Source organism: Microbacterium sp. GQ128, from assembly GCF_059758615.1.
Map to the genome: position 1 here is coordinate 220,230 of NZ_JCAXDY010000004.1, position 220,792 is coordinate 441,021.

Genomic DNA, 220,792 nt, shown 5'->3' on the forward strand with positions numbered 1-220,792 from the left:
GTCGTCGTTCAGCAGAAGCGGTGGCACCGCACTTCCGGCCTCGAGGCGGTAGCCGCCGGCGACGCCCGGGGTCGACTCCACGCGGTACCCCAGTTCGCGCAGCCGGTCCACGTCGCGTCGCACGGTGCGCTCGGTGACGCCCAGCCGGGTGGCGAGTTCGGTGCCCGGCCAGTGCCGGTGGGTCTGCAGCAGGTTGAGCAGAGCGAGTGCACGCGAGGTGGTATCGGTCATGAGTCTCAGATTGCCAGATGATGCGGACAGGATCTGTCCGCATGGCTTTCTACGCTCACTCCCATGAACGAATCCCTCATCGAGACCGAAGGCCTGACCAAGGTCTTCACCGTCAAGAAGACGCCGGTGCACGCCGTGACCGACGTCTCCTTCACCGCCGTGCGCGGCGAACTCGTCGCCTTCCTCGGACCGAACGGTGCCGGAAAGTCGACGACCCTGCGGATGCTGACCACTCTGATCCCGCCCACCTCGGGGAGCGCGCGAGTGGTCGGGCACGACATCCGCACCGACGCGGCCGGGGTGCGCGCCCGCATCGGCTACGTCGGCCAGCTCACGAGCGGCAGCTTCTCGCAGCGCGTGCGCGACGAGCTGCTGAGCCAGGGCGCCTTCTACGGGATGTCCCGGCGCGACAGCACGAAGCGGGCCGACGAGCTGATCGAGTCGCTCGACCTCTCCTCCTTCGCAACTCGCAGCGTGCAGCAGCTCAGCGGCGGACAGAAGCGCCGGCTCGACATCGCCCTCGGGCTCATGCACGCGCCGCCGCTGATCTTCCTCGACGAGCCCTCCACCGGACTCGACCCGCAGAGCAGGGCGAACCTGTGGGAGCACATCCTCGATCTGCGCACGCAGCACGGTACCACGGTCTTCCTCACCACGCACTACCTGGAAGAGGCCGACCGTTACGCCGAACGCGTGATGGTCATGGACAAGGGGCGCATCATCGCCGACGACGACGCCGCCTCCCTCAAGGCGACACTGGCCGGCGACGTACTGACCTTCGGATTCGCGGATGCCGCCGAGGCGGCGAGCGCCCGTGCCGTGGTGGCCCGTCTCAGCAGCGCTGAAGTCACCGTCGACGGCGAAGCCATCTCGCTCGCGGTGCCGGACGGCGACCGACTGCTGCCGGTGATCGTGCGCGAGCTCGACGCCGCCGGCATCCTCGTCCGCCGCGCGACCGGAGTGCCACCCACGCTGGACGACGTGTTCCTCGCCCTCACCGGCCGCACACTGCGCGACGCCGGCGAAGGAGCGGATGCCGTGGGCGAGGCATCCGAATCCGCCGAAACCCCCACCCCCTCAGCGAACAGCACGACAGGAGTCCTCTCATGACCACCACCGACACCCTCGTGCGCCCCAACCTCGCGCGCGACACCCGGAACGTGCTGACGCGTGAGCTCAAGCCCGTGCTCCGCGATCCGTTCACGCTGATCTTCAGCCTGCTGCAGCCGCTCGTCTTCCTCGGACTGTTCGCTCCTCTGCTGATCGGCGACTCGGGGCAGCCGGCCGGCGAGACCCTGGCCTGGTTCGTGCCGGGCGTGCTCGTGATGATCGTGCTGTTCGGCACCGGGGCCACCGGCTCGAACCTGCAGTACGAGATGATGACCGGCTCGCACGAGCGCACCCTGGTCGCCCCGCTCGCCCGCTCCTCGCTGCTGGTCGGGCGCGCCCTCAAGGAGATCGCACCGATCGTGGTGCAGGCGCTCGTGATCGTGTTGATCGCCTGGCCGTTCGGTTTCGCCGCCGACATCCCCGGCCTGTTGATCGGGCTCGCACTGCTGGCCGTGTTCGGTGTGGGCCTGGGCTCACTGTCGTACTCGCTGGCTCTGGCGACGAAAGACCGGGAGTGGCTGTTCTGGGGAGTGCAGCAGTCGCTGATCTTCCCGCTGCTGATCCTCTCCGGCATGCTGCTGCCGCTCGACGATGCACCGGAGTGGATGCGTGCCGTGGCATCGGTCAACCCGGTGAACTGGGTCGTGCAGGCCGAGCGAGCGCTGTTCGCCGGTGACCTGGGAGATGTGACCGTGCTCTGGGGCTGGGTGTCGGCACTGGCGGTCGCGGTGGTCGGGCTGATCGTCGGAGTGCGCGCCATCCGCCGCAGCAACTGACCCGATCCGACGGTGCGCCGCGGCGTGGGGATGCCGAAGCCCAGACGCAGCGGCGCACCGCCGGCGTGTTCCGGCTCGCCGCGCCGCGCACGGTGCGATGCGTCTGGGTTTCGGCAGGCCGGCGTCCGGCGGCCGGCCCCGAGCGTCAGTCGTTCGTCACGACGAACTTGCCCCGGCTCCCACCCGCGGCGAGGTCGGCGAGCCCCTCGGGCAGGCGGTCGAACGGGTACGTCTTCGCGACGACGGGGCGGATCGCGCCGCTGTCGACGAGAGCCGTGATCTGGCGCAGCTGCTCGCCGTCGGCACGCATGAAGAGGAACTCGTACCGCACGCCGAGCTTCTTCGCCTGCGCCCGAACCTTGCGGCTGAGCCCCGCGACGGCCAGCCGCACGAAAGCGTTCAGTCCCTTCGCGCGGGCGAATGCCGGGTCGGGCGGTCCCGAGATGCCGACGACGAGTCCGCCCGGCTTCAGCACCCGCAGCGACTTCTCGAGGTTCTCGCCGCCGAGGCTGTCCAGCACGAAGTCGTAGCCGGACAGCTCCTCGGCGAAGTCCTGCCGGCGGTAGTCGATCACGATGTCGGCGCCGAGCTCGCGGACGAAGTCGGCGTTCGCCGCACTGGCCGTCGTGGCGACCGTGGCTCCGAGGTGGGCGGCGAGTTGGATGGCGATCGACCCGACGCCACCGGCACCCGCATGGATGAGCACCTTCTGCCCCGCCCGGACGTTGCCGCGCTCGACCAGGGCCTGCCAGGCCGTGAGGGCGACCAGCGGGAGCGATCCGGCCTCGGCCATCGAGAGCCCGGCCGGCATCGGAGCGAGATCCTTCTCGGCGACGGCGATGCGCTCGGCGAACGTCCCGATGCGCGAGCCGTCCGCGGTGGCGTACACACGATCGCCGGGACGGAATCCCTCGACGAGTCGACCGAGACGGATCACCGTGCCCGCCAGATCGTTGCCGAGCACGAGCGGGAGCTCGTAGGGCAGGATCTGCGCGAACTCCCCCTGCCGGATCTTCTCGTCGAGCTGATTGAGACCCGCAGCCTCGACGCGGACCAGGACGTCCCGATCGCCCACCTCGGGTTCGGCGACTTCCCGCTCCTCGAGCGGCTGCTTGTACTTCGTGATGACGAATGCACGCATGGTGTTCGGCTCCTCCGACCTTTTCGCGGGTCTCAGACGCTCGCCCGCAGCTGCGGGTAGAGGGCGTCCAGCGGGGCGCTGAGGCCCGCCTTGACCTGCACCGAGATCTCATCCGCGAGCACTTCGTACTCGTCGCGCTCCGTCGCATCCAGCACGGCGCGGACGAGGTCGGCCGGATCGGTCTTCGGGTCCGTGACGTGCTCGGCCATAGCCGTGTCGACGTAGCCGACGTGCACACCCACGACGTGCACTCCCGCCGGAGCGAGCTCGAGGCGGAGCGAGTTCGTCGCCGACCACAGCGCCGCCTTCGTTGCACTGTAGATGCCGGCCACCGCGAACCAGGAGAGGGCGGAATGGATGTCGATGATCGCGGCCCCCGGGCGCCCGGCGAGAAGCGGCGCATAGGCGCGCGCGAGGAAGAGTGGGCCCAGGAAGTTCGTCTCGACGTTCCGGCGGATGTCGTCGTCCGAGTGCGTGAGGATCCCGGCGGTCGGCACCGACGCACCGGCGTTGTTGATGAGCACGGTCACGTCGGGCGCGGCCTCGACGGCGGCGCGGATCGACTCCGCATCCGTCACGTCGAGCGCGAGGGGGACGACGCGTTCGTCGTCCCAGGTGCGCGGTGTGCGAGCGCTCGCGTAGACCTTGGCGGCGCCGCGGGCGAGTGCCTGGTGGACGAACTGCGTGCCGATGCCTCCGTTCGCTCCGGTGACGAGGACGACTGCTCCGTGGAGTGAAGGCATGGACTGCTCTCTTCTTTGCGATGATGAGGGATAGTTGAGCGTGCGCATAAGCGACTCTCGTCATAACTGAGTGCAATCAGTTTCTATTCCCGAAGGATGAACATGTCGACCTCCGCCTCGAACGCCCTCGGTCGTCGCGAGCGCAACAAGCAGCAGAAGCTCGAACGGATCACGGCCGCCGCGTCAGAGCTGTTCGCCGAGCACGGCATCGACGACGTCACCACGCTGCAGATCGCCGAGCGGGCCGACGTCGGCACGGGCACCCTTTTCCTCTACGCGAAGACCAAGGGCGAGCTGCTGCTCCTCGTGCAGAACGCGCACTACTCCGTCGCCCTCGAGAAGGGGATCGCTGCGGCCGAGGCGACCCCTGATATGCGAGACGCGATCGTCGCGCTGCTGCGGCCGATCGTCGCCTGCAATCGCGTCCAGGTCGAGAACGGACGCACCTACCTGCGCGAGATGGTGTTCGCCGAACCCACCGACGGGCACCACGCCGAGGCGCTCCGCATCGTGGACGGGACCGAACAGGCGGCGGCGGCGATCCTCCGCCGCGACCCGAAGACGAGTGAGGAGCGTGCCGCCGCCCTCGCCCGCATCGTGTCCGCCATCACGTTCCTCACCCTGACGGCGAGCACGAACGTCGACCTCAGCGTCGACGAACTCGTCGGCGAGATCGACCGCCAGATCGGCGCTCTCCTCGGAGAGTGAGTCCGACGGTTCAGCGCCGGATCGAGTCGTCGAACGGGTTCGGCTCGAGCGTGTAGTCGGTCGACGCGTCGGACCAGGTGCCGCCGCCTGCCGGAGCCCGGCGCGTGCGGGTCGCTGCCATCGCGCGGGTGGCGGGAACGCCGATCGCGAGCGCCACCCTCCCCTGCGCCGTGCGATCCTCGGCCCCGAGCACGCTCGCCCGATGCCAGGCCTCGTGCAGGGCGCCTCCTCGGGCCGCCGGGACACGCCGCGCCGGCAACGCCCCCGAGCGCCGCAGGGCGACGAGCTGCTCGACCCGCTCCCACCACGTCGACTCCACCTCGGGATGGAAATAGTTGTCGCGGAGCCAGTCCGGATGCGGATGCCGGAACCGCCCGGCGACGACCTCGCTCCGACCGCCCAGCAGTCCGCTCCCCACGAACACCGTGTTCAACAGACTCTTGCTCACCCCGAACGAGTCGAGGGCGATCACGGGCACCCCGAGGGCAGTGGCCTCGATCGCGGCGGTCGAGCTCACCGTGACCAGACCGGCCGCGGTCTGCAGAGCGGTGGACATCGAGTCGTACGAGAACACCAGGTTCCGGGGCAGGCTCGACGGCAGCAACCCCATGTAGGGCTCGCGTTCGAGGTGCGTCTCCGACTCGCCCGGCCGCGACCGCAGCTTCACCACCACGCGTCGAGCGGGCTCGGCCTCCGCCGCCCGAACCAGCATGGCCGCGATCTCGGCACGCTCATCCTTCCCGACGGGCACGAGCGCCTGCGCGGCGAACACGATGTCGGTCGCGGGAGGTCGCTCCGCCACCGTCTGGGACGGGCGTTCGGCGACCGCGATGCCACCGCGACCGCCCGCAGCAGCGTCGATCCGCATCCGCTCCGGGCGCAGCATCCGCTGCCGACGCCGGGCGAACGGCAGGGTCGCGAGAGCAACCGGCGTCTGCACGCCGATGCGCCGCCCGAGCTCTTCGAACGCCCGTACCTCGCGATGCGAGTGCACCACCAGCAGGTCGGTGTGACGGCGATAGTCGAGCGCCCCGCGCTGCGCGGGAATCGCCATCCCCGGCAGGCCCGAGACGGTGACCGGTCGATGCTCCAGCGCGTCGATCACCCGTCCCATCAGGCGGACGAACGGCCCGCGCCCCGCGAGCAGCACCACGTCCGGCCGCTGCCCGGCCAGCCAGTCCGCCGCCTCCGCGAAGCCGATGCGGGTGACGTCGTCGGGGCCGAGTGTCGTGCCGGCGAGCGCGGTGCGCTGCTGCTCGGCGCTGGCCGTGAGCGGGGTGCGCACGACCAGCAGGTGCGGCTGCAGACCCGGCACCGATCCGAGAAGGGATGCCGCCCACTTCACGAAGGAGTCGGCGTCCGCGATGGCGACGACGCGGATGCCGGGGGCGTCGGTCATGCGGAGACGCGACGCAGCTTCGCCATCGGCGCGCGCTCGCTGTCGAACACACGCTTGACGCCGTCGCCGGTCGCCCGCTCGATCACCCGGATGTCGCGCACGAGGTGCTCGAGGCCGGTCGGCTCGAGGGAGGCGGCGTGGTCGGAGCCCCACATCGTGCGGTCGAGCGTGATGTGACGCTCGACCGCGACCGCACCGATCGCCACGGCGGCGAGCGAGATCTGGAGGCCGCGCTCGTGCCCCGAGTAGCCGACGGGCACACCGGGGTAGCGGTCGCGCAGGGTGGCGATCACGCGCAGGTTCGCCTCTTCGGGCTCGAGCGGGTATGTCGAGGTCGCATGCATGAGGACCACGCGGTCCGTGCCGAGCGTGTCGAGCGCCCGGTCGATCTGCTCGATGGTCGACATGCCGGTAGAGAGGATGACGGGCTTGCCGGTCTCGCGCAGCGCGACCAGCAGCTCCGTGTCGGTGAGGCTCGCCGAGGCGACCTTGTGCGCCACGACATTGAGGTCCTCGAGGAAGGCGACGCTCGGCACGTCCCACGGCGACGCGAACCAGTCCAGGCCGAGCATGGTGGCGTGGTCGCCGATCTCGACGTACTCCTCGCGGCCGAACTCGACGCGACGACGGTAGTCGAGGTAGCTCATGACGCCCCACGGCGTCTCGCGCGGAACATCGCGCATGTGCTCGGGAGTGGAGATCTCGGGCGTGCGCTTCTGGAACTTCACGGCGTCGGCACCGGCGCGGGCCGCGACATCGATGAGCTTCTTCGCGATGTCGACATCGCCGTTGTGGTTGAGTCCGATCTCGGCGATGACGTAGGCAGGACGCCCGCCGCCGATCACTCGTGAGCCGATGCTGACAGTCATGATTCCTCCGGTCGTCGAGCGCTGGTGCAGCCCCTCCCTCCTGATTACGGGGCGAGAGTGAACACCGGGCGACGGCCGGGTTACCGGCATCGGTCAGCTCGACAACACCCGTTCGATCAGCTCCCGCACCGCGCCCTCGCCACCCCGGCGACGCAGCACGACCCTGGCCTCTTCGATGACGAGCGGATGCGCGTTCGCGACCGCGACCGGCCACCCCACGATCCGCAGCGCCGGGAGGTCGTTCACGTCGTTGCCGAGGTAGGCGATGTCGGCGAGGGGCACGTCGTTCTCCCGGGCCCACTTCCGCAGCGCCGTCTCCTTGTCATCGATGCCGTGCAGGACCGGCACGCGGAGTTTGTCGGCACGAGCGCGGACGACCGGGTTCACCTCGGTCGACAGGATCAGCAGGGGTATCCCGGCGCGGCGCAGCAGGGCCACGCCCATCCCGTCCTCGCGACTGACCCGCACCCGTTCCCCGCCGTCGGCATCGATGATCGCGGTGTCGTCGGTGTGCACGCCGTCGAAGTCGGTCACGACCGCCCGCACCGGGATGCGTTCTGGAACCTCGTGCAGGGTGGCGAGAGCGCGGGCGACCCGGAGCTGATCCGCATCGTCGATCTCGATCGCCGTCCACTCCGGTACCGCCGCGATGCGGATCCTGCCGAAGAACCGATGCCGGCTCTCACGGAAGCCGTCGGCGCGGAACACGTAGAAGGCGCCGGTCTCGAGGTGGTGCGGTTCGCGGTCCTGGCGCCGCGGGCGGTGAGCCGCCTCGTGGTTGATCGCGACCGCGCTCCCGTCGGCATCCTCCCGCCACAGGAACCCGTAGGTCTCATGGGCCGCGAACACGCTGTCGGCCCGGTCGGCGCGGATCTCCTCGACGGCCGCGGCGAGCGCGTCGCTCGGGATGAACGGAGAGGTCGCCTGCAGGAACGCCACGACCTCCACGCGTTCACCCTGTGCCTCGAGGTCGTCGAGGGCATGCAGGATCGCGCTCTCCGAGGTCGCGGTGTCACCGGCGAGCTCGGCGGGTCGGCGGATGACGCGGGCGCCTGCGGCGGTCGCGACCGCCGCGATCTCGTCGTCGTCGGTGGAGACCACGACCAGGTCGATGCCGGATGCCGCAGCCGCTGCCCGGACGGCGCGCTCGACCAGCGGCACCCCACCCACCCGCTGGAGGTTCTTGCGCGGAACCTGCTTCGATCCGCCGCGCGCCGGGATGATCGCCACCGTGAGGGGCTGCTGCTCGTCCATGTCGTTCATCCTCGCGTCATCGCGTCATCGTCGTCGTCGTCATCGCCCGCGCAGCGCCTTCCAGGCACGGCCGACGCGTCGCCGGGCGCCGAGGGCGTGGAGCCGCCACTCCTCGACCCTGCCCACTCCCCCGGCGGGGCGCAACGCCCGACGCGCGGCGCTCTCCCTCGGCGCCCCCGGCAGCCGCAGCTCCGCCAGCCGTCGCGGCGCGAAGTACCGATCCCGCTCGACCGGGTCGAGGCCCCGCAGCAGTTCTTCGGCACGACCGCGCAGGTGGGCGGCGTTCTCGGGCTGCATCGCATAGCCCACCGCGTCGACCAACAGCTGCAGCCGGTCGGGGTCGCCGTAGGGCGAATCGTCGCGGGTGAGGGCGTCGACCAGGGTCATGGGGATGCGGTTGCTGTTCTCGAACGGTGTCAGCGCCGCCAGCATCCGGTCGTTGCCCGCCGACCCGATCTCCCGGCCGAAGAGCGTGTGCACGGTCGGCAAGGCGGTCGAGAATCCGGCGACGACGGCCAGTGCGTCGAGCCGTTCGGCCAACAGCTCCGCCGCGAGCGGGCCGCGATACTCCACGAAGTCGATCCCGTGGACGTGCGCCCGATCGCGGACCGCCGCGGTCACCAACGGCGGCACCGCGGGGTGCGGCTTGAAGACGATGCGCTGCGGAGCCCACCGCGCGGCGCGGTCGATCAGCTGCTTCTGCAGGTCGATCTCCGCGGCGGGTGTCATGAGTCCGAGCGCCGACAGGTACTGGCCGAGCACCAGCACGCTCGGCACGTCGTCATCGGCGCCTGGGTCACCGGCATCCGTCTCTCGCAGCACCGCCGCGAACGCCGGCGGAGGAACCGGGACGACCTCGGCCCGAGGGGAACCCACGAGGGGTCGCACGCCCGGCACCACGTCTGCGTGGACGACTCGTTCGATGCGCGCCGCGACCGCATACGGCAGTCGCACGCGCATCGGCGAGTACGTCATGAGCCCATCCCCCACGATCGTGATCCGCGCGTGCGGGAACAGCGCCATCAGCGTGCGGGCCGGCGCGACCTGGGGACTCTGCACGAAGAGCTCCAGGTCTCGCGGATCGAGTTGCCACGCCCGCTCGAACAGCCGCTCCAGCATCGGGAGGTCGGCCTCGGCAGGTTCCCACCCGCTCGGATGCAGCGGACCGAGCATCTCCTCCAGCGGCTCGACGCGGTCGAACCGCTGGCGCAGCGGTCCGAGCACGGGGTCGTCCGCGATGCCGACAGCCGTCTCCGGCACCCGGCTCGAGGTGAACGGCACGAGGATGCGCTCCGCCCCACCGTCGCGGCCGAGGAGTCCGGCGTCGATCGCCGCGGCGGCCGTGGCGAGCCCGTAGGCGCTGTGCAGCGCGAAGAGCTGAGTCATACCGACCGCCCCGCCTGCCGGAGAACCCGCGCCAGCACCCGTCGGCGCGGCCCGTCGAAGCGGGTCAGGGTCTCGTCGAGTTCGGCATCCGGCAGGCGACGGAGCATGTCCCGGATGCCACCGCGCATCTCGGCACGCAGCCGCGGGTGCATGCGGCGAGCGCGCACCAGGTGGTGGGAGCTGAGCGCGAGCGCGGTCCACACGACCTTCGGCAGGAAGCGCTCCGCCTCGGGGTCCTCCTCGACCACGGCGATGACCTCGTCCATCGCCCGGGCGAAGTCGAGCTGCCGCCGATCCCTCGCCTGCGTGAGGGAGGTCGCGACGCCGCGCCGGTACAGCAGCGCGGGCGCGTCCACGACCGCGAACGACCGTGCGCGAAGGTGTAGCCGCCAGATCCAGGGCCGGTCCTCCGCCGTGAACAGCCCCTCCGGGAACTGCGCCAGTCCGTCGTCGAGGACCCGTCGGTGGAAGACACCCGCCCATGCGTAGGGGTAGTCGACCATCGTGGATTCGTTCTCGGGCAGGATCGCCTCGCGCGGCACGACCACACGTTCGCGCCACGGGTGCGGGGCGCGAATGAGCGATCGGTGCGTACCGGTGACCGTGACGTGGTCGGTGCGGAGGAAGTCGCAGTCCAGCTCGCGCAACCGCGACACGAGCACCTCGAGCCGCCGCGGCTGCATCCAGTCGTCACCGTCGAGGAAGCAGAAGGCATCACCCTCGACGCGTTCCAGGCCCTGGTTGCGGGCGGTCGCGAGGCCCCGGGCGATGGGGTTCCGGATGACCTCGACGTGCGGGAGCCGCTCCGCATACGCGCGCATGAGCGCTCCCGTGTCGTCGCGCGAGCCGTCGTCGATCGCGACGAGCTTGAGTGCCGACGCATCCTCGAACTGACGGGTGAGTGTCTCGAGCGTCGTCCCGATGTACTCGCCGGCGTCTTTCGCGGGCAGGATGACGGTGACGAGGGGTGTGCGCACGGAACTCCAGGGACTGGCGGTGTTCCGGAATCGTGCCAGGTCGCCGTTGCCGGACGGCGACGCGAAGGTGAACGATCGGTGTCCGCACACGACCCAGCCTCGTGGTGGCAGTGAGGTGTGGCCCCGTACCCGAACGGAGCCACACCTCCCAGTGCTGCGCACTGCCGAACGCGGAGCGTTCGGGGAGCAGGGCCGCCGATGGCGACCCCACCCGCCACGAGCCCTGCTGACCCCCATCAGCCGGACTCGGGACGTGTGACATCGTCGCGTTCCCTCCCCCAGAGGTGCCCGCGACGACACGTAACATGATACATGTCGCATTTCGTGAAGCTGTACATAGGCCGAGATACAGGACACGAGTCGCGACGGTGTTCGCGAGGACACGTCCCATCGGGGACGATGGGAGCATGCTCTGGCCGTTCGGATCGATATGGCGTCCGGTGCGACGGAAGCAGCGCGAGACGGTGGATCTGCGTTGGTTGACTGCCCGCACCTGGACTCGACGCTGGTACCCGCAGGGCATCGACCTCGGAGAGTGGCGGGGGCGACGCACCCTGGCGGTGAGCTGGTTCCGGCAGCAGCTCGACGGCGTGCACCTCGCCTCCCGCGTGACCTTCATCGACCTCGAGCGCTCGCGCCATCTGGACGTGCTGCTCGCCATTCCCGGCGACGACGGCGAGCTGGAACCGGCGCCGATCCACGCCGGTGGACTCGCCTGGTTCGACGACCGTCTCTTCGTCGCGGCGACCGGTCGGGGCATCTGGGAGTTCGACCTCGCCGACGTGCGGCAGGTCCACGGCGCCAGCGCTCAGCGCATCGCCGGCAGGCGACCTCGGCGCGGTCGCACCACGGCACTCGTCGCCGTCCGCACGCGCGTGCATCCCGTCGCGCTGCGCTGCTCGTACTTGGGCCGGGTGTTCGACGAGCACGGCGCTCCGCTCCGGCGTGTGCTCATCGGCGAGCACCGCACCGACGACAGCGGGCGGATAGGCGAGTTCTCCATCCCCGAGGACGCCGACGGCCGATTCGCTGAGGAGCACATGTTCACGCCCGGCATCCCCCGCATGCAGGGCGCCGTGCGCTGGGGAGACCGCCACTTCGTGTCGCAGTCCGACGGCCTGCGACCCGGGGCGCTGTGGAGCGGGCCGCGGACGGCGCTGAAACAGGACGACGTGCCCCTCCCGGTCGGCTGCGAAGACCTGGCGCTCGACATCGACGCGGGGCTGCTCTGGTCGCTCGGGGAGCACCCGTGGCATCGGGTCGTGCGCGGCATCCCGTTCGCTCGGCTGGGGATCGAGGTCCCGGGCGCCGAGCGGCCCGCGCGGCGAACGTAGACTGGAGGGGTGAAGAAGCCCGCGCCTTTCCTCGTCTACACCGTGCTGCGGCTGCTGGCGTTCCTCGTCCCGCTCGCCATCCTCTGGTTCTTCTTCCCGATCTTCCGCGAGTACTGGTGGCTCGCCGCGATCTTCGCCGCGCTCATCGGCATGAGCATCTCGATGCTGTTCCTGCGCACGCCGCTCGCCGACGCCTCGGCACGACTCGCGGAGCGCCGCGAGAGCCGGTCATCCGGCGGCCAGGCCGATGCCGACGCCGAGGACCAGGCGATCGACGCGAACGACCCCACCGGCCCCACCGACCCGAAGGCCTGACCGCCCTCCCTGTCCCGCGCTCCCGCCACGTCCGGCGCTCCCGCCACGTCCGGCGCCCCCGCCACGTCCGGCGCGACACAACTTCGGATATCGACGACGGCGCGCCGCGGCATCCGCACCCCGTTCGGCGTGTCGTGTCACATCTCCGAAGTTGTGCGAGAAGCGGAAGCGGCTGCGACGGGGAGCGGGCCGGACGGCGAACCGGGACGGCTCCGCCGGACGGCAAACCGGGGCAGGTCAGCCGACGAACGCCCAGAACAGGGCGCCGGCGTACAGGAGTGATGTCAGCGACGTCAGCGCGAGCGCGGTCACCAGCTCCCTCGGCCGCCGGTAGGCCCAGACGATCACGATGGCCGGGAGCCCGGCCAGCAGCGCGAGGAGCGAGATCCAGGCGATCGGGTAGAGCAGTGCGATGGCCACGGCGATCCCGAACGGTGCCAGGACGAAGAGAGTGAACAGCACCTGCGTTGCGCGGCGTCCGATCAAGACCGTGAGGGTGCGCTTTCCGACCTCGCGGTCCTGGTCGATGTCACGCAGGTTGTTGGCGAGCAGCACGGCACACGCGAACAGGCCGGCTGCGATGGCCCCGAGCCAGGCCTGCAGCGGCAGCTCGAAGACCTGCACCCAGGTCGTGCCGAGCGTGGCGACGAGGCCGAAGAACACGAACACGAAGACCTCGCCGAGGCCGTAATACCCGTAGGGGCGCTTGCCTCCCGTGTAGAACCAGGCCGCGACGATGCACGCGGCACCGACCGCCAGCATCCACCACTGCCCGGTGCGCACGACGATCGCGAGGCCGACGAGGGCGGCGAGCGCGAAGAAGATCAGTCCGATGACCAGGACGGTGCGCGGCTTCACGCGCCCGGATGCCGTGAGTCGCGCGGGTCCGACCCGGTGGGCGTCGGTGCCGCGGACGCCGTCGCTGTAGTCGTTCGTGAAGTTCACGCCGATCTGCAGCAGCACCGCGACGGCGAGGCACGCGAGCGCGATCACCCAGTGGAATTCGGGACCCGTGCTGCGCGCCGCACCGGTCCCGATGATCACCGGGGCGATCGCGAGCGGGAGGGTGCGCAGCCGTGCGGCTCCGATCCAATCGGATGCGGTGACCGGCCCCGCCTCGACGACCGGACGCCGCGCCGGGTTGCCGCTGGTGCGGGCCGGGGCGTGCTTCGCGGTCCGACTCTTCTTCTTGCGCTGGGAGGATGCTGCCACGCAGGGAATCCTACTGGCCGGGCCGATGCCGGACCTCAGCGGGGCGACGGATCAGGGGTTCGGATTGCTGTCCTTGCCGTCGAGCCACAGCGTGTCGGAGGCGTCGGAGTGCGCACCGCCTGTGCCGACGTGCTTGGCGCTGATCTGCGGCCCCTTGGTGATCACGTGCACGAGGGCCATTGCGTGACCCTGTCCCAGCCCGTAATCCTCTTTGAGCCACGCGACGATGGGGGTGGCCCTGGTCGTGGCGTCGAACCCCTTCTCTGTCGCGAGCTCGATGAACTGTCGCGGGGTCAGCCCCGTCTTGGTCTCGATGTTGTCGAGGTATGCCTGGAAGGACATGGTGCTCCTGGTGCTCAGTCCTCGTCGAGGAACGTCTGGATGATGGTGGCGGAAGCGTGGATGCCGATGATCTTGAGGACCCCGTCCCCTACGTTCGTGAAGCAGTGCGGAACGTATGCGGGCCCGGTCGCGGTGTCGCCCGCACCGGCGACGAAAGTCTCCTCGCCCACGGTGATGCGGGCAAGCCCCTCGATCACGACCCAGGTCTCGGCATACGGATGCCAGTGGAACCCGGGGCCTTCGCCGGGCTGATTCTCGACGAAGAAGTAGGACACCTCCGCGCCGTGCTCGGCGCCGACGAACCTGCGGCTGCGGCCTGTGCCGATGCGGATGTCGGTGCCGGCGACGACCGGGATGGAAGGGGTTGTGCTGTTCATGACCTCAGTCTCGACAGTCGTCGGCGCCGGCCCTAGAGTTTCGATGTGGATCGAAACAACGCGCCGGCCGAAGGCATCGAGCACCCCGACCACCGCGTCGAGTTCCACCTGAGCCCCGGCGACGTCGAAGCGGTGCGATTCGGGATCTCCCCCGGTCACGAGCTGGCCCACGCGGTCCGAGTGCTGCTGCGCCCCGCCGCGCACCCGCTGCAGTGGGGGTGGCTGCGAGCCGTGCGCGACCGCCTGCCCCGAGACGAGTTCGCCCTGCTGACGACCGTGGTCGGCGATGACGGGTATCTGCCCGACTTCCTGACGACCGCACCGCGGTGGGACCTGACGCCGGAGGCCGAGCTCGACGAGCTGCGCGGCGCACCCCTCGGTCCGATGCGCGTCGACTTCGGGAAGATGGTGCTGCGCTCGACCGGGGCCCGCCGAAAGGCGCTGGGCGAGATGCAGGGGCGGCCGGCACGGGCGCGCTCGATGATCGCCGACGCCTGGGCCGCGGTATGGGACGCCGCGCTGGCTCCCGTCTGGCCACAGCTCGAACGCCTGTTGCGCGCCGACATCGCGGTCCGCTCCCGCACGATCGCGAGCGCCGGTATCGCCTCCATGGCCGGAGACCTGCACCCTCAGGTGACCTGGGGAGAAGGCGCCGTCCGGGTCTCGCTGCGCCGCCACAGTGAACAGGTCGACTGCCGGGGAAGCGGCCTGGTGCTGGTGCCGTCGGTCATGTCGTCGTGGGGATGCATGGTGCTCACCGAGCCACCGGCGCAGCCGACGCTGTTCTACCCGGCCCGGGGCGTCACTGCCGGCTGGGCCCGGGACGCCGCCGAGACCACAGAGGCGCTCGGCGCGCTGCTGGGTCCGGCACGAGCGGGCATCCTGCTCCGAGCGGGCACCGCCCGCACGACGTCGCAGGTCGCACAGGAAGCCGGCATCGCGATATCGACCGCGTCGCATCACCTCGCCGTGCTGCGAGACGCGGGGCTGATCGGCAGCGAGCGCGACGGCGCTCGGATGCTGCACCTGCGCACTCCACTCGGTGAGGCGATGGTGGGCGCGGTACTCTGACGCGCTCCCGGCTACTCGGCCGAGCCCACCGGGATGATCGGCCGGTGCTCGTAGTAGGTCTGCAGCACGACGGTGGTGCGAGTGCTGACGTTGGCGGCGAGACGGACATCGCGGACCAGCTCCTCCAGCGCACGCGGCGACGGGACCCGCACGAACAGCATGTAGCTCGCATCGCCGGCGATGGAGTGGCAGGCCTCGATCGCGTCGAGGTGCTCGAGCAGTTCGGGGGCGTTGTCGGGCTGCGCCGGGTCGAGCGGGGTGATCTCGATGAACGCCGAGAGTGGGGTACCCACCTGCTCGGGGTCGAGGATCGCCTGATATCCGGAGATGACTCCCCTCGTCTCCAGCCGGCGCAGACGCGACTGCACGGCCGAGACCGACAGGCCCACGGCTTCCGACAGTTGGGAGAGCGTGGCGCGCCCGTCACGGGAGATCGCGGTCAGGATCGCGCGGTCGACAGAATCATCCATGGCTGTAAGATTATCGTCAGGATTCCGTATATGCCGGAATCTTTCCGTTGAAAACTCCGATCGGAGGTCCCGATGTCCCTTCTTTCCGCCAACAGTTCCGCTGTCCAGGCCATCGTCGGCGAACCCGAGGTCGTCGAGGACGCGTCGATCGCCGAGCAGTCCGCCGCCTGGACGCAGCTCAAGGACGCCGCGATCACCATCCGCGAGATGCAGATCAAGGACGGCTCGATCCCGGATGCCGCGCACCACGCCGCGGCCCGCGAGCTCGTCGGGGCGATCACCGCCGCGATCCGTGCACTCGCCCCCGCCTTCCCGCACGACGCCGAGTATCTCAACGCCTCCGTGGTCGACTTCGACCGCTGGGCGTCCGAGGACTTCGGCGTGCCGGACTTCCTCGACTCGCTGATGGCCTTCCAGCCGCAGCAGACCCGCGTCGACGGCATCCGTCACCTCGTCGTCTTCCCGATGTACACGCAGAACGGCTCGAGCGACCGCCTGGTCGAGGCGCTGATCGTCGAGACCATCTGGCCGGAGTTCATCGCCGCGCTCGAAGCGGGCGACTACGGCAACAAGCTGTTCGTCTCGCTGCGCCTCGTCGACTTCACACCCGGATACGACACCAACTCGGCCGTGCTGTTCCCCGAGACGGTCGCGATGCGCGAGATCCCGACCTTCACCTGGGGCGCGATCTTCCAGGACCGCGAGGCCGCCCGCTACCGTCGCGTCACCCGCGCCGCGGCGGAGATCACCAACCTCGATCTGCCGGAGCGGGCCGCCGCGATGCTCGACGACCAGCAGGTGGCCGAGAAGACGTTCGTGATGTGGGACATCATCCACGACCGCACCCACATGCGCGGCGACCTGCCCTTCGACCCGTTCATGATCAAGCAGCGGATGCCGTTCTTCCTCTACTCGCTGGAGGAGATGCGCTGCGACATGACGGCGTTCCGCGAGTCGGTGAAGATCGAGCGTGCGCTCGCCGCCCGGATCGCCGCCGGCGAAGAGCTCACCGAGACCGAGCAGGAGATGCACGACTACGCGCACCTCGTGCAGTACGCGGTGATCTTCGACCGGATCTTCCGCTTCTCGATCACCGGCACCCGCATCCGCAACTACGACGCGGTCGGCGGACAGCTGCTGTTCGCGTGGCTGCACCAGCGCGGCGTGCTGCACTGGACCGACACCGCTCTCACCTTCGACTGGGACGCCGTGCCGGACGCCGTCGTGGCGCTCGGCGACGCGATCGACGACCTGTACTGGCACTCGATCGACCGTCCCAAGATCGCGCACTGGCTCGCCGCGTACGAGCTCGTCCGCGGCACGCTCACCCCGCACCCGGCCTCGCAGTGGGCTCGCGGTCTCTCGGACGAGATCCTCGCCGGGGCGCCGAAGGGCTATACGGATGCCGTGATGGACGATGAGTTCCCGCTGTCGATGTTCTTCGAGACCCTCCACAAGAAGATGAAGCCCGTCATCGAATCGACCGTCGGCATCCGCGGTACGGACGACGGATGACCACGCGCGCACTGCGCGCGTTCCGAGTGTGACGCTGGGGCGCACCGCGCTGCGGCCGGAACCTGTTCTGTGGATCTCTCCGCGGGTTCCGGCCGCAGAAGCCCCTCCGAACCGGAAGAGTGAGCGACATGGATGAACTCATCGAATCGAGACCGTCCGGCCGAACCGTGGTGCTCGCGGGAGCGACGAGTGCGGCGGGGCGGGCGGTGGCACGGGCTCTGCACGGCGCGGGGGCTCGCGTGATCGCGACCGGCCGTTCTGTCGAAGGGCTGCAGGCGTTGGCGGATGTCGGCGCGGAGGTGTTCCTCGCGGACGCGACCTCGCTCGACGAGATGACGGTGCTGGCGGCGCAGGTCGGCCACGTCGATGCGGTGGTCCCGCTCGTCGGCGGCTGGCGCGGAGGCGGAGGGCTCGCCGGGCAGTCGGACGAGGACTTCGCCGCACTGCTGCCCGCGCTCGAGGCCGTTCGCGCGACGAGCCGCGCGTTCGACGCGGCCCTTCGCGCATCGGGAGCGGGCCGGTTCGCGATCGTGTCGTCGACGGCTGTCGCGCGGCCCCTCGCCGGCGGGGCGAACTACGCCGCAGTGAAGGCGGCGAGCGAGGCGTGGACCCGGGCCGTCGCCCAGGGGTATGCCAAGTCCGCGCGCGATGCCGGGGAGCCGCTGCGCGCGGCATCCGTCGTGTTCCGGGCCAAGGCGCTCGATCCCGAGGTCCTGGCCGCGCGGGTCCTCACCCTGTGGGATACGGACGCCGCCGACCTCAACGACCGGGTGTTCGACCTCGACTGACACTACCTCCGGGACGATCTGCGGACGGGACGATCCGCCGACGGAGTGACGATCTGCGGAGCTTCTCCTGGTGAAACCTCGGGGAATCGTCCGGGGCTCGGGGAATCGTCCGACCCTCAGCGAGACTCGGGCGGCATGCCGGGTACCACGGGCGGAGCCTCGGTGCGCCGGGCACGGTCCGACTCGGTCGATGACGACTCCGCCACGACTTCCGCACCGGCATCGCCGCGGTCTCCGTCGTCCGCGTCGCCGTGGTCGATCTCCTGCTCCGGCGCCTCCGCGTAGAGCTCGGTGAGCTTGCGGTACGACCGGGTGAAGAACGCCAGCGTCGCGGCGACCACCATGATCAGCCCCGCGAACAGGCAGATCAGCGCGATGCCGCGAGCCTCGCCCTCGCCGAGCAGCCAGCCCCACCTCTGCTGGCCCTCGCGGGTGTCCATGTACGGGATGATCAGGAACTCGGCGATCGGGGCGATCAGGAACGCGGTGATCGGGGCGGCCGCGGCCTCCATCGCCGCAGCCACACCGAACACGCGGCCCTGGCGTTCGTATGGCACGACCTTCTGGATGATGGTCTGCTCCGCGGCCTCGACCGGGGGCACGAGTGCCATGTACGCCCACATGCCGATCACGTACAGCGGCCACCACTCGCGCAGCATGAACACCGAGCCGAGCAGCCCCATCGCGATCACGACGAGCAGCATGGTGCGCATGGGCTTGGGGCCGAGCCCGAACTTCGCCACCAGGCCACCGCCGACGAGGAACCCGGTCGAGGCGAAGGCCAGCGCGAAGCCCCAGGTCTGCGCGTCGAACAGCGTGAGCCCGTACGGGTCCATGAGCGCCATGTAGACGCCGCCGATGAGGTTGTTGAAGGTCGAGAAGATGATCAGCGCGAACAGCCCGGGAGCGAGTCGGATGGCCCGCACGCTGCCGCGGAAGTCGAGAGCGCTGGAGGCGTTCGGGTCGGGCTCGGGCGTGCCTTCCGGGATGCGGATGAACAGCAGGTGCGCGAACGTGAGCGCCATGGCCGCGATCGCGATCGCGAGGGTCCATCCCATGCCGAGGAACCCGATCGACAGCCCCGAGAACACGCTCGTGACGAGGAACGCGATGCCCTGCACCGTGCCGACGAGTCCGTTGGCGTTCGCGCGCTTGTCTTCGGGAATGAGCAGGGTCACCGTCGTGGACAGCGCGATGTTGCGCAGTTGCTCGATCACGCCGCCGAAGAGGATGACGCCCGAGAACAGCCAGAACCACGGGCCGCCCAGGTCGAGCAGTGCGGCTTCAGGTTGCCAGAGATAGAGGAGCCCCGCCACCAGGAAGGCCGCGGCGGAGATGACACTCGAGATCACCATGACCGTGTGCTTGCGGTTGCGATCGACGATCGTGCCGAACGCCATCGCGAAGAACGCGACGAACAGCATGTACGCCCCGCCGATGATGCCCGTGGCCAGGACCGACTGCGTCTCGATGTAGACCCAGAACGTGAGCGCGAACCAGAGGAAGCTCGTCGTCACGTTCGCGATGAGCGTGTTGACGAGGACGTTGGCGAAGGCCGTCTTCGCTGCGGTGCGCTCCATGGGTACGAGGGTAGGGCGGGCATCCGACATCCGGAAGACCCTCCCCGCCCGGTGCACCCGGATCGGACGATTAGGCTGGATCGGTGAGCATCCAGCATGACCCCGCGATCCGGGGCTTCGCCAGTGACAACTACTCCGGCATCCACCCCGAGGTCCTCGAGGCCATCGCCGCGGCGAACGGTGGGCACCAGAGCGCCTACGGCGAGGACGCGTACACCGCGCGCCTGCAGGAGGTCTTCCAGGCGCACTTCGGCGAGGGTGTCGAGGCGTTCCCGGTGTTCAACGGCACGGGCGCGAACGTCACCGGCCTGCAGTCCATGCTTCCGCGCTGGGGCGCGGTGATCGCGGCATCCACCGCCCACATCGACGTCGACGAGGCGGCGGCACCCGAGAAGATCGGCGGCTTCAAGCTGCTCACGGTCCCCACCGACGACGGCAAGCTCACCCCCGAGCTCATCGATCTCGAGGCCTGGGGCTGGGGCGACGAGCACCGCGCGCAGCCGCTGGTGGTCTCGATCACGCAGTCGACCGAGCTCGGCACGCTCTACACCGCCGACGAGATCCGCACGATCGCCGACCACGTGCACGAGCGTGGCATGAAGCTGCACCTCGACGGGGCCCGCCTCTCGAACGCCGCCGCCGCCCTCGACCTGCCGCTGCGGGCGTTCACCCGCGACGCCGGCGTCGATGTGCTCACCTTCGGCGGCACCAAGAACGGAGCGATGCTCGGCGAGGCGATCGTGGTGCTGAACCCCGACGCCGCCGACGGCCTGAAGTACTCGCGCAAGTTCAACATGCAGCTGTCGTCGAAGATGCGGTTCGTGTCGGCGCAGCTGATCGCGCTGCTCGAGGGCGACCTGTGGCTGCGCAACGCGAAGCACGCGAATGCGATGGCGGCGCGCCTGCGTTCCGAGATCGAGGCCGGCATCGCCGACGGATCCATCCAGGGCGTCGACTTCACGCAGCCGACCCAGTCCAACGGTGTCTTCGCGATCCTGCCCGACGGTGTCGCCGACCAGCTCCGCGATTCGTTCCGGTTCTACGACTGGGACGCGGCTCGCAAGGAAGTGCGCTGGATGTGCGGCTTCGACACCGAAGAGGCCGACGTCGACGCGTTCGTCGCGGAGTTGTCCCGCCTCACCACGCGCTGACCCACCGGGCGCCCCTCGGGCGTCGCCTCGAACCCCACGGCCGTCGGTCTCGACGGTGGGGCCGAGGCGGGAGGCCGCCGGTCCGGCGTCAGCGCTTCGACTTGCGGTAGCCCGCCTTGACGGCTGCGCTCTCGCTGGAGAAGCACGCCTCGGGCTTGGTCTTGTTGTAGTACTGGCCGCGCGGCACGTGGTAGATCATCGAGCTCGCGTTGCCCTTGATCGGCGCCCAGGAGGGGCAGTTCCAGGCCGAGATCGGCTTGGTGCGCGCCGGGTAGCTCACGACCCCGGTCTTGCCGGACGTGCGGGCGGCGGCGATGTAGCCGCTCTTCGTGCCCGTGACCCGCACCGTGATGGTCCCCTTCACCAGGGCGGCCGTGACGACCAGCGTCGAGCCCGTCGCCCGGCTGATGGCCTTGCCGTTGCGGTACCACTGGTAGCTCAGCTTCGTGCCGCTCGTCCAGGTGCCGGGGACCGCCGTGAGCTTCGAGCCGACGATCGTCGAGCCGCTGATCCGCGGAACCGGAGCCGTCAGGATGCCCTTCACCGCGGCCGTCGCCTTCGAGCGCTTGGCGGCCGTCGCGTAGCCCGCCTTGGTCCCGGTGACCACGACCGTGACGGGCTTCACCGCGGCAGCTGCGGGGAGTTTGAACGACGCGGCGGTGGCCTTGGCGACCGCGACGCCGTTGATGTACCACTGGTACGTCAACCGGGTGCCGGCCGTCCAGGTCCCGGTCTTCACCTTGAGGGTCTGTCCGACCGTCGCGGTGCCGGTGATCGCGGGCACGGGCGCGACCAGCGGACGCACCACGACGGCCGTCGCGGCGGAGGTGGCGGACGTCGGGAAGTACGACGTCTTGGTGCCGGTGACGCGCACCGTGATCCTCTTGCCGGCGACGGCGGCGGGGAGCACGAGCGATGACGCGGTGGCCTTCGCGATCGCCGCCCCGTTCGCGTACCACTGGTAGGTGAAAGCGGTTCCGGCGGTCCATGCGCCCGGCGCGGCCTTGAGCGTCTGCCCGACCGTGGTGGTGCCGCTGATCGTCGGGACCGCCGTGTCCATCAGACGCAGGGCCTCGAGCTTCGCATCGACACCGGTGCGCGACTCGGTCGCCGCGAGCGGGAAGGACTTCGCCTTCGCGAAGCCGGGAGCATTGTCCCACCACTCCGAGGCGGCGCCGGCGGCGGCCGAGACGAAGGCGACACGGTAGTTCCCCGCCGGCAGACCGCCGACCGCGAAGGTTCCGGCGTCAGTCACGTAGTTCGCTGCGACTGCGGCGGCGCCGGTGCCGTCAGCCGGGTAGACCGCGACCGCGACCCGCTGGCCACTGAGGGCGACGGGAGCTGTCACCGATCCCGCGACGAGGGCCGACGGATCGAGCGTGACGTCGTACGACGCCCCGTCCACACCCAGCGTGAGGGCGTCGGAGCTGCCCGCGGCGAGCGGACCCGCGCGGTCGAGGACCGCACGACCCTCGGAGAGCACGCCGAGGACCACGTCGCCGAGGGGCGCGTCCATCGCATAGCTTCCGTCGGCGGCGACGGCGGCTGACGCGAGCGGCGAGAGCGGATCGGCCCCCGGAGCGTACGCCACGACGAAGGTGCGACCCCGCGTCAGGTCGATGCCGCCCGGGAACGTGATCCTCCCCGCTACGACGGCCGTGCCCTCCCCCGGCGCCGGCGACGCGACGGCGGCCGCCGCGGCGAGGGCGAGCGGGAGCCGGTCGGCGATGCCGGCGTGCGCAGGATCGACGACGACGGCGGTCGGCACCGGCGACGCCACGGCGGGCGCGGCGACGACGACGAACATCGACGCCAGCAGCGCGACAGCGACAGCGCCGGCGGCAGCGCGGATCGAACGGATCGAGGCGGCGAACACCATGGGGCATCCTTTTCAGGCAGGACGCGGTCGGTGACCGCGAGGAGTCGTGGCGCTCTGAGCAGATCACCTCCGTCATGAATACACGGGAAGGTGCTGCGAGGACAAGCTCTGCGGAGGAACTCCCGAGACGGCACCGGCGCGACGTCAGGATTCGACGACGCGGGTGAACTCCTCGCGGGTGGTGCGCAGGTGCGCGCGCATCGCGGCATCCGCAGCCTCGGCGTCGCCACGTCGCACGGCGTCGAGGATCTGCTCGTGCGCGTGCCAGCTCGACTCCTTCACGAAGTCGAAGCTCATCAGGTCGACGGGCTCGAACATGCGCACCCTCGCCTCCTCGACGGCGTCGCGGACGAAGGAGTTGCCGGATGCCTCGGCGAGCGCGATGTGGAAGTCGGTGTCGGCGATGCGTGACTCGGCCTTCGTGACGGCGGCGGCGAGGTCGCGCTGCGCCAGCGCCATCGCCTCCAGGTCGGCGGCGCTGCGGCGGGCCGCGGCCAGCGCCGCCCCTCCGGACTCGACGATCGAACGGAACTCGGTGAGCTCGCCGATCTCGGCCGAACGCGTGCGCACCTCCTCGCGGATGAGCCGCGGGTCGAGCGCGGCGTCCTGCACGAACGCCCCGCCGGACGCGCCGCGCGAGATCACGATCTGCCCGCTCCCCTCGAGGATGCGCAGCGCCTGCCGCAGGGTCTCGCGCGAGACGCCGAGCTGCTCGGCGAGCCGCCGCTCCGGCGGAAGCCGATCACCGGGGCGGATGCGGCCGAGCGCCATCTCGCGCCGCAGGAACCCGGCGACGGCCTGGTAACCCGACACGGGCTGCAGCACGGCACGGGAGAAGTCGTGCGGCGCGTCGTCACGCTCGCTCATCCGTGCTCCTCCGATCAGAGGGGCAGACCCGGGCGGTCGGAGCCCACGATCTGCTTCCCCACGAAGAAGTCAAGCACATCGTCGTCTCCGTGCCCGCCCAGCCCGCTCGCGCCGAAGAAGCTCTGCGCCGACTCGGGCGACATGTCGAGCACGCTCGTGCCGTTGACCTTGACCTCGCCGGCGACGAGCCGTGTGCCGAGTGCGGCTGCGGCCTCCTCGTCGGCGCCGAACACGTAGCCGGCGAGTCCGACCTGCCCGGTGTTCGCGAGGGCCACGGCCTCGTCCTCGTCGGCGTAACCGCCCACGAGCAGCAGGGGTCCGAAGACCTCGTCGGCGAGGCCCGGCCCGTCGAGGACCGCCACCGTCGGCTCGAAGAACCACCCCTGTGCGGGCACCTGCGTGACGCGCAGCAGCTCGGCACCGGCCTGCGCCAGACGCTCCCGCTGTTCGACGAGCTCGTCCCGCCGCGCGGCGAACGCGACCGGTCCCACCTCGGTCCCCTCGTCCAGGCTCGATCCGATGGCCCGGCGGTCGAACTCGGCGATCAGGAGGCCGGCGAGCTCCTCCCGCCGCGCACGGTCGACGAGCACCCGGCGGGGTGCCTCGCACCACTGTCCCGACAGCTTGAGCACGCCGTCGGCCAGGGCCTTCGCGGCCGCGGGGAGATCGGCATCCGTCCGGACGATGGCCGCGTTGTTCGAGCCCAACTCCAGCTGCAGCCGCGCGAAGCGCGGAGCGGCGGTCGCGGCGATCGCGCGCCCGGTCGGAGTGGAGCCGGTCATCGAGATCGCGGCGATGCGCTCGTCGGCGACGAGGGTGCGCCCGACACCGCCGCTGCCCTGCACGAGTCCGACCACTCCGTCGGGGATGCCGACCGCGTGCACGCCCTCGAGCAGCAGCTGGGCGCTCCACGGCGAGAACGAGGAGGGCTTGAGCACGACGGTCGCGCCCGCGGCCAGCGCGAACGCCGTCTTCTTGACCGCCATGGCGGACGGGGCGTTCCACGGCAGGATCAGCGCGGTCGGACCCCACGGCACACGGTGCAGTCGCACCGGCCCGTGCTCGGCGGCGAGCACGCGGGAATCGCCGACCGCGACCGCGCGTCGTGCCGCATCCCTCAGCGTCGCTCCGTTCGCCCCGCCGAAGAGCCGGGTGACCGAGATCGGCACCCCGCTGTTGAGCGCGTCGAGACGGGCGACCTCCTCGGCGCGTTCGTCGAGCCAGTCGGCGAGGGCGGCCAGCTTCTCGGCCCGGCGCTCCGGGGCGAGACCGCGCCAGCGCGCGTCATCGTGCGCCTCCTGCGCGGCGGTCACCGCGCGGCCGACCTGATCGAGCGAGCTCGATGCCGAGGCCACCAGGGCCTCCCCCGTGTTCGGGTCGTGCAGCCAGGTGCCGTCGCTCTCGGGGCTGTCCTCGGCGACGCCGCCGATCCAGGTGCGCAGGGCGGGGTACGTCATGTCAGATCCGATCGAAGTAGCGGTGCAGGTCCCAGTCGGTGACACGCGCCATGAACGTCGTCCACTCGTGATCGAGCAGCACCTGCTGGTGCGAGATCAGCTCGGGCGCGAGCAGCTCCTGCACGAGCGCGCTCTCGCCGAACAGGATGCTCGCCTGCCGGGGATCCGCGGGCATCGCACCGTCGGCGGGGAGGTCGTAGGCGCTTCCGACCACGGCGTCGCCGAGCACGATCTCCTTCTCCATGCCGTCACGCGCCGAGGCCAGCACCCCGGTGAGGGTGAAGTACGGATTGGTGTCGGCGCCGGGCAGGCGGAACTCGAAGCGCAGCGCCTGCGGCGAATGCCCCACCACGCGCACCGTCGTGGTGCGGTTGTCGAATCCCCAGGTCTGTCCACTCCCCGCCACGTCGGACGAGTTGCTGCGACGGTAGGAGTTGACGGTCGGCGCGTACCAGGCCATCAGCGCGGGAGCGTGTTCGAGCGCGCCGGCGATCGCCGACCGCATCCGTCCGCTGAGGCGATCCGCAGCCGATTCGTCCCAGAACACCGCGGTGCCCTCGTCGTCGACGAAAGACACGTGCACGTGGCAGGACGACCCGGGCTGGTCGTTGAGCGGTCGGGCCATGAACGTCGCCGACATGCCGGCGCGCGCGGCCGTGTCGCGCACCGCCAGCTTGTAGAGCGCGTGCCGGTCGGCCATCTCCAGCGGGTCGCCGTACTCGAACGTCATCTCCCACTGCCCGAGACCCCATTCGCTCTGCGCGGCCTCGACGAGGATGCCGCTGGCACGGAGGTCGGCACGCAGCTTCTGGAAGAACGGCTCGTAGAGGTTGCCCTCGTGGATCATGAAGTCCGACGGCGTGAGGGTGGTCGGGTCGAGGTCGCGGAACCCCGAGCGGCGCAGCTCCCTGGGGTCGTTGCGGAACAGGTAGAACTCCAGTTCCGTCCCCGCGAGCGGGGTGAGCCCGAGCTCCCGGATGCGGGCGAGCTCCTGCTTCAGGATCACGCGGGGCGAGAGCGGCATGGGCTCGTGCGTGTGCACGTCGACCGGGTCGGCGAGGCAGATCGCCACGCCCTCGAGCCAGGCCGCCGGGCGGAGCGTCTCGAGGTCGGGGATCAGCGTGACGTCGGGGACGCCGTTGTGCATGCCGCACAGCGCGAACTTGTTGGCATCGATCAGCTCCAGCCCCTGGTCGATGTCCCACGCCCAGGCACAGGTGCAGATGTCGACGCCGTTCGCCACGACGCGGCCGAAGCCCTCGACGGGGATGCGGCGGCCCACGAGTCGGCCCTGCAGGTCGGGCGTCGCCACGATCACGGTGCGGATGCCGGCTGCCTCCAGCTCGTCCGGAGCCAGGCGCACGTCGTCGATCATCGCGTCAGCCACCCTCCGTCGACGGGGAGCTGGATGCCGTCGATCCACGACGCCTCGTCGCTGAGCAGCCAGGAGACCGCGGAGGCGATGTCGGCGGGCACGCCCACGCGCGGCACCAGCAGGCGCTGCTTCATGAACTCCAGCGCCTCCGGGCTCGTGACGCTCTCGTAGTCGAAGAAGTCCGTCGCGATGGGGCCGGGTGCCACGCAGTTGACGCGGATGTTCTTCGCCGCGAGCTCGACCGCGAGCGCCTTGGTGAGCATCGGGACGCCGCCCTTGCTCGCGTTGTAGTGCGGCTGCGCGGTGCCGGTGCTCGTCACGACCACCAGGGCCTCGACGGTCGACAGGTTCACGATCGCGCCGCCGCCGGACTCGGCGATGAGCGGGGCGACCTCCTGCGCGACGAGGAACTGTCCCTTGAGGTTGATGTCGAACACGAAGTCCCACGCCTCCTCGGTGAGGGTCTCGAACGAGTGCTCCGTGACGACCCCGGCGTTGTTCACCAGGAGGTGCAGCGACCCCCACGCCTCACGGGCGACGTCGACCGCCGCGCGGATCTGCTCCCGGGAGCGCACGTCCACCACGGCCGCGAGGGCGATGCCACCCGCCTCCTCGATGAGGCGGACGGTCTCGTCCGCGCCATCGGCGGAGACGTCGGTCACGAGGATGCGTGCTCCTTCGCTCGCGAGCCGAAGCGCCGTCTCCCGTCCGATGCCGGAGCCTGCGCCCGTGATGAGGGCGTTCTTGTCTGCGTGTCGCATTTCTTCTCCTTGTTCGGTGACGCCTAGGCGACGTTCTGTGTGGCGGGCGCGGTGTCGCGCGTCGCGCGGGCGGCGGCCTGGTCGACCAGCCAGCCGAAGACCGGGTCGGCCTCGAAGGTCTCGGGATGCCACTGCACGCCGACGACCGGGAGTCCCTCCAGCTCGATGGCCTCGACGACGCCGTCCGGCGCCCAGCCGGTGACGACGATGCCTCGGCCGGGAACATCGACCGCTTGATGATGGAACGAGTTGACGCGGGTCGTCTCGCCGTAGAGGACCTGCGCGACACTGCCCGGCGCCGTGCGCACCTCGTGCACGCGGTGCGCGCGAGGGTATGCGTAGGAGCCGTGCGACTCCCCCTCTCCCGGTGCCAGGTGCGAGTGGAGCGTGCCGCCGCGGACGACGTTGAGGAGCTGTGCGCCACGGCACACTCCGAGCAGCGGGATGCCGCCGGTGATGGCGGCCTCGATCAGCCCGGCCTCGAACGCGTCGCGCTGCGGGTCGATCAGCGGGGTGAACGGTCCCGGTGTCTGCCCGTAGAGGCGGGGGTCGACGTCGTCGCCTCCCACGATCACGATGCCGTCGAGGCGCTCGGCCAGCTCCGCCGGCACGGCATCCATCGGCAGGTGCACCGGCAGCCCGCCGGCGCGGAGCACGGAGGTCGAGTACTCGCTGAGGTAGGCCTCGAGCGGAGCGTCGGCGAAGCCGTGCGGTGCGCCGATCGCCGCTCCGCGCAGGCGTCGTCCGGAGATGCCGATCAGGGGTCGGGGCAGGGCGGGGGTGCTGATGATGTCCATCCTTCAGGTGCGGGAGCGGGTGTCGAGGTCAGGCGTTCTCGTCGAATCGGCGCACGATCTGGGCATACGCCTCCGGGGCCTTCGCCCGCATGATCGCGGCCTGCACGAGGCCGATCACGGGGGCGATGACCACGACCCCGACGAGGGTGATGCTGATCGGGCCCCAAGCGGGGTTCCCCTCGGCGTCGACGTCGCTCACGAGCAGCGGGAAGTTCGCGGCGATGAGCACGGCGGACACGGCGAGACCGAGGAAGCCGAGGATCGGGGCGATGACGGTGTGCCAGGGGCTGCGCAGCACCCGGGTGCGGGCGAAGTAGACCACGACCGAGAGGCACGTGACCGCCATCAGGATCACGATCGCCAGCGTGCCGATGCCGGCGAACCAGGAGAAGATGTTCTCCGGCGCGAAGCCGATCAGCGCCAGCACGATGATCGCGATGCCCGAGGTCGCCACCTGCACGATCGAGGCGACGTGCGGCGAACCGTGCTGCGCGTGCACCGTGCCGACGCGGTCGGGCAGCACCCGGGCGTTGGCCATGGCGTGGTGGTAGCGGGTCAGCACGTTGTGCAGCGACAGCACGGCGGCGAACATGCTCCCGAGGAACAGCACCGCGACGGCGATCGAGCCGACCGGGCCGAGGTACTGCTCGGTGACGCGGGTGATCAGCGTGGTGGGGTCGGCGGCCGCCTCCTCGATGATGGCGCCTTCGCCGACGCCGACCACGATCGCCCAGGCGGCGAAGGCGTAGAAGACGCCGATCACGATCGCGGACGCGTAGGTGGCGCGCGGGATCGTGCGCTCGGGCGTGCGCACCTCGTCGCGGTAGACGACGGTCGACTCGAACCCGATGAAGCTCGCGATCGCGAACATCAGGCCGAGCGCGGGAGCACCGGAGAGGACGTTCTGCAGCAGGAACGACCCGAAGGTCACGCCCTCCGCGCCGCCGGTCACGAGGATGACGATCCCGAGCAGCACGACGATGCCGATCTCGGCGAGCAGCACGACCACGAGCACGCGGGAGCTGAGCTCGATCTGCCGATAGCCGAGTGCACCGACCAGGGCCACGGAGGCGAGGGTGAGCAGCCACCACGGGATCTCGGGGCCGCCGAGGAGGACGATGCTCGAGCTGATCGTCGCGCCCAGGTAGGAGAACACCGCGATCTGCACGGTCGTGTAGCAGACGAGGGCGAGGTAGGCGGTGGCGAGACCGGGCGTGCGGCCGAGCCCGTGGGTCGCGAACACGAAGAACGATCCCGCTTTGGGCAGGAAGCGGCTCATCGCCGTGAGGCCCACCGAGAACAGCAGCAGGATCACGGTGGCCACGAGGAACATCACCGGGAAGCCGATGCCGTTTCCCACGAGGAAGCCGATGGGCACGAGCCCGCCGACGACCGTGAGCGGAGCGGCGGCCGCGATCACCATGAAGGTGACGGAGACCGCCCCGAGGTTCCCGCGGAGATTGCGCTCCTGGGGTGCTGCCGTGCTGTGCGACGTCGTTGTCGAAGCATCCATGTCGAAGCATCCTTTTGCCGATTGGACTAATGGTCTACTTTCTAGCCCATTACCCTCGGCGGCGCAATAGTCGTCGGCAGAACCTGCATGCCGACCCGGCCTCTTGCGTGCGAACCGGCCCCCTAGGACGGTGCACAAGGGGGTGGTTCGCACACAAGGGGACGGCTCGACGCCGGGACGGGCGGACGAGAGCGGCGGAGACGACGGGACGCGACTAGCGGAGAAGGCCGAGGTAGGCGAGGGCCTGGCGGATGAGGGTGCCGCGACCGCTCTCCATCTCGGCGGCGACCGCGTCGGATCCCGCGGCCTCCGGCGAGAACCAGGTGACCTCGAGGGCGTCCTGACGCGGTTCGCACGTGCCGGTCACCGGCACGACGAAGGCCAGCGACACGGCGTGCTGCCGGTCGTCGTGGAACGCGCTCACGCCCGGGATCGGGAAGTACTCCGCCACGGTGAACGGGAGCGGCTGCGGTGGCAGCAGCGGGAAGGCCATCGGCCCGAGGTCGTTCTCGACGTGACGGAAGAGGGCGTCGCGGATGGTCTCGCCGAAGCGGACGCGACCCGACACGATCGTGCGGGTCATCTCCCCCATCGGCGTGGAGCGCAGGAGGATGCCGATCTCGATCACCTGACCGGAGCCGTCGGTGCGCACCGGGATCGCCTCGACGTAGAGCATCGGCAGTCGGCGCCGCGCCTCTTCGAGTTCGAACTCGCTCAGCCAGCCGGGGTTGCCGTCGGAGACCGGCGGGTTCGAGTCCGCGAACGCGCCGAGACCATCGTCTTCGGGCTCCGGATCGGGATCAGGTGTGCGGACCGCCATGTGTCCTTTCTACCAGCCGCCTCCCCCGACCGACACCGCGTGCACGTCGGTCGCCCCTGGCAGGATGACGGTGTGAGCGAGAACCTGACGATCGACGACACGGCGACCCGCTGGTCGGCCGCCGACCGCGGACGGATGCCGCTGCTGGTGCTGCTGCACGGCTACGGAGCCGACGAGCACGACCTGTTCGGGCTCGTCCCCTACCTCCCCGAGGGCATCGCCATCGCCTCCGTCGCCGCGCCCCTCGCACCGCCGTGGCCGATGCCGGGGCGGTCCTGGTATGCGATCGAAGGGCTCGACGGACGCAGCCCCGAGGCGGTCACGGTCGCCGCCGAGGCGCTGCTGCGGTGGCTCGATGACGCGGCGGGTGACGCCCCTTCCGTCGCGCTGCTCGGCTTCTCGCAGGGAGCGGCGGTGTCGTTGCAGGCACTTCGCCTGGCACCCGAGCGCTTCGGCGCGGTCGTGGCACTCAGCGGCTACGTGGCAGCGGGCGAGCTGCCGAACGACGAGGAACTGGCCGAACTGCGCCCGCCCGTGTTCTGGGGGCGCGGCACGCACGACGACGTCATCCCGCCCGAGCTGGTCGACCACACCGCCCAGTGGCTTCCCGGCCACTCCGACCTGTCGGGCCGGGTCTACACCGGACTCACGCACAGCATCTCCGAAGAGGAGCTGACCGACGTGCACCGGTTCCTCACGAAATGGCTCGACGGGATCGCGAAGAGCTGATCAGCGAATCCGACACGCCCGGGAGTTGCGCAATCCTGATAACCCCGGATATCGTCGTGGAGTCCTGTCCGCCGTGTCTGGAAGTCCTTTGATCTGATCCGTCGCCTCCGCGCTCTTCTTTCCGCGCGCTGACCCGACGATCGCCGACTCCACGGCTGACCTCCCTCCTCCCGCGACGCTTCCGCGTCCGGTCGAGGACCGGCAGAGGTCCGGTGTCAGTGCACCCTCGCACTCGACAGGAGAAACTCATGTCAACTCCCACCCTTCACGCGTCGGTCATCCTCGACCGGCTCACCTTCACCTGGCCTGACGGTTCGGTCGCGCTCGACGGCGTCTCCGGCGCCTTCGGCTCCGGACGCACCGGACTCGTCGGTCGCAACGGGGCCGGCAAGTCGACGCTGCTGCGGCTGATGGCCGGCGAGCTCGAACCGACGTCGGGCGTCGTCACGGCATCCGGCGAGGTCGCCTACCTCCCCCAGCAGCTGACCCTCGATGTCGACCGCCGCGTCGCCGAACTTCTCGGCGTCTCCGTGGCGCTCGACGCCGTGCGGGCGATCAGCGCCGGCGACGTCGACCCCGCCCACTTCGATGCGGTCGGCGACGACTGGGACATCGAAGCCCGCGCAGAGGCGTCGCTGGCGGAGGCGGGGCTCGCCCCGGACTTCCTCGACCGCAGGGTCGGCGAGCTGTCCGGAGGCGAGGCCGTGCTCGTCGCGATCGCCGGCATCCGTCTGCGTCGCGCGCCGATCACGCTCCTCGACGAGCCGACCAACAACCTCGACCGCGACGCCAGGGCGAAGCTCGCGGCGATGGTGCGCGCCTGGAAGGGCACGCTCATCGTCGTCAGCCACGACCTGTCGCTGCTCGAGCTGATGGACGACACCGCCGAGCTCTATGCCCAGACGCTGAGCGTGTTCGGCGGACCGTACTCGGAGTGGCGCGCGTGGCTGGACGCGGAGCAGGATGCCGCGAAGCAGGCCGAGGTCGCGGCCGCGCAGGTGCTCCGTAAGGAGAAGCGTCAGCGGATCGAGGCCGAGGTGAAGCTCGCCCACCGCGCCCGCACGGCGAAGAAGGCCGAGATCGAGAAGCGGGTCCCGAAGATCATCGCGCACGGTCGCAAGATGGCCGCTGAGGTGTCGGCGGGCAAGTTGCGCACCGAGGTCGGGGCGAAGGAGGAGGCCGCACACGCCGCGCGCGAGGAGGCCGGGCGCCGCGTGCGCTCGGACTCCTCGATGAAGATCGAGCTGCCCGATCCGCAGGTGTCGCGCAGCCGCCGCATCGCGACGGTCGGCGACGAGGAGCGGGCGTGGGTGATCCAGGGCCCGGAACGCGTGGCGCTGATCGGCCGGAACGGCGCCGGCAAGACCACGCTGCTCGAGTGGTTGGTCGCGGGTGGTGTTCATGACTCAGGAAAAACGGCATCCAGCGCACCGGATCGGGCGGTTGAGGCCGAGTCCGACACGGAAGTCCTGAGTTATGAACGGCCCACCCTGCACATCGAGGCCCACACCGACCTGATCGGCTACCTGCCGCAGCGGGTCGACGGCCTCGACGAGGAGCGATCGGTGTTCGAGAACATCGCCGCCGCAGCACCCCCGGTTCCGGAGAAGGAGCTGCGCAACCGGCTCGCCCGGTTCCTGATCCGCGGGGCGACGGCAGAGCGTCCGGTGTCCGCGCTCTCCGGCGGCGAGCGCTTCCGCGTCGCACTGGCGAAACTGCTCCTCGCCGATCCCGCCCCGCACCTCGTGGTGCTCGACGAGCCGACGAACAACCTCGACGTCGACACGGTCGACCAGTTGGTCGAGGCGTTGCGCGCCTATCGGGGAGCCGTGCTCGTGGTCAGCCACGACGACGCGTTCCTGCGCCGACTCGACCTCGATCTGACGCTCGAGATCGACCGCGAGGGGTCGCTGCAGCAGGTGTCGCTGTGACACCGACGGTCACGGGGACGGCGGCTCATCGTGCTCGGCGCCATCCGTGGACCCCGACCGCCTCGAGTCGTCGTCGTGCTCGCGCACAGGCCCGTGCGAACCCTCCGCGCGGGCCTGTGCGGCGGCGGCCGCTTCCTCCGCATCCGCCGCGGTGATCGCCTGCGTGATCGCCTGCACGTACACGGCGCTGCCCGCCGGCTCGGGGTGGATGCCGTCGCCCGCCAGCCGTTCCGGATGGGGCGCGATCGCGGCGTCCCAATCGGCGACCACGACGTTCGGATGCGCCTCGGCGAAAGCGGCGAGCGCCGAATTCGCACCCGGGATCCAGTCGCGGTCTGCGTGCGCGTTGACGAGCACGAGCGTCCGATCGGCGCCGATCACACCGAGCACCCGGTCGAGCTGATCCGCGCCGACCTCGCCGTTGGTCGCGAGGCCGAGCACGACGATCGGTCGCAGACGCCCGTCGACCGCATCGGCGGTGAGGATGTCGGATGCCACCCACATGCTGCGCGACACCTCCGCATCGATCTCGATGCCGGGGAGGACGGACTGGAGCTCCGGCGCCGCGGCGAGCATGACCGAGTCACCGACGGCGGTGACTCGGCACCGGTGACCGGCTGCGGGGACGGAGGGGTCTGCCGTCACCCTCGGTTCCGGAGTGGGGGCTCCGGTGTCGGTCGGCGCCGGCGTCGAGTGCCCTCTGCCCCGGGTCTTCGGTGAGTCGTCGCCGAGAGCGGAGCGTCCGCGGGCGACGAGCCGCTCCGCTTCCGAGACGTCATCGTGCGCGACGGCGACCGCGATGGTACCGAGCGCGAGCACGGCGACGACGGCGCCCGCGACGATCGGACGCACCGCTGGTCGACGCGCGGAACGCGAGCGGGAGGCCGAGGACGGGCGCCGACGGAACGGTTCCTCCACGAAGATGAACGATGCTGCGGCGGCGGCGATGGAGAGCCCGGCGGTGCAGACGGCGAGCAGGATCGGCGCCGATCGGAGTGGAGTCGCACCCAGGATCAGCAGCAGCGGCCAGTGCCACAGATAGATCGCGTACGACCGCTCACCGAGCCAGCGCAGCGGAGCGATGTCGAGCATCCTTCCGAGAGCGGGGACGGTGGCAGCGGACCAGACGAGGCCGGCGGCGGCGACACTCGCGACCAGGAGTCCGCCGTGCGCGGGGAACCAGCCCGCCGCCGACATGCCCATCGAGGTCACGCCGAGCACCACCAGTGACAGGCAGCCGACGACCACGCGGGCGACGGCAGGGCGACGCGATGCCGCCCGCAGGTCAGCGGAGCCCAGACCGACGGCGAGCGCCACTCCGATCAGCAGGCCGAACGCATGGGTGTCGGTGCCGAAGTACGCGCGTGTCGGCGAGCCGAACGGCGTTCCGCTCAGCAACGCCATGGCCAGGGACGAGATGCCGGCGAGTGCGAGCACTCCCGCCAAAATGGCCCGTCGCCGGAACCGGAGCGCGAACAGCAGCAGCACGGGGCAGAGCAGATAGAACTGCTCCTCGACGGCCAGCGACCAGAGGTTCGTGAACAGCTCGGGCGCCGGGGCGTGGAAGTAGTCGCCATCCGCCGCGATCGCGAGCCAGTTCGAGCTGAAGGTCATGGCGCCGATAAGCTGACGCCGGATGCCGTCGAGCAGTTCGGGATCCACCAGGAAGGCCAGCGGCACACACACGGCGAGCACGGCTGCGAGCGCCGGCAAGATGCGTCCTGCCCGTCGACCCCAGAACGCTCGCAGATCGATCCGGCCCGAGGAATCGTGCTCGACGAGCAGCAGTCTGGTGACGATGAACCCGCTCACCACGAAGAACACGTCGACGCCGATGAACCCTCCGGGAACGGCAGCCGGAACCAGGTGGTATCCGAGAACGGCGATGACGGCCAGCGCGCGGAGTCCGGTGAGCCCACCGACGCGCGCCCGCGCGGGCCGCTTGACGGAGGTGGTTGGCGCGGATGCGGGCGGCATAGCCATCACGGTAACATTTCACACGTCACCCGCTATGTGCTGAGCCTGTGTGCTCAGCTGTTCATCGCATCGTCGTCATACCAGCCCGGCTTCGTAGGCGAGGATCACCGCCTGCACCCGGTCGCGGAGGTCGAGCTTCTGCAGGATGCGTCCGACATGGGTCTTCACGGTCGACTCGGAGACGAAGAGAGTCTGGCCGATCTCGGTGTTGTTGTAGCCCTTCGCGATCGCGAGGAGCACCTCCCGCTCCCGCTCTGTGAGCACGTCCAACCTCGGATCGACCGTCTCGGTCTGCCGCGGCAGGCGGGTGGCGAACAGGTCGAGCATCGACCGGGTGACTCGCGGGGAGACGAGGGCGTCACCGGCGGCGATCGCACGGATGGCTTCGGTCAGCTGCGCGGGCGGCGTGTTCTTCAACAGGAACCCGCTCGCACCGGCCCGCAGGCTCCCGAACGCGTACTCGTCGAGGTCGAACGTCGTGAGCACCAGTACTCGGCTCGCCGGCGTCCCTCGAACGATGCGCCTGGTCGCCTCGATGCCGTCCATCTCCGGCATCCGGATGTCCATCAGGATCACATCGGGCCGCAGATCTTCCGCCACGTGCACGGCTTCGGCGCCGGACGCGGCCTCGCCGATGACGCGCATGTCGTCCTCGGCGTCGAGCACCATCCGCATCCCGCGACGGATCAATTCATGGTCGTCGACGATGAGCACGCGAATCTGCTGTTCGCTCATGAGCCCTCCTCCTGTTCGGGGATCTCCACCCGCACCCGCCAGCCGCCGCCGGGCACGGGGCCCGCTTCCACCGTTCCCCCTGCGAGGCGGGCGCGTTCACGGATGCCGACGAGGCCGCGCCCCGATCCGACCGAGGCCGCCGGTGGCCCCTGCCGCCCGTCGTCGGTGATCTCGATGACGAGGAGGTCGGCCCGGAAGTCCAGGCTCACGAGAACCTCGCGCGGTTCCTTCGCGTACCGGAGGGCGTTCGTGAGGGCTTCCTGCACGATGCGGTGGATCGTGTTCTGCACGGCGGGCGACGACGGTGCTGTTCCCTCCGTGCGCACCGTCACCGGCAGCCCCGCGGTGCGGAAGGTCTCGACCAGCGCAGCCAGCTCGCTCAACCCGGGGTTCGGCCGCAGCGGGCTCTGCTCCTCGCCGTCGCCGCCATCGCCGCTGTCGTCGCCGAGAGCACCGAGCAGCTGCCGCATCTCGACGAGGGACTGCCGACCGACCTCGCCGATCTCCTGGATGGCGCTGCGCGACCGCTGCGGATCCTTCTCGGCGAGCGCGCTCGCGCCGTCGGCGAGCGACACCATCACCGAGACGCTGTGTGCCACGACGTCGTGGATCTCGCGGGTGATCCTGGCGCGCTCCGCCAGTGTCGCGATGCGTGCCTGCTGGTCGCGTTCGCGCGCGAGCTGGTTGGCGCGGTCGAGGATCGCCCCGATGTACCGGCGTCGATCACCCACGGTCACCCCGACGAGCGCGGCGATCAGCATCACGACGAGGAACAGCAGACTCCCGGGGACGGAGGTGAAGGCGTCCTCTGGCGCGCCTCGGCGCAACCAGTCCAGAGCGGGGAAGACGAGGACACCGGCCAGCACCGTCACCCCGAACGCGATCCATCCGCTGCGGTTCGACCGGTAGACGAAGAGGGCGTAGAGCGCGAGGCCGAGTCCGAACGGCTCCGCCGGGGTGTCCGACACGAAGGCGACGACCGCGACGACGGCGAACACCGCGAACGTGAGCCAGGGCCGCTGGCGACGCAGGAGGAGTCCGGCGGCAGCGACCACACCGAGCACGAGCGGAACGATGATCGAGACGTCCGGCGACCAGACTCCCGATGCCAGCGGGGTGACCAGCGCCAGGAACGTGCTGAGGAGCAGATAGAAGAAGGCGAGCAGCCCGTCGAACAGCCAGGGGTGCCGGCTCCAGAACCGCCGCACCACCCCGGGAGGCCGCGGCAGATTCATCGCGCGGACCTCGCCCTCGGCGGGTGCTGACTCTCGCATGGGACGACTCTACGCACCGCACCCGTCGCGTTCCGTCAGCCGGCGACGGCGACGAGTGTTCCCGTGGCGGGGCATCGCACGACGGTCCGGTCGACGGCGCTCCCCCGCGATACCGGCTCCCACGTCTGCCTGCGCACCGCGCGCGGCCGCTGCGAGACCGCCGTCTCGACGCCGAGGATCGCGAGCCATCCCATCCCGATCGTCGTCGCGACGAGTTCGAGGATACTGCCGATGTCGGTGCGGAACTGCAGGAGCGAGAGCATGCCGCCCGCCGCGGCGATCAGCGCGGTCGAGATACCGGCGCCCAGCGACAGGATCCGCAGCATCGCGCGGTCCTTCACGAACGACACCTGCAGCATCGCGAACGCGGCGAGCGCGAACGCGAGCACGGCGACCGTCGTGTGCACGAGGTCCTGCCAGGTGAACGTGGGACCGACCGGCAGTGGGCATCCGGTGGTGCACGGCACCTGCGAGGCGACCAGGAACAGCGACGACGCGATCGCCACGGAGAACGACGGCGACCAGATGCTCAGCCACGGCACCGTCGAGCGCAGACCGCGCGCGGCCCAGGCGACCGAGAAGCCCCCGGCGACGAGCAGGAGCAGCGCGAGCTCGAACCACCCGGCCGTCGGTTCACCGGCAGCCCCGAGTCCGCTCACGTAGAGCACCCGATCGATGCTCAGCCGAGCGATCCAGATGATCGTCAGGGCGACCGCGACGAGGACGCTTCCGGCGATCGCGACGAGAGCGCGGAGGGCGGTTCGGGCAGGAGCGGAAGCGGTCTGTTCGGTGGGCATAAGGAGACGGTATGAGCGGAGGCATCCGCGTCGCGTCGGACCGAAGTGCCCACTGCGGAGGGGCGTGGTACCGGGGTACGACGTCACTCGCAAGCTCGTCGCGCGACCCTTTCCGCCCCGATGTCCCCGGCCTCGACGAAGATGGAGGGATGAGCGACGTGCTCGAACGCTTCACCCCGGCCACGCAGGACTGGTTCCGGGGTGCGTTCCCCGCGCCCACTCCCGCGCAGGCGGGCGCGTGGGACGCAATTTCCGCGGGCAAGCACGCACTCGTAGTGGCTCCGACCGGCTCGGGCAAGACGCTCTCGGCCTTCCTCTGGGCGATCGACAGCGTGTTCCGCGAGCGAATGAGCGAGACCGCCCCGCCCGCGAAGGGCGAGCCGCGCACGCGCATCCTCTACATCTCGCCGCTGAAGGCCCTCGGCGTCGACGTCGAGCGCAACCTGCGCTCCCCGCTCATCGGCATCGGGCAGTCGGCCCGGCGGCTGGGCGTGCCCTCACCCGCGGTGACGGTCGGCGTGCGCTCGGGGGACACGACCTCGAGCGACCGTCGCAAGCTGGTCTCCGACCCACCCGACATCCTCATCACGACCCCCGAGTCGCTGTACCTCATGCTCACGAGCCGCGCGGGGGAGACGCTGCGCGGGGTGCACACGGTGATCATCGACGAGGTGCACGCGGTCGCCGCCACCAAACGCGGAGCGCACCTCGCCGTGAGCCTGGAGCGCCTCGACGCACTGCGCCGACTCAACGGCATCGACACCCCGGCTCAGCGCATCGGACTCTCGGCCACGGTCCGCCCCATCGACGAGGTGGCGCGTTTCCTCGGCGGCTCGGCACCGGTCGAGATTGTCGCACCTCCCGCATCGAAGACCTTCGAGCTCGGGGTGGTCGTGCCGATGGACGACATGACCAACCCACCACCGCCGCCCGGAGTGCCGGGGGAAGCGGCGGACGCCGAGTACAGCGAGGTCACCGGTTCGGTCTGGCCGCACGTCGAAGAGGCGATCGTCGATCGCATCCTGCAGAACAACTCCACGATCGTGTTCGCCAACTCCCGCCGACTGGCCGAGCGCCTCACCGGGCGCCTGAACGAGATCTACTCCGAGCGGATCGGGGTCGAACTTCCGGCCGCGACCGTGCCCGCCGCGATGATGGCGCAGGCCGGGGCCACCGCGGGCGCCGATCCCGTGCTCGCCAAGGCGCACCACGGCTCGGTGTCGAAGGAGCAGCGCGCCCAGGTCGAGGAGGAGCTCAAGTCGGGCGTGCTGCGCTGCGTCGTCGCGACGAGCAGCCTCGAGCTCGGCATCGACATGGGCGCGGTCGACCTCGTGATCCAGGTCGAGGCCCCTCCTTCGGCCGCCTCTGGGCTGCAGCGCGTCGGCCGCGCCGGGCACCAGGTGGGCGAGATCAGCCGCGCCGCGCTCTTCCCGAAGCACCGCGGCGACGTGCTGCACACCGCGATCGTGACCGAGCGGATGCTGGCGGGCAAGATCGAGGCGATCCAGGTGCCGCGCAACCCGCTCGACATCCTCGCGCAGCAGACCGTGGCGGCGAGCGCGCTCGGAGCCATCGGCGTCGAGGAATGGTTCGAGACGGTCCGCCGCTCCGCACCCTTCCAGGCGCTGCCCCGCTCGGCCTACGAAGCGACACTCGACCTGCTGGCCGGACGCTTCCCGTCCGACGAGTTCGCCGAGCTGCGGCCGCGGCTCGTGTGGGATCGCGATGCCGGCACCCTCACCGGAAGGCCCGGCGCGCAGCGCATCGCCGTGACCAGCGGCGGCACGATCCCCGATCGCGGCCTGTTCGGGGTGTTCGTGGCCGGCGAGACGACCGGCGCCCGCGTCGGCGAGCTCGACGAGGAGATGGTCTACGAGTCGCGGGTGGGCGACGTGTTCACGCTCGGGACGACGAGCTGGCGCATCGCCGAGATCACCCACGACCGCGTGAACGTCATCCCCGCCTACGGGCAGCCCGGAAAGGTGCCGTTCTGGCACGGCGACGGCATCGGTCGACCGTTCGAGCTCGGCGAAGCCCTGGGCGCGTTCTCCCGTGAGGTGTCGGCGGCCACTCCCGAGAAGGCGGCGCAGCGACTGATCGAGGCTGGCCTCGACGAACAGGCGCGGGCGAACCTCATGGCCCACCTGACCGAGCAGCGCGAGGCGACGGGCACCCTTCCGACCGACCGCACGCTCACGGTCGAGCGCGGTCGCGACGAGGTGGGCGACTGGCGGGTCATCCTGCATTCTCCCTACGGCATGAAGGTGCACGCACCGTGGGCCCTTGCGATCAACGCCCGGGTGCGCGAACGCCTCGGCGTCGAAGGCTCGGCGGTCGCGAGCGACGACGGCATCATCGTGCGCATCCCCGATGCCGAGGCCGAGCCGCCCGGAGCCGAGCTCTTCGTGTTCGAGCCCGACGAGCTGGAGCACCTGGTCACCGAGGAGGTGGGCGGCTCGGCGCTGTTCGCCTCGCGGTTCCGGGAGTGCGCGGCGCGGGCGCTGCTCATGCCGCGGATGAACCCGAACAAGCGCACGCCGTTGTGGCAGCAGCGGCAGCGGTCGGCGCAGCTGCTCGAGGTGGCCCGGCGGCATCCGACCTTCCCGGTGATCCTCGAGACGCTGCGCGAGGTGCTGCAGGACGTCTACGACCTGCCCTCCCTGCGCAAGCTCGCGACCTCCATCGCCGACCGCCGCATCCGGCTGGTCGAGACCGAGCCCGGCCAGCCGTCGCCCTACGCCCGCGACCTGCTGTTCGGCTACGTCGGCGCCTTCATGTACGAGGGCGACTCGCCCCTCGCCGAGCGCCGGGCCGCGGCCCTCTCGGTCGACCCCGCCCTTCTCGGCGAACTTCTGGGGACCGTCGAGCTCCGCGAGCTGCTCGACCCGGATGTGATCGCCCAGTTCGAGCGGGAGGCGCAGCGGCTCGACCCCGACCGCCGTGCACGCGGACTCGAGGGTGTCGCCGACCTGCTGCGGATGCTCGGACCACTCGACGCGGAAGAGGTGGCGGCACGCCTCGACCCGGCGAGCGTGCTCGAGACGGAAGCGGAGACCGTCGACACTGCGACCGCCACCGCGCTGCTGAACGATCTGATCACCGCCCGACGCGCGATCCCGGTGACGATCGGCGGTGTGAGCCGGGTGGCCGCGATCGAAGACGCAGGACGACTGCGCGATGCGCTCGGCGTCGCTCTCCCGACGGGCATCCCGGTGGCGTTCCTCGAACCGCTGGCCGACCCGCTGGGAGACCTCGTCGCCCGCCACGCCCGCACGCACGGCCCCTTCACGACGGATGCCGTCGCCACCCGGTTCGGACTCGGCTCCGCGGTCGCCCGCCACACCCTGCAGCGGCTGGAGAACGCCCGCCGTCTCACGAGCGGCTACTTCCTGCCGGAGGCTGCCGGCAGCGGCGACGCGATCGAATGGTGCGACAGCGAGGTGCTGCGTCGCCTGCGGATGCGCTCGCTCGCGGCCATCCGCGGTTCGGTCGAGCCGGTCTCCCCCGAGGCCTATGCACGGTTCCTCCCCGACTGGCAGCACGTGGGCCGGCCACTGGAGGGCGTCGACGGCGTCCTGAGCGTCATCGAGCAGTTCGCAGGGGTGCCGATCCCCGCGAGTGCGTGGGAATCGCTGGTCCTGCCCTCGCGGGTGCGCGACTACTCCCCCGCGATGCTCGACGAGCTCACGGCGGCGGGCGAGGTCATCTGGTCCGGTCACGGCACTCTCCCGGGTCGCGACGGCTGGGTGTCGCTGCATCCGGTCGACCTCGCGCCCTTCACCCTCCCGGAGCGGGATGCCGAGATCGCATCCGACTCGTTGGAGTCGCGCATCCTCATCGCGCTCGACGTCGGCGGCGCCTACTTCGCGGCACAGCTCAAAGACATGGCGGCGGCCGAGAACGAGCAGTCCGTGCTCGAGGCACTGTGGTCGCTGACGTGGTCGGGCTACGTGACGAACGATACGTTCGGCCCGATCCGCTCGCTCCTCGCGGGCGGCTCGCAGGCTCACAAGGTGAAGCGCCGAGCACCCCGCGCCCGCACCTATCGCGGCGTATCCTTCACGGGTTCCGCGGCGCCGCGGCCGGCGTCGATCGGCGGACGCTGGTCCCTGCTGCCGGCGCTCGAGACGGATGCCGCCCGCCGCGCCACCGTCACCGCAGGCCTCCTGCTCGACCGCTACGGGGTCGTCACCCGCGGCGCCGTGCAGGCCGAGGGCGTTCCCGGCGGCTTCGCCCAGGCGTACCGCGTACTCGCCGGTTTCGAGGAGGCGGGCCATTGCCGTCGCGGCTACGTGATCGAGAAGCTCGGGGCCGCGCAGTTCGCCGCCTCCGGCACGGTCGACCGCCTCCGCACCTACGCCGGGCTCGCCGATCCGCCGCCCCGCAAGGCCGTGACCCTCGCGGCCACCGATCCTGCGAACCCCTACGGCGCGGCCCTCGGCTGGCCCAAGCTCGACGGGGTGTCGCACCGCCCCGGCCGCAAGGCGGGCGGCCTGGTGGTGCTCGTCGACGGCACTCTCGTGCTCTCCCTCGAACGCGGTGGCCGCACGGTGCTGTCGTTCAGCGACGACGGCGAGGTGCTGCGCGCCGCAGCAGCCGACCTGGCCGCCACCGCACGCGCCCGACGACTGGACACCCTGACCGTCGAGAAGATCAACGGCGAGGGCGTCTACGGCACCGAGCTGGCGCTCGCCCTCCAGGAGGCGGGCTTCGTGGCCACTCCGCGCGGTTACACGCTCCGCAAGGTGGTCTGAGCCATCCAGAGTGGTACCATAAGTGGTACCAGAAGGGATGCACATGGCCATCACCACGAGCGAAGCGCGCCGCGATCTGTTCGGTCTGATCGAGCGCGTCAACCTCGATCATTCCGAGATCGAGATCGTGTCCCGACGCGGAGCAGCCGTCCTCATGTCGAAGGCCGAGTACGACTCGCTGATCGAGACCAGCCATCTCCTGCGCTCCCCCGCGAACGCGAACCGCCTGCTCACAGCTCTCGCCTCCGCGCAGGCCGGCGAGGTCACGGAACACGAGCTCGACGAGGCATGACCTCGCGAGTGCTCGTCTGGACGCCGCAGGGATGGGAGGACTACGTCCATTGGCAGACCGAGGATCGCCGCACGCTGAAACGCATCAACCTCCTTCTGAGCGATCTCCTGCGCGATGACCCCTTCGAGGGGATCGGCAAGCCGGAACCGCTCAAGCACGCTCTTGCCGGAGCCTGGTCTCGGCGCATCGATGAGACGAACCGACTGGTCTACACCGCCAACGACCATCAGGTCATCATCCTGCAAGCCCGCTACCACTACTGACACACCTACGCTGGAAGCCATGATCCGAGAGTTCGCCGCCGGCATCCGCACCCTGCTGCGCGGATTCGGGCTGTGGCGCACCCGACCGGGTCTCATGCTGCTCGGTCTGATCCCGGCGATCATCGCGGTCATCGTGCTCGCCGCCGCCCTGGTCCCCCTCGTGATCGGCATGCCGTCGATCTCCACTTGGCTGACGCCGTTCGCCGACGGATGGATCGAGCCGTGGCGAGGGTTGCTGCGCACCGCTGTGGGACTGGTCGTCGTCGCTGCCGCCCTGGCTCTCGCCAGCGTGGTGTTCAGCGCGCTGACGCTGACCATCGGCGACCCCTTCTATCAGCGCATCTGGCATGCCGTCGAGGTCGACCTCGGCTCGCCCCCGCCCGCCGACGGCGGCAGCTTCTGGACCACTCTCGGCGAAGGGCTCCGGCTCGTCCTGCTCGGCATCCTGATCGCGATCGGCGTGCTCCTGATCGGCCTCATCCCGGCGGTCGGCGGCTTCCTCGGTCCGGTTTCGGGTGTCGTCCTGACCGGGCGGCTGCTGGCACGCGAGCTCACCGGCCGCGCCTTCGACGCGCGCGACCTCAGCCCGGCCGATCGTTCCGCGCTGTTCTCGGGCAGCCGCGCGCGGGTGCTCGGTTTCGGCGTCGCGACGCAGCTCTGCTTCCTGATCCCCGGCGGGGCGGTCGCGATCATGCCGGCCGCAGTGGCCGGCAGCACGATGCTCGCGCGCGATCTGCTCGCCCGCACCGCCGTCACCGCAGCATCGTCGCCGGGAGCACCGGTGACTCCTCCCCCGCCCCCACCACATGCCCAGCCGTCGCCGCTTCCGCCGCCCCCGCAGCTCGGCGCGGGATCCGGAGCCTCCTGATGCCCGAGGGCGACACCGTCTTCCGCACCGCGAGGCGCCTCGACGAGGCCATCGCCGGTGCCGAGGTCACCCGTTTCGACCTTCGCGTGCCCCGCTTCGCGACGCTCGACCTGACCGGTCAGCCCGTGCACGGAGTCGTCCCGCGCGGCAAGCACCTGCTCATGCGGATCGGCGACAGCACCCTGCATTCGCATCTGCGCATGGATGGCGCGTGGTTCACCTACCGCCGAGGCGAGAAGTGGCGGCATCCGGCCTTCAAGGTCCGTGCGATAGTCGGCACCTCGGAGCGTGAGGCCGTCGGCGTCGACATCGCCGAGATCGAGGTCGTCCCCACTCGCGACGAGGACCAGCTCGTCGGCTACCTCGGCCCCGATCCGCTCGCGGACGACTGGGATGCGGCCGAGGCCCTCCGACGACTCGGAGCCGACACCCGCAGCATCCACGTCGCCCTCCTCGATCAGCGCAACGTCGCGGGATTCGGCAACGAGTACGCCGCAGAGCTCCTGTTCCTGCGCGGCATCCTGCCGACGCGGCCGACGCCCGAGGTCGACCTGGCCGCCCTCCTCGACCTCGGGGTGCGCACCATCCGCACCAACCGCGACCGCCGCCACCGCACCTTCACGGGCATCGACCGTCCGGGCCAGGGCACCTGGGTCTACGGCCGCGCCGGGCGCCCGTGCCGCCGCTGCGGAACCCTCATCCGGCGCGGCGAGCAGGGCGCCGATCCGACCCGTGAGCGCATCACGTTCTGGTGTCCGGTCTGCCAGCGCTGACCTCGCAGCGCCGCTGACACCTCGATCGCATCGGTCACTCGCTGCGGAGCCCGTGCACCGGCCGGGCGTTCGCCGGCGGGGTCCCGACCTCCTGAACGGTGTGACCGCTGCAGGCGCGGGTCGTCATGCGGGCCTGCTCGATGCGGGACACGACGAACCAGCGCATGGCGTCGCGCAGAAGGCACCAGCCGACCAGGTACCACTGGCCGTTCGTGGAGGCGAACATCACGGGCTCGACCTCACGAGCGGTCGTGGCACCGGCGAGGGAGGTGTAACGGATCCTGATCGTCCGCTGCTCTGCCATCGCCTCCTCGATCACCGACCGGACAGCGCGGGAGGACGGGGGCGATCCATCGACCCACACCCGACGCCCCAGCTCGGCTGCCCTCTCCCGCGTGCGGGGATCGAGAACGTCCAGGATCTTCTGCACCCCCGCCGATGCCAGGTCGGAGTACGGAGCATCGGGCGCCGCCGACACAGCCGCCAGAAGCGCCACAGCCTGTGCCGGCGACAGGGTGACGGGCGGCAGGGATGCACTCGACGCCAACCCGTAGCCGCCGCCGGGCCCCGGGCGCGACCACACCGCCGCGCCGCTGCTCGCCAGCGCGGCGAGGTCTCGCTTCACCGTCCGCACCGATACCTCGAACTCAGTCGCGAGGCGCTCGGCCGTGTATCCGCGCGTGCCGTTGCGGCGCAGCATCTCCGTGAGCGCATGGAGCCGTTCGGTTCGCTTCACCGCCGGCACCTCGTGGAATTCATGACAGAAATAGTGCCATACAGCTGTCCGGAGCGGCTGCGAGCATCGAGATATGACGACAGAAACACGGAATCCGACCATCCTCCTCATCGCGGGCCACTGGCTCGGCGCCTGGGCCTGGGACGAGGTGCGGGAGGGCCTGACAGCGAACGGTCAGGACGCGGTCGCTCTCACGCTCCCCGGCCTCGACCCTCACGATCCCGAGCGATCCTCCCGGACCCTCGACGATCAGGCCGCGGCGATCCAAGAGGCCATGACACGCGCGGGCGCCTCGGCGGAGCGGCCCGTGGTGCTCGTGGGCCACAGCGGGGCCAACGCTCCGCTCAGCATCGTCCTCGACCGGCATCCGGAGCTCATCCGCCGGATCGTCTGGGTCGACTCCGGCCCCGTCGCACCCGGGAGCGTCTTCGCGCCCGAGCTCCCCGACACGGTGGAAGAGCTGCCGTTGCCGCCGTTCGATGTCCTCGGAGAGCAGGCCAGCCTCGAAGGTCTGAGCGCCGAGATGCTCGAGCGCTTCCGTGCCCGCGCCGTCCCCGAGCCCGGGCCGGTGCTCCGGCAGCCCGTCGAACTCACGAACGACGCGCGCCGCCGGGTCCCCACCACCCTGGTCTGCTGCTCCCTCCCGAGCGCGCAGATGTTGGAGCTCGCCCGCGCCGGGCATCCGATGTTCGCCGAGGTCGACGCCCTCGATGATCTTGTGGTCATAGACCTCCCGACCGGGCATTGGCCGATGTGGAGCCGGCCTGCGGATCTCGCGAAGACGATCGGTTCCGTGGCCTCGCGCGCCGACTGATGCGCGCAACTGCGCCACGCTGGAGCACTATCGGGGTCGACTGACCGCCATGATCATGGCACGAGCTGACTACTCCGAGGGGATCGGCTCCTCCTGCTGCGCCCGATAACGAGCGTCCTCTTTTCGCACCTGACGCGCTATGAGCCAGCGGGTGGTGAAGCCGAGAATGATGACGGCTGCGATGGCAGCAGGCCAGGCGATGGGCGCCGGTACGTAGTGCACGCACAGCATGAAGGCGACAGGCATGGTCAAAAGGCCGACGATGAAGACGACCGGTGGGGAGTTGGTGCTCATCCGCGGCGGAACCCGGCCGCCCCGAGCAGAGCCCTCAGGCGACTGCTGGTCAGCATTGGATGATTCCACCGACTGTCCCTCCGAGGAATGCTCCGAGCGAGGAGTGTTCACGGGGAACTCCCTTTCTCATTGATGGACTCCGGCCATATAACATGCTACCTGTTACCGTACGTCTCTCTCTGGAGGCCGGAGGGAACCTCCCCCGCGACCCCTACATCCATCCGCGGGAATGAATCCGCCCCTGCCGTGGTTGTTGATATATCCGGAGAACTCCGGAGCACGGGAGGAATCGTGGGTAAGAACTACGTCGACATCGAGAACGACCAGGGCGCGACGCTGCGGTACCGCAAGCACGCGAATGGTCGAGGTCTCGTCGCGCATGGCGCGAAGGTGCATCCGAAGGCGCACATCGAGGCGGGTGCCTATATCGAACCGGGCGCGCGCATCGGCGCCGGGGCGACCATCGCCCGCGGCGCCTGGATCGACGAAGACGCCGTGGTCGGCGAGGGCGCGTTCGTCGACGCGCACGCGCACATCGGCCAGGGCGCTGCGGTCGGCGATCACGCCTACGTGGGTGTTCGCACCGACGTCGGCGCCGGAGCGCGCATCGTCCGCGGCGCCAGGATCGGCGACGACGAGACGGTCGCCGCAGGCCTCACCATCGCGACGGACCAGAAAGGCCTCTGGCTCGCGGCCTGACCGCGCCGCACTCGACCTGAGCGGGTCGCGTGGCCCGACTACAGCAGTCGCCGCTCCGACGCCCAGGCGGTGAGTTCGTGCCGCGACGAGAGCTGCAGCTTACGCAGCACGGATGAGACGTGGGTCTCCACGGTCTTGATCGAGATGAACAGCTCGGACGCGACCTCTTTGTAGGCGTAGCCGCGGGCGATCAGTCGCATGACCTCCTGCTCGCGCGCCGAGAGCCGGTCGAGCTCATCCGTCGCGGTCGCGGTCTCGCCCGCAACCGCCCCGAACGCGTCGAGCACGAAGCCGGCGAGCCGCGGAGAGAACACCGCATCGCCGTCGGCCACAGCATGCACGGCCTTGCTGACCTCGATGCCGGACGATCCCTTGGTGATGTATCCCCTCGCCCCGGCACGGATCACGCGCACGACATCGGCCGCGGCATCCGACACGCTCAGCGCGAGGAATCGTGCCGCGGTCGGCACCGAGCCGCGGATCACGGCCTCTCCCCCGGTCGCATCGTCACCGGGGCCGCCGGGCAGATGCACGTCGAGCAGCACCACATCGGGCTGCGTCTCGCCGATCACGGCGATGGCGGACGGCACATCCGCCGCCTCGCCCACGACGTCGACGCTCGCATCGAGGTCGGCGCGCAGACCGGAGCGGAAGATCGAGTGGTCGTCGACGATCACGACGCGGATGCTGTCAGCCACGGTTCTCCTCCCTGGTGGGCGCGGGTCGCGCGGGCGGCCGGTCCTGGTGCGCGCTCGACGCGATGCTGAGATGCACCTCGGTGCCGTTCTCGTCGCTGCGGACGCCACCCGAGCCGCCGGCGCGGCGCATCCGGCCGATGATCGACTCCCGCACCCCGAGGCGGTCGCTCGGCACCTCGTCGAGCGAGAACCCGGCACCGCGGTCGCGGATGAAGACGTCGACACCGGTCGCGCTGCCCTCGATGTACACCGAGATCTGGCCGCCCGCGTGCCGGGCCGCGTTCAGGATCGCCTCTCGGGCCGCGGCCGCCAGCTCACCACTCGCGCGCTCGGCAGACAGGCCGGCCGAGACCACGTCGATGCGCACGGGGTAGTCGAGTTCGAGCGCCCCCGCATAGTCGCGCAGATCCGTCGGCAGGTCGCTGTCGGCCGGGGCGTCGCCGTCGTACAGCCACGCCCGCAGCTCGCGCTCCTGCGCCCTGGCGAGACGCGCGGCCTCGCTGGAGGCCCCGGCCCTGTTCTGGATCAGGGCGAGCGTCTGCAGCACGGAGTCGTGCAGGTGCGCGGCCATCTGGCTGCGCTGCTCCTCGCGGATGCGGCGGACCCGCTCACCGGAGAGCTCGCGCCATCGGGGTATCAGCGCCGACGAGGCCACGGCGGCGAGCCCGGCGAGCGGGAGAAGCACCAGTGCCACGCCCGACCGGGCGACGGGCCAGGACAGCAGCACCGTGAACAGCAGCGCCAGCAGCAGGATCGAGACGACCCGCACGGTCATCGTGTGCCGCGGCCCGCGAGCCGTGTCGGTGCGATCGATGAGGGTGGCCCACAGCCCGGCACCGGTCGCGAACGCTGCCGCGCCACCCACCACGACGGCGGCCAGGTCCGGGGGGATCGACCCGCTCAGCCAGTCGCTGCCCCCACGCCAGACCAGCACGACGAGCATCCCCACGGCCGCGGGGGCGAGCAGCAGCCAGGCCACCGGCATCCGCCTCGTCGGTGCACTCTCGCCCTCGGCCCACGGCGTGAAGACCCAGCACCAGGCATAGAGCAGGATGCCGGCGCCCCCGCACAGGGCGAGCGCGATGAACAGCGCCCGCACCAGCCCCACGCGCACGCCGAGGTGACGGGCGAGACCGGCAGTCACGCCGGCCACCAGACAGTCCCGGTCGCGGGTCAGCGGCGGGCGCGGCGGAGCCGCCACGCGCGGAGGTCGCGCAGAAGCGTGCGCCGAAGAGGACATGACGCCATCCAATCATCCGCGTGCCCTGCCCGGGTCCTCCCCGGCGCAGAATCAGGGGTCGCTCAGGGGTTCCCCCCATGGCAGGGAACCGACCGCTGCCGCCAGGATCGAAGCATGACGATTCCGACTGCGCCACCGCCCCCCGCCGACCACGCCGCTCCGGCCACCGGCACACCGGGCCCCGGCATCCCTCGCGGAGCCGAACGCTTCCTCCTCTGGGTCGCCGGGCTCGGCGTCGCCCGGTCCGAGGGCTGGCTCGGCGGCGTCTCGGCGGGCATCGCCGCACGCCTGCGGATCGACCCGCTGATCGTCCGCGGCGTCCTCGTGGTCGCGGCCCTCTTCGGCCTGCCGGTCATCTTCCTCTACGCCGCGGCCTGGGCGCTGCTGCCGGATGTCGACGGCCGGGTGCACGTCCGCGATCTGCTCCGTCGCGACTACCAGCCGGTGCAGTGGGGCATCCTCGCGATGGCTGTGATCGGCCTGTTCCCGACCGCTCCGCTCGCCGGACGCCTCTTCGGGCTCGGCTACGACGGCTGGTCGGCCCTGTCTCTCATGAGCTGGATCATCGGCCTCGTGCTCGTCGCCGTCCTGCTCATCCTGATCGTGCGTGCTGCGAGCCGCACCCCGGGTGCTTCCGCGCCGGATCTGCCGATGGCTTCCGCAGATCAGGCGGCCCCGGCCGCGTCCGTCACCCTCGGCGGTTCGGGTACCGCCGAGGGGACGGACGCCACACTCCCGTACGGCGCCTACGCCGCGGCTGATGCCGACACCGCGAACACCGTGGTCGCATCCGATGGCTCGGCATCCGAGCTCCCGCCCCTCGACCCCGCAGCGACGGCGGCGATACCGCCCGCACCTCCCGCACTGCTTCCCCCTGGTTCGCAGGACCCGGCCGCCCTCGAGGCGTGGCGCGCCCAGAACGCCGCCTGGAAGGAACAGGACCAGGCATGGCGACGTCAGCAGCAGGATGCCGAGCGCGCCGCCCGTGACCAGCTGCGCCGTGAGCGCCAGGCCGAGGCCGCCGTGTTCGCCTCCGAGGCCGCCGAGCGTCGCCGCATCCGCCGCGCATCGAACCCGCGCGCCGGCTTCGCATTCGCCGCGACCATCCTCGGTCTCGCGATCATCACCGGGGCCGCCGTCGGTCTCGTCGCGGGTGGCGAACTGGTCGGTGTCGCCCTCGGACTGCTCGCCGCCGCCCTCATCCTGGCGCTCGGCATGATCGTCGCCGGAGCCTTCCGCCGACGCAGCGGCTTCCTGGCCTTCGCGACCGTCATCACCCTGGTGGGTGGGCTCATCGTCGGCGGGTTCTCCACCCTGCAGGGCTTCACCCTCGGCTGGGCGTCGGTCACGAACTACCGCGCGGAGCACATCCGGCAGCCGTTCGGCGAGCTCAACGTGTCGCTGAACCAGCACGACGACGCGCCCCGGCCGATCGTGATCGAGAAGGGCTCCGGCACGACCTTCATCCAGGTGGATCCGGGCGTCCAACTGCAGCTGCGTGCGACCGTCGACACGGCGGACATCACCTGGACCCGCGTCGACGCCGAGTACTACAACGTCATCGATTCCGGCACCTGGTCGGCCACGCAGCGCGGCGGGGAGTCGGTCGTCGTCGAGAACATCTCTGCGGAGAACGCGTCGACCACCACCATCCAACCCGTCACCATCGATCAGAACAGCGGCGAGATCTCCATCACCGTCGTCGAGCCGAAGAAGGAAGACCAGTGATGAGCACTCCCCCGATCACCGAGACGACCATCCGTCCCCGCACCCGCTGGGCGGCCATCATCTGGGGACTCCTGTTCGCATCCATCGCCGCCGTCGCGCTCAGCCAGCTCGCCGACGCCACCCGTCGTGAAGCGATCGCGGACACGCTGATGACCATGACGCCCACGACGATCACCGCGATCGTCCTGCTCACCGCCGGGGTGCTGCTGCTCGTCGGCGGGGCCGCGGGTCTCATCCGTCGTGCACAGCGGAAGCTGGCGGCGGCGTCCGAGGACCGACGAGAGGTGCCGGGCGCGCTCGCCGAGTAGCCTTGTCCCCATGGCGAATCAGGGAAGACGGCCCGCGAAGGGCGCAGGCCGCGGCACACCCGTACGCCGGAACAAGGCCGCTCCCGCCGAGCGGTTCCCCCCGCAGAAGCCCAAGAAGAAGACGGCCAAGGTCGTCTTCGATGCCCCGCAGACCGAGCCAGAGGCACCGCGCACCTTCCGTCTGGGCGCGGTGCCCGGTGCGACTCCGGGCAAGTGGATCGACGCGTGGAAGCAGCGGATGCCGCGCGTGCCACTCGAACTCGTGCCGATCGAGGCCGCCACGCAGCGCACCGCCCTCGACGAGGTCGACGCCGCGCTGGTGCGACTGCCCCTGACGGACGAGTCGCTGCACATCATCCCCCTGTACGACGAGCTCCCGGTCGTCGTCGCCGCGGCCGACTCGCATCTGATGGCCGCGGAGGAGCTCACGGCCGCCGACCTGGAAGGCGAGGTCGTGATCGGCCTCACCGACGACGTGCTCGGTGCTCTCGACCTGCCCGGGACGACACCGGCGAGGTTCGCCGCGCTGCCGACCGACCAGGCGATCGTGACCGCGGCATCCGGCGTCGGCATCGTGATCGTGCCGATGTCGCTCGCCCGCATGCATCACCGCAAGGATGCCGATCACCGCGTCCTCGCCGACGGACCGACCTCGACCGTCGCTCTCGTCTGGCCGCGCGAGCGCACCACGCCCGACGTCGAGACGTTCGTCGGCATCGTCCGCGGTCGCACCGCGAACTCCTCCCGGTGACCGGCGACGTTCGTCGCGCTCGTTAGAATCTCCTGATGGCCTCGCTCCTCTACGTCTGCGTGCGCCCCGAGCTCGGGGCGGCGGATGCCGAGCACGCATCGTTCCGGCGGGCACTCGGCGTCGACGTCGTCGACCGGCTCGACCTGCTGCAGACGCCGCTCGACATCGCACGGGTGCGCGGCTACGACGGGGTCGTGGTCGGCGGGTCTCCGTACAACGTCTCCGACGCCGTGAAATCCACGGAGCAGCTGCGTGTCGAGGCCGACCTGCGCACCCTCGCCGATGCGGCGATCGCCGCGGAGGTCGCCGTGTTCTTCACCTGCTTCAGCATCGGCGTCGTGACCCGCATGCTCGGCGGCGAGGTCGTCACCGACACCCCGGAGCCCGCGAGCGCCACCGTGATCGACGTGACCGAGGCCGGCGCCGCCGACCCCGTGTTCGGCCCCAGCGGCTCCGCGCTGACGGTCTTCACGGCGCACAAGGAGAGTGCAGAGAGCACCCCGACCGGTGCGGTGCTGCTCGCGACCAACGACGTCTGCCCTGTGCAGGCCTACCGGGTGGGCACGCACCTCTACGCGGCGCAGTTCCACCCCGAGCCCACTCCCCGCGACTTCGCCGACCGGATGACGTTCTACCGCACCACCGGCTACTTCGACCCCGACGAGTTCGACGCGGTGCAGCAGCAGGTGCTCGCGGCATCGGTCACCGAGGGCGCTGCACTCCTGCGGCGATTCGCCGAGACGTTCGCCTGAATCGGGCCGGGCTGAGTCAGGCCGGATCGAATCAGCTCGCCGACGTCAGCTCGCCACTCCGTCACGCAGCAGAGCGACGCGCTCGCGCAGGTATGCCTCCAGGGGCATGAACCCGCCCGCCGTGCTCCAACGCACCGACGGGACCCCGTCGACCAGAGACAGCGGACCCGACGAGCCCCCGGCATCCACCGCATCGACGTCGATCACGCTCCACCCCACGTGCACGACCTCGCCCTCGCCGAAGCCACCGCGCAGAGCCTCGGCCCGGCGCTCGGCACGCTCTCGCGCCGACTCGGCCGTGTAGCCACGGCGGCCGGGGTCGGCCGCCCGCAGCACCTCGGCGGTCGCCAGCGCGTGGGTCTCGGTCAGCAGCAGCACGCCCAGATGCCAGGCTTCGCCCACCCGCACGATGCGGCGGCCCCGCCACCGGGAGTCGCGCTGCTCGCCGAGACCCTCCTTCGGAGACCCGGCGAGATCGGCCACGGCGGCCGTCAGCAGAGCGGATGCCGAGGTCACAGCTCCCCCTGCAGCGACTCGCCCGCGCGTGCCGGACCGACGACCTCTTCGCGATCCCCACGGAGGGTCATGCCGATCAGCGGATACAGCAGTACCGACAGCATGCCTGCTCCGACGAGGGCCGCGGCCGTGCCGGTGTCGAGCATGTCCTGATCCACGCCGATGGCGGTGACCGCGACGATGATCGGCAGGCCGGTGGCGGCGAGCAGGCCGAGCGCCGCACGGTCGCGCACGCTCATCCCCGCTGGCGCCGAGAGCTGCGCGGCCGCACCGCGGATCACGAGCAGCGCGATCAGGAAGATCGGCACCAGCGCCAGCGCCGTGGGCGAGGTGAGCAGCGCCTGCAGGTCGAACGTGACGCCGGTGTACAGGAAGAAGATCGGCACGAGGAAGCCGAACGCGATGGCCTCGATCTTGCTCTCGACCTGCTCGGCGGATTCCTTGGGCGCCCGCGCCATGATGATGCGCCAGACCGCGCCGGCTACGAACGCGCCCAGCAGCATGTCGAGGTCGAGCATCACGCTGAGTCCGACCAGCGCCGCGATGAGCAGGATCACGAAGCGCACCCCGAACTGGTCGGAGGTGTGCAGGGTGGCCAGGACGATGCGGTGCAGACGACCGTGCGGCACGCGATGCGCCAGCAGCACTGCGAGGCCGGCCAGCACGACGAAGGTCAGCAGGACCGCCGTGGCGATGGGCGTGGTCCGCGTGCTCAGGAAGATCGAGATCGCGATCAGGGGCAGGAACTCGCCGACGGCCCCGATCGTGCTGATCGCCCGACCGAAGGGTGTGTCGAGCTCGCGCGCATCGCGCAGGATGGGCATCAGCGTGCCGAGCGCCGTGGAGCTGAGCGCGATCCCGATCACGACCATCCCCTCGCCCGGCGCGAAGAAGAAGCCGAGCCCGATGCCCAGCAGCACGCTGAGCAGCCAGCCCGCTGAAGCCCGGGCGAGCGGCTTCCCGGCCACCATCTTGAAGTCGATCTCGGTGCCGGCCACGAAGAACAGCAGCGCCAGACCGAAGTCGCTGAGCTTCTCCAGCAGCGGCCCCGGCTCGACCCAGCCGAGCACGGCGGGTCCGACGAGGATGCCGAGCACGAGCTCGAACACCACGATGGGCACCCGCACCACCGGGCGCACGCCGCGGGCGAGCAGGGGCGCGGCGACGGCCAACAGGGGGATCAGCACCAGGCCGAGGTCACTCGCTTCCACGAGACTCAGAGTAGCGAGTCGCCTCCCGCGATTCGCCCCCGCTGTGCATCCACGGCAGAATCGATGCACACCCTCGAGGAGCCCCCATGTCTCAGCCCGATACCGCCCGCCTGCTCATCGCCTGCGACGACCAGCCCGGCATCGTCGCCGCTGTCGCCGGGGTGCTCGCCCAGCACGGCGCGAACATCATCTCGCTCGACCAGCACTCCACCGATTCCGAGGGCGGACGCTTCTTCCAGCGCACCGTGATCCACCTCGACGGGCTCTCCGCCGCACGCCCGGCCCTCGAAGCCGACATCGCCGCCGTGGCCGAGCGCTTCGGGATGGAGTGGTCGCTGCACGACGTGGCCCGGCGCAAGCGCGTCGCGATCTTCGTCTCCAAGTACGACCACTGCCTGATGGAGCTGCTGTGGCGCACGCAGCGCGGCCAGCTCGACATCGACATCACGATGGTCGTCTCCAACCACCCCGATCTGGCGGAGTCCGTCCGCTCCTTCGGGGTGCCGTTCGTGCACATCCCCTCCGGCGACAAAGCCGCGATGGAGCAGCGTCAGCTGGAACTGCTGCACGGAAACGTCGACCTGGTGGTGCTCGCCCGCTACATGCAGATCCTGACCGACGACTTCATCACGCGCCTCGAGGTGCCGGTGATCAACATCCACCACTCGTTCCTGCCCGCGTTCATCGGCGCGAACCCGTACGCGCGCGCCAAGGACCGCGGCGTCAAGCTCATCGGCGCGACCGCGCACTACGCGACGGCCGACCTCGACGAGGGCCCGATCATCGAGCAGGATGTCACGCGCGTGACCCACTCCGAGTCGGCGGCTCAGCTGCAGAGCCGCGGTGCCGACGTCGAGCGCCTGGTGCTCGCCCGCGCCGTGCAGTGGCACGCCGAGGACCGCGTGATCGTGCACGGCAAGTCCACGGTCATCCTCTAGCCCCCGGTCCTCCGCCCCGGTCCGCACCATCCGCCCCGGTCCGCACCCCGCGCTCCGGTCCGCACCCGCCGCCCCGGTCCGCACCCGCCGCCCCGGTCCGCATCCTCCGCCCCGGTCCGCATCCTCCGCCCCGGTCGCAGTTCCTGCCGCCCCGAGGCCGTCAGCGCGGCAGGAAGTGCGACCGGAACACAGCAGCGCGGCAGGAAGTGCGACCGGAACACAGCAGCGCGGCAGGAACTGCGACCGGAACACAGCAGCGCGGCAGGAACTGCGACCGGAACACAGCAGAGCGAGCGTCAGGGAGCTTCCGGAACCCCTGCGAGCAGCTCGGCGAACACCTCGGCGGCGGAGTCGTACTGCACGAGCGGTGCGGCCTGACCCATCCACAGCGACTGCAGCTCACCCAGGTTCTGCTGTCCGGCCGCGGTGCGGAAGCGGCCCGTGAGCCAGTTCTGCATCGGGAACGGCGCGATCGTGCCGCTCGCCTCGATCGCCCGCACGGCGCGGTTACGTGTGCCGCGCGCCAGTCGCCCGCTCATCGCCCGCGTGAGCACGGTCTCGTCGGCGGCGGTCGAGCGGATGGCGTCGCGATGCGCCTGGTTCGTGGCCGACTCCGACGTCGCGAGGAACGCCGTCCCGACCTGCACGCCCGAAGCCCCCAGCGCGAACGCCGCGGCCACCCCACGCCGATCGGCGATCCCACCCGCCGCGATCACGGGCACTCCGACCGCGTCCACGACCTGCGGCACCAGGGCGAACGTCCCCACCAGCGACTCCTCGGCCGGGCGCAGGAACGACACCCGGTGGCCGGCCGCTTCTGCTCCGGTCGCGACGACGGCATCCACGCCCGCCTCGTCCAGGGCGACGGCCTCGGCCACGGTGGTCGCTGTACCGACGACACGGATGCCGCGGCGACGCGCCTCTTCGACGATCGCCGCTGTCGGCACGCCGAACACCACGCTCAGCACTGCGGGCGCGATCTCCCAGATCGCCTCGAGCTGTTCCTCGAGCGGCGGGTTGTACCGCTCCGGCCGGGCCGGCACGTCGACACCGACCGCCTCGTAGAACGGCTGCAGCGCCTGCGCGAAGATCGCGTGCTGCGGATTCGGTTCGACCTCGTCGCCCGTGGGGAGCCAGACGTTGACCGCGAACGGCCGGTCGGTCGCCGCACGCAGCTCGGCCCCGGTCGCGCGGATGCGGTCGCCGTCGTAGCCGTACAGGCCGAACGAGCCGAGTCCGCCGGCGTTGCTCACCGCGGCGGTGAGCGAGGTCGAGGAGAGCCCGCCGAACGGGCCGAGGATGATCGGATGCTCGATCCCGAGCAGGGCGCGAAGGTCACTCATGCTTCGACGTTACGCCCGCAGCGCAGGCGGACGGTCGACCGTGACGGCCGGTCTCGCAGGCCCCGGTGCTACCCTCGGCTGCAGAAGGGAGTGCGCATGAGCGAGTGGTTCGGGCAGATGCTGAGCTTCGTCGCGACCGCACTCGGACTCGTCTCGATGCCGGATGCCGCGGCCCTCGGCCTCGCCATCGCGCTGCTCGCCGTGACGGCGCTCACGCTCGCGATCGTGCTGAGCGTGCGCCCCGGAGCCACCTCAGACGCCCCGCATCCGCTGCGGGCCATCGACGTCGGAACCCTTCTCACGCAGAGCGATCCTGATGCTGCAGGGCATCCGCGCCCACGGGCGCCGGGAGTCGCGACCGCCGCGTAGTCCGTCCGTACGACGGGACAGCGCGGCCTTCGCCGACCCTTCCCGACGCCACGAACGGACACTTCCATGGACCCCTTTGCCTTCCCCCCTCTCGCCGCCCTGCTCGACGCCGCCTACGGCGCACTGACCGGGCTCGCCGACCTCCTCACCCCGATCGCCGGGGCCTCCGCCGCCGCCCTCGCCGTCGTGCTCGTCACGCTGCTGGTGCGGGCACTGCTCATCCCGGTCGGCATCTCGCAGGCCAAGGCCGAGCAGACCAGGGCGCGCCTCGCCCCGAAGCTGCGCGAGCTGCAGCGCCGCCACAAGAAGAACCCCGAACGCCTGCAGAAGGAGATGATGGCGCTGAACAAGGCCGAGAACACCTCTCCGTTCGCAGGCATGCTCCCGGTGCTCGCGCAGGCCCCGGTCGTCGGCATCCTCTACACGCTGTTCCTCCGGCCGGAGATCGCCGGGCACCCGAACGAGCTGCTCGCGCACGACCTGTTCGGCGCTCCGCTGGGCACGAGCCTGGTCTCGGCGCTGTTCGGCGGCACGGCGACGCCTGCGACGTTCCTCGTCTTCGGGGTGCTGCTCGCGGTGATGATCGCGGTCGCCGAGGTCACTCGCCGGGTGTTCCGCCCGACGCCCGTCGAGGGCGACGAGTCGCCGCTCAACTCCCCGACGATGCTGCGTGTGATGTCGTCCCTGCACTACCTGACGGCGGTGTTCGCGGCGTTCGTACCGCTCGCGGCTGCGCTGTATCTGACCGTCACCGTGGTGTGGACGCTCGTGCAGCGCGTCATCCTGCGTCGACGGTTCCCGCTGCCGACGCCCGCGGTCAGTCGGGCAGCGGTATCGGGGCGGTGAAGGGGCCGGAAGGGCCGCCGTCACGGCGGTCCTTCCGCACGCCGAGCGTGGTCCCCACACTGGCGGCGATCACGAGGGCGACCGCCAGCATCCGCAACGGAGTCGCGTCCTGACCGAGGATCAGCCAGCCGGCCAACGTCGCGAACGCGGGCTCCAGACTCAGGAGCACGCCGAACACGCGCTGCGGCAGACGACGCAGCGCGGCCAGTTCGAAGCTGTACGGGATCACCGACGACAGCACCGCGGTGATGGCGGCGAGCAGCAGCAGCTGCGGATCCATCGCGACGGTCGACGCTGCCGGGATGCCGACCGGGATGAGCAGCACGGCCGCCACGACGAGCCCCATCGCGAGGCCGCTGTTGCCCGGGATGAGGGCGCCGACGCGGGCGCTCATGCGGATGTACATCACCCAGAACCCGGCGGCGATGAGGATGAACACGAGCCCGAGCGGGTCGAGCGGCTCGGCCCCGATCAGGCCGTCGATGCCCAGCGCGACCATGCCGAGGAGGGCGACGCCGACCCAGGCGGCATCCGCGAGGCGACGGGTCAGCACCGCGGCGAGCACGAGCGGACCGAGGAACTCGATCGCGACCGCCGGGCCGAGCGGGATGCGGTCGATCGCGGCGTAGAAGAAGCCGTTCATCGCGGCGAGCGAGACGCCGAAGAGCACGGCGGCGAGCCACTGCGGGCGGGTCCACTTGCCGGGCCGCGGCCGCACGATGACGACGAGGAGGATCGCGGCGATCGCGACGCGCAGCGAGGTCACACCCCACGGCCCGAGCACCGGGAAAAGCTGTGCAGCCACGGCCGCCCCGAAGGGCAGCGAGAGGCACGAGCCGATGACGAGTGCGACGCCCACGAGGGGGCCGGACGCCGCGGGCTTCTGCACCAGACAAGCTTAGGCGGGCGGCCCGCGGCCCGCGTCGCCGCGTCGCCGCGTCGCCGAGACCCCCGGTACGCGCCGAGACCCCGGGCTGCATGCGCCGCTACCCGGGGGTTTCGACGCGAAAGCGGGGTCTCGGCGGCAGAACCGGGCTCAGAGCGGCTTGCCGCCCGTCACCGCGATCACCGAGCCCGACGTGTACGAAGACTCGGCCGAGGCGAGGTACACGTATGCCCCCGCGAGCTCCGCCGGCTGGCCCGCGCGTCCGAGCGGCGTGTCCTGGCCGAAGGTCGCCAACCGCTCGGCATCCCAGCCGGTCGCGGGGATCAGCGGCGTCCAGATCGGACCGGGCGCCACGGCGTTCACCCGGATGCCCTTGGGGCCGGCCTCCTCGGCGAGTGCCTTCACGAAAGCGACCTGAGCGGCCTTGGTCATCGCGTAGTCGATGAGGCCCGGCGACGGATTGTAGGCCTGGACGGATGCCGTCACGATGATGCTCGCGCCGGGCTCCAGGTCGGGGTATGCGGCGCGGGCCGAGAACAGCAGGCCGACGAGGTTCGTGTCGAACACGCGCCGCATCCGGTCGGTCTCCAGGCTCCCGAAGCCGTCGATGTCGTGCTGGTAGGCGGCATTGAGCACGAGGGTGTCGAGTCCGCCGAGTTCGCTCCGCGTCCGGGCGACGATATCGGTCGCGAAGGCCTCGTCGCGCAGGTCGCCGGCGAAGCTCACACCCGTGCGTCCGGCTTCCCGGACCAGGGCGAGAGTGTCCTCCGCGTCGTCCTGCTCCTCCGGCATGTGTGCGATCGCGACATCGGCGCCCTCTCGCGCGAAGGCGATCGCGACGGCTCGCCCGATGCCAGAGTCGCCACCGGTGATGAGTGCGCGGCGCCCTGCCAGGCGGCCGTGGCCGACGTAGCTCTCCTCGCCGTGGTCGGGGTCAGGACGTGTCAGCTCCGTGAGCCCTGGCTGATCCTGCTGCTGCGCGGGGAAGCCTTCTTCGCGATGCGCGTGCCGCGGGTCGGAATTGCTGTCGGTCATGGCCGATCCTCCTCGTCTCGGGGTGTCCGACCGACTCTTCCCGATCGACGGCCGCCGGTGCAGGGGGTTGACAGCCCGGCAGGGAGGCGGCGACGTGAGGGGTTCCATCCCCCGCCGCTCTCGAGGCGGAGCACGACGGCAGCGGCGCGGTCGCCGCAGCGGGTCAGAGCTGAGGCGTGACCGGGATCTCTTCCGTGCCGGGCTCCGTACCGGCCTCGGCGGGCTCGGGTACGAGGTACAGGCCGCTCGGCGCGTTCGCGGTGAAGGCCAGGGCCTCGATCCACGCCCGATTGATGGACGGCTGGCGGCTACCGAAGTACTTGAACACCAGGGAGCTGCCCGGCTGGATCCACACGGTCGTGCGTCCGCCACCGACGCTCGCATCTTCACGCCAGCTGAACGGGAACGGCTCCCCGCGCCGCAGCTTGGCCGTGATGACCAACTGCAGGTGGGTGAGAGCGCGGTCCTCGATCTCGGTCTTCACTCCGCCTTCGTAGACGAACTTGCCCATTCTGTGCTCCTTGGTCGCAGCCTGGCCGAGACGACGGCTCACCCCATTCTCGCTCACGCGGCGACAGTATTCCGCCTCTGTTCCGCACGAAGGCGGATGCGTGTCCGCCATCGCGAAGTCAACCCCCTCGGCAGAACGCGCACCCCCGCCTAATCTCGGATACCCGAGCTCGAGGAGGCCACTGCCATGAACGCACGACACATCGACGACCGCCCCGACGAGGGCTACACCCCCGGAACCACACACGCCGAGTGGGGCGCGGGCAACCCGCGGCTGCGCATCACCCGCGACGACGAGCGCACCGAATTCGCGCTCGAAGCAGATGAGGTGCGGATCGGGTCCGCCGAGGGCAACGAGCTGCGCCTGGCCGACACCGACCCGGTGCACGCCACGATCACGCACGATGACCGCGACGAGTACGTGCTGACCCTGCACGGCGCAGGTGAGATGAACGCCAGTGCCGGCGCAGACGCCACGCACCCCGGCGACGACACCGAGACGCTCCGCACCGGAGCGCACTTCACGGCGGGGCCGTGGACACTGGTGTTCGCCCGCGACGAGTTCGCCGACCACGGGCGCCCGTACGGCGGCCGCAAGGGTGGCGAGTACTCGGATCAGCCGCTGCAGCCACCGCGTCCGGACTACGACGGCGACGGATCCACGCAGGACGGGTCTGCTCAGCCCGACGCGGCGGAGAACGCGTAGGGAAGTCGCGGGCTGAAGGGCATCTCCCAGTGACCGAACACATCGATCGACTGAGCGACCTCGCGCGCGAACGCGGCCTCCGTGTGGCCGTGGCCGAATCTCTCACCTCCGGCCAGCTGGCGAGCACGGTGGGAGCGGGTTCCGAGGCGTCCGAGTGGTTCGCCGGCGGCGTCGTGGCGTATCTGACCGATGTGAAGGAGCGCGTGCTCGGGCTCGTCCCCGGCACGGATCCGTGTTCCGCGGCGTGCGCCGAGCAGCTCGCGACGGGGGCTCGCGACCTGCTCGACGCCGACCTCTGCGTGTCGACGACCGGAGTCGGCGGGCCCGATCCCGAGGGAGGTCATGCCCCGGGCACGGTCTACCTCGGATGGGCGACTGCCGATGCCGTCGGACACCGTCGGCTGGCGCTCACCGGCGACCCCGAAGAGGTGCTGGCGGCGACGGTCGAGGCTGCCGTCCGGCTGCTCGCCTTCCATGCGGAAGGTCTGCGACAGGCGGGTCCTCGCCGGAGCGGGCAACAGCCCGCGTAGGTCGTCGGTGTGGCTGGCTGGCGCCGGCGGTCAGCGCCCCGGCAGCAGGCCGATCCGCAGGGGTGCGCCGGGCGCCGCCGCCTCCGCGAGCGCGGCATCGATCTCGTGGAGCCCGCGCACCGCGCCGACCGCGTCGCCGAACGGATAGGCGCGTCCGCGTCCCGCCAGGAACCCGACGGCTTCGGCGAGCTCGGCTCCCGTGTAGTTGTGGATGCCGGTGACGGTGACCAGGCGCCGCACGATGCTCTCGGCGTCGAACGGCACGGGGTCGGCGGGAAACACGCTGCCGACGAGCACCACCGTGCCGCCGACGGCCACCCCGTCGACGGCCGCGCTCACAGCATGCCCCGAGGCCTCGATCACGACGTCGGGCTCCCGGTCCAGACTCGTCGCCCCGAATCGGGCGGCGAGCGCGCGGCGTTCCGGGTTCGGGTCGAGGACCTCGACCGTCGCTCCCTGCTCCGCGGCGATCGCGGCGGCGGTGAGCCCGACGAGCCCGGCCCCGTGGATCCGCACGGCGGCACCCTCGAGGTCATGGTCGCGCGCAGCCCTGGCCACAGCCGCCCAGGCCGTCGCGGTCGCACACCCTGCGGGGGCGAGGACGGATGCCGGCAGCGCCTCGGGCACGCGCACGATGGCGGTTCCCTCACGCAGCTGCACGTGACTCGCGAACGCACCGGTCAGGTCGCCGTGGGCGCCGACCCGGTCGTGCCCGTACTTTCCCAGGTTGCGGCACTTCTGCGGCATCCCCCGCAGGCATCGGTCGCAGCTCGCGCACGAGATCGTCACCGACCACACCACGCGATCGCCGATGCGCAGCGGTGTGCCGTCGACGGTGTTCGCACCGGTGTCGCCGGTCGCGATCACCCTGCCGACGCTCTCGTGACCGAGCACGAGAGGGGTCGGGGCGGATCGTCGTCCCTGCACCGTGTGCACGTCGGAGCCGCAGATCGTCGACATCTCGACCGCCACGAGCACGTCGCCGTCGGCGAGCGCGACCCCCGGCACCGCGATCGTCTCGTGCGGGTGGCCCTCGCCGATCCAGACCATCGCCGTCGCCGCCGGGCGCAGCGCGACGTCACGGCGGTGACCGGGTGGACGGACCAGCAGCGTTCCCATGTCGATCCCGCTCAGGAGGTGGCGACGAGGGGAAGCAGCTCGCGCTGCGCGAGCACGCCGCGGAGGGCCGTCACATCGCTCAGCACGGCATCCGCCCCCGCGGCGCTCAGCGCCGGGCGATCATGGGCACCGCTGAGCACACCGGCGACGAAGCCGGCACCGGCCCGACGCCCGGACTCGACGTCGCTGACGGTGTCTCCGGCGACGGCGACCGCCTGCACCGAGGAGGTCTGGGTGCGGAGCAGCGCCGTGAGCACGAGGTCGGGCGCAGGGCGGCCACGACCCGCGTCGACGGGAGACAGGGCGACGTCGACGAGGTCGCGCCAGCCGAGTCCGTCGATCAGCGCATCGCGGGTCACCGGCGCGAACCCGGTCGTCAGCACGACCTTCAGTCGGGCATCCTTCAGATCCTGGATGGCGTCCGCTGCGCCGGGGATCTCGGAGACACCCTGCTCGACGACGATCTCGGCGTACGCCGCCTCGAACGCGGCGGTGGCGCGTTCCGCCGCAGCCCGGTCGCCGGAGGCGAGGTGGGTGAACACGTCGATCTTCGACTGCCCCATCGTCACGCGCACGTAGTCGAGGGCTTCGGCCCACGGCATCCGGTCGGCGACGCCCGTGCGCTCGGCGGCGCGCTGGAACGCCTGCTCCACGACGCCGTCGTCGAGCACGGTGGTCCCCGCCATGTCGAGGACGATGAGTTCGAGAGAGGTGGTCATGATGTTCCTTCCATTGCTGCCGTCCACCCGAAAGCGGCGGAGAGGTTCTCCTCGGCGAGTCCGAGGCCCGTCGTCATCCCGATGCCGGTGGTCGCGGCGATCACCAGCACGCCGTCGTCGCCGCGGTCGATCAGGAACTCCTGCGGCCCCTTCGCGTAGACGCCCTGCCACCGCTCGATCACGCGCGGAGCCGGTGCGTCGAACAGCGCCGCAGCCTCGTCGAGGAACGCCGTGAAGGCCGCCTCGGGCTGAAACGGCGCCGGGGCGACCGCGGTCGCATGCGAGTCGCCGATGATGAGCGTTCCGTCCGGCAGCTGCGTGTACATCTGGTTGAGGTCGAGTGCGGCCAGGTCGGGGCGCTCGGTGTGCAGGCGCTCCCGCAGTGCGGTCGCCTCCGGACCGTCCGCGAACCGGCCGTAGCGCACGAGCGACCAGCCGGTGAGCAGCGGTGCGGCCAGCGGATGCCGGAACGACACCGCCGCCCGCATCATGTCGAGGGCGCAGCGCTCGATCCCGTGCCGCTCGGCGACCTCGGGGAGCAGTTGGTCGATGTCGTGGTTCACCGCGACGACGACGCTCCCGCCGCGGATCGGGCCGCGGGTGGTCTCGACCCGCCCCGCTCCCACCGCGGTGACCGCGGTCCGGAACCGGAACTCCACCCCGAGGCTCGCGAGATGACGCACGATCGCCGTGGCCGCGGTGCGCGGATCGGTCTGCAGGTCGACCTCGATGTGCGCGCCGCCGACGAGGCCCTCGGCCCGCAGCGGGGCGAGGCGCAGCAGCTCGTCGGCCTCGAGCATGCGGATGCCGCCGTCGCGGGATGCGGCATCGAGCACCGCGAGCTCGTCGCCGTGGCGGGCGGCCACGAGCGTGCCGGACTCGCGTAGCCAGAAGCCGGCGTCCTGGGCGAGGCGCAGCCAAAGCTCGCGGGAGACGTCGGCGTAGCGTCGCGCCTCCCCACCCTGTGCGCCGATGCAGAGGTGCCCGAAGTTGCGGATCGTCGCGCCGACCGGGGCGTCGGTGCGGTCGACCACGATCACGCGCAGCCCGCGACGTACCGCCGCATAGGCCGCGCCGAGACCGACGATGCCGGAGCCGACGACGACGACATCTGCCGTGTTCTGCGTGCCGTTCATCGGAACACCTTCCGCATCCACATGGCGAGCCCTTCGACCACGAGCACGGTGGCGAGGATCATCAGCACGATCGCGGTCACGGTCTCGTAGCGCGACCCCTGGCTCGCGTTGAGCAGGTAGTATCCGACGCCGCCGCCACCGACGATGCCGAGGATCGTCGCCGCACGGATGTTCGTGTCGAGCATGTAGAAGCTGTGTCCGATGAGCGCCTGCATCCCCTGCGGCACGGTCGCCGACGCGTAGGTCTGCAGACGCGTCGCGCCGACCGCGCGCAGCGCACGCTCGGGGCCGCGATCGACCTCTTCGAACGAGTCGGCGATGAGCTTGCCGAGCAGCCCGATGCCGCCGATCGCGAGGGCGATGACGCCCGCCTGCGCGCCGAGGCCGGTGATGACCACGAGCACGATCGCCAGGATCAGCTCGGGGATGCCGCGGATGCCGACGAGCAGCAGTCGAGCCGTTCCCCGTGCCCCTGAGCTCGGAGCGACGTTGCGCGCAGCGAGCGAGCCGAGCAGCAGCGACGGGAGCAGCGTGAGCACGGTGGCGGCGAGCGCGATCGCGACCGTGTCGCGCATGGCTTCGAACATCGCGCTCGCGTCGTAGCTGCCGAACGAGGGCGGCCAGAACCGGGCGGCGACCTCGGGAAGCTTGGCCCAGAAGGTGAAGAAGTCCATCCAGTTGATCTGGCTGACCACGACGCTGCCGATCACGACGAGCACGGCGACGACACCGGCGATCGTGTGGCGCACGCGCTGCGCGGTCCAGGGGCGCCGCACGGCCGTCTGCGGGCTGACGGCCCAGGCTGGTCGCGCGTCGGGTGCCGATGCGGCCCGCGCGCCGAGTCGCGGATGCAGCATCCGGTCCATCCAGGAGCGGGTGTGCCTCTGTTCCCCGAGCATCGCCCCGCGGACCAGGCTGGAGACGATCTCCATCATGATGCAGAGGATGAAGATGACGAGGGCGATGCCGAGGCCCTTGCCGTAGTTGAGCGACTTGAACGCGTACGACATCTCGAGGCCGAGTCCGGCGACGCCGACGTAGCCGAGCACGACGCTGCCGCGCAGGTTGATGTCGTTGCGGTGCAGCACCGTCGCGACCCAGCTGGGCAGCACTTGCGGCAGGATGCCGGCACTGAACTCCTGCATCTTCGAGCCGCCGGCGGCGCGGATGGCGAGACGGGGGCCTTCGTCGATCTGCTCGATCGCGTCGGCGAACATCTTCGAGATCATGCCGATCGAGTGGATGCCGATGGCGAGGATGCCGGGGAGCGTTCCGAGCGAGAACATCAGCACGAACGCCATCGCGAGGACCACGTCGGGCAGCGCACGGGTGAGCACGCCGATGAACCGGGCTGCCGCGCGCCAGCCGTTCCCCGGTGTCGTGTTGGACGCGGCGAGGTAGGCGATCGGCACGGACAGCACGGCGGCCAGCAGGGTTCCGACCAGCACGAGGCCGACGGTGAGGGCGATCAGCCAGGCCAGGTCGGCGGGCTCGGGGAACGACAGACCGCCGACGCGGGCCATGAAGTTCTCTGCGTTGCCCCAGCTCTGCACCATCGCCGGGATCGAGATGTCGACGTCGCGGACGGCGAGGATGCCGAGCACCACGAGGGCTACGAGGGTGAGGGATGCCGCGATGCGCTCCGCCGAGATCGGCCGCTTCGGTGCGCGCTCGGCGACGGTGTGGGCGCCGCCCCGGGGGGACGCTCCCCCGCTCTGGGTCGCCGAGCTCGTCGACGCGTCCAGCGCCGTCATGATGCCGCCACCTGCGCCGCCGCCACGACCAGCTCTTCCTGCACGGCGCGGATCTCGGCGGTGGTGGTCGCGACGCGACCGTAGATCTCCATGACCTCGGCCTTGGTGAGGTCGGTCGTGGGGGTGTCGAGCACGACCTCGCCGTGGCGGAGCCCGACGATGCGGTCGGCCCAGCTGATGGCGAGGTCGACCTGGTGCAGGCTGCACACCACGGTGAGTCCCTCGTCGGCGGCGATCTCGCGGATGAGAGCCATGACCTGCTCGCTGGACTCCGGGTCGAGCGAGGCGACCGGCTCGTCGGCGAGCAGGATGTCTGGCTTCTGCATGAGGGCACGGGCGATGGCGACGCGCTGCTGCTGTCCGCCGGAGAGGGTGTCGCTACGCTGGTAGGCACGGTCGAGCAGTCCCACGCGGTCGAGGTGCTCGAGCGCGGTGAGCTTGGCGGCCCGCGAGTAGCCCCAGAGTCCGAGGCGCGGCCCCCGCACGCTCGAGAGCGATCCGGTGAGCACGTTCTCGAGCACGGTGAGCGAGGGCACGAGCTCGAACTGCTGGAAGATGAAGCCGACGCGGCTGCGAAGGCCCCGGAGTCCACGGCCCTTCAGTGAGGGAACCTGCGAGCCGAGCACCTCCACCGAGCCTGCGGTGGGGACCTCGAGCCCGTCGAGGTGGCGCAGCAAGGTCGACTTCCCCGATCCGGAGAGGCCGAGGAGAACGATGATCTCGCCGCGGGAGACCTCGAGCGAGGCGCCCTTCAGTGCAGTGGTCGTGCCGAAGGTCTTCGTCACGCCGTCGAGACGGATGAGGGCGTCGGATGCCGAGGCGGTCATGTCGTAGCTCCTGTGATGTGGTGTGTCGAGCGGCGGGCCCTCCGGCTCGCCGCGCGGGGCGGACGAGGCGGAGGGCACCGGGTGAGGCGAAGGGGTCAGACCGGGCTCAGCCCTGGCACTGCTCCGCTTCGGTCTCCTTGCAGATGTCGCGGATCAGGTCGTAGTAGGCGTCGTCGACCGGCTTGGTGGCGTAGAAGACGCTGCGGAAGGAGTCGCTGTCAGCGCTGTCGATGCCCGCGGCGATGATGTCGTCGATGGTGACCTCGGAGAGCCCGTCGATGAGCTGCTTCGACACATCATCGGGAAGCGTCGAGGAGTACACGAGCGGGGCGCCGGGCACCATCGTCTCGTCGATGACCTTGACCTTGTCCGACTTCTCGGCCTCGGAGTCCTCGGCGAAACCGACCTCGCACTCGACGCCTTCGCCGACCTTGGTGACGCTGACGTCGTGCTTGCCCGCGAAGACCGGGGTGATGTCGGTCTTAGGGTCGACGCCGGCCTCGAGCAGGTTGTACGACGGGAACAGGTAACCCGAGGTCGAGGACGGGTCGACGAAGCAGACCTTCTTGCCCTTGAAGTCCTCGAGGCTGGAGATGTCGCTGTCCGCGGGGACGATCGCCTGCGAGTAGTAGCCGGGCTCCTGGCCCTCTTCCGTCACGATCGAGGAGATCGGGGTGAGCTTGGCGCCGTTGTTCGTGGCGGTGACGTAGGTGAACCCGGAGAACGAGGCCACGTCGACCTTGCCGGCGACAGCGGCCTCGATGAGCGCCGCGTAGTCGGTGGACTCGTGGTACTCGACGGTCTTGCCGGTGAGGTCGGCGATGTAGTCCATGAGCGGCTGGTAGTTCGTCTCGGTGTCGACCGAGTCGGGGACGACACCGAACACGAGGGTGTTCTCGTCGACGGCGAAACCGCTCGTGGTCGACGAGTCGTCGGCGCCGGGGGTGCCGGTGGCCTCGGCGGAACCGGCACAGGCGGCGAGGCCGAGGGCGAGGAGCGCGACGCCGGCGAGGGCGGGAAGAGCGCGAAGCTTCATGAGGACCTTTCAGGGTGTGAGGGGTGATCCACGGAAGACTCTCGCAGGTGGAACGCCGAGATATGTACCTAACTCGGATTTGTTCAGAGCTCGTTAACCGAGCATTCGTCTGGATGAACACTCCAGAAACGGGGTCGCTTTCTCCTGGCCTGACCAAGTAATGTACCTATGTGGCTGAAGCTGTGTACACCCAGATCGCCGACGACCTCCGCGCGCAGATCACTGCCGGAGGGCTTCGTCCCGGCGACGACGTCCCGACCGAGGCGGAGCTCGCCGAGAGATGGCACACCTCTCGTGGCCCGATCCGCAACGCTCTGGCGGCGCTGCGTGGCGAGGGCCTGATCGAGACCAGCCGGGGGCGACCGGCCAGGGTCGTCGCCCGCAAGGCGAATCAGTCGGTGGACGTGTCGGTGCCGTTCACGCGCTGGGCACGCGAGCTGGGGGTCTCCCCCGGGGCCGAGACCCAGGAGCTGAGCCTGCGCCGCGCCGGTGACATGGCGGCGGCGCTGGATGTCGACCCGAGCGACACGATCGTCAGTGTCGTGCGGCTGCGCCTCCTCGACGGAAGACCCACGATGCTCGAGCGCCTCAACTACACCGAGGTCGCGGGCCGGCCGCTGTTCGACGTGGATCTCGACCAGGTGTCGATCACCGAGCACCTCGCGTCGGTCGGGCACCCGATCGTCACGCTGCAGCACGTGATCGATGCGGTCGCCGCCGACGATCAGGATGCCGCCCTGCTGCGCGTTCCGCGCGGCACACCCATCCTCCGCCTGACCCGCACGTCCCGCGACGCGGAGGGGCGGATCTTCGAAGCTTCGGAGGACCGCTACCTGAGTGAGGTCGTGCGCTTCACGGTCGCCGCGTCCGGCATCTCGACCGACGGGCACTACATGCGCGCAGTCGGCGGATAGCGCAGACGAGGACGCCTGCTCGGAGGCCGCAGAATCGGCCGTTAACGCAGAAGGCGATCGCGAGCGCGCAAGTATTTCAGAAGCCAGAAAGACCGCGCCCGCGATCGCAGCGCTGGGGACGCTTTATCTGGGGAGCCTTCAGAATACGGCCGCCTGCAACACGTTCCACAGGGTCGAACGTCGAGACTTTCTTAGACTTTCGTCTAGAATCCCGCGGATCGTGGAAAGGGCGCTCCCACACTCTAGAGCATCAGACCACGGGAAGGCGGGCCGACACGACCCAGGATCCTTCCACTTCCCCGGCGCTGAATTCGCCGCTCGCGCCCATGACGCGCTCCGCCATGCGGCCGAGGCCCGTGCGGCTCGAGGAGAGCTCGCGCCGCGGCGTGGTCGGCAGAGGGCTGCGCAGCGTGAGGAGCGCCACCTCATCGTCCACGGCGAGGGTGATCTGCACCTCGCCGGGTCCGGCGTATTTGAGGATGTTCGTGGCCGACTCCCGCGTGATGCGTGCCAGCACGATCTCGACCGCTCGCGGAATTCGCTCGTCCTGCGGATCACCCGCTCGGACGACGGAGTGCCCGGCGGCTTCGAATTCCTCCGCCGCCTCGTCGATCGCGGCGGCGAGGTCGCCGGTCTGCACGCTCGACGACTGCGGTCCGTCGTCGGCGAGTTCGATCACGAAGCGGAGATCGGTCATCGCCTTGCGGGCGGCGACACGGATCGCCTCCTGAGAGTCGGAACTCGTCTGAGGGTCTTCGAGCATCTGCACGTGCAGCGCGACCACCGTGAGGTGGTGCGCGATGCTGTCGTGCAGCTCGCCGGCGATCCAGCGTCGCTCGGCGAGGACGGCCTGCCGTTCCTGCTCGGCGCGCGCCTCGAGTTCCCGTTCGAGGCGGCTGCCACGGGCGAACGCGAGCCGAAGGGCGAACCCGACGGCTCCGGCCACCGTGGCGAAGACGAGATAGAGACCGACGTTGACGTTGACACCGGGTTCCGCGGCGAAAGGAACGAGCGCCGCGGCGACCAGGAATCCGCCGGTGTACGAGAGGATCAGCGAGGTCCAGCCGAGCCTCATGACGAGGGCCGCCGAAACGGCGGCGGCTGTGAGGACCTGGAGTTCTGATCCGGGGATGAAGGAGAGCGCGAACACGACGGCGAGAGCGCACGTCGCGAAGAGCGGCTTCCAGAGATAGAGCGCGAACACTGCTGTGGACGCGACGCTCACCAAGAGAGCGACCGGGTTGACCCCCGGTGTGGTGAAGAAGCCGATGACGTCTGCGGCGATGGTGATCGAGACGATCACCAGAACGACGATCCGTTCTATCGCACTGAGCTTCTCGCCGCGGGTGAGGCGGAGCGTGTCCGCGGATTCCCGGGTCGAGTGGTCAAAGGCCATGCTTCACTATCTCCTATTTGCCAACTAGATTAGTTGTGGAGACCAAAGAACTTGCCAACCTGCTGCCAGAAAGTCATAACGTTCACCTCCATTTTGTAGTCGTTCGTCGATGTCTGTATTCATCTTCTCGGCGAATCACGGAGCGCACATCTGTCTCTCGTCTAGAGGTTTTTGGCCAAAGGTCTACATCACCATCGCCCGTCGCCCGCGCCGTTAGGCTTCCCCCATGCAGGAAATCCGTGTCGTGATCGTCGATGACGATCCCCTGGTCCGCTCGGCGCTGTCGCACTTCGTCTCCCGCGACCCCGAGATCACCGTGATTGCCCAGGCGGAAGACGGCGTGGAAGCGATCGCCACGGTCGAACGCGAGCAGCCGGACGTCGTGATGATGGACGTCCAGATGCCGGAGATGGACGGCATCGAGGCCACCGGTGTGATCGCGGAACGCTGGCCGCACATCCGCGTCCTCGCCGTCACGACCCTCGACGGCAGCGACACGGTGCTCCCCATGCTGAGCGCCGGCGCCTCCGGTTACCTCCTCAAGGACTCCAGCGCCGAAGAGATCGTCATCGGCGTTCGCGAGGTGCACAGCGGCGCGAGCTCGCTCTCCCCGCGGATCGCCTCGATGCTCATCAAGCACGTGCGCGACTCCACGCCCGTCGCCGCCGACGCCGATGCCCTCGAACCTCTCACCGAACGCGAGACCGAGGTGCTGAACTGCCTCGCGAAGGGCATGTCGAACGCCGAGATCGCGAAGGCTCTGATCGTCTCGGAGGGCACGGTGAAGGCGCACCTCGGACGCATGATGTCGAAGTGGCACCTGCGCGACCGCGTGCAGATCCTCGTCACGGCCGCGCACGCCGGGCTCGTCAGCTTCCGCTGATCACAGGGCCAGCAGGACGATCCCCGCGACCACGACGAGCGAGGCCGCGATCCGCCAGCCCGGACGCGACTCCCGGAGCACGAACACGCCGAACAGGCTCACCAGCACGACGCTCACCTCGCGCAGCGGCGCCACCAGCGCCACCGGAGCGATCTGGATCGCGGTCAGCACCAGGATGTACGACAGCGGCGACAGGATGCCGAAGACGAGGATCCGCCGCCACTGCGTGCGGCCGAGCGCCCAGACGGCGTCCCAGCGCCGACGCACCGCGATCGAGTAGAACGGCACCTGCAGCAGGCTCGTACCGACCATGAACGCGACCGGTGAGAGGTTCCAGGTGCGCACCGCGTGCGCGTCCCAGATCGTGTAGACCGCGATCGCGACACCCGTGAGCAAGCCGAACAGGATGCCGGGGTCGATGCGCCGGGAGCGGCTGCCGGTCCCCCGATCGACCAGGCCGATCGCCACGACGCCGACGATCACGGCCGCCACCCCGATCAGCGCCACCACGGAGGGCCGCTCCCCGAGCAGCAACACCGCCACGATCACCGACAGGAACGGGCCGGTGCCGCGGGCGGTCGCATAGACGGTGGAGAGGTTCCCCTCGCGGTAGCCGCGCTGCAGCACCGTCATGTAGGCGACGTGCAGCACCGCCGAGACCGAGACACCGAGAGCGAAGGAGCCGAGGTCGTCGGCGCCCAGACCGCCGGTGAACGGCACGACGCCGATCCACACGAGCGTGCTGCTCACGGCTCCCCACCAGAGGAACGGCGACCCCGCTCGGCTGACGCCGTGGGCGATGACGTTCCACGCAGCGTGGGCGATGGCCGCCCCGAAGACGAGGACGAACGCGAGAGGGGACACGACGAGACCCTTCCGTCCGGCGCGCGGCGCGACGAACAGGGTCCTCCGGGCTTTTGTCCTGTCAGATGACGGCCCTCCTGCGGAGGAGGACCGTGGCGCCGCTCGGACCAGACGGGTGTCAACCCCGGAACCCTAGGCGCTATCGGGACGAGGCTAACGCGCGATTGTGAACGCCCGGCAAACGAAGAGCTCCCCCGGCCGAGAGCGGAACGGCGCACGGCCCCCGACTACGCTCGAAGGACCGCCCGTCTCCAGGAAGGCCCGCCATGCCCGTCACCCCGGTCGCCCTCGCCCACGCCGAGGACCTCGCCGACTTCATCGCCGCCTCACCCTCGAGCTACCACGCGGCGGCGGAGGTCGCTCGACGACTGGAAGCCGCCGGATTCACACGGCTGCGCGAAGAGGATGCCTGGCCGACCGAGGCGGGCGGCCGGTACGTCATCGTGCGCGACGGCGCCGCGATCGCCTGGTCCGTGCCGGCGGATGCCACCGCGACGACCCCCGTGCAGATCTTCGGCGCGCACACCGACTCCCCCGGCTTCAAGCTCAAGCCGCAGCCGACGACGGGTTCGCGGGGCTGGCTGCAGGCCGCCGTCGAGGTGTACGGCGGACCGCTGCTGAACTCGTGGCTCGACCGCGAGCTGCGCCTCGCCGGGCGACTGGCGCTGGCCGACGGTCGTGTCGTGCTGGCGGACACCGGTCCCCTGCTGCGCCTGCCGCAGCTGGCGATCCACCTCGACCGCGGCGTGAACAACGGACTCGCCCTCGACAAGCAGACCGAGACGCAGCCGGTGTGGGGACTGGGTGACCCGACGGAAGCCGACATCCTGGCCGAGCTCGCCTCGTCCGCCGACGTTTCGGCGTCCGACATCCGCGGCTACGACGTGGTCGTCGCCGACTCCGCACGCGGGGCGGTGTTCGGCAAGGACGATGCGTTCTTCGCCTCCGGGCGCCTCGACGATCTCGCCTCGGTGCACGCCGGCCTGGTGGCCCTCGAAGCGCACGACCCGGCAGCGGGAGGGCCGATCGCCGTGCTCGCCGCCTTCGACCACGAGGAGCTCGGCTCGGAATCGCGCTCCGGTGCAGCAGGCCCCTTCCTCGAAGACGTGCTCGAGCGCGTGTACGCGGGGCTCGGCGCCGATGGATCCGCGCGCCGCCGGGCCTACGCCTCGTCGTGGTGCCTGTCGAGCGACGTCGGACACTCGGTGCACCCGAACTACGCCGCCAAGCACGACCCCGTGGTGCAGCCGGTGCTCGGCTCCGGATCGATCCTGAAGCTCAACGCCAACCAGCGGTACGCGACCGATGCCGTCGGCACCGCATCCTGGCGGTCCTGGTGCGAGCGCGCGGGCGTTGCGACGCAGGATTTCGTGTCGAACAACAGCGTCCCGTGCGGATCGACGATCGGCCCGATCACCGCGACGCGGCTCGGCATCCGCACCGTCGACGTCGGCATCCCGATCCTCTCGATGCACTCCGCGCGCGAGCTCGCCGGGGTCTCCGACCTGCATGACCTGACCCGCACCGCGCAGGCGTTCTTCGCCGGCTGACTCCGGGGGGCGATCCGCGAGGAATCCGCGCCGCGAAGTCCGCCCGGTGCCGTCCCGGCAGTGCCAGGATGTCAGCATGACGGACATCAAGCCGGCCCTGATCGAGCGTGCGGGCATCGAGATCATCCCCGAGTCCGAGCGGACCGCGAAGCCGCGCGACCTCTTCTGGCCCTGGTTCGCGGCGAACGTCTCGGTGTTCGGCATGTCGTACGGCTCGTTCGTGCTGGGCTTCGGCATCTCGTTCTGGCAGGCGACGATCGTCTCGGTGATCGGCATCGTCGTGTCCTTCCTGCTGTGCGGGCTCATCGCCATCGCCGGCAAGCGCGGGTCGGCGCCGACCATGGTCCTCTCGCGAGCGGCCTTCGGCGTGCACGGTCAGAAGGTGCCGGGCATCGTCTCGTGGCTGACGTCGATCGGGTGGGAGACGTTCCTCGCGATCATGGCCGTGCTCGCCACCGCCACCGTGATCACGCAGCTCGGCGGCGACGGCGACAGCATCGCGCTCAAGATCATCGCGACCGTGATCGTCGCAGCCCTGATCGTCACCGCATCCGTGCTCGGCTATCACACGATCATGAAGCTGCAGTCGGTGCTCACCTGGGTCACCGGCGTGGTCACCGTGCTCTACATCATCCTCGCGGCGCCGAGCATCGACCTCGCCGCGGTGCTGGCCCGCCCCGACGGCGGCATCGGCCAGGTGATCGGTGCGCTCGTCATGGTGATGACCGGGTTCGGACTCGGCTGGATCAACATCGCCGCCGACTGGTCGCGCTACCAGAAGCGCACGGCATCCGACGGGGCGATCGTCGCCTGGAACACGATCGGCGGATCGGTGGCACCGGTGATCCTCGTGGTGTTCGGTCTGCTGCTCGGCGGCTCGGACGACGACCTCATGGCGGCCATCGGCGCCGACCCGATCGGTGCGCTCGCCTCGATCCTGCCGCTGTGGGTGCTCGTGCCGTTCCTGCTCACGGCTGTGCTCGCCCTCGTCTCGGGCGCGGTGCTGGGCATCTACTCCTCGGGCCTCACGCTGCTCAGCCTCGGCATCCGCATCCCGCGCCCGTCCGCCGCGGCGATCGACGGGGTGATCCTCACGATCGGAACGATCTACGTGGTGTTCTTCGCGACGGACTTCCTCGGCCCGTTCCAGAGCTTCCTCATCACGCTCGGCGTGCCGCTGGCCTCGTGGGCCGGCATCCTGATCGCTGACATCCTCCGCCGGAAGAAGGACTACGACGAAGAGGCGCTGTTCGACAGCCGTGGCCGCTACGGGGCCTGGGACTGGACCTCGATCGGCACCATGGTCGTCACGAGCGTGATCGGCTGGGGCCTGGTCCTCAACGGCTTCGCCGAAGATGCGCCGTGGAACAACTGGCAGGGCTACCTGCTGTTCCTCGTCGGCGGCCCCGACGGCGCCTGGGCGTACGCCAATCTCGGAGTGTTCTTCGCGCTGGTGCTGTCGTTCCTCGTGACGTACTTCGCGCGGGCCGGGAAGATCCGCCGACAGGAGGGCGTGTGACCGCTCGGGCGCTCGATGACGCCTGGCTCGTGGTGATCGACCCGCAGGCGATCTTCGCTGCCCCCGACTCCGCCTGGGGCTCGCCGTTCTTCGCCGGGGCGATGCCGCGCATCCGCGCGCTGGCCGATGCGTTCGGCGACAGGGCGCTGGTGACCCGGTGGATGCCGACCGCCGACCGGTCGACCTCGTGGGGCGACTACTTCGCCACCTGGCCGTTCGCCGATCAGCCGCCCGGCGATCCGCTGTTCGACCTCGTCCCTGACGCGGTGGGGTTGTCGCCGCATCCGACCATCGACCTGCCGACGTTCGGCAAGTGGGGTCGTGAGATGGAAGCGGTCGTCGGACGCGGAGCTCACGTCGTGCTGGCCGGCGTCTCGACCGACTGCTGCGTCCTCTCGACGGCCTTGGCCGCGGCCGATGCCGGCGCGCACGTCACGATCGCGGCGGATGCGTGCGCCGGTTCGACCGCCGAGAACCACGCGGCCGCCCTGCAGGTCATGGGGCTCTATCCGCCGCAGATCACGATCAGCGACACGGCCGCCATCCTCGCCTGACGAAACGCCGAGCGGATGACGATCCGCCGACGAATTGACTTCGATCGTTCGGCGAATCGTCCGGGGCTCGGCGAACCGTCCGGCGCTCGGTCCGTCAGTGGCTCGGGTGATCGTCCGGGGCCCGGTCCGTCAGCCCGCGGCCCGCACGGCGGCCGCGATGTCGGACGGGGAGCCCTGCCAGGGAGCCCCGTGACCCGGAAGCACCCACGACGCCGACACGGCGGCCAGGCGGTCGAGTGAGGCGCGTGCCTCATCGGGCTCGTCCGTGAATGGCGCGGGCTGCGCACCGGTGCGCCCGGTCAGCACGTGCCGGGTGGTCAGAGCGTCACCGACGAAGACCGCGTCAACGGCGGGCACGTGCACCGCGATGCTGCCTGGCGAGTGCCCCGGCATGCCGATCACGACGGGAGCACCCGGCAGGTCGAGCACATCGCCGTCTGCCACCTCGGTCACCACGGATACGTGGTGCGTGCGCAGCGCGCTCTTGCGGATGCCGTAGGCGAAGAAGCCCAGCGTCGGGCCGAGCTTGGCCGGCCCCATCGGCGTCTTCGGCTTCTCGCCCGTGCGCACGCGGTGGCTGTCGGCCGCGTGGATGAACACCGGGACAGCCCCTTCCCGCCGCAGTCGCTCGGCGAAACCGATGTGGTCGCTGTCACCGTGGGTGAGGACGAGGCCGCGGATGTCGGAGAGGGGACGACCGATCTCGTCGAGCTCGCGCTGGAGATCGTGCCAGTGCCCGGGGAGACCTGCATCGATGAGGGTGATGCCCTCGGGCAGGTCGACGAGGTACGCGGCGACGATGTCGTTGCCGATGCGGCGGAGGTGGGGTGCGAGCTTCATGGCGGATCCTCTCGGGATGATTGCGATGGCTACGATACGTAGCTATCATGGCTATTGTCAATAGCCATGAAGGAGGATGCGATGCCGACACCCGAACGCACATCCACGGCGGAGATCGTCGAGGCCGGGCGGGAGATCCTCGAGACCGCCGGCCCTGCGGGGCTGACGATGCAGGCAGTCGCGACGCGGGTGGGCGTGCGCGCGCCGTCGCTGTACAAGCGGATCCGCGACCGAGACGCCCTGCTCGCCGCGGTGGCGACCGCATCCATCGAGGCGCTCACGGCTCGACTCGATCCCTCAGGCGACGACCTCACCGCCCTCGCGCGGGCGTATCGCGCGTTCGCACACGCGCATCCGGAGGGTTTCCGGATCATGTTCACCGTCGCCGCGCCGCAGGATGCGCTCGAGCGCTCGGCCGCGCCGGTCATCCGCGCCGCGTCCGCACTGGTCGGCGAAGACGATGCACTCGATGCCGCCCGCCTCTTCACCGCGTGGGCGACGGGTTTCCTTCAGATGGAGCTCTCGGGGGCCTTCCGCCTCGGGGGCGACGTCGACCGCGCCTTCGACTACGGGCTGCAGCGGCTCCTCGCCGGACTCACCAGCTGATCCCCCTCGGGCGTTCGAATCGCGTGAATGCGCGATTCGAACGGCGGCGGGGGCACCGGAGTGCTGGCACACTGATCGGTGGAGGGGTCCATGAGCATCGACGCACACACCGAAGAACCCGCACGCCCGACGAAGGTGCGCAAGCCGTGGCACCGGACGAAGGTGACGCTCGGCATCGTCGTGGCCGCGGTCGCCGTGGTCGCGATCGTCGGGACGATCACGCCCTGGCCTTCCGCGATGGTCATCCGTTCCGTGTTCACGAAGGGCGGGAACGAGACCGCAGCCGAGATGGACAAGCACGTCCCCGACACGAAGCTCTCCGTGCAGGAGGATGTCGCGTACGGTGACGACGGCGCCGACACCACGATGGACGTCTTCCGCCCGGCATCCGCCGACGGCCCCCTGCCGACCGTCGTCTGGATCCACGGCGGCGCCTGGATCTCGGGCTCGAAGGAGAATGTCGACCCGTACATGCGCATCCTCGCCGCCGAGGGCTACACGACCATCGCGGTCAATTACACGATCGGTCCGGAGGGCGTGTACCCGCTCGCCGTGCACCAGCTCGACGCCGCCCTCGCCTACATCGACGAGCACGCCGAAGAGCTGGGCGTCGATGCGAAGCAGATCGTCCTCGCGGGCGACTCCGCGGGAGGACAGCTGGCCAGCCAGATGGCGACCCTCATCACCAGCCCGGAGTACGCCGAGATCATGGGCATCACCCCGTCTCTCGGGGCCGACCAGCTGGCCGCGACCATCCTCAACTGCGGCGTGTACGACCTCGCGGCGCTGGCGCAGCTCGACGGGCTCGCCGGCTGGGGGTTGAAGTCGGCCATGTGGGCGTACTCGGGCACGAAAACCTGGGCCGAGGACTCGACCGGTGCCACGATGTCGACGATCGACTGGGTCACCGAGGACTTCCCCACGACCTACATCTCCGGCGGCAACGGCGACGGACTCACCTGGCTGCAGTCGATCCCGATGGCCCAGCGCCTGGACGAGCTCGGCGTCGACGTGACGACCCAGTTCTGGCCCGCACCGCACGAGCCGCAGCTCCCGCACGAGTATCAGTTCCACCTCGACCTGCCGGATGCACGGACCGCCCTGCAGAAGACGATCGACTTCCTGGACGCGAACACCACGCGCTGACGCGACCTTTCCTGATCCGCTCCGGCCGGACGGATGTCGGGAGAACGGACGGATGTCGGGAGAATCGCCGCGGATCCTTCCTGCATCCGTGATTCCTCCCGACGGATGGGCCGTCGCTCGGCGCACACCGACCCAGACATTTCACTTCTGTGACGCTCGCCGCAGAAGTGATATGTTCGGCGCATGCACACCGAGAACGAACGCGCCCTCGAGTCCGGGATCGTCACCGACCTGTCCGGACGGATGACCTACGGGTCATACCTGGCGCTGGACCAGCTGCTCACTGCGCAGCATCCGGTGAGCGAACCGCAGCACCACGACGAGATGCTGTTCATCATCCAGCATCAGACCACCGAGCTGTGGCTCAAGCAGCTCCTCCACGAACTCTCCTCCGCACGCGAGCTGCTGGCCCGCGACGACCTGCGCGAGGCACTCAAGCGCATCGCCCGGGTCAAGCGCATCCAGGACGTGATGACGCAGCAGTGGTCGGTGCTCGCCACCCTCACCCCCACCGAATACGCGCAGTTCCGCGGCGCACTCGGCAACTCGTCCGGCTTCCAGTCCGTGCAGTACCGCGCGGTGGAGTTCGCCCTCGGCAACAAGAACGAGAAGATGCTGAAGGTCTTCGCCGACCACCCCGCCAACCTCGCGCTGCTCACCGCCGAGTGGGAGAAGCCCACGCTGTACGACGAGTTCCTGCGCTTCGCCGCGCGTCGTGGGCTGCCGGTGCCGGCTGCGATCCTCGACCGCGATGTGCGCGAGCCCTACCGCGAGACGCCCGAACTCGTGCCCGCGATCCGCGAGATCTACCAGGACCCGAGCCGGTACTGGGATCTGTACGAGGCGTGCGAAGACCTGGTCGACCTCGAGGACAACTTCCAGTTCTGGCGCTTCCGACACCTCAAGACCGTCGCGCGCACGATCGGCATGAAGGTCGGCACCGGCGGCTCCAGCGGCGTCGGCTTCCTGCAGCGCGCCCTGGACCTCACGTTCTTCCCCGAGCTCTACACGGTGCGCACGGAGATCGGCAGCTGATGAAGGCCGTCACGTTCTTCGACGGGATCGGCTGGCGCGAGGGCGTCGTCGAGCTCGTCGAGGGGCGCGTGCGATTGCGGGATGAGGTTCCGGCCACCAGGCTCCCCCGCGTCGGCGGCGTCGTCGTCGGCGGATTCACCGACCACCACGTGCACCTGCAGCTCGTGGATCACGCCCAGCTGTCGGGTTCCCGCCTCGGGCGCGTGGTCGACCTCGGCGGAAATCCCGAGGTGGTCCGGCGGCTCGCCGTTCACGGCTCCGAGCACCCGGTCCGCATCGAGTTCGCCGGGGCCTTCCTGACTGCGCCGCTCGGTTACCCGTCCGACCGCGCCTGGGCACCGGACGGCTCGGTGCGCGAGATCTCCGATGCGGATGCTGCGGCCGCAGCCGTGACCGAGATGGCCGAGGCCGGAGCCTCGTGCATCAAGGTCACCAGCAACAGCGTCGCTGGGCCCGTCTTCACGGACGAGCTCCTGCGCACCATCGTCGAGCTGGCCGCCGACCACGGGCTCCTCGTCGTCGCGCACGCCGAGGGCGCGGGCGAAGCCGAGCGGGTCGTCCGTCTCGGCGCCGCCCGCCTCGCACACGCGCCCTTCACCGAACGCCTCGACGATGACGAGATCGCCCGGCAGGCGGCGAGCGCCTCCTGGATCTCGACCCTCGCGATCCACGACGGCCCCGAGCGCGAGGTCGCGATCGACAACGTCCGCCGTTTCCACGCGGCGGGCGGCACCGTGCTCTACGGCACCGACCTGGGCAACGGCCCGCTGCCGGTCGACCTGAACCCGCGCGAGATCGCCGCCCTCCGCGAGGCCGGGCTCGACGATGCCGCTGTCCTGCGGGCGCTCTCCCCGGTCGACCCGCTCGACCCCGACTCGAATCTCCTGCTGCTCCCCGGCAGCTCCCCCACGGCCGCCGACCCGCTCGCCGCCCACCCCCTCACCCCCGCCGACCTGAAGGTGTGACCATGACCGACCCCCGCGACACCGACCTGCTCGACACCGCCCGTGCCCTCGACGCCGCCGACCCGCTGCGCGCCCACCTCGACGCATTCGCCGAGGCACCGGGCGTCACGGCCTACCTCGACGGCAACTCGCTCGGCCGTCCGCTGCGCGACATCCCGGAGAAGCTCGCCGCGTTCGTGCGGGAGGACTGGGGCACCCGGCTGATCCGTTCCTGGGACGAGCAGTGGATGGCGCTGCCGATGGAGCTCGGAGACCGCATCGGCCGGGTGGCGCTCGGTGCCGCCGCCGGCCAGACCGTGGTGGCCGACTCGACGAGCGTGTTGATCTACAAGCTCATGCGCGCCGCCGCGGCCGCTGCCCCAGCCCGCACCGAGCTCGTGATCGAGGCCGGCAACTTCCCCACCGACAGGTTCCTCGCCGAGGGTGTCGCCGCCGAGACCGGCATGACCCTGCGCTGGCTGGAACCGGATCCGGTGCACGGCGTGACCGTCGCCGACGTCGAGGCCGTCGTCTCCGAGCGCACGGCCCTGGTCTCGCTGAGCCACGTCGATTACCGCTCCGGCGCCCTGGCGGACATGCCCGGCATCACGGCGGCTGTGCACGAAGCCGGAGCGCTCATGATGTGGGACCTCTGCCACTCGGCCGGCGTCGTGCCGATGCAGCTCGACGAGTGGGGCGTCGACATGGCGGTGGGCTGCACCTACAAGTACCTCAACGGCGGGCCGGGCTCCCCCGCGTTCGCCTACCTGCGCCACGGACTGCAGGGCGTGCTGCGTCAGCCGATCCAGGGCTGGTGGAGCGCGGCCGACATCTTCGCGATGGGTCCTGCGTACGTGCCGTCGGGCGACATCCGTCAGCTGCTGAGCGGCACCCCGCCGGTGACCTCGATGCTCGCGATGCAGGGGATGCTCGACCTCATCGAGCAGTCCACGATCGCCGGAGTCCGGGCGAAATCGCAGTCGCTGACCGACCTCGCGGTGCGTGCGTACGACCAGGTGCTCGCGCCCCTCGGTGTGCGGCTGCTGAGCCCGCGCGACGCCGATCTCCGGGGCGGCCATGTGACGATCGGCCACCCGGACTTCCGCGAAGTCACACGGCGACTGTGGGCCGACGGCATCATCCCCGACTTCCGCTTCCCGGACGGCATCCGGCTCGGGCTCTCCCCGCTGAGCACCTCGCACGTCGAGACGATCACCGGCGTGCTGGCCGTGCGTGACGCCCTGGAGTCCGGTGACTTCTGATTTCGCCGCCGCGCCCGTGCTCGACGACATCGATGCGCGCCCGGGCAGCACCGCCTCGTTGCTGCGGACGCTCATCGGAGTGTTCCTGCGCCCGCTCGGCGGCTGGATCTCGACGGCGGACCTGGTGTCGCTGGCCGGCGACCTCGGGATCGCGGCAGGCCCCGCCCGCACCGGCATCACGCGTCTGAAGCAGAAGGGGCTCCTGCTCGCGGAGCGCGATGACGGTATCGGCTACCGGCTCAACCCCGCGGCGATCGGGATGCTCGAGCGCGGTGACCGTCGCATCTTCGAGATGCGCGAGATGACGGATGCCGATCCCTGGTGCCTGGTCTCGTTCTCTATCCCCGAGAGCGCACGGAGCATCCGTCATCAGCTGCGTCGCCGCCTGCAGTGGATCGGCGCGGGCGTCGTGTCACCGGCGCTGTGGATCTGCCCCGGGCATCTCCAGGACGAGGTGGAGCAGATCCTCGAGGAGCTCGACGCGCGCCGCTGGGCGACCCTGTTCCAGGCATCCGCCCCCGCGACGGCCGGCACGCTCGTCGAGGCCTCCGCGCAGTGGTGGGACCTCGAGGCCCTGCGTACCGAGCACCTCACCTTTCAGGCCTCGCTCCGCACCCTGCCCGCCGAGCCGTTCGCCGCATACGTGCACCTCATCGACCGCTGGCGGGTGCTGCCGTACACCGATCCGGGGCTTCCCCCGTCGATGCTGCCGGCCGACTGGCCGGGACGCCGCAGCTTCGACGAGTTCGCCCGCCGGTCGGCGCAGCTGTCAGCACCCGCCTGGGCGCACGTGCGCGCCCGGATGGCCTAGCTCGGTCATCCACCCCCGCCGTTCCGGTCGCAGTTTCTGTCGCCCACGCGCCTCGCGAGCGGCAGAAACTGCGACCGCAGCAACCGAAGTCGGGATCAGCCGGCGACCTCGGCGACGAAGCCCGCGACGTGCTCCTGCAGACGCAGGATGCGCAGGTCGCGCGCGAACTCGCGATCGAAGCCCTGATAGGCGAGCGGCGGGAGGATGCGCACGTTGCGGTTGCAGCCGAACTCGGCGCACGTCAGAACGCCGACCGAGTCTCCCTTGCGCCCGGCAGCGCCGGCCTTGCGCGCCACGAACAGCTGCACGTCGTTGCGGAGCGTGACGTCTTCGCACCAGGAGCACTGCGCCCGGGCGATCACGCGCTGCTCGGCTCGCTGCAGGAAGACACCGACCGGGGCGTCGTCGATCCAGGTGATGACGTAGGCGCGGCGCGGCATCTTCGGGTCCACCCAGCCGAGGAAGTCGAGGCGATCGAAGTCGATCTCGGCGAAGCCGGGCGGGAGGGTCAGGTCGGAGACCTCCTTGCGGGAGGCGTTGAGGAAGGAGGCGCGGATGCCGCGCTCGTCGATGGGACGCATGAGAGAAGTGCTTTCGGATGGTCGCCGCGGCGGGCGAGTCGATCGGGTGAGGGTCCCGGACGGATGCCGGGGTATGACGCAGCACCGGGGACGGGGGTTCCGCCTCCGGCTGGTCCTCAGCCTCTGCCTGCGGCGCGGAAGGCGCCTGCAGCTCCGCTCTGCGCCCGAAGGGCGCTCATCGACGACAGCACCCCGAGAGCCTACACCCGTTTGTTTCACTGCGTGTCGGACGGCCTGGCTCCGACACCGAAGCCGTCTTAGTCTTTCCGGAACGTCGATCCCGAAGGAGACCACCGTGTCCACGCCGCTGAACCGCCTTTCGCCCCTCCCGGTGCGTGAGCGTGCGGCGTGCATGTGCACCCACGGCGACCGGTGCTCCTCGTTCGCACCCGGCCACGCGCTGCATCTGATCCAGGCGCGCATCGCTTCGGCGACGCCCGCGGGGTGGGTGGACGCCCTGATCGTGGCGACGGATGCCGTGAGCGGCGACCTCGTCGTGCGCACTCTGGACGGTGAGGTCCACGCACTGTGGAGCGCCTCGGGTGCCGCGCTCGAAGCGGCCCCGGGAACGCCGGTCGCACTGCACGTCCGCTACGGCGTGCTCGCCGTCGGGCGCACGCAGTTCAACGTCGCCACCGTCTGACCCGACCCGTCACCGTCTGACCCGACCCGTCACCGCCGGGCCGTGAAGAGCGACCGCCGCTCAGGCGCTCGCCATCATCATGTCCTTCATGGCCATGCAGGCATCCATGCACGCCTGGCATGCCTGAGCGCACATGCGGCACACGTCGCTGTCGTCGGCGTGCCGCATGCACTGGTCCATGCAGACCTGGCACATCGCGATGCACGCGTTGAGCATGGCCATCATCGCGGCCGGCGTCATGCCCTGCATCCGCATCATCGAGCGCATCATGGTGTTGCACATGTCCGCGCAGTTCATGCACGCCGGCGAACAGTCCATCATCTGCGTCGAGCACACCGTGCAGGCCTGCTCGCATGCGGCGCACGCATCCATGCACGCCTGCATGACGGACATGTCCATCATCCCCATGTCGGGCATCGACTCCATGTTCTTCGACATGGCGCCCATCATCATCGAGTCCATCGCTCACCGCTTCCTTCGAGGTCCGCGGGCAGGACCACCCGCCTGGCGCCAGGCTAGCCCCTCGCCGGGCCCGCGTCGATGGGGCGGAACGCTGACATGACCCGCGCTGATTGTCAATCCCGTGGCCCGTTCCGCGCCCGCGTGGAAGTGTCGGGATCAATCGAACCCGCCCCATGAGAGGAGCAAGCATGAGTGCTGCAGATGACATCAAGAACGCCGCCGAGAAGGCCGCCGGAAAGGTCAAGGAAGGCGTCGGCAAGCTCACCGACAACGAGCGACTCGAGACCGAGGGTCAGGCGGACCAGGTGAAGGCGTCGACCAAGCAGGCCGGCGAGAACGTCAAGGACGCGGCTCAGAAGACCGGCGACAGCGTGCGCGACGCGTTCGACAAGAAGTAGGACGAGAGTCCCCGGAAACTGAAAAGAGGTGGGGCCCGCCATCGGGCGGGCCCCACCTCTTCGGGATCAGACCTCGGTCAGACCTTGCGGCTGCCGCTGATCGCTCGGATCAACCAGGCGATCACAGCGATCGCGAGGAGGACGAGTCCGACCCACAGGAGGAACTGGAGCGACTGCACCAGTCCTCCGGTGATCGCGAGGATCACTGCGACGACGATGACGATGATCAGGAGGATGTTCATCGGTCTTTCCCTTCTTTCGGGGCGCGAACGCCCGACTGCGGTGACCCCACGCTAGCCTCCACGAGCCATCTCCCAGAGGGGGTTGACTTCCACCCTCCGAGTGCGCGAAAGGAAAGAGCACATGCCAGGACGACGGAACAATTCGCTGAAGGACCCCGAGCTGTACGAAGAGCTCAGGGACGACGGGGCTTCGAAGGAGAAGGCCGCACGGATCTCGAATGCCGCCGCCAAGGAAGGGCGCAGCGCCGTCGGGCGCCGGGGCGGAGAGCACGGAGACTACGACGACTGGACCGTCCCGGAGCTGCGCAAGCGGGCGAAGGAGCTGGGCCTGACCGGCTACAGCGGCAAGCGGAAGTCCGAGCTGATCTCCGCCCTCAGGAATCACTGAGGCCGGGGATGACCCGCTTCGGCGTCGAGGAGGAGTTCCTCTTCCTCGATGAGCACTCGCTGGCGCCCGTGGCTCTGGCCGCCGGCACGCGCGAGCGCATCACCCGGCTCCGCACGGGCGGCGAGGTCACGACGGAGTATCTGACTTCGCAGATCGAATGCCTCACCGAGCCCGTGTCGACCGGAGCGGATGCCGAGGCGCAGCTGCGTCACCTGCGGGAGCTGGTCGGGTGGCACGCCCAGGAGCAGCACGCGATCGCGGCCTCGTCCGGGACGCCCTTCGCGACGACGCGCTCTTCGACGATCTCCCCCTCCCCGCACTACGACGTGGTCGCCGAGCAGCTCGGCCATCTGAGCCGCGATCATGAGGTCAACGGGCTCCACGTGCACGTCGAGGTCCTGGATGAGGAGGAGCGCGTGCGCGCGCTCGACCGGGTGCGCGGCTGGCTGCCGGTGCTGCTCGCCCTCACCGGGAACAGCCCGTTCGTGGAGGGCCGTGACACGGGTTTCGCCAGCTGGCGCAGCATCCAGATCCGTCGGCTGCCCGCATCGTGGAGCCCGCCGCACTTCCGCGATCTCACCGACTACCGCGCGGGGGTGCAGCGGCTCATCGACCTCCATGCCATCGCCGATGCCGCGTCGCTCGCCTGGGCGGTGCGGATCTCGGACCGCTACCCCACGGTCGAGGTGCGGGTCTTCGATGCGCAGCTGACTCCGGAGGAATCGGTGCTCGCCGCGCTGCTCAGTCGCGCGATCGTGCGGGCGGACGACCAGCCGCCGGCCGCGATCGGCGCGGATGTGATCGACGCCTCGCTGTGGACCGCCGCGCGACGCGGTATGGATGCCCGCGTGATCGACCCGACCACCGGTGAGGTCGACGACGCCTGGGCCGTCGCCGAGCGGATGCAGGCCGTGATCGCCCCGGCGCTTCGCGAACTAGGCGATGAGGAGTGGGTGCGTGATGGGCTCGCGCGACTGCGCACCGGCGGTTCCGGCGCCACTCGGCAGCGCCACAGCGTCGCGCAGGACGGGACGGCCGGGCTCGCACGTCTCCTCCGCGCCGGAGCACCCGCACCCATTCCTGCACCGCCTGCACCGCCTGCACCGCGACTCGACGCCCAGGAAGAACGACAGGAGCCCGCACCGACACCGGCATCCTGACCGCCGTCGCCCCACTGTCCCTCGCCGGGAGTAATGTCGGCCTGTGGCCTCCTTCGCCCCTCTCCAGCGGCTCGTCATCTCGATCGCCGTGCTCGCATCGTTCGTGACGTTCCTCGACGGCACCGTCGTGAACGTCGCCCTGCCCGCGATCAGCCGTGAACTCGGCGGCGGCATCACCACTCAGCAGTGGGTGGTCGACGCATACCTGATCACGCTGAGCGCGCTCATCCTGCTCGCCGGCTCGGTCTCCGACGCCTATGGGCGCGTGCTCGTGATGCGCATCGGCCTGATCGCGTTCGGCGTGGCATCGATCGCCGTGGCCGCAGCCTTCGACCCGCTGATGCTGATCATCGCCCGTGCCGCGCAGGGTGCGGCCGGCGCGCTACTGGTGCCGAGTTCGCTCGCACTCATCACCGCGACCATGCGCGCCGACGTGCAGTCCAGGGCGATCGGCGTGTGGACCGCGTTCACCACCGCGGCGCAACTGGTGGGCCCGCTGCTCGGCGGCCTGTTCGTCGACTACCTCTCCTGGCGCTTCGTCTTCCTCATCAACGTGATCCCCATCGGCATCACCCTGCTGCTCCTCGCCCGTCTGAAGCTGCCGGAGCACCCGCGCGGCATCAAAGTCGACTGGTGGAGCGGCGCCCTGTGCGCGGTCGGCCTCGGCGCCGTGGTGTTCGCCCTGATCGAGCAGCCCAACATGGGGTGGCAGTCGCCGGCCATCTGGATCCCCGCGGTCGTCGGCGCTGCCCTGTTCGCCCTGTTCCTGTGGCGCCAGCAGCACTCGACCTCGCCGCTCATGCCGCTGTGGCTGTTCCGGGTGCGCGACTTCGGCTGGGGCAACCTCGCCACCCTCTTCGTGTACGCCGCCCTGTCGCTCAACGGGTTCGTGGTCGGCGTGTACCTGCAGCAGGGCGCGGGTCTCAGCGCCACGGCCGCCGGGCTCGCGAGCCTGCCGATGACCATCCTGATGATCCTCCTCTCCTCGCGCGCCGGGCAGTGGGCCGGCCGGTGGGGGCCGCGGATCTTCATGACGGTCGGCCCGCTGATCATGGCGGCCGGGGCGCTCATGCTGCTGCTCGTCGCGGCCGACTTCGACTACTGGTGGCAGGTGCTGCCGGCGATGATCGTGATGGGCCTCGGCCTCTCGCTCACCGTGGCGCCGCTGACCGCCGCGATCCTCGGGGCGATCGACGAGAACCACTCCGGCATCGCCTCGGCGGTGAACAACGCCGTCTCCCGCGTCGCCGGTCTCCTCGTCGTCGCGATGCTCTCGACCATCGTCGGCGGCACGCTCGACCTCGACGGGTTCCACAGCGCGGCCTGGGTCACCGCCGCGCTGCTCGTCGTGGGCGGAGTGGTGTCGTGGATCGGCATCCGCCGCAACCCGGCCGAACCGGCACCGGCAGACGTCGCCACCTCCGGCGCCCCGCAGTGAGCGTGACCGCGCGCACGCGCCGGGCCGGGACACTGCTCGCCGTCGCGATCCTGGCATCGGGGCTCGGCGGATGCGCGGTACCCTCCGACGCATCCGGGGCCGGCGAATCGCCCGCACCCGCCGCGTCCTACGACCTTCCGCCGGCCGGCGCGACCCCCGACTATCAGCTCGGCGGCGCCTACGAACCGGCGCCCCAGGTCGGGATCGTCGGCAGGGATCGGAGCGCGGAACCGGCCGAGGGCGTGTATTCGATCTGCTACGTCAATGGCTTCCAGACGCAGCCCACCGAACTCGACTCCTGGCCCCGCGACCTCCTGCTCCAGCGCGAGGGCGAGGTGGTCTTCGACCCGGACTGGCCCGACGAGGCACTGCTCGACACCTCCACACCCGAACGCCGCGAACGGATCGCCGCCGCCGTGATCCCCTGGATCGAGGGGTGCGCGGACGACGGCTTCGATGCGGTCGAGTTCGACAACCTCGACTCGTACTCGCGGTCGGACGGGGCCCTCTCGCTCGACGACAACCTGGCTCTGGCCGCCGCATTCGTCGACGCCGCCCATGCGGCCGGACTCGCGGCCGGACAGAAGAACGCCGCCGAAGATGCGGCTGTGCTGCACGACCAGGCCGGCTTCGACTTCGCCGTGACCGAGGAGTGCGCGGTCTACGTCGAGTGCGGCGCCTACGCGGCCGTCTACGGCGAGCACGTCATCGACATCGAGTACGCCGACGAGCTTCCCCGCCCGTTCGCCGAGATGTGTGCGGACGACGACTCCCCGGCGTCGATGGTGCTCCGCGACCGCGACCTGGTCACCCCGTCCGACGACGACCACGTCTTCGAGACCTGCCGCTGACTGGCGTCGGGCGACGGGGCCGCGCCACCCCGCGGCGCGTATGCCTCGCATGCACGTCCGCGTCAAGTCCCTGGAGCTGCCGGGTCGCACGCGGCAGGATGCGAAGCATCGCACCGATGGGAGCCCCGTTCATGACTGCATCCGCCCCGGCAACCGCCCCGGCCACAACCCTCCCCTTCACCGACCGCGGGGCGCTGAGCCGCGCCGTCATGTCGCGCCTGACGGGCGACGACGCTGCCGTCGACCACACGGCCCTCGCGAGCGCCGCCGTCGCCGCGAGCGCCGACATCGTGCGCGATGACGACATCCAGCTCGCGCTCTTCGTCCTCTACGCCTCGGCCTACGGGTCTCTCCCGCAGCTCGACGCCGACCTGGAGTGGGATCCCGCCCTCCTCGCCACCCGGCGCGTGCTCGAGGAGGCGTTCGAGAGCACGCTGCGCGCGAGGGTGCCGATGCCGGAGTCCCCCGAGCCGACCGTCGATGCCGTCGGGCGTGCTCTGTTCGCACTGGCCGCCGCCGACACGGGTCCGAGCGTCGCGCGGCACATGGCGAAGAAGGCCACCAGGGAGCAGGCGGAGGAGACGCTGATCCTGCGCTCGGTCTACACGCTGCGTGAGGCGGATCCGCACTCGTGGGCCATCCCCCGGTTGGAGGGACGTGCCAAGGCCGCGCTCGTCGAGATCCAGTCGGACGAGTACGGCGGAGGTCGTCCGCAGCGCGTGCATGCAGAGCTCTTCGCGCGCGCGATGCGGGCCGCCGGACTCGACGCGACCTACGGCGCGTACGTCGACGATATCCCGGCGATCACCCTCGCGTCTCACAACATGATGTCGCTGTTCGGGCTCAATCGCCGTCTCGTCGGCGCGATCGTCGGCCACCTGGCCGCCTACGAGATGACCTCGTCGATCCCCTGCCGCCTGTATGCGGACGGCCTGCACCGGCTGGGCTTCGATCCGGATGTGGCGGCCTACTTCGAAGAGCACGTCGAGGCGGATGCGGTGCACGAGCAGATCGCCGCACGCGACCTCGCCGGGAGTCTCGCCGAGTATCGTCCCGAGATGCTGCCGGACATCCTGTTCGGCGCGGTGGCCTGCCTGACCGTGGACGGCTGGAGCGGCGAGCACATCCTGGAGTCCTGGTCGGCCGGCACCTCTTCCCTCCGACCGCGGGTGGCGTCATGAGCGCCCGCAGCGAGCCCGCGTCGATCACGCCGTATCCGGACGGACCGCTGCTCGTGCGCGGTGCCGTCGAGCTGCACACGGCCGACGGGGAGACGATCGAGCCGCATCGCCGCACCATGGCCCTGTGCCGTTGCGGGCTGTCGGCGGTGAAGCCGTTCTGCGACGGCACCCACAAGGCGGCAGGCTTCCGGACCGACGACTGACGCGGCCTCAGCGGGTGAGGAGCGGATCGACACCGACCGCGACGAAGAGCACCGCGAGATAGACGATCGATGCCCGGAAGACCAGCATCGGCCGCAGCTCCGCACCCTGCCGGTCGCGGGCCCGCATACGGTGCGCGGAGAAGAGGAACCCCGCACCGGCGATCGACGCCGCAGCCCAATACAGCCCGGCCACCTCGGCGACGAACGGGAGCATGAGCGAGCACGCGACGGTCGCCCACGCGAACCCGGTCACCCGGACGGCGACGTAGCCGGGATCGCGCGTGGCCCCGAGCATCGGAACTCCGGCCCGCCGGTAGTCGTCGCGATATCTGATCGACAGCGGCCAGTAGTGCGCGGGGGTCCAGAAGAACACCACGAGGAACAGCACGACAGCAGGCCACTCGACGCTCCCCCGTACCGCGCTCCAGCCGACGAGCACGGGCATGCACCCGGCGATGCCACCCCAGACCACGTTCTGCTCCGTCCGACGCTTCAGCAGGAGCGTGTAGAAGACCACGTAGAGGATCAGGCCGGCCGCGGACAGCGCGGTGGGCAGCGGTCCGACTGCGGCGAGCATCCAGACCACGGACGCCGCAGCCAGCGCCCAGGCGAAAGCCAGCCCTCCCCGCGGAGAGATGACCCCGGTGACCAGCGGGCGCTGCGCCGTGCGTTCCATCTGCGCGTCGCTCTCGCGTTCCAGGTACATGTTGAAAGCGCCGGCCGAACCTGCGCTCAGCGCACCTCCGACCAGCACGGCGCCGATCAGCCCGAGGTCGGGCAGCCCATCTGCGGCGAAGACCATGACCGGGATCGTGGTGACGAGCAGCAGCTCCAGGATCCGCGGCTTGCTGAGTTCGATGTATGCCCACAGGATCCGCCGCACGCGCGCTCAGCCCTCGGGCCAGTAGTAGCTGTCGGGCAGCGCGCGGGCGCCGAAGATCGCCTGCCCGACGCGCACGCAGGTCGCCCCCTCCTCGACGGCGATCTCGTAGTCGCCGGACATGCCCATCGACAGCTCGCCGGCGCCGATGAGGTCGGGGGCGTCTTCTCTGGCCTGGTCTCGCAGCGTGCGAAGGAGCGAGAAGCACTCCCGCACCCGCTGGTCGTCGGGCGTCAGGATGGCGAGCGTCATCAACCCGCGCACGCGAAGGCTCTGGTACGAGGGCAGCGCCTCGAGGAAAGGCGGCAACTCCTCCGGCGGCATCCCGAACTTGGAGTCCTCGGCTGAGGTGTTCACCTGCACGAAGACGTCGAGACTGCGTCCGGCCGCCTGCAGACGACGATCGAGCGCTTCGGCGACCCGCAGCCGGTCGAGGGCCTGGAACTCCGTGGCGAAAGCGGCGACATCTCTGGCCTTGTTGGTCTGCAGATGCCCGATGATCGACCAGGACACGTCGAGGTCGGTCGTCTCGCCGTGCTTGCGCACCGCCTCCTGCACCTTGTTCTCTCCGAGCAGTCGCATGCCCGACTCGATGGCGACCCTGACGCGCTCGGTGGGGACGGTCTTGCTCACGGGAAGCAGCGTGATCTCCTCCGGCAGACGCCCGACGCGGCGAGCCGCCTCGTCGATGCGCATCCGGACCCCCGCGATGTTGTGGTGGAAGTCGTCGACGGTGAACGCCGTGGGGTATCGAGCATCGGCCCCGTTCGACCGTTCTGTTTTTGACATAGGCCAAAGACTAACATAGTCTTAGGCCATTATTTTTCGGGGCTCGACCATCCCGCACGCCCCCAGACGAAGGAGCCACCATGTCCCCGCTCGACGTGCTTCCCGGCCGCTCATCCGCTCCCGCCCTGCGCACCGAGGTGCCGGGGCCGCGGAGCCGAGCGATCCACGAGCGTCGCCAGAGATTCGTGGCCCGCGGCGTGGGCAGCGTGCTCCCGATCTACATCGACCACGCAGACGGCCCGTGGGTGACCGACGTCGACGGCAACCGCTTCCTCGACCTGGGCAGCGGCATCGGCGTGACCACGATCGGCCACGGCAACCGCGCCGCGATCACCGCTGCGGCGGCGCAGCTCGAGCAGGTCACGCACACCCTGTTCACCGTGACCCCCTACGAGGGATACGTGCGGCTCGCGGAGCGCCTCGCCGAGAAGACGCCGGGCGACCATGAGAAGCGCTCCTTCTTCGCAAACTCCGGGGCGGAAGCCGTGGAGAACGCGGTCAAGATCGCGCGGAGAAGCACCGGTCGACGCGCCGTCGCGGCGCTCGATCACGCCTTCCACGGGCGCACGAACCTCGCGCTCGCCATGAACCACAAGGCGGCGTACGGCACCGGGTTCGGCCCCTTCGCCCCCGACATCCACCGCGTGCCGAACTCGTACCCGTACCGCGACGGCCTCACGGGCGCACAGGCGGCGCAGCGCACGATCAGCCACCTCGAGCAGCGCATCGGCGTCACCGACCTCGCCGCGCTGATCGCGGAACCCATCCAGGGCGAGGGCGGTTTCGTCGTCCCTGCCGACGGCTACCTGCCCGCACTGCAGGAGTGGTGCACCCGCAACGGCGTCGTGTTCATCGCGGACGAGATCCAGACCGGCCTCGGCCGCACGGGGACCTGGTTCGCGAGCGAGCGCTTCGGGGTCGTACCCGACCTGGTGCTCACCGCCAAGGGCATCGCGGCCGGCCTCCCGCTCGCCGGCGTCACGGGACGCGCCGAGATCATGGATGTCGCCGACCCCGGCACCCTCGGCGGCACGTTCGGCGGCAACCCGGTGTCCATCGCCGCAGCCCTGGCTGTCTTCGATGAGCTCGAGAGCGGAGAGTTCTTCGCCGAGGCCCTGCGCATCGGCGACCGGCTCGAACAGCAGCTGAACGACCTCGCCACGCGTCATTCGGTGATCGGCGATGTGCGCGGGATGGGCGCGATGTACGCGTTCGAGCTGACCGAGCCCGACACGTCCCGCCCGGCAGCCGGCGCGGCCTCCGCCATCGCGGCGGTCGCGGCGCAGGAGGGCGTCCTTCTCCTGACCGCGGGCAGCGATGCGAACGTGATCCGCTTCCTGCCGACCCTCACCACCACCGATGAGCAGCTCGACATCGCGCTGGACGTGATCGATCGCGCCTTGACGGCACTCGCCTGAGCCGTGTTCGACCGACCGTCCGCACAGGTCGCTTCGGATCACCATCACCCCGATAGGAGTTCCATGCCCACGAAGATCGCCATCAACGGACTCGGGCGGATCGGGCGCAACCAGCTCCGCCTCCTGATGGCCCGCAGATCCGAGCTGGAGCTGGTCGCGCTGAACGACCCGCGCGGCACTCGCGCCATCGCCGACCTCCTCGAGAGCGACCGGGGACTCGGACGGTCGACGAGCGGGGCGCGGCATGACGACAAGCATCTGTTCGTAAACGGCCACGCGATCCGCGCGTACTCCGAACACGACCGCCGATCCCTGCCGTGGGGCGAAATCGGCGTCGACATCGTGATCGAGGCGACCGGTCAGGCCGTCCGCGCCGACGCCGCGAGGGAACATCTCGCGGCCGGAGCTCGGAAGGTGATCATGACGTCGCCCGCCGCCGGCGATGACGGGACGCTCGTGCTCGGCGTGAACGACGAGTCCTACGATCCCGACCGGCACCACGTCATCTCCAGCGGTTCATGCACCACCCTCTGCCTGGCGCCGGTGGTGCAGGTGTTCGATGAGGCTTTCGAGATCGACACCGCGCTGATGACGACGATCCACTCCGGCTCCGTGGACGACCGACTCCAGGACGTCCCGCACGCCGACCTGCTCCCTGCGGGCACCCGAGACGCGAGGATCACCGCGAGCAGCATCGGGGCCGCCGAGGCCGTGACCCGGGTCCTCCCGCACCTCGATGGTCGACTCGAGGGGACCGCGCTGCGTGCACCCGCCCTCAACGGATCGATCACACATCTCACCGTCACGGCGACCCGCACCGTGACCGCCGACGAGGTGAGGGGGGCCTATCAGAAGGTCTCGGAGGGGAGGCTCAAGGGAATCCTGCGTTGCGCCGACGACGAGATCGCCGTCTCCGACTCGGTCATCGACCCGCACTCGTCGATACTGGACACCACGCTGATCCGCGTGATCGGCCCCCAGGTGAAGATCTCCGCCTGGTACGACGACGAGTGGGGATACTCGCACCGTCTCACCGAGCTCGTCGCGCACGTCGGAAGGACTTTGACACCATGACGGACCCCGCATCGCCGCCACGCCTCGCCCTCGCATTCCGGCACGTGCACTTCGAAGATCTGGGCATGCTCGAACCGCTGCTGATCGAGCGCGGCTATCACGTGGAGTACGTCGACCTCGGCACGCAGGCGATCGACATCGAGCGCGTCGACGATGCCGACCTGCTCATCGTGCTGGGTGGCCCGATCGGGGTGTACGACACCGCGACCTATCCGTTCCTGCACGCGTCGAAGGAGGCGATCGCCCACCGGCTGCGCCAGGGCCGGGCGCTGCTGGGCATCTGCCTGGGTGCACAGCTGATCGCCGAGGAGATGGGCGCCGAGGTGCGTCCCACGGGTGCGGTGGAGATCGGCTATGCCCCACTCGAGCTCACCACGGAAGGGCTCGACTCCCCCCTCCGCCCCCTCGACGGACTTCCCGTCCTGCACTGGCACGGCGATGCCTTCACCATTCCCGACGGCGCCCGCCATCTGGCTCGCACTCCGGACTTCCCGAACCAGGCGTTCTGCACCGACGCCGTGCTCGCACTGCAGTTCCACCTCGAGGCCGACCATCGCACGATCGGGAACTGGCTCATCGGACACTCGCACGAACTGCATCACCACGGCATCGACCCGCGCACGATACGCGAGCAGGCCAGGATCCACGGTCCGCGGCTCGAGGCCGCTGCTCGCACCGCGATCGGCGCCTGGCTGGACGACGTCGAAGGCCGGGCACGCTCCACCGACGCGGGCTAGGCCGGCACGACGAAGGGCCGGGACCTCACGGACCCGGCCCTTTCTCTGCGGCGGTTCAGCTCGCGCGGCGCAGTGCCACGCTCGGGAAGTCCACCGGGACGTCGAGGGCGATGTTCACGTAGTTCGTGAACAGGTTCAGCGCCACCTGACCGATGGTCTCGACGATCTGCTCGTCGTTCCACCCCTGCGCGCGGACCGCGTCGACATCGGCCGAAGACACCTGACCGCGGGCGTCGACGAGCTTCAGCGCGAACGCGAGCAGCGCCGCGGTGCGCGGATCGGCGGACTCGCCGAGCTGTGCTGCGGCGAGCGTCTCGCGCGTCAGGCCGGCCTTCTTGCCGAGCGCGGTGTGCGCGGCGAGGCAGTAGTCGCACGAATTGCGGTCGGCGACCGCCACGGCGATCTGCTCGCCGAGCGCCGCACCGAGGGTGCCGCCCCCGTACGCACCGAATGCGCTCCACATGCTCGTCAGGGCAGCCGGGGAGTTGGCGACGGCGCGGAACATCGCCGGCACGGTGCCGAAGGCACCATGGATCTGGTCGAGCTGCTCCTTGACGGGACCGGTGGCCGCTTCGCGTTCGATGAGTGAGACGTTGGGCATGTGATGCTCCTTCGTTAGCCGAGTGAGGCCGATCGGCCCCACCTCGAGTCTTCCGGGAACCGTCGGACGATGCGCACCAGAACGTCTTGCATTCATGACGAATCGTCCAGATACTGGAGGTATGCCCTCCGTCGACCGCCTCACTGCGCTGCTCGAGCGGTTCCGCGTGCGCACGCGCCTGTTCCACTCCGGCCCCCTGTGCGGCACGACGGTCTTCCCCGCGAGCAGCGGCCATGGCTACCTGCACGTGCTGCGTCGCGGCGAGATGGAGGTGACGCACCGCCGCCCCGACGGCAGCACCGAGCGCGAGCTCATCACACGACCCAGCCTGCTGTTCTTCCCCCGCCCGCTCGATCACACGTTCCTCAACGCGCCGACCGACGAATCGGACTTCGCCTGCGCGACTCTGGACTTCGACGGCGGTGCCACTCATCCGCTCGTGCGCACGCTCCCCTCGACGATCGTCCTGCCCCTCGACGAGGTCGCCGCCCTCTCGCCGGCGCTCGATCTGCTGTTCTCCGAGGTCGATAACGTCCGCTGCGGACGCCCGCTCGTCGCCGACCGCATGTTCGAGGTGGTCCTGATCCAGCTGCTGCGGTGGATGCTCGACAACAGCGGTCGACTCGATCTCCCGCCCGGCCTGCTTCCCGGTCTTGCGGACGAGCGCCTCGCCCCGGCACTGGTCGCCATGCACGAGGCACCCGGCGACCCCTGGAACCTGGAGTCGCTGGCCCGCCGGTCGAACATGTCGCGCAGCGCATTCGCCGCACGCTTCAAGGACGTGCTCGGGCGATCGCCGGGAGACCACCTCACCGACTGGCGGCTGACCGTCGCACAGGAGCAGCTCCGCGCCGGGATGTCGGTCAGCACCGTCGCCGCCGAGCTCGGCTACGCCAGCGCCTCGGCGTTCTCGCGGGTCTTCGCCCAGCGCATCGGCCATTCGCCGCGCGCGTGGCTCGCGCTGGCCGCCTGACCCGGCCGCAGAAGTCCGGCGCTCACCCGCCGGCCGACATCACGGCCTCGAGACCGGTGACGACCCGGTCGAGGTCGTCGGGCGTGAGCGACGGGTGCACCGGGATCGAGAGCACCTCCTGCGCGGCCCGCTCGGTCTCGGGCAAATCGGCGTCGGGAGCGTATCGCTGCAGCGAGGGCAGCCGGTGGTTGGGGATCGGGTAGTAGACGCCCGCGCCGACCCCGTGCTCGTCGCGCAGCGCATCTCGCACGCGGTCGCGCTCACCGTCGGCGATGCGCACCGTGTATTGGTGATACACGTGCTCGGCGCCGTCGGCGACCCGAGGGATCGTGAGCCCGTCGATGCCGGCGAGCGCCGCATCCAGCACCGCCGAGTTCTGCTGCCGCTGCCGGGTCCACTCCCCCACTTTCCGCAACTGCACGCGCCCCACGGCCGCATGCACCTCGCTCATGCGGTTGTTGTACCCGACGATCTCGTTCGCGTACTGCGTCTCCATCCCCTGGTTGCGCAGCAGCCGCATGGTGCGGGCGATGTCCTCGTCCGCGCACGCGACGATGCCGCCTTCGATGGCCGTCATGTTCTTGGTCGGATACAGGCTGAACATCCCGAATGCGCCGATGGTGCCGGCCGGACGACCGCGCCAGGCCGCGCCGTGCGCCTGCGCCGCATCCTCGTAGATCGCCAGGCCGTGCTCGGCCGCCACAGCTTCGATCTCGTCGACGAGGAACGGATGCCCGTACAGGTGCACCGGCATGATGCCCTTCGTCCGCGGGGTGATCGCCGCGCGCACCCGCGCCGGATCGAGGGTGAAGTGCGCCGGCTCGATGTCGACGAACACCGGGGTCGCTCCCGCGAGGACGACGGAGTTCGCCACCGCGGCGAAGGTGAACGAGGGCACGATCACCTCGTCTCCCGGGCCCACCCCGGAAGCGATCAGGCCCAGCAGCTGCCCGCTCGTGCCCGAGTTGACCGCGACGGCAGTGCGCCCCTGCAGGAACTGCTCGGCGAACTCCGCCTCGAACGCGGCGACCTCCGGGCCCTGCGCGAGCATCCCGCTGCGCAGAACTCGCTCGACGGCCGCCACCTCCTCGTCGCCGATGAGCGGTTTGGCTGCGGGGATGAAAGCGTCGTCCATGAGGGATGCCCTTCGTCGGCGTCGGCTCTCTCGAGCCCGGTCTGAGGTGGAGGCAGGAATCGAACCTGCGTGCACGGTCTTGCGGACCGCGACCTGGCCACTCGGTCACTCCACCGGGTCGGAGGCGCTCAGCTCCCCGGCGGCGAATATCCGCTCAGGAAGGAGCCGAAGCGCCGGAGCGCATCGGTGAGCACGTCGGTCTCGGGGAGGAAGGCGATCCGGAGGTGATCGGGGGTGCGCAGGTTGAACGCCCTTCCGTGCACGAGGAGGATGCGCTCCGCATCGAGGAGGTCGAGGACCAGTCGCTCGTCGTCGTCGATGCGGTGCAGCTCCGGGTCGAGGCGCGGGAAGAGATACAGCCCGCCACCCGCGGCCTGGGCGCGGACACCCGGAATCGCGTTGAACGCATCGAGCGCCGCATCCCGTTGCCGCGTGAGCCGGCCATCGGGAGCGACCAGCGCGTCGAGCGACTCATCCTGCGTCAGTGCCGCCGTGATCGCATGCTGCGCGGGCACCGACGCGCACATCCGCATGGATGCCAGCAGTCGGACGCCCGAGAGGAACGGGTCGTCGGCGTCGAACCCCGTGGTCGTCATCCAGGCGGCACGGTAGCCGGCGACACGATGGGTCTTGGACAGCCCGGCGAACGTGACGCAGGGCACGTCCGACGCGACCTGCGCAGTGGAGTGATGCACGAAGCCCGGATAGACGACACGGTCGTAGATCTCGTCGGAGAGCAGCAGCAGTCCGTGACGCCGGGCGAGCTCGGCGATCTGCTCGAGCACTTCGCGCCCGTACACCGCTCCGGTCGGGTTGTTCGGGTTGATGATGACGATCGCCGCTGTGCGCGGGCCGATCAGCGACTCCATGGCCGCGACATCCGGAATCCAGCCCTCGGACTCGACGCAGGGATAGTGCACCGCCCGCCCTCCGGACAGCACGGTCGATGCGGTCCACAGCGGATAGTCCGGGCTCGGGATCAGCACCTCGTCGCCCGGTTCGAGCAGCGCCTGCAGCGTCAGCCCGACGAGCTCGGAGACGCCGTTGCCGACCGTGATGTCGTCGATCGAGAGAGCGGGGAAGCCGCGGCGGTGGGCGTAGTGCGCGGCGATGGCCTCGCGCGTCTCGGGCAGACCAGCCGATTCCGAGTACCCGTGCGCGTGCGGGAGCGCGGAGCGCAGTGCCTCGACGATCGCCGCCGGAGCCTCGAACCCGAAAGGGGCCGGGTTGCCGACGTCGAGCCGGAGGATGGACTCGCCACTCCGCTCGAGCTCGGCTGCTCGCGCGGCCACGGGTCCGCGCAGCTCGTACAGCACGCCTTCGAGACGAGAGGAGCGTCCGATGCGGTGCGTCGCGCCCGCCGTACTGCCCGCGGTCATGCCGCGGCCCGCACGCCGGCGATGACGGTGGCGAGGTCGTCGACGAGACGCTGTGCATCGGCGTCGTCGAGGTCGTGCACGGTCAGACGCAGGCGCGAGCCGCCGGGCGAGCTCTCCGGATCGAGCGCGAACTCCGCACCGGAGCGGACCAGCCAGCCCCGCACTGCCAGAAGACGGGCGGCCTCGGCCGTATCGCCCTGGACGTCGACCCAGACGTTGAGTCCGTCATCGCTCTGCGCGCGCACTCCTCGTGCGGCCAGCAGCGCGACGAACGCGAGGTTGCGTGCCGCATAGTGTGCGCCGGCCTCGGCGATCAGTCGCTGCGTGCTGGCATCGCGCAGCATCCCTGCGGCGAGCCGCTGCATCACGTGGCTCACCCACATCGTGCCGGGGCTGAGCCGCAGGGCCAGCCGGTTCGCGGTGACCGGATCGGATGCCGTGACGGCGAGGCGCATGTCGGGTCCGAGGAACTTCGACACCGAGCGCACCAGCGCCCACCGCTCGTGCGTGGGCGCGATGATGCTCGAATACGGCGTCGTGGAGAGCAGCGAGAAGTGGTCGTCTTCGATGATCAGGACGTGCGGGTGGTCGGCGAGCACCTCACGAAGAGCCATCGCCCGCGCCGCCGTGATGCCGACACCGGTCGGATTGTGCGCACGAGGCGTGCACACGATCGCGCGCGCGCCGCTCTCCAGGGCGGTGCGCAGCCCCTCGACGGTCATGCCCTCGCGGTCGACGGGGATCGCGACGGGCGCGTACCCGGCGAGGCGCGCCGTGTGGATGCTGGAGAGGAAGCACGGGTCTTCGAGGCCGACGCGGTCGCCCTGCACCAGGCTCTGGGCGAGCAGGCGCTCGACGGCGTCCACGGCCCCGGCGGTGATCGACAGACGGAACGGGCGAGGGTGGTCGGCGGCGATCCACTCCGTGGCCCATTCGGCCAGGGCGGGGTCGATCACGGATTCCCCGTAGAGCACGTGCGCGGGCTCGACACCGGCGAAGGCGGCAGCGAGGTCAGGAAGGTGCGCAGCATCGGGATTGCCGCTTCCGATGTCGCGGAGCACCGTCCCCGCGGTGAAGCCCTCGTCGCGATTCTGCGCGGGACCGAGCACCGTCGTGCCTGTGCGCCCACCCGTGATCGCGACGCGCGCCGTGACCAGCGAACGGTAGGCGGCGAGCACCGTGTTGCGGTTGACGCCGAGCCGCGTCGCGAGCGCTCGCACCGAGGGAAGATGATCGCCCGGGGCGATCTCGCCGCGCTCCACGAGATCGCGCACGCTCTCGGAGATCTCGGCGGCGGTGGAACCGGTGATGCGGTCGGAGACGACGTCGCGATCGGGTGCCTGAGCCATGGCTCGACGCTATTCGAGATTTTGACCTATGTCAAAATCTCCAAGGCGACGGGGGTTGTCGCGCCCGCGTCAGTGGCGCTCGTCGACCTCCTTCCCGAGCCGCTGTGAGATCCACACCGGGATGAAGGACGCGACGATGACGACCGTCGCGACGACGTTGACGACGTTGGCCTCGTTGGGCCGCGCCATCTGGTTCATGATCCACAGCGGCAGGGTGTCGACGCCGGGAGGAGCGGTGAAGATCGTGACGTACACCTCGTCGAAGCTGAGGGCGAAGGCGAGGATGGCGCCGGCGATGAGCGCACTGCGGAACTGCGGGAGGGTCACCAGCACGAACGTCTGCCACGGGCTCGCCCCGAGATCCTTCGACGCCTCCTCGATGCCGGGGTTCATCCGTCGGAGCCGGGCGAGCACGTTGTTGAACACCATGACGATGCAGAAGGTGCCGTGCGCGATGATCATGCCGTAGAAGCCGACCTGGATGCCGATGGGCTCGAGCAGCTGGTTGTAGGTGTTGTTGAGCGCGACACCGGTGACGATGCCCGGCAGGGCGATCGGCAGCACGACCAGGAGGTTCACGGCGCGCTGGCCGAAGAACGAATACCGCTGGAGCGCGAAGGCCACGAGCGTTCCGAGAATCACGGCGATCACCGTCGCACCGGAGGCGACGAGCACCGAGTTCAGCAGAGCTGCGCGCACGGGTTCGCTCGTGAACGCCTTGCCCCACCATTCGAGCGAGAAACCGCTCACCGGCCAGCTCACGATGCGGGCGGAGTTGAACGAGTTGAGCACGACGAGCGCGAGCGGGATGTACATGAACGCGAGCACGATCGCGACGATGACGCCGAGCACGATCTTGGAGGTGCGGGACAGTCTCAGCATGCGTGACTCACATCCTTTCCAGGGCACCGGTGCGCTGCACGCTCACCAGGTAGACGACGACGAACGCGATGGGGACCAGCGAGTACGCGGCCGCCAGCGGCGGGTTCAGGTTGATGTTCGACGCGATCACGCTGCCGATCATCTGCGTGTCACCGCCGACGAAGCGGGCGACGAGGTAGTCGCCGAGACTCAACGAGAACGTGAAGACCGATCCGGCGATCAGGGCCGGTTTGATGAGCGGGAGCACGACCGAGACGATCGTGCGCCACGACCCCGCGCCGAGATCGGCGGAGGCGTCGAAGAGATTCGGCGGCACCTGGCGGATCGCGGTGTAGACGGGCACCGCCATGTACGGCAGCCACAGATACGTGAGGGTCAGCACGACGGTCAGGATGCTGAAGCCGGGGCCGGAGAGTCCGAGGGGTGCGAGCAGCCAGTTCGCGAAGCCCTGCTCGGTGAACGTGATCCGCATCGCGAGCACCTTGACCAGGTATCCGGCCCACAGCGGCAGGGTGATCGAGACCGCGAGCAGCGCCCGCAGCCAGGGCGAGGCGACCTTCGCCATGAAGATGCCGAGGGGCACGGAGACGAGCACGGCGAGCACCGTCACGGCGAGCGCGATCCCGAGGGTGCGCAGCGACGTCGACAGGTAGGCGGGGTTGACGAAGAGCTGCTCGAAGTTGCGCAGCGTGAACCCGGGCTTCACCTTCGAGGTGAAGGGGTCGGTGATCCAGAAGGCGGTCACGAGGAGCATGACCAGCGAGAAGATGTAGATCCCGATGAGCCAGGTCATCGGAAGAGCGAGGAGCCCGGCGATGCGGAGGCGGCGCTTCATGTCGATCCCGTTCGTGGTGGCGGAAGATCTGCGGAGGTGAGGGGCGGGCGGGGAGACCCGCCCCTCGATGGGGGTCAGCCCTTGACCGAGAGCCAGGCGTCCGTCCACTGCTGGAAGTTCGTGCAGGTGACGTCGGTGCGGCCGTCGATGCACTGCTCGATCGGAGTCGTCCAGAACCACACGTCCTTGAAGTACTCCTCATCCGTGGCGTTGAAGTAGTCGCAGTGCGCCTTCGCCTCGTCGCTGGTGTCGCAGAAGGCGGCGTTCGCGGGCGCCATGCCGAAGTTCATCGCGATCGCGCCGTTCACCTCCGGCGAGGACGAGTAGTCCATCCACGCGTAGGCGCAGTTCGGGTTCTTCGACTCGGTCGCCATCATCCAGGCGTCCGACCACCCGGTCGAGCCCTCTTCCGGGAGCACGCTCTTGAACTTGTCATCCTCGGTCAGCTTGCGCAGCACCTCCCACGACGTGCCGAGCACCGTGGTGCCGCCCGCGAACGAGGTGATCTGCGCGGCAGGGTCGGACCAGTACTCGGAGACGATGTCGTTCTGCTGCTTGAGCAGGTCGATCGCCGCATCCAGCTGCTCCTGGTCGAGCGCGTACGGGTTCGTGATGCCGAGGTCGGGCTCGTGCGCCATCAGGTACACCGCGGCGTCGGCGATGTAGATCGGGGCGTCGTAGGCGATGACCTTGCCCGCGTAAGGGCTGTCCTTCTCCCACGCGATGTCCCAGCTGGTGGGCTCTTCGGTCACGACCTCGCTGTTGTACTGGAGGATGTTCGCGCCGCGGCCGATCGGGATGCCGTAGGACTTGCCGTTGATGGTGTCGTAGATCTGACCCTTCATGCCCTCGACGATGTCGTCGCCGAAGTTCGGGATGAGCTCGAGGTTGAGCGGCTGCACGTCGCCACCCGCGATCAGGCGCAGGCTCGCGTCGCCCGAGGCGGAGACCAGGTCGTAGTCGCCGGTGCGCATGAGCTGGACCATCTCGTCGCTGGTGCCGGCGACGCGGCGGTTCACGACGCAGCCGGTCTCGGTGGTGAAGGCGTCGCTCCAAGCGGGCTCGACGAAGCCACTCCAGGCGACGATGTTGACCTCGCCCTCGTAGTCGCCGAGCTCCTCCTGCATGGCGATGTCGGGAACGTCGATCTGGAGTCCGCCGCCTCCTTCGGCCGGCGCCTCCTCTCCGCCTGTGGAACAGCCGGACAGGGCCAGGGCGGCGACCGCGGTCATCGCCGCGGTGGCCAGGATCTTCTTACGCATGGATCGCTCCTTCGTGATCGGTGCTGCAGGTGTGTGCATGGGTGTTCGTGTGTTGCGGTGTTTCGGGTTCGGTGTTTCAGGGAAGCCGAGCCGCGTGGTCGGGAGACCAGACGGCACGGACGTGGTGCCCTCGGCCGAGATCGTCGTCGGCGGAGTGGCGCGCGTTCGGGCGCTCGGCGATGAGGTCGAGCCCCGCGTCGGTCGCAACGAGGTAGCGGGTGGCGGGGCCGGTGTAGACGACCTCGCTGATCGTGCCCGTGAGAGACACCTCGCCCGCGGCGAGCGCGGCATCCGGTCCGGTCAGCCTCATGCGTTCGGGCCGCACGCTCATGGTGCGCCGGTCGCCGGTCAGGCTCTCGGCCAGCTCTCCGCCGATGAGGTTCGACAGCCCGAGGAAGCGTGCGACGAACTCGGTCTGCGGGCGCTCGTACACTTCACGGGCGGTGCCGACCTGCTCGATCCCGCCGCCGTTGAACACCGCGACGCGGTCGCTGAGAGTGAGGGCCTCCTCCTGGTCGTGCGTGACGAAGATGAAGGTGATGCCGACCTCGCGCTGGATCTGCTTGAGCTCGATCTGCATCTGCTCGCGGAGTTGCTTGTCGAGCGCGCCGAGCGGCTCGTCGAGCAGCAGCACCTGGGGGCGCAGGATGAGGGCGCGGGCCAGCGCGATCCGCTGCCGCTGCCCGCCGGAGAGCTGGTGCGGCAGGCGGTCGGCGACGTGGTCGAGGCGCACCTGCTCCAGCGAGGTCTGCACCCGCGCGGCCCTGGCGCTCTTGCCCTCGCCGCGGACGCGCAGTCCGTAGCCGACGTTGTCGGCGATGGTCAGGTGCGGGAAGAGCGCGTAGTCCTGGAAGACGGTGTTGACCGGACGGGCGTGCGGAGGGGTCTTGGTCACGTCGACGCCGGAGAGGCGGATGCTGCCGGACGTGGTGTCTTCGAAGCCGGCGATCATGCGCAGCACCGTCGTCTTGCCCGAGCCGGAGGGGCCGAGCATCGACAGGAACTCCCCCGAGGCGACCTCGAGGTCGAGGTCGCGGACGGCGGTGAACTCGCCGAACGACTTGGTGACGCCGCTCAGGGTCACCGTCCCGTCGGGGCGGGCGGCCTCTGAGGCTGCGGGTGCTGCGGGTGCCGTGGCGATCATCTCGCGCTCCTCGGTCATCGTCGAACTCGGAAGATTCCCAAAACATATAAACCCAGAGGTAATATGTCAACAGCGAGTTTCTTGGGTATGGTGAGCGCGGAAGGGAGAATCGCAGAATGGCATCGAGCACGACGACGCATCCGACGCACGCCCCTGCCGCGCCCTCTCCCGACGCGGAGCACGAACAACCGCACCGACTGCAGGGGGCTCTGTTCCAGCCCATCGGCGACGAGGGCAGGGCCGAGCTCGTCGAGCGCCGACTGGTCGACGCGATCACCCGGGGCCACCTCCGTGCCGGCGAGCGCCTCCCCTCCGAGGCCGACCTCAGCAAGAGCCTCGGGGTCGCTCCGGTGACCGTGCGCGAGGCCCTGCTCGCCATGCGTGGCCGCGGCCTCGTCGTGACCCGACGGGGGCGCAACGGCGGCAGCTTCGTCGCTGCGCACGCCGATCCCCTGACCTTCGCGCGGGAAGCGGTGCGGCGCACCTCGCGCCTCGCCCTGCGCGACCTCGGCGCGCACTACGCCGCCATCACCGGTGCGTGCGTCCGCCTGGCCGCGAGGCGCGCGGATCCCAGCGAGACGCAGCGGGTGCGCCGCCGGATGGACCGGATCGACGAGCTCGACACCGAGGCGCAGCGCCGGCTGCTCGACGACGTGCAGATCGAGATCGTCGCCCTCAGCCAGTCCGCGCGACTGACGCGCGAGCAGATGAAGCTGCAGGCGGAGCTCTCGCCCTACCTGCGCCTCGTCGCGCACGAGACCGAGAACCTTCGACGACAGGCGGCGCACCTCGCCGCCGTCATCGACGCCGTGGAGGCCGGAGACCCCGACGCCGCCGGGGCGAGGACCGAGCTCATGGCCGCCGAGACCATCGACGCGCTGATCCGGCTCCAGGCCGCGAACGGCTAGTTCCGAATACCCGCATCGACGTGCACAGGAGGACGCGATGAACACAGCAACCGACACCGCCACCCAGGCCGCGGCCGCGATCGTGGAGGACTACTTCGCCGCGCCCGTGCGGGCCCTGGTCGACTGGGTGGGCCCCTTCGCCACCCAGGTCGCCGGGGCCAGGGCCACCGGACCGCTCACCCGCTCGAAGATCGATGCCCTGGTGCGCCCGCACGCCCTGAAGACACTCGACCTGCGCGGCGTTCCCGTCTACGGCGCCGGGTTCATCGCGGCGATCGATCTGCTCGCCGACGCCCACAGCCACCTGGCGTGGTGGCAGGGCGACGACCGACGCCAGCTCGTGCTCGCCTCGCAGTCGCTCAACAAGGAGAACATCGATTACAGCGCGCTCGAGTGGTACCGCGTGCCGATGACCACCGGCGAGCCACATGTGGCCGGCCCGTACGTCGACTACCTCTGCAGCGACGAGTACACGATCACGATCGCCGTGCCCGCCGATGTGGACGGACAGCGGATCGGCGTCGCCGGACTCGACCTGCTCGTCTCGGCGGTCGAGCGGGACCTGACCCACCGGTTCGCCACGCTGGGCAGCGAGGTCACGCTGACGAACGGCGTCGGGCGCGTGGTGGTGTCGACCGACCCGCGATGGGCGACCGGCGACTCGGTGCGCGGCAGCGGTCTCGCCGATCTGCCGCGGGTCGCGTGCCCCACCGTCGCGCTCGATGTGATCGTCGGCTGAGCTGACGAACCTGACCCGTGCGCGCGTCGGTGGCACCGGGCACACTGGGGGCATGACCGACGGCTACGATCCGGAATTCCTCGCAGCGCCCGTCCCCCTCCCGCACCCGGCACAGGCGGTGCGCCCGCTCCCCTATCCGCGTTTCACGGTGCTCCTCGATCCCGCGCGGCGGCTCGCCACAATGACCGCGGTGAACATCGACGGCGCGTCCCTGCAGGATCTCCCGCGCACGGGCGAGTGGCGGCTCGACGAACGCGTACCGGCCGCAGAGCAGACCGGACCCGAGGTATACGCGCGCAACGACCTCGACCGCGGGCACCTCGTGCGCCGCCGTGATCCCGGATGGGGGTCGGCCGACGCGGCCCGAGCCGCCACCGAAGCGACGTTCTTCTACCCGAACGCCGCACCGCAGGCTGCGGGTTTCAACCAGTCGAAGGAGCTCTGGCTCGGCCTCGAAGACCATGTACTGGCCTACGCCGAGACCACCGATCAGCGGGTGTCGGTCTTCACCGCGCCGATCCTCGCCGACGCCGATCCGCCCTATCGGGGCATCCGGATCCCGCTGCGGTTCTGGAAGATCGCCGCCTGGCAGGGTTCCGAGGGGCTCGCCGCCACCGGCTTCGTGCTCGATCAGTCCGAGCTCGTCGACACGCGGGAGGGGGCGCTCGCCGTGCCGCCTCTCGGGGCCTTCCGCACCTTCCAAGTGCCGGTCGCCGACATCGCGGCCCTGACCGGCATCGACTTGGGACCGCTGCCGGAAGCGGATGTGCGAGAGCGAAGGGGCGCCCGCGAGATGGGATGGCGGAGTCTGGACTCTGCGGACGACATCCTGTTGTGACGCGGCCCGACGAGGCACACTGGACCGATGGAGTTCAGCGGAGTGATCCCGATGGATGCGCCGGACCCGAGCATCGAGTCGGAGGCCCGGGTACGCGGCCTTCCCTTCCCCGTCTTCGAGCTCAGGCCGCAACCGGCGCTCACCCGCATACCGATCGCCGGCTTCACGGAGATCGGCGCCGCGACCGGGCGCGAAGAGATCTCCGCGGCGTTCAGCTACACGCTGTGGCGGTATCCCGACGACCACGCCGACCCGCGCAATGAAGTCGAGCTGGACGAGGCGACGAGGCGTTCCCTCGAAGACGAACCTCCGTGGGGACGACCCACCTGGCTGATCGAGCAGGTGAAGGTGTTCCGCTACCCGATGCTGTGGGAGGCGGTGCGCACCACCTGGAATGCCTCGCCTGCCCGCGAGGGGACCAGCCTCGCCGAGCAGCTCGCCGCCCACACCAACCACATCCTGCGCAACCAGTTCCGCGAAGAGCTCGGGCTCTCCTGGGATCCGCGCGCCGACGACGACGCGTGGGCTGCCACGACCACCGCGGCATTCGAGACCTCGGTCGAGGTCGACGGACGTGATCACCCCGCGTTGCAGATCGACACCGACCCGTTCGTCTACGGCGTCGGATTCCGGATCGACGAGCATGTCGTGTGCACGGCCGTGGTTCCGCGCGACGCTCTGCCCCTCGTCGACCTCTCCTTCACGCTGTTCTCGACGCGGGAAGAGGAGCCTCATCCCTAAGCGTCGAGAGCTTTACGACGTTGTATCATCAAGGACGGTGTTGACGTCTGGGAGGTCGAATGGCAGCCACCCTCCACGACGTGGCGAATCTCGCCGGCGTCTCGATAAAGACGGTCTCGAACGTCGTCAACGACTATCCGCACGTCAAGGAGTCGACGAGAACCCGCGTTCGCGAGGCGATCGAGGAGCTCAACTACCAGCCGAACCTGTCGGCACGCTCGCTGCGTTCCGGGCGGAGCGGGGTGATCGGGCTGGTGCTTCCCGAGTTGAGCCTCAGCTACTTCGGGGAACTCGCTGACGCGGTCATCGCCGAGGCGGAGAAGCACGGTCTCGTGGTCTTGATCGAGAAGACCGGCGCCGACCGCGACCGCGAGATCGCCGTTCTGACGAGCCCGCGCATGCAACTCACCGACGGACTCATCTTCAGCCCGCTCGGCATGGGCCCGGCGGATGCTCATCACTTCGAGGTCGACTTCCCGGTGGTGCTGCTCGGTGAGCGCATCTTCGGCGGACCGGTCGATCACGTCACCATGCGCAACGTCGAGGCTGCGCAGGCCGCGACGGAACTCCTCCTGAAGGCCGGGCGACGACGCATCGCCCTCGTCGGCGCGCACGTCGATGAGGATGTCGGGTCCGCCGCCCTGCGCACGCAGGGCTACGAGCAGGCACTCGCCGCAGCCGGCATCGAGGTCGATCCGTCGCTGGTGCGGTACACGACCCTCTGGCATCGATCGAACGGCGCCGCCGCGATCCGAGACCTTCTGAACGACGGCGTCGAGTTCGATGCCGTCTTCGGGCTCAACGACGCCCTCGCGCTGGGTGCGATGCGCGCCCTCCAGGAGGCCGGTCTCCGCATCCCCGACGACGTCTCGGTGGTGGGCTTCGACGACATCGACGAGGCCCAGTACACGCTCCCGAGCCTGTCGACCATCGATCCCGGCCGGGAGCAGATCGCCGCTCTCGCCGTGGAGCTCCTCCTCGCCCGCATCCGCGACGGCGGCGGTCGACCAGCGGAGCCTCGAGAAGTGCTGGTCGACTTCGAGGTGGTCGTCCGCGAATCCGCCGTCCCTGCGGACTGAACCGCGTCGGGCAGAGACGCGGAGCGGCCGATGTCTCCGACCGCTCCGCGCCCCTCATTACTCCGGCGTCACTGGATGCCCTCCTTGATGAGGCGCCACTCCTGGCATGCCGCCCCTGTCGGACCCCACTGCTGCGCGACCGCCCCGTCGGCCGTCGAGCACGAGCCGATCTCGAGAAGCTTCGCACTGTTCGCGTTGGCGATGGTCCAGTAGCCCGCGCTGTTGGGCGACAGGTTCCAGCGTTGGGTCGCGGTGCCGCTCGCCGACCGCTGGACTGCGTCGGTGCCGTCTGCCGTGGAGGCGCCCGGGATCTCGAGGAGCTTCCGACTGTTCTTGTTCACCAGCTCGAACGTTCCCCCGGTCGCGGGCTGGACCTTCCACACCTGAGTGGCGTTCGCCGTCGGCCCCCACTGCCCGGCGGCGGCGCCGTCGGTCGTGAGCGCGGACAGGATCTCGAGCACCTTGCCGCTGTTGCGGTTCTGCACCTGGAAGGTCGCCGGCAGGGTCGTGCCGCTCTTGTGGAGCTGGATCTGATCGAGTTCCGCGAAGGTTCCCGAGTAGGCGAACCGCACCGTGTTCGAACCAGCGTTGAGGGTCACGGTCTTCTGCGCCCAGAGGTAGCGCCCCCAGTCAGCGGTGGCGGGATAGCTGATGTTCGTCGCTGTCCCTCCGTTCACCGAGACCGCGTGACCGCTCGTGGACCCCATGCCGTTGGCGTACCTCACGTTCAGCTCGTAGGTACCCGCCTGCGGAGCATCGACGGTGAAGGTCACCGTGCTGTCCGCGAAGTTGATGTTGCCGACCTTGCTCCCGTTCGAGGCGTCGCCGTGCGTCACGAGGGCGGTATTCGTCCGTGCAGCGTTCTCCGCCTCGTACGAGGTAGCCGTGAGCGGGATCGTCCCGACCCGGATGTCGTTGTAGAGGTAGGTCTGACTGGGGTTCGACGGGTTCGGCCGGTAGTTGTCGACGTTCACCGCCTGGTACAGCGTGCGTCCGTCGGGGCTGTAGTCGATCCCCTGCGCGAAGCCTGTGATCGAGCTCGGACCGTTGAACGTCACCGCGAAGGGCAGTCGCTCCCACGGGCCGGCGCCGAGGTTGTAGTTGACGAAGAAGTTCTGGCCGCCGTCGAGGTTGCCGGCGGCGTCGAGCCCCCATTTCGAGGCGACGACGATCATTCCCTTCGGTCCCCCGGTGGGCACCCACTTCACCGTCGGGGAGGATCCGATCCCACGGCCGTCGGCGAGTTCGACCGGCGTGCCCAGACTCGTCGTCGAACCCCAGTTGAGGCCATCGGGCGACTTCTTGAAGAACACCGGCGAGGCGTTCGAGAACGCGTATCCCTGAGCGTTGACCACTTCGTAGGTCGCGATGTACGAGCCGTCGGGCAACTTGTCCACCGTGATCATGCCGGGACGATGCGTGGAGTCGGTGGGCGCCGACACGTTCGAGAGGGCGCCCCATGTCAGACCGCCGTCGAGCGAGCGCCGGTAGGAGACGGCCTGAAGGACGCCGTTCGCCTTCTGCCGCTCATCCGAGAAGTAGGCGACGACCCCTCCCCCTCCGTCGATCGCCAGAGTCGGCTCCCAGACGGTCGTGGTCGTGGAAGTCGGCGAGGGGTCGTAGATCGCCGGTCCGCCCGTGTCGATCGTGCTCACGTAGCTCCAGGATGACCCTCGGTCGGTGCTCTTGTAGACGACGAGCTTGGTCACCGACGACGCGGCGTTGCGGTCGGCCGGCCTGATCTGACCGGTGAGCAGGATGGTGCCCGCCGCGAGGTTCCCGGTCGTCTGCGGCACCTCGAAGAGGAAAGGCTGCGCCAGGCGGTCGAGCTGTGTCGTGCTCTCCTGACCGGCGGTCCCGGGGAACTGCAGTCCCGGGTTGACCGCCGAGATCTTCTGCCAGCTCGCGCCGTCGTTCGTGCTCCGGAAGATCGGCCATTCCTGGTGGCACGCCAGGGCGGGGTTCGCGAGGCACGCCTGTGTATCCGTCGCGGGGTTGGAGCTGGGGTTCACGTCCTTGATCAGGCGTCCGTCGTCGAACGTGTTCAGCAACGTCCCGTTGGAGGTGCCGTTGTGCTTGAGGGCGATGATCTTCGCGTAGGCCGTGCCCGTCGCGTCTCCGCCCTCGTCGTTGAACGACGAACCGTTCGGTGGCGCGTACACCAGGGATCCGTTGCCCGTCGTCACCGCCTGCGCACTCGTGGCGACGAACCCCGTCGCCACGAGTGCCAGCGTCGCAGCGAGGGCGGACAGTCCTGCCAGCCTCCCGCGAGATCTCTGTACCGATAACCGCTTCATTGCGTCCTCCAGGTCTGAGGTCCTGACGCGGGGATCCCCATCAGGATTTACATCGTTGTAAATGGAGAATCGCACAACGTTGTAAATCCGTCAAGAGTCGCGACGATCAGGCCCGCGAATGCCGCAGGAAGGCGTCGGCCACCGGCGTGCGATGCCGCTGGAGCACGCCGTCCTCGTCTTCCTCGAGCGCCCACAGGCCCATGCGGAGGCGGTAGTCCATGGGCTTCCCGTCGCCCGGGCGATACGACCACTCGACCATGTCCGTGATACACCACCACGTGTACCCGATGACGTCGACGCCGGCCGCGCGGAGTTCCTCGATCGCTGCGATCGACGCATCCATCCAGGCGATCCGCTCATCGACGGTGCCGGTGTAGCTCGTCTCCGTCAGGAAGACGGGCCGGCCGTACCGCGCGGCGAACGACTCGATGACGTCGGCCAGCCCTGGGGTGCCGGCATCCAGGCGCGGCCGAAGATCGCGGGGGCCACCCGAATGCACGACGCCCGCTTCGAACACCTCCGTGGAGTGCTGCGGGTAGTAGTTGACCCCGACGACGTCCGGCATCGCCGTGTTCTCGAGAGCCCAGGCGAAGTCCTCGTCGGTGAACCCGTTCTCCCGCAGGTACGGGGCGAGCGGGTGGTCGTCGCCGACGCGGCCCATCACGAGGTCCTGCACGATGTACGCGCGCTGCCGCAGGTGCTCATGGGTCTCGCTGTGCGCGGCGGTGTCCCCGGCGAACCGGAACGATGCCTCTACGTGCACGAAGTCGGCATCCGGATCGACGGCGGCGATGGCCCGCTGCGTCGTGACGATCCCGCGCGAGATCCCGCGCAGGACCTCGACGAACCCGCGGTCACCGGAACGGTACGGCGGCCACTGCGCGAACTCGCCGCAGTACATGATGTTGAGCAGCGGCTCGTTGAGCGGGGTGTAGTGGCGGATCCGACCCCGATACCGCTCGGCGACGGCGGCCGCGTACTCGGCGACGCGCTCCGGATACTCCGGGTTGACGAACTGATCCTCCAGCCAGAGCGGCGTCCCGTAGTGGACGAGGTCGGCGATGAGTTCGATCCCCAGCTCGTCGAAGCGATCGATCACCGCATCGAGCCACTCCCAGTCCCACACGCCGGGCTCCGGATTGACGCGGTACCAGGGGATCCCCCACCGCACCATCTCGCTGCCGACTTCGGCGCAGTAGCCGAGATCCTCCGACCAGAAGCGGTAGTGCTGCATGAGTTCGTACTCATCCAGCGCGCGCTCCCCCGGTCGCGTCTGCGGGATGAAGGTGTCTTCCACTCCCATGGCGAATCGCAGGCGTCCGTCCTCGAACCAGTTCACGTCGTCATTCTCCTTCTCGGATCGCGGGGATCCGTTCGATGTCTCTGCCGCGCGTCGGGCTCGGGCGCCGGACACACGGCGGCCCGCACCGATCGCGAGCGTCGGTGCGGGCAGTCGTGCAGCAGGGTCAGCCGGCCAGGGCCGCCTCCATCTCCTCCTGCGCGGTGCGGAGCAGATCCGCAGGATCGCCCCCGGCGAGCGCCTTCTGCGTAGCAGTGTCGAGTGCGGTGAGCACATCCGTCGACGGGATGACGCCGGGCAGGAGTGCGGCACCGTATTGCGACTGCTCCGTGAGGGCTGAGACGACGGGGTTCTCCGCGACATCCTCCGCCGATACCTCCGACGTGAGCGGGGGCCAGCCGGAAGCGAGCGACCACGTGACCATGTTCTCCTTCTGGTAGAACCAGGTGAAGAACTTCTCGGCCGCGGCCTTCTCCTCCGCCGACGCCTGCGCGGTGATGCTCATGTCGACGGCGAGGGCCGAGGCGACGATGCCGTCAGGGCCCGCCGGGAGCGGTGCGATGCCGTAGTCGATGCCCGACTCCTCGGAGACGGTGGCGAGCCACGGGCCGCCGAGGGTCATCGCGACCTTCCCCGCGCTGAAGAGTCCGTCGGCGTCCGCCCCGGTGAGGCCGGTCGGCGAGAACTTTCCGGCGGCGACCGCATCGGACCAGTACGTGAGCGTCTCCACGTTCTCGGGCGAATCGACCACGACGTCGCCGTCGGCGGTCACCACATCGCCACCACCGCTCTTGAACAGAGACGGCCAGACGCCGTTGCCCACGGTCGCGTTGTCCTGGAGTGCGAGTCCGTACTGCTCCGGCTCACCGTCTCCGTTCGCGTCGACGGTAAGGGCGGTAGCGGCCGCGACCCACTCGTCCCACGTCGTCGGCACGGAGACACCGGCGGCCTCGAACATCGCGACGTTGTAGAACATCGTCAGCGGAGTGAAGCTCAGCGGAGCCCCGAAGCGCTCGCCGTCGACGATGCCGGTATCGACGGCGCCGGGGTTGAGGACATCCGCGGCGCTGTCGCTCTCGTACCAGTCGTCGAGCGGCTGGAGAGCGCCCTTCGACGCGAAGACCGGGATGTTCTCCGGCGGGATCGCCATGAGCTGCGGCCCCTTCTTCGCGGTCAGTGCCGGGAGCGCCGAGTCGAGGAGCGTCGCCCAGGGCTTGACCGCCGGGGTGATCTTCACCTCGTCCTGAGACTCGTTGAACTCGGCGACGAGATCGTTCAGCACCTCGCCATCCGCCTCGGTGTAGCCGTGCCAGAAATCGAGCTCGATGACCCCGCCCTCTTCGGATGGGGTGCCGGCCGACGAGCAGCCGGCCAGGGCGAGCAGAAGGACGCTCGCGAACGCTGCGGGTAGTGCTTTCTTCATCAGGGGAACCTCCACTGTTCGACCACTCTGTCGGCGCGGAGGACGGGTGTCCTCATCATCGCTTTACAACGTTGTAAGTAAACGTTATAGAGGTTATGGTTCTCGATGTTCCGAGAAATGTCAAGCCGCTCGGGCCGCCATCCGCACAGCGCTCGCCCGCGGCGGCCCGAGAACCGGAATCGCGAGTTGACGAGCCGCCCCGAGGTCCTTACTGTGTGGGTTACAACGTTGTAGAGAGAGTGACGATGACTGCCACGACTTCCCCACCCGCCCGACGCCGGCGCCCTCCGGCGCAGCTCGGCGGACGCGGCCCGATCGGCGGCGCCGCGAAGCGCCGCCTCACGATCCTCGCCTTCCTCGTGCCCGCGCTGACGATCCTCGCCCTGTTCGTCTTCTGGCCGATGGTGTCCGCACTCCGACTCTCCTTCACCGATGCGAGCGGGTTCGGCCTCGAGGAGTACGTGGGGTTCGCCAACTACATCGAGGTCTTCACCGACCCCGAGATGCTCCAGTCGATGAGCAACACGGTGCTCTACACCGTGCTCTTCACTCCCCTGGCCGTCGTGCTCGCACTCCTGCTCGCCCTCGCACTCAACAGCCCGAACCTGCCGCTGCGAGGCATGTTCCGCACGTGGCTGTTCCTGCCGTTCATCGTCTCCCTCGCCGTCGCCGCGTTCGCCTGGCAGTACTTGCTCGACCCGCAGGTCGGTCTGCTGAACTACTGGCTGCAGGCCTTCGGCATCCGCATCGGCAACGTGCTCCAGGATCCGGTGCTCGCGATGCCGACCGTGGTCCTGGTCGCGGTGTGGAAGAACTTCGCCTTCTACATGATCGTCTTCCTCGCCGGGCTCCAGGAGATCCCGAAGAGCCTGTACGAGGCGGCGAACATGGACGGCGCCGGCCCCCTCGCGCGCTTCCGCAACGTCACCCTCCCGCTGCTGGGCAACACCACGGGATTCGTGCTCATCATCGCGACGATCGCCGCACTCCAGGCTTTCGACCAGATCTACGTCCTCACCGGCGGCGGGCCGTACCGCAGCACGCAGACGATCGTCATGCAGATCTACCAGTCCGGATTCCGTGATCTCGAGCTCGGCTTCGCCTCTGCGGTGTCGTACGTGCTGCTCATCGCGACGCTCCTGCTGAGCCTCGTCCAGTTCGCCCTCTCGGGCCGTCGAGCGAAGGACGCCGCATGATCGACATCGCCCTCTCCCGGCGCCGACCCACGCGACTCCGGGTCGGACGCGGACTCTACTTCCTGGCGATGCTGTTCGTCACGCTCCTGATCCTGCTGCCGATCCTCATCATCGTCTTCACCGCCTTCAAGCCGGTGGCCGAGGTCAACGCCTTCCCGCCCTCGCTCGTGCCGGGGGCATGGACCCTCGACAACTTCGAGCGGATCTTCACGGACCTGCCCTTCGCCCGCCTGATCGTCAACAGCTTCATCTTCGCGGGCGGCGTCACCATCTGTGCACTCGTCTTCGATTCTCTGGCCGCCTACGTGCTCGCCCGCATCGACTTCCGCGGGAGCCGCGTGCTCCTCGTCGTGATCGTGGCAAGCCTGATGATCCCGTTCCAGGCGACGCTCATCCCGATCTACCAGCTGGTGTCGGACTTCGGCTGGGTGAACACCTTCTGGGGCCTCATCATCCCCCGCGCGGCCGATGCCTTCGGGATCTTCTTCCTCCGCCAGTTCTTCCTGTCCCTGCCGCGCGACCTCGACAACGCCGCCCGCATCGACGGGGCTTCGGAGTTCCGGATCTTCCGCAGCGTCGTGCTCCCCAATGCGGTCCCCGCGCTTCTCACGCTGGGCATCTACACGTTCGTCAACAACTGGAACGATCTGCTGTGGCCGCTCGTCTTCACCACGGAGCAGGAGATGGGCACCATCACCTCCGGGCTCACGCTGCTCACGGGGCCCAGCGGCATCATCCCCTACGGCGTGATGATGGCCGGCTCCCTGATCGCTGTGGTGCCGCTCGCGATCATGTTCCTCTTCGTCCAACGACGCTTCATCGAGAGCGTCGCGAGCACCGGGCTCAAGTAGACCGACCATCCGCACGCCGGCCGCGACCCGCTCGCCAGGACCGTGAAGATCCGACCGAAAGGCAGAAATGACCGCCGCACGATTGACCTTCGACACCCAGCATCCGGTCGGGGCTGTGAACCGCCGAGTCTTCGGCTCCTTCGTGGAGCACCTCGGTCGATCCGTCTACGACGGCATCTACGAACCCGGACACCCGACCGCCGATGCGGAGGGTTTTCGCTCCGACGTGAAGGCGCTGGTGGCCGAACTCGGTGTGAGCGCGATCCGCTACCCCGGTGGCAACTTCGTCTCCGGATTCCGGTGGGAGGACAGCGTGGGCCCGCGGTCGCAGCGCCCCGCCCGGCTAGACCTCGCCTGGCATTCGGCGGAATCGAACGAAGTGGGCCTGCACGAGTTCGCGTCGTGGCTGGAGTCCGTCGGCAGTGAGCTCATGCTCGCGGTCAACCTGGGCACGCGCGGAACTCTGGAGGCACTCGACCTCTTGGAATACACCAACCTGAGCTCGGGATCGGCGCGGGCGGACGAACGGGCGGCGAACGGCCGGGCCGAGCCGTTCGACGTGCGGATGTGGTGCCTCGGGAACGAGATGGACGGGCCATGGCAGCTCGGTCACCGTTCGGCGGACGACTACGGCAAGCTCGCGGCACAGACGGCACGCGCCATGCGGATGTTCGATCCCTCGCTCGAGCTGGTCGTCTGCGGCTCCTCGAGCCGATCGATGCCGACCTTCGGGGACTGGGAGCGCGTCGTCCTCTCGCACACGTACGACGACATCGACTACATCTCCTGCCATGCCTACTACGAGGAGAAGGACGGCGACCTCGGGAGTTTCCTCGCATCGTCGGTCGACATGGACGAGTTCATCTCTTCGGTGATCGCGACTGTCGATCACGTCAAGGCAGCGAAGCGCAGCGACCACGTCGTGAACCTCTCGTTCGACGAGTGGAACGTCTGGTACAACACCCGGTTCGAGACCGTGGACAAGATCACCGGTGCGCAGAACTGGCCGACGGCGCCGCGACTCCTCGAAGACGCGTACTCGGTGGCGGACGCCGTGGTGGTGGGCAGCCTCCTCATCTCACTGCTGCGCCGGGCGGACAGGGTGACCAGCGCCTCACTCGCTCAACTGGTCAACGTGATCGCTCCGATCATGACGGAGCCGGGCGGCATCGCCTGGAAGCAGACGACGTTCTTCCCCTTCGCCGTCACCTCGGAGCTCGCATCCGGGCATTCCGTCCCGACCCATGTCGAGTGCGACCGCTATGAGACCGACACGTACGGGAATGTTCCGGTCATCGACGCCGTGACGACTTTCGACTCCGCCACGGCCAGCGTCAGCGTGTTCATGGTGAACCGATCGCAGACCGACCCGGTGACGCTCTCCTTCGACGTCTCGGAGTTCGGCGCTGTGCTGAAGGCGCAGGCCCGCACGCTCAGCGACGACGACGTCTACGCGGTGAACACCCTCGAGGATCCCGAGCGCGTGACCCTTCGACCGAACGAGACGCTGGTCATCTCCGACGGCGCCGCGGTCATCGAGCTGCCGCCCGTCTCGTGGACGGCCATCAGTCTCCGGGTCGCACCGGCGGCGCCTGCGGAGCCGCGCACGTCGGAGGGCGAGGCCCCGTGAGCCCTCAGACCCCGGCGCGCACGCCCTCCAGCGACGGGTAGTCGGTGTACCCCTCGGCCGTGCGCCCGTAGAACAGCTGCGGGCGCGGGTCGTTGAGCTCAACCCCCTCACGCCAGCGCTCGACCAGGTCGGGGTTGGCGATCACGGGGCGTCCTGCCGCAACGGCATCCGCCCACCCGTCGGCGACCAGCGCTTCGGCATCCTCCCGCGTCGTGACCACTCCGAAGCCCGTGTTGACGATCAGGGGCGCGCCCGCCGTGCGCCGGATGTGCTGCACGAGCTCGCTCGTCGGTGCGGCACTGAGCACGTCGATGAACGCGAGGCCGAGCGGCGCGAGCCCTTCGGCGACAGCCGCGTAGGTCGCGTGGACGTCTGCGTCGTCCTCTTCGAGCACGCCCTGGATGTTGTGCTGCGGCGACAGCCGGATGCCGATGCGGTCTGCCCCCACCGCGTCAGCGACGGCCGCCGTGACCTCGATCGCGAAGCGGGCGCGGTTCTCGGGCGACCCGCCGTATCGGTCGTCGCGGATGTTCGACACCGGCGAGAGGAACTCGTGCACCAGGTAGCCGTTCGCACCGTGCACCTCGACGCCGTCGAAGCCGGCGGCGATCGCGTTGCGCGCGGCCTGCGCGAACTGCTCGACGACCTCGGGGATCTCGTCGAGGGTGAGTGCGTGAGCGATCGGGAGGTCGACCTTGCCCACGGGCGTGTGGGTCTGACCGGGTGCGGCGAGCGCGCTCGGGGCGACCACACGAGGCTGCCCCGAGATCTCCGGGTGCCCTACTCGCCCACCGTGCATCAGCTGCATGACGATCGTGCCGCCCGCTTCGTGGACTGCGTCGGTGACGGGCCGCCAGCCCTCGATCTGCGCGGGCGTGACGATGCCCGGCTGCCCCGCGTACGACTTGCCTTCGGCAGCCGGCCACGTGCCCTCGGAGATGATGAGGCCCTGACCCGCGCGCTGCCGGTAGTACTCCACCATCACCTCGGTGGGCACCCCGTCGTCGTCCGCGCGCGTGCGGGTGAGCGGCGCCATGACGACGCGATTGGACAGCTGCAGGGCGCCGAAGACGGCCGGTTCGAAAAGAGTCACAGTGGGAGGTAAGGCGCGGACTGACCGGGGTATTCCCCCGCCCCGCCGCCCGAACGCAATGCTCGGCCGCGCCCTTGCTGAGCACAACTTCGGATTCCGCGGCCGCCGCGCCGCTCAATCCGCCGGGCCGACGGCGTGTCCGCCCCGATCTCCGAAGTTGTGCTCAGGGAAGAAGTTGTGCTCAGGGAAGAAGTTGTGCTCAGGGAAGAAGTTGTGCTCAGGGAAGAAGTTGTGCTCAGGGAAGGTGTGCGGCGGGAGGCTGGAGACTCCCGGGACTCAGTTGCCGCCGAGCGCGGCCAGAAGTTCGGCGAAGTGGTCGAGGTCGGCGGCCGTCCACTTGCGCAGCCGCTCGCCGATGCGCCCCTCGTAACGGGAGCGGGCGACGGCGATCCGCTCCTGCGCCAGGTCGGTCGCGACGAGGACGCGCGCGCGGCGGTCATCGGGATCGTGCACACTCTCGACGAGTCCGAGCTGCTCGAGCTGGCGCACCTGACGACTCACCGCCGACTTGTCGGTCTGCAGGTGCTCGATGATCGCGCCGGCCGATGTCGCCTTGCCCGTCGCGATGGACGTGAGCACCTGGTAGCCGAGCGGCTGGAGATCGGGATGCACGGTCGCCGCGGCCTCGCGCCAGCTGATGCGGATGCGGGCGAAGAGTCGACCGAGTTCCTGCTCGACTCTGGTGACGGCCTGATCGAGGTCCGCTCCGCCCAGAAGATCCTCGTCAGAGGGTGATGCGGGGGTGTCGGCGGGGGCGTCGGGAGAGGCGCTCATGCTCGCCAGTGTACGGCGAAGCCCCGCAGTCGTTGGCGACAGCGGGGCTTCACTCAGACCTCTGCGAGAAGACGGAAGACCTTGGACGCGGCCTGGATCTCGTCGGGCGTCAGCTCGTCGACCACGGCCTGCAAGCGGGTGCCGTACTCACGGCGGACCTCGGCGAGCGCGGCACAGGCCGACGGCGTCGCGCTCAGCACCCGCAGCCGCCCGTCCCGCTCGTCCGGCCGGGACTCGAGAAGCCCCGCCTCCTCCAGCATCCGCACCTGGCGACTGATGACGGACTTGTCCATCTCGAACCGCTCGGCCAGCTCGTGCGCGTTCGCGGTGCCCGCCCGGGCGATGAACGTCAGCAGCTTGTACCCGGCCACCTGCAGCTCGGGGTGCACCCGAGCTGCAGACTCCTTCCAGAGCGACCTGGTCCTCGCGAAGATGAGGTTCAGGTGCGCCTGGAGGTCACCGAGCGCACTGTCGACATCCGTCGACGCGACCGCTTCGGGGGCGAGCATCTCAGCGCTCCTGGTCCCGATCTTCGCGTTCGAGAACGCGCACCGAACCGGTCGCGGGAGAGGCGGACTCCGCACCCCCGAGCCGGATGGCTCCGGTGGAGAGCGACGCGCCGACCTCGGCCTCGGAGACCTCGATCATCGACTCCTCCGCCTGCTCGAGCATCTGCTCGGCGGCGTTCTTCGTCGACAGCGGCTTGTTCTTGATGAACGCGATCGCGATGATGGCGATCACCGCGAGCGGGATGGCGATGACGAACGAATCTGCAATGCCGTGCCCGTAGGCGCCCTCGACGATCGTGCGGATCGTGTCGGGGAGTTGACCGACCTTCGGCACATCACCCGAGGCGAGGTGCTTGAGCGCCTCGACCTCGGCGGGCGTCGTCGGTGTGAAGCCGTCGAGCGAGTCGGTGATGTACGACGCGACGCTGGTCGACAGCATCGCCCCCATCACGGTGACGCCGATGGTGCCGGCGATCGTGCGGAAGAAGTTCACGTTCGACGACGCGGCGCCCAGCTGCTGCGGAGCCGTGTCGTTCTGCACGATGAGCGTGAGGTTCTGCATGACCATGCCGAGACCCGCACCGAGGATGAACATGTACACCGCGACCAGCGGGAACGGGGTGTCGTAGCGCAGGGTGGCCATCAGGCTGACGCCGATGGTGGCGAGGATCGAGCCCGTCAGCATCCAGCCCTTCCACTTGCCGAAGCGGCTCACGAGCTGGCCGATGATGATCGACGCGCCCATCTGTCCGATGATCATCGGGATGGTCATGAGGCCGGACTCGGTGGGCGTGGCGCCACGAGCCAGCTGGAAGTACTGCGCGAGGAACACCGAGGTGGCGAACATCGAGACGCCGATGGCGATCGAGGCGATGACCGACAGCGTGAAGGTGCGGTTGCGGAACAGCGACATCGGCACGATCGGTTCCTTGACGAAGAACTCGACCGCGATGAAGGCGGCGATCGCGACTCCGGCGATCACGGCGAGCATGATGCTCGTCGAGGAGTCCCAGCCGAACTGGCTGCCGCCCATCGAGACCCAGATGAGCAGGGTCGAGACACCGACGGCGAGGAGCACGATGCCGAAGTAGTCGATCGAGACCTTGGTGTCGCGCTGGGGCTTGGGCAGGTGCAGGGTGAACTGCAGCAGCACGAGGGCGAGGATCGCGAACGGCACGCCGACGAAGAAGTTGGAGCGCCAGCCCCACACATCGGTGAGGAGGCCGCCGAGCAGCGGGCCGCCGATGGTGCCGAGGGCCATGATGCCGCCGACGACGCCCATGTACTTGCCGCGCTCACGCGGGGAGATGATGAGGGCCACGGCGATCATGACGAGCGACATCAGGCCGCCGACGCCGATGCCCTGGATGACGCGGACCGCGATGAGCATGTTCGTGTCGGTCGAGAAGCCGGCGATCACGGTGCCGACCGTGAAGAGGATGAGGGAGATCTGGACGAGCACCTTGCGGTCGACCAGGTCGGCGAGCTTGCCCCAGATCGGGGTGGAGACGGCGGTGGCCAGAAGGCTCGCGGTGATGACCCAGGTGTACTGGGACTGGGTGCCGCCGAGGTCGGCGATGATGACCGGCATCGAGGTCGACACGACGGTGCCCGAGAGCACGGCGACGAACATGCCGACGACGAGTCCGGAGATCGCGGTGAAGACCTCGCGAGCCGAGCGGGTGGCTTCGGGTGCTGAGGATGGGGTGTTTGTCACTTGGTTTGACGCTCCTGCGTAGAAAGTTGACCGAGGTCAACCATACTCCGATAGTTGCGAAAGCGCAACTATCGGACGGGGTGTTCACAACTCCTCGAGCAAGAGCGCGAAACCGCACGTCAGGCTCCCCGATCGCGAGCACCCCGACGATCCTGAGGAGTTGCGTACGCAGGCTCCGCGGCGGGCATGGCAGATTGGAGGCATGGCCGCCTTCGGAATCCCCGTCACGCTCGCCGGACTCTTCCTCTTCCACACCGCGCTGTGGATGACCGTGCGCGCCAACGCCGAGGTGCCGATCCCGTTCTGGCGGAACGCTCAGACCGTGCCGCCCCGGTCGAACGCGCTGAGAGCGGTGGGTGCGGGTCTGCTGGTCCTCGGCGCCGTGACGCTCGCGTCGAGCGGATGGTGGTGGCCACTACTGGTGGTGCTGGCGGGTCCGGGCGTCGCCCTCGGCGCGATCACCTTTCACAATCGCGGCGTTGAGCACACGACCGGGACCTCCGAAGCCTGACCTGTCGGGCGGGATGCGCCTCCGTCCCCGACGTCGGGCCCCGCTCCAGCCTCGTCTTCAGACCCGCTTTCGACTTCGACTCCGGCACGGCTCGCCGTCGAGCGCGAGGCGCGCGCCTCGCTCACGAGCACCGCAGCCACACCGCCGGCGCACAACGCGAAGCCGAGGACGGTGAGCACCGTGAGCGGCTCCCCCAGCAGGAGCGCTCCCGCCAGCGCGGTCGTCGGAGCGATCAGGAAGAGCAAGGCATTCAGCGCGGTGATGCCCACCCGGCGCAGCAGCCACCAATAGAGCCCGTAGGCCGCGAGCGTCGGAACCACCGCCGCGAACCCGACAGCCACCCAGAATGACGCGGATGCCGGCGGCACGAGCGCCCCGAAGACTGCGGCAACCGGCACGAGCGCCAGCGCCGTCACGGTCACGTGAATGGTGAGCGTGACGAGCGTGCCGGTCCGCGGTTCCGAACGGCGCTGCAGGAACGTTCCGACGATCAGGCTGGCCATCGCCAGAGCCGGCCAGACATAGGCGACCGGGTGCGCAGTCGAGTCGTCGAGCTGCGAGCGCACCACCAGCAGCACTCCCCCGGCGCCGATCAGGAGCCCGGCCCACTGCGCCGCGCGCACACGCAGTCCGAGCAACGGGCCGACGAGGACGGCGATGATGAGCGGCTGCACGGCGTCGATCAGCGCCGTGGTGCCGGTGGCGACACCCGAGGCGATGGCCGCGTACACCGCCGTGCAGTATCCGAACTGGGCGAAGAGACCGATGACCGCCTGACGCCCCACGTCGCCGCGCGTGACGCCACGCCCGGCCCCGGTGAATCCGACCACTGCGAGCAGCATCACGGCCAGCGGGACGAATCGCCACACCAGCAGAGCGAGGGGCGAGACATCGATCGGCACCATCGCCGGGACGAGGAAGCCGGAGCTCCAGGTGACGACGAAGGCCACGGATGCCCCGACCGTCACCCCGACACGAACTATACCGACCTGTATACCCATTCCTGTGACTATACAGGTTGGTATACTCGTTGTCATGGCCACCCCCGTTCCCGAGCTCGCTCCCCTCACTCCCGGCGCCGCCCGGGTGCTCGATGCCGCGTCGCTGCTGTTCTACGAGCGCGGTATCCACGCGGTGGGCGTCGACACGATCGCCGAGGCGGCGGGCGTCACCAAGAAGACGCTGTATGACCGGTTCGGGTCGAAGGAAGCACTGGTCGTCTCCTACCTGCAGCACCGCGATGCGCGGTGGCGGGACCATGTGGCCGAACATCTCTCCCGCGTGCCGGAGCCCGGTATCGCGCGCGTACTCGCCGTGTTCGACGCGGCCATCGCCTGGTCGGACGAGAACAGCCCCAAGGGCTGCAGCGCGATCAACGCGCGCGCCGAGATCGGTGACGGCCACGACGGCCATCCGGTCTTCCCCGAGGTGGCACGACAGAAGTCCTGGCTGCTCGACCTCTTCGCCGAGTTGTGCCGGGAGGCCGGCGCCGCGAACCCCGACCTGATGTCGAAAGCCCTGATGCTGCTCTACGAGGGCGCCATCGTCACGGTCGGCATGGAGACCTTCGCCGCGCCGTTCGAGGTGGCACGCCGACTGGCCCGCACGACGCTGGAGCAGGATCCGGGGCTTCTCTCACCGGGAAGATGACCCCCTAAGCCGAACAATGCCCGCGCGTGATGCTCCCGCGGATGCGGCTCGGGGAGTAGCTTTTCAGCGTGTCGACGGATTCGCGGAGTGAGCGGGCGCATATCGCCCCGGCCGAGCTCGACGCGGCGATCGGCGACGTCGACTGGACGGTGCCGCCGCCCGGGTCGAGGGCTTCAAGATTCTCCGCACCGAGCGGCGAGCTGGCCGTGGTGTCGCTGGGCGATCCCACACATCCGCGCGTGGTCCTGGTGCCCGGCGCGACGGGTTCGAAAGAGGACTTCGCGCTGATGCTGCCGCTCCTGGCGGATGCCGGGTTCTTCGTGCAGTCGTTCGACCTCGCCGGGCAGTACGAATCACACGCCGCCGGGGCGCACACGACGTACACGTACGAGCTGTTCATCGCCGACCTCATCGCCTTCCTCGAAGCAGGTACGCCCGCGCACCTGCTGGGCTACTCGTTCGCCGGCACGATCGCGCAGCTGGTCGCCGTCCGGCGCCCCGAGCTCGTGCTCTCCCTGACACTCCTGACCACTCCCCCCGGCGTCGGCAACGTCTTCGCGACCATGAAGTGGCTGGGTCCGATAGCTCCGATCGCGAGCCCTCGTCGAGGTGCCGGACTCATGATCTGGGGGATCGTGACGAACAAGAACCGGGTTCCGCCCCGGAGGCTCGAGTTCGTCCGTTCCCGGTTCGCCCTCACGAGCAGACGCAGCGTCGACGAGATCGTCGGACTCATGATGACCGCCCCGGATGTGCGGGGCCGCGTGCGGGCGCTGCCGATCCCCAAGCTGGTCGTCGCCGGCTCGCACGACCTGTGGCCGCTGGCCGCCCACGAACGGTACGCCCACGACATCGACGCCGAGTTCCGCGCCTACCCCACCGGCCACAGCCCGAGCGAGACGACTCCGCATCAGCTCACGGCCGACCTGCTCGAGCTGTACGCGCGCGCCGACGGGTGACTCAGCCGCGGAGCGCCGCCGCGTCGGCCTCACGCCGCGCCCGCCGCCGCACGTGCAGCGGCTCGTGCGGCAGATGCAGCCGGACCGTGGGGAGCACGTAGCTCAACCGCCGACGGAGAGCCGCCCAGTCCCGGAACGGACGCGCCGACACCTCGACGACGAGACTCCGGTCCCGCAGCACGGTCATCTCGGGGCGCACGTGGAACGACAGGTCGAAGTCGTCGTGGATGTTCCGCTCCTCGCGGTGCACCTCGCCGCTCAGCATCCGCCAGGTCTCGGCACGCATCGCCATGTTCGAGCCGAAGAGCGGCGCATGCCCGAGCAGAGGGGTGAGCACGGTGTACATGCCTCCGATGTAGAGGTGCTCCCCGATCCAGTGCACGAGCGGCGTGGAACCGTAGAAGCTCGGGTCGCCCGTGAGGAAGTCGAGGCCGTCGTGGCTGCGGAACGTCCGCTCGATCCGCTCGATCCAGTCGGGCCTCGGTCGCGAGTCGGCGTCCAATCGCGCGATGATGTCGCCGGTCGCCCCGTCATAGCCGGCCGCCGAGGCGCGAGGGATGCCCTGGACCGACTCGGTCACCACTCGTGCGCCGTACCGCTCGGCGACCTCCACGGTGTCATCGGTGCTGCCGTTGTCGACGACGACGACCTCGTCGGCTCTGCGCGTCTGCCGATCGAGGGCGCGCAGGCACTGTTCGAGAAGGACGGCGTCGTTCCGCACCGGGATCACCACCGAGACGGAACGGGGGAAGACGGTCGTCATCGTTCTCCTGTCCTGTCCTGTGCGAGGGCGTCGGTGACAGTCTCCACCCGGCGGTCGATTCAGGCGGCGATTGAGAGAGGATGGACGGATGATCCGAGTAGTGGTGTTCGACCTCGACGGAGTGATCCGTCACTTCGATCCTGCCTACGTGGCCGAGATCGAGCGCCGCCACGATCTCGAGTCGGGAACGATCGCGGGCACCGCTTTCTCCGCTCCTCTGATCGACGAGGTCACCACAGGGAGGATCACCCGCGCGGAGTGGATGCACCGGATCGGCGAGCGGATCGGCAACACGACGGCGGCCACGGAGTGGGGCGTTCACCCTGCCGTGGTCGACGGGGACGTGCTGGCCCTGTCCGATGAGGTCCGTGCCGCGGGGCTCCGCACGGCGGTGCTCACCAACGGCACCGACACCATCCCGACCGAGCTCGCCGCCCACGGCATCACCGACCGCTTCGACGCCGTCTTCAACTCCGCCGAGATCGGCTTCGCGAAACCCGATGCACGCGCGTTCCAGCATGTGCTCGATGCGCTCGAGGTGGAAGCGTCCGAGGTGCTCTTCACCGACGATTCCCCGTCGAAGCTCGCCGGAGCGGAGAGACTGTCGATCCACACTCACCTCTTCGCGGGAGCGGACGACCTGCGCGCGCGGCTGATCGCGGTGGGGGTCGGGATCGAAAGCCCCACGCATGAGGCTCTCGAGGAAGCGAAGTGACCCGGGCGCGCGGACGTCGGGCGCGCGTCGCACGCGGTTTCGCCGCATCGCTCGCCGTGCTGGCGGGCGTGGGCGCGATCGCATACCGCCGCATCATGTTCCCGCCGGTCCCCCGCCGGCGGGACGCGCAGGTGACCATCGCCGCCGTGGGTGACAGCAACACCTACGGGGCAGGCGCGCTGCTGCGGGGCCGCCATCGCCACTCGTATCCTGCGCAACTCGAGCGGATCCTCGGCGACGGATACCAGGTGCTCAACTACGGCGTGAATCGGTGCACGCTGCAGCAGGAAGGCGACTGGCCCTACGACGCGACTCCCCAGGCCACGGCGTCCCTGCAGGCGGGAGCGGACATCGTGCTCATCATGCTCGGCTCGAACGATGCCCGCGGCGACAACTGGAATGCGGAGCGCTACCGGTCCCAGCTCGTCGCGTTCGTCGAGCGCTATCGCACGCGCGGCGCGACCGTCTTCCTGCTGACTCCCCCCGTCGCGTTCCCCAATCGCCGCGGGGTCCACGAGCGGATCATCGCCGACGAGGTGGCCCCGATCGTGCGCGCCGTCGCGAGCACTCTGGGGGTCGATCTGATCGATGTCTTCGACGTCACCAGCCAGTCCGTCACGCGGCATCCGGACGGCATCCACCTCGATGTCCGCGCCAGCGCCCTCGTCGCTGAAGCGGTCGCCGACGCGATACGGATGCCGCAGCGACCGGGCCACCCCCACACTCACCCGGACGGGTGATCCGCTGCCCCGAAGCCGCATGAGAGCATGAGGGCGATGCGGTCCGAGGCCTCTATGACGAGTCTCCGTCGGCACGCCTGGCTGCGTGTCGACGTCATCGTGGCGCTCATCGCCCTCGTGATCCTGCTGCCGTCGAGCATCGCGATCCTCACAGAGCCGGCCACCCGCCCCGAGCCGTGGATCCTCGCGCTCATGATCGCCCTATACGTGGTGCTGCACCTCGCGACGCTGCTCGCCGTCCGGCACCCGACCGCCGCCATCGTGATCGCGAACGCCGTCATGTGCGCTCTCGTGCTGGTCCCCGGCATCCGCGCGGCTTCCGGGGCGTTCCTCCCCTCGGCCGCGGCCTACCTCCTGGTCATCGGCCAGGTCGCCGCGCAGACCCGCACGACCGTGCGGGTGCTGGCGCTGGCGGGCGGCATCTTCGGCGCGGGCCTCATCGCCTTCACGGAACTGCGGCTCGACGATCCGGAACTCCGCCTCGGCGCATTCCTCGGACTCAGCGGCGCGATCGCCGCGGCCTGGGCGCTGGGGCTGGTCCTGAGGGTGCGACGCGACCAGGCCGAGGAGCGGATGGCGGCGCGCGTCTCACAGGCGATCGCAGACGAACGCGGACGGATCAACCGCGACCTGCACGATCTCGTCGCCCACTCGATGACGGTGATGATCGCCCAGGCCGAGGTCGCCCGCACCTTGCGCGCCGACGACCCCGACCGGAGCGACGCCGCTCTCGGCATCGTCGTGGACACCGGCCGCGAGGCTCTGCGCGGAATGCGCTCGGTCGTCTCCGACGATGCGCCGCGCGAGCCGTTGCCCACGATCGACTCCCTCGAGGAGCTGGTCGAGAGCGTACGCACCCCCTCGACAGACGCGCGACTGACGGAATCGGGCACCAGGACTCCGCTTCGCGCCGATGCCGCGCTGGCACTGCATCATGCGGTGCGCGAGGCGCTCACGAACGCGATCCGACACAATGCGCCTCCGGTCGCGATCGAGGTGCGGATCGATTGGGGGACGGATGCGGTGCAGGCGACGATCGAAGACGACGGAGGGTCCGGCCCGGTCGCGACCGACCTCGGCAGCGGCTTGGGCCTGGTCGGGATCACCGAGCGGGTGCGGCTCGCCGGCGGCATGCTCACCGCACACGGACGGGATCCGCGCGGATGGATCGTCACGGTGGATCTCCCGACCGAGAGGACCATCGGATGACCCTGCGCATCCTGATCGTCGACGACCAGGAGCTGTTCCGCACCGCCATCGCGCTGATGCTCGCGCGCGACCCGCGCCTGTCGGACGTGAGCACAGCGCCTTCGGGCGAAGCGGCGATCGAGCACGTGCGGGCGCATGCCGTCGACGTGGTCCTGATGGACATCCGGATGCCGGGGATGGACGGCATCGCCGCCACCCGCGAGGTGCTGCGGCTCCGCCCCGCCACCCGGGTGCTGATCCTGACCACGTTCGACCTGGACGAATACGTGTACGCCGCGATCCGCGAGGGGGCGAGCGGCTTCCTCACCAAGGACGCCAGCCCTGCGGAACTCGCGGATGCCGCGATCGCGGTGGCCGCCGGCGAGTCGGTGATGTCGTCGCGGGCCACCGAGGCGCTGATCGGATTCGTTCGCGATGGCGCTCCCGGGGCGGACCCGGCGTCGGCGCTCGCCGCCCTCAGCCCTCGGGAGCAGGAGGTCGCCCGCGCTCTCGCCACCGGCGCCTCGAACGACGACATCGCGCGAAAGCTGTTCCTCTCGGCGAACACGGTGAAGACGCACGTGAAGGCCGTCCTCGCGAAGCTCGGCGTGCCCGATCGGGTGCACGTCGTCATCTGGGCATACGAGAACGGCCTACTGCGACCGGGGCGCTGACCGCTCTCCCGCGCGGCAGATCGCTCATCCGGCAGGTTCACTCCTGCGGGTGAGGGGGATGACCCCTGCGGTCGAAGTCGGCGGCGGAACGCGTTCCTAGCGTGGAGATATGTCCACTCACACCCGTTTCCTCGTCCTCCTCGCCGCCGCTGTCGGCGCTCTGGCCGTGACCGTCACCAGCCTGGTGAGGATGCTCACCCCCGGCACCGACGCTCTGCCCTCGAGCCTGATCGGCAACCTCGGCCACGGTGTCGAACTCGCGCTCTCCCTCACGGGGGCGCTCGCCGCGCTCCTCGTATCCGTCTCCGCACTGTCGACCCGTGACCTCGCGAACCGCTCGGTGCCGCGGTGGCTCCTGCACACGCTCGGTCTCGTGGCCGGGGCGCTCCTCGCCATCACGATGCCCGGAGGGGTCATCGCCGCGGCGGGCTACACCTTCGCGATGATGGTCATCGTCGGAGTCCTGGCCCTCATCGTGCTCACGGTGCTGCGCCGTCCGTTGCTCGGCCTGCTGCTCGGCGCGTTGGTCGTCGGCGCCCTCGCCTACGCCGCCATCGGGCTCGAGGCCGGGCCGCTCGTCCCCCAGATCCTGGGCAGTTACGGCATCATCCTCCCGCAGGCCGGTCTCGCACTCGCGCATGTCGCCGCGGCAGCCGGGCTGCTGATCTGGATGATCGCCGACCCGTCGTCCCGTCGGAACCGATTCGCGCGCGATGTGCTCCGGCACTGCCGCGCGATCACGATCGTGGCGGCCGCGTGCGCTCTTCCCTACGCGGTCGCCCGCGCGAGCTGGCTGACCCCGTGGCCGCTGTTCGGCGGAAGCTCCGAGATGTTCGCCGCAGACCCGTCCGTCCGCGTGCTCGGTCTGGCGCTCGGCGCGGCCATGCTCACCGGAGGCGTGCTCACGCTGGGCCTGATCCTGCCCTGGGGCGAGCGGTTCCCCCGCTTCCTCGCGGGACTCGGCGGGCGGTCGGTCCCGCCCGGGCTGGCCATCGTCCCTGCGAGCCTCGTCAGCGTCCTGTTCACGGCGGCCGGCATCCAGTTCGCGCTGGAGGGAGTGGGCAACGTGGAGAACACGCTGTATGTGCTTCTGATGTTCCCGTTCTGGCTCTGGGGTCCGCTTCTGGGTCTCGCCACCTGGGCCTATGCGATGCGTCGGGCGACGCCGACCGCGGCGAAGCGGTCGGACTCCTCCGCCGCGCAGGTCACGGCCTAGCCGGTCGGCGCCTCGGATCCGTCCTGACGGTCCGAGGCGCCGTAGCCGGCGAGGAAGAGGTCGACGGCGCCGTCCACGGGACCGAGCTTCGTTTCGTCCCCGAGCATGCGGGCGTTGAGCGGCGCACCGATCACCAGCCAGGTGAACTGCTCAGCGGCGGCGCGGGGATCGTCGAGGCGGAGCCGCCCCTCGGCTGCGAGCGCGTTCAGCGCATCGGCGAGGTTCTGGATGTTCGTGTTCCAGCTCTCCTCCAGGTAGGTGGCCGCCACCTCCGCCTGCTCGGGCGCCTCGGCCGTCACGAGCCGGCGCATCGCCACCACCGGGGGACTCAGAATGCCGGCCCGCATGGTCTCAGCCAGTTCGAGCAGACCCGCACGGGTGTCTTCGCTCGCGCGCAACCGATCGAGGGCGGGGCGCATCGCATCGCGACCGGCCATCGTCCAGTGATGCACGACGGCGGCGTACAGCGCGCTCTTCGACGCGTGCTCGCGGTAGAGCGACGCCTTCGAGATGCGGGCACGCTTGGCCACCTCGTCCATGGACGCACCGCGATAGCCGTGCTGCAGGAAGACATCGCGCGCGACGGCGATGAGGTCGGCGCCGGTGAGGCCGGACGGACGCCCGCGGGCCGGGAGGTCGGTGCTCATGGTCCGAGTTTAGTACTTGACAGTCCTAAAACCGCGATCTACTCTGAAGACCAGAAGTACTAGTCAGTACTAAAGGAGAAGCGACCATGATCGTCCTGGGCATCGCCATCGCCACCGTCGTCTCGTTCATCGCCAGCGCTGTTCTCTACGCGCTGCCGCCGGTCTCGGCCCTGGTCACTCGCACGAGCACCCCGCGGCCCGGCCTGTCGGTCGCCGCGCAGATGGGTTCGGTCGTGCTGCGCAGCCTTCTCGCGTCCGGCCTCGTCGCCGGGCTGATGGCCGCGGCCGGCTGGCACGGCGCCGCCACCGGCGCACTGCTCGGCCTCGCGCTCTCGGTGCTGCCGCTGATCCTGCTCCTGGGCGGCGTCGTGCACGAGAACACCGCACCTTCCGTGGCAGCCGTGCACCTGCTCGACTGGGTGATCAAGCTCACCATCATCGGGGCCATCGTCGGCCTCTTCGTCTGAACTCGCGGAACAGGAGAAAACCATGAGCACGCCACTCGACATCACCTTCACCGCGGTCCTCGGAAAGGTGCGCGAAGGCGACACCTGGACCTGCGTCCAACTCCCTGACTCGGCGACCATCTTCGGGACCCGCGGACTCGTCAAGGTTGCGGGGACCGTCGACGGCGAACCGTTCCGCGGGGCTTTCATGGCCCTCGGCGACGGCACGCACAAGCTGCCCGTCACTGCTGCGATCCGCAAGAGGATCGGTCGGACGGACGGCGACGAGGTCACCGTCCACCTGACCGAGCGCCTCAGCTGAGGCGTCGGCCAGGAACGCGGCTAGGCGTCTTCCGGGTCCTCCGCGAGGACGTCGCCCTCGTCCGTGTCGCCGCCGTCGCTCGGCACCACCGTCGGCGGGTTCCCCTTGCCGTCTTCGGTGCCGAGGTTGTCGTTCCCCTCGGTCCCGGGCCCGGGTTCGGTGCTGATGTCGTTCCGGTCGGTGCTGATGTCGTCGTTGCCGCCGCTCATGTGCGTTCCTTCCCGTCGGCGGACGCCGCAGGCTCCGCGTGTGCGGGAGGGCGTCCGTGTCGTTCCGAAGGTACGGCGGTGCGTGTACGGTCGCACGCCCCTTGACACCGCCGCGGACGGCGAGCAGCCTCGCGGATCAGCCGCAGAACGCGGAGGCGGAGTCCTTGAGCTGCTCGATCGCCTCGACGGTCTCGGGCGCCTGCAGGTCGGTCATCCCGCCGATCTTCTCCGCACCCGAGCGGATGAGGTCACCCAGCTGACCGTCGGTGTTCTCCGCCAGTCCGTTGAGGGAGGTGACCAGGTCGTCGCGCGCGGCATCCGCCTGCTCGGCTGAGAGCTCACCCTGATCGAGCAGCGTCTGGTACTGCCCGTAGGCGTCGTCGATCGTGGTGCAGGCCGCCTGCACGTCGACGCCGAGCGCATCGCCCGCCATCTGGGTCACCTGCGAACAGCCCGCCAGGAGGAGGCCGGCGGCGAGCACGAGCGGGAGGACGAGGATTCGGCGCATGCCCCGAGGGTATCCGGGCATGCTGAAGCGGGGCTGGTGATCGCACCGGCCCCGCTTCAGTGGATCATGCGGCGACGGCCTCCGACGACGAGACGAACGCCTCGAACCGCCCACCCGACTCGATGCGCTGCTCGTCGAGTCCGGCGATGCGGATCGTGCCCTCGACGCCGGTCGGAACGGAGAGCTCGTACCGGATCCCTTCGGCCGATCGCCGCCAGGATCCTTCGATCAGACCGTACGGCGACTCGAACGCGACGCGTGCGTGGTCCAGCCCGCCGCCGGGCTCGGGCGCCCACTCGATCCTCCGATACCCGGGGGCCGCCGGCGAGAGTCCGCCGATGACCCGGTGCATCCAGTCGGCGACGCTTCCCAGAGCGAAGTGGTTGAAGCTGGTCATCTCGCCAGGGTTGATCGATCCGTCGGGCAGCATGGAGTCCCAGCGCTCCCAGATCGTCGTCCCGCCCATGCGCACCGTGTAGAGCCACGACGGGCATTCGGTCTCGAGGATCAGGTCGTACGCCGTGTCGACGTGTCCGGTCTGGGACAGCGCGTCGCTGATGACCGGGGTCCCCGCGAATCCCGTAGCGATGCGGTTCCCCGCCTCGCGGACGAGCGCGGCGAGACGCCGGCCCGCGGTCGCCTCCTCGGTGGCGCTCAGGAGTCCGAAGCGGATGGCGAGCGCATACGCGGTCTGCGCGTCGGAGGTGAGTGTGCCGTCCGGTCGCACGTACTCGGCGCGGAAAGCGTCGCGTGCCTCCTCGGCGATCCGTGCGTAACGGTCGGCGTCGGCCGCGAGGCCGAGGAGCCGGGCGGTATCGGCCAGCCGTCGCGTCGAGAACGCGAAGTACGCGGAGGCGACCAGGTACCTGTCGGTACGCGCATCGGCCGGGTCGTGCGGCGGCGCCGCCGGGTCGAGCCAGTCACCCAGCTGGTGACCGTCGCGCCAGAGACGTGCGGATCCGGACTGCGTGATCATGCGCTCGACCCACTTGCGGCCGCTGTCGTACTGGCGGCGCAGCACCTCTCGGTCACCGAACCGCTCGTGGAGCGTCCAGGGCGTCAGCACCGAGACGTCTCCCCACACGGCCCCGGTCCGGATCGGGTTCCAGGTGGGACCGCCGGGGATGACCGGCACGAACCACGGGATGGTGCCGTCGGGGAGCTGTTCGAGAGCCACGTCGGTGAGCCAGTTCTCGAGGAAGCCGGCCGAGTCGTAGAGGAAGGATGCCGTGGGCGCGAAGACCTGCACATCGCCGGTCCACCCGAGGCGCTCGTCGCGCTGCGGGCAGTCGGTGGGGATGCTGAGGAAGTTGCCGCGCATGCCCCAGCGGACGTTCTCGTGCAGGCGGTTCAGGTCGGGGTTCGACGTCTCCAGCCATCCGGTGCGGCGCATGTCGCTGTGGATGACGCGCGCGACCACGTCCCCCTCCCCGATCTCCTCGAGGCCGGTGACCGTCGCGTAGCGGAAGCCGTGGAACGTGAACTTGGGCTCCCAGAACCGCGGCTCCCCGCCGTCGAGCGTGATGAGGTCGTGGGCGTCGGCCAGGCGCAGCGGTCGGATGCCGAGCTCTCCGTGCTCCAGCACCTCGGCGTGACGCAGGGCGATCACATGCCCCGCCGGCCCGTGCACCCGCACGCGAAGCCGCCCGACGAGGTTCTGACCGAAGTCGAGCAGGTGGGTCGTCTCGTCGACCCGGGTGACGGTGACGGGGGCGAGTTCCTCGGTGCAGCGCACCGGCGGCAGCGTCGGGGCGACCAGCGTCGCCGGATCGCGATGGCCGACGCGCACGGGGCTCCACCCGTCGTCGGCGCCTCCGGGGCGCGACCATCCGAGCTGCTCCTCGCGCGCATCGTGCTTCTCGCCGTCGTACAGGCCGGACACCAGGATCGGGCTCGGGGCGGTCGACCAGCTCTCATCCGTCGCGATGACCGTCTTCGTCCCGTCGTCGTGCACGACCTCGAGCTGAGCGATGAGGGCCTGGTCGGTGCCGTACAGGTCGCGGTAGCCCCCGTTGAAGCCGAGCCGTCCGCGATACCAGCCGTCGCCCAGCCATGCGCCGACGGTGTTCTCGCCCTCGACGAGCTGGTCGGTGACGTCGAAGGTCCAATACACGAGACGCTCGTCGTACTTCGTCCACCCCGGTGAGAACTCGTGGTCGCCGATGCGCGCACCGTTGATCTCCGCCTCGTAGAGCCCGTGCGCCGTGACGTACAGGCGTGCACGCGAGACCGGACGATCGAGTCGGAAGGTCCGCCGCACGAGTGCGGGACGGCGTTCGGTGTCGGGGGGCTCGTGCCACGACGCGCCGACCGGTGCGGCAACCCAGTCCGCGGCATCCAGCAGTCCCGCCTCGGCGGTCGTCTGCTCGCTCCACGACGACCAGCGCTGATCCTCGCCGCGGACGCGCACCCGCACCCGCACCTGCTCGCGGGAGGAGAGCGGTTCGAACGGCCACGCGACGAGCACCTGATCGGCGTTCGTGCCGGAGGCGACGACCGTTTCGCCCGCGCGCTCGCACTCGAGCTGCCACCCGTGCTGGGTCCATCCCTCCGGCGCCTCGGTCTTCCAGGAGAGCCGCGGCGTGCGGGCCCCCAGCCCGAGGGTGTCGTCGATGTGCTCGAACCGGGGAGCGGAGACCTTCACGAACGTCCTTTCAGTGGTGGGCGCGCTCATCCCTTGACCGCTCCGGCCGTGAGGCCCTTCTGGATGCGCTGGTTGAGAACCAGGTAGATGATCAGGAGGGCGAACACGTTGATGCTGATGGCGGCGAAGAGCGGACCGTATTGGGTCGTGCCGAACTGGCCGTTGAAGTTGAGCAGTCCGACCTGCAGGGTGCGCAGGCTGCCGGAGTTGGCGAAGGTCAGCGCGATGAGCAGGTCGTTCCAGAAGAAGAAGAACTGCACGAGGCCGACCGTGAACAGTCCGTTCTTCATCATCGGCAGCGCGATGGAGAAGAACTGCCGGTAGATGCTGGCGCCGTCGAGCGTCGCTGCCTCGAACACCTCCCGCGGGATCGCACGGAAGTACGTCGCCATCAGGAAGACGGTCAGCGGCAGACCCGTGGCCGTGTAGGTGATGATCAGCGGCCAGAGCGAGCCGGTGAGCCCGAGCTGGAAGTAGGTGCTGAACAGCGGGAGCAGGATCATCTGCGTCGGCACCATGATGCCGGCGAGGAAGATGATGAGCACCCCGCTGCGACCCTTCCAGACGAGAACCTCGAGGGCGAACGCCGCTGCGGTGCCGAGGAGCAGCATGAGGAAGAGCGAAGGCAGCACCGTGATGGCGCTGTTGAAGAGGGACTGGCCGAGACCGGCCGTGTCCCAGGCGACGATGTAGTTGTCGAAGTTCCACTGCTCCGGAAGCGCCCAGGTGGGTGCCTCCAGGAACTCCCGCTGGCTCTTGAACGAGCCCAGCAGCAGCCAGATCAGCGGGTAGCCGACGATGACGAGTAGCACGGCGACGAGCAGCCAGATGGGTGCGCGGCGGAGCATCCGGGTCGCGCGGCGGGATACGGGCGTCGACGTGCTCATGCCACGCCTCCCTTCTTCGCCGTGCGGGCATTGGCACGGAAGATGAACACGGTCACGACAAGGCAGATGATGGTGAGCAGCATCGCGATGGTCGAGCCGTAGCCGTAGTTGCCGTAGGTGAACGCGTTGTCGAACATCGAGATCGTGAGCGGGCTGGTCGAGGTGCCAGGGCCTCCGTTGGTCAGGGCGAGCACGCTGTCGAAGACCTTCAGGGTTCCGTTGATCGAGAAGATCAAGGACGAGATCAGCACCGGGGCGGAGAGCGGCAGCACCACGTGGCGGACGAGCTTCCATCCGCTGGCGCCGTCGAGGCGGGCCGACTCCAGCACATCCTCGGGGATGTCGATCAGCCCGGCGTAGAGCAGCACGCCGTAGAAGCCCATGGAGCGCCAGATGTCCATGATCGCGATGACGATGAACGCGCTCGCGCCGTCACCGAACCAGTCGACGGGGACCCCGCCGAGACCCGACAGCATCGAGTTGACGACACCCTCGGTCGGCGCGATCGAGAACAGCTGCTGGAAGAGCAGCGCGACGGCGACCGTCGGCATCACGACGGGGAAGAACACCAGGGTCCGGACGAGGCCGGATGCACGCTTGAGGGCGAAGACGTAGAGGAGCGAGAGCAGGTACCCGAGCAGGACCTGTCCGATGGTCACGACGGCGGCGTACTTCAGGGTGAACAGCAGCGCGGCGTGCACCTCGGAGTCGCCGATCAGCCGGACGAAGTTGTCGAGGCCGACGAACTCGAAGCCGACGATGGCGTTGCCTTCGAACAGCGTGTAGCCCAGCGACCAGAACACGGGGATGAGCATCACCACCGAGTAGATGAGCAAGGCGGGGCCGAGAAGGATGACGATCGCCTTGCGGTCGCCCAACACGTTCTGCATACGTTCTCCTGAAGGATGAGGGGCGGCGTACGAGGACGCCGCCCCTCTCGTTTTCTCGCTAGTCGAGGTCCGCCTGGATCATCGACATGAACTCCTCGGCGGAGACACTGCCGGTGATCAGCGGCGCGGCGTTGCGCTGGCTCGTGGTCGTGGCCTCGGCAGAGAACAGGGCCTCGAACCAGAGGACGGTGGTCTCCGTGCCGGCGACCTGCTCCTGGATGAGCTGCGTGAGCGGCGGCACGTCGGTGACCTCGGTGTTGAGCGCGAAGCCGGACACGCGGTTCTCCTGCTCGAGCGCCACGGAGCCGTAGTTCTCGGTGATGCAGGACAGCCAGGCCTCGGTGTCGTCGTTCACGGCCTTGGCGTTCATCGTGATGGGCAGGCCCACGTTGGCGGCGAGTTGCGAGCGGTCGCCCGCACCGCCCTCGACGCCGGGGAACGGCATGAAGCCGACGTTCTCCGCGCCGATCTGGTTGACCTCGGGGTCGTTCGCCTGGCTCAGGAACCACGAACCCATGTAGAACATCGCGGCGGAGCCGTTGAGGAACTGGTTCTCGCTGGTGGCCATGTCGATGGAGCCCACGCCCTGGCCGAAGTAGCCCTCGGCGCCGAGGTCGGCGATCGCCTGCGCGGCGGCCACGTACTCGGGGTCGGTGAGCTTCGCCTCGCCGTCGGCGACCTTCTGCAGCGCGTCCGGGCCGAGGTCGCGGAAGAGGTAGCCGGAGATCAGGCGGGTGATCGGCCAGCCCTGCTCGCCGCTCGCGGAGAACGGCTGGATGCCGGCCGCCTCGAGCTTCGCGGCGGCGGCGACCAGCTCGTCGAACGTCTGCGGCTCGTCGATGCCCTGATCGGCGAAGATCGCCTTGTTGTACCAGATGCCCTCGACGTTGTATTCGAAGGGCAGCACGCGGAAGCCGCCGTAGAGGTTCTCGATGGTCGAGATCGCCGCCGGCTCGATGTTGTCGATCACGTCGAGGTCGGTGAGGATCTCCTCGAAGTCGGCGACGTTGCCCGAATCGGCGAGGGTCTTGGTCAGTGCAGGGGCGTTGCCCGCACTGAAGAGCACCGGCAGGTCGCCCTGGCCGGCCTTGAGCTGCAGCTGTTGGTCGAGGTTCGACTGCGGGACCGTCTCGACGTCGAGCGGAAGGGTGTCGGCCTCGGCGGAGCAGGCATCACCGGCGAGCGTCTCCAGGATGGCGGGGACTTCGGTGTTCTCGACGTTCACGAACAGGGACAGCGAGTCCGTGCCCGCCGTCGATCCCCCGCCGCCACCGCAGGCGGTGAGTGCGAGGGCCGATGCTCCGGCGATGGCGGTGATCGCACCGCGTCTCCAGAGCCGTGCTGTGGTCAGCTTCATGATTCCTCCTTGAAACGGGCGAGCCGCGTTGATCACACACTTGAAGCGCTTCAGATAGTACGCTTGAAGCGCTCCAAGAAGCAAATGCCATTTCAATGAACGGACGACGACCACATGACCACCTCCTCCGATGCGGGCCGGCCCCGCCCGGTGATGGCCGACGTCGCCCGACATGCGGGCGTGGCGCTGGGCACCGTGTCGAACGTGCTGAACAATCCGCAGATCGTCGCGAAGGAGACGCGCGAGCGGGTGCTGAGCGCCATCGACGAACTCGGCTTCGTACGCAACAACGCCGCCCGCTCCCTCGTCACCGGGCGCGCGGACACCGTCGGATTCGTGGTCGTCGATGTCGGCAACTCGTTCTTCGTCGACATGGCTCGCGGCGTCGAGGAGGAACTCGATACGCACAACATCCGCCTCCTCCTCGCCAACAGCGACGTGAACCTCGCGAAGCAGGACTCCTACATCAGCGTGTTCGAGGAGGCGAAGGTGGCGGGCATCCTCCTCGCCCCGCTCGACGCCCCTCTCGACGCCGCTCGCGCAGCGCGCCACCGGGGCATGCCCGTCGTGCACGTGAACTGGCCGGGAGACGACGACGCCTGCGGTGTGGTCGTCGACGAGGAGCTCGGCGGCTACCTCGCCACCCGTCACCTGCTCGACCAGGGTCTACGCCGTCTGGCGTTCGCCGGCGGCCCGTTCTCACTCTCCGCGATCGCACAGCGCCACATCGGGGCGCAGCGGGCGGTCGCCGAAGTCGCCGATGCCCGGCTCGAGACGATCGAGACCCGCAGCATCACGGTCCGCGGCGGCTACGCGCTCGGCGAGATGCTCAGCTCCCGCCCCGTCGGCGAGCGTCCCGAAGGGCTCTTCGCCGCCGCCGACGCCCTGGCCGCGGGGGCGATCCAGACCATGCAGCTGGCCGGCATGCACGTGCCGTCCGACATCGCCGTGGTCGGCTACGACAACAACCACTTCGCGCAGGACAGCTCGATCCCGGTCACCAGCGTGGGTCAGCCGGGACACGAGATGGGACGCACCGCCGCTCAGGTGCTCTATGAAGAGATCGCGGATCCCGTGGGTCACACGCACCGTACGATCACGATGACGCCGACGCTCTTCGCCCGCGCGAGCTCGGCCGTCGTCTGACGCGGACGCACAGAGCGGCCCCCGGAACGGAATCCGTCCCGGGGGCCGCCCTGACTTCGCCCGCTGCTACCCGCCGGCGCCGACCAGCGTGAACGGCACGGTCGTGGCGTTGCCCGCCACGTCGTACACGACCAGCGTGTTCGCGCCGGCCTTGGCACCGAAGGCCCCCGGCTTCACGAAGTTGAGGTCGGACCAGACGTTGTCCGTCAGATCCTTCGCCACTCCGTTGACCGTCAGCCGGTCCACCTTGCCGCCGTCGTTGAGCTTGTACGACACCAGGCTGTAGGAGCCGTTCGCGCCCACGGTGTACTGGCCGCCCTCCTTGACCGTGACGGCGGGAGCCGTGACGTCGAGCGTGAACTTCACCGTGGTGGCATTGCCCGCCACGTCGTACACGACCAGAGTGTTCACGCCGGCGACGGCGCCGAACGCTCCCGGCTTCACGTGGTTCAGGTCGGACCAGGCGTTGTCGGTCAGATCCTTCTCGACCCCGTTGAGCGTCAGCCGATCGATCTTCCCCTCGTCGTGGAGCTTGAACGACACCCTGCTGTAGACGCCGTCGCGACCGACCGTGAACTCCGCACCGCTCTTGACGGTCGCCGCGGGGGCCGTGGTGTCCGTCGCAGCCGCCGTGACCGAGAGGTCGCGGAGACGCCCGAAGTTGTCGAACGAGCCGAAGCCCACCCGACCCTCGGGGAACGTCTTGTCGTTCGCGGTCATCAGCGGGGTGTCGAGTCCGTCGACGTAGACGGCGATGTCACCGCTGTCCACGCAGCGGACCACGCGCACGTCGTGCCACTCCTCGTCTGTGACCGCCGGAGGAGCACCGACCGCACCGTCCCACTGGTCATCGATCCGCTCGCGGTCGGCCTTGTTCACCTTGAAGATGCCGTTGTGCGGGTAGATCGAGTTGTCCTGCGAGAGGTGCGCGTAGTAGTACTCCGTGTCCGACTTCCAGCCGAAGACGATGATGACGTCGCGGTTGTTCACGGATGCCTTCTCGTCGAGCCGCACCTCGCCGGTGAGGTCGAACGATCCGAGCTCCGGTCCCTCGGTGAGCACGGCGTACTCGAACGGCCGGCGGATCCCGTCGTTCGGGTTGGTGCCCGCCTCGGTGAGCACGACCTCGTCACCGGGGAAGTCCCACTTGGCGGGGGTCCGCGGCGCCCAGTCGCCCTCCGCCATCACGTCCGTGATGACCTCGCCGTCCGGCGTGCAGGTGGGCGGCGTCGGCGGTTCGACCGGCGGCACGGCGTACAGCGCATACTGCGCGGCGACCTGCTCGGCGGTCGGAACCGTGTCGAGCAGCATGATGTCGTCCATCCGACCGTTGAACGGGTTCGCCTCACGCGTGTTCTGCGGGAAGCTGCCGCCGATCTTGATGCCGGCCGGTGCGGTGTCGGACGTGGATCCGCCACCCCACGGGTTGGACGCTGTGTACTTCCCCGCGAGCTCTTCACCGTTCATGAACAGCTTCATCTCGCCCGCCGCGAAGTCGAAGGTCGCGGCGAGGTGCACCCACTGCCCCTTCTTGAGGATCTCGTTCCACGGCAGGTCGGCCGCGAACGTCCAGGAGCCGGCGCCGTCGACGCGACGCCCGAGCGCCACGAGCTTGAGCTCGCCGTCGACCGTGATGACCTCGAGCAGCGCCCGCACCGCGTGACCGTCGGAGGTGCCGGTGAGCACGCCCGCGAGACCGATCGCGTTGTACACGTCGTCGGGGTTCGCGGTTCCCGAGTTCAGGGCGGGGTGATCTCCGGTCGGCTTGAACCATCCCATGACGGAGGCCTTGTCCGTGCCGGCGAACGCGTCGAGCGAATCGACGCCGTTCGCGTCGTAGATGCCCGCCTTCCAGTCGTCGTTCGACGCGGTCCGCGGACTCATCTGCTGCGTCTGCAGCGCCTCGCCCGCACCGGGGTAGGCCCGGTCGGCGACCCGCATCTCGACCCCGCCGTTGATCAGCGAGATGTCGGTGCCGGAGCGTCCCTGGTCGACCTCGATCGTCGGCTTCGCCGCATCCGGGTGGTCGAAGTCGTGGTGCGTGACCAGGTTCGGGGCGAGCGCCGGGAGGACGAACGGGTTGCTCGGCTCATCGACCGAACGCGCCCCTGTCACCTTCCAGATCTTGCCGTTCGCCTTGGAGACGAGGTAGAGCTCGCCGTCGGCGTCTGAGCCGAACCGCAGGTCGACGCGCTTGTCGCCGACCAGCTCCTGGAACGTGGTCTCCTGGCCGTCGGCGAAGACCCGCAGCTCCTCGATGGTGGCGAGGTCGTCGATGTCGCCGTCGTTGCGCACCATCTCCTCGGCATCCGTGGACAGCACCCAACCGCGCACCAGGTCCGTGAAGAGGTAGCGCCCCTGGAGTTCGGGGATGTCGCCGCGATAGACGAATCCACCGTTCACGGCCACTCCCGCATCACCGGTCTGGCCGGGGTCGCGGTTGTGATCGTAGGCGGCCACCGGGTAGGTGAAGCCGTTCTCGGCATCGTCCTTCGGCAGCGGGAAGATCTGCCGGTTCTCGGCCAGGAACGAACCTTCGCGCACCGACCAGCCGAAGTTGTCTCCCGGCTCGACGGCGTAGACCGACTCGACCTGCCACTCGCCGATGTGCGCGAGATACATGGTGTGGTCGCCCTCGGTGTCCCAGCTGATGCGGTGCGGGTCACGCATGCCGACCGCGTAGATCTCCGGCAGCGCATCGGCGTCATCGACGAACGGGTTGTCGTCCGGAACGCCGTACTCGCCGTTCTCGCTGTCGTCGCCCGTGGGATTCACGCGCAGGATCTTGCCCTGCGGTGTGGCCAGATCCTGCGGGTTGCCGTTGCCGACGCCGTTGCCGCCGTCTCCGACCAGGACGTAGAGGTTGCCGTAGTCGGCGTCGCCCTCCGAAACCGTCGGGTTGAACGCGATCTGCTGCACGGTGTGAACCCGACCGGCGAACGGGATGCGCATGACCTCGCGGTGCGTGCCGGCGAAGGTCGCCGCCGACAGGTCATCGGCCTTCCACTCGGTGATCACGCTGTGGAACGCGGTGGTGCCGAAGGCCGGGAAGTCCGGGGTGTCTTCGGTCAGCGCCGTGCCGCCCTCGGTGTGCACGGTGTAGAACAGCCCGTTCTCGGCGAAGTCGGGGTGGAACTCCGCGGAGCCGAGGCCCGTCCCGAGCCCTGCACTGTTGTGGAAGTTGTCGATGAACTCGTTCCGCACGTTGAGGTACGGCACGTATTCGCCCGACTCCTTGTCGACCAGATAGAGGATGTCGTTGTTGTCGGGCACCATCAGCCGGCCGGAGTCATCGGGCACCTCGTCGAGGTGCGTGATCCGGTTGTGGCGCACGAGGCGCTGGTCCTGCGTGGCCGGGGTGGTCTGCGACTTCGGCAGCTGCGCGAGCTCGGTCACCTCGATGCCGAGGTCGGCCAGCGCGGGGTCGGGCAGCGGGTTCAGCAGCGGCTCGTTCGCCGTGCCGCCCGGTGCGCAGTCGCCGGGGTTGCCCGTCGCGATCGCGAGGTTCTCGCCCGTGTTGTCGACGGCGACGTCGTCGAGCAGCAGGCGTCCCGTGCTGGTGGCGCCGTTCTTCCAGAAGAACCGGTCGAGCGCGCCGTTCACCGCCTGGCGGAAGCCGAACTGCTGCTCGGTGCCCTCGGGGAGGCGGGTCTGCTCCTCGTAGGCGCCGCCCTGGCTGTACACGGTGACCTTGTCGGCCGCGTTGTCGGCGACGATCCACACGCACTGCCAGGCATCCTTCGACCACACGCCCGCGGGCTTGAACGCGCCGCCGTCGCGGACGCGCAGCACCTCGTCGTTCTGGTTGTTCACGTAGGCGCGGCTGTTCACGTAGTCGTTCGGAGCATCCACATCGGTGATCCCGAAGGAGGTGTCGACGCTGCCGGTGCGCAGGAAGCGGAAGAACAGCGTGCCGGTCGTGCCCTCGGCGATGGCCGGGATCGCGCGATACGACTGCTGACCGCCGCCGACGGACTCGACGACCTGGTTGTTGCCGTTGAGTGGATCGGCGATCACACGGGGAGCCGCCGATGACGTCCATCCGTCCTGCCCGTTCAACGCGACGCGCTCGTAAGCCTCGAAGTCGACCAGCTCGGTGAACGGTTCCGCCGCGGCAGCGGGGCTCGCGGTCAGCAGAGCTCCGACGACGGCCGCCGCGGCGACCACCGCACCCGTTCGTCGTATGCCGAAGGATCGAGGAGGCGGTGCGGCCGACCGGGTGCTCGAGCTCGCGGGTCGCAGGATTCGTTCGTGCATCAGAAACCTCTCAACGTCGTCGTCGTGTGGTGTCGTGCCGATGGTCGTGCCCCTCTCCGGGGCGGCACTGCAGCGGAGAAGGCTCAAGCGGTACTGCAGCTCAGGGCGTAAACGCTTTCGCAAGCGCTTTCGCCGGATGGACGAGAAAGGCGGGAGGAGGCAGTCGCTGCCTCCTCCCGCCCGGGTTCATCCCGCGTCGGGGACGGCGGGCTTGCCGCCGAGATACAGCGCGGCGAGGGTCGGATCCGCGAGGAGCTCGGATGCAGGACCCGAGATGTGCACCCGACCGAGGTCGAGCACGCATCCGATGTCGGCGGTCTCGAGCGCCCGTCGCGCGTTCTGCTCGACGAGCAGCACCGCGGTACCGGCGTCTCGCATGCGCACGATCTGCTCGAAGACCTTCTCGGTCGTCTTGGGGTCGAGGCCCATCGACGGCTCGTCGAGGAGCACGACCTTCGGGCTCACCATGAGCGAGCGCGCGAACTCGACCTGCTTCTGCTGACCGCCCGAGAGCAGGCCGGCGAGCTGCTTCCAGCGCTCCCCCACGATCGGGAAGAGGTTCTGCACGAAGTCGACCCGCTCCTGAATCACCTTCTGATCCTTGAGGGTGAAGGCGCCGAGCATCACGTTCTCGCCGACCGTCATCTCGCGGAACACACTGTGCCCCTGCAGCACGTGAGCGAGCCCGTGCCGCAACATCGACTGCGGTCCCTCTCCGGTGATGTCGCGGCCGTCGACGCGGATGCTGCCGGAGCGGGGCTTGAGCATGCCGCTGGCCACCTTGAGCACGGTCGACTTGCCGGCACCGTTGGGCCCGACGAGGCAGACCACCGAACTGGGTGGCACCTCGACCGTGAGGCCGCGGAGCACGAGCGCCGCCCGGCCGTATCCGGCCTCGATGTCGCGCAGCTCGAGCAGGTTCTTCGCTTCAGACTCCAAGGTAGGCCTCCAGGACTCGCGGGTCTTGCTGGATGATCTCAGGCGTTCCCTCGGCGATCTGGCGTCCGCGGTCGAACACCACGACGTGGTCGCACAGGCTCATGACCATCTCCATGTTGTGCTCGACGATGATGAACGTCTTGCCCTCTTCGTTGAGCTCGCGCACCAGGGTGGCGATGCGTCCGATGAGGGCGGGGTTCACGCCACCGGCGGGCTCGTCGAGCATGATCGTGTCGGGCTCACCCATGAGCACGCCCGCCAGCTCCAGCAGCTTCTGCTGGCCGTAGCTGAGGTTGCGGGCCTCGGCGTGTTCGAGGTGGTCGATGCCGACACGTCGCAGCCAGCCGCGCGCCCGCTCCAACTCGTCCGGATCGTGGGCCGAGCGCAGCTGCTGGCGGATGCTCGTGCTGCGCACCGCCACGAGCAGGTTCTCCATCACGGTCATGCGCGGGAAGACCCGGCACAGCTGGAAGCTGCGGCCGATTCCGGCGCGGGCGATGCGGTCGGGCGACTTGCGGGTGATCGCCTGCCCCCGGTACCGCACCTCGCCCGAGTCGGGCTTGATCATTCCGGTGACGCAGTTGAAGAAGGTGGTCTTGCCCGAGCCGTTGGGCCCGATCAGGCCGTTGACCTTGCCTTCCTGGAAGGTGACCGTCGCACCGTCGACGGCGGTGACGCCACCGAAGGACTTGGTCATCTCGACCGTGCTCAGGCTCTCGAGCGTCGTGGGCTGTGCCGTGGGGGCGTTCATGACGACGTCTCCTTCTTCGAGGCATCCGATGTTCGGGCCGAAGCATCCGCTGCCCGCTTCTCGTTCTGCTCGAGCAGCTGGCCGGCGGTCAACTCGCGGATCGAGGCCTCGTTCGACGACCGCGTGAACAGTCCCTTCACGGCGGGGATGATGCCGTCGGGCATGAAGAGCACGACGATGCCGAGCAGGATGCCTGTGGCGATGAGGTGGAACTGCGTGTCGCCGAACTCGAGCTTGAAGTACTCGAGCGCGAGACCGACCACGACGGCTCCGAGCAGCGGGCCCAAGAGGTTGCGCACCCCGCCGAGCAGGGCCATCAGCACCATGTACGAGCCGATGAGGATCGAGAACTGGAAGATGGGATCCAGGTCGCCGAACCACAGCGCGTAGAGCCCGCCACCCAGCGACACGAACAGCGCCGACAGCACGTAGGCGATCAGCTTGTACCGCGTGGTGGGCACGCCGAGCGCCTGCGCCTTGTCTTCGTCTTCACGCACCGACTTGAGCGCGGTGCCGAACTTGGACCGGTCGATGATCCACCACACCACGAGTGCGAAAGCCAGGAGGCCCGCGAACAGGTAGTAGAAGATGCGGTGGTGCTCGGGCCGCAGCACATCGAACGGACGCGGGACGTTGAGCCCCTCGGAGCCTCCGGTTACCTCGCGCCAGCTCTGGAACACCAGCAGCATGATGAGCACGAAGGCGATCGACACGATCACGAACGAGGCGCCGCGCACCCGGAGGGCGGCGATGCCGATCGGGATCGCGATGATCGAGACGAACACGGCCGCGAGGATCCAGGCGACGAAGCCCGGCAGTGCCAGGTACTTGATGAGGAGGCCGGTGCCGTAGGCGCCGAGTCCGAAGTAGGCGGCGTGCCCGAGCGAGATGTATCCCGTGAACCCACCCATGAAGTTCCACCCCGTCGACAGCACGGCGTAGTTGAGGATGACGACGCCCGCCGACAGGATGTACGGGTTCGGGGCGATGGTCGGGAACGAGAGGACGAGGGCTGCGCCCACCACGAGGAGGACGATCCGCACCCACTTCGACGACGAGCGCCGCACGGGGGCGGGGGGAGCGATCACGACCGTTTCGGTGGCGATCGGCTCTCTGCTAGAAACGCTGGGCAAGACGACCTCCGAAGAATCCTTGCGGACGGAACATGAGCGTGGCGAACAGGGCGACGTAGAACACCGTCTGTGCCCAGGTCGGCCCCAGCGGGAGCTGGAGCAGGCTCTGTGCGACGCCGAGGACGAGAGCCGCGATGGCGGCGCCCGGGATGCTGCCGAGTCCGCCGACGACGATGATCGCCATGAGCGGTCCGATCCAGTGCCAGTGCAGCGACGGGTAGATCGTGGCGTCGAGCGAGAGCGCGGTGCCGCCGATCGCCGCCGTGGCGAGTCCGAGTCCGAACCCGTAGCCGGCGACCCGGTCGGTGTTGATGCCGACCAGTCGCGCGGCCTCGGGGTGCTGGATCGTTGCCCGCAGCGCCTGCCCGAACTTCGTGTACTTCAGCAGCACGAACAGGAGCGCGAGGGCCACGGCCGCCAGCCCGAAGGCGATGAGCTTGACCACCGGCACCTGGGCACCGAAGAAGTCGAGGCTCGCACTCGCATACGGCAGGGGGATACGGCGCTGGGTTCCGGTGAAGAAGAACCCGAGCGCCCCCTCGATGATCAGCGCCACGGCGAACGTCAGCAGCACCGACATCATGGTCAGGGTCAGCGGCTTGAGCCTCGAGACGAGCAGTCGCTGCATCACGACACCCGTCAGGAAGAACAGGGGCACCGTGACGACGAGCGACACGAGGGGGTCGATGCCGGTCTCCCGGTTGAACCACCACGCGAGGTACGCGGCCAGGATGAGGAAGGCGGAGTGCGCGATCATGACGACGCGCATGATTCCGAAGTACAGCGTGAGCCCGGCCGCCAGGAGGGCGTAGAGCCCTCCCAGCAGGATGCCGAGGATCAGGCTTTGCAGCAGCAGTGCTCCACTCACGATGTGCGGATCACCACGTCGGCTTCGGGAAGAGGAAGTCGGCTTCCTTGACGTCGTCCGGGAGGACGATCAGGATCTCGCCGTCGATCCACTGCTGGATGAGGTGCGCGCCGGTGGGCTTGCCCGTCTCGTCCCAGCTGAGCTCGCCGACGACGGTCTCCACGGAGTTGTCGCGCAGCCAGTCGATGAGCTCCTGCTGGCACTCGCCCTGCTCGGCGCAGCCCGCGGCCTCGACCGCCGCGGCGACGACCTGACCGGTCGTGTAGGCGTTGGCCTCGTCTTCCGAGGGCGGGTTGCCGTGCATCTCGGTGTACTTCTCGACGAACTCGATGTTGCTGGGGAACTGCGACTTCGGCGAGTAGCCGGTGGGGGCGAGGATGCCCTCGGTCGCACCGCCGATCGCAGCGGCGAACTCCGGGTTGGTCGGTGCGGTCGAGAACGCCGCGAGCTCGGGCTGATAGTTCAGCTGCTGGAGCGCGATGATCAGGTTGACGGCGTCCTGGTACTGCGTGCCGCCGATCACCATGTCGGCATCCGACTGCGCGATCTTGGCCGCGATGGTGGAGAAGTCGGTCGTGTTCGGCGGGTAGACCTCGTCCACCACGACCTCGACGCCGCCCTCTTCGAGCTTGTCGCGGAGGCCGTAGGCGGTACCCTGCGCGAAGGGGTCGTCCATCGCGGCGACGGCGACCGTCTCGGGGCGCTCTTCTTCGGGAAGCGCGAGCAGGTATTCGGCGAGGTTGTTGTAGTGGTCGTTCGCGATCGCGGGGGCCGCGTAGAAGAGGTTGTCGAAGCCCTGCTCGAAGACCTCTTCCGCCGCACCGGCCGGCTCGACGAAGAGCATGCCGTACTCCTGCGCGACGCGAGCCGAGGGCACGACGAGGCGGGTCGAGAACGGGCCGAACACGAGGTCGACGCCGTCCTGCGCGATCAGCGACTCGTAGTCGGAGACCACGCGGTCGGCGTTCGACTGGTCATCGAGGATCTTCAACTCGACCTGGCGTCCGAGGAGGCCGCCGTTCTCGTTGACGATGTCGCGCCAGGCCTCATAGCCCCGCTCGACGCCCTTGCCGGGTTCGGAGAAGTCGCCGGTGAGCGGCAGCGAGATGCCGATCACGATCGGATCGTCGGATCCACCCCCTTCCGCCTCATCGCCGGGGGCCGAGCAGGCCGAAACCGTGAGCGCGGCGATCGACAGCGTTCCGATCGCTGCCGCGATCCGTCGACCGTGTCTGGGTGCAGTCATCCGAGTCTCCTACGTCATCGTAGCGAAAGCGCTTTCGTAAGCGCTTCCGCCACTATAGTGGGACTGAAGAACGAAGAGCAACCTACCTCGCAATCAGCGTTGATCTTGCTCCACAGGGGGAGGTTTCGTGAAGCGTGAAGGCGCGCCACGACTCATCGATGTGGCCGAAACCGCAGGGGTCTCCCTGGCGAGCGCATCGCGGGCCATGAGCGGCGGCTCCGGCATCTCTCCGGAAGTGGCAGCGCACGTGCGCGTCATCGCCAAGCAGCTCGGCTACGAACCCAACATGCACGCGCGAGGGCTCGCCGGCGGGCTCGTTCCGACTATCGGACTCGTGGTGCACGAGATCGGCGACCCCTACTTCTCCGACATCGCGAGCGGCGTGATCCGCAGCGCGACGCTCGAGCACCGATCCGTGCAGATCGCCCAGGCCGACCGCACTCCCGACAGCGAGCTCGCGCAGGTCAAGTCGCTGCTGCGCCAGCGCGTCGGCTCGATCATCATCGCCGGCTCCGGGTACGCCGACCCCGGGCGCGAGCAGGGGATGACCGAAGCGCTGCTCGACTTCACGCTCTCCGGAGGCCGCGCCGCGGTCATCGGCCGCCACCACCTTCCCGTCGACGCCGTGCTGCCCGACAACCACCGTGCGGGCATCTCGGTCGGACGCCACCTGGCCGAGCTGGGGCACCGCCGGATCGGCGTCGTCGCCGGCCCGCTCGAACTCAACACAGTCGCCGACCGCATCGCCGGGCTGCGAGAGGGAACGAGCGACCCCGACCTGGAACTCGTCATCGTCTCGCACGAGTTCACCCGCGAGGGCGGCATCGCAGGGGCGCGCGAGCTGCTCGACCGCGACGTCACCGCCATCGTCGGCCTCAACGACGCCATGGCCATCGGCATCCTCAGCGAGCTGCGGCAGCACGGCATCCGTGTGCCGGAGGAGATGTCGGTCGTCGGCTTCGACGACATCTCCGTCGCCCCGGATGTGGCGCCCGCTCTCACCACCGCGCGCATCCCGATGTTCGAGATGGGCCAGCACGCCGTCTCCCTCATCCTCCGCCCCGCGAGCGATGAGGCACGGACGATCGAGACCGCACACGAGCTCATCATCCGTCAGTCGTCCGGGCCGCCGCGCGGCTGAGCAGGGCCATGACGACCACTCGAACCCGATCGCGACGGGTTGAAGACACGATCCGCAGCGCGGAGATCGAGGGGCTGGAGGTCACGCCCGAGACGCGCGCTGACGCCGACTCCTACGCGGACGGCACCATCGATTCGGACGAACTCGTAGACCGGGTACGAGCCCGGTATGGACTCTCCTGAGTTCATCAGACGCGCCAATAGCGGCGGGACAAATATCCGTTTCGACGGACTTTCTGTCTAAAACGGATATTCGGTCAGGAGCTGCCGACGGTCGAGACCAGCTTCTTCATCACCTGGTTGATCGTGAAGGACGCCGACTCCTGCCGCGCCGGGAACTCAGCCAGTGTGCCGAGCATCTTGGCGACGTAGGCCTGTGCCGGCACGAACAGGAACACGTGGTCGAGCACCCAGTCCCAATAGGTGTTGGAGGTGATGTCGGCCCGCTCGTACGGATCGGTGCGCAGGTTGAACAGCTTCGGGAAGCGCAGCTCGATGTACGGCTCCTGCCACACCAGCAGGGTGCCGACGGCGCGCTGCTCCAGGAACACCAGCTTCCAGTGGTCGAAGCGGAGGGCCGTGAGGTCGCCGTCGTCCGAGACGTAGAAGAAGTGTCGACGCGGGCTGTGCTCGACCGCACCCGTGATGTAGTCGAGCTGGTTGTGCCCGTCGAGGTGCACCTTGTACTCGGTGCCGTGCAGCTCGGTGCCCGCCTTCAGGCGCTCGGCCACGTCGTCGTCGCCGACCGCCGCGAGCAGCGTCACGAACCAGTCGTTGTGGCTCACGATGCCGTTGAGCGTCGTCCCCGCGGGAATGTGTCCGGGCCAGCGGACCATCGCGGGCACCCGGTACGCGCCCTCCCAGTTGGAGTTCTTCTCGTTGCGGAACGGGGTCATGCCCGCATCCGGCCAGCTGTTCATGTGCGGGCCGTTGTCGGTGGAGTACATGACGATCGTGTTCTCGGCCAGCCCGAGCTCGTCGAGCAGGTCGAGCAGGCTGCCCACGACGTCGTCGTGGTCGAGCATCGTGTCGTGGTACTCCGACTGCCACCGCCCCGCGCGCCCCTTGCTCTCTTCCTTGGTGTGCGTCCGGAAATGCATGTGCGTGGAGTTGAACCAGACGAAGAACGGGGTGTCGTCGGCGGCCTGCGTGCGGATGAAGTCGGCGGCCGCGTCGCGGAACTCCTCGTCGACCGTCTCCATGCGCTTCTTCGTCAGCGGACCGGTGTCATCGATGCGCTGCGTGCCGTCGGTGTTCGCCCAGGTGTGGAGCACCCCACGCGGTCGGAACTTCTCGCTGAACCCGGGGTACTCCTCGTCGGTCGGGTAGTCCGGGTGCTCCGGCTCCTCCTCCGCGTTGAGGTGGTAGAGGTTGCCGAAGAACTCGTCGAAGCCGTGGGCGGTCGGCAGGTGCTCGTCGCGGTCGCCGAGGTGGTTCTTGCCGAACTGGCCGGTGGCGTAGCCGTGGTGCTTGAGCGCATCGGCGATGGTGGGGTCCTCGGGCTGGAGCCCCAGCGGGGCCCCCGGCATCCCCACCTTCGTCAAGCCCGTGCGATACGGGTTCTGCCCGGTGATGAAGGCCGCCCGCCCTGCGGTGCAGCTCTGCTCGCCGTAGTAGTCGGTGAACGTCACGCCCTCGTCGGCGATCCGGTCGATGTTCGGCGTCCGGTAGCCCATGAGACCGTCGGAATACGTGCTGAGGTTGCTGATGCCGATGTCATCGCCCCAGATGATGAGGATGTTGGGCTTCTCAGCCATGGGTGACTCCTTGCTTCAACCGGTGAGACGGGCGGGTGCCCTCGGTCGTAGCCAAGCACTCCCCCGGGCCTGGGCCCAGGGGCGGGTCACTCGGAGCGGGTGAGGCGGAATCCGATGTGCGACATCCCGGTGTCTTCGGCCTGCGGCGAGCGCGCCGCGGGCCGGAAGCGCAGGCAGTAGTCCGGCGAGCACAGGTGCGAGCCGCCCTTGAGGACGCGCCGGGGGATGTCGGGGAAACCGTCCTGCGCGCTGGCTGCGGCGAGCAGGTTCGTCCGCTTGCCCGCATCGACCGGGGTGTCCGAGAGCCGCAGGTGACGCGGCGTGTAGAAGTCGGTCGTCCACTCCCAGACGTTGGCGATCATGTCGTAGAGGCCGTAGCCGTTGGGCGGGTAGGAGCCGACGGGGGCCGTGCCGCCCACCCCCTGGTTGTCGTAGGGGAAGCGGCCGAGCCAGGAGTTCGCCTGCGCGACCCCGTCGGGGTAGGCCTCGTCGCCCCATGCGAACGCCGCACCCTCGAGTCCCCCGCGCGCCGCGTACTCGTGTTCGGCCTCGGTGGGCAGCCGCATCCCCACCCAGTCGGCGTAGGCGACGGCATCCTCGAACGCGATGTGGACGACCGGATGCTGCAGCCGATCGTCGATCGACGAGTCGGGGCCCAACGGACGGCGCCAGAACGCCCCCGGCTGCCAGCGCCACCAGTTGCGCCAGTCACCCAGGTTCGTAGGGCCCGACGTCGGGGTGAACACCATCGCTCCCGGGACGAGATCGGCGGGATCGGCACCCGCGAAGGACGCAGGATCGAGCGGACGCTCGGCGACCGTGACGTACCCGGTCGCGTCGACGAACTCGGCGTACTGCTCGTTGGTGACCTGGTAGCGATCGATGAAGAACGACGCGACCTCGCGCTGGTGCGCCGGCCGCTCATCGGGATAGAAGTCGTCGGACCCCATCAGGAACGTGCCGCCGGGGATGTGGACCATGTCGCGCGAGTTCGTCACGAGACTCAGCGTAGTGTCCGGCCGCATCGGGGGGACCGGGAGTATTCCGGCCGGTGGACCCTGCGCTCAGCGGGACGCGTCGAACGTCCGGGTGCTCCCCACAGCGGACGGAACGCGAGCTCGGCCGCACCGACGAGCAGCCGATCGGAGCCGAGTTCGGCGGCGCGGATCGCGACAGCGGCGGCGCTCTCGGGCATCGCCAGTCGCGAGACCTCGTCGACCAGCCGGTCGTGCGCCCCCTCGTCGACCAGCGCCAGGAAGCCCCCGAGGATCACGAGAGCCGGATTGAGCACGTTGACCGCGTTCGCCAGCGCGCTTCCGAGGATCTTCGCCTGCCGGACGAGTTCCGCCTGCACCTCGGGCGCCTCGGCAGCGGCGAGAGCTGCGGCGAGCTCGTCGTCGTCGGCGTCGTCGAGCCCGAGGAGGTCGAGCAGATGCCGGCGATTCACCTCGTCTTCCAGCACCCCGTCGTCGGTGCGACGGTCGGCGCCGTCGATGCCGGGCCGGTTGTGCCCGAACTCTCCCGCGTAGCCGCTCGCGCCGGTGGCGGCCAGACCATGGATCACGAGTCCGCCGCCGATGCCGGAGGCGCCGCCGTTGAGGTACACGAGCTCATCGATGCCGCGGCCGGCGCCGAAGAGGTGCTCGGCGAGCGCGCCGAGGGTCGCGTCGTTGTCGACGGCGGTACGGATGCCGGTCGCCTCCTGGATCATCGCGGCCAGCGGCTCGTCGATCCAGCCGAGGTGCGGGGCGTTGCGCACCACGCCGTCGGCCGAGCGCACGAGCCCCGGCACCGCGACGCCGATGCCGATCACGGCGCAGTCGGCGAGGGCATCCGTCCGCCAGTTGTCGACACGCTCGGCGACGAGGGCGGCGACGTCGGCCGTGGTCGGTGTGGCGGTGTTGACGATGCGCTCGCGCACGCGGATGCTGCGGTCGAGGGCGACGGCGGCGATCTCGACCGCGTCGACCTCGGGGTGCACGCTGATCGCGACGACGTCGGCGGACGGCGCGACCACCGGAGAGGGGCGACCGGCTCGTGCCGAAGATTCCGGCGGCCGCTCGTCGACGAGTCCGGCGCCGACGAGCTCTGCCACGAGCGCGGCGATGGTCGAGCGGTTGAGCCCCGTCGCCTCGGTCAGGGCCGAGCGAGAGCGGGGACCTTCGTGGTGGACGATCGAGAGGATCCACGCCAGGTTCGCTTCGCGGGAGCGCGGGGCAGCGGATTCAGGGGGCACGTTCCCACTTTAGGGGTGCGGATGCCGCCTGTCATCGGTTATGTTGTGAAGCACAACTTATTGCGTCCGCGCATCCCGTGCGCCCGCAGCATTCGCAGAGGAGCGATCATGCCCAACCCCACCCGCGACGACAAGTTCTCCTTCGGGCTCTGGACCGTCGGCTACAACGGCACCGACCCGTTCGGCGGCCCGACCCGTCCGGCACTCGACGTCGTGCACGCGGTCGAGAAGCTCGCCGAGCTCGGCGCCTACGGCCTCACCTTCCACGACGACGACCTCTTCGCGTTCGGATCGACGGATGCCGAGCGCCAGACGCAGATCGACCGCCTCAAGGGCGCGCTCGCCGACACCGGCCTGATCGTGCCGATGGTCACCACGAACCTCTTCAGCGCCCCGGTCTTCAAGGACGGCGGCTTCACCTCGAACGACCGCCAGGTGCGCCGCTTCGCCCTGCGCAAGGTGTTCCGCCAGCTCGACCTCGGCGCCGAGCTCGGTGCCAAGACCTTCGTCATGTGGGGCGGGCGCGAGGGCGCGGAGTACGACTCCGCGAAGGATGTGCGCGCGGCGCTGGAGCGCTACCGCGAGGCCGTGAACCTGCTCGGCGACTACGTGACCGACAAGGGCTACGACATCCGCTTCGCGATCGAGCCGAAGCCCAACGAGCCCCGCGGCGACATCCTGCTGCCGACGCTCGGCCACGCGATCGCGTTCATCGACTCGCTCGAGCGCCCCGAGCTCGTGGGCGTGAACCCCGAGGTCGGGCACGAGCAGATGGCCGGGCTCAACTTCACGGCCGGCATCGCTCAGGCGCTGTTCCACGGCAAGCTCTTCCACATCGACCTCAACGGTCAGCGCGGCATCAAGTACGACCAGGACCTGGTGTTCGGTCACGGCGACCTGCACAACGCGTTCTCGCTCGTCGACCTGCTCGAGAACGGCGGCCCCGGCGGCGTTCCCGCCTACGACGGCCCGCGCCACTTCGACTACAAGCCCTCGCGCACCGAGGACGAGGCCGGCGTCTGGGCCTCCGCCGCGGCCAACATGCGCACATACCTGCTGCTGAAGGAGCGCGCCGCGGCCTTCCGCGCCGACCCCGAGGTGCAGGAGGCCCTGGCCGCCGCGAAGGTCGCCGAGCTCTCGACCCCGACGCTGAACGACGGCGAGTCGTACGACGACTTCCTCGCCGACCGGTCGGCCTACGAGGACTTCGACGCGAACGCGTACCTCGGCGGCAAGGGCTTCGGCTTCGTGCGCCTGCAGCAGCTCGCCACCGAGCACCTGCTCGGCGCCCGCTGAGTCCGGCGATGGCACTCGTTCTCGGGGTCGACTCCTCGACCCAGTCCTGCAAGGTGGTCGTCGTCGACTCCGAGACGGGTGCCGTCGTGCGCTCCGGCCGCGCCCCGCATCCCGATGGCACCTCGGTCGATCCCGAGGCGTGGTGGGTCGCGCTTCAGGCGGCCATCGCGGAGGCCGGCGGCCTCGATCATGTTGAATCCTGGGCGATCGGCGGGCAGCAGCACGGCCTGGTCGCCCTCGACGCCGAGGGTCGCGTCATCCGCGACGCCCTGCTGTGGAACGACACCCGGTCCGCGCAGGCGGCGGAAGACCTGATCGGCGAGTTCGGGGCGGCTGCCCTCGCCGATCGCACCGGCCTCGTGCCGGTCGCCTCGTTCACGATCACGAAGCTGCGCTGGCTGCGCGACCACGAGCCCGAGAACGCGGCTCACGTCGCGGCCGTCGCCCTGCCGCACGACTGGCTGACGTGGCGGCTGCGCGGGTTCGGCCCCGAGCGCCCCGACCTCGACGAGCTGGTGACCGACCGGTCGGACGCCTCGGGCACCGGCTACTGGAACCCGGCGACCGGTGAGTACGACCGCGAGCTGCTGGTCGCCGCACTGGGCCACGACGCGATCCTGCCGCGTGTGCTCGGGCCGCGCGAGTCCGTGACGGATGCCGCGGGGCTCCGTGTCGCCCCCGGCGCGGGAGACAACGCCGCGGTCGCGTTGGGTCTCGGTGCTCGGACGGGCGACGTGGTCGTTTCGATCGGCACCTCGGGCACCATCTTCGCCGTGACGGATCGCCCGGTGGCGGAGCCGACCGGCATCGTCGCGGGCTTCGCGGATGCCGACGGCGGCTACCTGCCGCTGGTCTGCACGCTCAACGCCGCGCGCGTGCTCGACGTGATCGCGCGCCTGCTCGGGGTGGACCACGACGGGTTGAGCGCGCTCGCCCTGACCGCCGAACCGGGCGCCGGCGGACTCGAACTCGTGCCGTACTTCGAGGGCGAGCGCTCCCCCAACCTGCCCGACGCCACCGCGAGCCTGACCGCCATGACACTCGCCTCCACCACCCGGGAGAACCTCGCCAGAGCCGCGGTCGAGGGCATGCTCGGCGGACTGCGCTTCGGGCTCGACGCGCTGCGCGAGCTCGGCATCCCGCTCGAACGTGTGCTGCTCGTGGGCGGGGGCGCCCAGTCGCAGGCCGTGCGTGAGATCGCCCCGCTGGTCTTCGAGCTGCCGGTCGAGGTGCCGGAGGCCGCGGAGTATGTCGCCGTCGGCATGGCGCGCCAGGCGGCATCGGTGCTCTGACAGGATCGGGGCATGATCACCGTTCACCTGCGCTACGAGATCGACCCCGACAAGCTCGAAGAGTTCACCGAGTACGGTCGCACCTGGATCCGCCTCGTGGCCAAGCACGGCGGCACGCACCACGGCTACTTCCTGCCGAGCGAGGGAGACAGCGACGAGGCGTTCGCGCTCTTCACCTTCCCCTCGCTCGCCGAGTACGAGGTCTACCGCACCGCCTCGAAGACCGACCCGGAATGCATCGAGGCGTTCGACTTCGCGCGCCGCACGCAGTGCATCCGCCGCTACGAGCGTCGCTTCCTGAGCCCGGTCTTCGACGGAGCGTAGCCATGGACGCACCGGCGATCGACGTCTCTGCGCTCACGGACGTCGCCACCCTGTCGACCCCGCGTCTTCGACTCGAACCCCTGGGCATCGTGCATCTCGACCACGTGTGGGACAGCCTGTTCGATGAGGAGACCCTCCGGCTCACCGGCACCCGTCAGGCCTTCACCCGCGAGGCGGTCGTGCGACACCTCGAGTCGCTCGCGACCCGTGACGATCGCGCGGACTGGGCGATCATCGACCGCGAGACGGAGGAGTACGTCGGCGAGATCGTGCTCAACGAGCTGAACGAAGGCGACGCGTCGATCAACTTCCGCGTCATGCTCGCCGCCGGCCGCCCGGGCCGTGGCTACGGCACCGAGGCCACCCGCGCCGTTCTCGATTACGCGTTCGATCGGATCGGGGTACACCGGGTCGAGCTCGACGTGTACTCGTTCAACCCCCGCGCGCAGCGCTCCTATGAGAAGGCGGGCTTCCGATACGAGGGTCGCCAGAGGGACACGCTGTTCTGGGACGGCGAATGGGCCGACTCCATCCTCATGGCGGTGCTGAGCACCGACGAGCGGCCGGTCGCTCCCTAAGCTGGAGTCGATGTCTGACGTCCCCGCAGCTGCGAATGCCCCCATCGTCGTGATCGGCGCCGGTGTGATCGGCGCCTCGGTCGCACATCATCTGGCTCGCGCGGAACACGACGTGATCGTGCTCGACAGCGGGACACCGGGGGCGGGGGTCACGGCCGCGTCGTTCGCCTGGGTCGGCATGGCCAAGAGCCCCGCCGACACCTACGCCGGTTCTGTTCGTCAGCGTGCACGGCCGGAGTTCGATCGCGTCCTCACAGAACTCACCGCACCCATCGGGCTCCGTCCCTTCGGCGCGGTCACCTGGGAGGAATCCGAGGATCTGACCCGGGCCTTCGTCGCCGACCATCAGGCCGCGGGACACCGGATGGAGCTGCTCACGGCGCGCGAAGCGTTGATGCGGGAGCCGGGCCTTCGCGAAGCACCCGATGTCGTGGCCTACGCCCCCGATGATGTCGGCATCGACCCCGTCGCCTACACCCGCGCCCTGCTGCAGAGCGCGCAGGCGCACGGCGCGGAGGTGCGGACCGGCATGACCGTACTGCGGGTGCTCAGCGATGGCGGCCGGGTGCGAGGCGTTCTCACCGACCGCGGCGAACTCGAGGCGAAGAGCGTCGTCGTCGCGGCCGGCACCGCCTCCGTGGGCATCGCCGCATCCGCCGGAGTCGACATCGACGTCGTGGGGTCGCCATGCTGCCTGCTGCGCTTCTCCACGCCTCGCCCGCTCGTGCGCGGCATCCTCTCCACCCCTGAGCTCGAGGTTCGCCAGCTGGACGACACCACCCTCCTCGCCGCAGAAGACGTTCCCGAGGGCTTCTCCGGCGATCCGAGAGACCTCGCCGTTGCCACCCTCGCCGCGATCCGCAGCTCTTTCGTCGACGCCGAAGACGTCCGCCTCGAACATGCCGTCATCGCCGACCGCCCGATCCCGGCGGGCGGTCGACCCCTGGTCGGGCCGGTGCCCGCGATGCCCGGCCTCCATCTGGCGATCGCCCACCCCGGCGTGATCCTGTCGGCCGAGATCGGGCGCCGGGTCGCCGCCGACCACACCTTGCTCTGAGGCCGCGAGGCGCGATCAGCCTTCGAGGTTCCTGCGCAGCGCGGCCGTGATGTCGTCGACCTGGGCGAGCTGTTCGGGCGTGAGCGCGTCGACGAACAGGGAGCGGATGGCGTGCAGGTGCGGCACGTTCGCCGCCCGGAACGCTTCGGCTCCGGTCTCGGTGAGGAGAACGTCGACGCCGTGCGCGCCGTCGGCGCACGGGACGCGTCGGACCAGCCCGCGCTTCTCCATCCGCCCGAGGTGGTGTGACAGCCGACTGCGCTCCCAGTCGATGAGGGCCGCGAGCTCGGACGAGCGCGCCCTGCGTCCGTCGGCCTCGCTCAGCGCGAGCAGCACCTGGTAATCGCCGGAGGAGAGCGCCGACTCGCTCTGCAATTGCGCGGCCAGACGAGAGCGGAGGATCTCGCTCGTCTCGACGAAGCCCCGCCAGATGCGCAGCTGCTCGGGTGTCGGCGTGCGGCGACGTCGTTCTTCGGTCATGGCGCCTTCCGGGAATTGATACGTCAATCATACGGTTGCATGCAGTTGACACGTCAATCCGGAGGGACCGGTGCCGTGGAGAAGGGTCGTGATGGACATGACGGAACTCGAGTTCGGGCTGAACTCCTTCGGCGAGGTGGCGACGGACGGCGGTCGCATCCTGTCGGACGGCGAGACGCTGCGGCTGCTCGTCGAAGAGGCGCAGCTCGCCGAATCGGTGGGCCTCGACGTGTTCAGCGTCGGCGAGCATTACCGCGAGGGGCACATGGACTCCGCGACCCCCGTGCTGCTGGCCGCCGCTGCGCAGGCCACGTCGACGATCGGGCTCGGCTCGTCGGTCACGGTGCTCTCGACGCAGGACCCGGTGCGTCTGTACCAGGAGTTCGCGACCGTCGACGGGCTCTCGAACGGACGCGCCCAGCTCATCCTCGGACGGGCGTCGGCGATCGAGTCGTTCCCGCTCTTCGGGTACGACATCGCCGAGTACGAGCGGATCTTCGAGGAGAAGCTCGACCTGTTCCTGCGCCTGATGCGCGAAGACCGGGTCACCTGGAACGGCTCCTACCGCAGCCCTCTCGAGAACGTGCGACTGCAGCCGCGCATGCCGGAGGGCGGCATCCCGGCGTGGATCGGGATCGGCGGCAGCCCCGACTCCGTCATCCGCGCCGCCGAGAACGGACTGCCTCTGATGATGGCGATCATCGGCGGACGCCCCGAACGTTTCGCCGGCCACGCGCGCCTGTACCTGCGTGCACTGGAGCAGTTCGGGCGGGCGGAGCTGCCGATCGGGCAGCACTCGCTCGGCCTCATCGCCGACACCGACGATGAGGCGAAGAACGTGCACTGGAAGCACTGGGAACCCGTCGTGACGCAGATGAGCAAGGAGCGCGGCTTCTACGCACCCACACTCGAGCGCTACGAGGAGGAGGTCGACACCGGCGCGCTGTACGTCGGCTCCCCCGAGACCGTCGCGCACAAGCTTGCGGCCGCCGTGCGGAGCAATCACCTGTCCCGGTTCGACCTGAAGTACGACATCATGCACCTGCCGAAGGACGTGCGCGAGCGCAGCATCCGCCTCTTCGGAGAGAAGGTCGCCCCGCGCGTGCGCGAGCTGCTCGCCGACGACCCGGGCGAAGGCGCATTCGGCGACCCCGGTGTGGCCCGGATCACGAAAGACGGCAAGGCCGTCCACGCGTGAGGGAAAACGACATGAACGACATGGACGACACCATCACGACCATCGGCATCCTCGGCGCGGGCAAGGTGGGCACCACGATCGCCCGCCTCGCCCTCGCCGCGGGATACCGCGTGCTCATCGCCGGCTCGGGCACTCCGGAGCGGATCGCGCTCACCATCGACATCTTCGCGCCGGGCGCGACCGCGGTGACGGCCGAAGAGGCGGCAGCCGATGCGGATGCCGTCATCCTGGCCCTTCCGCTGGGCAAGTACCGGACGCTCCCGGCCGAACAGCTGCGCGGGACGTTGGTGCTCGACGCCATGAACTACTGGTGGGAGACCGACGGGATCCGCGACGATCTGAGCGATCCGCGCACCTCCACCAGCGAGCTCGTGCAGGAGTTCCTGCCGGAGTCCCGGGTCGTGAAGGCCCTGAACCACATGGGCTATCACGACCTCGAAGACGAGTCCCGACCGGCAGGAGCAGCCGGGCGCAAGGCCATCGCCGTCGCGGGTGACGAACCTGGCGACCTCGCCCGCGTCGCGGAGGTGATCGACCGGCTCGGCTTCGACGCCGTGATCATCGACACCCTGTCGGCCGGAGCGGTGCTCCAACCCGGGAACCCGGCGTTCGGAGCCGACGTCACCGCCGACGAGCTGCGCGGACTGATCGGGGTGACCTCGCCGACCGCGCCGCGATGAGCGACGGAGGTCCGGGCAGGGGCCGCGACGCGGGCTAGGCTCCCAGGAGCCGTCGACGACCATGGAGGCACCGATGCCCACTCCCCCCAGGCTGCGCGCGAGCGCACTCGTACTCGCCGGGATCCTGGCCTGCGCCGGCTGCTCCGCGGCGAGCGTCCCCAGCGCGCCGACGGCCGTCGGCGACGACTTCCCCGGCACCTGCCTGCCCGCAGAGGTCTCCTGGCCGTCCGACTTCCTCGAGTCGCTTCCCGGGGAGTCCGAGGCGATCGGCGGCACCATCGTGGGCCTGCGCCTCGAGTGGGTCGACGACGACTTCGCGTGGCGGCTGCGCAGCGCCGACACCCGTGAGGACATGTTCGGCGAGCGCGTCGACGACCCGAGCTTCGGCCGGGAGTCGCTGGTCGACGTCCGCACCCTCGAGGTCCTCTCGACCGGCGAGACGGAGCTCACCGAGGCGGAGCAGCAGCTGAACGGCAGCAGCGCCTACAGCGTGGCCCAGCTCTCGGGCGAGGAGTACCCGAGTCCGCTCATCGTCGAGATGGCGCGGGTGATGGACGACGGCTCGCCCGTGTGGCAGCTCACGATGTGCGACACCGCCACCAACGAGCTGACGGTCACGACCCTGAACTGACGCGCACACCCGTCCGGAGCATTCAGCTAACTTGCACGCTCGTGTGCACGTATTGTGTAAACTCGTCCTGTGAAACAGAGCTGGCGGGTCTACAAGCGCGACGTCAAGAGACTCTCCCGCGTACCCAAAGCCTGGATCATCATCATCGGGGTGCTCATCACCCCGGCCCTGTACGCGTGGTTCAACATCAACGCCTTCTGGGACCCCTACGCCAACACCGCGAACATCCGCGTCGCAGTGGTCGATCTCGACGAGGGCGCCACGTCCGACCTCACCGGTCATGTCGACATCGGCGAGCAGGTGACCGCGCAGCTCGAAGACGACGATCAGCTCGGCTGGACCTTCATGGGTGAGGACGAGGCGCAGGAGGCCGTGAAGAAGGGCGACGTCTACGCCGCCATCGTCATCCCCGCACAGTTCAGCGAAGACCTGCTCAGCATCACCAGCGGCGACTTCACCCAGCCGGCGCTGGAGTACTACGTCAATGAGAAGGCCGGGGCGATCGCGCCCAAGATCACCGACGTCGGCGCATCCGAACTCGACAAGCAGGTCACCACCGCCTTCAAGGAGCAGGTGGCTCTCGCCGCGACGAACGCCCTCAAAGACGTCGGCGCCTCCACCGAGCTGCGGCTGCTGAACGCCAGGGACAACACCCTCAACGCGTTCGACCAGGCCGCGCAGACCATCTCGTCGGCGCGGGAGAACCTCGCCGAGACGCAGGACGGGCTCACCTCGTCTCGCGGCACGCTCGCCTCTGCACGGAGCACGCTCGGCGACGTCGACAAGACGCTCGGCGACGTGCAGAAGTCGCTCGCCCAGACGCAGTCGATCATCGCCGAGACGCAGAAGGAGGTGATCGCCTTCACCGACAGCGCCACCACCGCGTTCCTCCAGGGCACCACGCTGCTCGCCGATGCGTCGTCGAAGGCGAACGTCTCGATCACCCGTCTCACCCAGAGCCTCGAGCAGGCGGGCGTGCGCATCGACGCCGGGATCGACGACGTCTCGAACGTGCTCGAGGCGAACGAAGCGGCCGCCGCGCGTCTGCAGGCCCTCGTGGACGGCACCGACCTCAGCGACGAGACGAAGCACCAGCTCACCGAGGTCATCGCCTCGCTGCAGCAGCGCAACGCCACCGACCAGCAGCTGCTCGCCGACCTGAAGGACCTCAAGGCCAGCGCGTCCGACACCGTGGGCTCCGTTCAGGCGACGGCCGACGCGGTCGACAAGGCGATGCAGGACACCAGGGATGCGTCGTCGGCGATGCGCGACATCCTCACCCGCACCGTCCCCTCGCTGAACAGCGCCATGTCGCAGCTGTCGTCGAGCGTCGGATCGCTCTCGGCGGCGCTGGATGCACAGAAGGGCGTGCTCGCCGAAGCCGATCAGCTGCTGGGCGGGTTGGACTCTCAGCTCGTGGCCACCTCGTCGGCACTGGAGAGCTTCGACGGCGACCTCGCCGGCATCGAGCAGGGCCTGCAGACCTCGCGCACCGACGTCGTCGCCCTCAACGCCGCATCCGAATGGGGTCTGCTGGGCACGCTCACCGACCTGGAGCCCGAGCAGATCGCCCAGTTCATCTCCTCCCCCGTCGAGGTCGACGAGCACCTGGTGTTCCCCGTCGACACCTACGGGTCGGCGATGGCCGCGCTCTTCACGAACCTGTCGCTGTGGATCGGCGCCTTCGTTCTCATGGTGATCTTCCGCGTCGAGGTCGACACCGAGGGCGTCGAGGGGGTCACCGTGCGCGAGGCCTACTTCGGCCGCTTCTTCCTCTTCGCGACGCTCGCCGTCGGCCAGGCGCTGATCGTGTGCACCGGAAACCTCATCATCGGCGTGCAGACCGTCAGCGCCGCCGCCTTCCTCGGCACCGGTGTGCTCATCGCCCTCGCCTACGTGAGCATCATCTACGCCCTCTGCGTCGCGTTCGGCCACGTCGGCCGCGGCCTGTGCATCCTGCTGGTGATCATGCAGATCCCCGGAGCATCCGGGCTGTACCCGATCGAGCTGATGCCCGGATTCTTCCGGGCGATCTATCCGCTCCTCCCGTTCTCGTACGGCATCGACGCGATGCGCGAGACGATCGGAGGGTTCTACGACGGCCACTACTGGCGGTACCTGGGCGCCCTCGCCGTGTTCGTCGCCCTGGCGTTCCTCATCGGGCTCGTGCTCCGCCGCCGGCTCGCGAACTTCACGCTGCTCTTCAACCGGCAGGTGCTCGCGACCGACCTCCTGATCGGCGAGAAGGTACAGGTCGTCGGCAGCGGGTACCGGCTCACCGACGTGATCCGCGCGCTCTCGAACCGCCGCGAGTACCGCGAAGACCTCGCTCGACGCGCCGAGCCGTTCACCCGCCGCTACCCGACCCTGTTGAAGGCGACGGTGCTCACGGGGGTCGCCGGGCTCGTCGTGCTCGGGGTCATCACCTGGGCACTCCCCGGATCGAAGGCGCTGCTGTTGGGCCTGTGGACGCTCTGGATCCTGCTCGTCATCGGATTCCTCGTGGCCATCGAGTACATCAAGCACAGCTTCGAGAACGGCGCGGAGGTCGCGGCTCTCGACGACGCCGAACTGCGTGAGCTCGCCCTCGTCGGGCCCGCCGGCCGCGACGCGGTCATGCCCGCCTCCGCGGATGCGTCACTCGACACGGTCGGGTACGCATCGGTCGCCACGACCGTGGCCGAGACGGCCGAGACGGCCGAGACGGCGGAGGCCCCGGATGCCCCGGATGCGCCTGCCGCCGGCGCGGAGGCCGATGCCCTGCTCACCGAGTGGTTCGAGCCGGAGCCGGACACGCAGCCGGTGCCAGAGCCGGAACCGGACACGCAGTCGGAGGCGGAAGCGGAGCCCCGGATCGGACCGGACGCCGAGCCGGATGCCGCCGAGCAGGATGCCGAGCCGGACACCGCGCCGACCACCGCCCAGCAGACCGAAGAAGAGCTCGCGGAAGAAGACGAGCGCACGAACGACGAACACCGGACCGCAGAAGGGGAGGACCGCGCATGAGGGACATCCTGCACCTGACGGCCCGCGACGTGCGGCACGCGACCCAGAACGTCATGGCGTGCATCGTCCTGTTCGGACTCGTCGTCATCCCGTCGCTGTTCACCTGGTTCAACGTCATCGCCAGCTGGGACCCGTTCGCGAACACGAAGGACCTGAAGATCGCGGTCGCGAGCACCGATGCCGGATACGAGAGCGACCTCGTGCCGATCCGCGTGAACGTCGGCGAGCAGGTCCTCGCTCAGCTCCGCGGGAACGACCAGCTCGACTGGGTCATCACCGATGAGCACGACGCGATCGACGGGACGAAGTCGGGCGAGTACTACGCCGCCATCGTGCTGCCCGAGACGTTCAGCGCCGACATGCTGACGTTCTACGCCGACGGCGGCGACCGCACGCACATCGCGCTCTACACGAACGAGAAGAAGAACGCCCTGGCACCGAAGATCACCGGGCAGGGTGCGGAAGGGGTCTCGTCCGCGATCAGCAGCACCTTCGCCGAGACGCTCGGCGACGTGGCTCTGGGCCTCGTCTCGTCGATGTCGGACTATCTCACCGATGAGGACACGCAGGCCGCACTCACCCGCATCGAGGCGCGCCTCGGGAGCGTGGGAGATCAACTGCGGTCCGGAGCGCACACGGCCGACACCTTCACTGCTCTGCTGGAGGCGAGTCGGCCGCTGCTCGACAGCGCCTCGGGCCTGGTCGGATCGGCCGGTGACGCGTTCACCGACACCTCCGGCGCGCTCGGCAGCGGGGTGGACGCGGCGGGCACGCTGAAGTCGACCCTGCAGACGGCGTCGCAGTCCCTGGCGGATGCACTCGCGGCGACGTCGAGCAGCTACGACGCCGTCGGCCAGCGTATCGACGAGTTGTACGCCGGCGCCGACTCGCTCAGCGGCAACCAGGTGCAGGCGATCACCACGCTCGCCGAGCGCGTGCAGCAGCAGATCGATCAGTACTCCGCGGTCAAGAACACCCTGGAGACGGAAATCGGACCGAACCTTCCCGAATCCGCGCAGCCCGACTTCGACGCCGTGATCAGCCGGCTCGACGAGGCCATCGCCCGGCAGCAGGCGCTGCAGGAGCGCCTCCAGACCGCGGCGACCGAGATCGCGGCCGGCAACGACTCGGCGCAGAGCTCGCACCAGGAGATCACCGCCGCGATCGCCGCGGCGAAGAAGGCGATCACGGACGCACGGAGCACGTACGACAACGGGCTGAAAGCCCAGCTGAACTCCCTCGCGTCGACCCTCACGCAGATCGGCTCCGACGTGTCGGCGATCCGCTCCGACCTCTCCGGCATTACGTCCGGCCTCTCCGGAGCATCCGATTCCGTGCAGTCGACGCTGTCACGCGCACAGGAGGCCACCACTCAGCTGTCGGCATCGCTGAACACGTTGGCCGACCGGTTCGACACCGTGCAGCAGGCGATGACGAAGGCCGCCGACACCGGCGATCTCAGCGAGCTGATGGGCGCCGACCCCGGCGTGCTCGCCACCTCCCTCGCCGAGCCCGTGCGCGTGGACCGCACTGCGGTGTTCCCGGTGGCCGGTTTCGGCGCGGCCATGGCTCCGCTGTACATGATCCTCGCCCTCTGGGTGGGTGCCCTGCTGATGACCGTGACGATCCGCGTCGATGTGAACGCCGAGACGCTCCCCGACCGCGCCGAGCTCACTCCGACGCAGAAGTACCTCGGCCGCTACGGCATCTTCGGCCTGGTCGGGCTCGCACAGAGCACGCTGCTGACCCTCGGGCTGATCCTCTTCGTGCAGGTCGAGCCCGCGCATCCGCTCCTGCTGATCCTGGCCGGGTGGGCGATCTCGACCGTGTTCACGCTCATCGTCTACACGGCCGTGGTCGCGTTCGGCAACGCGGGCAAGGCGCTTTCAGTGCTGCTCCTGGTGATCCAGATCTCGGGGTCGGGCGGCGCGTACCCGCTGCAGCTGCTCCCCGACTGGTTCCAGAGCATCAGCCCGTTCCTGCCCGCGACCTACGCCGTCAACATGGTGAGATCCGCGATCGCCGGCGTCTACCAGGGCGACTTCTGGTGGTCGCTGGGCGCGCTCGCGCTGTTCATCATCCCCGCGCTGCTCCTCGGTCTCGTCCTCCGGCGCCCCCTGATGACGTACAACCGCAAGCTCGTCGACGCGCTCGCGTCGACCAAGTTGATGTCGTGATTCCTGTGTCTCCGCGAAAGGACCCCGAAGTGACCGCACCGAATCCCCGACGTCGTCGCGATGCGCTCGCCAACCGCGAGGCCCTGCTGCGCGCGGCGCAGTCCGTGCTCGCGACCAACCCGACGGCATCGCTCGACGTGATCGCCCAGGCCGCCGGCCTCACGCGGCGGTCCGTCTACGGCCACTTCGCCGACCGCGACAGCCTGCTGCGCGAGGTGATCGCGGTCGGTGCGCAGCGGTTCAACGCGATCGCCGAGGCGACCGACGAATCCGATCCCCGGGTCACGCTCGCGCGCATGGCGACGCGACTGTGGCGGGAGGCCTCGGCCGTGCGCGCGTCCGCCAACATCGCCCTCGATGATGCGCATCTGACCGACACCGTGCTCGCCCTGGCACCGCTGCGCCGACGAATCCGCGACCTGACGAGGGCCGGAGTGGAATCCGGGGCGTTCCGCGGAGACATGCCGGCCGAGCTGCTCGCCTTCCTCATCGAGGAGACGGCGCGGGCGACCCTGCGCGAACTGCGGCTCACCACGACCGATGCCGACTCGACCGTCGTCCGCGTGGTGCTGAGCATCGTGGGCCTGTCGTGGACGGAGCAGGCCGAGCTCATCGACGCACACCCCGAGATCTTCGCGCAGGACTGAGGCCGCGGCGGGCGGTCCGCGTCCGGGAGAATGGACGATATGTCCGCGACACCCCGCCGGCCGCTGCTCTCCTCCGTGCGCCGCCTGCTGCACACCGACCCCTCCACGGTCGCGCACACGGAGGTGCTGCCCGTCATTGACGAACGCACCGTCCCCCGGGTCCTCGACCTCGCGACGCGCATCGGCGAGTCGATGTTCGCGGTCGGCGCGTCGGCCCATGAGGTGACCCTCGCGATCACCCGCGTGTGCGACGCGTACGGGATGAAGGGCGTGCAGGTCGACGTCACCTACAACTCGATCACCGTGTCGTTCCACCTGAGCGGCGAGGTGTGGCCCGAGACCCTGGTGCGCGTCGTGCGGGTCACCGCCCCCGATCACGCCAAGCTGCAGCGGGTGCAGGCGCTCGTCGCCGACATCGACGACGGGCTCGACCTGGAATCCGCGCGTACGGCGTTCCGGGCGATCCGGCGGGTCCCGTTCCGCTACCAGCAGCCGGTCGTGATCGTCGCGCGCGCCCTGCTCGCGGTCGGTGTCAGCATCATGCTCGGCGCCTCCCCGATCATCGTCGGTCTCACGTTCGTCGCCGCACTGTGCGCGGCACTCACCCAGGCGGGTCTCGCGCGACTGCGGGTGCCGCTGTTCTTCAGCCAGATCGCCGGAGGTTTCGTGACCACGGTCGTGGCGGTGGTGGTGTCGGCGCTGGGTTCGGCGGGGATCGAGCCGTTCGTCGGCATCCGGCCCTCCATCATCGTCGCCTCGGGCATCGTGCTGATGCTCGCCGGGCTCACCGTGGTCGGCGCAGCACAGGATGCGATCGACGGCTTCGCTCTCACCGCCGGCGGGCGCATCCTCGACCTCACCATGCAGACCCTCGGCGTGGTGATCGGCATCCTCGTCGGTCTCGAGCTCGGGAGCGTCCTGGGTTTCACCATGGACCTGCCAGACGACCCGGCGCCGTTCGGTCCGGTCCTGAACCAGTTCGTCGGCGCGATCATCATCGCGGTCGCCGTGGCGGTGTTCAACGGCGCCGGCATCCGCATCATCCTGGTGAGCGCTCTGCTCAGCGCGGTGACCCTTGCGGGCTACTCGGCTTCGGTGGCGCTGAACCTGCACCCGGCTGCGGCGAGCGCGGTCGGAGCTCTGCTCGCGAGCTTCCTCGGGATGCTGATCGCGCGCAACCTGCACGTTCCGTCGGTCGCGGTCACGACCGCGGCGATCGTCCCCCTCGTTCCCGGTGTCGCGGTGTTCCAGGGCCTGTTGGAGATGGTGCACGCCACCGGAACCTCCACGGGGATGCTGGTCGCCGGCGGATCGCTCATCGACGCCGCGGTGATCGGCATCGGGCTGGCGTCGGGTGCGTCGCTCGGTCTCTACCTCGGCACTCCCGTACGGGCGACTCTCGCGAGCGTCGCCAAGACCCGCGCTCGCGTGCGGCGCTGAGCACACCCCTGCACCCCTCGCTCCCCGTTCTCGCTCCCACTCTCACCTTCGCCGAGTGCACGGCTTCTCGCCGAACGCACGGGGTGTCCTCGTCGACAGGCCGTGCACTCGCGGGCAGGCCGTGCAGTCGGCGAACCACCGGCAGCCAGAGGCACCGCAACTTGAGCAATATATTGGCTGCGACGTATAATTTCCGTGAATTCCGGCGGGCTGAAGAGGCGCCCGTTCGACCGCACGATGCAGGAATCCGATGCGGTGCGCTCCTCGCCAGCCGAAGCCGGCCGACTGATTGGAGTGTTGAGATGTTCACGATGCCCGATCCCCGATTCGAGCTGCGGAAGATCACCGATACCGAGTGGCTGATCCTCGACCACCGCTACGCCGCAGATGACTCGCGCCGCACCGTCGCCTGCATCTATCAGGTCGACACGGTCGAGGTCGAGGCCGTCTGGCTGCGCGACCTGCCGCTCGCGACGTACTACATGTCTGCGGCGGACGTGCTGGAGGACGTGCAGCGGTTCCACTCGCCGAGCCGTTCCACACGCCCGGTCCCGATCCCGCACCTGCCTCCGCTGGCAACCGCCTGAGGTCGCCGGGCGCCGGCGGACGAGCCGCCGGCGCCCGGGATTGTCCGGCCCGGTGCACGGGTGTGTCAATGGGCACGCGTGCACCGGCCGACGGGGCGAGACTGATCGCCCTACCCCTCAGCCGAACGGAGCCTCCCATGTCAGACCCGCAGACGAACCCCGATGACGCTCCGCTCGTCGATGCCGTGGGCATCGACCCGGACATGCCGTCCACCGATGACAGCGAAGACGAGGATGAAGACGACGACGACGACATCGACGTGGCCGATCTCCCCTGACGTCTCGTCAACGATGGGCCCCGCCTCCTGAGGCGGGGCCCATCGTCTCGGGGCATGCGGAGCCGACAGTCTCCTGGGTATCAGCGGGCAGCGCCATCGGCCCGCCCTAGGCTTCAGACGTGCCCTCCCCCGCTGCCTCTCGTCGACGGACGGTCGCCAGGGTCGCGGGCGCATTCTTCGCCCTCGCCACGGCCGTGGTGGTCGGGCAGCTCGGGGTGTCGGCCTCGACCGCGGGCACGGCCTCCCTCCTGATCGGCCCGCTCGATGAGCGCAGCCTCTTGACCATCGCGATGCTGACCGCGTTCCTCTCCCTCGGCACCGGGCTCTGGAGCGTCGATCCACCTCGATGGATGCTGCCGCTCAAGATCGTCAGCATCGTCCTCGCCGCCTGCGCCGCGGCCCTCGCGGCCTTGGTCATGACGCTCGTGGGCGACGCGAAAGCCACGCCGCTGCTGCAGGGCGACTGCGACACGGGCTACGTCGTGGTCGAGCACCGGTCGCTGAGGGGGTCGAGCGGCACGGTGTACCGCCAGGACGGGTTCATCGCGACCTCGGTCGCTCGGACTTCCGGCGACGACTCCTACGAGCCGTTCGCGATGGGAGGGTACGCCGTGACCGAGGTGGATGGCACGCTAGACGTCTCGTACGCCGTCAACCGGCCGAACTCGTACTCGAATCCCGCTGGGACCTACGCGTCGTCGTTCTCGGTTCCCGTGCTCGAGGGGCGAACGCCGCAGTGCGGTCTCGAGGCGCACCGCGGACCGACCCTCGCTCCGACTCCAGCTTCGCCTTCCGAGCCCGCGCCCGCGACCGCCACGTCGGTCGACGACGAGATGACGGAGCTCGTGAGCGCCTCGTTCGACGCCGCCAGGGGGACTGTCGTCGATGCATCCGGTGCTCCGCTCGCCATCGCTGCTCTGCCCATCTCGTCGGCTCCGTGCACCACCGCTCCGGGAACGCGGCGCGAGCTGCAGCTCGACTTCCGCACCGATGACAACGCCCGATCCCTCGACGACATCCTCACGGTCTGGGACCGGGCCGGCTACGAGCAGGATCGCGCCATGCAGGAAGACATCCGCTACAGCGAGGACCGACCCGTGGAGCGGATGAGCATCAAGGACACGTCGAGCGTCGACGGGCTGCTTCACCTCACCGTAAGCTCGGTCTGCATCGTCGAGTAGCCCGCCGTCCTCGGGCGGAGGCTCTATCCGTCGCCCTTCTCCCCCTCCTTCTGCGCCTTCTCCGCCTCCTTCTGCGCCTTCTCCGCCTGCTTCCTGGCCTCTTCCTCAGCCTTCTGCTGCGCCTTCGCCGCCTCTTCGGCCGCTTTGTCGGCAGCCTTCTGCTCATCCTCCGACTGCTCGTCGTTCGGTTCGTCGACATCGGGCTCCGCGTCCTCGACCGGCACGGCGGGTTGCTCGGGAGCGTTCGCGGGTGTCGTCGACGGTTCCGGCGTCGGCGCGGGAGTCTGCTCGGTATCCACGGTGTCGGTCACGTCCGGGTCGACGGCGTTGAGTCCCGACAGCCACACTCCGGTCAGCACGGATGCCGCGACCACCGCCGCGGCCACCGCACCGCCGATGATCCCCCGGCGACGCCCACGGGCTCTGCGTTCCGCCTGACCGCGCGGGCGCACGGCTCCGGCGGGAAGGAGGAGAGTCGGGGTGGTCGCCGGCGATGACACCGCCTCCGCCATGCCCGCCCCCGCCACTCCCGCGCCCGCCACTCCCGCGGCCACCGCTGCCGGGACGGTGGGACGAGGCGGGACGGCAGGTCGGGGAGGCGCGGTCGGCGACGTCGCGAGTCGTGACGAGGCGGCGAACACCTCCGCGGCATGAGGGCGATCGACGGGGTCCGCCGCCAGCATCCGGGTCAGGAGGGTGGACCATTCGGCCCCCAGCGTTGCCGGCACCTCCGGGGTCTCGATGAGTCTGGCCATCGCGGCGCCGATGCCCTCGGCCTCCGGGAAGGCTCGCGTGCCGGTGAGTGCCTCCAGCAGCACCAGACCCAGCGAATAGATGTCAGCGGGCGGAGCGGGAGGCTCGCCTCGCAGCTGCTCCGGTGCGAGATACGCCGCGGTTCCGATGACGAGTCCGGGGGTGGTGAGCCGTGCCGCATCGACGAGGACGGAGATGCCGAAGTCCGCGAGCTTCGCCCCGGACCGACTGCCGGGGAGCGGAGTCCGCGACATCAACACGTTCGACGGCTTGATGTCGCGATGCACGATGCCCGCGCTGTGCACGACGTGCAGCGCCTCGGCCAGGTCGGCAGCGAGCCGGGCGACCTCCGGCGACGCCAGCGGCCCTTGGGCGATGCGGGCGGACAACGTCGGCCCGTCGACGAACTCCATCACCAGGTATTCGGCGCGCCCCGGAACGAGCAGAGCGTCGTACAGCGTGACCAGGCCGGGGTGGTTGAGGGAAGCGAGGACCGTCATCTCGCTGCGCGCACGGCTGGAGGGCTGTGCGTCGTCCATCTCATCGCGCAGCATCTTGATCGCCACCGTGCGACCGAGGAGGACGTCGTCCGCGCGATACACGCGCGCCATCCCGCCCTGCCCGACGCACTCGTGCAGCTGATAGCGCCCATCGAGCAGCGCTTCGGTAGGAAGCGAGTCATCGGTCATCGTCGAATCCTCCTGACGCCCGTCGGGTATCGGGCGGCGAAGGCCCACGATACGGTCTCGGCGCGCTCGAGGCCCGGGCCTTGACACGAGCCGGAACCATCCCGGCCTCCGCAACTCGTGGGAAGAGACCCGATCGGGAGGCGACGCGGCAGCACCCTGACGTCAGATGACGATCGCGCCGGGGGACGGCACTCGCATCGGCAGTCCGCCGTCAAGAATCCGCTGGACCATGGCCATGGCGCGATCGGTGAGCCCGTCACCGGGGTAGAAGTCTCCGTAAAGCTCCTCTGCCTCCTCCACCTCCGCGATTTCGCAGAGGGAGAGAAGCTGACGGATGTCGTCCACATCGCGTCCCGGCCGGTTGGCCCGGAGTTTCATCGCGAGGAGCGCCTCCTTCGAAGCGACTTGGATGACGACACCTGCTCGGTCGTAGATCGTCTCCCACTCCACTGGCCGACCGAACGTTGGCACGGAATCCGCATGTTCCACGGCGAAATTGAACCAGCCATCGCTCCAGCCCCGTCGATCGCCGACGCGTGAGGCCGCTGCGAGGACGGCGTCATCGCTTCCTGGCTGGATGTGAAGAGAGTCGAGGTCGCCGGTGGTGCGCCTGTTGAAGTATCTGATGGCGAGCGCGGCACCGCCGACGAGACGGATGCCGGCAGATTCACCCGCTGCGTGAAGCTCCCCTACGAGCTCCCGAAGCCCGGAGAGGATGTCGTCGCGATTCAGCGCGTCGCCCATCAGACGCTCGCAAGCGTGTCACGCCAGACGAGGACGCCGCGTTGGAAAAACTCAACTGGTACATCCGCGGGTGCCGGGGTCGGGTCTGCAGGATCGATATCGAGGGTACGCGGCACCGCGAGGCGTCGTTTCGGGGCGTCAACCCATGCGGGCGCGGGAATCCCTTCTTCCCTGAGACGGAGATCCACGAGGGCTGCGAGGGCAGCATCCCAGGCACGGTCGCCGGTCGGCTCCGGCTCAGCGAGGCCGAGAATGCCACGAACGAGTCCATGCTCGGCGACCAGGTTGTCGTTCAGCTGGACGAGTTCACGGAGAGCGCTGTACTTGTCGCCGGCCCGAAGATAACCGCGGATCGTCGCGGCGATGGTCGCCGCGTCATCCCGCCGGGTGGGCGCGGAATACAGCCGGTGGCCGGCGCCGCCGAGAAACCGTTCGATGGTGCTGAACTCGGCCTCGCGACCGCCTTCCACCCGGGAGACTCTGCCCTGGTCGACGTCGGCTCGTTGCGCGAGATCACGCTGGGTGAGGCCGCAGCTCTTTCTGGCGGCACGCACGAGTACTGATGCGTTGGTCATATCGCCACCCTTCAAGGAAATGTCTTTAGAGACATATTATACTGCCGGATCGTCGCCGAGCGGCGCAGAGTGCACCTCTCCAGCACGGGTACTGGAGAGATCGGAGGCCGCAAGCCCCCGGTACTCTCGTTCTCAGGAGAACGGAGCCGGCCATGAATGCTGCCGATGCGGTGGGGACCATCGCCGAGATCCTCTCGTGGATCGGCCTCGGGATCGGTCTCCCCCTCCTGCTCATCGTCCTGCTGGTGAAGGTGCACGATGGGCGCTGGCTGCCACAAGAGGTTTTCGTCCTCGAGGAGGACGGTCGATCACGGGCCCGTTGGTTCACCGCCGGGGACTTCTGGGAGCGCCCGCTCCGGGCGGACGAATCCGGTCACTGGCAGGGACGGGAAGAGGTCGACGCGTTCGTCAGCGAGCACCACCCGAACCTGATGCGCTTCGAGCCCCGCCGCCCCCTTCTCCATGCCGTTCACGTGCTCGGGATCACCCTCGCCAGCGTGGGTGCGGCGGCGGTCGTGCTGTCGATCATCCTGCTGTTCGTCGGGTGAGGGGCTTCCGCGCGCCTCTCAATCCAGGCGCGACGAGAGCTCCTCGGCCAGCTGCGCGATGATCCGCCCGGCGTCGGAGAGACGAACGATGTTCGGATCGAGGTCGGCCAGCCGCGATGCGGGAGCGTGATGATCGCGCGCGAGCTTCAGGTTCGAGCGAAGATTCAGAGACGCGCCCGACAGTCCGGCTCGGAGCGCTTCGACGGCGACCGCGAGGTCCACGGCGAGGGAGGGGTTGCCGATCACGGCGAGCAGCCGCGCCTCGGTGAGGAGCGTCAGTCCGATCGTGCCGAGCTTCGCGACCGATTCCGCAGCTTCGATCGCGGCCACTCCGACGCGGTGATCACGATCGGGGTCGTCTGCGGGCAGGGCCAACGCGGCTCCGAAGCGCGCCGACACGATGCCGTCCTCCTCGACGGCCTGCAGCGCCTCGCTCCGCCGACGGGCCAGCCTGTCCGCGCATTCCTCGGCGTCAGCGCTGTCTGAGGTGTAGCCCGCCACCATGCCCATCAGCGACGCCGCGATACCGAGCATCACTCCGGATGCCGCGCCGCCGCCCGGGGAGCCGGTGGGGCGGCCGAGAGCCTCGAGCCACGAGTCCAGGGGACGGTCGACCGGGACGTCTGCGGGGTCCCGCGCTCGATCATCCGACATGGTGTCCCTCCCGCCGCGCAGCTCTTGCGGCGGCTGACGACGACTCTGCCCGAGACGGCCGCGGAATGAAGCGGGCTTGACACGCACGTGCTCGCGACGCCCGGGATCAGATCTCCGGAACCGGCCACGAAGGGCCGGGGAAGCGGCCGCCGCCGATATCGTCGGTAACGAATGGTCGTCGTCGAAGGGCTCATATGAACGACATCGGATCCCGCAGTTCTGCCGGTCCGCGCTTCGAGGTCGCACCGTGGAGCATCGCACGGGAGGGGCTGGATCCCGCGCGTCTCGCGCATGACGAGTCGGTCTTCGGGTTGTCGAACGGACACGTCGGCTGGCGGGGCAACCTCGACGAGGGCGATCCACGCGGGGTCGCCGGCAGCTATCTGAACGGCGTGTTCGAGGAGCACCCGATGCCCTACGCGGAAGAGGGATACGGCTATCCCCAGTCCGGCCAGACCGTGATCAACGTGCCGAACGGGCAGATCATCCGTCTCCTGGTCGATGATGAGCCGTTCGACGTGCAGCGGGGTGAGCTCCTCCACCACCGGCGGAACCTGGACCTCCGGGACGGCACCCTGCACCGCGAAGCCGAGTGGATCTCGCCGACCGACCGGCGCATCCGGGTCGAGTCCACCCGCATCGTCTCGTTCTCGCGCCGCTCGATCGCCGCCGTGCGCTACCGCGTGCACGCCGTCTCCCACGAGATCGCGATCACGATCCAGTCCGAAGCGCTGCCGAATGAGCCGCTCCCGATCACCCACTCCGACCCGCGCGTGCAGGAACTGCTCACGGCGCCGCTGGTCGGCGTCGACGCCGCCGTGATCGGCACTGCCGCGACCCTCATCCACCGGACGAGGGAGAGCGGTCTGTCGGTCGCAGTCAGCATGGACCATTCCGCGACTGCGTCCGGTCCCTTCCCGCCGACCCTGGTCACCGAAGCGTCTCCGGACCTCTCGCGCACCACCGTCCGCGTCGTCCTGGCGCCCGGCGAGCATGTCGAGCTGATCAAGCTCGTCGGCCACGACTGGTCGTCGACGACTTCTGCCTCCGCACTGCGGGATCGAACCGAGGCGGCCGTGGCCGATGCCGGGCGCGCCGGCTGGGACCGACTCGTGGACGAGCAGCGCGCGCGCCTGGACGAGTACTGGGCATGCGCCGATGTGGAGGTCGAGGGCGAGCCGCGACTGCAGCAGGCGGTGCGCTACGCGCTCTTCCAGGTCTTCCAGGCTTCCGTCCGCGCCGAACTCCGGTCGGTTCCCGGCAAGGGCCTGACCGGTTCCGGATACGAGGGGCACACCTTCTGGGACTTCGAGGCCTTCGTGCTGCCCGTTCTCACCTCCACCGCGCCGCATGCGGCGGAGCAGGCGCTCCGGTGGCGGCATTCGACACTCCCCCATGCGCGCGAGCGTGCGGAGCAGCTGCACCTCCGCGGCGCGACGTTCCCCTGGCGCACGATCGACGGCAGGGAGAGTTCGGGGTACTGGCCGGCGAGCACCGCCGCGTTCCACATCAACGCCGACATCGCCGGCGCCGTGCTCCACTACGTGCGCGCGACGGGCGACCACGCCTTCGAACGCGAGGCGGGCCTCGAGATGCTCGTCGAGACCGCTCGGCTGTGGATGTCGCTCGGCCGTCGGGACGCGGCCGGCGCCTTCCACATCGACGGCGTGACCGGCCCCGACGAGTACTCCGCGGTCGCCGACGACAACGTGTACACGAACCTCATGGCCCGTCTGAACCTCCGAGGCGCGGCGGCTTCCGCCCGGCGGCATCCGGAGGTCGCCCGCACACTCGGCGTCGACGAAGCGGAGCTCGACGACTGGCTGAGCGCGGCCGCGGCGATGTCGATACCCTTCGACGAGATCCGTGGAGTGCACCCGCAGTCCGCCGGCTTCACGGACCAGGACCTGTGGGATCTCGAGAACACGACCCCCGAGCAGTACCCGCTGCAAGAGCACTTCCCCTACTTCGACCTGTACCGGAAGCAGGTCGTGAAGCAGGCCGATCTCGTCCTCGCGCTGTTCTTCGCGCATGAGGCTTTCACGACGCGCGAGAAGGAACGGGCCTTCGCCTACTATGAGGCGATCACCGTGCGCGACTCCTCGCTCTCCGCCGCCGTCCAGGCGATCATCGCCGCCGAAGTCGGGCAACTCGACCTCGCATATGACTACCTCGCGGAAGCCGCCACCCTCGACCTCGACGACCTCCACGAGAACGCGAGCGAAGGCCCGCACATCGCGGCGCTGGCGGGAGTGTGGACGGCGATCACCGCCGGCTTCGCGGGCATGCGGGACTCCGACGACGGCTTGCGATTCGCTCCGCGGCTGCCGAAGCGCGTGAGCCGACTGAGCTTCGGCGTGCGCATCCACGGACAGACCCTCCGCGTGGACGTCACCGCGAACACGGCGACGTACCTGCTGAAGGATGGGCCATCGGTGACCGTCGGGCACTTCGGCGACCGGGTGGACCTGCGGGCCGGCGACCCCGTCACGCTCGAGATCCCCGACGCCACGAGTGCCGGACCACGACCGTCGCAGCCCCGGGGTCGCGAGCCCCGCCCGGCTGCCGAGGCATTCCGCTCGTAGGCCTCGTCTCGTCCGTCAGATCACCCGTCCGTCGCCGGGCCGCGAGACGCGAAGCCACCGATACCCGTAGGCAGGCACTTCGAGCTCGGCCGTGCCACCGGGGCCGAGCGGCAGATGCGAGGGCTCGAGAAGGTCGAGGAGGGTCGCCCCCTCGGGCTCGTCGGACAGCGAGAAGGTCGTCGTCACCGGCACCTCGGCGAAGTTGTGCACGGCGATGACACGACCGACGTCGGCGGCCAGCGAGTGCACCAGGAGAGACTCGGCAGGCTGATCGATCACCTCGAGCATGCCCCACCCCAGCTCCGGGGAGATGCGGTAGCGCGAGGTGAGGGCACGGATGAAGGACAACAGCGACCCGCTGTCCTCGAGCTGGTCGGCGACGTTGACGTGTTCCGGCGCGTAGCCGTCCGCGGGTGGCCGGGAGACGAGCCTCCGCGGTGCGGCATCCGAGAATCCGCCGTTGCGGTCGGTGGACCACTGCATCGGGGTGCGCACGGATTCACGGCCGGCGATCTCGATGTTCTCGCCCATGCCGATCTCCTCGCCGTAGAACAGCACGGGGGTGCCGGGCAGCGTGAAGAGCAGGCTGTACGCCATGCGGATCCGGCGCGGATCGCCTTCGAACATGGGCGGGAGACGGCGTGTGATCCCTCGCCCGAACACGCGCTGCCGTTCGTCGGGGGCGAAGGCCTCGAACACCTCCTGCCGTTCGGCGTCGCTGAGCTTGTCGAGGGTCAGCTCGTCGTGGTTGCGCAGGAAGTTCGCCCACTGCACCTCCGATCCGAGTGCGGGGCGCGCACGCAGCGCGGCGATCAGCGGGGCAGGATCCTTGCGTGCGAACGACAGGTACAGCGCCTGCATCCCCACGAAGTCGAACTGCATGGTGAGCTCGTCACCCTCATCGCCCCCGAAGTACTTCAGCTGCTCCTCGTACGGCAGGTTCACCTCTCCGAGCAGGATGGCCTCGCTCGACCGACGCTGCAGGAAGCGACGGATGTCGCGCAGCAGGTCGTGCGGCTCGGGGATGTCGGCCCCCTCCGGGATCTCCAGCAGGAACGGCACCGCATCGACCCGGAAACCGGAGATGCCCAGCTGCAGCCAGAATCCGATGACCTTCGCGATCTCGTCGCGCACGCGCGGGTTCGCGATGTTGAGGTCGGGCTGGTGTTCGTAGAAGCTGTGCTGGTACCACTGGCCGGATTTCTCGTCCTTTCCCCAGATGCCGTTCGCCTGCCCGGGGAACACCGCGTTCTTCTGTCCTTTGGGCGGCGGATCGCTGCGCCACACGTAGTAGTCCCGGAAGGGAGAGTCGACGCTGCGCTTGGCGGCGAGGAACCAGGGATGCCGGTCGGATGTGTGGTTGATCACCAGGTCGACGATCACCCGCATCCCGCGGTCGCGTGCGGTGCGGATCACCTCGACGAGGTCGCCGTGGGTGCCGAGGCGGGGGTCGACTCCGTAGAAGTCGCTGACGTCGTAGCCGTCGTCGCGATCCGGCGTCGGGTAGAACGGCATCAGCCAGAGGCAGGTCACACCCAGTTGCGAGAGGTAGTCGATCCGCCGCGCGAGCCCCTGCAGGTCGCCGACGCCGTCGCCGTCGGAGTCGAGGAAGGTCTCGACATCGAGGCAGTAGACCACGGCGGTCTTCCACCACAGGTCGCTGGTGTCGGTGATCTTCACAGTCGCTCCTTCAGGTCGGGGATCAGTTCGGATGCCGCGACCTCGAGGAACCGCGACTGGTCGGTGCCGACGTGGTGCAGATACACGCGGTCGAAGCCGATCCCCGCCAGGTCGGCGATGCGGCCGGCCAGCGACGACGCGTCATGGTCGATCAGGACGGACTTCCGCAGCCCCTCCTCGTCGAGCCCGGCCACGGCCGCCTCGAAGTCCTCCGGCTGCTCGAGATCCCACGTGGCCGGGGGCGAGAGCAGGCCGTTCTTCCACTCCTCGCGCGCGATGGCGAACGCGGCATCGTCGCTCTGAGCCAGGCTGAGATGCACCTGCAGGATGCAGGGGCCCGTGCCGCCCGCGTCGCGGTAACTCCGCACGACGCGGTGCAGGGCTGCCGGATCTTGGATGACCGTCGCGAGGCCATCCGCCCACGACGCCGCCCAGGCCGCCGTCTCGGCGCTCACCGCGGTCGCGAACAGCGGCGGGGGCTCGGCCGGCCGGCTCCAGACCCTGGCTCGATGCACGCGCACGAGGCCGTCGTGGTCGACCTCTTCGCCGTCCATCAGACGCCGGATCACGTCGACGCTCTCAAGCAGGCGTTCGTTGCGGACGGGCTTCGGCGGCCATCCTTCTCCGGTCACGTGCTCGTTGACGGCTTCGCCGCTCCCCATCGCCGCCCAGAATCGTCCGGGGAACATCTCCTCCAGCGTCGCGAAGGCCTGCGCGATCATCACCGGGTGGTACCGCTGCCCCGGCGCATTGACCATGCCGATCGAGAAGTGGGTGCGCGCGAGCGCGGCCGCGATCCAGCTCAGCGCGAACCCGGACTCGCCTTGGCCCGGAGTCCACGGCGCGAGGTGGTCCGAGCACATAGCCCCGTCGAAACCGGCACCCTCGGCACCGATCACGGCGTCGAGGAGCGCGCTCGGTGCGATCTGCTCGTGCGAGGCGTGGAATCCGATGAACACCATGCGCCGAGTCTTCCAACGAACGAGGAGCCCCGATAGTGGTGGACACCTGGCGGGCGGCCTGCGAAAATGCCCGGGCGGTTCCGTCGCCTTCGGGTGCAGATGCAGGACGGTTTCACGGTTGCAGGACGAATCGCCGTCGGATCTCCCGACATCCGTGAATCGGTCCTGCAAGTGGGACCGCGGACGACGTCGTTCCCGGGCAGGATGGACTCATGAGCGCCCATCCCTTGGAATCGCGACCCTGGCTCGACTCGTACGCGGCGGGCGTCCCCGCAGAGATCGACGAACCGACGCAGACCCTGCCCCAGATGCTGTCGGCGAGCGTGAAGGCGTTCGGCCGGCGTCCGGCACTCGACTTCTTCGGGGCGGTCACGACGTACCGGGAGCTCGGAGATCAGGTCGCGCGCGCAGCGGAGGGCCTGCGGCGGCTCGGGGTCGGCAAGGGCGACCGGGTCGCGCTGGTGCTGCCCAACTGCCCGCAGCACGTCGTGGCCTTCTACGCGACTCTCCGCCTCGGTGCGATCGTGGTCGAGCACAACCCTCTCTACACACCCCGCGAGTTGCGGCACCAGTTCGAGGATCACGGTGCGCGAGTCGCCATCGTGTGGGACAAGGCCGCCGACATGGTCGCCGGTTTTCCCGCCGATCTCAAGGTCGAGCACATCGTGAGCGTCGACATCACGGCAGCGATGCCGCTCTCGAAGCGCGTGGCGCTCCGCCTGCCGCTGCCCAAGGCGCGTGAGGCGCGGGCGAAGCTGACCGGCACACCGAAGGCACGGCATCTCGTCTCCTGGAAGAGCCTGGTCGACCACCGACATCTCTCCCGGCGCGTGCCCGGTCCCGCGTTGGGCGACACCGCGCTGCTGCAGTACACGAGCGGCACGACGGGCGTCCCGAAGGGGGCGATCCTCACCCACTCGAACCTCCGGGCCAACGCGATGCAGGGACACGCGTGGGTGCCAGGCCTCGTCGACGGACAGGAGACGTTCTACGGCGTGCTGCCGTTGTTCCACGCCTACGGCATGACGCTGTGCCTCACGTTCGCGATGAGTATCGGCGCACGGCTCGTCCTGTTCCCCACGTTCGATCTGGGGCTGGTCACGGCGGCGGCGCGCTCGACCCCGCCCACCTTCCTCCCTGCCGTACCGCCCATCTACGACGCGCTGGCACGAGCGGCCGCGCGTGGCACCATCGACCTCTCGACGGTGCGCTACGCGATCTCCGGCGCGATGAGCCTTCCGATCGCCACGGTGCAGCGGTGGGAAGAGGCGACCGGCGGCCTCCTCGTCGAGGGCTACGGCATGACCGAGAGCTCGCCGGTGGCGCTCGGCAATCCGATGGGGCCGACCCGTCGCCCGGGCACCGTCGGCGTGCCCTTCCCGAGCACGGAGATCCGCGTCGTCGACCCGGAGGACACGAACGTCGACAAGCCGGCCGGCGAGCGCGGGGAGCTCCTCATCCGCGGCCCGCAGGTGTTCCAGGGCTATTGGGGGCGTCCGGGTGAGACGGCGGATGCGCTGCTGGCCGACGGCTGGCTCCGCACCGGGGACATCGCCGAGGTCTCGGCCGACGGGTTCGTGAGCATCGTCGACCGCCTCAAGGAGCTCATCATCACGGGCGGCTTCAACGTGTCGCCCAGCGAGGTGGAGGACGCGCTCGTCGCGCACCCGGATGTCACCGCCGCGGCCGTCGTCGGGCTTCCGAGACCCCACGGTGGAGAGGATGTCGCTGCCGCGGTCGTGCTCCGCGAGGGCGCCGCCCTCGATGTGGATGCGCTGCGCGACTTCTGCCGCACCCGGCTCACGCCTTACAAGGTGCCGCGCCGCATCACCGCCGTCGACGACCTGCCCCGGTCGCTCATCGGCAAGGTGCTGCGTCGCCAGGTGCGCGACCGACTCCTCGAAGAGCGCTGAGACCGACGGCTGACCACCGCGACGGCGGCGACCGCGGCGACCGCCATAGTGTTCTTCGCCACCGGCGGTTGCCTCTACTCCCAGGTCGCCGTGTCCGGGTCGATGCCGTGATGACGCGCGGATTCGTCGACGCTCTGACGGAACCATGTGGCGAGACCCTCGCCGATGCCGTTGTAGTACGACGCGAACCCGGGATCGGTCTCGAACATCCTTGCCAGGCACACCTGCATCTGCTGAGACAGGGGGAAGAAGTTCGAGAAGAGCTCCCGGTGCCGCTCGGCGAGGCCGTCCGCCTCCGCGCTCCCCGGCTCGACACCTCGACCCACCGCATCGGCGAGATCCCGCTGCAGAATGGACATGGCCTCGGAGAGTGCGCGCCACTGGGCGGGTGAGCGCGACGCCGAGCGTTCCGCGAACTGGGCCCACTGCCTCGACCCTCCCCACTCCGCCCGCGCCGCGCGTGAGCGCGGCGGATCCCAGTCCTCGCCGAAGACCTCGCGCTGCTCGTCGTCGCTCAACAGGATGCCGCGCTCGTGCGCATCGGTCATGCGCGCGAGCCGTTCGTCGAGCTGTCGCAGATCGTCGATCCGCTCGGCGAGCTGGGCGCGCTGGTCCCGCAGCGTCTTGGTGATGTCGGAGGTCACGTCGTCGAGCACTTCACGAATCGCGTCGAGCGACAACCCGGCCTCGCGGTACGCCAGGATCCTGCTGAGACGCTCGAGGTCATCCCCGGTGTAGAGACGGTAGCCGGCAGCCGTGCGGCGAGAAGGCGATGCGAGGGCGATCTCATCCCAGTGGTGCAATGTGCGCACGGTCACTCCGAGCAGGTCGGCGGCCACGCCGACCGTCGCATCCTCGTCGAGCTCCCCGTCAACCATCGATGTCATTGTGCCCCTCCTTCGCGTCCGGTGCGAAGATCCCGACGGCGGCGAAGTCGCCCCCACGTCGCTGTCCGGGGTGAACGGCGTCGCCGCCGTGAACGTCACGTGCGCCCCCTCCGGCGTGACGACCGAGATGTCGCGCGTTCTCCACGCCGTGTCGTACGGGCCCGTCACCGAATCCGGCGAGAGCTTCCGGCATGCCTCGGCGACGGAGTCCACCTGTCCGAGGACGCAGGAGACGAACACCTGCACCGTCGAGGGTGCCGTCGGGGCCTCGTCGTCCGCAGGAACGAGCAGGACGTCCTGGAACGCCCACCGTCGCAGATGCACGATCTGCCCCGGAACGCTGAACAGGTCGACGAAGCCGAGCCCGCGGACCCAGAATTCCGTCGACGCCCGAATGTCTGTCGTCGGGATCTTCACGAACATCGGCATCGCGTAGATGCCGAGGAACGGGTCCGGCGCCGCGGCGTCGGGGCCGTCGGGAACGGGACTCATCTCGAATGCGTTGAAGTGATCGGTCATGAGAGACACTCTGGATCCTCACGCCACGTGAGGGTCAACCCGCTGATCCCGTCCCGCCCCCTCGCGATCATGCGAGGTGGCGGCCCAGCGCGTCGAGGAGCCCGCGGGTACCGGCCTCACGTCCCTGCCCGTCGGCCCAGAACTGGTCGAAGAAGACGCCGTGCTCCGTGTGGGTGAAGCGGGTGCCGGCATCGATCGGCTCGAACTCCAGGGAAGCCACGGACGTCGACATGTGGACCCCGTCGAGCCACATGTCGTACGTCGTGACGATGCGGATGTGTTCGACGATGTCGGTGTAGGTCGCCTCGTACCGCGAGACCGGACCGCCGTGGAACTTGCCCTCGTCGATGTCGCGTCCGCCGACCCGGAAGTCGAACACCCACTCCCGAGTGCGGATGCGGTCGGCGTCGCCCCACCAACTCCGCTTGCTGTCCTCGTCGGCGAACGCGGCCCAGACGTGCGCGAGGGGCGCGGGGTAGTCGCGGGTCAGGGTGAATCCGGAGTGCGCGAGTCGGCGTTCGATCGTCATCGCGACCTCCTATCGGGCCAGGGAGACGTGGATCACGCCGCTCTCGGCGACCTCGGTCGTCACTTGATGACTGAGCTCGAAGCCGACCAGCTCGTCCCACAGCCGATGCCCGCGTCCGAGGAAGATCGGGGTGACCATGAGGTGCAGGTCGTCGACCAGGCCCGCGCGCAGGAAGTCCCGTGCCGTTCGGTACCCTCCACCGATACGCACGTCGAGGTCGCCGGCGGCCTCCTTCGCCTCGGCGAGAACCTCTTCGATCGGGGCGTCGCGGAAGTGGAAGGTGGTTCCGCCGTTCATCGGAAGCGGCGCGCGGGGTGCACTGTGAGTGAGCACGTAGACGGCGGTGCCGAACGGGGGCGTGTCGCCCCACCAGCCCTTCCATTCCGGATCATCGGGGAAGGAATGGAGTCCGAACATCCCGGCGCCCATGATCTCGGAGCCGACGCCGTCGAAGAACGCGGCCGCGTGACGGTCGTCGACGCCGGTCGTGCCTGCGCCGCTCGTGTCGCCGAAGACGTTCTGGCGGAACGTGCGGGTGGCGGCGTACGCGGCGGTGAGGCGCGCCCAGTCCTCGCCCATCGGATTCTCGGGGGTCGCATCCGACGGCGTGTAGCCGTCCAGCGACGTGAACAGGTCCAGGCGGACACGGGTCATGTCAGTTCTCCTTCGGGGTCGTGCGAGCGAGGTGGATGCCGAGGCGGTCGGCCTGGTGCTCCGCGGGCGTGCGCTGCTCGCCGAGCCAGAGGTGCAGCACGTCCAGGGCGCCCGGTCGCAGGCTCACGGTGCGCACCCGCCCGAGCTTCTCCGACGTCGCGATCCCGGCGCTCTCGAGCACGCCCAGGTGCTGCATGAACGACGGCAATGCCATGTCGAACGGAGCCGCGAGATCGGAGACGACAGCGGGCGATTTCGCCAGCCGTTCCACGATGGCGCGACGCGTGGGGTCCGCGAGAGCGCGGAGCACGGCATCGATCCGATCGTGATACTTAGGCATGCACCTAAGTATTACGATGGATCGACATCCCGTCAATAGGTGCCGCGACTACGCTGAGACGTATGGCAGACGATGTTCGCAACGTGCTCGAAGCCCTCTCCACCATCGACGAGCACTGGCAGCCGCATCGGCTCACCAGCATCAACGACTACGACGTCAAGGTGGTCAAGCTGCAGGGTGAATTCGTCTGGCACACCCACCCCGACACCGACGAGCTGTTCATGGTCGCGAGCGGCCAGCTGACGATCCAGCTGCGTGATCGGGATGTCGTGCTGAACCCGAACGACGTGTTCGTCGTGCCGCGCGGAGTCGAGCACTGCCCGAAGGCGACGGACGAGGTGCACGCGATCCTGTTCGAGCCGAAGGGCACAGTGAACACCGGAGACGCCGGCGGCGACATGACCTCCGACCTGCACGAGTTCGACTGAGGTCATTACGGCTCAGCCGAGCGCCGTGAGCCGTGAGCCGTGAGCCGTGAGCCGACGCCTCACGTCCTGGGGAGCGCGAAGGCGGCGATGAGGGCGTTCGAGAGGACGGCGCTCATCGTGCGGGTCACGGCCTCCGCGGCTGCGGCCGCACCCCAGTCGCCACGCTCGATCGTCTTGGCGCGGGTGTAGACGTCTCCGCTCCACGGGATCTCACCGTTGAACTGCGGCAGTGTTCCGCTCGCGGAGAGGAGGGCGATGCTCGCGGCGGTCCGGGTGTCGGGTGTCTCGCCGTCCGTGAGGACGGAGCGCACCCGCTCGATCAGCGCGGCGCGTCGGTCGCTTCCCAGGGCGAGCTTCGTGGTCGGGAAGATGCCGAGCGATCTGCCCTGTTCTCTCGTGAGGTCGCCACGCTCCACGAGGCGATCGAGGACCGGCGCCCGGAGGTTCGGGCCGATCGCCGCGAGCACCGTCTGCACATCCCGCGGCTTCTGTTCGATGTACTCGAGCGCGGGCGCGAGCACCTCGTCGGGCGCAACGTGGGAGTCGAGCGCGTGGATGCGGTTCGTGAGCGCGCCCTCTTTGCGCACCTGGATCCGCTCCTGCAGCGCCAGGTCGCCGAGAGCGGCGCCGCCTAGCACATAGAAGAGGATGTTCTCCCCCGCGATCGAGCCCGAGTCGGGTTGGAAGAGCAGGAGCATCACGTCTTCGACCAGCAGGGGGTCACCGAGGTGCGGGCTCGGGGAATCGTCTGTGGAGCGGGCATCGTGCTGGTCCGTCATGGTCACTCTCTTTCGTCGTGTGCGGCATCGTGTGCGGCATCGTGTGCGGCATCGGCGCTCGGTGAGGAGCGCGACCCCGACGCCTGCTCCCGCGCGAGCACGGATGCTCGGCCGAGGACGTCGAGTTGCGCCTCGTTGTACAGCTCGGTGAAGGTCTCGAAGAATGCCTGCGCCGTGACGTGCGACCCCTTCGACAGGTGCTCGCTCTGCTCAATGAGCCAGGGGTAGTCGGTGAGGTGCTGCGCGATCACCGGCGCGAACATCTCGGCGATGCGTTGACGGGTCTCTTCGTCCGCATCGACCGGGAGTGCTTCGAACTCCGCACTCCCGTCGTCGGATTCGGTCTCGACCATCGTGCGCAGATCCGCCATCGCCGCCGGATCGTAGAGCTGCTCGTACACGAGCATGAGCGACCGCTCGGGCGTCGACAGTCTTCCCGCGACGTCCTCGAAGCCCGCGGGCAGGTCGGTCGTGGACGTTCCGTCGACGATGGCGCGGATCTCTGCCCGGGCACGCTGCAACCGCTCGATGCTCGCGGCGAGATCGGCATCGATCGCCAGCAGCGCCGCTTTCGGGGTGTCACCACCGGCGCCGACCGACTCGATCTGGGCCAACGGGACGCCGAGATCGCGGAGCCGGCGGATCTGCAGCAGCCGGACGAGGTGTCGGGCGCGGTACTGCTTGTAGCCGTTCGACATCCGCTCCGGCTCCTCGAGCAGGCCGGAGCGGTGGTAGTGACGCACCGTGTTCACGGTCGTCCCCGCGAGCTCGGCGAGTTCACTCGTGCTCCAGGGCATCGCCCATCCCTTCTGTCGAGGTTCCTGGCCGGGCCGCGGCCGCGGCGTTCCACCCCATTCAAGACCCTGTTCTCACAACAGGGTCAATACCCGCAGTCGGTCTTCCGAGGCGCTTGACCCTGTGGTGTGAACAGGGTCTGTACTGCTTCTCGCACCCCGCGACCACGAGCCCGCGACCGCGAGCCCGCGCCTGAGGGGAAAGAGAGAGACCGCCATGGTGGACAACCCCTACGAATGGCTGCAGAACGCCATCGACCAGCTTCCGGAATTCCTGCAGCCGCTTCTCGTCATGCTGGCGGGCGCGATCCCCTACATCGAGGGTGAGGGCGCCGCCGGCCTCGGCATCCTCGCGGGCATCGACCCGATCGTCGCCGCCGTCGCGGGAGCGGCGGGGAACATCCTGTGCGTGATCGGAGTGGTCTACCTCGGCTCGCGCGTGCGAGAGGGCGTCGTGGCGCGGAAAGCCGCTCGGACCGAAGCGCATCGTCTCGAGCCATCGCTCGTCGGCGGCGCAGGCTCGGGGACGGATGCCGGCGGAACTTCGCCGGGCGACGCGGATCCGGAGAAGTCTTCACGGAAGAGCAAGGGACGGGCCAGGCTTCGACGCTGGCTGGTGCGCTTCGGCGTTCCCGGCGCGAGCATCCTGGCTCCGCTTGCCCTTCCCACGATGCTGACGGCCGCTTTCTTCGTGGGATCCGGCGTCAGCAGACGCTGGGTGATCCTGTGGCAGGTCGTCGCGATCGTCTTGTGGACGAGTCTGATCGCCGTCGCGGCGACGGGCGCACTCGCCCTCCTCGGATGGTGACAGCGTATGGAGCGGCCGTTACACGGCCGCAGTGACACCTTCAGCCGAGCTCGTACTCCGGGGTCTCGGGTGGGTCCAGGGGCGGCCCCGACGGAGACTCGACGCCGCGGGTGAGCGCCTGCAGGTGACGGACCAGTTCGGGATCCTCCACCTCCGGTGCGCTGCTGCTGATCGCCTTCGCCACGATCTGGCTGGCCGGACCGATCAGGAACTTCGCCGACACGACCGTGCCGTCCTGCTCCCGCACCGGTATCTCGATGATCTCCGCGCGCTCGTCGTCCCCCAGCGCACGCCCGTACGCCAGCAGGGCATCCGCGATGTCGTCACCGGTCAGGAACTCCTCGCCGCCATACAGGATCGCTCGCATACTGCCGTTCTACGCCACGTCGGCCGTATCCCCGCGCCCCTTGCCCGCTCATCCGACGGGTGCTAGCGACTGTCAGCGGCCGACCGCGCCGAGCTCGTCACGAAGAAGAGCGGCGCCCGCGGTGAGCGCGCGCAGTTTGCCGCGCGCGACGTCACGGGGCAACGGCGCCAAGCCGCAGTTCGTGCTCGGCACGAGCTTGTCCGCATCGACGAAGCGGAGAGCATTGCGGAGGGTGTCCGCGACCTCTTCCGGGGTCTCGATCGTCTGGCTGGCGACGTCGATGGCTCCGAGCATGACTTTCTTGCCCCGGATGAGCTCGACGAGGTCGAGGGGAACGTGGGAGTGGTGGCTCTCCAGCGAGATGGTGTCGATGCTCGAGCGCTGCAGCAGCGGGAACGACGTCTCGTACTGCCGCCACTCGACCCCCAGAGTCGCCTTCCAGTCGGTGTTCGCCTTGATCCCGTAGCCGTAACAGATGTGCACCACGGTCTCGGCGCGCAGTCCCTCGGCGGCCCTCTCGAGTGCCGCGACTCCCCAGTCCCGCACGTCGTCGAAGAACACGTTGAACGCCGGCTCGTCGAACTGGATGATGTCGACGCCCGCCGCCTCGAGTTCCCTCGCCTCCTGGTTGACGATCGTCGCGAACTCCCAGGCCAGCTTCTCGCGGCTCTTGTAGTGGCGGTCGTAGAGCGTGTCGATCATCGTCATCGGACCGGGCAGTGCCCACTTGATCGGCTGATCGGTCTGCTGGCGGAGGAACTTCGCGTCCTCCACGAACACGGGCTTCTCCCGGCCCACGGCACCGACGACCGTCGGCACGCTGGCGTCGTAGCGGTCGCGGATCCGGACGGTCTCCCGCTGGTCGAAGTCGACGCCGGACAGATGCTCGATGAAGGTCGTGACGAAGTGCTGACGGGTCTGCTCCCCGTCGCTGATGATGTCGAGGCCCGCGAGTCGCTGCTCCTGGACGGCGATGCGCAGCGCATCCTGCCTGCCCTCGGCCAGCGCCTCGCCCTCCAGCTTCCAGGGAGACCAGAGGGTCTCCGGCTGCGCGAGCCAGGAGGGCTTGGGCAGGCTGCCGACGATCGAGGTGGGCAGGAGCGTGTTCACGATCGGCGATTCTCCGTTGCTCATGCGACGGAGACCAGGGCGTCGGCGGAGGAGCCGGCGGCCCACTTCTCGAGCAGCTCGCCGTGCGGCTTCATGAGGTGCTCTTCCGCGTACTTCCCCTGCTCGGCCGCGAGCCGACTGCGCTCGTCGCGATCGTAGGCGATCTTCGTCACCGAGTAGTCCTGCTGCTCGAGCGTCGGCCGATAGACCTTCGCGGCGGCCGAGTTGGCGTTGTAGATCTCCGGTCGGTAGATCTTCTGGAACGTCTCCATCGTGCTGATCGTGCCGATGAGCTGCAGGTTCGTGTAGTCGCCGAGCAGGTCACCGCGGAAGTAGAACGCCAGCGGCGCGACGCTGCCGCGCGGCATGAAGTACCGGACCGAGAGGCCCATCTTCCCGAAGTACTCGTCGGTCAGCGAAGGGTCCTTCTGCTCGTACTCGACACCGAGGATCGGGTGGTGGTTCTCGGTGCGACGGTACGTCTTGCTGGTCGAGACGCTGATGCAGATCACGGGCGACACCGTGAAGCGCTCCCGGTAGGCCTCCGAGTCGAGGAAGTGCTGGAAGAGCTTGCCGTGCAGGTCGCCGAAGTCGGAGGGAACGGTGAACCCTCCTGCTGCGGCGGTCGCCGCCGGGAGCCGCACGCTGAAGTCGAAATCGCGCACGTAGGACGAGAAGTTGTTCCCCACGATCCCGTGGCTGCGCTTTCCGGTCAGCCGGTCGATGATCTGGATATCCAGGACCTCGAGCAGCGGGAACTCCTGATCCTCTCCCGCTGCGGCGAACTGGACCGCGACGGAGACGATCTCGAGTTCGAGGGTGTAGCGGTCCCCGTCCGGGTTGTCCCAGCCCGCGAGATCGTTGAACCGACGGTCGATCATCGTCAGAGCGTTGCGGAGGTTCTGCTGACGGTGCTCGCCGCGCGCCAGGTTGGCGAAGTTCGTGGTGATGCGGGAGTTGTCCGACGGCGAATAGTCCTCATCGAAGCGGGTCGTCGTGATGCGGAACGTGAAGTCGTGAGCCATGAGGGGGTGCCAATCGGTGCGCTGATCGGCCGGGCTCGGCCTCGCGAAAGGGGATGCCTCCATGGTGCGACCTGAGCACCCCTATCGGGAAATACTCGGCGGCTATGCGGTGGCATAGTCTGAGGCTATGGTCAAGCGTTCGAGCGGCATCACACTGCAGCAGCTCACCTACTACATCGAGGTCGCCGCGGAAGGATCGATCAGTGCCGCCGCGGACCTGCTCTACGTCTCGCAGCCCACGATGTCGGCGGCGATGAAAGACCTCGAGAGCCGAGTGGGCCGCATGCTCCTCCTCCGCTCCGCCCGCGGCGTGACCCTCACCACGGATGGCGTGGAGTTCCTGGGGTACGCCAGACAGGTCGTCGAGCAGGTCGCGCTCCTCGAACAGCGCTACCTCGACCGGCCTCCGTCACGACGCCTGCTCGGGGTGTCGACGCAGCACTACTCGTTCGCGGTCGACGCGCTGGTCCGGATGGTGAAGGCGACCTCGGCGGCCGAGTACGAGTTCTCGCTTCGGGAGACCCGCACGTGGGACATCATCGAAGACGTCCGCACCCTCCGCAGCGAGCTGGGGATCCTTTACCGCAACGACTTCAACCGCAACGTCATCGACAAGCTGCTCCGCGACTCCGGGCTCGCGTTCCACCTGCTCTTCGTCGCCGAACCGCACATCTTCATCTCCCGCAAGAACCCCCTCGCCTCGCGGGATCGCGTGACCCTCGACGACCTCACCGAGGTGCCGCGCCTGACGTTCGACCAGGGCGCGAACAACTCCTTCTACTTCGCGGAGGAGATCCTCTCGACGCTCTCGAGCCCACAGGACATCCGCGTCTCCGACCGCGCGACCATCTTCAACCTCATGATCGGACTCGACGGGTACACCATCTCGACGGGAATCATCAGCGACGACCTCGACCCCGAGATCGTCGCCATCCCGCTCGACGTCGACGAGCGCATCGAGATCGGCTGGATCGGCCACTCCGCGATCCCGCTCACCGAGCAGGCGCAGCGCTACCTCGCCGAACTGCGAACCGTCGTCTCGAGCTTCGGTGTGACGCTGCTCGGGTGAGCTTGTCGGGATGAGCGGCGACAGGATCATCGATCCCGATCGTGGCGACCCCGGGGCCGAACTACTCCGACAGGGAGTGGCCGAGCACGGAGAAGGTCGCCAGCTGGGCCGCCGTGGCGCTCGCCCCTCGCCTGCTCACCAGCAGACCGACGACCGACTCGGTGACGAGCATCAGCGCTGCGCGCGAGGTGTACAGCAGCTCATCACGGAACGAGTCGTTGATCGGGGCGACGACGAGAGCCACGTCAGCCATCTCGGCGACCGGCGAGCGCGGGAACGACGTGATCGCGAGCACACGGGCACCGCTCGCCCGTGCGGCCGTCATCACGTCTATCGATGCGCGGTTCACCCCCGACCCGGACACGACCAGGCAGGCGGAGCCGGCGCCGAGCTGCGAGGCGGTGATCTGCTGACCGAGGGTGTCCGCCACGTACTCTGCAGGGCGCCCGGCGGAGGTCAGGCGCATCGAGAGATCGGCTCCGACCGGTGCGGAGAGGCCGTTGGCCGCGACGAGCAGCCGCGTCGCCCCGTCGAGCTCGGCGACGAAGGCCGCCAGGGTCTCCTCGGTGACGGCGGACACCGTGTGGGCAAGGCGGGATGCGAAGCGGTCGACGGCACCGCGCAGCGCCCCGAGCATCGTGGCATCGGCGGTGGTGTCCTGCCGGGGTGCGGAACTCGCCCGCTCCCGCGCGAGCGCGACACGCAGCTGCGGGTAGCCGTCGTAGCCGAGGGTCTGGGCGGTGCGGACCACGGTCGTGCGGCCCACCTCGACGGCATCCGCGATCTCCTGCGCCGTGCGCTCGATCGAGAGGTCGACATCCGCGGCGATCGCCTCGGCCACCCGACGCTCGCTCGGCTGCATCGACGGCGCCAGCATCGCGATGCGGGCCGTCGGCGGTGTCTCAGCGGGTCCCTGCCACATCGGCGCGCTCCTTCTTCGGTTCCACGATCGCCTTGACCCGCGGGCCGCGCATGATCCGGCGGCGGATCGCACCGGAGACCGTATCCATCAGCATCGTCGCGAGAACCACCACGATCAGCAGCATCCCGACCGTATCCCACTCGCGGAAGTTCGTGTAGTTGGCGAGCATGCTGCCGATACCCCCGGCGCCGACCAGTCCGAGCACCGCTGAGGTGCGGATGTTGATCTCGAAACGGTAGAGCGCGAACGACAACAGCGTCGGGGCTGCTGCGGGCCAGAGCGCCCACCGCGTGACCTGCGCCGTGTTGCCCCCTGCGGCCCGGACCGCCTCGGATGCGCCCTCCTGAACCGACTCGACCGTCTCGTAGACCCACTTGGCCTGCGTGCCGATTCCGGCGATCGCCAGCGCCAGCGCGCCGGTGAACGGGGTGAGGCCGGTGACGGTGAGCAGCAGCAGGGCGATGATGACCTCCGGAAGCGCACGGATCACGGCGAACACCCCGCGCAGCGGGAGCCGCACCCAGACGGGTCCGACGTTGTTCGCGGCGAGCATGCCGAGCGGAATGGACACGATCACGCAGCCGATCGCGCCGATCCACGCCATCGAGATCGACCGCCAGGTCTCGAACAGCGCCTGTGGCAGCTTCTCCCAATTGGGGTCGGCGAACATGAGCGTCAGGTAGTGCGCGATCTGGCCGGGCAGCGCGCCGAGGTCGTTCCACGGGATCGGGAGCCCTGCCGCCGCGGCCAGGACCACGACGCCGACGATGACGGCGACGACGGTCGGGACGAGCCGGGACGGATGCCGGGGCAGGTCGAGCCCGATGCCTCGCGCAGTGGTCGAGAGCGTCATACCAGTCGCCTCCGCAGGAAGTTCGAGAACACTTCGATGAGCACCACGACGACGAGGATCTCGAGCACGATCACCGCGACGTCGTCGTAGGCGTAGAACGCCCGCCGCTCGTCGAGAAGGCGGCCGATGCCGCCGGCGCCGACGATGCCGAGGATCGCCGAGATGCGCACGTTGAGCTCGAGGGTGTACAGCCACTGGTTCGCGAACAGTGGCCACGTCTGCGGCAGGACGACGCTGCGGTTGATCTGCGTCTGGCTGCCGCCGGTGGCACGTCCGGCCTCGATGACCGGCAGATCGGTGGAGTCGATCGCCTCCGACACCAGCTTGACGATGATGCCGATGTCGAAGAGGAGCAGGGTGAGGAGACCGGGCAGTGCACCGACGCCGACCATCGCGACCAGCACGGTCGCGTACACGAGGTCGGGGACGGATCGGATGACGTTGATGACGGTCCGCACCGCGATTCGGGTCGGGCTGTTCGGGTTGGTCGGGGCGGCGGCCCACAGCGTCAGCGGCACGGAGATCACCGCGGCCACAGCCGCGCCGACCACGGCCATCTGGAGCGTTTCGAGCATGGGCCCGAACGTGCGCGGGAGGAACGAGAAGTCCGGCTGCAGGAACTGCACGAGCAGCGCGGATCCGTTGTCCCAGTTGCGGATGAGCGCGCCGAAGTCCAGCTCGATGCCGCCGATCGCCGGGATGCAGGTGGCGACCGTGAACGCGGCGAAGGCCAGGACGACGAGGCCGGTGCGCAGCCGCGATGACGGCTTGGGGGGAACGACGAGGGGGCGGGCTTCGGTGGTCATGCGCCGAGCACATCCCTCGGCTGGATCGGACGCCCGTAGATCTGCTCGAAGTCGTGGTCTGCGGCATCCGCTGCCGGCCCGTCGTAGACGACCTCTCCGGCCCGCAGACCGATCATGCGCGTCGTGTACTGGCGGGCCAGGTCCATCAGATGGATGTTCACGAGCACGGTGAGGTGCTCGTCGAGGTTGACGCGGCGCAGGTCGTGCATGACCGCGTGCGCGGTGGGCGGGTCGAGACTGGCGACCGGCTCGTCGGCGAGCATGACGCGGGGCTGCTGCGTCAGAGCCCGGGCGATCGCGACGCGCTGCTTCTGGCCACCCGAGAGCTGTCCTGCACGATTCCAGACCTTCTCGAGCATGCCGACCGAGTCGAGCGCGCGCAGGGCGAGCTCACGATCCTGCGCCGTGCTCAGGCCGAGCACCGTGCGCCACGTCGCGGAGTGGGCGAACCGGCCGACCAGCACGTTGCGGTACACGCTGGCCCGGTCGGCGAGGTTGAACCCCTGGAAGATCATGCCGATGTGCCCTCGGGTCTCGCGGAGCCGACGTCCGCGCAGGCCCGTGACAGCGTGCGGACCGACGGTGACAGTACCGCTCGTGACGGGCACGAGACCGTTGATCGTGCGGATGAGCGTGGACTTGCCCGAACCGGAGAGGCCGACGACGGAGACCATCTCTCCGGCGGCGATGTCGAGGGACACACCGCGGAGGGCGCGGGTGCCGTTGGGATAGGTGACCGAGACGTCGTCGAGACGGATCGACCACGACGCGGAGGCCGGGAGCAGAGCTCCGGCCTCCGCGCGCTGCAGATCGGTGTGCATGTTCTCAGTTCGGTCGTATCAGTTCGAGAACTCGGCGAGGATCTCGCCGTAGCGGGTGATCTCGTCCTCGGCGGTCTCGCTGGTCCAGTCGGAGAGTCCGACGAGGTCGAACATCACGGATGCCGCCTCCTCGGACGAGTCCGCGTAATCGTCCAGCAGCGTGGTGAGCTCCGCGACGAGGTCGTCGGGAAGCGTCGAGGTGACCGCGACGCCGCCGTTGGGGATCATCTCGGTGTAGGCGAATGCCACGACCTTCTCGGCGATATCCGGGGCCTCCTCGGTCACGGTCGTGCGGGCGTCCCAGTACGCGAAGGAGACCTCGGCGTCGCCGTTGTAGACGGCGAGGACCGCGTTGTTGTTGCCTTCGACGGGCACCTGCGTGATCCCGGCATCCGTGTCGACGCCCTGCTCGCGCATCGCGACGACGGGGTACTGGTAGCCGGCCGGCGAGGTGGCGGCCTGGAGGGCGACCTTCGTGCCGTCGGCGATCTCGCCGAGCGCCTCGATGCCGGCGGGACCGGATCCGGTCGCATCCGCCGCGGCTTCCTCGATGCCGTTGCAGTAGGAGAGCTCGATGCCGCTGGCGGCGTAGGTCGACATGACCGGCTCGTCCTCGCAGTACTTGTCGGGGTTGTTCGTGTACGCCACCGAGGCGTACGAGGTGGCGCCGAAGCGCACGTCGCGGAGGATGAGCTCGGCGTCGTATCGCTCGGTCGCGTTGTACAGGGATCCGGCGTCGGTGATGATGACCTGCGCCTGGTCGGTGCCGAGGGCCTCGACCGTGGCCGCGTAGTCGGAGGCGACGACACCCTTCACCTCGATGTCGAGATTCTCGGACAGGTACGTGGTGAGCGGGTCGAGTGCCTGGGCGAGGTCTTCGCCCTCGACCGACGGCACCAGCGAAAGGGTGATGGAGGACGGCCATTCGGTGGCCTCGTCTGCCGTCTCGGCGGGTGCGCTGCTGCTGCAGCCGGCGAGCGCCAGGACGGCGACGGCGGCGATGCCCGTGGAGAGCAAGGACTTACGCATTCGGATCGTGCCTTTCGGTGAGGGTGGTGCTGCGGGGGGTACTGGAAGCCGCGGTCGCGGCCCAGGCTTCGATGTCGCCGTAGAGATCGGCGATGGTCCGGCCGCGCATCGTCACGGCGGCCGGAGAGCGTCCGGCGGTGGCGCCGACGAGCGCCGTCGCTGCGCCCTGCTCGGCGGCGGGCGCGAGGTCGAACTCGACGATGTCACCGACCGAGAGGACGGGCCCTTCGGCGACCGCCGCCCGGATGATGGGGATGAGCCCCGACGGCTTGCCGACCGTGAAGTGCAGGTCGTCGAACAGGTGCGTGACGCCCCACCCGTCCAGCACAGGACGGATGCCGGCACCCGGCGCATTGGTCGCGAGGACCACCCGGACCTGCGGATGGATGCGGTTCAGGAAGGCGGCGAGACCGGTCGGCGGCGCGATCGCCGCATGCTCGGAGCCCAGCAGCGCCCGCGACGACTGGTAGGCGGCTTCGAGCGCATCGGCCGTCACCCCATGTCCTGCGGCGAGCGTGCTGATCACGTCGTATCCATCGCGGGCGTCGGTCTCCCCACGTTCGAATGCGGCGAGGGCGGACATCGCGCGATCCGCGAACGTCGGGTCGTCGGCGGAGGTCGCGACGGCGCGGGCAAAGGCCTCGAGCGGTCCAGCGCCGAGCGCGATGGTGCCGTCGAAGTCGAGGACGAGAGTGGGAGGCACGGTTCTCCTGATCGGGATCGGACGATGCGTCCATGCTTACAGTCGTTTATGGACGGGATGACCACGCTGCGTGAACAGCGCGTGAACTCCGATTCCGCTGGCGCCGACCGCGCCAGTTACGCTCATCGTCGTGATCGATCGATTGGATGCCGCAGCCGCCGCACACGATGCCGCAGACGTGCTATCGATGTTCGTTTGGCTCGGTCCGGCGATCGATGCCGATGCTCGGGACGACCGTTTCGCCCGCTGGGGCCGATCCACCGTCGTGGACGAGAACGTCGGAGCGCCGGTGCTGTCGCGGTCGATGTTCGAGGCGCTGCACGACCGCGCCGGACTGGACGCGGCGTGGCCCGTCGGCAACGCCGGACTGCTGCACGTGTACGGCTACCTGCTCTCCACCACGCCCACCCCGTACGGCCCCAAGCGCGACCGCTGGCTCGGCGGCGACCTGGCCCGCGCGTGCGGACTGGCGGCGGATGCCTTCGTCCCCTGGGTCGGCGAGCGCACGCTCCTCGACCGGGTGACCGAGACCGCCGCGGGGCTGATCGCCGAGGCGCCCGTGCGACGGCAACCCCTGGGCGACCGGGAGGCCGTCATCGCGATCGCCGACCGGCAGCCGCACCCCTCGGCGCTCGCCTACGCGCTCGACTCCCCCGTGCAGGGCCGCCGCCTCATCACGATGTTCCCCGTCGTCGACCCGACCGCGCTGCTCGCCGACCTCGACGCCGAGTCTCCGCGCCTCCGCTGGAACGCCGTGGCGTGAGCGCTGCGGCCTCAGCCTGCCGACGCTCGAGGTCCCGCTGCCCTCATAAGTGTGCGATGGTGGGAACACCACCGTCGACCATCTCGGTCGCACCTCTTGGCACGGGTTTCGTGGCGAAAAGAGGTCACCCTCATGGGAAAGTTCATCTACGAAGGCGGAGTCAAGACGGAGCTGGAGGACCGCGCACTCACGCATGTGCAGCTGGTCATGACCGCGAAGCTCCGGCGCGGAGAGCCGTTCGGCTTCACGTGGAGAGAAGACCAGAGCGTGGGCGGCGGCCGGACGACGGTATGGATCCACGCCGGCAGCTCCCTCGTCTTCAAGTACAGCGGAAGCCGTCAGCCCGCGATCAACCGCGATTGGATCGAAGCCCTCGCCTTCACGGCGAACTCGCCGAGCGGCCTCTACCTCGTTCCCGAGCCGCAGCAGACCGCGCCCGCTGAGCGGGTCGACGTTCCCGCGCACGTCTAGCCGGCACTACCGTCGGCCCCCTCATGCTCACGACCGCTACCCGTGGGCACATCAGTAAGCAACCCCCCATGCGGATCAGCACACGCGGGAATACGGTCGCACCATGAACACGGAAGCCGACAGCATCACGCACGTCGCGATCGACGGGCGACGCTTCCGCCTGAACGGCGAGCGCGATCTCGTCGACCTCATGTCACAGATCGAGGCGGCTGCACGCTCGGAGCCGACGTTCGTGCACCTTTCCGACGGCGATGAGCTCGTCAGCGTCCTCGTCTCCTCGCGATCGAGGATCGTCATCACGGTGGAACGGGCGGGGATCGCGGCGATTGCGGACGAGCCTCCTCTCGCCCCGTTCCTCGACTGGGACTACTGACGCTCGCCCCGCGGGCTGCATGGTACGTCCATCCGTCGTCCAGGTCGAGGGAGGTGGGGAAAGTCGCCCGGCAGAGGAGCATGGCCTCCACCGAAGACCGAGCCGACGGAGGCATCATGTATTTCCACGTGCAGGAGTTCATCAACGAGATCGCTCAAGACGAGCCGGATCCCGCAGCCGCGAACGCCCTGCAGGAAGGGCTCGGCGGGCAGTTCGGTGAGATGCGGACGATGATGCAGTACCTCTTCCAGAGCATCAACTTCCGGGGCCCCGACGGCAAGCCCTACAAAGATCTCATCCAGGGCATCGGCACCGAGGAGATCAGCCACGTCGAGCTGATCGGCACGACCATCTCGCGACTGCTCGACGGTTCCCCTCAGTACCAGGGCAAGCCGACCGATCCGGTGGACGCGCCCGGCGCCGGGGGTGCCACGCCGCTGCGGATCGCCGTCGACACCAGCAACATCCACCACTATCTCGTCGGGGCCCAGGGGGCTCTTCCGGTCGACGCGGTGGGCAACCCGTGGTCGGGCAGTTACGTTTACAACTCGGGAAACCTCGTGCTCGACCTGCTCTACAACCTCATGCTCGAATCCACCGGCCGACTGCAGAAGTGCCGTCTGTACGAGATGACGGACAACAAGATGGCCCGAAGCACGATCTCGTACCTCATCGTCCGGGACCAGGCGCACGAGAACGCCTACGCCAAGGCGCTGGAGACGCTCGGCGTGAACTGGCGCACGTCCCTCCCGATCCCGAAGACGAACGCCGAGCAGTTCCCGGAGGTGAAGAAGCTCCTCGATCTGGGACTGCAGAGCAAGCAGTACTCGTTCGATCTCACGGCCCAGTCCGAAGCCGGCAAGATCTTCCAGGGTGCATCTCCCTCGAACGACGGCACCGAACTCGACGCCAGCGAGCAGGCACCTCCCGGGTCGCCGATGACCATCTCGCCGGAGCGCTTCGAGGAGTTCTCCCCCGGCGCGGACGAGGAGCTGCGGGCGCTGATCGAAGCGACCGCCGCGATGGAGATGGCAGACATCGACGCCACCTTCGGCCGCATGAAGTGAGACGCGAAGAGAACCGGCCCTGTCCCTCAGTCGAGGGGCAGGGCCGGTTCTCGTTCGCCGATGATTCAGCCGCCGGAGGGATTCTCGAGCGGCTCGCCGTTCTCGTCGGTGGTCTCGTCGTCCAGGAGTTCTTGCGTGCTCTCGGGGGCGCCACCGGATGCCGTGTCGGCTTCCTCATCCGCACCCGGCGTTCCCTGCGTGTTCTTCGGATCGCTCATCATCTCTCCTCTGTCTGGTTCGACGACCATACGCTCCCGCCTTCGCGGACCAGAGGGGGTTGACCGGAGCTAGGGGATGTCCTCGACGATGCCCTCATGCGCGTCCGCCAGGACGTTCAACGAGATCTCGCGGATGTCGACGACATGCTTGGCGAGATAGATGGGTCCGGTCTTCGCGCGAGTGGTGAAGGTGATCGTCACGGGGTTCGCCGGCGCAGAGGCATCCCGCCAGGTGCGTGTCGGCGCCATGTACGGAGCGAGTCGCAGCGAACCCAGGGAGGCGGTCTTGCGGTAGCGCGCGCCGAGGCAGGCGTACATCGTCCGCTCGTCATCCGCCTTCGGCTCGTGCGTCGCATCGATGACCTCGAGGGTGCTCGCGACCACCTTGGTGCCCGCCCGGACGATGCTCTCCCACGTGACGATGTCCATGCCGCGCTCGATCTCCAACAGGCGTGCACTCCAGCCCGTGGCGGGTGAGACGCGCCGCACGACCCGCTCGACCGTGAGGGCGTCCGCGCTCTGCGCCATGTGCTCGAGAGGGAGGACCGTCCCCGTCGGTGTCGGCGCCCGGTGCGCGACCTGCCGCCGTCTGCCCGTGCCGCGCTCGATCACGCCGTCTTCCTCGAGAAGGGCTCGAGGTGCTGTGACGTCGTCTGTCAGGAACGAGCAGGTACGGCAAAGCACCGCGGACGCGCTGCCATAGTGGCGCCAACCGGCACCAATCGACGCCGGTTGGACCGGAGGAAATCTGCAATGATTCGTCGTTCTCGGAAACTCGCCGCCGGCGCCATCACCGGCGCTGTCGCCGCGTCGCTGCTCTTCGCGGCACCGGCCATGGCTGAAGGCAGTCGCTCGAGCTCCATCCCCGCTCCGGGATGGACGGTTGGCACTCGATCCAGCACCTGGGCCGATTCGAACGGGGACTCCGCGGCAACGCGCGTGCGCCTGACATCGATTCAGCTCTACGTGCCGAACACTCCCATCTCCTGGACCAACATCAGTTCCACCCAGTTGCAGTTGCTCAAGGACGTGTGGGGAACGGGATGGGTGTCGCAGGGAAACAGAACAGCGGCACCGGGCGCGAACCAGGACTGGGGCGATGTCGCCGCAGGGACCTACCGATTCCAGTACAACGGCGGCACACCGGCCGGCCAGTCGTTCAAGGGGTCGGGCTCCGGAGTGTGGATCATCGCCGGCGGGGCGAACATCTCCTGGTAGCCACGGCACGGGCGCCTCGCCCGACGGTGGCCGAGACGGCCGCCTCACTGTGAGCCCGTTCGATGGGGGTCACGCGTTGCCGCGCGTGACCCCCATCCGAAAGCGGAAGAACATATGTCTGACGCCAAGAGCAACGCTGCAACGCACCGGAACAACTTCGACGCGATCCGGCTCATCGCCGCCCTGATCGTTCTCGTCTTCCACGCCTGGCCCCTCGGCGATTGGGGCAGCGCGCCACGGGTGATGGGTTGGCCCGTCTACACGGTCGCTGTGTTCGTGTTCTTCGCCGTGAGCGGTCAGCTCATCACGCAGAGCTGGTTCCGAGACCCGAGGGTCATTCCCTATGTCGTCAGGCGTGCCGGGCGCATCTTTCCTGCGCTGGCCGTGGTCGTCGTCGCGACGATCGTCGTCATCGGCCCGTTCTTCTCGAGCCTGACCACCACCCGGTACTTCAGTGACACCTCGACGTGGCAGTACTTGTGGAATCTTCTCCTGATCGCCCAGTACCCCCTGCCCGGTGTCTTCCTCGACAACCCATCGGATGCCGTGAACGGTTCGTTGTGGAGCCTCGGCCCCGAGGTCGCGTGCTACATCGGCGTCATGCTCGTCGGCGCGCTGGCGGTCCGACTTTCGACGTCCTTGCGAACCGCAACCACGGTACTGATCGGGGCGGCGCTGCTGATCGGTTACATCGCCACCGCGGGCGACGGCACCTTGCGCGCACTGAACATCACCTTCACCGCGATGATGATGTTCTTCGTCGGCGGTGTCTACGAGAGGTGGGGCGTGCGCCGGTCGCACGCCCTCGCCGGATGCCTCGTGGCAGCGCTGGCGATCATCACATTCATCGGAGACGAGTGGGTCGGGCAAGCTCTCCTCGTCGTGGCCCTTCCCTATCTGACGAGATACGTCGGCGGGGGTTCGACCCCGCTGCTGCGCGATGCAGCCCGCTTCGGCGACTACTCCTATGGCATCTATCTGTGGGGCTTCCTGATCCTGCAGGCCGTGATAGCCACGGTCCCTGCCGGTCAGCCGTGGCTGGTACTCATCTGCGCGGTCCCGCTCACCCTCCTGGCGGCTGCGACATCATGGTGGGTCGTCGAACGCCCGATGATGGCGCTGGCACGAAACCGGAGCGCGAAGCGCGTCTCCTCCTTCGCGCTGGTGGGGACATGACCTCAGGCATGGTCGCGGCCTGTCAGACGGCGGCCGACGCGGCGGGGTTCCTCGCGACGCTGCCGACATAGACCCCGGTCGCGGCGATGAGGAGGCATACCGAGCTGAGCAGCTGTGCCACCGAGGCCTCATCCATCACCGCCAGCGCCCACACTGACGGCAGGCCGAGAGAGTCGAAGCCGAGCAACATCGCTGTCAGCAGCGCCACGCCGGGCGCCATCAGCCAGGCCGGGCGGAGACCCGGTCGCGCGACGAGGACGGCAAGTGCCGATTGAAAGAGCAAGGGCACGAGTGCTTCACGAGCCCCGCCGAAGGCCAGCGCGGCGCTCACGCTCGAGACCCCGAGGACGCCGAAGAGCACGACCACGTCTCCGCCCCACGCCCAGCGGCGGGAGGTTCCGACGGACAGTTCGCGCGCACGCGTCGTCGTGATACCGACCCACCCCGCGGCTGCGACGGTGGCGAAGAGCACCGCGACCGGGACCGAGGCGAACTGCCCGCCGGCGAGCGTCGGGAACTCGAACCTGACGGACGGCGTGACGAAGGTTCCACCCCAGCCCACCAGGAAAGCCCAGGCCCCCACGCTGGCCATGCGGACGCGGAACCACCACCTCATCGCGTGCTCGGCGACGTGGTCTTCAGCGCTCGGGCGTACGCGCTGGATGCGCGTTCCCGCGGCGTTTCGCCTCGCTGGGCCAATGCGTAGAACTCGTCAACGGTCCCCGCGAACGTCACTGATCCCGCGTCGAGGACGACGACCCCACGGGCGAAGCTCCACAAGTCGTCCACCTCGTGCGTGCTGTACAGGATCGGGATCCGTGTGGAGAGCGTGGCGATGGTGTCGATCACGGACTCCCTCTGAGCCGGGTCCAGTCCGACCGTCGACTCATCGAGCAGGAGCAGCGTGGGTCGAGAGCACAGAGCGCCGGCGATGGCTGCCCTTCGCAGTTCGCCCCCCGAGAGGCCCAGGGAGGGTCGGTCGCTCAAACGCGTCAAGCCCACCAGCTCCAACGCGTGCTCCGATTCGCCCCACGCCTCGCGGTGGCTCATGCCCTTGAGCCACGCGGTGTATGCGACCAGCTCGCGAACAGAGAGCCCCCGCATGCCCGTCGGCGCTTGGGCCACGGCGGAGACGGTGCGGCGGATCTCCTTGCGGCCGGCGGCGGACCCAGTGGAGACGCCCGCGACTTCGATCCGCCCCCGACGAGCCCTCTCGGTCGCCGCCGAGAGGCCGATCAAGGTTGACTTGCCGGCACCGTTCGGGCCGAGCAGTGCAACGGGGAACTGAGTGAAATCGAAGGAGAACCCCTCGAAGACGAGGTGTCTGCGATATCGAAAGGAGACCTCATCGAATCTGAGAACGGCGTTCAACTGTCGCCCTTTCTGCATACGTCGGCTACTTTTTCCTGCCACCTGATGAACGTCGAGAAGCCCTCGCGGGCCGTCGAGAGGCCCAGCGCGTGGAGAAGATCGTCGCCGGCGCCCGAACCTTCGCGTTGAGCGAGAGCGTCGGGGGATGCTCCCAGAGCGATCGCCAACGCGTAGACGGCGCGGTCGCCTTCTGCGACGAGGGTTTCCTGCTCAGCAGCCGGACACGAGGCCTGACTTCGCACACCGTCCGCGAGGGAGATCGGAAGCTCATCACCGGACAGGTCACCCGGGCCGGCCGCGAACATCAGCGCGGAGAGCTCCTCGGCCTGGGCGGACGAACTCGTGATCACGGGCCCGATCTCGATTCCATTCGCCTTCAACGTCCCGACGTACATCGCGAGGCTGTCTATGAGCGGAACCGCATCATGTTCGGCGTCTCCGAACTCCGGCCACACGCATACCTCGACGCCGTCACGGTACTCACAATGCAGATCCCCGGGGGAGCGCGCTTCGTAGCCGGGGGGAGCGATCGAGGCGGTGAGCGGCGAGGAGAGCACCAGGATGGCCGTCGTGGCTCCCGCAGTCCAGACGATCGCCGGCAGACGCAGCCTGGCCGACGCGAGCACGATGGCGACCACGACGACGCCACCGAGCAGCATCGGAAGTACGAGCATCGGCCATGCGATCTCCTGATCGACTGTCTGCAGAACCAACGGCAGCGAGTACCCGAGCGCGAATCGCAGATGCTCAAGAGGCTCTGACACAAGAGGGAGCGAGATGAGGAGATACTGAGCGAGCGCTGCGACCACGACGGCGACGGCGGCCGGCAGAACCCTGCCGATCACGAAACCGATGAACACAGCGACGAGCACCATCGTGAGGAAGACGCCGAGCGGCCCGAACGATCGAAACGTCGGCGCGGAGCTTGGCGAGGCGCGCAAGATTACGATCGCGAGCGAGAGCAGATACCCGACCGAGATGGCGATCAGGGTGGGCATGATGTCCGCCAGCGTCCGTGTGGCGAGGGAACGATTGGTCGCAGCATGATTCGCGCGTATCCAGCGACTCGGTGTGCGGACGGAGATGGCGACCGCGGCTGCACTGAGTGGCATCCCGAGGATCGCTCCCCAGTTGGCGCTGGCAAACACCGCCTCCCACGTCGAGACCGCGTTCGGGTCGAAGTTCTGACTCAGGGTGATCACCATTGCGACAGGAATCGCGATCGACATCCACATTCCGGGATTGGTGGATATGGGTCGAACGAACGTGGGGCGATGCGCCAAAGCGCCTCCTTCTTCCTGGCCGCTGCTGACGTACCGAGTTGCCGGCGGGCCAGCGGGGGGCTTCACTCCACGGTAGCCACGTCGACGCCGTCCGAACCGGCGGCGTCGCGACAGAGAACATGTCTGTAAGGAACCGCGGACATCGGCCAATATCGCCTCCGTGTGTCAGGAATCGGGCGGATACGCAAAGGGGGGCGGGTACGCGTATTCCGGCGGCGCGCCCGTGCTGAGATCGTGGAAACAGATCCTTCCGGACACCGTCTCAGCCCTATGAAGAGGACTTGCCTTGAAGACGAAGCTGGTCGCGGCGATTGCAGCCGCCCTCCTGTCGATCGGCGTTGCGACGCCTGCACACGCCGATCCCACGGTGCATCCCGACGTGGCGTACGCCATCGATGCGGTCCCGGGGGGAACCATCGTCGATGAGTACACCGTCGTCTGGCCGCAACTCGGGATGGAGCTCAGGGTCGCGACCGTGAGCGCCCGCGCCGTCGGCTCGTGCGCCACCGGCCAGTACTGCGCGTACTCCCAGGCAGACAGAGGCGGAACGAAGCTGAGCTGGACGACCTGCACGACGGTCAGCACCGCCGCCCTCGCGTCAGTGAAGTCGATCGCGAACGCCAGATCATCAGGAAAAGTGCAGGCTCGGAACGCTGCCGGCACGGTGCTCGCAACAGCCGCCGCGGGAACATCGACGAACGTATTCGGCCAGGTCAGCACCCTGCGGTGCGCAGCGTGACTCACGTTCTTCCGCGTTACCCTGTCTGAGCACGCGTCATCGTGAGTGAGGATCCCATGCACCGATATGGCATTCTCGCGGCGCTCGATATCGCGTTCGCAGGATTCCCCGCAGCCGGGAAGGCCTCCGCGCCCCCGTCGCGCGATCCACGCCTCGACGCCGTCGCCGCCGCGGGCGCTTCCGCTCCGCCGGTCGGCGACCCTCGCGCCGTCGTCTTCCGTCGGCTCTTCGATGAGTACTGGGCGCGCGTGCGCCGATACCTCGAATGCTACGTGGATGATCCTGACGACGTCGATGAGCTCACAGCCGAGGTCTTCGTCGTCGCCTGGCGAAAGCTGGACCCCGATCGCCCGATGGGTCTGACCTGGTTCCTGCGCACCGCCAACAACAAGTTGAAGGACAGAATGCGACGCTCTCGCTCGCGGACCCGAGCTATGGAGGCACTCGTTCGCGGCCTCGAGGATCCCGTCGAACCGCTCGACCCGTGGGAGAGTCTCGCGCTTCGGAACGCTCTGACGGCTCTCAGCGCGCGCGAACGGCAGGTCGTGGTCCTCACGTACTGGAATGACCTGACGGCAGGCGAAGTCGCAGAAGTCCTCCGAAGCAGCCAGGGGGCGGTATGGACCACGTTGACCCGAGCGCGGACGAAGCTGCGCGCCCACCTCGAAGAGCAGGGGACGAACCATGAATCGTCATGACGATGAGCTCGACCGCCTGTTCCGTGCCGCGCGTCCCGCCGAAGTCAGGAGCGACAGACCGCTCGGTGCTGCCGAGATCGCCCTTCGCGAGAACATCATTCGAGGAAACGTCCGGGCACCGAAGCGCCGCGCTCGACCCCGGATCATCTGGGCCGGCGCGACGGCCGCGGTGACGACGCTCGCCGTCGCCGTACTGGTGACGATCAGTGTCCTCTCGCCGGCACAGCAGGCCGTCGCCCTCACTCCGCCTCCGTTGCAGTACACGACGGCAGGCAGCATGAGCGACGTGGTGACCGACGCCGAACGCGCACTGTCGGCCTCCCCAGGTCCCGCACAGGCGTCGCACGTCGAGTCCGTCGTCTGGGGCTGGAGCGCGGAGATCGAACAGCAGCGGATCGAAGCCGTTCCCCAGGAGATCACCTTCGACTGGGGAGAGGGGGAGACGGCGACGACCACCATCGTCGCCGCCGATTCCTACTGGTCCGACGGGGACCGTCCCTCCGGCGTCGAGCCGAGCCCCTACCGACCGGGCGAGATCATCGACGAGGTGAAGACCGCTCCCGACGACTTCGACGCACCGGCTGCACTCACCTCGCTGACCGGCGATTCACGTGAGGAGCTGTTCGCAGCCCTCGGCGCCTTCGGCGTGTCCGAGAGCTCATCCTCGGGCGAGCTGCTCGCCGCCATCGATGGACTCATGCAGTACTGGACCTTGTCGAACGCACAGCATGCCGAACTCCTGGAAATCCTCATCGACGCGGGCGACGTCGAGGTTCTGGGTGCGACACGCGACCGACTGGGGCGTGATGTGATCGGCCTGCAGGTGTCTTCGACGATCCCCGAACGGACGGACACCGTTTTCGTCTCGCGCGACACCGGACGTCTCGTCGGGGTGGAGAGCGAGCTCATCGAACCCCGTGACGGACTCCCTGCCGGGGTCATCTCCTACGCGATGTGGGACGCAGCGCACTGACGACGACGCGCGTGGCGGCCTGAACCAGTCACCGAGACCCGCGCCAGTGTCATGATCGCGCGCATCCCCCGAGCGACGGATGCAGGAGCCCGGGACGCTTCGCGAAAGCGCACCTCGGACACGTCACGCCCCCGGGTACGGAGAAACCCCCTCACGAGGAGGGGGTTTCCATGGCGGTGACGGTGGGATTTGAACCCACGGTAGGGGGTTACCCTACACAACTTTTCGAGAGTTGCACCTTCGGCCGCTCGGACACGTCACCGCGGAATAGCTTACGCGACGCGCGGCCCGCACGCGAATCGACGGAAGCGGCTCACCAGGCCGCGGCGACTTCGGCATGCGTGCGCAGGATGCCCTCGGTCGAGCCGGCGGGTGCGCGGCCGATGCCGCACTCGGTCGCGACGCCGAAATCGGTCACGAACGGGGCGGCTGCGGCGATGCGACGCGCGGCACCTTCGGCACCGTCCTCCCGGTGCACGAGCCCGAGGTACAGCTCGTCGACGGGGGCGAGGTCGGCGAGCGGGGCGAAGTAGGCCGCGTCGTCGTGAGCGATCGGCACCGGCAGGTGCAGCCAGGTGAGCGGGCGAGCGGATGCCGCCACGACGGCGTTCGCATAGCGGACGAGGTTCCCGGCATCCGTCGGCTCGAAGAAGTGCTTCTCCCCCGCGTCGCCGTAGCAGAGGTGCACGCCCACCTCGACGTCGGTGGGCACGGCGTCGACCAGCGCGGCCAGGCGTGCGACGAGCCCGTCGAACGGGTCGCCGGGCCACCACGCCTCCATCACCGCGCCGTAGCCGGCCGCGCGCTCGATGATGCCCATCTCGCTGGCGACGTCCCACTGCACGGCGAGGTCGTCGTGCGGGATCGCGGCGAGGATCTCGTCGAGTTCGCGGAGGATCGCGGCGGTGTACACGGGTTCGATCGCGGCGCGGTCGTCGCCGTGGAAGAACGACGAGATGACAGCGAGCGGGGTCGGCAGCGACACCTGGAATCGGATGCCGGCGGGCACGGCCCCCTCGGCGCGGAGGCGCGTGAACACCGCGTACGACTCGATCGCGGCGGCGGCGTAGCCGAGCGGCGGCAGCGCGATGCTCGCAGCATCCACTCCCGCGGCGATGCGCAGGCCACGCGCGTCGATGCCGGCAGGGAACGGGATGGGCTCGTCGCCGATCCGCTCGATGCCGTCCGCCCGACCGATCACGTCGGGCTGGAACATGATCCAGTGGAACCGCTTGCCCACCTCACCGTCCGGGATGCGGCGGAGCCGGTCGCCGAGCAGGCCCGCCGCCGTGCGCATCGTGGTCTCGGCGTCGTCATAGTTCACGCTGCCCACGAGGAGGGCACCCTGCGGCTGAGTCATCCCCACAGAATATCGGCGCTCTCCCCTTCTTCCCCTCCCCTCCTCCCCTCCTCCAACGCCGAGCCACCCCCTTGCGTGCGACCCGGCCCCTTGCGCACGACCGAAAAGGGCCGGGTCGCACGCAGAGGGCTGGGTCGACCACGCCCGGCCCCGCCGCATTTGCACGGCGCGATCCCCTGCGAGAGCACCCGAACCCGGTTAGGATTGCCTAAGAACCCGCCGCCTGTGGGGGCAGCGATGACGGGAAGGGTACTCATCATGGGCTTCATCACGTCCGAGGCGCTGGCCGAGACGGGCTATGTCGCCCTCGACGACCACACCTCGCCCGCCGATCCGGCCGAGTGGCTCGGCCTCCAGTACGTCGGCTGGCGGTCCTCGGGCATCACGCGCTTCGCGCCGCTCACCAGCTATGCCGGCGACGTCGACTGCAACGGCTTCTGGAACCACACCCCGCCGCGCACCGACAAAGACGGTGTCTGGGTCGAGTCGCAGGTCGCGATCGCCCCCACCCTCCAGCGCCGAGCGCAGGAGCCGGGCGCCGGCATCGGCCGCTGCCGCGTGATCGAGCTGCAGCCCAACGAGTACGCCGACGCGATCTACAACCTGCACCAGGACGACAACAACCGCCTCAACGAAGAGGGCACCGGTTGGGTGGTCCGCGGATTCTTCAACCTCTCCGACGACACCGAGTCGATGCTGATCCTGCGCTCCGACCGCTTCGACCCGGCCACCGAGATCCGCCTGCCGCTGCGTGCGGGCTCCCGCATCATCGTCGACACCCAGCGCTTCTGGCACGCGGTCTGGCACCGCGGCACCGCCCCCCGCTATGCCCTGATTACCTCGTGGACGAGCGGACCCGAGCTCGACGCGTACATCGCCGCGAACCACGGCGACCCGCACCCTGCGACGGTCGACCTCGACCCGCAGTTCATCGACGACGCACAGGTCGAGCTGCACCGCCGCATCGAGGAGCGCCGCCGCGCCTTCGAAGCGCAGGGCATCGTGATGGAACCGCCCGTCGACATGAGCGTCTGAACGATCATGCCCGCGACGCCCGACGCCACCCTCGCCCCATGACCTCCGCCGCCGTGCTCACGGTGTCCGACCGCGGTGCGGCCGGCACCCGCGCCGACACGGCCGGGCCGCTCGCCGTCACCGCGCTCCGCGACGCCGGGTTCGACTGCGCCGATCCCGTCATCATCCCCGACGGAGCGGATGCCGTCGAGCAGGCGCTGCGAGACCAACTCGCCCACGGCACGCGGCTCATCGTCACCACCGGCGGCACCGGTATCGCCGCGCGCGACGAGACCCCCGAGGGCACCGCGCGCGTGCTCGAGCGACAGCTTCCGGGAATCCCCGAAGAGCTGAGGCGGCAGGGGGCGGCGAAGTTCCCCGCCGCGCTGCTCAGCCGCGGTCTCGCCGGCACCGCTCAGGGCGCGCTGATCGTGAACCTCCCCGGCTCCCCCGGCGGCGTCGCCGACGGCATGCCGGTCATCCTGTCGGTCGCCGCACACGTGATCGCCCAGCTCGACGGAGAGGACCACCGATGACCGTCGCTCTGGCCGCCATCAGCGACACCGCGCTGTCTCTCGACGCGCACCTCGCCGCCGTGGACGACGACCGTGCGGGCGCCGTCACGACGTTCCTCGGCCGCGTGCGCGACCACGACCCGGATGCCGCCGGGGAGGTCGTCGCCCTCGAGTACTCCTCGCACCCGGATGCCGAGCGGATCCTCCGCGACCTCGCCGAACGCGCTGTCGCCACCGGCGTGAGCGGTGAGGCGATCATCGCCGTGAGCCACCGCATCGGCCGCCTTCCCGTCGGCTCGGCCGCCGTGATCGTCGTGGTCGCCGCCGCGCATCGCGACGAGGCGTTCGTGGTGTGCCGCGAGATGATCGAGGCGATCAAGCGCGAACTCCCGGTCTGGAAGCGTCAGGTCGAGGCCGACGGCACCACAGCCTGGAAGGGCATCGGCGGCTGAGCCTCAGCCTCCGGCGAACGGAGGCAGCACGTCGACGGTCCCGACCCCCGCCAGCGCGAAGTCGTCGTCCACCCTGGCACCGTCGACGAGCAGCGCACAGCGGTCGAGAATCGCTCCCAGCGCCGGATGCGCGTCCACGAGCTCGGCCCGGAGCGCACCGAGGGTCGCGGCATCCGAGGGCTCGGTCGCACGGCCGGCCGCATCCTCGGCAGCCGCGAAGTACCGCACCGTCGCCATCAGTTCTGCCCCTCGGCAGCATGACCGTTCGCGAGCTCGACGATCGCGGCCACCGCCGCACGCACGTCTTCGGGTGAGCCGCCTGCCCGACCGGCGACGAGCCCCGCGACGAAGGCACTGAACGGCGCAGCGGGCCGCGCGACCCCGTTCGCGACGTCTCGAGCGAGGTCGAGGATCAACGCGATCGGCACATCCTCCGCGCTCAGGTCGAAGCGTTCGCGCAGCTCGGCGGCCCACGCGTCGAGCGCCTCCGGGGGAAGAGTGCGACTGTTCTCGGTCACGGTGTCTCCTCGAGTTCTTCTCGGGCGCGAGCCAGGTCGGCGGGCGAGTCGATGTCGGCGGTGATCCCCTCGTGGTCGATGACCCACTCGATGGCGAGGCCGCCGAGGAGGGCGCGGACGGAGGAATCCCGCTCGGTCTCGATGCGGTCGAGCGCGCGACGGACGGATGCCGTGCGATACAGACCGGCCAGCCACTGCGGATGCCCGTCCGCGGAGAACACGACGCCCTCGACGGATGCCGGGGCTGCGGCGTCATCGATGCGGTGGGCGAGCAATCCGCGCACGACCGCATCCGGTCGCGCGAGATCGCCGGCGAGGATCAGCAGCCACTCGGCCGACATCTGCGCGAGTCCCGCGGCGATCCCCGCCACCGGACCACCGAGCGGCGGCTCCTCCCTCGTCCAGACCACGTCGACCGCGTCGTCGAGCAGCGGTCCGACCGCCACGATCGGCGTCACCCCCGCATCGCCGAGCACATCCACTGTGCGCCCCAACAGCGATCGCCCATCCAGCGTGAGAAGCGGTTTGGCGATGCCGCCCATCCGACGCCCCTCGCCACCGACGAGCAGCACGGCGCCGACCCCGGCGTGCGACGAGGTCGTCACTCCCCCGGCCTCCGCCAGGAACCGCTACGTCCGCCCTCCTTGGCGACGATGCGGACGTTCTCGATCGTCACCGCGCGGTCCACACCTTTGATCATGTCGACGACGGCGAGCGCGGCGACCGATACGGCCGTGAGCGCCTCCATCTCGACCCCGGTGCGGTCAGCTGTGCGCACGGTCGCGCTGATGCGGATCCCCGCGTCTTCGACATCGAGGTCGACGACCGCGCCGTGCACGCCGATGACGTGCGCGAGCGGCAGAAGCTCCGGTGTGCGCTTGGCCGCCTGGATGCCGGCGATGCGGGCCACGGCGAGCACGTCGCCCTTGGGCACGGCGCCGTCTCGGAGCAGGGCCACCGTCTCCGGCGTGCAACGCACGAAGCCCGCGGCGGTCGCCGCCCGCACCGTCGGCTGCTTCTCGGTCACGTCGACCATGCGCGCGTGGCCGGCCGGATCCAGGTGGGTGAAGGTCATGACAGCTCCATCACGTCGATGAGGTCGCCGATCCAGACCTGTTCGATCTCGGCGGCGACGATGGCGTAGGCGGTGGCGGCCGCGAGGCCGACCGCGAGGTGAGAACCGGATCCGCCGCGGGTCGCGGGGTGCACCCGGCCATCGGCGTCGATCACGGCCGGCAGATACTGACGTCGGCCGGGAGGGGTGCGCCACCCGGTGCCGGCGGCGAGGGCTCGCCGGGGACGATGGATCTCACGACGACCCTGCATGCCCAGCAGCGCAGGGCGCACCAGCACCTCGAACGAGACCGCCACGCTCACCGGATTGCCGGGCAGTCCGAACAGCAGCATCCCGGCGTCGGTCACCCCGAACCCCTGCGGCTTGCCCGGCTGCATCGCGACCTGCACGAACTCCATCGCCTCGCTCAGCCCCTGGCGCACCGGCTCGTACGCGCCGGCGCTGACGCCCCCGGAGAAGATCACGGCATCGAGCCCGAGTGCGGTCGCACGGGCCACAGCCTCGGCGGGACCTGCACCATCGTCGCCGACGACCTCGCGGAACACGACCTCGGCCCCGGCCTCTGCCACGAGCCCGGCGAGCAGCAGGCCGTTCGACTCCGGAATCTGCCCTCGGAGCAACGGCTCCCCCGGAGACACGAGCTCGGCGCCGGTCGAGACGATGGCCACCCGCGGGCGCGGCGCGACGGCGACCCGAGCGATGCCGACGGATGCCAGCGCGGCCCGCTGTCGCGCGCCGAGCAGGGTTCCCGTCTCGAGGACGACAGCGCCGACCGCGGCATCCTCCCCCGCCCGACGCACGTGCGCACCCTCCGCCCGCGGTGCGCGAACGACTCGGATCTCGCCCAGGGAGCCGGCGAGGCCGCCGGCGGTGTCTTCGAAGGGCACGACCGTGTCGGCGGCGGACGGCACCGGCGCACCGGTCATGATGCGGGCGGCGGTTCCGGGGGCGAGCGGCGGATCCTCCCCGCTGCCCGCCGGGACGTCCGCCACGACCTGCAACACGGCCGGATCCTCATCAGATGCGGTGGCGACGTCGGCGAAGCGCACTGCGAAGCCGTCCATCGCGGAGTTCTCGAACACGGGAACGGGGTTTTGCGCGCGAGCCGGCTCCGACAGCGTGAAGCCGATCGCCTCGTCCAGAGTGCGTGTGACCGCCGGGCGGGTCCGCACCGCGCCGAGCACGACGGCGAGCTGTTCCTCGACCGTGCGCATGCCACTCATCGCGCGCCCCAGGCATCCATGCCGCCGGTCAGCACGACGGCATCCGCTCCTGCCTCACGCAGCGCCACCGCAGCCCGCACCGCGCGCAGTCCGCGTTGGCAGACGACCACGACCCGACCCTCGGCGGCGAATGCCCCGGGCTGGCCGAGAACCTCCGCGAGGGGAGCGTGCCGGGAGCCGGGGATCGCCCCGGCGGCGACCTCGTCCGCCTCACGCACGTCGAGCACGAGCGCGCCGGCGGCGATCTCGTCGTCGAGTGCATCCGCGGCGACGAAGGGCACCTCGGCGCGGCCGGAAGGCGTGGTCGCTACTCCGCTCCCCTCCCCCCGTCCCCGCAGCGGGACCTCGCTCATGCGTCCCCGCAGCGCGTCGATCAGCAGCACACGGCCGAACAGCGGTTCACCGATACCGGCGATGAGCTTGATGGCCTCCATCGCGAGCACCGATCCGACCTGGAGGCAGAGCGCCCCGAGCACTCCGACCGTGGCGCAGCTCGGCAGCTCGCCGACGCCCTCGGGCGGGTACAGGTCACTGAGCACCACCGGTGACACTCCCGCGGGCGGAGCCGACCAGAACACCGTGACCTGCGCGGCGAACTCCTGCACGACACCCCACACCAGCGGCACCTCGAGACGCTCGCACGCCGCAGCCACGAGGGTGCGCGTCTCGAACGTGTCGGAGCCGTCGATGACGAGATCGGCGTCGGCGAGCAGCGCCTCGGCGTTGGCCGCGGTGAGTCGTTCGCGCACGGGCACCACGGTCGTCTCGGGAGCGAGATCGGCCGCGACGCGCACCGCGCTGTCGACCTTGGGCGCGTCGACGTCGGCCAGGCGGTGCAGCACCTGCCGCTGCAGGTTCGACAGTTCGACAACGTCGTCGTCGATGACCGTGAGGGTGCCGACACCCGCTGCGGCGAGCGCGAGCACGACAGGTGATCCGAGCCCGCCCGCACCGATGACCGCCACATGGGCCGCGCGCAGCCGTCGCTGGCCGAGCTCCCCCAGGTCGGCGAGTACGAGGTGCCGTGCGGTCCGCTCGGATTCGGCCGCGCTGAGTGCCGCGACGGGCTCGACGAGCGGAGGCAGCGGCATGCGCTCAGGGTACCCCGGGCGGGATGCCGTGGGCTCCGGCGAGCGCCGGAGAAATGCCCCGCCGAGGCGGTGATCGCCTCGCCGATCTCCGTGGATGCGGAATATTCACGACGAACACCGTGGATCTGCGGAACCCTCCCCTCTAGGCTCGGGCTGTGACCAGCTACCGCATCGCCGAAGCCGCTCGACTGCTCGGCGTGAGCGACGACACGGTCCGTCGCTGGATCGACCAGGACGCCTTGCCGGTCACCGCCGACAGTCCCGCCCGCATCCCCGGCGAAGCCCTCGCTCAGCACGCGGTCGCCCTCGCCGCGGCTCCGCCCACTCCCGGCGACGTGCTCTCCAGCGCCCGCAACCGCTTCACGGGACTCGTCACCCGCGTGCAGATCGACGGCGTCATGGCCCAGGTCGACATCCAGGCGGGTCCTCATCGATTCGTGTCGCTGCTCTCCGCCGAGGCCGTGCGCGAGCTCGATCTGCAGCCGGGGTCGCTGGCCGTCGCGGTGATCAAAGCGACCACCGTGATCGTGGAGACACCGCGGTGACCGGCAGGCTCCTCCCCGGATCGGCCGCGTTGGTCGTCGCCCTGCTGCTGGGCGGATGCTCTGCCGCCTCCTCCGCGGATCCCTCGCCTTCTGCCGCCGATGGAGAGCTCACCGGCGAGGCCACCGTCTTCGCCGCAGCCTCGCTCAGCCCGGCCTTCGACGAGATCGCGGCGGCCTTCACCGACGAGCATCCGTCGGTCGACGTCGCGCCGATCGTGTACGACGGGTCGAGCGTGCTCGTGACGCAGCTCGCCGAGGGCGCGCACGCCGACGTGCTCGCCACCGCCGACGAGCGCACGATGCAGACCCTCGTCGACACCGGACTCGCCGACGACCCGGCGCCTTTCGCGACGAACACCCTCGTGGTCGCGATGCCCGCCGGAAACCCCGCCGGGATCACCTCGCTGGCCGACCTCGCGGAGGCGACCACGGTGCTGTGCGCGCCCGAAGTGCCCTGCGGGGCGGCGTCGCAGAGGCTGCTCGACGGCGCCGGCGTCTCGGTCACGGCGGCCAGTCTCGAGCAGAACGTCTCCGCCGTGCTGCAGAAGATCGTCGCCGGTGAAGCGGATGCCGGCCTGGTCTATGCGACGGACGTGGTGGGAGAAGACGTCGAGAGCTTCGCCCCGGACGGCAGCGACGGGGTCGTGAACCGCTATCCGATCGTCGCTCTCGACGGAGCGACGGATGCCGGCCGGGCGTTCGTCGAGTTCGTGCGGGGTCCGATCGGCCGTCAGATCCTCGCCGACCACGGGTTCGGTGCGCCATGACCGCGATCGCGTGGCGAGGCGGAGCATGACAAGAACGAGCATGACGAGGATGCGGCAGGTCGACACGGGAGCGGCACCTCCCTTCCTCCTCGTCGCGCCCGCCGTGCTCGGCATCCTTCTGCTCGCGCTGCCGCTGATCTCCCTGCTCACGCGTGCGTCGTGGTCGACGTTCTGGGCCGACATCACCTCGACGGTCGCGCTGGACGCCCTCCGCCTCTCGCTCACCACAGGCCTCGCGGCGACCGCGCTGTGCATCGTGCTCGGCCTTCCGCTCGCGCTCCTGATCGCCCGCGCGGGGCCGCGGACCTCGGCCCTGTTGCGGGCACTCGTCGCGGTGCCGCTGGTGCTGCCGCCGATGGTCGGCGGCGTCGCGCTGCTGTTCCTCCTCGGCCGCTCCAGTCCGCTCGGGGGTCTGATCGCCGCGTGGTTCGGCACGGGCATCCCGTTCACCCCCGTGGCCGTGGTGCTGGCGCAGGCGTTCGTGGCTCTGCCGTTCCTCGTGCTCGCGGTCGAGGGGACCATCCGCAGCACGGGAAGCCGGTACGAGCGCACGGCCGCCACGCTGGGAGCATCGCCGAGCACGGTGCTGTGGCGGGTGACGCTGCCGCTCGCCGCTCCCGGCATCGTGGTCGGAGTCATCCTGTGCTTCGCCCGCGCCATCGGCGAGTTCGGGGCCACGGCGCTGTTCGCCGGCAACGCCCCCGGAGTGACGCAGACCATGCCGCTCGCGATCTACACGGCCTTCAACGGAGCGGGCGCCGGCCGCGAGACGGCTGTGGCCCTGTCTATCCTGCTGCTGGGGACCGCCGTCGCCGTGCTGCTGCTCGTACGGGCGTGGCGCCCGGGGGCACTCCGATGACCGGCGACCGCGTCGACGGCTCACTCGACGATGCTCGCGACGCCGGCGTCCTCGACGCGCACGTCGTCGTGCAGCACGCCGGGCTCGACGCCGAGCTCCGCGTCGCCGCAGGCGAGCTCGTCGCGATCATGGGCCCGAGCGGTGCCGGCAAGACCTCTCTGCTGGAAGCGATCGCCGGGCTCGTGCGGCTCGATGCCGGACACGTCGACCTCGACGGGGACCGCCTCTCCGGACCTCGGCAGCACACCCCGCCGTCGCGCCGTTCGATCGGTCTGCTCGGGCAGGACGCTCTGCTGTTCCCGCATATGACCGCGGCGCAGAACATCGCCTTCGCTGCCCGGGCCGGCGGCGGCACCCGCGAAGAGTCCACCCGACGCGAGACCGAGTGGCTGGACCGCATCGGCCTCGCCGGGTACGGCTCACGGCGGCCCGACGAGCTCTCCGGCGGACAGCGCCAGCGCATCGCCCTCGCGCGGGCCCTCGCCGCGTCGCCTCGGCTGCTGCTGCTCGACGAGCCGTTCACCTCGCTCGATGTCGAGGCCGCGGCTCAGCTGCGCGAGGTCGTGCGCGAACAGCGCGGAACCACCACGACGATCCTCGTCTCGCACGGCATCCTCGATGCTCAGGCTCTCGCGGAGCGGCTGGTGATCGTGCAGGCCGGGCGCATCGTTCAGGATGCCGCCGTCGCCGAGGTGCTGGCCTCCCCGGCGACCCCCTTCGCCGCCGCCGTCGCCGACTCGGCTCGCTGACGAGGTCATCCCCCGCGGATACCTGCGCGCGGAGGCGGCGTATCAGGGACGCCGCAGACGCTCCGGGTCCGGAGTGGAGATGGGATCCCACCCTCGCTTCGGCGCCCTGGATCCGTTCTGGTCGTCGCGGGAGCGGTAGACGATGTACGGGCGGAACAGGTACCCGACCGGCGCCGAGAACACGTGCACGAGGCGGGTGAACGGCCACAGCGCGAACAGAAGTGTGGCCGTGAGCACATGCAGCTGGAACAGCAGCGGCACATCGAGCATCAGGTCGGGTCGCGGCTGGAGGATGATCAGCTGGCGCAACCACGGCGAGACCGTCTCGCGGTAATGGAAACCACCGCCGAACACCTGGTGCACCACGGTGGCAGCGGTGCCGAACAGGAGCGTCGCCCCCAGGAACACGTACATCACCTTGTCCATGACGGTGGTCGCCAGGAACACGGCCGCGACCGTGCGGCGTCGGTAGATGAGGATGGCGAGCCCCGCCAGGGTCAGTAGCGCCGCCGCCGTCCCGAGCACGGTCGCCCCGATGTGATACATCTCCTCGTTGATGCCGATCGCGTACAGCCACTCCCGCGGGATGAGGAGTCCGACCACGTGCCCGGCGATCACCATGAGGATGCCGAGGTGGAACATCGGCGATCCCCAGCGCAGCAGCCTGTTCTCGTACGTCTGCGAGGAGCGGGTCGTCCAGCCGAACTTGTCGTAGCGATACCGCCAGATGTGACCGACGACGAAGATCGCCGCGCACACGTACGGCAGCGCGACCCACAGGATGATCTGCAGACTCATATCGATTCCCTCGCTCGGAATGCGGGCATCGGGAGGCTCAGCCCGACCGTCTCCGCGGGCGGCCCTTCATTCACCAGTGCGAGCACTCGCTCTCTCGTCGCCTGGTCGACCTTCGGCAACGACAGCGTCACGGCGCGCACGGGATCGGCCCAGCGACTACCCATGCTCTCCAGGGCCGCCCGCAGCACTTCGACGCCTTCTCGGTGCGCGGCCAGGAGAGCGTCGGCGATGGGAGACCCCGACAGCGCCGAGAACTCCAGCACCGCCGGCAGGAAGTCGGGCAGGTCGGCCGCGTCGAATTCCCAGCCCGCGGCACGGTACGCCTCGAGGAACGTGACGAGTGCGGTGCCGCGACGCCGAGTGTCACCGGTCGCGTAGTAGCTCAGGTACAACGAGCACTTCCGCTTCAGGTCGAACGTCGTCACGTATTCGCGCTGCAGCCCCGATGCACCATCACGCTCCGCCCCGTCGAGGAACCGCGTCATCGGGTCGGCCACGGCGCGGGGCAGCGCTGCGATGTGCGCGCGCAGGACCGGGATCCGATCGAACCACGCGGCGTCCGGATACTCCAGCAGCAGCGACGCGAGCATGTGCACCGTCCGACGCTGCCCCGCGGTGAGCGCCGCAGGAGCCAGCGTGTCGGGAAGCGGGCGCAACGGTGTGACCCGTTCCGTCCGGTCCCGGATGGGGAGCACGCTGCTCACGACTTCGCCTCCGGTGGGAACATGCCGCCCGGTCGGCCGTTGCCGTCCCAGTTCAGCAGGTTCAGGCGATTCGGGGTCGACGGTCTGTCGGCGGTCTGCCGGTCGGCCAACACGTGGAAGTTCTCCACGGCGACCGGCGTCGGATAACCGCTGTTCGCGCCGAAGGGGCCGGCACCGCCCATGCCCGGCCCGTCTTCATAGTCGAGCGAACAGGCCATCTCCTCCAGCTCGTGCGCTCTCTCCGCGTGCGCTGCCGGGATCACGTATCGCTCCTCGTACTTCGCGATCGCGAGCAGCCGGTACATCTCCTCGATCTCGGTACCGGTCATGCCGACGGCCGCCGCGATGCGCTCGTCGCGCTCGTCATCGATGCTGACCCCGCGCATGTAGGACCGCATCGCCGCGAGCTTGCGCAGCGATGCGTCCACCGGTTTCGGATCGCCCGCGGTGAACATCTCGGCGAGGTATCCGATCGGGATCCGGAGCTTGTCGATCGCGGCGAAGAGCGTGCGCGCATCTTCGCCGTCGTTGCCCGACCCGGTGATCACGTCGACGACCGGCGACAGCGGCGGGATGTACCAGACCATCGGCATCGTCCGATACTCGGGGTGCAGGGGAAGCGCGACCTTGTACTTCTGGATCAACCGATGGATCGGGCTTCGCTGGGCCGCCTCGATCCAGTCCTCGGGGATCCCGTCACGACGTGCGGCCTCGATCACTGCCGGGTCGTTCGGGTCGAGGATCACCGAACGCTGCGCCTCGAGGAGCTCGTGCTCGTCCTCCACCGCCGCAGCTTCGGCGACCCGATCGACGTCGTAGAGCACCAGCCCGAGGTACCGCAGTCGGCCGACGCAGGTCTCCGAGCACACGGTGGGCAGCCCGACCTCGATCCGCGGGTAGCACATCGTGCATTTCTCGGCCTTGCCGGTCTTGTGATTGAAGTAGACCTTCTTGTACGGGCAGCCCGACACGCACATGCGCCACCCGCGACATGCATCCTGATCCACGAGGACGATGCCGTCCTCTTCCCGCTTGTACATCGCACCCGACGGACACGAGGCCACGCACGAGGGATTGAGGCAGTGCTCGCAGATGCGGGGCAGGTAGAACATGAAGGCCTTCTGGAATTCGGCCTCGACCTGCTCGCTCATCTTCTGCAGGATCGGGTCCTCCTGCATCGTCTCGATGGAACCGCCCAGGTCGTCGTCCCAGTTGGCCGACCACGAGATCTTCATGTCCTTGCCGGTGATCAGACTCTTCGGTCGGGCCACCGGAGTGTGCTCACCGCTCGGAGCGTTGACGAGCATGTCGTAGTCGTACGTCCAGGGCTCGTAATAGTCGTCGATGCCCGGCAGCTTCGGGTTGGAGAAGATGCGCATGAGCTTCGCCAACCGTCCACCGCTGCGCAGGCGCAGCCGACCGCGCTTGTCGCGCACCCAGCCACCGCCCCACTTCTCCTGATCCTGATAGCCGCGCGGGTACCCGACGCCCGGTCGTGTCTCGACGTTGTTGAACCAGACGTACTCCATGCCGGTGCGGTTCGTCCATGCCTGCTTGCACGTGACCGAGCAGGTGTGACACCCGATGCACTTGTCGAGGTTCATCACCATCGACATCTGCGCCATGACCTTCATCGGTACCGCACCTCCTGGTCGCGGCGGCGGATCGTGGTGACCTCGTCGCGCTGGTTCCCGGTCGGGCCGAGATAGTTGAACGCCCACGACAGCTGCGCGTAGCCGCCGATCAGATGGCTGGGCTTGAGCAGGATGCGGGTGAGGGAGTTGTGGATGCCACCGCGCTGGCCACTGATCTCCGAGATGGGCACATCCACCGTTCGATCCTTCGCGTGGTACATGTACACGGTCCCCTCGGGCATGCGGTGCGACACGTTCGCCCGCGCGACCACCACGCCGTTGCGGTTGTAGGACTCGATCCAGTCGTTGTCGCGGACACCGATCTTCTCGGCGTCCTGCGGACTCATCCAGATGGTGGGGCCGCCGCGCGACAGCGACAGCATGAAGAGGTTGTCCTGATACTCCGAGTGGATCGACCACTTGGAGTGCGGCGTCAGATAGCGCACATGCACCTCTGCGGCGCCGTTGGTTCCGGGGACGACGTCGCCGAACAGCCGGTGCATGTCGAGCGGCGGGCGATAGATGGGCAGCGCCTCGCCGAGCTCGTCCATCCAGTCGTGGTCGAGGTAGAAGTGCTGGCGACCGGTCAGGGTGTGCCAGGGCTTGAGGTGCTCGACGTTTATCGCGAAAGCCGTGTAGCGGCGCCCTCCGTGTTCCGATCCCGACCATTCCGGAGACGTAATCACGCTGCGCGGCTGCACCGAGACGTCGGAGAAGGTCAGGTGCGTCCCTTCGTGCTCCTCGGCGAGGAACGCCATCTCCTGGCCGGTGTGCTTTCCGAGCGCCTGGAAGCCCTGCACCGCGAGGCGGCCGTTGCTCGTGCCCGAGAACGCGAGGATCATCTCGCACGCACGACGGTCGCTGTCCAGGCGCACCGATCCGGCATAGGGACCAGCCTCGACGACGCCGTTGCTCCTCTTGAGCTTCTCGATCTCGGGCTCGGCCCGATACGTGATGCCCTTGGTGGTCATGCCCAGCTTCTGCGTGAGCGGTCCGAGCGCCTTCCACCGAGCGAACAGATTCGGGTAGTCGCGCTCGACGACGACGAGCTTCGGCATCGTCACGCCCGGCACGCGCGGCAGGTCCTCCACCTTGCCGTGAGGCGTCGCCATCGCGTCGGGGGTGTCGTGCTGCAGAGGCGCCGCCACGAGGTCCCGCCGCACACCCAGGTGGGTGCGGGCCATCTCGCTGAACTTCTCCGCCAGCATCCCGAACGTGTCGAAGTCGGTCTTGGTCTGCCAAGGCGGCGCGATCGCCGGGTTGAACGCATGGATGAACGGGTGCATGTCGGTCGACGAGAGGTCATGCTTCTCGTACCAGGTCGCCGCCGGCAGCACGATGTCGCTGAAGAGCGTGGTGCTCGTCATGCGGAAATCTGCCGTCATCAGCAGATCGAGCTTGCCCT

Annotated in this window: 228 protein-coding genes and 2 tRNA genes (2 of these 230 only partly in view); 108 read left to right on the forward strand and 122 right to left on the reverse strand. The window is 69.3% G+C overall.

The features are described 5' to 3' along the window. Positions 1–231: the 5' end (the start) of a helix-turn-helix transcriptional regulator gene (locus AC6CHX_RS14555; RefSeq protein ID WP_498273371.1), read on the reverse strand. Its footprint begins 756 nt before the window's first position; only the first 231 of its 987 coding nucleotides appear in the window; the start codon lies at positions 229–231; its stop codon lies beyond the left edge, outside the window. Between the two features lie 63 nt (positions 232–294). Between AC6CHX_RS14555 and AC6CHX_RS14560 the strand changes: the two genes are divergently transcribed. Together AC6CHX_RS14560 and AC6CHX_RS14565 are read left to right on the forward strand one after the other, a co-directional pair. Continuing rightward, on the forward strand, positions 295–1,341 hold the full coding sequence (locus AC6CHX_RS14560) for an ABC transporter ATP-binding protein (protein WP_498273372.1): 1,047 nt from the start codon (positions 295–297) through the stop codon (positions 1,339–1,341). Next, on the forward strand, positions 1,338–2,117 hold the full coding sequence (locus AC6CHX_RS14565) for an ABC transporter permease (RefSeq protein WP_498273373.1): 780 nt from the start codon (positions 1,338–1,340) through the stop codon (positions 2,115–2,117). The genes AC6CHX_RS14560 and AC6CHX_RS14565 overlap by 4 nt, the downstream gene beginning before the upstream one ends. A 145-nt stretch (positions 2,118–2,262) precedes the next feature. Here the strand turns inward: AC6CHX_RS14565 and AC6CHX_RS14570 are convergent, their stop codons facing one another. After that, entirely contained in the window at positions 2,263–3,258 is a 996-nt protein-coding gene (locus tag AC6CHX_RS14570) for an NADP-dependent oxidoreductase (protein WP_498273374.1), read from the reverse strand. A gap of 32 nt (positions 3,259–3,290) precedes the next feature. Beyond that, on the reverse strand, positions 3,291–4,001 hold the full coding sequence (locus AC6CHX_RS14575; RefSeq protein ID WP_498273375.1) for an SDR family oxidoreductase: 711 nt from the start codon (positions 3,999–4,001) through the stop codon (positions 3,291–3,293). Positions 4,002–4,103: 102 nt separating this feature from the next. On the opposite strand from AC6CHX_RS14575, the gene AC6CHX_RS14580 reads away from it, so the two are divergent. Beyond that, positions 4,104–4,709, forward strand: a complete 606-nt coding sequence (locus AC6CHX_RS14580) for a TetR/AcrR family transcriptional regulator (RefSeq protein ID WP_498273376.1) — start codon at positions 4,104–4,106, stop codon at positions 4,707–4,709. Positions 4,710–4,719: 10 nt separating this feature from the next. Here the strand turns inward: AC6CHX_RS14580 and AC6CHX_RS14585 are convergent, their stop codons facing one another. The 5 genes from AC6CHX_RS14585 to AC6CHX_RS14605 form a co-directional block, all read right to left on the reverse strand. After that, positions 4,720–6,108 carry a DUF6716 putative glycosyltransferase gene (locus tag AC6CHX_RS14585; protein ID WP_498273377.1) on the reverse strand — a complete coding sequence of 463 codons (1,389 nt, stop codon included), beginning with the start codon at positions 6,106–6,108 and terminating at the stop codon, positions 4,720–4,722. Continuing rightward, complete coding sequence (locus AC6CHX_RS14590) at positions 6,105–6,977, reverse strand: N-acetylneuraminate synthase family protein (protein WP_498273378.1); 873 nt, start codon at positions 6,975–6,977, stop codon at positions 6,105–6,107. Before AC6CHX_RS14590 ends, AC6CHX_RS14585 begins: the two co-directional genes overlap by 4 nt. Positions 6,978–7,070: 93 nt before the next feature. Beyond that, positions 7,071–8,231 carry a cytidylyltransferase domain-containing protein gene (locus tag AC6CHX_RS14595; RefSeq protein WP_498273379.1) on the reverse strand — a complete coding sequence of 387 codons (1,161 nt, stop codon included), beginning with the start codon at positions 8,229–8,231 and terminating at the stop codon, positions 7,071–7,073. A 39-nt stretch (positions 8,232–8,270) separates the two neighbouring features. Then, the gene (locus tag AC6CHX_RS14600; protein ID WP_498273380.1) at positions 8,271–9,617 is read right to left on the reverse strand and encodes a polysialyltransferase family glycosyltransferase; all 1,347 of its coding nucleotides are present in this window, start codon (positions 9,615–9,617) and stop codon (positions 8,271–8,273) included. After that, positions 9,614–10,594 (reverse strand): glycosyltransferase family 2 protein, encoded by a 981-nt coding sequence (locus AC6CHX_RS14605; protein ID WP_136041348.1) that lies wholly within the window; start codon positions 10,592–10,594, stop codon positions 9,614–9,616. The genes AC6CHX_RS14600 and AC6CHX_RS14605 overlap by 4 nt, the downstream gene beginning before the upstream one ends. A gap of 407 nt (positions 10,595–11,001) precedes the next feature. Between AC6CHX_RS14605 and AC6CHX_RS14610 the strand changes: the two genes are divergently transcribed. Both AC6CHX_RS14610 and AC6CHX_RS14615 read left to right on the forward strand, forming a co-directional pair. Beyond that, the gene (locus AC6CHX_RS14610) at positions 11,002–11,928 is read left to right on the forward strand and encodes a hypothetical protein (RefSeq protein WP_498273381.1); all 927 of its coding nucleotides are present in this window, start codon (positions 11,002–11,004) and stop codon (positions 11,926–11,928) included. 9 nt (positions 11,929–11,937) lie between these two features. Continuing rightward, entirely contained in the window at positions 11,938–12,243 is a 306-nt protein-coding gene (locus tag AC6CHX_RS14615; RefSeq protein ID WP_498273382.1) for a DUF4229 domain-containing protein, read from the forward strand. Positions 12,244–12,480: 237 nt separating this feature from the next. On the opposite strand, the gene AC6CHX_RS14620 is transcribed toward AC6CHX_RS14615, so the two are convergent. The 3 genes from AC6CHX_RS14620 to AC6CHX_RS14630 are packed head-to-tail and all read right to left on the reverse strand — an operon-like array spanning position 12,481 to position 14,174. Next, a complete protein-coding gene (locus AC6CHX_RS14620; RefSeq protein WP_498273383.1) occupies positions 12,481–13,455 on the reverse strand; it encodes a 1,4-dihydroxy-2-naphthoate polyprenyltransferase in 975 nt (324 codons plus the stop codon). 51 nt (positions 13,456–13,506) lie between these two features. After that, positions 13,507–13,797, reverse strand: coding sequence for a DUF4287 domain-containing protein (locus AC6CHX_RS14625; protein WP_498273384.1), 291 nt, complete (start codon positions 13,795–13,797; stop codon positions 13,507–13,509). A 14-nt stretch (positions 13,798–13,811) separates the two neighbouring features. Then, on the reverse strand, positions 13,812–14,174 hold the full coding sequence (locus AC6CHX_RS14630) for a cupin domain-containing protein (RefSeq protein ID WP_498273385.1): 363 nt from the start codon (positions 14,172–14,174) through the stop codon (positions 13,812–13,814). A gap of 45 nt (positions 14,175–14,219) precedes the next feature. Here AC6CHX_RS14630 and AC6CHX_RS14635 point away from each other — a divergent pair, with 45 nt between their 5' ends. Beyond that, on the forward strand, positions 14,220–15,245 hold the full coding sequence (locus tag AC6CHX_RS14635; protein WP_498273386.1) for an ArsR/SmtB family transcription factor: 1,026 nt from the start codon (positions 14,220–14,222) through the stop codon (positions 15,243–15,245). Between the two features lie 11 nt (positions 15,246–15,256). On the opposite strand, the gene AC6CHX_RS14640 is transcribed toward AC6CHX_RS14635, so the two are convergent. Then, positions 15,257–15,715 (reverse strand): Lrp/AsnC family transcriptional regulator, encoded by a 459-nt coding sequence (locus AC6CHX_RS14640; RefSeq protein WP_029260858.1) that lies wholly within the window; start codon positions 15,713–15,715, stop codon positions 15,257–15,259. A 72-nt stretch (positions 15,716–15,787) separates the two neighbouring features. Here AC6CHX_RS14640 and AC6CHX_RS14645 point away from each other — a divergent pair, with 72 nt between their 5' ends. Together AC6CHX_RS14645 and AC6CHX_RS14650 are read left to right on the forward strand one after the other, a co-directional pair. Further along, a complete protein-coding gene (locus AC6CHX_RS14645) occupies positions 15,788–17,230 on the forward strand; it encodes a DUF6421 family protein (RefSeq protein WP_498273387.1) in 1,443 nt (480 codons plus the stop codon). Positions 17,231–17,358: 128 nt separating this feature from the next. Beyond that, positions 17,359–18,018 carry an SDR family NAD(P)-dependent oxidoreductase gene (locus AC6CHX_RS14650; protein ID WP_498273388.1) on the forward strand — a complete coding sequence of 220 codons (660 nt, stop codon included), beginning with the start codon at positions 17,359–17,361 and terminating at the stop codon, positions 18,016–18,018. 116 nt (positions 18,019–18,134) lie between these two features. Here the strand turns inward: AC6CHX_RS14650 and AC6CHX_RS14655 are convergent, their stop codons facing one another. After that, positions 18,135–19,598, reverse strand: a complete 1,464-nt coding sequence (locus tag AC6CHX_RS14655) for an MFS transporter (RefSeq protein WP_498273389.1) — start codon at positions 19,596–19,598, stop codon at positions 18,135–18,137. Positions 19,599–19,681: 83 nt separating this feature from the next. Between AC6CHX_RS14655 and AC6CHX_RS14660 the strand changes: the two genes are divergently transcribed. After that, complete coding sequence (locus AC6CHX_RS14660; RefSeq protein ID WP_498273390.1) at positions 19,682–20,749, forward strand: threonine aldolase family protein; 1,068 nt, start codon at positions 19,682–19,684, stop codon at positions 20,747–20,749. Positions 20,750–20,837: 88 nt separating this feature from the next. Here AC6CHX_RS14660 and AC6CHX_RS14665 read toward each other — a convergent pair whose 3' ends face one another. The 8 genes from AC6CHX_RS14665 to AC6CHX_RS14700 all read right to left on the reverse strand — a co-directional run bounded on the left by AC6CHX_RS14665 (position 20,838) and on the right by AC6CHX_RS14700 (position 30,218). After that, the gene (locus AC6CHX_RS14665) at positions 20,838–22,628 is read right to left on the reverse strand and encodes a sunset domain-containing protein (RefSeq protein WP_498273391.1); all 1,791 of its coding nucleotides are present in this window, start codon (positions 22,626–22,628) and stop codon (positions 20,838–20,840) included. 144 nt (positions 22,629–22,772) lie between these two features. Beyond that, positions 22,773–23,495 carry a FadR/GntR family transcriptional regulator gene (locus AC6CHX_RS14670; RefSeq protein WP_498273392.1) on the reverse strand — a complete coding sequence of 241 codons (723 nt, stop codon included), beginning with the start codon at positions 23,493–23,495 and terminating at the stop codon, positions 22,773–22,775. A gap of 14 nt (positions 23,496–23,509) precedes the next feature. Beyond that, positions 23,510–24,952, reverse strand: coding sequence for an aldehyde dehydrogenase family protein (locus AC6CHX_RS14675; protein WP_498273393.1), 1,443 nt, complete (start codon positions 24,950–24,952; stop codon positions 23,510–23,512). Position 24,953: 1 nt separating this feature from the next. Next, complete coding sequence (locus tag AC6CHX_RS14680; RefSeq protein ID WP_498273394.1) at positions 24,954–26,327, reverse strand: glutamine synthetase family protein; 1,374 nt, start codon at positions 26,325–26,327, stop codon at positions 24,954–24,956. Next, complete coding sequence (locus AC6CHX_RS14685) at positions 26,324–27,088, reverse strand: SDR family NAD(P)-dependent oxidoreductase (protein ID WP_498273395.1); 765 nt, start codon at positions 27,086–27,088, stop codon at positions 26,324–26,326. Before AC6CHX_RS14685 ends, AC6CHX_RS14680 begins: the two co-directional genes overlap by 4 nt. Before the next feature lie 23 nt (positions 27,089–27,111). Further along, entirely contained in the window at positions 27,112–27,885 is a 774-nt protein-coding gene (locus tag AC6CHX_RS14690) for a gamma-glutamyl-gamma-aminobutyrate hydrolase family protein (protein WP_498273396.1), read from the reverse strand. Between the two features lie 28 nt (positions 27,886–27,913). After that, complete coding sequence (locus AC6CHX_RS14695) at positions 27,914–29,398, reverse strand: APC family permease (RefSeq protein ID WP_498273397.1); 1,485 nt, start codon at positions 29,396–29,398, stop codon at positions 27,914–27,916. A gap of 214 nt (positions 29,399–29,612) precedes the next feature. Continuing rightward, positions 29,613–30,218: an NUDIX hydrolase family protein gene (locus tag AC6CHX_RS14700; RefSeq protein WP_498273398.1), complete on the reverse strand. Its 606-nt coding sequence runs from the start codon at positions 30,216–30,218 to the stop codon at positions 29,613–29,615. Between the two features lie 72 nt (positions 30,219–30,290). Here AC6CHX_RS14700 and AC6CHX_RS14705 point away from each other — a divergent pair, with 72 nt between their 5' ends. Then, positions 30,291–30,947, forward strand: a complete 657-nt coding sequence (locus AC6CHX_RS14705; RefSeq protein ID WP_498273399.1) for an alpha/beta hydrolase — start codon at positions 30,291–30,293, stop codon at positions 30,945–30,947. Positions 30,948–31,195: 248 nt separating this feature from the next. Then, positions 31,196–32,878, forward strand: coding sequence for an ABC-F family ATP-binding cassette domain-containing protein (locus AC6CHX_RS14710; protein WP_498273400.1), 1,683 nt, complete (start codon positions 31,196–31,198; stop codon positions 32,876–32,878). A gap of 9 nt (positions 32,879–32,887) precedes the next feature. On the opposite strand, the gene AC6CHX_RS14715 is transcribed toward AC6CHX_RS14710, so the two are convergent. The 4 genes from AC6CHX_RS14715 to AC6CHX_RS14730 all read right to left on the reverse strand — a co-directional run bounded on the left by AC6CHX_RS14715 (position 32,888) and on the right by AC6CHX_RS14730 (position 37,661). Continuing rightward, a complete protein-coding gene (locus AC6CHX_RS14715; RefSeq protein ID WP_498273401.1) occupies positions 32,888–34,855 on the reverse strand; it encodes an acyltransferase family protein in 1,968 nt (655 codons plus the stop codon). A gap of 75 nt (positions 34,856–34,930) precedes the next feature. After that, complete coding sequence (locus AC6CHX_RS14720) at positions 34,931–35,590, reverse strand: response regulator (RefSeq protein WP_498273402.1); 660 nt, start codon at positions 35,588–35,590, stop codon at positions 34,931–34,933. After that, a complete protein-coding gene (locus tag AC6CHX_RS14725) occupies positions 35,587–36,864 on the reverse strand; it encodes a sensor histidine kinase (protein WP_498273403.1) in 1,278 nt (425 codons plus the stop codon). The genes AC6CHX_RS14720 and AC6CHX_RS14725 overlap by 4 nt, the downstream gene beginning before the upstream one ends. Before the next feature lie 35 nt (positions 36,865–36,899). After that, a complete protein-coding gene (locus AC6CHX_RS14730) occupies positions 36,900–37,661 on the reverse strand; it encodes a DUF998 domain-containing protein (protein WP_498273404.1) in 762 nt (253 codons plus the stop codon). Between the two features lie 149 nt (positions 37,662–37,810). Here AC6CHX_RS14730 and AC6CHX_RS14735 point away from each other — a divergent pair, with 149 nt between their 5' ends. From AC6CHX_RS14735 to AC6CHX_RS14755, 5 genes are read left to right on the forward strand one after another with little or no spacing between them, the layout of a single operon-like run. Continuing rightward, positions 37,811–42,415, forward strand: a complete 4,605-nt coding sequence (locus AC6CHX_RS14735) for an ATP-dependent helicase (protein ID WP_498273405.1) — start codon at positions 37,811–37,813, stop codon at positions 42,413–42,415. Between the two features lie 43 nt (positions 42,416–42,458). After that, entirely contained in the window at positions 42,459–42,707 is a 249-nt protein-coding gene (locus AC6CHX_RS14740) for a type II toxin-antitoxin system Phd/YefM family antitoxin (RefSeq protein ID WP_498273406.1), read from the forward strand. Beyond that, complete coding sequence (locus tag AC6CHX_RS14745) at positions 42,704–42,970, forward strand: Txe/YoeB family addiction module toxin (protein ID WP_498273407.1); 267 nt, start codon at positions 42,704–42,706, stop codon at positions 42,968–42,970. Before AC6CHX_RS14740 ends, AC6CHX_RS14745 begins: the two co-directional genes overlap by 4 nt. Before the next feature lie 19 nt (positions 42,971–42,989). Then, complete coding sequence (locus AC6CHX_RS14750) at positions 42,990–43,838, forward strand: EI24 domain-containing protein (protein WP_498273408.1); 849 nt, start codon at positions 42,990–42,992, stop codon at positions 43,836–43,838. Continuing rightward, the gene (locus AC6CHX_RS14755) at positions 43,838–44,611 is read left to right on the forward strand and encodes a DNA-formamidopyrimidine glycosylase family protein (RefSeq protein WP_498273409.1); all 774 of its coding nucleotides are present in this window, start codon (positions 43,838–43,840) and stop codon (positions 44,609–44,611) included. Before AC6CHX_RS14750 ends, AC6CHX_RS14755 begins: the two co-directional genes overlap by 1 nt. Before the next feature lie 34 nt (positions 44,612–44,645). Here AC6CHX_RS14755 and AC6CHX_RS14760 read toward each other — a convergent pair whose 3' ends face one another. After that, complete coding sequence (locus tag AC6CHX_RS14760) at positions 44,646–45,347, reverse strand: helix-turn-helix transcriptional regulator (RefSeq protein WP_498273410.1); 702 nt, start codon at positions 45,345–45,347, stop codon at positions 44,646–44,648. 73 nt (positions 45,348–45,420) lie between these two features. Here AC6CHX_RS14760 and AC6CHX_RS14765 point away from each other — a divergent pair, with 73 nt between their 5' ends. Continuing rightward, positions 45,421–46,161 (forward strand): alpha/beta fold hydrolase, encoded by a 741-nt coding sequence (locus tag AC6CHX_RS14765; protein WP_498273411.1) that lies wholly within the window; start codon positions 45,421–45,423, stop codon positions 46,159–46,161. A 69-nt stretch (positions 46,162–46,230) separates the two neighbouring features. Here AC6CHX_RS14765 and AC6CHX_RS14770 read toward each other — a convergent pair whose 3' ends face one another. Continuing rightward, positions 46,231–46,455 (reverse strand): hypothetical protein, encoded by a 225-nt coding sequence (locus AC6CHX_RS14770; RefSeq protein ID WP_498273412.1) that lies wholly within the window; start codon positions 46,453–46,455, stop codon positions 46,231–46,233. 291 nt (positions 46,456–46,746) lie between these two features. Here AC6CHX_RS14770 and AC6CHX_RS14775 point away from each other — a divergent pair, with 291 nt between their 5' ends. After that, positions 46,747–47,154, forward strand: a complete 408-nt coding sequence (locus AC6CHX_RS14775; RefSeq protein ID WP_498273413.1) for a DapH/DapD/GlmU-related protein — start codon at positions 46,747–46,749, stop codon at positions 47,152–47,154. Between the two features lie 38 nt (positions 47,155–47,192). Here AC6CHX_RS14775 and AC6CHX_RS14780 read toward each other — a convergent pair whose 3' ends face one another. Further along, on the reverse strand, positions 47,193–47,852 hold the full coding sequence (locus AC6CHX_RS14780) for a LuxR C-terminal-related transcriptional regulator (RefSeq protein WP_498273414.1): 660 nt from the start codon (positions 47,850–47,852) through the stop codon (positions 47,193–47,195). After that, positions 47,845–49,092: an ATP-binding protein gene (locus AC6CHX_RS14785; RefSeq protein ID WP_498273415.1), complete on the reverse strand. Its 1,248-nt coding sequence runs from the start codon at positions 49,090–49,092 to the stop codon at positions 47,845–47,847. Before AC6CHX_RS14785 ends, AC6CHX_RS14780 begins: the two co-directional genes overlap by 8 nt. A gap of 114 nt (positions 49,093–49,206) precedes the next feature. Between AC6CHX_RS14785 and AC6CHX_RS14790 the strand changes: the two genes are divergently transcribed. From AC6CHX_RS14790 to AC6CHX_RS14805, 4 genes are read left to right on the forward strand one after another with little or no spacing between them, the layout of a single operon-like run. Further along, the gene (locus tag AC6CHX_RS14790) at positions 49,207–50,820 is read left to right on the forward strand and encodes a PspC domain-containing protein (RefSeq protein WP_498273416.1); all 1,614 of its coding nucleotides are present in this window, start codon (positions 49,207–49,209) and stop codon (positions 50,818–50,820) included. Then, a complete protein-coding gene (locus AC6CHX_RS14795; protein ID WP_498273417.1) occupies positions 50,820–51,128 on the forward strand; it encodes a hypothetical protein in 309 nt (102 codons plus the stop codon). Before AC6CHX_RS14790 ends, AC6CHX_RS14795 begins: the two co-directional genes overlap by 1 nt. 10 nt (positions 51,129–51,138) lie before the next feature. Further along, positions 51,139–51,879 (forward strand): LysR family transcriptional regulator substrate-binding protein, encoded by a 741-nt coding sequence (locus tag AC6CHX_RS14800; protein WP_498273418.1) that lies wholly within the window; start codon positions 51,139–51,141, stop codon positions 51,877–51,879. Between the two features lie 35 nt (positions 51,880–51,914). Next, positions 51,915–52,631: a glutamine amidotransferase-related protein gene (locus tag AC6CHX_RS14805; RefSeq protein WP_136043181.1), complete on the forward strand. Its 717-nt coding sequence runs from the start codon at positions 51,915–51,917 to the stop codon at positions 52,629–52,631. 45 nt (positions 52,632–52,676) lie between these two features. On the opposite strand, the gene AC6CHX_RS14810 is transcribed toward AC6CHX_RS14805, so the two are convergent. Continuing rightward, the gene (locus AC6CHX_RS14810) at positions 52,677–53,147 is read right to left on the reverse strand and encodes a glutaminase (protein ID WP_498273419.1); all 471 of its coding nucleotides are present in this window, start codon (positions 53,145–53,147) and stop codon (positions 52,677–52,679) included. Further along, positions 53,144–54,358 (reverse strand): cation:proton antiporter, encoded by a 1,215-nt coding sequence (locus AC6CHX_RS14815; RefSeq protein WP_498273420.1) that lies wholly within the window; start codon positions 54,356–54,358, stop codon positions 53,144–53,146. The genes AC6CHX_RS14810 and AC6CHX_RS14815 overlap by 4 nt, the downstream gene beginning before the upstream one ends. An 86-nt stretch (positions 54,359–54,444) precedes the next feature. Here AC6CHX_RS14815 and purU point away from each other — a divergent pair, with 86 nt between their 5' ends. Next, positions 54,445–55,296, forward strand: a complete 852-nt coding sequence (gene purU, locus AC6CHX_RS14820) for a formyltetrahydrofolate deformylase (protein ID WP_136043178.1) — start codon at positions 54,445–54,447, stop codon at positions 55,294–55,296. A gap of 296 nt (positions 55,297–55,592) precedes the next feature. Here purU and AC6CHX_RS14825 read toward each other — a convergent pair whose 3' ends face one another. Next, positions 55,593–56,639 (reverse strand): NAD(P)H-dependent flavin oxidoreductase, encoded by a 1,047-nt coding sequence (locus AC6CHX_RS14825; protein ID WP_498273421.1) that lies wholly within the window; start codon positions 56,637–56,639, stop codon positions 55,593–55,595. A 96-nt stretch (positions 56,640–56,735) separates the two neighbouring features. Here AC6CHX_RS14825 and AC6CHX_RS14830 point away from each other — a divergent pair, with 96 nt between their 5' ends. Both AC6CHX_RS14830 and AC6CHX_RS14835 read left to right on the forward strand, forming a co-directional pair. Next, entirely contained in the window at positions 56,736–57,008 is a 273-nt protein-coding gene (locus tag AC6CHX_RS14830; RefSeq protein WP_498273422.1) for a DUF6412 domain-containing protein, read from the forward strand. A 66-nt stretch (positions 57,009–57,074) separates the two neighbouring features. Further along, positions 57,075–57,854 carry a YidC/Oxa1 family membrane protein insertase gene (locus AC6CHX_RS14835; protein WP_498273423.1) on the forward strand — a complete coding sequence of 260 codons (780 nt, stop codon included), beginning with the start codon at positions 57,075–57,077 and terminating at the stop codon, positions 57,852–57,854. Here AC6CHX_RS14835 and AC6CHX_RS14840 read toward each other — a convergent pair. From AC6CHX_RS14840 to AC6CHX_RS14850, 3 genes are all read right to left on the reverse strand, one after another. Beyond that, positions 57,826–58,743 (reverse strand): EamA family transporter, encoded by a 918-nt coding sequence (locus tag AC6CHX_RS14840; protein ID WP_498273424.1) that lies wholly within the window; start codon positions 58,741–58,743, stop codon positions 57,826–57,828. The genes AC6CHX_RS14835 and AC6CHX_RS14840 overlap by 29 nt on opposite strands. Before the next feature lie 147 nt (positions 58,744–58,890). Continuing rightward, on the reverse strand, positions 58,891–59,775 hold the full coding sequence (locus AC6CHX_RS14845; RefSeq protein ID WP_498273425.1) for an SDR family oxidoreductase: 885 nt from the start codon (positions 59,773–59,775) through the stop codon (positions 58,891–58,893). Between the two features lie 163 nt (positions 59,776–59,938). Further along, entirely contained in the window at positions 59,939–60,286 is a 348-nt protein-coding gene (locus AC6CHX_RS14850) for a DUF7882 family protein (protein ID WP_136043207.1), read from the reverse strand. 186 nt (positions 60,287–60,472) lie between these two features. On the opposite strand from AC6CHX_RS14850, the gene AC6CHX_RS14855 reads away from it, so the two are divergent. Then, positions 60,473–60,991 (forward strand): FHA domain-containing protein, encoded by a 519-nt coding sequence (locus tag AC6CHX_RS14855; protein ID WP_498273426.1) that lies wholly within the window; start codon positions 60,473–60,475, stop codon positions 60,989–60,991. 29 nt (positions 60,992–61,020) lie between these two features. Further along, on the forward strand, positions 61,021–61,521 hold the full coding sequence (locus tag AC6CHX_RS14860) for a CinA family protein (protein WP_498273427.1): 501 nt from the start codon (positions 61,021–61,023) through the stop codon (positions 61,519–61,521). A gap of 30 nt (positions 61,522–61,551) precedes the next feature. On the opposite strand, the gene AC6CHX_RS14865 is transcribed toward AC6CHX_RS14860, so the two are convergent. From AC6CHX_RS14865 to AC6CHX_RS14890, 6 genes are all read right to left on the reverse strand, one after another. Then, a complete protein-coding gene (locus AC6CHX_RS14865) occupies positions 61,552–62,640 on the reverse strand; it encodes an alcohol dehydrogenase catalytic domain-containing protein (RefSeq protein WP_498273428.1) in 1,089 nt (362 codons plus the stop codon). Positions 62,641–62,651: 11 nt separating this feature from the next. Then, entirely contained in the window at positions 62,652–63,359 is a 708-nt protein-coding gene (locus AC6CHX_RS14870) for a phosphonatase-like hydrolase (RefSeq protein WP_498273429.1), read from the reverse strand. Continuing rightward, on the reverse strand, positions 63,356–64,495 hold the full coding sequence (locus AC6CHX_RS14875; RefSeq protein WP_498273430.1) for a TIGR03364 family FAD-dependent oxidoreductase: 1,140 nt from the start codon (positions 64,493–64,495) through the stop codon (positions 63,356–63,358). Before AC6CHX_RS14875 ends, AC6CHX_RS14870 begins: the two co-directional genes overlap by 4 nt. After that, positions 64,492–66,249, reverse strand: coding sequence for a phosphonate ABC transporter, permease protein PhnE (gene phnE / locus AC6CHX_RS14880; protein WP_498273431.1), 1,758 nt, complete (start codon positions 66,247–66,249; stop codon positions 64,492–64,494). Before phnE (AC6CHX_RS14880) ends, AC6CHX_RS14875 begins: the two co-directional genes overlap by 4 nt. Next, positions 66,246–67,076 carry a phosphonate ABC transporter ATP-binding protein gene (phnC, locus tag AC6CHX_RS14885; protein ID WP_498273432.1) on the reverse strand — a complete coding sequence of 277 codons (831 nt, stop codon included), beginning with the start codon at positions 67,074–67,076 and terminating at the stop codon, positions 66,246–66,248. The genes phnE (AC6CHX_RS14880) and phnC (AC6CHX_RS14885) overlap by 4 nt, the downstream gene beginning before the upstream one ends. Positions 67,077–67,182: 106 nt before the next feature. Further along, positions 67,183–68,112 (reverse strand): phosphate/phosphite/phosphonate ABC transporter substrate-binding protein, encoded by a 930-nt coding sequence (locus AC6CHX_RS14890; RefSeq protein WP_498273433.1) that lies wholly within the window; start codon positions 68,110–68,112, stop codon positions 67,183–67,185. Positions 68,113–68,282: 170 nt separating this feature from the next. Between AC6CHX_RS14890 and AC6CHX_RS14895 the strand changes: the two genes are divergently transcribed. Beyond that, positions 68,283–69,026: a GntR family transcriptional regulator gene (locus AC6CHX_RS14895; RefSeq protein WP_498273434.1), complete on the forward strand. Its 744-nt coding sequence runs from the start codon at positions 68,283–68,285 to the stop codon at positions 69,024–69,026. 250 nt (positions 69,027–69,276) lie between these two features. On the opposite strand, the gene AC6CHX_RS14900 is transcribed toward AC6CHX_RS14895, so the two are convergent. After that, a complete protein-coding gene (locus AC6CHX_RS14900; protein WP_452326705.1) occupies positions 69,277–70,422 on the reverse strand; it encodes a sensor histidine kinase in 1,146 nt (381 codons plus the stop codon). Positions 70,423–70,648: 226 nt separating this feature from the next. Between AC6CHX_RS14900 and AC6CHX_RS14905 the strand changes: the two genes are divergently transcribed. Next, on the forward strand, positions 70,649–71,305 hold the full coding sequence (locus AC6CHX_RS14905) for a response regulator (RefSeq protein WP_498273435.1): 657 nt from the start codon (positions 70,649–70,651) through the stop codon (positions 71,303–71,305). Here the strand turns inward: AC6CHX_RS14905 and AC6CHX_RS14910 are convergent, their stop codons facing one another. Beyond that, positions 71,306–72,169 carry an EamA family transporter gene (locus AC6CHX_RS14910; RefSeq protein ID WP_136043165.1) on the reverse strand — a complete coding sequence of 288 codons (864 nt, stop codon included), beginning with the start codon at positions 72,167–72,169 and terminating at the stop codon, positions 71,306–71,308. Positions 72,170–72,435: 266 nt separating this feature from the next. Between AC6CHX_RS14910 and AC6CHX_RS14915 the strand changes: the two genes are divergently transcribed. The 3 genes from AC6CHX_RS14915 (at position 72,436) to AC6CHX_RS14925 (ending at position 75,792) form a co-directional block, all read left to right on the forward strand. After that, positions 72,436–73,719 (forward strand): M18 family aminopeptidase, encoded by a 1,284-nt coding sequence (locus AC6CHX_RS14915; protein ID WP_498273436.1) that lies wholly within the window; start codon positions 72,436–72,438, stop codon positions 73,717–73,719. A 76-nt stretch (positions 73,720–73,795) separates the two neighbouring features. After that, the gene (locus AC6CHX_RS14920; RefSeq protein WP_498273437.1) at positions 73,796–75,238 is read left to right on the forward strand and encodes a purine-cytosine permease family protein; all 1,443 of its coding nucleotides are present in this window, start codon (positions 73,796–73,798) and stop codon (positions 75,236–75,238) included. Continuing rightward, positions 75,235–75,792: a cysteine hydrolase family protein gene (locus AC6CHX_RS14925; protein ID WP_498273438.1), complete on the forward strand. Its 558-nt coding sequence runs from the start codon at positions 75,235–75,237 to the stop codon at positions 75,790–75,792. The genes AC6CHX_RS14920 and AC6CHX_RS14925 overlap by 4 nt, the downstream gene beginning before the upstream one ends. Before the next feature lie 129 nt (positions 75,793–75,921). On the opposite strand, the gene AC6CHX_RS14930 is transcribed toward AC6CHX_RS14925, so the two are convergent. After that, complete coding sequence (locus tag AC6CHX_RS14930; RefSeq protein ID WP_498273439.1) at positions 75,922–76,632, reverse strand: MBL fold metallo-hydrolase; 711 nt, start codon at positions 76,630–76,632, stop codon at positions 75,922–75,924. A gap of 81 nt (positions 76,633–76,713) precedes the next feature. On the opposite strand from AC6CHX_RS14930, the gene AC6CHX_RS14935 reads away from it, so the two are divergent. From AC6CHX_RS14935 to AC6CHX_RS14960, 6 genes are all read left to right on the forward strand, one after another. Beyond that, entirely contained in the window at positions 76,714–77,238 is a 525-nt protein-coding gene (locus AC6CHX_RS14935; RefSeq protein ID WP_498273440.1) for a TetR/AcrR family transcriptional regulator, read from the forward strand. 90 nt (positions 77,239–77,328) lie between these two features. Next, positions 77,329–78,384, forward strand: a complete 1,056-nt coding sequence (locus AC6CHX_RS14940; RefSeq protein WP_498273441.1) for an alpha/beta hydrolase — start codon at positions 77,329–77,331, stop codon at positions 78,382–78,384. A 183-nt stretch (positions 78,385–78,567) separates the two neighbouring features. Next, complete coding sequence (locus AC6CHX_RS14945; RefSeq protein ID WP_498273442.1) at positions 78,568–79,419, forward strand: tryptophan 2,3-dioxygenase; 852 nt, start codon at positions 78,568–78,570, stop codon at positions 79,417–79,419. Then, complete coding sequence (locus AC6CHX_RS14950; protein WP_498273443.1) at positions 79,419–80,384, forward strand: amidohydrolase family protein; 966 nt, start codon at positions 79,419–79,421, stop codon at positions 80,382–80,384. Before AC6CHX_RS14945 ends, AC6CHX_RS14950 begins: the two co-directional genes overlap by 1 nt. Positions 80,385–80,386: 2 nt before the next feature. After that, positions 80,387–81,625 (forward strand): kynureninase, encoded by a 1,239-nt coding sequence (locus AC6CHX_RS14955; protein WP_498273444.1) that lies wholly within the window; start codon positions 80,387–80,389, stop codon positions 81,623–81,625. Further along, on the forward strand, positions 81,615–82,436 hold the full coding sequence (locus tag AC6CHX_RS14960; protein ID WP_498273445.1) for a PaaX family transcriptional regulator: 822 nt from the start codon (positions 81,615–81,617) through the stop codon (positions 82,434–82,436). Before AC6CHX_RS14955 ends, AC6CHX_RS14960 begins: the two co-directional genes overlap by 11 nt. 95 nt (positions 82,437–82,531) lie before the next feature. On the opposite strand, the gene AC6CHX_RS14965 is transcribed toward AC6CHX_RS14960, so the two are convergent. Then, positions 82,532–83,017 (reverse strand): FBP domain-containing protein, encoded by a 486-nt coding sequence (locus AC6CHX_RS14965; RefSeq protein WP_498273446.1) that lies wholly within the window; start codon positions 83,015–83,017, stop codon positions 82,532–82,534. A 295-nt stretch (positions 83,018–83,312) separates the two neighbouring features. Between AC6CHX_RS14965 and AC6CHX_RS14970 the strand changes: the two genes are divergently transcribed. Further along, positions 83,313–83,660, forward strand: a complete 348-nt coding sequence (locus AC6CHX_RS14970; RefSeq protein ID WP_498273447.1) for a hypothetical protein — start codon at positions 83,313–83,315, stop codon at positions 83,658–83,660. A gap of 60 nt (positions 83,661–83,720) precedes the next feature. On the opposite strand, the gene AC6CHX_RS14975 is transcribed toward AC6CHX_RS14970, so the two are convergent. Next, positions 83,721–84,122, reverse strand: coding sequence for a four-helix bundle copper-binding protein (locus AC6CHX_RS14975; protein ID WP_498273448.1), 402 nt, complete (start codon positions 84,120–84,122; stop codon positions 83,721–83,723). Between the two features lie 188 nt (positions 84,123–84,310). On the opposite strand from AC6CHX_RS14975, the gene AC6CHX_RS14980 reads away from it, so the two are divergent. Then, positions 84,311–84,520 (forward strand): CsbD family protein, encoded by a 210-nt coding sequence (locus AC6CHX_RS14980; protein ID WP_136043151.1) that lies wholly within the window; start codon positions 84,311–84,313, stop codon positions 84,518–84,520. A gap of 77 nt (positions 84,521–84,597) precedes the next feature. Here AC6CHX_RS14980 and AC6CHX_RS14985 read toward each other — a convergent pair whose 3' ends face one another. Then, positions 84,598–84,762 (reverse strand): hypothetical protein, encoded by a 165-nt coding sequence (locus tag AC6CHX_RS14985; protein ID WP_017201713.1) that lies wholly within the window; start codon positions 84,760–84,762, stop codon positions 84,598–84,600. Positions 84,763–84,883: 121 nt separating this feature from the next. On the opposite strand from AC6CHX_RS14985, the gene AC6CHX_RS14990 reads away from it, so the two are divergent. The 6 genes from AC6CHX_RS14990 to AC6CHX_RS15015 all read left to right on the forward strand — a co-directional run bounded on the left by AC6CHX_RS14990 (position 84,884) and on the right by AC6CHX_RS15015 (position 89,983). Then, positions 84,884–85,150, forward strand: coding sequence for a DUF7218 family protein (locus AC6CHX_RS14990; RefSeq protein ID WP_105528701.1), 267 nt, complete (start codon positions 84,884–84,886; stop codon positions 85,148–85,150). A gap of 8 nt (positions 85,151–85,158) precedes the next feature. Continuing rightward, positions 85,159–86,310: a carboxylate-amine ligase gene (locus tag AC6CHX_RS14995; RefSeq protein ID WP_498273449.1), complete on the forward strand. Its 1,152-nt coding sequence runs from the start codon at positions 85,159–85,161 to the stop codon at positions 86,308–86,310. Positions 86,311–86,353: 43 nt separating this feature from the next. Beyond that, positions 86,354–87,748 carry an MFS transporter gene (locus AC6CHX_RS15000; RefSeq protein WP_498273450.1) on the forward strand — a complete coding sequence of 465 codons (1,395 nt, stop codon included), beginning with the start codon at positions 86,354–86,356 and terminating at the stop codon, positions 87,746–87,748. Positions 87,749–87,750: 2 nt separating this feature from the next. Further along, positions 87,751–88,599, forward strand: a complete 849-nt coding sequence (locus tag AC6CHX_RS15005; protein WP_498273451.1) for an endo alpha-1,4 polygalactosaminidase — start codon at positions 87,751–87,753, stop codon at positions 88,597–88,599. A gap of 131 nt (positions 88,600–88,730) precedes the next feature. Further along, the gene (locus AC6CHX_RS15010; RefSeq protein WP_498273452.1) at positions 88,731–89,780 is read left to right on the forward strand and encodes an iron-containing redox enzyme family protein; all 1,050 of its coding nucleotides are present in this window, start codon (positions 88,731–88,733) and stop codon (positions 89,778–89,780) included. Further along, positions 89,777–89,983, forward strand: a complete 207-nt coding sequence (locus tag AC6CHX_RS15015) for a CDGSH iron-sulfur domain-containing protein (RefSeq protein WP_498273453.1) — start codon at positions 89,777–89,779, stop codon at positions 89,981–89,983. The genes AC6CHX_RS15010 and AC6CHX_RS15015 overlap by 4 nt, the downstream gene beginning before the upstream one ends. Before the next feature lie 7 nt (positions 89,984–89,990). Here AC6CHX_RS15015 and AC6CHX_RS15020 read toward each other — a convergent pair whose 3' ends face one another. Both AC6CHX_RS15020 and AC6CHX_RS15025 read right to left on the reverse strand, forming a co-directional pair. Beyond that, the gene (locus AC6CHX_RS15020; protein WP_498273454.1) at positions 89,991–90,866 is read right to left on the reverse strand and encodes a heme o synthase; all 876 of its coding nucleotides are present in this window, start codon (positions 90,864–90,866) and stop codon (positions 89,991–89,993) included. A gap of 6 nt (positions 90,867–90,872) precedes the next feature. Beyond that, a complete protein-coding gene (locus AC6CHX_RS15025; RefSeq protein WP_498273455.1) occupies positions 90,873–91,652 on the reverse strand; it encodes a YggS family pyridoxal phosphate-dependent enzyme in 780 nt (259 codons plus the stop codon). An 80-nt stretch (positions 91,653–91,732) separates the two neighbouring features. Between AC6CHX_RS15025 and AC6CHX_RS15030 the strand changes: the two genes are divergently transcribed. From AC6CHX_RS15030 to AC6CHX_RS15040, 3 genes are all read left to right on the forward strand, one after another. After that, positions 91,733–93,070, forward strand: coding sequence for an aminotransferase class III-fold pyridoxal phosphate-dependent enzyme (locus tag AC6CHX_RS15030; RefSeq protein WP_498273456.1), 1,338 nt, complete (start codon positions 91,733–91,735; stop codon positions 93,068–93,070). 63 nt (positions 93,071–93,133) lie between these two features. Further along, positions 93,134–94,144 (forward strand): type I glyceraldehyde-3-phosphate dehydrogenase, encoded by a 1,011-nt coding sequence (locus AC6CHX_RS15035; RefSeq protein WP_498273457.1) that lies wholly within the window; start codon positions 93,134–93,136, stop codon positions 94,142–94,144. Continuing rightward, entirely contained in the window at positions 94,141–94,881 is a 741-nt protein-coding gene (locus AC6CHX_RS15040) for a glutamine amidotransferase (protein ID WP_498273458.1), read from the forward strand. The genes AC6CHX_RS15035 and AC6CHX_RS15040 overlap by 4 nt, the downstream gene beginning before the upstream one ends. A gap of 55 nt (positions 94,882–94,936) precedes the next feature. On the opposite strand, the gene AC6CHX_RS15045 is transcribed toward AC6CHX_RS15040, so the two are convergent. After that, positions 94,937–95,482, reverse strand: coding sequence for a carboxymuconolactone decarboxylase family protein (locus AC6CHX_RS15045; protein ID WP_498273459.1), 546 nt, complete (start codon positions 95,480–95,482; stop codon positions 94,937–94,939). Between the two features lie 121 nt (positions 95,483–95,603). Between AC6CHX_RS15045 and AC6CHX_RS15050 the strand changes: the two genes are divergently transcribed. Further along, positions 95,604–96,455, forward strand: coding sequence for an AraC family transcriptional regulator (locus AC6CHX_RS15050; protein WP_498273460.1), 852 nt, complete (start codon positions 95,604–95,606; stop codon positions 96,453–96,455). A 22-nt stretch (positions 96,456–96,477) separates the two neighbouring features. Here AC6CHX_RS15050 and AC6CHX_RS15055 read toward each other — a convergent pair whose 3' ends face one another. From AC6CHX_RS15055 to AC6CHX_RS15090, 8 genes are all read right to left on the reverse strand, one after another. Then, entirely contained in the window at positions 96,478–97,590 is a 1,113-nt protein-coding gene (locus tag AC6CHX_RS15055; RefSeq protein WP_498273461.1) for a DegT/DnrJ/EryC1/StrS family aminotransferase, read from the reverse strand. 44 nt (positions 97,591–97,634) lie between these two features. Further along, positions 97,635–97,705 (reverse strand) — tRNA-Cys (locus AC6CHX_RS15060). A gap of 13 nt (positions 97,706–97,718) precedes the next feature. After that, complete coding sequence (locus tag AC6CHX_RS15065; protein ID WP_498273462.1) at positions 97,719–98,969, reverse strand: pyridoxal phosphate-dependent aminotransferase; 1,251 nt, start codon at positions 98,967–98,969, stop codon at positions 97,719–97,721. Continuing rightward, on the reverse strand, positions 98,966–100,318 hold the full coding sequence (locus AC6CHX_RS15070; RefSeq protein WP_498273463.1) for an aminotransferase class I/II-fold pyridoxal phosphate-dependent enzyme: 1,353 nt from the start codon (positions 100,316–100,318) through the stop codon (positions 98,966–98,968). The genes AC6CHX_RS15065 and AC6CHX_RS15070 overlap by 4 nt, the downstream gene beginning before the upstream one ends. A gap of 69 nt (positions 100,319–100,387) precedes the next feature. Continuing rightward, positions 100,388–101,200: an ABC transporter permease gene (locus AC6CHX_RS15075; protein WP_498273464.1), complete on the reverse strand. Its 813-nt coding sequence runs from the start codon at positions 101,198–101,200 to the stop codon at positions 100,388–100,390. Positions 101,201–101,207: 7 nt separating this feature from the next. Continuing rightward, positions 101,208–102,035, reverse strand: coding sequence for an ABC transporter permease (locus AC6CHX_RS15080; RefSeq protein WP_498273465.1), 828 nt, complete (start codon positions 102,033–102,035; stop codon positions 101,208–101,210). A gap of 74 nt (positions 102,036–102,109) precedes the next feature. Next, on the reverse strand, positions 102,110–103,297 hold the full coding sequence (locus AC6CHX_RS15085) for an extracellular solute-binding protein (protein WP_498273466.1): 1,188 nt from the start codon (positions 103,295–103,297) through the stop codon (positions 102,110–102,112). A gap of 76 nt (positions 103,298–103,373) precedes the next feature. Beyond that, complete coding sequence (locus tag AC6CHX_RS15090; RefSeq protein ID WP_498273596.1) at positions 103,374–104,441, reverse strand: ABC transporter ATP-binding protein; 1,068 nt, start codon at positions 104,439–104,441, stop codon at positions 103,374–103,376. A 116-nt stretch (positions 104,442–104,557) separates the two neighbouring features. Here AC6CHX_RS15090 and AC6CHX_RS15095 point away from each other — a divergent pair, with 116 nt between their 5' ends. From AC6CHX_RS15095 to AC6CHX_RS15115, 5 genes are read left to right on the forward strand one after another with little or no spacing between them, the layout of a single operon-like run. Next, complete coding sequence (locus AC6CHX_RS15095) at positions 104,558–105,349, forward strand: FadR/GntR family transcriptional regulator (protein WP_498273467.1); 792 nt, start codon at positions 104,558–104,560, stop codon at positions 105,347–105,349. Positions 105,350–105,386: 37 nt separating this feature from the next. Continuing rightward, on the forward strand, positions 105,387–106,088 hold the full coding sequence (locus AC6CHX_RS15100) for a cache domain-containing protein (RefSeq protein ID WP_498273468.1): 702 nt from the start codon (positions 105,387–105,389) through the stop codon (positions 106,086–106,088). Between the two features lie 52 nt (positions 106,089–106,140). Next, positions 106,141–106,926, forward strand: a complete 786-nt coding sequence (locus AC6CHX_RS15105; RefSeq protein WP_498273469.1) for a DNA/RNA non-specific endonuclease — start codon at positions 106,141–106,143, stop codon at positions 106,924–106,926. A gap of 27 nt (positions 106,927–106,953) precedes the next feature. Continuing rightward, positions 106,954–107,667 (forward strand): hypothetical protein, encoded by a 714-nt coding sequence (locus AC6CHX_RS15110; protein WP_498273470.1) that lies wholly within the window; start codon positions 106,954–106,956, stop codon positions 107,665–107,667. A gap of 59 nt (positions 107,668–107,726) precedes the next feature. Continuing rightward, entirely contained in the window at positions 107,727–108,746 is a 1,020-nt protein-coding gene (locus tag AC6CHX_RS15115; protein ID WP_498273471.1) for a LacI family DNA-binding transcriptional regulator, read from the forward strand. A gap of 68 nt (positions 108,747–108,814) precedes the next feature. Here AC6CHX_RS15115 and AC6CHX_RS15120 read toward each other — a convergent pair whose 3' ends face one another. From AC6CHX_RS15120 to AC6CHX_RS15130, 3 genes are all read right to left on the reverse strand, one after another. After that, complete coding sequence (locus AC6CHX_RS15120) at positions 108,815–110,968, reverse strand: RICIN domain-containing protein (RefSeq protein WP_498273472.1); 2,154 nt, start codon at positions 110,966–110,968, stop codon at positions 108,815–108,817. 181 nt (positions 110,969–111,149) lie between these two features. After that, on the reverse strand, positions 111,150–112,382 hold the full coding sequence (locus tag AC6CHX_RS15125; protein ID WP_498273473.1) for a family 1 glycosylhydrolase: 1,233 nt from the start codon (positions 112,380–112,382) through the stop codon (positions 111,150–111,152). A gap of 127 nt (positions 112,383–112,509) precedes the next feature. Next, positions 112,510–113,766 (reverse strand): ABC transporter substrate-binding protein, encoded by a 1,257-nt coding sequence (locus tag AC6CHX_RS15130; protein ID WP_498273474.1) that lies wholly within the window; start codon positions 113,764–113,766, stop codon positions 112,510–112,512. Between the two features lie 245 nt (positions 113,767–114,011). Here AC6CHX_RS15130 and AC6CHX_RS15135 point away from each other — a divergent pair, with 245 nt between their 5' ends. The 3 genes from AC6CHX_RS15135 (at position 114,012) to arfA (ending at position 117,443) form a co-directional block, all read left to right on the forward strand. Continuing rightward, entirely contained in the window at positions 114,012–114,962 is a 951-nt protein-coding gene (locus AC6CHX_RS15135; RefSeq protein WP_498273475.1) for a carbohydrate ABC transporter permease, read from the forward strand. Further along, positions 114,959–115,813 (forward strand): carbohydrate ABC transporter permease, encoded by an 855-nt coding sequence (locus AC6CHX_RS15140; protein WP_498273476.1) that lies wholly within the window; start codon positions 114,959–114,961, stop codon positions 115,811–115,813. Before AC6CHX_RS15135 ends, AC6CHX_RS15140 begins: the two co-directional genes overlap by 4 nt. 67 nt (positions 115,814–115,880) lie before the next feature. Beyond that, positions 115,881–117,443: an arabinosylfuranosidase ArfA gene (arfA, locus tag AC6CHX_RS15145; protein WP_136043123.1), complete on the forward strand. Its 1,563-nt coding sequence runs from the start codon at positions 115,881–115,883 to the stop codon at positions 117,441–117,443. A gap of 4 nt (positions 117,444–117,447) precedes the next feature. Here arfA and AC6CHX_RS15150 read toward each other — a convergent pair whose 3' ends face one another. From AC6CHX_RS15150 to AC6CHX_RS15165, 4 genes are all read right to left on the reverse strand, one after another. Then, entirely contained in the window at positions 117,448–118,536 is a 1,089-nt protein-coding gene (locus tag AC6CHX_RS15150) for an alkene reductase (protein WP_498273477.1), read from the reverse strand. A 276-nt stretch (positions 118,537–118,812) separates the two neighbouring features. After that, the gene (locus AC6CHX_RS15155; RefSeq protein ID WP_498273478.1) at positions 118,813–119,310 is read right to left on the reverse strand and encodes a MarR family winged helix-turn-helix transcriptional regulator; all 498 of its coding nucleotides are present in this window, start codon (positions 119,308–119,310) and stop codon (positions 118,813–118,815) included. A 53-nt stretch (positions 119,311–119,363) separates the two neighbouring features. Continuing rightward, positions 119,364–119,819: a MarR family winged helix-turn-helix transcriptional regulator gene (locus tag AC6CHX_RS15160; RefSeq protein WP_498273479.1), complete on the reverse strand. Its 456-nt coding sequence runs from the start codon at positions 119,817–119,819 to the stop codon at positions 119,364–119,366. Position 119,820: 1 nt separating this feature from the next. Beyond that, the gene (locus AC6CHX_RS15165; protein ID WP_498273480.1) at positions 119,821–121,536 is read right to left on the reverse strand and encodes an MDR family MFS transporter; all 1,716 of its coding nucleotides are present in this window, start codon (positions 121,534–121,536) and stop codon (positions 119,821–119,823) included. A gap of 202 nt (positions 121,537–121,738) precedes the next feature. Between AC6CHX_RS15165 and AC6CHX_RS15170 the strand changes: the two genes are divergently transcribed. Further along, on the forward strand, positions 121,739–122,047 hold the full coding sequence (locus AC6CHX_RS15170; protein ID WP_498273481.1) for a hypothetical protein: 309 nt from the start codon (positions 121,739–121,741) through the stop codon (positions 122,045–122,047). On the opposite strand, the gene AC6CHX_RS15175 is transcribed toward AC6CHX_RS15170, so the two are convergent. Then, positions 122,002–123,048, reverse strand: a complete 1,047-nt coding sequence (locus AC6CHX_RS15175) for a DMT family transporter (RefSeq protein ID WP_498273482.1) — start codon at positions 123,046–123,048, stop codon at positions 122,002–122,004. The genes AC6CHX_RS15170 and AC6CHX_RS15175 overlap by 46 nt on opposite strands. 34 nt (positions 123,049–123,082) lie before the next feature. Between AC6CHX_RS15175 and AC6CHX_RS15180 the strand changes: the two genes are divergently transcribed. Continuing rightward, the gene (locus AC6CHX_RS15180; protein ID WP_498273483.1) at positions 123,083–123,697 is read left to right on the forward strand and encodes a TetR/AcrR family transcriptional regulator; all 615 of its coding nucleotides are present in this window, start codon (positions 123,083–123,085) and stop codon (positions 123,695–123,697) included. 68 nt (positions 123,698–123,765) lie between these two features. Next, entirely contained in the window at positions 123,766–124,656 is an 891-nt protein-coding gene (locus AC6CHX_RS15185) for an alpha/beta fold hydrolase (RefSeq protein WP_498273484.1), read from the forward strand. 1 nt (position 124,657) lies between these two features. Here the strand turns inward: AC6CHX_RS15185 and AC6CHX_RS15190 are convergent, their stop codons facing one another. Continuing rightward, positions 124,658–125,419, reverse strand: a complete 762-nt coding sequence (locus AC6CHX_RS15190; RefSeq protein ID WP_498273485.1) for a glycosyltransferase family 2 protein — start codon at positions 125,417–125,419, stop codon at positions 124,658–124,660. An 88-nt stretch (positions 125,420–125,507) separates the two neighbouring features. Here AC6CHX_RS15190 and AC6CHX_RS15195 point away from each other — a divergent pair, with 88 nt between their 5' ends. The 5 genes from AC6CHX_RS15195 to AC6CHX_RS15215 all read left to right on the forward strand — a co-directional run bounded on the left by AC6CHX_RS15195 (position 125,508) and on the right by AC6CHX_RS15215 (position 129,952). Beyond that, positions 125,508–126,134 (forward strand): HAD family hydrolase, encoded by a 627-nt coding sequence (locus AC6CHX_RS15195; RefSeq protein WP_498273486.1) that lies wholly within the window; start codon positions 125,508–125,510, stop codon positions 126,132–126,134. Then, positions 126,131–126,874: a GDSL-type esterase/lipase family protein gene (locus AC6CHX_RS15200; RefSeq protein ID WP_498273487.1), complete on the forward strand. Its 744-nt coding sequence runs from the start codon at positions 126,131–126,133 to the stop codon at positions 126,872–126,874. Before AC6CHX_RS15195 ends, AC6CHX_RS15200 begins: the two co-directional genes overlap by 4 nt. Before the next feature lie 54 nt (positions 126,875–126,928). Next, positions 126,929–128,083, forward strand: a complete 1,155-nt coding sequence (locus AC6CHX_RS15205; protein ID WP_498273488.1) for a sensor histidine kinase — start codon at positions 126,929–126,931, stop codon at positions 128,081–128,083. After that, positions 128,080–128,736, forward strand: a complete 657-nt coding sequence (locus AC6CHX_RS15210; RefSeq protein ID WP_498273489.1) for a response regulator — start codon at positions 128,080–128,082, stop codon at positions 128,734–128,736. The genes AC6CHX_RS15205 and AC6CHX_RS15210 overlap by 4 nt, the downstream gene beginning before the upstream one ends. Before the next feature lie 109 nt (positions 128,737–128,845). Beyond that, positions 128,846–129,952, forward strand: a complete 1,107-nt coding sequence (locus tag AC6CHX_RS15215) for a hypothetical protein (RefSeq protein ID WP_498273490.1) — start codon at positions 128,846–128,848, stop codon at positions 129,950–129,952. Here the strand turns inward: AC6CHX_RS15215 and AC6CHX_RS15220 are convergent. After that, positions 129,949–130,599 carry a TetR/AcrR family transcriptional regulator gene (locus AC6CHX_RS15220; RefSeq protein WP_498273491.1) on the reverse strand — a complete coding sequence of 217 codons (651 nt, stop codon included), beginning with the start codon at positions 130,597–130,599 and terminating at the stop codon, positions 129,949–129,951. The two genes, AC6CHX_RS15215 and AC6CHX_RS15220, sit on opposite strands and share 4 nt — an antisense overlap. 86 nt (positions 130,600–130,685) lie before the next feature. Here AC6CHX_RS15220 and AC6CHX_RS15225 point away from each other — a divergent pair, with 86 nt between their 5' ends. Together AC6CHX_RS15225 and AC6CHX_RS15230 are read left to right on the forward strand one after the other, a co-directional pair. Beyond that, positions 130,686–131,066, forward strand: a complete 381-nt coding sequence (locus tag AC6CHX_RS15225) for a DUF1761 family protein (protein WP_498273492.1) — start codon at positions 130,686–130,688, stop codon at positions 131,064–131,066. Positions 131,067–131,088: 22 nt separating this feature from the next. Continuing rightward, complete coding sequence (locus AC6CHX_RS15230; RefSeq protein ID WP_376101003.1) at positions 131,089–131,367, forward strand: DUF1905 domain-containing protein; 279 nt, start codon at positions 131,089–131,091, stop codon at positions 131,365–131,367. Between the two features lie 20 nt (positions 131,368–131,387). Here AC6CHX_RS15230 and AC6CHX_RS15235 read toward each other — a convergent pair whose 3' ends face one another. From AC6CHX_RS15235 to AC6CHX_RS15260, 6 genes are all read right to left on the reverse strand, one after another. Beyond that, positions 131,388–131,576, reverse strand: coding sequence for a hypothetical protein (locus AC6CHX_RS15235; RefSeq protein ID WP_136043106.1), 189 nt, complete (start codon positions 131,574–131,576; stop codon positions 131,388–131,390). 136 nt (positions 131,577–131,712) lie between these two features. After that, positions 131,713–132,084 carry a hypothetical protein gene (locus tag AC6CHX_RS15240; RefSeq protein WP_498273493.1) on the reverse strand — a complete coding sequence of 124 codons (372 nt, stop codon included), beginning with the start codon at positions 132,082–132,084 and terminating at the stop codon, positions 131,713–131,715. A gap of 64 nt (positions 132,085–132,148) precedes the next feature. Beyond that, on the reverse strand, positions 132,149–134,758 hold the full coding sequence (locus AC6CHX_RS15245) for a family 78 glycoside hydrolase catalytic domain (protein ID WP_498273494.1): 2,610 nt from the start codon (positions 134,756–134,758) through the stop codon (positions 132,149–132,151). Then, positions 134,755–135,615: a carbohydrate ABC transporter permease gene (locus AC6CHX_RS15250; protein WP_498273495.1), complete on the reverse strand. Its 861-nt coding sequence runs from the start codon at positions 135,613–135,615 to the stop codon at positions 134,755–134,757. Before AC6CHX_RS15250 ends, AC6CHX_RS15245 begins: the two co-directional genes overlap by 4 nt. Continuing rightward, positions 135,612–136,505, reverse strand: coding sequence for a carbohydrate ABC transporter permease (locus tag AC6CHX_RS15255; protein ID WP_376101011.1), 894 nt, complete (start codon positions 136,503–136,505; stop codon positions 135,612–135,614). The genes AC6CHX_RS15250 and AC6CHX_RS15255 overlap by 4 nt, the downstream gene beginning before the upstream one ends. 58 nt (positions 136,506–136,563) lie before the next feature. After that, positions 136,564–137,862, reverse strand: coding sequence for an ABC transporter substrate-binding protein (locus tag AC6CHX_RS15260; protein WP_498273496.1), 1,299 nt, complete (start codon positions 137,860–137,862; stop codon positions 136,564–136,566). Positions 137,863–137,976: 114 nt separating this feature from the next. On the opposite strand from AC6CHX_RS15260, the gene AC6CHX_RS15265 reads away from it, so the two are divergent. Further along, positions 137,977–139,008 (forward strand): LacI family DNA-binding transcriptional regulator, encoded by a 1,032-nt coding sequence (locus tag AC6CHX_RS15265; RefSeq protein ID WP_498273497.1) that lies wholly within the window; start codon positions 137,977–137,979, stop codon positions 139,006–139,008. Between the two features lie 66 nt (positions 139,009–139,074). On the opposite strand, the gene AC6CHX_RS15270 is transcribed toward AC6CHX_RS15265, so the two are convergent. From AC6CHX_RS15270 to AC6CHX_RS15295, 6 genes are all read right to left on the reverse strand, one after another. Continuing rightward, positions 139,075–143,265, reverse strand: coding sequence for a PQQ-dependent sugar dehydrogenase (locus tag AC6CHX_RS15270; protein ID WP_498273498.1), 4,191 nt, complete (start codon positions 143,263–143,265; stop codon positions 139,075–139,077). A gap of 186 nt (positions 143,266–143,451) precedes the next feature. Continuing rightward, the gene (locus tag AC6CHX_RS15275) at positions 143,452–144,204 is read right to left on the reverse strand and encodes an ABC transporter ATP-binding protein (RefSeq protein ID WP_091028644.1); all 753 of its coding nucleotides are present in this window, start codon (positions 144,202–144,204) and stop codon (positions 143,452–143,454) included. Then, on the reverse strand, positions 144,194–144,955 hold the full coding sequence (locus tag AC6CHX_RS15280) for an ABC transporter ATP-binding protein (protein WP_136043099.1): 762 nt from the start codon (positions 144,953–144,955) through the stop codon (positions 144,194–144,196). Before AC6CHX_RS15280 ends, AC6CHX_RS15275 begins: the two co-directional genes overlap by 11 nt. Beyond that, positions 144,952–146,088 carry a branched-chain amino acid ABC transporter permease gene (locus AC6CHX_RS15285; protein ID WP_498273499.1) on the reverse strand — a complete coding sequence of 379 codons (1,137 nt, stop codon included), beginning with the start codon at positions 146,086–146,088 and terminating at the stop codon, positions 144,952–144,954. The genes AC6CHX_RS15280 and AC6CHX_RS15285 overlap by 4 nt, the downstream gene beginning before the upstream one ends. Then, on the reverse strand, positions 146,072–146,956 hold the full coding sequence (locus AC6CHX_RS15290; RefSeq protein ID WP_029262173.1) for a branched-chain amino acid ABC transporter permease: 885 nt from the start codon (positions 146,954–146,956) through the stop codon (positions 146,072–146,074). The genes AC6CHX_RS15285 and AC6CHX_RS15290 overlap by 17 nt, the downstream gene beginning before the upstream one ends. Before the next feature lie 10 nt (positions 146,957–146,966). Next, positions 146,967–148,202 (reverse strand): amino acid ABC transporter substrate-binding protein, encoded by a 1,236-nt coding sequence (locus tag AC6CHX_RS15295; RefSeq protein ID WP_498273500.1) that lies wholly within the window; start codon positions 148,200–148,202, stop codon positions 146,967–146,969. Positions 148,203–148,329: 127 nt separating this feature from the next. Between AC6CHX_RS15295 and AC6CHX_RS15300 the strand changes: the two genes are divergently transcribed. Further along, positions 148,330–149,343 carry a LacI family DNA-binding transcriptional regulator gene (locus AC6CHX_RS15300; RefSeq protein ID WP_498273501.1) on the forward strand — a complete coding sequence of 338 codons (1,014 nt, stop codon included), beginning with the start codon at positions 148,330–148,332 and terminating at the stop codon, positions 149,341–149,343. An 8-nt stretch (positions 149,344–149,351) separates the two neighbouring features. Continuing rightward, complete coding sequence (locus AC6CHX_RS15305) at positions 149,352–149,525, forward strand: antitoxin VbhA family protein (RefSeq protein ID WP_498273502.1); 174 nt, start codon at positions 149,352–149,354, stop codon at positions 149,523–149,525. A 74-nt stretch (positions 149,526–149,599) separates the two neighbouring features. On the opposite strand, the gene AC6CHX_RS15310 is transcribed toward AC6CHX_RS15305, so the two are convergent. From AC6CHX_RS15310 to AC6CHX_RS15320, 3 genes are all read right to left on the reverse strand, one after another. Next, positions 149,600–151,099: an arylsulfatase gene (locus AC6CHX_RS15310; RefSeq protein WP_498273503.1), complete on the reverse strand. Its 1,500-nt coding sequence runs from the start codon at positions 151,097–151,099 to the stop codon at positions 149,600–149,602. An 86-nt stretch (positions 151,100–151,185) separates the two neighbouring features. Beyond that, positions 151,186–152,079: a formylglycine-generating enzyme family protein gene (locus AC6CHX_RS15315; RefSeq protein ID WP_498273597.1), complete on the reverse strand. Its 894-nt coding sequence runs from the start codon at positions 152,077–152,079 to the stop codon at positions 151,186–151,188. 23 nt (positions 152,080–152,102) lie between these two features. After that, positions 152,103–153,335, reverse strand: a complete 1,233-nt coding sequence (locus AC6CHX_RS15320) for an ROK family transcriptional regulator (protein ID WP_498273504.1) — start codon at positions 153,333–153,335, stop codon at positions 152,103–152,105. A 108-nt stretch (positions 153,336–153,443) separates the two neighbouring features. On the opposite strand from AC6CHX_RS15320, the gene xylA reads away from it, so the two are divergent. The 5 genes from xylA to AC6CHX_RS15345 are packed head-to-tail and all read left to right on the forward strand — an operon-like array spanning position 153,444 to position 157,882. Beyond that, a complete protein-coding gene (xylA, locus tag AC6CHX_RS15325; RefSeq protein ID WP_091028667.1) occupies positions 153,444–154,631 on the forward strand; it encodes a xylose isomerase in 1,188 nt (395 codons plus the stop codon). An 8-nt stretch (positions 154,632–154,639) separates the two neighbouring features. After that, entirely contained in the window at positions 154,640–155,923 is a 1,284-nt protein-coding gene (xylB, locus tag AC6CHX_RS15330; RefSeq protein ID WP_498273505.1) for a xylulokinase, read from the forward strand. A 12-nt stretch (positions 155,924–155,935) separates the two neighbouring features. Beyond that, complete coding sequence (locus AC6CHX_RS15335; RefSeq protein WP_498273506.1) at positions 155,936–156,247, forward strand: NIPSNAP family protein; 312 nt, start codon at positions 155,936–155,938, stop codon at positions 156,245–156,247. A gap of 2 nt (positions 156,248–156,249) precedes the next feature. Next, the gene (locus AC6CHX_RS15340; RefSeq protein WP_498273507.1) at positions 156,250–156,825 is read left to right on the forward strand and encodes a GNAT family N-acetyltransferase; all 576 of its coding nucleotides are present in this window, start codon (positions 156,250–156,252) and stop codon (positions 156,823–156,825) included. A gap of 10 nt (positions 156,826–156,835) precedes the next feature. Then, positions 156,836–157,882 (forward strand): NAD(P)/FAD-dependent oxidoreductase, encoded by a 1,047-nt coding sequence (locus AC6CHX_RS15345; protein WP_498273508.1) that lies wholly within the window; start codon positions 156,836–156,838, stop codon positions 157,880–157,882. Positions 157,883–157,897: 15 nt separating this feature from the next. Here AC6CHX_RS15345 and AC6CHX_RS15350 read toward each other — a convergent pair whose 3' ends face one another. Beyond that, complete coding sequence (locus AC6CHX_RS15350; RefSeq protein WP_498273509.1) at positions 157,898–158,362, reverse strand: MarR family winged helix-turn-helix transcriptional regulator; 465 nt, start codon at positions 158,360–158,362, stop codon at positions 157,898–157,900. 91 nt (positions 158,363–158,453) lie between these two features. Here AC6CHX_RS15350 and AC6CHX_RS15355 point away from each other — a divergent pair, with 91 nt between their 5' ends. The 10 genes from AC6CHX_RS15355 to AC6CHX_RS15400 all read left to right on the forward strand — a co-directional run bounded on the left by AC6CHX_RS15355 (position 158,454) and on the right by AC6CHX_RS15400 (position 170,187). Continuing rightward, a complete protein-coding gene (locus AC6CHX_RS15355) occupies positions 158,454–159,560 on the forward strand; it encodes an LLM class flavin-dependent oxidoreductase (RefSeq protein ID WP_498273510.1) in 1,107 nt (368 codons plus the stop codon). A gap of 11 nt (positions 159,561–159,571) precedes the next feature. After that, positions 159,572–160,240, forward strand: coding sequence for an NADPH-dependent F420 reductase (locus AC6CHX_RS15360; protein ID WP_498273511.1), 669 nt, complete (start codon positions 159,572–159,574; stop codon positions 160,238–160,240). A gap of 73 nt (positions 160,241–160,313) precedes the next feature. Continuing rightward, positions 160,314–160,871, forward strand: a complete 558-nt coding sequence (locus AC6CHX_RS15365; RefSeq protein ID WP_498273512.1) for a hypothetical protein — start codon at positions 160,314–160,316, stop codon at positions 160,869–160,871. A gap of 69 nt (positions 160,872–160,940) precedes the next feature. Beyond that, a complete protein-coding gene (locus tag AC6CHX_RS15370; RefSeq protein ID WP_498273513.1) occupies positions 160,941–163,877 on the forward strand; it encodes a YhgE/Pip family protein in 2,937 nt (978 codons plus the stop codon). Then, positions 163,874–166,054: a YhgE/Pip domain-containing protein gene (locus tag AC6CHX_RS15375; protein ID WP_498273514.1), complete on the forward strand. Its 2,181-nt coding sequence runs from the start codon at positions 163,874–163,876 to the stop codon at positions 166,052–166,054. Before AC6CHX_RS15370 ends, AC6CHX_RS15375 begins: the two co-directional genes overlap by 4 nt. A 29-nt stretch (positions 166,055–166,083) precedes the next feature. Beyond that, the gene (locus AC6CHX_RS15380) at positions 166,084–166,701 is read left to right on the forward strand and encodes a TetR/AcrR family transcriptional regulator (protein ID WP_498273515.1); all 618 of its coding nucleotides are present in this window, start codon (positions 166,084–166,086) and stop codon (positions 166,699–166,701) included. 39 nt (positions 166,702–166,740) lie between these two features. Further along, positions 166,741–168,141 (forward strand): threonine/serine exporter family protein, encoded by a 1,401-nt coding sequence (locus AC6CHX_RS15385; protein WP_452326756.1) that lies wholly within the window; start codon positions 166,741–166,743, stop codon positions 168,139–168,141. Between the two features lie 311 nt (positions 168,142–168,452). Next, positions 168,453–168,728, forward strand: coding sequence for a hypothetical protein (locus AC6CHX_RS15390; protein WP_342589079.1), 276 nt, complete (start codon positions 168,453–168,455; stop codon positions 168,726–168,728). 137 nt (positions 168,729–168,865) lie between these two features. Beyond that, positions 168,866–169,006, forward strand: coding sequence for a hypothetical protein (locus AC6CHX_RS15395; protein WP_498273516.1), 141 nt, complete (start codon positions 168,866–168,868; stop codon positions 169,004–169,006). Between the two features lie 119 nt (positions 169,007–169,125). Further along, the gene (locus AC6CHX_RS15400) at positions 169,126–170,187 is read left to right on the forward strand and encodes a hypothetical protein (protein ID WP_498273517.1); all 1,062 of its coding nucleotides are present in this window, start codon (positions 169,126–169,128) and stop codon (positions 170,185–170,187) included. A gap of 23 nt (positions 170,188–170,210) precedes the next feature. Here the strand turns inward: AC6CHX_RS15400 and AC6CHX_RS15405 are convergent, their stop codons facing one another. The 3 genes from AC6CHX_RS15405 to AC6CHX_RS15415 all read right to left on the reverse strand — a co-directional run bounded on the left by AC6CHX_RS15405 (position 170,211) and on the right by AC6CHX_RS15415 (position 172,948). Further along, positions 170,211–171,629, reverse strand: coding sequence for a serine/threonine-protein kinase (locus tag AC6CHX_RS15405; RefSeq protein ID WP_498273518.1), 1,419 nt, complete (start codon positions 171,627–171,629; stop codon positions 170,211–170,213). 162 nt (positions 171,630–171,791) lie between these two features. After that, entirely contained in the window at positions 171,792–172,373 is a 582-nt protein-coding gene (locus tag AC6CHX_RS15410; RefSeq protein ID WP_498273519.1) for a hypothetical protein, read from the reverse strand. Then, positions 172,373–172,948, reverse strand: coding sequence for a helix-turn-helix domain-containing protein (locus tag AC6CHX_RS15415; RefSeq protein ID WP_498273598.1), 576 nt, complete (start codon positions 172,946–172,948; stop codon positions 172,373–172,375). The genes AC6CHX_RS15410 and AC6CHX_RS15415 overlap by 1 nt, the downstream gene beginning before the upstream one ends. A gap of 152 nt (positions 172,949–173,100) precedes the next feature. Between AC6CHX_RS15415 and AC6CHX_RS15420 the strand changes: the two genes are divergently transcribed. Further along, on the forward strand, positions 173,101–173,496 hold the full coding sequence (locus AC6CHX_RS15420) for a hypothetical protein (protein WP_498273520.1): 396 nt from the start codon (positions 173,101–173,103) through the stop codon (positions 173,494–173,496). A gap of 18 nt (positions 173,497–173,514) precedes the next feature. Here AC6CHX_RS15420 and AC6CHX_RS15425 read toward each other — a convergent pair whose 3' ends face one another. Next, positions 173,515–174,150 carry a cyclodeaminase/cyclohydrolase family protein gene (locus AC6CHX_RS15425; protein WP_498273521.1) on the reverse strand — a complete coding sequence of 212 codons (636 nt, stop codon included), beginning with the start codon at positions 174,148–174,150 and terminating at the stop codon, positions 173,515–173,517. A gap of 194 nt (positions 174,151–174,344) precedes the next feature. Between AC6CHX_RS15425 and AC6CHX_RS15430 the strand changes: the two genes are divergently transcribed. Then, positions 174,345–176,735, forward strand: coding sequence for a glycoside hydrolase family 65 protein (locus AC6CHX_RS15430; protein ID WP_498273522.1), 2,391 nt, complete (start codon positions 174,345–174,347; stop codon positions 176,733–176,735). A gap of 15 nt (positions 176,736–176,750) precedes the next feature. Here AC6CHX_RS15430 and AC6CHX_RS15435 read toward each other — a convergent pair whose 3' ends face one another. Beyond that, positions 176,751–178,415, reverse strand: coding sequence for an alpha-amylase family protein (locus AC6CHX_RS15435; RefSeq protein ID WP_498273523.1), 1,665 nt, complete (start codon positions 178,413–178,415; stop codon positions 176,751–176,753). Next, on the reverse strand, positions 178,412–179,377 hold the full coding sequence (locus AC6CHX_RS15440; RefSeq protein WP_498273524.1) for a TIGR03885 family FMN-dependent LLM class oxidoreductase: 966 nt from the start codon (positions 179,375–179,377) through the stop codon (positions 178,412–178,414). Before AC6CHX_RS15440 ends, AC6CHX_RS15435 begins: the two co-directional genes overlap by 4 nt. A gap of 212 nt (positions 179,378–179,589) precedes the next feature. Between AC6CHX_RS15440 and AC6CHX_RS15445 the strand changes: the two genes are divergently transcribed. Beyond that, positions 179,590–181,290, forward strand: a complete 1,701-nt coding sequence (locus AC6CHX_RS15445; protein WP_498273525.1) for a long-chain-fatty-acid--CoA ligase — start codon at positions 179,590–179,592, stop codon at positions 181,288–181,290. Positions 181,291–181,364: 74 nt separating this feature from the next. On the opposite strand, the gene AC6CHX_RS15450 is transcribed toward AC6CHX_RS15445, so the two are convergent. The 4 genes from AC6CHX_RS15450 to AC6CHX_RS15465 all read right to left on the reverse strand — a co-directional run bounded on the left by AC6CHX_RS15450 (position 181,365) and on the right by AC6CHX_RS15465 (position 184,219). Continuing rightward, entirely contained in the window at positions 181,365–182,696 is a 1,332-nt protein-coding gene (locus AC6CHX_RS15450) for a MerR family transcriptional regulator (protein ID WP_498273526.1), read from the reverse strand. Positions 182,697–182,763: 67 nt separating this feature from the next. Further along, positions 182,764–183,225, reverse strand: coding sequence for an SRPBCC domain-containing protein (locus AC6CHX_RS15455; RefSeq protein ID WP_498273527.1), 462 nt, complete (start codon positions 183,223–183,225; stop codon positions 182,764–182,766). Between the two features lie 9 nt (positions 183,226–183,234). Next, complete coding sequence (locus tag AC6CHX_RS15460; protein WP_498273528.1) at positions 183,235–183,879, reverse strand: dihydrofolate reductase family protein; 645 nt, start codon at positions 183,877–183,879, stop codon at positions 183,235–183,237. 1 nt (position 183,880) lies between these two features. Next, on the reverse strand, positions 183,881–184,219 hold the full coding sequence (locus AC6CHX_RS15465) for an ArsR/SmtB family transcription factor (protein ID WP_498273529.1): 339 nt from the start codon (positions 184,217–184,219) through the stop codon (positions 183,881–183,883). A gap of 62 nt (positions 184,220–184,281) precedes the next feature. On the opposite strand from AC6CHX_RS15465, the gene AC6CHX_RS15470 reads away from it, so the two are divergent. After that, positions 184,282–184,647 carry a cupin domain-containing protein gene (locus AC6CHX_RS15470; protein WP_498273530.1) on the forward strand — a complete coding sequence of 122 codons (366 nt, stop codon included), beginning with the start codon at positions 184,282–184,284 and terminating at the stop codon, positions 184,645–184,647. Between the two features lie 59 nt (positions 184,648–184,706). On the opposite strand, the gene AC6CHX_RS15475 is transcribed toward AC6CHX_RS15470, so the two are convergent. Further along, complete coding sequence (locus AC6CHX_RS15475; protein ID WP_498273531.1) at positions 184,707–185,426, reverse strand: GOLPH3/VPS74 family protein; 720 nt, start codon at positions 185,424–185,426, stop codon at positions 184,707–184,709. A gap of 2 nt (positions 185,427–185,428) precedes the next feature. Further along, positions 185,429–186,223, reverse strand: a complete 795-nt coding sequence (locus tag AC6CHX_RS15480) for a helix-turn-helix domain-containing protein (RefSeq protein WP_498273532.1) — start codon at positions 186,221–186,223, stop codon at positions 185,429–185,431. 214 nt (positions 186,224–186,437) lie between these two features. Between AC6CHX_RS15480 and AC6CHX_RS15485 the strand changes: the two genes are divergently transcribed. Beyond that, complete coding sequence (locus AC6CHX_RS15485; protein ID WP_498273533.1) at positions 186,438–187,028, forward strand: small multidrug efflux protein; 591 nt, start codon at positions 186,438–186,440, stop codon at positions 187,026–187,028. A 40-nt stretch (positions 187,029–187,068) separates the two neighbouring features. Here the strand turns inward: AC6CHX_RS15485 and AC6CHX_RS15490 are convergent, their stop codons facing one another. The 3 genes from AC6CHX_RS15490 to AC6CHX_RS15500 all read right to left on the reverse strand — a co-directional run bounded on the left by AC6CHX_RS15490 (position 187,069) and on the right by AC6CHX_RS15500 (position 189,530). Then, positions 187,069–187,395 carry a hypothetical protein gene (locus AC6CHX_RS15490; protein WP_498273534.1) on the reverse strand — a complete coding sequence of 109 codons (327 nt, stop codon included), beginning with the start codon at positions 187,393–187,395 and terminating at the stop codon, positions 187,069–187,071. A 72-nt stretch (positions 187,396–187,467) separates the two neighbouring features. After that, positions 187,468–188,505, reverse strand: coding sequence for a methionine synthase (locus tag AC6CHX_RS15495; protein ID WP_498273599.1), 1,038 nt, complete (start codon positions 188,503–188,505; stop codon positions 187,468–187,470). A 20-nt stretch (positions 188,506–188,525) separates the two neighbouring features. Then, on the reverse strand, positions 188,526–189,530 hold the full coding sequence (locus AC6CHX_RS15500; protein WP_498273535.1) for a DUF1852 domain-containing protein: 1,005 nt from the start codon (positions 189,528–189,530) through the stop codon (positions 188,526–188,528). Positions 189,531–189,657: 127 nt separating this feature from the next. Between AC6CHX_RS15500 and AC6CHX_RS15505 the strand changes: the two genes are divergently transcribed. Next, a complete protein-coding gene (locus AC6CHX_RS15505; RefSeq protein ID WP_498273536.1) occupies positions 189,658–190,599 on the forward strand; it encodes a LysR family transcriptional regulator in 942 nt (313 codons plus the stop codon). Positions 190,600–190,660: 61 nt separating this feature from the next. On the opposite strand, the gene AC6CHX_RS15510 is transcribed toward AC6CHX_RS15505, so the two are convergent. Genes AC6CHX_RS15510 through AC6CHX_RS15535 form a run of 6 tightly spaced genes read right to left on the reverse strand, consistent with a single transcriptional unit; the run spans position 190,661 to position 195,733 of the window. Continuing rightward, the gene (locus AC6CHX_RS15510) at positions 190,661–191,521 is read right to left on the reverse strand and encodes a MurR/RpiR family transcriptional regulator (RefSeq protein ID WP_498273537.1); all 861 of its coding nucleotides are present in this window, start codon (positions 191,519–191,521) and stop codon (positions 190,661–190,663) included. Continuing rightward, positions 191,502–192,374 carry a phosphonate ABC transporter, permease protein PhnE gene (gene phnE / locus AC6CHX_RS15515; RefSeq protein WP_498273538.1) on the reverse strand — a complete coding sequence of 291 codons (873 nt, stop codon included), beginning with the start codon at positions 192,372–192,374 and terminating at the stop codon, positions 191,502–191,504. The genes AC6CHX_RS15510 and phnE (AC6CHX_RS15515) overlap by 20 nt, the downstream gene beginning before the upstream one ends. Continuing rightward, on the reverse strand, positions 192,371–193,180 hold the full coding sequence (gene phnE / locus AC6CHX_RS15520) for a phosphonate ABC transporter, permease protein PhnE (RefSeq protein ID WP_498273539.1): 810 nt from the start codon (positions 193,178–193,180) through the stop codon (positions 192,371–192,373). Before phnE (AC6CHX_RS15520) ends, phnE (AC6CHX_RS15515) begins: the two co-directional genes overlap by 4 nt. Then, the gene (gene phnC, locus AC6CHX_RS15525; protein ID WP_498273540.1) at positions 193,177–194,001 is read right to left on the reverse strand and encodes a phosphonate ABC transporter ATP-binding protein; all 825 of its coding nucleotides are present in this window, start codon (positions 193,999–194,001) and stop codon (positions 193,177–193,179) included. The genes phnE (AC6CHX_RS15520) and phnC (AC6CHX_RS15525) overlap by 4 nt, the downstream gene beginning before the upstream one ends. Positions 194,002–194,019: 18 nt before the next feature. After that, positions 194,020–195,030 (reverse strand): phosphate/phosphite/phosphonate ABC transporter substrate-binding protein, encoded by a 1,011-nt coding sequence (gene phnD / locus AC6CHX_RS15530; protein ID WP_136041629.1) that lies wholly within the window; start codon positions 195,028–195,030, stop codon positions 194,020–194,022. Continuing rightward, the gene (locus AC6CHX_RS15535) at positions 195,023–195,733 is read right to left on the reverse strand and encodes an HAD family hydrolase (protein WP_498273541.1); all 711 of its coding nucleotides are present in this window, start codon (positions 195,731–195,733) and stop codon (positions 195,023–195,025) included. Before AC6CHX_RS15535 ends, phnD begins: the two co-directional genes overlap by 8 nt. 130 nt (positions 195,734–195,863) lie before the next feature. On the opposite strand from AC6CHX_RS15535, the gene AC6CHX_RS15540 reads away from it, so the two are divergent. From AC6CHX_RS15540 to AC6CHX_RS15555, 4 genes are all read left to right on the forward strand, one after another. Then, entirely contained in the window at positions 195,864–196,496 is a 633-nt protein-coding gene (locus tag AC6CHX_RS15540; RefSeq protein WP_498273542.1) for an amino acid deaminase, read from the forward strand. 132 nt (positions 196,497–196,628) lie between these two features. Beyond that, positions 196,629–196,967: a DUF7882 family protein gene (locus tag AC6CHX_RS15545; RefSeq protein WP_136041627.1), complete on the forward strand. Its 339-nt coding sequence runs from the start codon at positions 196,629–196,631 to the stop codon at positions 196,965–196,967. Between the two features lie 103 nt (positions 196,968–197,070). Further along, the gene (locus tag AC6CHX_RS15550) at positions 197,071–197,340 is read left to right on the forward strand and encodes a hypothetical protein (RefSeq protein ID WP_452326783.1); all 270 of its coding nucleotides are present in this window, start codon (positions 197,071–197,073) and stop codon (positions 197,338–197,340) included. A 116-nt stretch (positions 197,341–197,456) separates the two neighbouring features. Next, positions 197,457–198,407, forward strand: a complete 951-nt coding sequence (locus AC6CHX_RS15555; RefSeq protein ID WP_136041662.1) for a manganese catalase family protein — start codon at positions 197,457–197,459, stop codon at positions 198,405–198,407. 65 nt (positions 198,408–198,472) lie between these two features. On the opposite strand, the gene AC6CHX_RS15560 is transcribed toward AC6CHX_RS15555, so the two are convergent. Beyond that, positions 198,473–198,625: a hypothetical protein gene (locus tag AC6CHX_RS15560; RefSeq protein ID WP_498273543.1), complete on the reverse strand. Its 153-nt coding sequence runs from the start codon at positions 198,623–198,625 to the stop codon at positions 198,473–198,475. Positions 198,626–198,694: 69 nt separating this feature from the next. Continuing rightward, complete coding sequence (locus AC6CHX_RS15565) at positions 198,695–199,237, reverse strand: hypothetical protein (RefSeq protein WP_498273544.1); 543 nt, start codon at positions 199,235–199,237, stop codon at positions 198,695–198,697. Positions 199,238–199,378: 141 nt separating this feature from the next. On the opposite strand from AC6CHX_RS15565, the gene AC6CHX_RS15570 reads away from it, so the two are divergent. Further along, complete coding sequence (locus AC6CHX_RS15570) at positions 199,379–199,843, forward strand: transporter family protein (RefSeq protein ID WP_498273545.1); 465 nt, start codon at positions 199,379–199,381, stop codon at positions 199,841–199,843. A 114-nt stretch (positions 199,844–199,957) separates the two neighbouring features. Next, positions 199,958–201,019, forward strand: coding sequence for an acyltransferase family protein (locus AC6CHX_RS15575; RefSeq protein WP_498273546.1), 1,062 nt, complete (start codon positions 199,958–199,960; stop codon positions 201,017–201,019). Positions 201,020–201,041: 22 nt separating this feature from the next. Here AC6CHX_RS15575 and AC6CHX_RS15580 read toward each other — a convergent pair whose 3' ends face one another. The 3 genes from AC6CHX_RS15580 to AC6CHX_RS15590 are packed head-to-tail and all read right to left on the reverse strand — an operon-like array spanning position 201,042 to position 203,823. Next, entirely contained in the window at positions 201,042–201,635 is a 594-nt protein-coding gene (locus AC6CHX_RS15580) for a hypothetical protein (RefSeq protein WP_498273547.1), read from the reverse strand. Next, the gene (locus tag AC6CHX_RS15585; RefSeq protein ID WP_498273548.1) at positions 201,632–202,390 is read right to left on the reverse strand and encodes an ATP-binding cassette domain-containing protein; all 759 of its coding nucleotides are present in this window, start codon (positions 202,388–202,390) and stop codon (positions 201,632–201,634) included. The genes AC6CHX_RS15580 and AC6CHX_RS15585 overlap by 4 nt, the downstream gene beginning before the upstream one ends. Beyond that, positions 202,387–203,823 (reverse strand): hypothetical protein, encoded by a 1,437-nt coding sequence (locus tag AC6CHX_RS15590; protein ID WP_498273549.1) that lies wholly within the window; start codon positions 203,821–203,823, stop codon positions 202,387–202,389. The genes AC6CHX_RS15585 and AC6CHX_RS15590 overlap by 4 nt, the downstream gene beginning before the upstream one ends. 136 nt (positions 203,824–203,959) lie before the next feature. Between AC6CHX_RS15590 and AC6CHX_RS15595 the strand changes: the two genes are divergently transcribed. Genes AC6CHX_RS15595 through AC6CHX_RS15605 form a run of 3 tightly spaced genes read left to right on the forward strand, consistent with a single transcriptional unit; the run spans position 203,960 to position 206,083 of the window. After that, positions 203,960–204,412 carry a hypothetical protein gene (locus AC6CHX_RS15595; RefSeq protein WP_498273550.1) on the forward strand — a complete coding sequence of 151 codons (453 nt, stop codon included), beginning with the start codon at positions 203,960–203,962 and terminating at the stop codon, positions 204,410–204,412. Between the two features lie 56 nt (positions 204,413–204,468). Further along, the gene (locus AC6CHX_RS15600) at positions 204,469–205,110 is read left to right on the forward strand and encodes an RNA polymerase sigma factor (RefSeq protein ID WP_498273551.1); all 642 of its coding nucleotides are present in this window, start codon (positions 204,469–204,471) and stop codon (positions 205,108–205,110) included. Beyond that, positions 205,097–206,083 (forward strand): hypothetical protein, encoded by a 987-nt coding sequence (locus tag AC6CHX_RS15605; RefSeq protein ID WP_498273552.1) that lies wholly within the window; start codon positions 205,097–205,099, stop codon positions 206,081–206,083. Before AC6CHX_RS15600 ends, AC6CHX_RS15605 begins: the two co-directional genes overlap by 14 nt. Before the next feature lie 171 nt (positions 206,084–206,254). On the opposite strand, the gene AC6CHX_RS15610 is transcribed toward AC6CHX_RS15605, so the two are convergent. Beyond that, positions 206,255–206,345, reverse strand: a tRNA-Ser gene (locus tag AC6CHX_RS15610). Positions 206,346–206,396: 51 nt separating this feature from the next. Beyond that, entirely contained in the window at positions 206,397–207,443 is a 1,047-nt protein-coding gene (locus AC6CHX_RS15615) for a hypothetical protein (RefSeq protein WP_498273553.1), read from the reverse strand. Between the two features lie 258 nt (positions 207,444–207,701). On the opposite strand from AC6CHX_RS15615, the gene AC6CHX_RS15620 reads away from it, so the two are divergent. Genes AC6CHX_RS15620 through AC6CHX_RS15630 form a run of 3 tightly spaced genes read left to right on the forward strand, consistent with a single transcriptional unit; the run spans position 207,702 to position 209,424 of the window. Continuing rightward, positions 207,702–208,478, forward strand: coding sequence for a hypothetical protein (locus AC6CHX_RS15620; RefSeq protein WP_498273554.1), 777 nt, complete (start codon positions 207,702–207,704; stop codon positions 208,476–208,478). 38 nt (positions 208,479–208,516) lie between these two features. Next, on the forward strand, positions 208,517–208,993 hold the full coding sequence (locus AC6CHX_RS15625) for a MogA/MoaB family molybdenum cofactor biosynthesis protein (RefSeq protein ID WP_498273555.1): 477 nt from the start codon (positions 208,517–208,519) through the stop codon (positions 208,991–208,993). Further along, on the forward strand, positions 208,990–209,424 hold the full coding sequence (locus AC6CHX_RS15630) for a molybdenum cofactor biosynthesis protein MoaE (RefSeq protein WP_498273556.1): 435 nt from the start codon (positions 208,990–208,992) through the stop codon (positions 209,422–209,424). The genes AC6CHX_RS15625 and AC6CHX_RS15630 overlap by 4 nt, the downstream gene beginning before the upstream one ends. 3 nt (positions 209,425–209,427) lie before the next feature. Here AC6CHX_RS15630 and AC6CHX_RS15635 read toward each other — a convergent pair whose 3' ends face one another. Genes AC6CHX_RS15635 through AC6CHX_RS15660 form a run of 6 tightly spaced genes read right to left on the reverse strand, consistent with a single transcriptional unit; the run spans position 209,428 to position 213,331 of the window. Then, positions 209,428–209,661, reverse strand: coding sequence for a MoaD/ThiS family protein (locus AC6CHX_RS15635; RefSeq protein ID WP_498273557.1), 234 nt, complete (start codon positions 209,659–209,661; stop codon positions 209,428–209,430). Then, positions 209,661–209,942 carry a DUF6457 domain-containing protein gene (locus tag AC6CHX_RS15640; protein WP_498273558.1) on the reverse strand — a complete coding sequence of 94 codons (282 nt, stop codon included), beginning with the start codon at positions 209,940–209,942 and terminating at the stop codon, positions 209,661–209,663. The genes AC6CHX_RS15635 and AC6CHX_RS15640 overlap by 1 nt, the downstream gene beginning before the upstream one ends. Beyond that, entirely contained in the window at positions 209,939–210,547 is a 609-nt protein-coding gene (gene mobA / locus AC6CHX_RS15645) for a molybdenum cofactor guanylyltransferase (protein ID WP_498273559.1), read from the reverse strand. The genes AC6CHX_RS15640 and mobA overlap by 4 nt, the downstream gene beginning before the upstream one ends. Then, the gene (gene moaC, locus AC6CHX_RS15650; protein ID WP_498273560.1) at positions 210,544–211,017 is read right to left on the reverse strand and encodes a cyclic pyranopterin monophosphate synthase MoaC; all 474 of its coding nucleotides are present in this window, start codon (positions 211,015–211,017) and stop codon (positions 210,544–210,546) included. The genes mobA and moaC overlap by 4 nt, the downstream gene beginning before the upstream one ends. After that, positions 211,014–212,240 (reverse strand): molybdopterin molybdotransferase MoeA, encoded by a 1,227-nt coding sequence (locus AC6CHX_RS15655; RefSeq protein WP_498273561.1) that lies wholly within the window; start codon positions 212,238–212,240, stop codon positions 211,014–211,016. Before AC6CHX_RS15655 ends, moaC begins: the two co-directional genes overlap by 4 nt. After that, positions 212,237–213,331 carry a ThiF family adenylyltransferase gene (locus tag AC6CHX_RS15660; RefSeq protein WP_498273562.1) on the reverse strand — a complete coding sequence of 365 codons (1,095 nt, stop codon included), beginning with the start codon at positions 213,329–213,331 and terminating at the stop codon, positions 212,237–212,239. Before AC6CHX_RS15660 ends, AC6CHX_RS15655 begins: the two co-directional genes overlap by 4 nt. Positions 213,332–213,486: 155 nt before the next feature. Here AC6CHX_RS15660 and AC6CHX_RS15665 point away from each other — a divergent pair, with 155 nt between their 5' ends. From AC6CHX_RS15665 to AC6CHX_RS15680, 4 genes are read left to right on the forward strand one after another with little or no spacing between them, the layout of a single operon-like run. Then, complete coding sequence (locus AC6CHX_RS15665; protein WP_498273563.1) at positions 213,487–213,876, forward strand: TOBE domain-containing protein; 390 nt, start codon at positions 213,487–213,489, stop codon at positions 213,874–213,876. Next, on the forward strand, positions 213,873–214,643 hold the full coding sequence (gene modA, locus AC6CHX_RS15670; protein ID WP_498273564.1) for a molybdate ABC transporter substrate-binding protein: 771 nt from the start codon (positions 213,873–213,875) through the stop codon (positions 214,641–214,643). Before AC6CHX_RS15665 ends, modA begins: the two co-directional genes overlap by 4 nt. Positions 214,644–214,668: 25 nt before the next feature. Next, positions 214,669–215,502 carry an ABC transporter permease gene (locus AC6CHX_RS15675; protein WP_498273565.1) on the forward strand — a complete coding sequence of 278 codons (834 nt, stop codon included), beginning with the start codon at positions 214,669–214,671 and terminating at the stop codon, positions 215,500–215,502. Continuing rightward, on the forward strand, positions 215,499–216,251 hold the full coding sequence (locus tag AC6CHX_RS15680; RefSeq protein WP_498273566.1) for a sulfate/molybdate ABC transporter ATP-binding protein: 753 nt from the start codon (positions 215,499–215,501) through the stop codon (positions 216,249–216,251). Before AC6CHX_RS15675 ends, AC6CHX_RS15680 begins: the two co-directional genes overlap by 4 nt. 42 nt (positions 216,252–216,293) lie before the next feature. Here AC6CHX_RS15680 and narI read toward each other — a convergent pair whose 3' ends face one another. The 4 genes in view from narI to AC6CHX_RS15700 are tightly spaced (each overlapping or abutting the next) and all read right to left on the reverse strand, a layout consistent with a single transcriptional unit that may run on beyond the window. After that, positions 216,294–217,049 carry a respiratory nitrate reductase subunit gamma gene (gene narI / locus AC6CHX_RS15685; protein ID WP_136041602.1) on the reverse strand — a complete coding sequence of 252 codons (756 nt, stop codon included), beginning with the start codon at positions 217,047–217,049 and terminating at the stop codon, positions 216,294–216,296. Then, positions 217,046–217,753, reverse strand: coding sequence for a nitrate reductase molybdenum cofactor assembly chaperone (gene narJ, locus AC6CHX_RS15690; RefSeq protein WP_240745034.1), 708 nt, complete (start codon positions 217,751–217,753; stop codon positions 217,046–217,048). The genes narI and narJ overlap by 4 nt, the downstream gene beginning before the upstream one ends. Then, positions 217,750–219,387, reverse strand: coding sequence for a nitrate reductase subunit beta (gene narH / locus AC6CHX_RS15695; RefSeq protein WP_136041601.1), 1,638 nt, complete (start codon positions 219,385–219,387; stop codon positions 217,750–217,752). The genes narJ and narH overlap by 4 nt, the downstream gene beginning before the upstream one ends. After that, on the reverse strand, positions 219,384–220,792 hold the final stretch of the coding sequence (locus tag AC6CHX_RS15700; RefSeq protein ID WP_498273567.1) for a nitrate reductase subunit alpha. It continues 2,311 nt past the right edge of the window; the window shows 1,409 of its 3,720 coding nt (coding positions 2,312–3,720); its start codon lies off the right edge, out of view; the stop codon is at positions 219,384–219,386. Before AC6CHX_RS15700 ends, narH begins: the two co-directional genes overlap by 4 nt.

Excerpts from the sequence above, each read along its gene's own strand:
- AC6CHX_RS14560 (WP_498273372.1), top strand. The coding sequence starts at position 295 with ATGAACGAATCCCTCATCGAGACCGAAGGCCTGACCAAGGTCTTCACC.
- AC6CHX_RS14565 (WP_498273373.1), top strand. The coding sequence starts at position 1,338 with ATGACCACCACCGACACCCTCGTGCGCCCCAACCTCGCGCGCGACACC.
- AC6CHX_RS14570 (WP_498273374.1), bottom strand. The coding sequence starts at position 3,258 with ATGCGTGCATTCGTCATCACGAAGTACAAGCAGCCGCTCGAGGAGCGG.
- AC6CHX_RS14575 (WP_498273375.1), bottom strand. The coding sequence starts at position 4,001 with ATGCCTTCACTCCACGGAGCAGTCGTCCTCGTCACCGGAGCGAACGGA.
- AC6CHX_RS14580 (WP_498273376.1), top strand. The coding sequence starts at position 4,104 with ATGTCGACCTCCGCCTCGAACGCCCTCGGTCGTCGCGAGCGCAACAAG.
- AC6CHX_RS14585 (WP_498273377.1), bottom strand. The coding sequence starts at position 6,108 with ATGACCGACGCCCCCGGCATCCGCGTCGTCGCCATCGCGGACGCCGAC.
- AC6CHX_RS14590 (WP_498273378.1), bottom strand. The coding sequence starts at position 6,977 with ATGACTGTCAGCATCGGCTCACGAGTGATCGGCGGCGGGCGTCCTGCC.
- AC6CHX_RS14595 (WP_498273379.1), bottom strand. The coding sequence starts at position 8,231 with ATGGACGAGCAGCAGCCCCTCACGGTGGCGATCATCCCGGCGCGCGGC.
- AC6CHX_RS14600 (WP_498273380.1), bottom strand. The coding sequence starts at position 9,617 with ATGACTCAGCTCTTCGCGCTGCACAGCGCCTACGGGCTCGCCACGGCC.
- AC6CHX_RS14610 (WP_498273381.1), top strand. The coding sequence starts at position 11,002 with ATGCTCTGGCCGTTCGGATCGATATGGCGTCCGGTGCGACGGAAGCAG.
- AC6CHX_RS14625 (WP_498273384.1), bottom strand. The coding sequence starts at position 13,797 with ATGTCCTTCCAGGCATACCTCGACAACATCGAGACCAAGACGGGGCTG.
- AC6CHX_RS14630 (WP_498273385.1), bottom strand. The coding sequence starts at position 14,174 with ATGAACAGCACAACCCCTTCCATCCCGGTCGTCGCCGGCACCGACATC.
- AC6CHX_RS14640 (WP_029260858.1), bottom strand. The coding sequence starts at position 15,715 with ATGGATGATTCTGTCGACCGCGCGATCCTGACCGCGATCTCCCGTGAC.
- AC6CHX_RS14645 (WP_498273387.1), top strand. The coding sequence starts at position 15,788 with ATGTCCCTTCTTTCCGCCAACAGTTCCGCTGTCCAGGCCATCGTCGGC.
- AC6CHX_RS14650 (WP_498273388.1), top strand. The coding sequence starts at position 17,359 with ATGGATGAACTCATCGAATCGAGACCGTCCGGCCGAACCGTGGTGCTC.
- AC6CHX_RS14655 (WP_498273389.1), bottom strand. The coding sequence starts at position 19,598 with ATGGAGCGCACCGCAGCGAAGACGGCCTTCGCCAACGTCCTCGTCAAC.
- AC6CHX_RS14665 (WP_498273391.1), bottom strand. The coding sequence starts at position 22,628 with ATGGTGTTCGCCGCCTCGATCCGTTCGATCCGCGCTGCCGCCGGCGCT.
- AC6CHX_RS14670 (WP_498273392.1), bottom strand. The coding sequence starts at position 23,495 with ATGAGCGAGCGTGACGACGCGCCGCACGACTTCTCCCGTGCCGTGCTG.
- AC6CHX_RS14675 (WP_498273393.1), bottom strand. The coding sequence starts at position 24,952 with ATGACGTACCCCGCCCTGCGCACCTGGATCGGCGGCGTCGCCGAGGAC.
- AC6CHX_RS14680 (WP_498273394.1), bottom strand. The coding sequence starts at position 26,327 with ATGATCGACGACGTGCGCCTGGCTCCGGACGAGCTGGAGGCAGCCGGC.
- AC6CHX_RS14685 (WP_498273395.1), bottom strand. The coding sequence starts at position 27,088 with ATGCGACACGCAGACAAGAACGCCCTCATCACGGGCGCAGGCTCCGGC.
- AC6CHX_RS14690 (WP_498273396.1), bottom strand. The coding sequence starts at position 27,885 with ATGGACATCATCAGCACCCCCGCCCTGCCCCGACCCCTGATCGGCATC.
- AC6CHX_RS14695 (WP_498273397.1), bottom strand. The coding sequence starts at position 29,398 with ATGGATGCTTCGACAACGACGTCGCACAGCACGGCAGCACCCCAGGAG.
- AC6CHX_RS14700 (WP_498273398.1), bottom strand. The coding sequence starts at position 30,218 with ATGGCGGTCCGCACACCTGATCCCGATCCGGAGCCCGAAGACGATGGT.
- AC6CHX_RS14710 (WP_498273400.1), top strand. The coding sequence starts at position 31,196 with ATGTCAACTCCCACCCTTCACGCGTCGGTCATCCTCGACCGGCTCACC.
- AC6CHX_RS14715 (WP_498273401.1), bottom strand. The coding sequence starts at position 34,855 with ATGCCGCCCGCATCCGCGCCAACCACCTCCGTCAAGCGGCCCGCGCGG.
- AC6CHX_RS14720 (WP_498273402.1), bottom strand. The coding sequence starts at position 35,590 with ATGAGCGAACAGCAGATTCGCGTGCTCATCGTCGACGACCATGAATTG.
- AC6CHX_RS14725 (WP_498273403.1), bottom strand. The coding sequence starts at position 36,864 with ATGCGAGAGTCAGCACCCGCCGAGGGCGAGGTCCGCGCGATGAATCTG.
- AC6CHX_RS14730 (WP_498273404.1), bottom strand. The coding sequence starts at position 37,661 with ATGCCCACCGAACAGACCGCTTCCGCTCCTGCCCGAACCGCCCTCCGC.
- AC6CHX_RS14735 (WP_498273405.1), top strand. The coding sequence starts at position 37,811 with ATGAGCGACGTGCTCGAACGCTTCACCCCGGCCACGCAGGACTGGTTC.
- AC6CHX_RS14740 (WP_498273406.1), top strand. The coding sequence starts at position 42,459 with ATGGCCATCACCACGAGCGAAGCGCGCCGCGATCTGTTCGGTCTGATC.
- AC6CHX_RS14745 (WP_498273407.1), top strand. The coding sequence starts at position 42,704 with ATGACCTCGCGAGTGCTCGTCTGGACGCCGCAGGGATGGGAGGACTAC.
- AC6CHX_RS14750 (WP_498273408.1), top strand. The coding sequence starts at position 42,990 with ATGATCCGAGAGTTCGCCGCCGGCATCCGCACCCTGCTGCGCGGATTC.
- AC6CHX_RS14755 (WP_498273409.1), top strand. The coding sequence starts at position 43,838 with ATGCCCGAGGGCGACACCGTCTTCCGCACCGCGAGGCGCCTCGACGAG.
- AC6CHX_RS14765 (WP_498273411.1), top strand. The coding sequence starts at position 45,421 with ATGACGACAGAAACACGGAATCCGACCATCCTCCTCATCGCGGGCCAC.
- AC6CHX_RS14770 (WP_498273412.1), bottom strand. The coding sequence starts at position 46,455 with ATGAGCACCAACTCCCCACCGGTCGTCTTCATCGTCGGCCTTTTGACC.
- AC6CHX_RS14785 (WP_498273415.1), bottom strand. The coding sequence starts at position 49,092 with ATGTCCTCTTCGGCGCACGCTTCTGCGCGACCTCCGCGCGTGGCGGCT.
- AC6CHX_RS14790 (WP_498273416.1), top strand. The coding sequence starts at position 49,207 with ATGACGATTCCGACTGCGCCACCGCCCCCCGCCGACCACGCCGCTCCG.
- AC6CHX_RS14795 (WP_498273417.1), top strand. The coding sequence starts at position 50,820 with ATGAGCACTCCCCCGATCACCGAGACGACCATCCGTCCCCGCACCCGC.
- AC6CHX_RS14800 (WP_498273418.1), top strand. The coding sequence starts at position 51,139 with ATGGCGAATCAGGGAAGACGGCCCGCGAAGGGCGCAGGCCGCGGCACA.
- AC6CHX_RS14805 (WP_136043181.1), top strand. The coding sequence starts at position 51,915 with ATGGCCTCGCTCCTCTACGTCTGCGTGCGCCCCGAGCTCGGGGCGGCG.
- purU (WP_136043178.1), top strand. The coding sequence starts at position 54,445 with ATGTCTCAGCCCGATACCGCCCGCCTGCTCATCGCCTGCGACGACCAG.
- AC6CHX_RS14825 (WP_498273421.1), bottom strand. The coding sequence starts at position 56,639 with ATGAGTGACCTTCGCGCCCTGCTCGGGATCGAGCATCCGATCATCCTC.
- AC6CHX_RS14830 (WP_498273422.1), top strand. The coding sequence starts at position 56,736 with ATGAGCGAGTGGTTCGGGCAGATGCTGAGCTTCGTCGCGACCGCACTC.
- AC6CHX_RS14835 (WP_498273423.1), top strand. The coding sequence starts at position 57,075 with ATGGACCCCTTTGCCTTCCCCCCTCTCGCCGCCCTGCTCGACGCCGCC.
- AC6CHX_RS14845 (WP_498273425.1), bottom strand. The coding sequence starts at position 59,775 with ATGACCGACAGCAATTCCGACCCGCGGCACGCGCATCGCGAAGAAGGC.
- AC6CHX_RS14850 (WP_136043207.1), bottom strand. The coding sequence starts at position 60,286 with ATGGGCAAGTTCGTCTACGAAGGCGGAGTGAAGACCGAGATCGAGGAC.
- AC6CHX_RS14855 (WP_498273426.1), top strand. The coding sequence starts at position 60,473 with ATGAACGCACGACACATCGACGACCGCCCCGACGAGGGCTACACCCCC.
- AC6CHX_RS14865 (WP_498273428.1), bottom strand. The coding sequence starts at position 62,640 with ATGGGAACGCTGCTGGTCCGTCCACCCGGTCACCGCCGTGACGTCGCG.
- AC6CHX_RS14870 (WP_498273429.1), bottom strand. The coding sequence starts at position 63,359 with ATGACCACCTCTCTCGAACTCATCGTCCTCGACATGGCGGGGACCACC.
- AC6CHX_RS14875 (WP_498273430.1), bottom strand. The coding sequence starts at position 64,495 with ATGAACGGCACGCAGAACACGGCAGATGTCGTCGTCGTCGGCTCCGGC.
- phnE (WP_498273431.1), bottom strand. The coding sequence starts at position 66,249 with ATGACGGCGCTGGACGCGTCGACGAGCTCGGCGACCCAGAGCGGGGGA.
- phnC (WP_498273432.1), bottom strand. The coding sequence starts at position 67,076 with ATGACCGCCTCGGCATCCGACGCCCTCATCCGTCTCGACGGCGTGACG.
- AC6CHX_RS14890 (WP_498273433.1), bottom strand. The coding sequence starts at position 68,112 with ATGAAGCTTCGCGCTCTTCCCGCCCTCGCCGGCGTCGCGCTCCTCGCC.
- AC6CHX_RS14900 (WP_452326705.1), bottom strand. The coding sequence starts at position 70,422 with ATGGCCTTTGACCACTCGACCCGGGAATCCGCGGACACGCTCCGCCTC.
- AC6CHX_RS14905 (WP_498273435.1), top strand. The coding sequence starts at position 70,649 with ATGCAGGAAATCCGTGTCGTGATCGTCGATGACGATCCCCTGGTCCGC.
- AC6CHX_RS14915 (WP_498273436.1), top strand. The coding sequence starts at position 72,436 with ATGCCCGTCACCCCGGTCGCCCTCGCCCACGCCGAGGACCTCGCCGAC.
- AC6CHX_RS14920 (WP_498273437.1), top strand. The coding sequence starts at position 73,796 with ATGACGGACATCAAGCCGGCCCTGATCGAGCGTGCGGGCATCGAGATC.
- AC6CHX_RS14930 (WP_498273439.1), bottom strand. The coding sequence starts at position 76,632 with ATGAAGCTCGCACCCCACCTCCGCCGCATCGGCAACGACATCGTCGCC.
- AC6CHX_RS14935 (WP_498273440.1), top strand. The coding sequence starts at position 76,714 with ATGCCGACACCCGAACGCACATCCACGGCGGAGATCGTCGAGGCCGGG.
- AC6CHX_RS14940 (WP_498273441.1), top strand. The coding sequence starts at position 77,329 with ATGAGCATCGACGCACACACCGAAGAACCCGCACGCCCGACGAAGGTG.
- AC6CHX_RS14945 (WP_498273442.1), top strand. The coding sequence starts at position 78,568 with ATGCACACCGAGAACGAACGCGCCCTCGAGTCCGGGATCGTCACCGAC.
- AC6CHX_RS14950 (WP_498273443.1), top strand. The coding sequence starts at position 79,419 with ATGAAGGCCGTCACGTTCTTCGACGGGATCGGCTGGCGCGAGGGCGTC.
- AC6CHX_RS14955 (WP_498273444.1), top strand. The coding sequence starts at position 80,387 with ATGACCGACCCCCGCGACACCGACCTGCTCGACACCGCCCGTGCCCTC.
- AC6CHX_RS14965 (WP_498273446.1), bottom strand. The coding sequence starts at position 83,017 with ATGCGTCCCATCGACGAGCGCGGCATCCGCGCCTCCTTCCTCAACGCC.
- AC6CHX_RS14975 (WP_498273448.1), bottom strand. The coding sequence starts at position 84,122 with ATGGACTCGATGATGATGGGCGCCATGTCGAAGAACATGGAGTCGATG.
- AC6CHX_RS14980 (WP_136043151.1), top strand. The coding sequence starts at position 84,311 with ATGAGTGCTGCAGATGACATCAAGAACGCCGCCGAGAAGGCCGCCGGA.
- AC6CHX_RS14985 (WP_017201713.1), bottom strand. The coding sequence starts at position 84,762 with ATGAACATCCTCCTGATCATCGTCATCGTCGTCGCAGTGATCCTCGCG.
- AC6CHX_RS14990 (WP_105528701.1), top strand. The coding sequence starts at position 84,884 with ATGCCAGGACGACGGAACAATTCGCTGAAGGACCCCGAGCTGTACGAA.
- AC6CHX_RS14995 (WP_498273449.1), top strand. The coding sequence starts at position 85,159 with ATGACCCGCTTCGGCGTCGAGGAGGAGTTCCTCTTCCTCGATGAGCAC.
- AC6CHX_RS15010 (WP_498273452.1), top strand. The coding sequence starts at position 88,731 with ATGACTGCATCCGCCCCGGCAACCGCCCCGGCCACAACCCTCCCCTTC.
- AC6CHX_RS15015 (WP_498273453.1), top strand. The coding sequence starts at position 89,777 with ATGAGCGCCCGCAGCGAGCCCGCGTCGATCACGCCGTATCCGGACGGA.
- AC6CHX_RS15025 (WP_498273455.1), bottom strand. The coding sequence starts at position 91,652 with ATGTCAAAAACAGAACGGTCGAACGGGGCCGATGCTCGATACCCCACG.
- AC6CHX_RS15030 (WP_498273456.1), top strand. The coding sequence starts at position 91,733 with ATGTCCCCGCTCGACGTGCTTCCCGGCCGCTCATCCGCTCCCGCCCTG.
- AC6CHX_RS15035 (WP_498273457.1), top strand. The coding sequence starts at position 93,134 with ATGCCCACGAAGATCGCCATCAACGGACTCGGGCGGATCGGGCGCAAC.
- AC6CHX_RS15040 (WP_498273458.1), top strand. The coding sequence starts at position 94,141 with ATGACGGACCCCGCATCGCCGCCACGCCTCGCCCTCGCATTCCGGCAC.
- AC6CHX_RS15045 (WP_498273459.1), bottom strand. The coding sequence starts at position 95,482 with ATGCCCAACGTCTCACTCATCGAACGCGAAGCGGCCACCGGTCCCGTC.
- AC6CHX_RS15050 (WP_498273460.1), top strand. The coding sequence starts at position 95,604 with ATGCCCTCCGTCGACCGCCTCACTGCGCTGCTCGAGCGGTTCCGCGTG.
- AC6CHX_RS15055 (WP_498273461.1), bottom strand. The coding sequence starts at position 97,590 with ATGGACGACGCTTTCATCCCCGCAGCCAAACCGCTCATCGGCGACGAG.
- AC6CHX_RS15065 (WP_498273462.1), bottom strand. The coding sequence starts at position 98,969 with ATGACCGCGGGCAGTACGGCGGGCGCGACGCACCGCATCGGACGCTCC.
- AC6CHX_RS15070 (WP_498273463.1), bottom strand. The coding sequence starts at position 100,318 with ATGGCTCAGGCACCCGATCGCGACGTCGTCTCCGACCGCATCACCGGT.
- AC6CHX_RS15075 (WP_498273464.1), bottom strand. The coding sequence starts at position 101,200 with ATGCTGAGACTGTCCCGCACCTCCAAGATCGTGCTCGGCGTCATCGTC.
- AC6CHX_RS15080 (WP_498273465.1), bottom strand. The coding sequence starts at position 102,035 with ATGAAGCGCCGCCTCCGCATCGCCGGGCTCCTCGCTCTTCCGATGACC.
- AC6CHX_RS15085 (WP_498273466.1), bottom strand. The coding sequence starts at position 103,297 with ATGCGTAAGAAGATCCTGGCCACCGCGGCGATGACCGCGGTCGCCGCC.
- AC6CHX_RS15090 (WP_498273596.1), bottom strand. The coding sequence starts at position 104,441 with ATGATCGCCACGGCACCCGCAGCACCCGCAGCCTCAGAGGCCGCCCGC.
- AC6CHX_RS15095 (WP_498273467.1), top strand. The coding sequence starts at position 104,558 with ATGGCATCGAGCACGACGACGCATCCGACGCACGCCCCTGCCGCGCCC.
- AC6CHX_RS15100 (WP_498273468.1), top strand. The coding sequence starts at position 105,387 with ATGAACACAGCAACCGACACCGCCACCCAGGCCGCGGCCGCGATCGTG.
- AC6CHX_RS15105 (WP_498273469.1), top strand. The coding sequence starts at position 106,141 with ATGACCGACGGCTACGATCCGGAATTCCTCGCAGCGCCCGTCCCCCTC.
- AC6CHX_RS15110 (WP_498273470.1), top strand. The coding sequence starts at position 106,954 with ATGGAGTTCAGCGGAGTGATCCCGATGGATGCGCCGGACCCGAGCATC.
- AC6CHX_RS15115 (WP_498273471.1), top strand. The coding sequence starts at position 107,727 with ATGGCAGCCACCCTCCACGACGTGGCGAATCTCGCCGGCGTCTCGATA.
- AC6CHX_RS15130 (WP_498273474.1), bottom strand. The coding sequence starts at position 113,766 with ATGAAGAAAGCACTACCCGCAGCGTTCGCGAGCGTCCTTCTGCTCGCC.
- AC6CHX_RS15135 (WP_498273475.1), top strand. The coding sequence starts at position 114,012 with ATGACTGCCACGACTTCCCCACCCGCCCGACGCCGGCGCCCTCCGGCG.
- AC6CHX_RS15140 (WP_498273476.1), top strand. The coding sequence starts at position 114,959 with ATGATCGACATCGCCCTCTCCCGGCGCCGACCCACGCGACTCCGGGTC.
- arfA (WP_136043123.1), top strand. The coding sequence starts at position 115,881 with ATGACCGCCGCACGATTGACCTTCGACACCCAGCATCCGGTCGGGGCT.
- AC6CHX_RS15155 (WP_498273478.1), bottom strand. The coding sequence starts at position 119,310 with ATGAGCGCCTCTCCCGACGCCCCCGCCGACACCCCCGCATCACCCTCT.
- AC6CHX_RS15160 (WP_498273479.1), bottom strand. The coding sequence starts at position 119,819 with ATGCTCGCCCCCGAAGCGGTCGCGTCGACGGATGTCGACAGTGCGCTC.
- AC6CHX_RS15170 (WP_498273481.1), top strand. The coding sequence starts at position 121,739 with ATGGCCGCCTTCGGAATCCCCGTCACGCTCGCCGGACTCTTCCTCTTC.
- AC6CHX_RS15175 (WP_498273482.1), bottom strand. The coding sequence starts at position 123,048 with ATGGGTATACAGGTCGGTATAGTTCGTGTCGGGGTGACGGTCGGGGCA.
- AC6CHX_RS15180 (WP_498273483.1), top strand. The coding sequence starts at position 123,083 with ATGGCCACCCCCGTTCCCGAGCTCGCTCCCCTCACTCCCGGCGCCGCC.
- AC6CHX_RS15190 (WP_498273485.1), bottom strand. The coding sequence starts at position 125,419 with ATGACGACCGTCTTCCCCCGTTCCGTCTCGGTGGTGATCCCGGTGCGG.
- AC6CHX_RS15195 (WP_498273486.1), top strand. The coding sequence starts at position 125,508 with ATGATCCGAGTAGTGGTGTTCGACCTCGACGGAGTGATCCGTCACTTC.
- AC6CHX_RS15205 (WP_498273488.1), top strand. The coding sequence starts at position 126,929 with ATGACGAGTCTCCGTCGGCACGCCTGGCTGCGTGTCGACGTCATCGTG.
- AC6CHX_RS15210 (WP_498273489.1), top strand. The coding sequence starts at position 128,080 with ATGACCCTGCGCATCCTGATCGTCGACGACCAGGAGCTGTTCCGCACC.
- AC6CHX_RS15215 (WP_498273490.1), top strand. The coding sequence starts at position 128,846 with ATGTCCACTCACACCCGTTTCCTCGTCCTCCTCGCCGCCGCTGTCGGC.
- AC6CHX_RS15220 (WP_498273491.1), bottom strand. The coding sequence starts at position 130,599 with ATGAGCACCGACCTCCCGGCCCGCGGGCGTCCGTCCGGCCTCACCGGC.
- AC6CHX_RS15225 (WP_498273492.1), top strand. The coding sequence starts at position 130,686 with ATGATCGTCCTGGGCATCGCCATCGCCACCGTCGTCTCGTTCATCGCC.
- AC6CHX_RS15230 (WP_376101003.1), top strand. The coding sequence starts at position 131,089 with ATGAGCACGCCACTCGACATCACCTTCACCGCGGTCCTCGGAAAGGTG.
- AC6CHX_RS15235 (WP_136043106.1), bottom strand. The coding sequence starts at position 131,576 with ATGAGCGGCGGCAACGACGACATCAGCACCGACCGGAACGACATCAGC.
- AC6CHX_RS15240 (WP_498273493.1), bottom strand. The coding sequence starts at position 132,084 with ATGCGCCGAATCCTCGTCCTCCCGCTCGTGCTCGCCGCCGGCCTCCTC.
- AC6CHX_RS15245 (WP_498273494.1), bottom strand. The coding sequence starts at position 134,758 with ATGAGCGCGCCCACCACTGAAAGGACGTTCGTGAAGGTCTCCGCTCCC.
- AC6CHX_RS15250 (WP_498273495.1), bottom strand. The coding sequence starts at position 135,615 with ATGAGCACGTCGACGCCCGTATCCCGCCGCGCGACCCGGATGCTCCGC.
- AC6CHX_RS15255 (WP_376101011.1), bottom strand. The coding sequence starts at position 136,505 with ATGCAGAACGTGTTGGGCGACCGCAAGGCGATCGTCATCCTTCTCGGC.
- AC6CHX_RS15260 (WP_498273496.1), bottom strand. The coding sequence starts at position 137,862 with ATGAAGCTGACCACAGCACGGCTCTGGAGACGCGGTGCGATCACCGCC.
- AC6CHX_RS15265 (WP_498273497.1), top strand. The coding sequence starts at position 137,977 with ATGACCACCTCCTCCGATGCGGGCCGGCCCCGCCCGGTGATGGCCGAC.
- AC6CHX_RS15270 (WP_498273498.1), bottom strand. The coding sequence starts at position 143,265 with ATGCACGAACGAATCCTGCGACCCGCGAGCTCGAGCACCCGGTCGGCC.
- AC6CHX_RS15280 (WP_136043099.1), bottom strand. The coding sequence starts at position 144,955 with ATGAACGCCCCCACGGCACAGCCCACGACGCTCGAGAGCCTGAGCACG.
- AC6CHX_RS15295 (WP_498273500.1), bottom strand. The coding sequence starts at position 148,202 with ATGACTGCACCCAGACACGGTCGACGGATCGCGGCAGCGATCGGAACG.
- AC6CHX_RS15305 (WP_498273502.1), top strand. The coding sequence starts at position 149,352 with ATGACGACCACTCGAACCCGATCGCGACGGGTTGAAGACACGATCCGC.
- AC6CHX_RS15310 (WP_498273503.1), bottom strand. The coding sequence starts at position 151,099 with ATGGCTGAGAAGCCCAACATCCTCATCATCTGGGGCGATGACATCGGC.
- AC6CHX_RS15315 (WP_498273597.1), bottom strand. The coding sequence starts at position 152,079 with ATGGTCCACATCCCCGGCGGCACGTTCCTGATGGGGTCCGACGACTTC.
- xylA (WP_091028667.1), top strand. The coding sequence starts at position 153,444 with ATGCCCAACCCCACCCGCGACGACAAGTTCTCCTTCGGGCTCTGGACC.
- xylB (WP_498273505.1), top strand. The coding sequence starts at position 154,640 with ATGGCACTCGTTCTCGGGGTCGACTCCTCGACCCAGTCCTGCAAGGTG.
- AC6CHX_RS15335 (WP_498273506.1), top strand. The coding sequence starts at position 155,936 with ATGATCACCGTTCACCTGCGCTACGAGATCGACCCCGACAAGCTCGAA.
- AC6CHX_RS15340 (WP_498273507.1), top strand. The coding sequence starts at position 156,250 with ATGGACGCACCGGCGATCGACGTCTCTGCGCTCACGGACGTCGCCACC.
- AC6CHX_RS15345 (WP_498273508.1), top strand. The coding sequence starts at position 156,836 with ATGTCTGACGTCCCCGCAGCTGCGAATGCCCCCATCGTCGTGATCGGC.
- AC6CHX_RS15350 (WP_498273509.1), bottom strand. The coding sequence starts at position 158,362 with ATGACCGAAGAACGACGTCGCCGCACGCCGACACCCGAGCAGCTGCGC.
- AC6CHX_RS15355 (WP_498273510.1), top strand. The coding sequence starts at position 158,454 with ATGGACATGACGGAACTCGAGTTCGGGCTGAACTCCTTCGGCGAGGTG.
- AC6CHX_RS15360 (WP_498273511.1), top strand. The coding sequence starts at position 159,572 with ATGAACGACATGGACGACACCATCACGACCATCGGCATCCTCGGCGCG.
- AC6CHX_RS15365 (WP_498273512.1), top strand. The coding sequence starts at position 160,314 with ATGCCCACTCCCCCCAGGCTGCGCGCGAGCGCACTCGTACTCGCCGGG.
- AC6CHX_RS15375 (WP_498273514.1), top strand. The coding sequence starts at position 163,874 with ATGAGGGACATCCTGCACCTGACGGCCCGCGACGTGCGGCACGCGACC.
- AC6CHX_RS15385 (WP_452326756.1), top strand. The coding sequence starts at position 166,741 with ATGTCCGCGACACCCCGCCGGCCGCTGCTCTCCTCCGTGCGCCGCCTG.
- AC6CHX_RS15390 (WP_342589079.1), top strand. The coding sequence starts at position 168,453 with ATGCCCGATCCCCGATTCGAGCTGCGGAAGATCACCGATACCGAGTGG.
- AC6CHX_RS15395 (WP_498273516.1), top strand. The coding sequence starts at position 168,866 with ATGTCAGACCCGCAGACGAACCCCGATGACGCTCCGCTCGTCGATGCC.
- AC6CHX_RS15405 (WP_498273518.1), bottom strand. The coding sequence starts at position 171,629 with ATGACCGATGACTCGCTTCCTACCGAAGCGCTGCTCGATGGGCGCTAT.
- AC6CHX_RS15410 (WP_498273519.1), bottom strand. The coding sequence starts at position 172,373 with ATGGGCGACGCGCTGAATCGCGACGACATCCTCTCCGGGCTTCGGGAG.
- AC6CHX_RS15415 (WP_498273598.1), bottom strand. The coding sequence starts at position 172,948 with ATGACCAACGCATCAGTACTCGTGCGTGCCGCCAGAAAGAGCTGCGGC.
- AC6CHX_RS15420 (WP_498273520.1), top strand. The coding sequence starts at position 173,101 with ATGAATGCTGCCGATGCGGTGGGGACCATCGCCGAGATCCTCTCGTGG.
- AC6CHX_RS15425 (WP_498273521.1), bottom strand. The coding sequence starts at position 174,150 with ATGTCGGATGATCGAGCGCGGGACCCCGCAGACGTCCCGGTCGACCGT.
- AC6CHX_RS15430 (WP_498273522.1), top strand. The coding sequence starts at position 174,345 with ATGAACGACATCGGATCCCGCAGTTCTGCCGGTCCGCGCTTCGAGGTC.
- AC6CHX_RS15440 (WP_498273524.1), bottom strand. The coding sequence starts at position 179,377 with ATGGTGTTCATCGGATTCCACGCCTCGCACGAGCAGATCGCACCGAGC.
- AC6CHX_RS15445 (WP_498273525.1), top strand. The coding sequence starts at position 179,590 with ATGAGCGCCCATCCCTTGGAATCGCGACCCTGGCTCGACTCGTACGCG.
- AC6CHX_RS15450 (WP_498273526.1), bottom strand. The coding sequence starts at position 182,696 with ATGACCGATCACTTCAACGCATTCGAGATGAGTCCCGTTCCCGACGGC.
- AC6CHX_RS15455 (WP_498273527.1), bottom strand. The coding sequence starts at position 183,225 with ATGACGATCGAACGCCGACTCGCGCACTCCGGATTCACCCTGACCCGC.
- AC6CHX_RS15460 (WP_498273528.1), bottom strand. The coding sequence starts at position 183,879 with ATGACCCGTGTCCGCCTGGACCTGTTCACGTCGCTGGACGGCTACACG.
- AC6CHX_RS15465 (WP_498273529.1), bottom strand. The coding sequence starts at position 184,219 with ATGCCTAAGTATCACGATCGGATCGATGCCGTGCTCCGCGCTCTCGCG.
- AC6CHX_RS15470 (WP_498273530.1), top strand. The coding sequence starts at position 184,282 with ATGGCAGACGATGTTCGCAACGTGCTCGAAGCCCTCTCCACCATCGAC.
- AC6CHX_RS15475 (WP_498273531.1), bottom strand. The coding sequence starts at position 185,426 with ATGACGGACCAGCACGATGCCCGCTCCACAGACGATTCCCCGAGCCCG.
- AC6CHX_RS15480 (WP_498273532.1), bottom strand. The coding sequence starts at position 186,223 with ATGCCCTGGAGCACGAGTGAACTCGCCGAGCTCGCGGGGACGACCGTG.
- AC6CHX_RS15485 (WP_498273533.1), top strand. The coding sequence starts at position 186,438 with ATGGTGGACAACCCCTACGAATGGCTGCAGAACGCCATCGACCAGCTT.
- AC6CHX_RS15490 (WP_498273534.1), bottom strand. The coding sequence starts at position 187,395 with ATGCGAGCGATCCTGTATGGCGGCGAGGAGTTCCTGACCGGTGACGAC.
- AC6CHX_RS15500 (WP_498273535.1), bottom strand. The coding sequence starts at position 189,530 with ATGGCTCACGACTTCACGTTCCGCATCACGACGACCCGCTTCGATGAG.
- AC6CHX_RS15505 (WP_498273536.1), top strand. The coding sequence starts at position 189,658 with ATGGTCAAGCGTTCGAGCGGCATCACACTGCAGCAGCTCACCTACTAC.
- AC6CHX_RS15510 (WP_498273537.1), bottom strand. The coding sequence starts at position 191,521 with ATGTGGCAGGGACCCGCTGAGACACCGCCGACGGCCCGCATCGCGATG.
- phnE (WP_498273538.1), bottom strand. The coding sequence starts at position 192,374 with ATGACGCTCTCGACCACTGCGCGAGGCATCGGGCTCGACCTGCCCCGG.
- phnE (WP_498273539.1), bottom strand. The coding sequence starts at position 193,180 with ATGACCACCGAAGCCCGCCCCCTCGTCGTTCCCCCCAAGCCGTCATCG.
- phnC (WP_498273540.1), bottom strand. The coding sequence starts at position 194,001 with ATGCACACCGATCTGCAGCGCGCGGAGGCCGGAGCTCTGCTCCCGGCC.
- phnD (WP_136041629.1), bottom strand. The coding sequence starts at position 195,030 with ATGCGTAAGTCCTTGCTCTCCACGGGCATCGCCGCCGTCGCCGTCCTG.
- AC6CHX_RS15545 (WP_136041627.1), top strand. The coding sequence starts at position 196,629 with ATGGGAAAGTTCATCTACGAAGGCGGAGTCAAGACGGAGCTGGAGGAC.
- AC6CHX_RS15550 (WP_452326783.1), top strand. The coding sequence starts at position 197,071 with ATGAACACGGAAGCCGACAGCATCACGCACGTCGCGATCGACGGGCGA.
- AC6CHX_RS15555 (WP_136041662.1), top strand. The coding sequence starts at position 197,457 with ATGTATTTCCACGTGCAGGAGTTCATCAACGAGATCGCTCAAGACGAG.
- AC6CHX_RS15560 (WP_498273543.1), bottom strand. The coding sequence starts at position 198,625 with ATGAGCGATCCGAAGAACACGCAGGGAACGCCGGGTGCGGATGAGGAA.
- AC6CHX_RS15570 (WP_498273545.1), top strand. The coding sequence starts at position 199,379 with ATGATTCGTCGTTCTCGGAAACTCGCCGCCGGCGCCATCACCGGCGCT.
- AC6CHX_RS15575 (WP_498273546.1), top strand. The coding sequence starts at position 199,958 with ATGTCTGACGCCAAGAGCAACGCTGCAACGCACCGGAACAACTTCGAC.
- AC6CHX_RS15580 (WP_498273547.1), bottom strand. The coding sequence starts at position 201,635 with ATGAGGTGGTGGTTCCGCGTCCGCATGGCCAGCGTGGGGGCCTGGGCT.
- AC6CHX_RS15600 (WP_498273551.1), top strand. The coding sequence starts at position 204,469 with ATGCACCGATATGGCATTCTCGCGGCGCTCGATATCGCGTTCGCAGGA.
- AC6CHX_RS15605 (WP_498273552.1), top strand. The coding sequence starts at position 205,097 with ATGAATCGTCATGACGATGAGCTCGACCGCCTGTTCCGTGCCGCGCGT.
- AC6CHX_RS15615 (WP_498273553.1), bottom strand. The coding sequence starts at position 207,443 with ATGACTCAGCCGCAGGGTGCCCTCCTCGTGGGCAGCGTGAACTATGAC.
- AC6CHX_RS15620 (WP_498273554.1), top strand. The coding sequence starts at position 207,702 with ATGGGCTTCATCACGTCCGAGGCGCTGGCCGAGACGGGCTATGTCGCC.
- AC6CHX_RS15625 (WP_498273555.1), top strand. The coding sequence starts at position 208,517 with ATGACCTCCGCCGCCGTGCTCACGGTGTCCGACCGCGGTGCGGCCGGC.
- AC6CHX_RS15630 (WP_498273556.1), top strand. The coding sequence starts at position 208,990 with ATGACCGTCGCTCTGGCCGCCATCAGCGACACCGCGCTGTCTCTCGAC.
- AC6CHX_RS15635 (WP_498273557.1), bottom strand. The coding sequence starts at position 209,661 with ATGGCGACGGTGCGGTACTTCGCGGCTGCCGAGGATGCGGCCGGCCGT.
- moaC (WP_498273560.1), bottom strand. The coding sequence starts at position 211,017 with ATGACCTTCACCCACCTGGATCCGGCCGGCCACGCGCGCATGGTCGAC.
- AC6CHX_RS15655 (WP_498273561.1), bottom strand. The coding sequence starts at position 212,240 with ATGAGTGGCATGCGCACGGTCGAGGAACAGCTCGCCGTCGTGCTCGGC.
- AC6CHX_RS15660 (WP_498273562.1), bottom strand. The coding sequence starts at position 213,331 with ATGCCGCTGCCTCCGCTCGTCGAGCCCGTCGCGGCACTCAGCGCGGCC.
- AC6CHX_RS15675 (WP_498273565.1), top strand. The coding sequence starts at position 214,669 with ATGACAAGAACGAGCATGACGAGGATGCGGCAGGTCGACACGGGAGCG.
- AC6CHX_RS15680 (WP_498273566.1), top strand. The coding sequence starts at position 215,499 with ATGACCGGCGACCGCGTCGACGGCTCACTCGACGATGCTCGCGACGCC.
- narI (WP_136041602.1), bottom strand. The coding sequence starts at position 217,049 with ATGAGTCTGCAGATCATCCTGTGGGTCGCGCTGCCGTACGTGTGCGCG.
- narH (WP_136041601.1), bottom strand. The coding sequence starts at position 219,387 with ATGAAGGTCATGGCGCAGATGTCGATGGTGATGAACCTCGACAAGTGC.